This window comes from Streptomyces sp. 3214.6 (assembly GCF_900129855.1).
Lineage (GTDB): Bacteria > Actinomycetota > Actinomycetes > Streptomycetales > Streptomycetaceae > Streptomyces > Streptomyces soliscabiei.
Map to the genome: position 1 here is coordinate 8,344,867 of NZ_LT670819.1, position 230,686 is coordinate 8,575,552.

Genomic DNA, 230,686 nt, shown 5'->3' on the forward strand with positions numbered 1-230,686 from the left:
CAGGGTGGCGTTCGGCATGAGCATCACGACCAGGGTTGCGACCAGCAGGGTGTGCCGGCCGCGGAACTCGGTCATGGCCAGGGCGTATCCCGCGGGAATGGCGATACCGAGCGTGATGACCAGCGAGATCACCGCGTAGAGAGCGGAGTTGCCCAGCCACTGCATGACGGCGTTGTCCTGGAACGCCGTGAGCGCGTCCCAGTTGGCCTTCAGTGCGTGCAAGGAGCCGAAGGACAGCGGGTTGTCGTGGACCAACTGCTGGTCGGTCTTGGTCGCCGCGAGGACGAGCCACAGCACCGGCAGCACGAAGAAGGCGAGGAACGCGGCCAGCACGGATCCGGTCAGCAGCCGGGAGGCCAGGCGCCGTACGGGCAGGCGATGCGGCGGCTGGTGGTGAGGTCGGCTCATGAGGGGCGCTTCCCTTTCCGAGCTCGCGGTGGCGGCGACGGGACTGCCAGAGGTTTTAGTCGGCATCGAAGAACCCCGACCGTGCGACGAAGACGGCGGCGGCCGACACGCTGACGACCAGGAGCTCCACCGAGACCGCGGCGGCGCCGTTGATGTTGTTCATCTGGAAGGCGAAGTCGTACGTCAGCTGGTTCAGCGAGTAGTCGCGTCCGGCGACGCCCACGCTGGCGAGAGACAGCAACTGCGGCTCCACGAAGAGCTGGGCGCCGCCCGCGAACGCCAGGATCACCATGTACACGATCCACTTGCGGAGCATCGGGATCTGCACGTGCCAGGCGGTCTGCCAGGCGCCCGCGCCATCGATGCGCGCGGCTTCCATCACGTCCGTGGGGATGTTGTTGAGCGCGCCGTACATGACGACGATCCAGCCGCCCGCGCCGGTCCAGAACGCGATGACCGTGAACAGCAGGGGCAGGTTGCCGGGCGCGATCACCTCGCCGAAGGTGTGGAACCCCATCGCGCCCAGCAGCGAGCTGACCGGGCTCACCGTCGGGTCGAGCATGAACAGCCACACCAGCACGCTCGCGGCGCCGGCGAGCGCTCCGGGGACGTAGTAGAGGAAACGCAGCGCCTTGCCGACGGAACCCGAGGCCAGGCGGTGCAGCAGCAGCGCCAGGGCCACCACGAACACCACCAGGGACAGGAGCCAGCAGGCGAGGTAGACGGCGACATGGCTCACGGCGTCCACGAAGCGGAAGTCCTGAGCCGTGGTGACGAAGTTGGCGAAGCCGGTGACCTTGCCTCCGGCGTCGGTGAAGGCGAAGTAGACCGCGTAGGCGGTCGGTAGGACGCCGAAGGCGACCAGCATGACCACGTAGGCGGCGACGAAGGCCATTCCGGCCCGGCTCTGCCGGGCGGCGCCGCGACGGCGCCGGGCGGCAGAGCCGGCCGGGGAGTGGGTGAGGGTCACTGGGAGACCTTGTATCCGTTGGACTTGGCGTACTTGACGATGGAGTCCTGCCAGGCCGGCAGCATCGAGACGACGCTCTTGCCCTGGGTCAGGCCGGGCTTGACGGTGGCGGCCCAGATCGCCTCCTGGCTGAACTGGCCCGAGCCCCAGCCGGGCCAGACCTGGGAGGAGGCGGCCTTGAGGGCGCTCAGGTCACCGGCGAAGTAGCCGGAGGCGTCCTGTCCCTTCAGCCAGGTGTCGGCGACGGGCGCGTATGCGGGGAAGCCCGGCGCCTTGTCGCCCTGGTAGGCGTTGTCGGTCGTGACCCACTTCAGGAAGTCGGTGGCGGCCTTGATGTGTGCGGAGTGCTGGGACAGCAGCCAGGTGCCGCCGCCGACGTTGCCCGTGGACGGCGAGGTCTCCCCCTTCCACTGCGGGATGGGCGCCGCCGCGATCTGCTTGGCCGGCGTCTTGAAGGTGCCCTTGAACAGTGCGCCGCCGTACCAGGCGGGGCCGGGCATGAGCAGGACCTTGTCGGCCTTGTTCTTGCCGAAGTCGGTGCTGAAGACCCCGCTGATGGACATGGACCTGTTCTTGATCAGCACGTCCATGAGCCCGGCCATCTTGGTGCAGGCCTCGCTGGAGGTGTTCACCGACACAGCCTTCGGACCGGTGATGTGGTTGGCGCCGCACTTGCTCGCCCACAGGTAGATCTCGGGGGTGAAGGAGTCGCCGGCGTCGCCCACCAGGTAGCCGGGGTGCTCCTTGGCCACCTTCTCGCCGAGCGTCTGGTACTCCTCCCAGGTCGTCGGAACCTGGTAGCCGAACTTCTTCAACAGCGGCGCGTTGTACCAGAGCACTGCCTGGGAGAGGTCGTTGCGCAGACAGTAGACGGTGCCGCCCACCGTGCAGACGTCGTTGGCGCCGGCGGCGAAACCGGTCAGGGTGGCGGGGGGTATCAGGCCCTTGTCGAGGGGCGCGGCGAAGCCCGCGTCGACCGCCCAGGTCGCCTCGTTGTTCTGGGAGCTGAACACGACGTCCGGCCATCCCTTGCCGGTGCGGTTGAACAGCTGGACCTTGGTCTGGAGATAGTTCGAGCCGTTGGCGTCGCCGTCGTAGGTGACGATGTTCAGCTTCACGTCCGGGTGCTGCTGCTGGTACAGCTTCGCGGCTTGCACGCGGGTCGCGTCCACCCAGACGGTCAACGCGCCGTCCTTCTGCGGCACCTGGGCGAAGCCGTCCTTGGTCGTCGTACCCGTGGCGCCGCCGCCGCAGGCAGTCAGGGTGAGCGCCGCGGTGGCCGCGCAGCCGGCCAGCAACGCCACACGCCTCTTGCTGGACGCCCTCTCCTGGCCGGACGAAGGCTTGTTGACGGTCATGTGCGACTCCACTGGTTTCACAGGGCGCCCCGACCAGGTGGGCACGGCGCGCGAAGGTGAGGCGACGCCAGGCCGAACCGGTCGGGCGTCGGGGACCGCGGACGGCCGTAGCGCGTGCCGTCGCGGAAGAAATTAGCCGCCTTATCGAGTGAATCGTCAAGAGTTTGTGCAGCCTTCTTCCTGGCGATCTGCGAATGACAGTGCATCGCAAGGCCAGGAAATGTCCCATAAAGTGTCGTATGAGCCGGTTACATCTCTTGTTTCATGCTTCACAAGAGGGACCCATCCGATTGATGAGTACGACTCATCGAGGCTTGGGATACGATGGGCTCGGCTCCACGGCGATCAGCCGTCCCAGTTGCGTTAGCCAGGAGGCAGGACAGATGAACGACACGCCCGCGGCCCAGGCGGCCTTGCCGACGCAGGCGCCCGCGGTGGTCACGGCAGCGGTGAGCGGCGCGGACGAGCGGCGTGACTACCGGCCCGGCTACGAGGTCGTGGCGGAGCGGATTCTCGAGTTCATCGCCGAGGCCCGTCTGTCGGCAGGTGATCGGCTGCCCACGGAGAACGATCTGGCGCAGAGGCTGAACACCAGCAGGGCGGTGGTGCGAGAGGCCGTGAAGATCCTTTCGGCGCTCGGCCGGGTCCGGGCGCACAAGGGGCGCGGACTGTTCGTCGCGGACGACGAGGGCATGCTCCTCACCAGCCGCTGGGGCGGCTTCTTCCGCCCCGTCGACCTCGATCACGTGCTCATGCTGTTCGAGTTCCGCAGGGTCCAGGAGACGGCCGCGAGCAGTCTGGCCGCCACCCGGGCCACGCCTGCCGAGCTGCGGACCATCGAGGTGGCCATGCAGCAGTGTCGGCACGGGTTCGTCCACGGTCAGGTCGACGAGTTCAACCAGGCGGACGAGGACTTCCACATGGGCGTCGCCGTCGCCTCGCACAACACCTTCCTCGTCAGCGCCGTGCGGGACGCGCGACGACTGCAGCGGCAGTCGAGCGCGATCGGGATCCACGACAAGCTGGGCGAGGGCACCGAGGCGGCGGTCGAGGAACATGAGGCGATCTACCGGGCCATCCGGGACGGCCTTCCGGACGAGGCGGCCCAGGCCACGGCGGCGCATCTCGACAGGACGCTCGAGGACTACCGGCGAGAGATCCAGCGGCGCCTGTTCGGCTAGGGCCTGTCCGGCGGGTCATGCCGCGGGCGCGGGGCGGGGCAGGGGGTGACATGCGTTAGCGTGGCGGGTGTTTTGACGGCGAGCCCCGGGCTGGTCGTGCTGGTGAGAGGCGCAGTGGGGGTAAAAGTGCGGGTCGGGGCGGCGTCATGAGAATTCTGCACACGTCCGACTGGCATCTGGGCCGGGCGTTCCATCGGGTGAACATGCTCGGCGCCCAGGCCGAGTTCATCGGTCACCTCGTCACCACCGTGCGCGAACGCGACGTCGACGCGGTGCTCGTGTCGGGAGACGTGTACGACCGCGCGGTACCTCCGCTCGCCGCTGTGGAGCTCTTCGACGACTGTCTGCACCGGCTCGCCGACCTCGGCGTGCCCACGGTGATGATCTCCGGCAACCATGACTCGGCCCGCCGCCTCGGCGTCGGCGCGGGCCTCATGGGCCGCGCGGGTATCCACCTGCGGACGGACTCCACGGCGGCCGGGACACCGGTCGTCCTTCACGACGCCTTCGGCGACGTCGCCTTCTACGGCCTGCCCTATCTCGAACCCGCCCTGGTGAAGGACGAGTTCGGCGTGGACAAGGCCGACCACGAGAGCGTGCTCGCCGCCGCCATGGACCGCGTCCGCGCCGACCTCGCCGCCCGCGCGCGGGGCACGCGTTCCGTCGTCCTCGCCCACGCCTTCGTCACCGGCGGCGAGCCAAGCGACAGCGAGCGGGACATCACCGTCGGCGGGGTCGCCTCCGTGCCCGCCGGGGTCTTCGACGGCGTCGACTACACGGCACTCGGGCACCTGCACGGCTCCCAGACCATCACCGAGCGGGTCCGCTACTCCGGCTCCCCACTGCCGTACTCCTTCTCCGAGAGCGCGCACCGCAAGACCATGTGGCTCGTCGACCTCGGCGCCGGCGGGGAGGTCAGCGCCGAGCGGATCGACTGCCCGGTCCCGCGCGCGCTGGCCCGACTCCGCGGCCCCCTGGAGGCGCTGCTCGCCGATCCCGCGCTCGCCCGCCACGAGGACGCGTGGATCGAGGCGACGCTCACCGACGCCGTCCGCCCGGCCGACCCCATGGCCCGGCTCACCGAGCGCTTCCCGCACACCCTCAGCCTCGTCTTCGCCCCCGAGCGCGCACCTGACGACCCGGACGTCTCCTACGCCCGCCGCCTCGCCGACCGCTGCGACCAGGAGATCGCCGAGGACTTCGTGGCCCATGTGCGCGGAGCGGGCCCCGACGCCCACGAGCAGGGCTTGCTGCGGGACGCCTTCGACGCGGTCCGCGCGGACGACGCCCTACGGGAGGTGGCGCGGTGAGGCTGCACCGGCTCGACCTGACCGCCTTCGGCCCCTTCGGCGACCGCCAGAGCGTCGACTTCGACGAGCTGTCCGCCGCCGGGCTGTTCCTGCTGCACGGCCCGACGGGCGCCGGCAAGACCTCGGTCCTGGACGCCGTCTGCTACGCGCTGTACGGCTCCGTACCGGGCGCCCGGCAGAGCGGCCAGGGCCTGACCCTGCGCAGCGACCACGCCGCGCCCGGCACCCGCACCGAGGTCACCCTCGAACTCACCGTCGCGGGCCGCCGGTTGGAGGTCACCCGGCAGCCGCCGCATGAACGCGCCAAGAAACGCGGCAGCGGCACCACGGTCGAGAAGGCCCAGAGCGGGCTGCGCGAGTACGACCCCGTGGCCGGGGCCTGGAAGGATCTCAGCCGCTCCCACCAGGAGATCGGCGAGGAGATCACCCAGCTGCTCGGCATGAGCCGCGAGCAGTTCTGCCAGGTCGTGCTGTTGCCCCAGGGTGATTTCGCGCGCTTCCTGCGCGCCGACGCCGAGGCCCGCAGCAGGCTGCTGAGCCGCCTCTTCGACACCCAGCGGTTCGCCGAGGTCGAGAAGCGGCTCGCCGAGCGCCGCCGTACCACCGAGGCACGCGTGCGTGAGGGCGACTCCGCGCTGCTCGCCGACGCGCACCGGATGCAGCAGGTCGCCGGGGACGCCATGGAGCTGCCCGAGCTCGACCCGGGCGAGCCGGGGCTGGCCGGGGCGGTGCTCGCGGCGGCCGCCGTCGCCCGCAGCACCTCCCGCGAGCTGTTGACGACCGCCCACTGCGGCCGCCTGGCCGCCGAGTCCGCGCAGGTTGCCGCCGAGCGCACCCTGGAGGAGGTGCGGGAACGGGCCCGGCTGCAGCGGCGGTTCACCGAGGCGCGGGAGCGTGCCGCGCTGCTCCAGGAGCGGGCCGGCGCCCACAGGGAGGCGCAGGCTCGGATGGAGCGGGCCCGGAAGGCGGAGGCGGTGGCGCCGGCACTGGAGCTGCGCGAGGCCGCCGACGCCGAGCACACGACGGCGTCGGCACGTGCGGCACGCGCGCGTGCCCTGCTTCCGCAGGGACACGCGGACGCCGGAGCCGCCGGCCTCGCCGCCGCAGCCCGGCGGGCCGCCGAGGAGCTGGGCGGGCTGGAGTCGGCCCGCAGGGGCGAGCGGCGGCTGGCCGCCCTCGTCGCCGAGCGCGCCGACCTGGACCGGCGGGAGCGGGACGACGAGGAGGTCCTGGCGGAGACCGAGGCCTGGCTCGCGGGCTGGGACGCCGTCCGCGCGGGTCTCCAGGCCCGCATCGAGTCCGCCCAGGAGGCCGCCACCCGCGCCGAACAGCTCGACGGCCGGCGCGAGCCCGCGCAGCGGCGCCTGAAGGCGGCCCGGCTGCGCGACGAACTGGCCCATGACCTGGAGGCGGCCGGGCGCACGGCCCTCACCTCCGGCGAGCAGGCACAGACGGCCCGCGCGCACTGGCTCGACCTCAAGGAACAGCGCCTCAACGGCATCGCCGCCGAGCTGGCCGCCACCCTCACCGCCGGCGAACCCTGCGCCGTCTGCGGCGCCACCGAACACCCGGCGCCCGCCCGCAAGGTTGCCGGGCACGTCGACCGCGAGGCCGAGGAGCAGGCACTCGCCGCATACCAGGGAGCCGAGGAGCGCCACACCGAGGACGAGCAGAAACTCGGCCTCGTCCGGGAGGCCCTCGCCGCCGCCACCGCCGAGGCGGGCGACACCCCGACGGACCGGCTCGCCCTCGACGTCCAGGAGGTGGAACAGGCCTACGCCCTGGCCAGGCGGGAGGCCTCCGCGCTGCATCCCGCGCGCGAGGAGCTTCGCCAGGCCGAGCAGGAACACGAACGCCGTACGGCGGCGCAGCGCGAGGCCGCGGTGCGGGCGGCGTCCCGGGTGGGCCACCGCGACCGCCTGGAGCGTGAACGGGCGGCGCTGGAGGAGGAGCTGACGCAGGCGCGGGGCACGGCGGAGAGCGTCGCGGCGCGGGCCGCCGAACTGGAGCGGCAGACGGCCCGGCTCACCGAAGCGGCCGACACCGCCCGCGTCGCCGAGGAGAGCGCCGAGCGCCTCAAGGCCGCCGACGGCCGCCTCGACGAGGCCGCCTTCCGGGCCGGCTTCGACACCCCGCAGGCCGCCGCCGACGCCCTCCTCGACGACACCGCCCACCGTGAGCTGCAACGGCGGCTGGACGCCTGGCAGTCCGAGGAGGCCGCCGTACGGGCCGTTCTCGCCGAACCCGACACCGCGGCCGCCGCGCAGCAGCCGCCCGCGGACCTCGCCGACGCGGAGCGGTCGGCGGTCGACGCGGCCGAACGCCTCCGCGCTGCAGCCTCCGCCCAGGACGCCGCCGCCCGCCGCTGCACCGAGCTGGACCAGCTCTCCGCGCGCGCGGCCGACGGCGTGCGGCGGCTCGCCCCGCTGCGCGAGGAGTACGACCGGGTGGCCCGCCTGGCCGGTCTCACCGCGGGCACCTCCGCCGACAACGAGCGCAGGATGCGCCTGGAGGCGTATGTCCTGGCGGCCCGCCTCGAACAGGTGGCCGCCGCCGCGACCGTACGACTGCGGCGGATGTCCTCCGGGCGCTACACCCTCGTCCACTCCGACGACCGGGCCGGACGCGGGCGCAGCGGGCTCGGTCTGCATGTCGTCGACGCCTGGACCGGGCGCGAGCGGGACACGGCCACGCTGTCGGGCGGCGAGACCTTCTTCGCCTCACTCGCCCTCGCCCTGGGCCTCGCGGACGTCGTCACCGACGAGGCCGGCGGGGTCCGCCTCGACACCCTCTTCATCGACGAGGGCTTCGGCAGCCTCGACGACCAGACCCTCGACGAGGTCCTCGACGTCCTCGACTCCCTGCGCGAGCGCGACCGCAGCGTCGGCATCGTCAGCCATGTCGCCGACCTGCGGCGGCGGATCCACGCCCAGCTGGAGGTCGTCAAGGGGAGATCGGGGTCGGCGGTGCGGCAGCGGGGTCAGTGACCGACCGGGCGCCGGGGGAGCGGTGAGGAGTAGACGACGCTGGTCGTGACCGACCCCAGCGCGCCGATCCTGCCCGACACCTCCTCCAGGTGCCGCATCGAACGCGCGGCGACCTTGATCACGAAGCAGTCGTCGCCCGTCACATGGTGCGCCTCCAGGATCTCGGGCGTGACGGCCACCAGGTCGTGGAACGGCTTGTAGTTGCCATGGGGGTAGCGCAGCCGTACGAACGCCAGGATCGGCAGCCCCAGCCGCTCGGGGTCCACGACGGCCGCGTACCCCTGGATGACGCCCGCCTCCTCAAGCCGCCGTACCCGCTCGGTGACGGCGCTCGCCGACATCGCCACTGCCCGTGCCAGGTCGGCGAAGCTGGCCCGGCCCTCGCGCTGGAGGACCTCGAGGATGCGCCAGTCGGTGGCGTCCGGGGAATACGCGGTCATGGGCCGAAGACTGCAGGGGAATCCCCGGCGAGGCAAGGCCGACGCCGGGGAATGCCCCTTCAAGGAGATGATCACCGGTCGTAGATTTCAGGACACCGGATTTCCGGTCATCGGAAATCCGGTCGGAACCGCTACGGAAGGCCCCGCCATGACCGTCACGACCGCCGTCAACCCCGTCCTGCGGGTCGCTCCCGCCGCTCCCGCCGAGGCAGCCGCCTACTTCCGGGCGAGCCTGGCCTTTCACGCGGACGTCTCCGACGTGGCCGCGGCCCTCGCCGCCGGCGGCGACCCCGGCTTCGTCATCCTGGACTGCCGTTCCACCGAGTCCTGGGACCAGGGGCACCTCCCGGGCGCCGTCCACCTGCCCACCGCGCTAATCCCCGAGCAGGCCGAACAGCTCCTCGACAGGGGCGTGCCGGTCGTGACGTACTGCTGGGGCCCCGGCTGCAACGGCGCCACCCGCGCCGCCCTGGCGCTCGCCGAACTCGGCTACCAGGTCAAGGAGATGCTCGGCGGCTTCGAGTACTGGGCGCGGGAGGGCTTCGAGTTCGAGACCTGGGAGGGCCGGGAGCGGCGCGACACCGACCGGCTCACGGCTCCCGTGGACGCGGAGAACTGCGGCTGCTGACGGCCGAGTCGCCCGGTCGGTCCCGTACGACCTCCGCCGACGGACCCGGGAAGAACGAGGGTGGGGCAGGCGCGGGCCGAAGGACAGCGGAATTCCGCAGCCCTCCGGCCCGGCCCGCCCTCCGGGCTCAGAGCCGCGCCAGCTCGTCCACCAGGTCGTCCAGACCAAGCGACCCCTGCGAAAGAGCCGCCATGTGCCAGGACTTGAGGTCGAAGTCGGCACCGTGGCGCTGCCGGGCCTTCTCCCGGCCCAGCAGCCAGGCCCGTTCGCCGAGTTTGTAGCCGATCGCCTGGCCGGGGATGGTCAGATAGCGGGTCAGCTCGCTCTCGACGAAGTCCGCCGGGCGGCTGCTGTGCGCGCCGAAGAACTCCTGCGCCAGCTCCGGAGTCCAGCGCTCACCCGGGTGGAACGGCGAGTCCGCCGGGATCTCCAGTTCCAGGTGCATGCCGATGTCGACGATGACCCGGACCGCCCGCATCATCTGCGCGTCCAGGTAGCCGAGCCGCTGCTCCGCGTCGGTGAGGAAGCCGAGCTCGTCCATCAGCCGTTCCGCGTACAGCGCCCAGCCCTCGGCGTTGGCGCTGACCATGCCGATGGACGCCTGGTAGCGGGAGAGGTCCGCGGCGATGTGCGTCCACTGCGCGAGCTGGAGGTGATGGCCGGGGACGCCCTCGTGGTACCAGGTGGAGACGAGGTCGTACACCGGGAAGCGGGTCTGTCCCATCGTCGGCAGCCAGGTACGGCCCGGACGCGAGAAGTCCTCCGACGGAGGCGTGTAGTAGGGGGCGGCCGCGCTTCCGGGCGGGGCGATCCGCGACTCCACCCTGCGCACCCGCTCGGCGAGTTCGAAGTGGGTGCCGTCGAGCGCGTCGATCGCCTGGTCCATCAGGCCCTGCAGCCAGTCGCGGACCTCGTCGACGCCCTCGATGTGCTTGCCGTGCTCGTCGAGGTGGGCCAGCGCCACCCAGGGGGTGTCCGCGCCCGGCAGGATCCTCTCGGCCTCCTGCTTCATCTCGGCGAGCAGCCGGTGGTACTCCGCCCAGCCGTACGCGTACGCCTCGTCGAGGTCGAGGTCGGTGCCGTTGTAGTAGCGCGACCAGCGGGCGTACCGCTCCCGGCCTACGGTGTTCGGCGCGCCCTCGGCCGTCGGCGCGTACACGTCGCGCACCCAGTCCCGCAGCTGTACGACCGCCGCGGTCGCCGCCCGGGCCGCCTCGTCCAGCTCGGCGCGCAGCGCCTCGGGCAGCGCGGCGGACAGCGCCTCGGCGCCGGTGGCCACGAAGTCCTCGAACCAGCCGCGGCCCGCGCCGTCGGTGTCCGACCACTGGGTGAGCTGTTCGACGAACGTGGCCGTCGGCCGCGGCGCCGCGTACAGCTTGCGCTCCAGGCCGAGCGTCAGGGACTCCCGGTAGCCCGCGAGTGCGGCCGGGACCGCGCGCAGCCGCTCGGCGATCGCCGTCCAGTCCTCCTCGGTCTGCGTGGGCGTCACGGTGAACACCTCGCGCACATGGTGTGCGGGCGTGCCCATGTTGCCGACGGAACGCAGGCCCTCGTCGGCCTCGTGCACACCGAGTTCCGCGGTCAGCCGCTCGCGCAGCAGGCGCGCGCACCGGCGCTCGATGTCACTGTCCGCGCCGGGCCTCCGCTCCGCCTCGTCGAGCTTCGCCAGGGTGTCGCGCGCGAGCCGCGCGATCGCCTCCTGGCCGGCGGGCGAGAGGTCGGGCAGCCGACTCGAACTGTCCTTCACGCCGAGATAGGTACCGGTCACCGGGTCGAGGGCGATGAGATCGTCGACGTAGGCGTCGGCGACCTCGCGGGGCAGCGGGCTGTTGGTCTGTGACATGCGCCCCATCCTCGTACGCGGCGGCGTCGCACGTCACGGCGTTTGTCCCGAACCCGTCGGCGGCAGCAGCGGTCCGCACTCCCACTGCTGGAATATCAGCCGCGTCTCGACCCGGGCGACCTCCCGCCGTGCCGTGAACTCGTCGAGGACGAGCCGTTGCAGATCCGCCATGTCCGCGACGGCGACATGGACGAGATAGTCGTCGGGCCCGGTGAGGTGAAAGACGGTCAGCGCCTCCGGCAGCGCCCGGATCCGCTCCACGAAGGGCCCCACCAGCTCCCGCCGGTGCGGCCTGACCTGCACGGACAGCAGCGCCTGCAGACCGCGGCCCAGCTTGGCCGGATCCAGCCGCAGCTGATGCCCGAGGATCACGCCGGAGCGGCGCAGCCGCGTCACCCGGTCCAGGCACGTCGACGGCGCGACGCCGACCTGCGCCGCGAGGTCGCGGTAGGTGGCCCGGGCGTCGTTCTGCAGCAGCCGCAGCAGATGCAGATCGACCGGGTCCAGTACGACTGATTCGGCCATATGCCGAACGTAGCACGGTGCTCGACGTATGCGATCCGTTCGATGTTCACCCTGCGGTCCATGGACTCAACCGCTGCGAGCACGCACGCGTACCACCGGGTACGTACGTCTGGAGCGCCCCGCGCACTGGCCACCGAGGCCGTGCACGCCGGGCGGGACGACCTGGCCCGGCAGGGCCTGCACGCCCCGCCCATCGACCTGTCCACCACCTACCCCTCCCACGACAGCCGCGCCGAGGCCGCCCGTATCGACGCGTTCGCCGCGACCGGCGTGGAGCCGGAGGGCCCGCCCGTCTACGGCCGGCTGGGCAACCCGACGGTCGCCCGCTTCGAGACGGCTCTCGCCCGGCTGGAGGGCGCCGAGAGCGCCGTCGCCTTCGCCAGCGGGATGGCGGCGCTGAGCGCGGTCCTGCTCGCGCGCGCCGCGACGGGCCTGCGGCACGTCGTCGCCGTCCGCCCCCTGTACGGCTGCAGCGACCATCTGCTGACCGCGGGACTGCTCGGCTCCGAGGTCACCTGGACCGACCCGGCAGGCATCGCCGACGCGTTGCGCCCCGACACCGGCCTGGTCATGGTCGAGTCGCCGGCCAACCCGACCCTCGCCGAGGTCGACCTGCGGGCCGTCGCCCACGCCTGCGGGTCGGTCCCGCTGCTCGCCGACAACACCTTCGCCACGCCCGTGCTGCAACGTCCCGTCGAGCAGGGCGCGCGGCTCGTCCTGCACAGCGCCACGAAATACCTGGGCGGGCACGGGGACGTCCTGGGGGGCGTCGTCGCCTGTGACGAGGAGTTCGCCGGACAACTGCGGCAGATACGTTTCGCCACCGGTGGTGTGCTGCATCCGCTGGCCGGCTATCTGCTGCTGCGCGGCTTGTCGACGCTTCCGGTGCGGGTGCGGGCCGCGTCGGCGACCGCCGCCGAACTGGCCCGGCGACTGGCCGCCGACCCGCGTGTCGCCCGCGTCCACTATCCGCGCATCGGCGGCGCGATGATCGCCTTCGAGGTGTCCGGCGACCCGCACGAGGTGATCGCGGGCGTCCGGCTGATCACCCCGGCCGTGAGCCTCGGCAGCGTCGACACGCTCATCCAGCACCCGGCGTCCATCAGCCACCGCATCGTGGACGCGCAGGAGCGCCGGGGCGCGGGCGTGAGCGACCGGCTGCTGCGGCTGTCGGTCGGGCTGGAGGACGTAGAGGATCTGTGGGCCGATCTGACGGGGGCACTGGGGCCGGTGCGCGCGCCGGGGACGTCCGTCACCGTATGAAGAAGGGCCCGGCGGTGCCCGACGCTGTTGGTTAGCGTCGTGCCCCGCCGGGCCCCTCACACGTGATGCGTCCAGGCTCCTCACGGGTGAGGTGTCCGGGTCAGTCGCGTGTGACGCGTTCTCCGTGCCGGCGGGGCGTCTCGTGCGCCGCGTTCTTCTCCAGGCGCGCGGTGATCACGAGCGTTCCCTCCTCGATCTGGTAGTCGAGGGGCAGGCCGAGGCCGCGCATGGCGGCGACCATGCCCGTGTTGGAGGCCTGCGTCACGGCGTACACGCTCTCGCAGCCCGCCTCGACGGCCATCGCCACCAGCCGGCCGAGCAGTTCGGCGCCGATGCCGCGGCGCTGCCACTGGTCCTCGACCAGCAGCGCGACCTCCGTCTCGTCGCCGTCCCACAGCAGGTGGCCGAGGCCGACGACGCGGCCGGACGGCGTCTGCACGGCCAGGGTCTGGCCGAAGCGGGGACTGAGCAGGTGGTTGAGGTAGCGGTCGGCGTCGCCGACGGGCCCGTGGTAGCGCATCCCGAGCGTGCGGGCCGAGCACCGCTCGTGCATCGCCTTCGCCGCCTGCACGTCACCGGTGTCGGCCCGGCGCACGGTGATGTCGTTGCCCTCGGGCAGCGTCAGCACGTCCTGGCCGAGCGGGACCCGCGGCCCGAGCCGGGCGTCGAGCTCCACCAGGGCACGCGCGCGTGCGAACTCGGTCGGGGTGAACGGCAGATACGGCCGCTCCACGGTGATCACTCCGCCCTCCGGCGCCCGCAGCCGCATCACGGTCTCCTCCAGCACACCCTCCACGGGTACGCCCTCCGGCCCCCGGCCGCGGGTTCCGGCCGTGGCGGGAAGCGAGCGGATCGTGCACCTGCCGAGCAACTGCCGCAGAGCCAGCGGCAGTTCGGCCGCGTCCAGGGCGGTGCGGGTGGCCAGGCCCAGGAGCCGGGTCGGCGCGTCCACCAGATCGTGGGCGTCGGCCCGTTCGATCCAGGTGCTCGAACCGCCGGCCCGCGCGACGGCGCGGGTGATCTCGGCCGCCGCGAGGGCTCCCGGGGCGCGCAGCAGGAACTCGTCGACCGTGTCCTCGCCCAGCGGGTGGGTCTGCAGGCTCAGTATGTCCACCCGGTGGCCGGCGAGCGCCGCGCACAGCGCCGCCAGCGACCCCGGAGCGTCCTTCACGGTCGTCCGCATCCGCCACAGGGCGCTTTCCTCGGCGACCGCGGAGGGCAGCTCGGACAGCCCGGCCTGCGGCTCCTCGGAGCGTCGCCGGGCATCGGTATCGCCCGTCGGCGGCGCGTGACCGTGGCGGCGTGCCCACCATGTGTGGAAGCCGGCCGTGGCGACGAGCAGGGCGGCGGAGACGGCCAGCAGTGCCGGGCCGTCGGGGCCGTGGCCCACCAGGTTCGCCACACCGTCGGCCACCGCGACGGCCGTGAAGAGCGCGGCGAGTTCCACCAGGTCCCGCCGCCAGTGGTGCACAGGGCGTCCGCGCTTCGCGCGCGTCACATCAGACATGTCTCGAGTCATGCGGCCACTGTGGAGGGACGGTGTTGCGTGATCACGAACGCATTGTGACCGACGGGTAAAGGTTCCCAATGCCCGTTTTGTTAATTCTTTTACGATCGCATCGGCGCGTCGCATGCCGTGCGGCGCGGCTGTCACGACCGCACCGCGCACCGGGGGATGACGCCGATGCGCGGCACGTGGTGTCGAGACTACGGGACGCCGGACCGCACGCCCGACTACTGCCCGACCCGTCCCGGCTGCAGCACCTGCGTGAACAGCACCGTGCCGTCCTGCTCACGCAGCCGGACCGTCAACTCGCCGCTGTCGCCGTCGATGTCGACCTCCCCGAAGAACTGGTAGCCGGCCGCCGGCGAGACGTTCGCGGCGGTCGGCGCCTTCACGAACACCCGCTCCGGACCGAAGGTGTTGTCGAGCGCGCTGGCCGGGAAGGCGCCCGCGTTCAGCGGCCCGGAGACGAACTCCCAGAACGGCTCGAAGTCGGTGAACGCGGCCCGCGACGGCTGGTAGTGCTGCGCCGAGGTGTGGTGCACGTCGGCCGTCAGCCACACCGTGCCGGTGATCCGCCGGTGCTTGATGTACCGCAGCAGCTCGGCGATCTGCAGCTCACGGCCGAGCGGCGCGCCCGGGTCGCCCTGCGCGACGGCCTCGATGTTCGCCTTGCCCTCGGTGGCGTCCGGCACGACCAGCCCCAGCGGCATGTCGGCGGCGATGACCTTCCACACCGCGCGCGAGCGCGACAGCTCCCGCTTGAGCCACTCCAGTTGCTCGGCGCCGAGGATGCCCTGCGGGTCCACCCTCTGGTCGTCGGGCGAGTTCGCGTTGCGGTACGTCCGCATGTCCAGGACGAACACGTCGAGCAGCGGGCCGTGCCGCACCACCCGGTGGACGCGGCCCTCCTTGGCGCCCGGACGCAGCGTCGAGATCGGGAAGTACTCGCTGAACGCCCGCCGCGCCCGCCCCGCGAGCACGTCGACGCTCTTCTCGGTGTAGCGGGTGTCGGAGGCGGCGATCACCTCGCCCGGGTACCAGTTGTTGCGGACCTCGTGGTCGTCCCACTGGATGATGGAGGGCACCTGGGCGTTGAACCGGCGCAGGTTCTCGTCCAGCAGGTTGTAGCGGAAGTTGCCGCGGAACTCGGCGAGGGTCTCGGCGACCTTCGACTTCTCCTCGGTGGTGATGTTCCGGTAGAGGCTGCCGTCGGGCAGCGCCTGCGTCGCCGTGATCGGTCCGTCGGCGTAGATGTTGTCGCCGCTGCACAGGAAGAAGTCGGGGTCGAGCTTGGCCATCGCGTCGTAGATGCGGTAGCCGCCGATGTCGGGGTTGATGCCCCAGCCCTGGCCGGCCAGGTCACCGGACCACAGGAAGCGCACGCCGTGACGACGTCCGAGCGGCGCGGTGCGGAAGGTGCCGGTCACCGGCTCGCCGGTGCGACGCGGGTCGTCCGGGTCGGCGAGCAGCACACGGTAGTGGATCTGCTCGCCGGCAGGCAGTCCGTGCAGCCGGGTCGTGCCGGTGAAGTCCGTACCGGCGCCGAGCAGCGGGCCGTAACAGCGGCGGGCGCCCCGGAAGGACTCGGTCGCCGCCGTCTCGACGACCATCCGCGCCGGACGGTCGGAGCGCACCCACACCAGCCCGGAGTCGGACGTCACGTCCCCGGTCTGCACACCCCAGCCCGCCTCGGGCCGCCCGGACAGCGCGAAGGCGGGAGCGGCGCCGAGCGCGGCGGGCAGGGTCAGGGCCGCGGAAGCGGCGAGCGAGCCGCGCAGGACGCTGCGGCGCCCGGGAAACGGACTGGGTGACATGGAGGGGCCTCCAGGGACGGGAACCGGCCGGTGTGCACAGCCACAAGTACTGGTGCGCCGCAGCGCACACGGAAACCGCAGGTGAACAACTGACCGCACACCCGGGGGATGCGACCCACATCACTGCCCGGCGGCCTCCCGCATCAGCCGCACCCCGTCCCGGATACGGGCGGGCGACAGCTGCGCGTAGCCGAGCACGAGCCGTACCTCCGCAGCGCCGTCTTCTGCTCCGGCACGCGCGTGTGCGTACGCGCTGAGCGCACGCACCTCGACACCGACGGCGGCCACCCGTTCCAGAAACCGCTCCTGCGGCCCGTACCGCCGCGGCAGCCCGGCGATGACATGCAGCCCCGCCGCGATGCCGGACACCCACGCCCCGGGGAAGTGCTCCTGGAGCGCGCTCACGAGGGCGTCCCGGCGCTCCCGGTAGGCCCGCTGGCAGCGGCGCAGCTGGCGGTCGTAGTCGCCGCGCTCCACGAACCGGGCGAACAGCGCCTGGTCGAGGGCGGGATGACCGAGGTCCATGGTGCGCTTGCGTTCGACGACCTCCTCGGCCAGCGTCTCGGGGACGAGCAGCCAGCCCAGCCGCAGTCCCGGCGCGAGTGACTTGCTGACCGACCCGGTGTAGGCCACGCGCTCCGGGTCGAGGCCCTGCAGCGCTCCCACGGGAGCGCGGTCGTAGCGGAAGTCGCCGTCGTAGTCGTCCTCCAGCACGAAGCCGTCCACGTTCCTCGCCCAGTCGAGCAGTTCGGTGCGACGCCGTGCGGAGTACGCGATCCCGGTGGGGAACTGGTGCGCGGGCGTCGTCACCACGGCCCGTACGCCGGACGACCACAGTGTCTCCAGAGCGGGCCCCTCCGCGTCGAGCGGGAGAGGTACGGAGGTGACGCCGGCCGCCGCGTACAGAGCACTGTGCTGGGGGCTTCCGGGGTCCTCGACGCCGATCGCGGCCAGCCCGCGCGCGTGCAGCGCCAGGCCGAAGAGCGCCGTCGCCTGGGCCACGCCCGAGACCACCACGAGGCGCTCCGGGTCGGCGACCACGTCCCGGCGGCGGGCGAGGAGTTCGGCGAGCGCGGTGCGCAGTCGGGGCAGCCCGCGCGGGTCGGGATAGCCGAGCTCGTGGTGGGGCAGCTCGGCGAGCACTCCCCGCTGCGCGGCCGCCCAGGCGGCGCGCGGGAACAGCGACAGGTCCGGCGTCCCCGGTACGAAGTCGACCCGCGCGCCCGGGGTGCGCGGAGCGTGGTCACGCGCGCGTGGCCGAGCCGCCCGCACGGCGCCGCCCACCCAGGTGCCGGCCCCCCGGCCGCTGCGCAGATAGCCCTCGGCCGTCAACTGCTCGTAGGCCTCCGTGACCAGCCCGCGCGACACCCCGAGGTCGGCGGCGAGATCCCGGCTGGACGGCAGCCGGGTGCCCTGGACGAGCCGCCCCGAGCGCACCGCGTCCCGCAGCGCGGCCTGGAGCGCACGTCCACGCGCGCGTGCCGGTGCGGAAACGGCCGGCAACAGCACCTCCCAGGCCGCCGAACCGAACGGGCCGGACGCGCGTGACGGGCCGGAAGGGTCGGACGGGCCGTCAGGATTGGTCCCCGATGACGTCATGGAAGTGGACCTTAAACCGGGCCGCCGTCGTTCCTAGCGTCACCTCCATGAACGCCACCACCACGCGCGGGAGTCTGCTCGCCGCGTTCGCCTGCGTCCTCGTCGGAGGGTCCTTCACCGCCAACAGCGTCCTCGGCGCCTACCCGTACGCGGGCGGTCAGGCCCTGCGCTACGGCCTTGCCTGCCTGCTGCTCATCCCCCTCGCCGGCGCCGGCGCCCGGGCCCGGCTGTGTGCGCTCACGGGCCGTCAGTGGGCACGCCTCGCACTGGTCGCGGCCGTCGGGATGGTCGGCTTCAACCTGGCCGTGCTGGCCGCCGAGCGCTCCGCGGAACCCGCCGTCCCCGGCGTCCTCGTCGGCTGCGCGCCCGTCGTCGTGGCGGTTCTGGTCCCGCTCCTGGAGGGACGGCGGCCCCGGCGCCCGGTGCTGTACGGGGCGTCGATGGTCGCCGTCGGCGCGTTCACGGTGCAGGGGTGGGGCCGTACGGACGGCGCGGGGATCGCCTGCTCGGTCTGCGCGCTGGTCGGGGAGGTGGGCTTCGCGGTCCTGGCCGTGCCCGTCCTGCGGCCGCTGGGTCCGCGGCTGCTGTCGGCGACGGTGTGCGGGCTCGCCGCCGTCGAGTCGGCCGCGATCGGTCTGCTCGTCGACGGCGGCGGGTGGCTGCGGCGGCCGGTCGGCGAGGAGGCCGCCGCGCTGCTGTGGCAGGCGGCCGTCGTCACCGTCGTCGGTTTCGTGTGCTGGTACATGGGCGTGCAGCGGATCGGAGCCGAGCGAGCCACGCTCTTCTCCGGCCTCATCCCGGTCGCGGCCGCCTGCACCGCCCCCCCTCGTCGGAACGGGCTCCTACGGCTCCGTCCAGGCCGTGGGCAGCGCCCTGGTGGGGGTCGGAGTCGCCCTGGGAGCGGGGGCGTTGAGCCGTGCCCCCGGGGTGTCAGCGGCTGCCGTCGAGGATCACGCGGGCGACGAGCGCCGGGTCGTCGTTCATCGGGCAGTGGCCGCAGCCGGGCAGTCGGACCAGGCGGGCGGCCGGGATGATCTGCTTGGCTCGCAGGCCCTGGCGGCGTACGAGCAGCCAGTCACGGGTGCCCCAGCCGACCGTGACCGGCATGCCGGGGAGGTCGTCGGTGAACCGGACGGTGGTGCCGGCCCGCAGGGTCTGGTCGAACCCGGTGGCCCGGGCCAGGGCCAGCGTCTCGGCGACCACGGCCTCGGGTGAGCGGCGGCTCGGGCGGGCGTAGATGGTGCTGGTGAGGGCGGTACGGCCGGCCGCCGTGCTCGCCAACCGCTCGACGAGGGGCAGCGGCAGCCGGCGGGAGATCTGCCGCATCGTCATCAGGACGCCGAAGGCGTAGCGCCGTTCGGCCTCCGACCAGAACCCGGCCGGGGACAGTGCCGTGACCGTCCGTACGAGCTTCTCCCGGCCGAGTTCCAGGGCGAGCAGGCCGCCGAGGGAGTTGCCGGCCACGTGGGGGCGGTCCAGCCCCAGCTCCTCGCAGAAGGCGCCGAACACGGCGGCCGTCGTGGGCAGGTCGTAGGCGAGCCCGTCGGGCAGGGCGGGGGAGACGCCGAAGCCGGGCAGGTCCACGGCGATCACGTCGCGCTCGGCGGCCAGGATGTCCACCACCGGGTCCCAGGCCTGCCGGTGGTGACCGATGCCGTGCAGCAGGAGCAGCGGTTCGCCCTCGCCCACGCGCGCGTAGGAGACGGTCACGGGCAGCGGGCCACTGGGAGAGGGGACCGTGAAGGAGACGGTGGCGGACATGGGAAGCTCCTCGTCTGGACTGGCCTGCAAACGCCTGGACACAACGCCTTGGACGCCGACTGAAACGACGCCCTTAGACAGCTTGTCAGCAATTACTACCGGCGGGTAGCCCCCGTGTGGGTGAACCCGGTCCCGGTGAACCCCGTGAACCCGGAGGACCCGGTGAACCCGGTGGACCCGGTGGACCCGGAGGACCCGGAGGACCCGTGGTGGCTTTCGCTCTTGCTCAACGTGCCCTGCGCAGCTCCAGGTTGAAGTCCGCGTGACCGAAGTGACGCATGAGGTCCAGCCACAGCGGCAACCACATCTCCACGCTGCGCGCCGCCCGGATGCCGCCCAGGTCGAGCACCCGGTCCGCCGGCCAGCCGAACTCCCCGAGCAGCGCCGTGACCTGTTCCTTGGCGTCCGCGTCCTCCCCGCACACGAAGATCTGGTGCTCGCCCGGCACGCGCGCGGGATCCACCATCACCTCGCAGTTGACGGTGTTGAGGGTCTTCACCACGCGCGCGTGCGGAAACGCCCGCTGGATCTGCTCGCCCACACTGTCCGACTCCACCGGCGACAGCCGCGCCTGCCCGTCGTCGAATTCCAGCGGGTTGGAGACGTCCACCACGACCTTCCCGTCGAGGTGGGACGACCCGGCCGCCTCCAGCGCGGCCAACGAGACCCGCCCCGCCACCGCGTTCACGACCACCTCGGCAGCCGCGGCCGCCTCGGCGAACGTGCCGGCGCTCGCTCCGTCGCCCGCCTCCCGAGCCCACTCCAGGGCTGCCGGCTTGTCCTTCGTGCGCGAACCCAGGACCACCGTGTGCCCCAGCTCCACGAGTTTTCCGCCCAGCGTGCGACCGACCTGTCCCGTACCCAGTACCGCGTACCGCACAGCGACCTCCCGTTTGTCGGATCAGACCTCCGTCACGGTAAGTCCCGACCGCCCCGCAGGCGGGTGTTTGACGACGAGGACTTTGCCGGAGTGTCACGAGAACGTGCCTGTACGAACGCCCCGTAAACGCTTTCCCGCCGGTCGCCCGTCGGGGCCCCGAGGGTTCGAGTATTGGTCTTGACCAAGGGTGGGGGCCGCCCTATGGTCGCAGAGAAGTACAACAACCTTTAATAAACAAGGGCGCGAAAACGCCGCCGGACCACGGCGATTGCGGAGGACAGGGTGGGGACCACGCAACTGGAATCGGTACCGGAACCGAAGTACTGGCATCTCAAGACCGTGCTCAGCGAGGCACTCGACTCCGAATTCACGGTGGGGGAGATCCTGCCCAACGAGCGTGAGCTGGCCGCCCGTTTCGGCGTGGCCCGTGCGACGCTCCGTCAGGCGCTGGAGCAGCTCGAACTGGAGGGCCGACTGCAGCGCCGTCGTGGCGTCGGCACCACCGTCGCGCCGCCGCGCATGGGCGTCGCCGTCGGCACCGACCAGCAGGTCTGGCCGGGCATGGGCGACGACGCCTGGCAGGCCGTGGACTGCACGCTCGCGGCGCCGCCCGCGGCCGTCGCCACCGCCCTGGAGACCGCCCGCGACCAGGCCGTGCACATCGTGCGCCGCTCGCGGGTCTCGCACGGGCAGCCCGTCGCCGCGGAACTGCTCTACGTCCCCCGGACGTCGGTGCCCGACCTCGCCGCGATCGACGCCTCGTCCGAGGGGGCACACGCGCGTGCGGTGCTGCGCGAACTGCAGCACCTGGAGCTGCAGGGTCAGGACCGCGCCGTGGAGCTGGGCTCGGCCCGCGCGGACGACGCCAAGGAGCTCGACCGGCTCCCCGGCGCGCCCGTCCTCGTCGTCACCACCCGCTTCTTCGCGCAGGGCCGCACCGCGGCGCTCTCCGTGGCCACGTATCGCGCTGACACGTGCCGCCTGACGTTCGGCGCGTCCGGCGGCGTGGAGATACACCACGGCCCGGAGCAGCAGGCGTCCTGAGCACAGCGTCCGCCTCGGGTCGGAGGCGGCAGGCTCCCTGAACGGTCTGCACCCCCGCCCGTGCGAGGACACGTCCCCCCGCGCCCCGGAACTCCTCCGGGGCGCGGCGCGTTTCACCGGTGACGGCCGGTCAGCGCCGCGCCGTCACCGTCCCCTCCACCGCGAACAACTGCTCCTCCACATGGTCGAGGGCGAGCCGCAGCGCCCCCGTCGCCACCGCCGCCTCGCCGAGCAACGACAGGGTCACCTTCGGCGGTCGCAGACAGTACCGCGCCAACTCCTGGCGCAGCGGCTCCAGTACACCGTCCAGACCGGCCGCCCAGCCGCCGACCACGACCAGCTCCGGGTCGAGCGCCAGGACCAGCGCGGCCACGTCGTGCACCAGCCGCTGGATGAAGCGGTCCACCGCCGCCCGCGCCTGCCGGTCGCCCCGGCGTGCCTGCGCGAACACCTTCGCGACCGCCTGCTCGTCCAGCGGATGCAGCGGCTCGTCCGTCGTCGACAACAGCGTCTCCGGGGTCGCCTCCCGCCCGAGCAGGTGCAGCGCGCCGATCTCCCCGGCCGCCCCGCCGTACCCCCGGTGCAGCCGACCCCCGATCAGCGCGCCGGCACCCGGACTCAGCCCGGCCAACACGAAGACGACGTCGTCGGACTCGGTGGCCGACCCCTTCCAGTGCTCGGCCACGGCCGCCGCGTTGGCGTCGTTCTCCACCAGCACCGGACACTTGAAGGAACGACTCAGCCGCTCGCCCAGCCGCAGTCCGGTCCACTCGGGCAACGCCGTGCCCAGCCGCACGGTCCCGTCCGCCTCGACGATCCCGGGCGTGCCGACCCCCACCGCCCGCAGGGAGGCGCGCGGCACGCCGGCCCGGCGCAGCAGTTCGGCGACCGCCGTCCGCAGCCGCTCCAGCCGCTCGTCCGCCGGAGCGCCCTCGTCGACGTCCTTGGCCTGCGCGCCCAGCACCCGGCCGTCCAGGTCGGCCAGCAGCGCGGCCACCCGATGCGAGCCGATCTCCAGACCCAGCAGATGCCCGGCCTCCGCCCGGAACCGGAACCGCCGCGCGGGCCGCCCCTGCCGTCGTGCGGCACCCTCCTCCGCCGCCTGCTCGACGACGAGCCCCGCCTGGATGAGGTCCTCGACGACCCCCTCGACGGTCGGCCGGGACAACCCGGTCACGCGGGTGATCTCCGTGAGCGTGGCGCAGTCCGTGGCACGCAGCGCATGCAGCACCACCGCGGAATTGATCCTTCGCAACAGCGAGGGATCCCCGCCGGTCAGCTGCCCCAACGTCCGTCCTCCCAGCTCGTGCGCGTGTGGGCGGATCGTACTCGGCAGGAGGCATCCCGGCGAGTGACGAACAGGTACCGATGACGTCACGCACCCCTCACGTCGACGTCATGCACCCCTTTCACCCCGGTGCGACGAACCCCGACTCGTACGCCGTGATCACCGCCTGCGTCCGATCCCGCGCCCCGAGCTTCGCCAGTACCGCGCTGACATGTGACTTGACCGTCTCCGCCCCCACAAGGAGCCGCGCGGCGATCTCCGCGTTCGACATGCCGCGCGCCATCAGCCGCAGTACCTCGGCCTCCCGCTCGGTCAGCCGGGCCCGCTCCAGCGTGTCCCGGGCCGCGCGGTTGCCTCCGCCTTCGCCGTACTCGGCGGCCAGCCGCCGCACCGACGCCGGGAACAGCAGTGACTCGCCCTCGGCGACCAGGCGCACCGCGTGCACGATCTCGGCGGGCCGGGCGCGCTTCAGCAGAAACCCGTCCGCGCCCGCGCGTAGCGCCTCGTACACGTACTCGTCGTTCTCGAACGTCGTCACGACCAGGATCTTCGGCGGCTCGGCTACCGTCCGCAGCACCGCACGCGTGGCCTCGATCCCGTCCATCAGCGGCATGCGTACGTCCATGGCGACCACGTCCGGCCGCAGCTGCCGCACCAGCGGGATCACCGCCGCCCCGTCCGCCGCCTCGCCGACGACCTCGATGTCGGACTGCGCCTCCAGCACGGCCCGCAACCCGGCGCGGACCAGGGGTTCGTCGTCGACAAGGAGCACGGTCACCGGCATCCGGTCAGCGTAGATCACTTCATGGGCAGTTCTGCGTGTACCTGCCAGTCGCCCGCGTCCGGACCGGTCGAGGCCCGTCCCCCGAGCAGGGCCGCGCGCTCGCGTATCCCGCGCAGTCCGCTGCCCCGCCCGGGGCCGGGTATGGCGGCCGTCAGCGGGTTGCGCACCTCCAGACGCAGCAGACCGTCCGAAACGCTCACGCGGACCCGCACGGGAACGGCTCCCGCGTGCCGCAGCACATTGGTCAGCGCCTCCTGGAGGATGCGATAGCCCTCACGGGACACCGGTCCCGGTACGGCCTCCAGCGGGCCGGTCACCTCGGCGTCGACCGTCGCGCCGGACACCCGCGCGGACTCCAGCAGCCGGTCCGCGTCGGCGAGCGTCGGCCGGCTGTTCAGCGGCCGCTCGGCCTCGCGCAGCACGCCGAGCACCCGCTCCAGGTCGTCCAGGGCGGCCCGGCCGGTCTCCTCGATCGCGTCGAGCGCCCGGCCGGTGAACTCCTGGTCGCCCGCGGCCCGCGCCGCGCCCGCCTGCACGACCGCCACCGTGAGCGCGTGCCCGATGGAGTCGTGCAGCTCCCGGGCGATCCGGTTGCGCTCCAGCAACTGCTCGGTGCGCTCCTCCAGGGCGGCGAGCCGCTCGGCCGCCGACGGGCCGAGCAGCCCGCGCGCGAGCGCGGTGATCAGCTCGCCCAGGCCGACGACGACGCCGTACAGAGCGAGCAGGGGGACAGGGACGAGCAGCGCGAGCCACCAGCCGGGCGCAACGTCACCGGGCAGAGGCAGGTCGTCCGACATCTGCCCGCCCGCGCCGACGGCCAGGTCGTAGACCAGGGCGGGCAGCCACACGCACGCGAACAGCGCCACCGCGCCGAGGGCCATCCGCGCCTCCAGCCACAGCACCGTCCGCAGCCGGTCCCGCCAGGTCGCCGAGGGCGCCACGGAGAAGTCGGGGCCCGGGTCACCGGGCAGGAGCAACAGCCGGGCCTGCACCCCCTCGCCGGTGCGCACGGCAGGGACCAGGCCGAGCGGAACGAGTACCAGCGCGGGAACCCACGGCCGCGACGGATCGATGTACATCCAGACGCTCACGACCAGCATCGGCACCCACAGATGCAGCAGTCGTGCGTACGTGATCCCCCGCAGCAGCGGGCGCAGGAAGCGGCCCATGCCGACCATCGTGGCAGCCCCCACTGACAACGGCCCTCCCCCGAGCGGGGGAGAGGCCCGCCCCGGACGGGGGAGGCGCCCAACCCGGGCCGACGGCGAGAGTCGTGGCCATGACCAGCATCGACGTCCACGACCTCACCAAGGAGTACGGCCCCCGGCGGGCCGTGGACCACCTCACCTTCAGCGTGCGGGCCGGCCGTGTCACCGGCTTCCTCGGGCCGAACGGCGCGGGCAAGTCCACCACCTTCCGCCTCGTCCTCGGCCTCGACCGGCCCACCTCGGGCACCGCCACCGTCGGCGGACGGGCCTACACCACCCTGCGTCAACCCCTGCGGCATGTCGGCGCCCTGCTCGACGCGCACGCCCCGCACGGCGCCAGGACCGGACGCGACCATCTGCTCGCCCTGGCCGCGAGCAACCGCGTTCCCGTGCGCCGGGTCGACGAGGTGCTGGAGGAGACCGGGCTCGACCCGGCCGCGCGACGCCGGGTGAAGACCTACTCCCTGGGCATGCGCCAACGCCTCGGCATCGCCGCCGCCCTGCTCGGCGACCCCCAAGTGGTGCTCCTCGACGAGCCGTCCAACGGACTCGACCCCGAAGGCATCGTCTGGATCCGCGGGATGCTGAGGCGGCTGGCCGCGGAAGGACGCACCGTGTTCGTCTCCAGCCACCTCATGAACGAGACCGCGTCCTTCGCCGACCACCTCGTCGTCCTCGGCAGGGGCCGGCTCCTGGCCGACACCCCCATGCGGGACTTCATCGACGCGCGCGTGCAGCCCCGCGTACGCATCCGTACGACGGACCCGACCGCGCTGAAGAGCGCCCTCGCCCGGCACGGCCACGACGCCGTGGAACACCCCGACGGGCACTGGAGCGTGCGGCACGCGCGCGTGGACGACATCGGGCGCGTCGTGTCCGACGCCGGGGTTCCCCTGCTCGAACTGGCCACCGAGGAAGGCACGCTGGAGCAGGCCTACCTCGACCTGACCGCCGCCGACACCGAGTTCGCGGCGCCTGCCCAGGAGGCGGCATGACCAAGGAATTCACTCCCGCGCTGCACGCCGAGTGGATCAAGATCCGTACGCTGCGGTCGCAGGTCGGCGCCCTGAGCTCGGTGCCGCTCGCGACGGTCGCCTTCTCCGCGGCGGCCGGCGCCGCCGGCGCCGACGACACCGACCTGGACGTGCTCTTCTCCGTCTTCTCCGGGGTGAGCTTCGGGCAGATCGCGGCGGTGACCTTCGGCGTGACGGCCGTCTCCGCCGAGTTCCGGGGCGGCGCCCTGCGCGTGTCGCTGGCGGCAGTACCTCGGCGGGGCCGTTGGCTCGCCGCGAAGCTGACGGCGATCGCCCTCCCGATGCTGGCCGCCGGCCTGGTCACGGGACTGGCGACGGCGGCGGTGGGCACGTCGGTGCTGGGGGAGAGGGCCGAGACCCTGACGACGGCACAGGCCCTGCAAGGCGTGGTCGGCTGCGCGCTCTACCTGACCCTCATGGCGCTCCTGGCGGCCGGCCTGACGACGGTGGTGCGCAGCGGCACGGCGGCGCTCGGCCTGCTCATCCCGTTCCTGCTGATCGTGTCCTTCGTGGTGGGCGACCTGTCCGGCGGCGCGGCGGACCTCCTCCCCGACCGGGCCGGTCAACTGGCCCTGCACAGCGCGCGGGAGAGCACGCTCGGCCCCTGGACCGGCCTCGCGGTGTCCGCCCTGTGGACGGCGATCGCGGTGACCGCCGGCGCCTGGCGGCTGCGACGCAGGGACGCCTGAGCACACGTGCTCCACTGACGGGCCGCCAATTGTCAGTGGCGGCGGGTTTACTGGATCGCATGGACATCGAGCAGTACCTCGCCGCCCCCGGCGACCGCCCGGCCGCCTTAGCGACCAGCCACGGTCTCGTGGCGGCGGACGCCGCCGTGCGCGTCGAGGCGGTCGAGCGGTTCCACGAGGACAAGGAGGATCTGGCCGGGGAACTGACGCGGCGATGGGGCGAGCCGCGGCACATCGGCCTGCAGACGATACGGCTGCGGACCGAGCGGGAGGACATACCCGAGCCCTGGTCCGAGCTGAGCCTCAGGGCAGGCCACGCATACCTGTGGCAGGTGACGGAACAGGGCCGCTGGGTGGCCCTGGGCGTGGCCGACCTCGACCCGGACGACGAGATAGAACTCCTCCTGGTCGTCACGGAGACCGCCCCGCCATAAAGCTGCCTTCGGGCGAGTGCTCCGACTGCCGCGGAACCGGCAAGCTCCGCCGACAGGCGCGCCGTTCGCCGACGTCAGCCCTGCGCCGCCACCCGCAGGCGGGCGAACTCCTCCGCCATCGTCGCCGCCGTCCAATGCGCGTTCAGCCCGCTCGGATTGGGCAGCACCCACACGCGTGTGTCCCCGATGACCCGCTCCTGCGGACCCACCGCCGCCTTGCGGTCGTCGAAAGCCGCCCGGTAGGCGGTCACGCCCACCACCGCCAGCCAGCGGGGCTTCAACAGCGTCACCTTCTCCGCCAGCAGCCGCCCACCCTCCCGGTACTCCTCGGCGCTCAGCTCGTCGGCCCGCGCGGTCGCCCGCGCCACCACGTTCGTGATGCCGAGCCCGTGCGAAAGCAACTCCCGCTGCTCCGCCGGCTTCATCAGCCGGGGTGTGAAGCCGGAGAGGTGCAGCACCGGCCAGAAGCGGTTGCCGGGGCGGCCGAAGTGGTGGCCGGACGCCGCCGTCATCAGACCCGGGTTGATGCCGCAGAACAGCACGCGGAGGCCGCCCGCGACGACGTCCGGCACGAGACGGTCGCGGGCGGCCTCCAGCTCCGCCGGGGTGAAGCGTGCGACGTGGGTCAGAGGATCGCTCCGGGGGTGTAGCCGGCCGCCTCCGGGCGCTGCTTCACGATCTCCTCGACACGGCCGACGACCACGGCCACCTGCGCGGCGGCGGCGCCCGTGAAGGACAGCTTGTCGGCCATCAGCGCGTCCAGCCGCGCGCGGTCGAGCGGAAGACGCTCGTCGGCGGCCAGCTTGTCCAGCAGTTCGTTGCGCTCGGCGCCCTGCTCGCGCATCGCCAGCGCCGACGCGACCGCGTTCTCCTTGATCGCCTCGTGCGCCACCTCACGGCCGACACCCGCACGCACCGCGCCCATCAGCACCTTGGTGGTGGCGAGGAACGGCAGATAGCGGTCCAGTTCACGGGCGACGACGGCCGGGAAGGCGCCGAACTCGTCGAGCACCGTCAGGAACGTCTCCAGCAGGCCGTCGAGCGCGAAGAACGCGTCCGGGAGCGCGACCCGGCGCACCACCGAGCAGGACACGTCGCCCTCGTTCCACTGGTCGCCCGCCAGCTCGCCGGTCATCGACGCGTAGCCGCGCAGGATGACCATGAGCCCGTTGACGCGCTCGCACGACCGCGTGTTCATCTTGTGCGGCATCGCGGACGAGCCGACCTGACCCGGCTTGAAGCCCTCGGTCACCAGCTCGTGCCCGGCCATCAGCCGGATCGTCTTCGCCAGCGAGGAGGGGGCCGCCGCGAGCTGCACCAGCGCGGTGACGACCTCGTAGTCCAGCGACCGCGGGTAGACCTGCCCCACGGACGTGAACGCCTGCGAGAAGCCCAGGTGACCGGCGATGCGGTCCTCCAGCTCGGCCAGCTTCGCGGCGTCGCCGCCGAGCAGGTCCAGCATGTCCTGCGCCGTGCCGACCGGGCCCTTGATGCCGCGCAGCGGATAGCGGCCGAGCAGTTCCTCGACACGGCCGTACGCCACGAGCAGCTCGTCGGCGGCGGTGGCGAACCGCTTGCCGAGGGTGGTGGCCTGCGCGGCCACGTTGTGCGAGCGGCCGGCCATGACCAGCTCGCCGTACTCGCCGGCCAGCTTGCCCAGGCGCGCCAGGACGGCCACCGTACGGTCGCGCACCAGCTCCAGCGACAGCCGGATCTGCAGCTGCTCGACGTTCTCCGTGAGGTCGCGGGACGTCATGCCCTTGTGGACCTGCTCGTGCCCGGCGAGGTCGTTGAACTCCTCGATCCGCGCCTTCACGTCGTGCCGCGTGACCTTCTCGCGCTCGGCGATGGAGGCCAGGTCGACGGTGTCCAGAACACGCTCGTAGTCGGCGATCGCCGCGTCCGGTACCTCGATCCCGAGGTCCTTCTGCGCCTTCAGCACGGCGAGCCAGAGCTGACGCTCCAGCTTCACCTTGTGCTCGGGCGACCAGAGCGTGGCGAGCTCGGCGGAGGCGTAACGTCCGGCGAGGACGTTGGGGATGCGGGGCTTGGCGGCAGCGGAAGTCACGTGTACGGATTCTACTGGCGATTCGTGCAGGCCAGCGCCACCGCCCGGTTCGGCGGAACCTACGAGACGGCCGTCACCCCGCGGCGTCGGGCCGAACCTCGTACGGCAGCAGCTCGGTGCGTTTCGGCGCCACCGCCGGCGTCGGGCCGAAAGCGTCGGCGAGGCTGGTCAGGATGGAGCCGGACCACCTGCTCTCCCCGAACACGCTGACCGGCATGGCGAGCACGCCGCACTCACGCCGGAGCGTCTCCGCCGGGATTTCAACCGGGAAGAAATAGTTGCCGGGACACGTCCGGCTCGCCGCGGGAATCGCCTCGAGCACGTCGTCCGGCAACCGTTCGAACAACCGCTCAGCCCGTGCGGCCAGTACGTCGACGACCTGCCGGGGCACGTCACCGTGCTCGGTCAGCAGGCGGTCGGCGAGCCTCAGCTGTGACGGCGTCGGCGGATCCGCCCGGAACGCTTCGGCCCATTCTGCCTGCGTCGGACCCATCAGGACCACGCCGAATGTGCGTGGCCACAGCCATCCCTTGGTGACCGAATGCAGGAGGACCGCGCAACCGGTGTCCAGCAGTCGCCGTGTACCGGCGGCGAACGGCACTCCCAGGTCGTAGACGCTGTCGATCAGCAGGCGGCGGCGCGGTGATTCCCGCAACCACGCAATCACCGCGGCGCACTCGGCATCGGACAGGTACCGGCCGAGCGGCTTGCTGGGGTTGGCGAGCAGCAGGTATTCGGGCCGGTCGTCCGCCGGCGATCTCGGCAGGGCCGGCGCCGGCAGCGTCGGGTAGGACGCGGGCGCCAGGCCCGCAGCGCGGGCCAGCTCGAAGTACACCGGGTACACGTCGCTGGGCAGCCACAACCGCGCTTGCACGGAGCGCAGCCAGTGGAACACCACGCCGAGCCCGTGCCGGACCCCTCGACACACCATGGCGTGGCCGGACCACTCTTCCGGCAGCTCGAAGCGCCGCAGCCAGGCACGGGCGAGATCGCACCGGTGCACCGTACTCATGTCGGTCGGCGGTTCCGGTCGCATCGGAGCAAGCGCCCGATACACGTTGGTCTCGGCGGCATCCAGAAGCGACGAACCAGCAACGAGCTGCCGTTGCCGGAATTCCTGGAACTCCTCGAACCTCATGCCGTCGCACCTTCCGGCGCGATCTCGCTGGCCCGGTCTTCCAGGGAGGCGTAGCAGCGTCCGTCGGCCATGACGTTCCAGCTGCGTGCGATCCCATGGGTGCGTTCCCAGAGCAGGCTGGGTTCGGTGTAAGCGGCGATCCGTATCGGCCGGCCGTCCCAGTCGCCGTGGTAGACCGGCGCGCCCCAGGGCAGGCGGCTCGCCAGTTCGAAGCCGTGCTGCTCGGCGAATCGGGTGACGACGGACAGCGACACCTGGTGCTCTCGGCTCCAGACGTTGGCGGCTCGGTCGAAGTAGAGCGACTCAGTGCTGGTGGAGACGTAGAGCTCTTTGAAGCAGACTTCCTCGACACCGAGAGCCGCGGCCCACGAAAGGTAGTCGGCGACCCCGGCCGCGTCGGCGACGCCGCCGTGCTGAAGCACGCAGATCAGCCTCAGCTGCAGCCCCGGCCAGCGGTCACGTTCCATGCGCCAGGTGTTGATCACGGAGCTCACCGGCGTGCGCAACATCATCAGCCGGTCGCTGACGGCGTCGTCCTGATGGTGCCGGGAGACCGCCAGCACGCTCAGGCCTGCGGCGCTCAGGGCTGCCAGTCGGCCGGCCTGGTCAGCGTGCTGGCCCTTTGCCAGGGTGTGCGCGTTGGTGATCAGGACGACCTTCGGGAAGGCCACCGAGCAGGCGGACACCAGCCGTAGCTGCTGTTCGAACGGTATGAGCGTGGGCTCTCCGCCGCCGGTGATCACCGCACGCTCGGCACCCGCCACTCGGGCGTGCTCCAGCCAGTGGGCGACCGCGTCCCACGGGACCCGGGCCGGCGGTTGGTCGCTGGAGATCGAAGCCGAGGAGAAGCAGAACGAACACCTGGCCTGGCAGGCGGCGGCGACCGGCAGAAGCGACACCGAGCGCGGTCGCATGTCGGCGTAGCGACGCTGTGCCGACGCGTGCAGGTGCAGGGAAGCCGCCATCGCATCCTCGACGGTTGTCGGGCGCAAAGTGACCTCGTCGCCCACGTGGTCGAGCTCGTGGACGGCTGACAACCGGATGCGAGCCTCGCGCAATTCCATGCCGAGCCCGGTCGACACGTTGGGCACCAGCTTGTCGGGGTCCACCGTGGTTTCCAGCACCAGCAGTCGGTCGCCCGAAATGGCCAGACGGTCCAGCAGTCGTCGCGCCTTGCCGATGCCGATTCCCAACTCCGCCCGGGTCAGCAGGTGGAACCGGTCGGGATAGGTACTCTCCGGAATCCCCGCCTTACCGTAAGCGAACGCGTACTTGTCGAAGCCCTTCGCGAAGTTCGACAGCACGATGACGTGGAAGCGCTGCTCGCCATGGATCATCCCGTCATCATGCATGAACGGCCCCGGACGACAGGGGCCGAACCAGGGTTCTTCTCGCGCACCCACGCCTCCATGGCCATCACGTCGCGCAGCGGGACGCGTGGGGTGCGCCCCCAGGGCAGTGGCCAGAGCCGGCGCGTGATGCTCAGGGTGTGTCCGTCGAGGGTCAGCCGGACGGACAGGGTCGACGCGGTCAGCGGCTGGCGGACAGGCGGCTCACTCACCCCGTCGGGCTTCGTCATGACCGCAAGTGTGGCCTTGCACCGATCCGGTCATGGCCGCCCGTGAGCCGCCGGACAGGCCCTGTCAGGGCCCCACCCGTTCCCAGTCCGTCACAGGGCCGGGGTTGGTGTGGTCCACAGGGGTGACCCAGAAGGCTTTGCCCAGCTCGGCGTTGAACTGGGCGCCTGTCCGGCCGTCCCCCGAGGAGCGGCCGGTGAGGCGGCGGCCGATCCAGGGGAGCAGGTGCTGCCGGGCGAAGCGGGCGTCCGCGACGCGGCGGGCGGCCCAGCCCGGGGGCGGGGTGGCCGGCATCGGCATGTGCCACTCGGTGTCCTCGGGGTCGTGGCCGAGGGTCTGCCAGACGGCCTCGGCGACCCGGCGGTGCCCCTCCGGCGTCAGGTGCAGCCGGTCGACGTCCCACATGCGCGGGTCGCCGAGAGACGCGGCGCCGTACAGGTCGACGACGAGCGCGCCGTGCCGCTCCGCCAGCTCCTCGACGCACTCGAACAGCTCCTCCATGCGCGGCCGGAACCGCTCCAGGACGGGCCCCTGCCGACCCGGGCTGCGCATCAGGACCAGCTGTTTGCAGGCCGGGGCGAGCTGCTCCACGGCCTCTGTCAGCAGGCCCTTGACCCGGCCCATGTCGCACTTGGGGCGCAGGGTGTCGTTGAGGCCGCCGACCAGGGTGATGACGTCGGCGCCCATCGCCGCCGCCACCGGCACCTGCTCGTCGACGATCTGCCCGATGAGCTTGCCGCGCACGGCCAGGTTGGCGTACCGGAAGCCGGGCGTGCGGGCGGCCATCCGCGCGGCGAGGAGGTCCGCCCAGCCCCGGTAGGAGCCGTCGGGCAGCAGGTCCGACATGCCTTCGGTGAAGGAGTCGCCGATCGCGACCAGGCTGGTGTGTGTGGGGTTCGTCTGCATGGCGACATAGATGGTAGCCCGAGTCCCATACCCGGCGGTCGGTCACCTCTTGCCGCAGTCACGTCTTGTCGACGGACACCTCTGGACCGGCCAAGCCCGTCGGTGTCCGTCCGCGACCTCAGGCCTGCTGCCCGAACAGCTCCCGCAGCACGTCCTCCATGGTCACCAGGCCGGCCAGCCGCCCGTCCGAGCCGAGTACGGCCGCCACATGCGTACGGCTGCCGCGCATCGCGGTGAGGACGTCGTCCAGCGGTGTCGCCTCCCGCACCCGCGCGATGGACCGCATGTCCTGCGGCCGGAACGGCACGTCCTGTGGCGAGGCGTCGAGAGCGTCCTTGACATGCAGGTAGCCGACGATCCGGCGCCCCTCGTCCACCACCGGGAAACGGGAGAACCCGGACTCGGCCGCCAGGCGCTCCAGCCCCTCCGGGGTGATGCCCACGCGCGCGTGGACGACCCGCTCCAGCGGCAGGACGACGTCGCGCACCGGGCGCCGGCCCAGCTCCAGGGCGTCGTGCAGCCGCTCCTGGGCGCGGTCGTCGATGAGGCCCGCCTCGCCGGCGTCCCGCACGATCTGGGCCAGCTGGGCGTCCGAGAAGGCCGCGGCGACCTCGTCCTTCGTCTCGATCCGCAGCAGCTTCAGCAGACCGTTCGCGAAGGCGTTGATCGCGAAGATCACCGGACGCAGCGTCCGCGCCAGGGTGACCAGCGGCGGGCCCAGCAGCAGAGCGCTGCGCACCGGCTCGGCGAGCGCGATGTTCTTCGGCACCATCTCGCCGAGCAGCATGTGCAGATAGGTGGCGAGGGCCAACGCGATCACGAAGGACACCGCGTGTCCGGCGCTCTCGGGCACACCCACCGCGTGGAACACCGGCTCCAGCAGGTGCGCGATGGCCGGTTCGGCGACCACACCGAGGATCAGCGTGCACAGCGTGATGCCGAGCTGCGCCGCCGCCATCAGCGCGGACACGTGCTGCAACCCCCACAGCACGCTCTTGGCGCGCCGGTCGCCCTGATCGGCGTAGGGCTCGATCTGGGAGCGGCGGACGGAGATCAGCGCGAACTCGGCGCCGACGAAGAACGCGTTGACGACGAGGGTCGCCAGGGCGATCAGCAGCTGGACGGCGGTCACTTCCCGGCCTCCTGTTCAAGACTTCCGGACGACGCGGCGGGCGGCGCGTGCAGCAGCACGCGCGCGGCGCGGCGACCGGAGGCGTCCACGACGTCCATGCGCCAGCCGGCGACCTCGACGGTGTCGCCCGCGGCCGGTATCCGGCCCAGCTCGGCGGCGACGAGACCGGCGAGCGTCTCGTACGGACCCTCCGGGGCGTGCAGGCCCACGCGTGCGAGCTGGTCGGTGCGGGCGGCGCCGTCGGCCGAATACAGGGCGCGCCCGTCGTCGTCCGTGCCCGCGGGCGCCAGGTCGGGCGTCTCGTGCGGGTCGTGCTCGTCACGGACCTCGCCGACGACCTCCTCCACGATGTCCTCCAGCGTGGCCACGCCCGCCGTGCCGCCGTACTCGTCGATGACGACGGCCATCGTCCGCTTGCCGGACAGCCGGTCCAGCAGCCGGTCCACGGTCAGCGACTCGGGTACGAGCAGGGGCTCGCGCATGATCTCCGAGACGGGCACGCGCACGCGGCGCTCCGCCGGGATCGCGAGCGCGTCCTTGATGTGCGCGGTGCCGACCACCGCGTCGAGGCTGCCGCGGTACACGGGGAACCGGGACAGGCCCGTCGCCCGGGTCGCGTTCGCCACGTCCTCGCAGGTCGCCGCCGCGTCCAGGGCGATGACCTGGACGCGCGGTGTCATCACGTTCTCCGCGGTCAGGTCGGCCAGGTTCAGTGTGCGCACGAACAGCTCCGCGGTGTCCGCCTCCAGAGCGCCCTCCCTGGCGGAGTGCCGGGCCAGGGCCGCGAGTTCCTGGGGGCCGCGCGCGGCGGCGAGTTCCTCGGTGGGCTCCAGTCCGAAGCGGCGCACGACGTGGTTGGCGGTGTTGTTGAGGTGGCTGATGAACGGGCGGAAGGCGGCGCTGAACCAGCGCTGCGCGTTGCCCACGCTCTTGGCGACTGCCAGCGGGGAGGAGATCGCCCAGTTCTTCGGCACGAGTTCGCCGACGACCATCAGGAACACCGTCGACAGGGCCGTGCCCAGCACCAGGGCGACGGAACTCGACGTGGTGGCCGACAGGCCGAGCGACTCCAGCGGCCCGGCGATCAGCTTGGCGATCGACGGCTCGGACAGCATGCCGACCACCAGGTTGGTCACGGTGATGCCGAGCTGGGCGCCGGAGAGCTGGAAGGTGAGGTTCCGTACGGCCTTGAGGGCCCCGGCGGCGCCGCGCTCGCCGCGCTCCACCGCCCGCTCCAGTTCGCTGCGCTCGACCGTGGTCAGCGAGAACTCGGCGGCGACGAAGGCGCCACACGCGAGCGACAGCAGAATCGCCACCAGGAGCAGCAGCACTTCGGTCATCGGGTCACCTCCGTCCCAGGATCGGACAGGGCGGGAAGGAACGCGCGATGTCGCGTGCGGGTACTGGGAGGCTCGCCCATGGGCGGACGCTCACACCTTTCACAAGTCGTCAGGGTGCCGTACGGACCCGTACGGCACCCCAATGGTAAAAGATCAGCAAAGGGATCTGGTCAGTCGGTGAGCGGTTTCACCCAGCGCCGCCATTTCTCCTCCGGCGCATACCCCGCCGCGCGCCACGCATGGTGCGCCGTCTCGTTGCGGGTGAGCACCATCGCGTCCCCGCGCCGCCCGCCCAGCCGTACGAACCGCTCCTCGGCGGCGGCCAGCAGCGCCGAGCCGATGCCCCTCCGGCGCCACCGCGGGTGCACCGCCAGCCGGTACAGATGGCACCGCCACCCGTCGAACCCCGCGATCACCGTCCCCACCAGCTCACCGTCCTGCTCGGCGAGGATCAACGCCTGCGGGTCCCGGGCGACCAGCCGCTCCACCCCGCTCGGGTCGTCGCTGATGCTCGTGCCCTCGGCGGCGGCTTTCCAGAAGGCGAGGACGGTGTCCAGGTCGTCGGGCGTCGCGGCCCGTATCCGCAGATCAGACATGCGGCGATCCCATCACGGGCGGCGCACCGCGGCGCGGAATTCCAGAATCCGGACGGTCACCGGCCCCGCGGCCCGGCGACGACCGGAGCGAACGCCTCCCGGTACGGCCGCCCCTCCGGCGTCCGCCGCAGCCGCTCCCAATGCAGATCAGTCCGGCGCCGAAACGGAACGGACGCGGCATGAACTCTATTCAGCCGCAAGCGACTTGAGTCCGCGCCGGGATTCCACCCCGTCCGTCACTCGTGCGCGATCGCCGCCAGCACGTTCATCCGGGAAGCACGCAACGCCGGCAGCAGCGCCGCCACGACACCTACGACCGCCGAGCCCACGACGACCGCGACGATCGTGCCCCACGGGATCGCGAGGGCCTTCATGCCCTGCAACTCCAGCACCTGCTGTATGCACACGCCCCACACCAGGCCGAGCGCCAGCCCCAGCACCGCGCCGAACACCGCGATCACCACCGACTCCAGCCGGATCATCCGGCGCAACTGCCGCCGGGCCAGCCCTATGGCGCGCAGCAGCCCGATCTCCCGGGTGCGCTCCACCACCGACAGCGCCAGCGTGTTGACCACGCCGAGCACCGCGATGACGATCGCGAGCCCGAGCAGCGCGTACACCAGGTACAGCAGGACGGCGATCTGGTCGTGCACCAGCTTCTTGTAGTCCGCCTGGTCACGGGCCTGCACCTGCGGATACGCGTCGAGCGTCGTGTCCAGTCGGGGGCGCAGCCGGTCGGCCGTCGTGCCGGATTTCGCGTTCACGTACAGCGCGGAGTCCTGCCCGCCCGGCACATACTTCTCGACGGTCGCGATCCCGAAGAACAGTCCGCCCCGCGTCCCGAACCCCTCGGCGGAGTCCTGGTCGGTGAGCGCGCCGACCTTCAGCGACGTCGTCCGGTCGCCGGGGAACTCCACCGGCAGCACGGTGCCGAGCCGCACCCCGTGGTCCTTGGCGAAGTCGACGTCCATGCCGATGGCGCCGGCGGCCAGCGCGGCCGCCGAGTCGCCCTGCGCGTAGGTGACATGCGCGACGTCGTCGATCCGGTCGTCGTAACCGGTGGCGGTCGTCTTGATCCGCTTGCCGTCGGGCAGCCGTACGGCGACCGGCGCGAACCGCTGCCGTACGACGAGGCCGACGCCCTCGGTGCCGCGTACGGCTTCCGTGACCTCGCTGGAGAACGGGGTGAAGTTGGCGTTCTGAATGACGAAGTCGGCGCCCAGCGTCCGGTCGATCTGCTGGTCGAAGGACTTGGACATGGAGGCGCTCGCCACCGACATCCCGCCCACCAGGGCGAGGCCCACCATCAGCGCGGCGGCCGTGGCGCCCGTACGGCGTGGATTGCGCAGCGCGTTGCGCTGGCTCATCCGGCCGACGGAACCGAACAGCGCCGGGAAGGCGCCGCCGAGGACACGGATCACCGGACGCACCAGGAGCGGGCCCGCGACGACCGTGGCGATGAGCGTGAGGACCACGCCCAGGCCCAGCAGGGAGGCCGCCGACGCCGTCTTCGAGGAGGACACGCAGCCCACGAGCGCGGCCACGCCCAGCGCCCCGACGACCGCGCCGACCGCCGCGCGCACCTTCAGCGGCCGGCCCACCCCGGCGACGTCCGCGTCCGCCAGCGCCGCCATCGGCGACACGGTCCCGGCGCGCCGGGCCGGCAGGTAGGCCGCCACGAAGGTGACGCCGACGCCGACCACGTACGCCGCCACCGGGGTCGCCCAGCCGACGACCATCTCCGTGGTCTTCAGGTTCATGCCGAACGCGCTCATCAGCTTGATCAGCCCGGCCGCGAGCCCGATGCCGGCGGCGAGACCGAGCGTCGAGCCGACGACGCCGAGCAGCACCGCCTCGGTGAGCACCGAGCGCCGCACCTGACGCCGGTCGGCGCCCAGGGCGCGCAGCAGGCCCAGCTCACGGGTGCGCTGGGCGATCAGCATCGAGAACGTGTTGACGATCAGGAACACGCCGACCAGGACGGCGATCCCGGCGAAGCCGAGCATCACGTACTTGATGACGTCGAGGAACCCGCCCAGGGCCTGTGCCGACGACTTGGCCTGCTCGTCGGCGGTCTTCACGTCGTAGGGCCCGGCGCCGACCGCTGCGGCGACGCGCTGCTTGAGCACCGTGTCGTTCACGCCGTGGGCGGCGTCGACGGAGATGCTCGTGGCCCTGTCCGCCGAGCCCAGGAGCTTCGTGGCGGCCGTCCCGGGGTCGAGGAAGACCAGAGCCGCGCCCGGGTTGGTGGTGGTGAAGGTGGCGATGCCGACGATCTCCACTTTGAACGAGCCCGGCTGGGCCATCACGGTGAGCGTGTCGCCGATCTTCACATGCTTCTTGTCGGCGGTGTCGGCGTCCAGCATGGCCTCGCCGGCGCCGTGCGGGGCGTGGCCGTCGGTCAGCTTCACGGGGCTGCGGTCGGTGAGGTACCAGTCGGTGGCGATGGTCGGCGCGCCCGTGGTGGGTCCGACGGACTTGTTCCCGCTGTCGACGACCGTGATGTTCTCCACGCTCACGTCCGGGTGGGCCGACGCGACCCCGTTCACGCGGGCCAGCTGCCCGGCGAGGGAGGCGGGCACGGTCTGGACCGCGCCGGTCGGCACGGAGGAGCTCAGGTCGTCCTTGGGCTTGACCGTCACATCCGCCGCCGTGGAGGCGAAGAGCCGGTCGAAAGTGCGCGTCACGGTGTCGGAGAAGATCAGGCTGCCCGCGACGAACGCCACCGACAGGACGACGGCGAGCGCGGACAGCAGCAGTCGGCCCTTGTGCGCGAGAAAGCTTCGCAGTGTCGCCTTCAGCACTGGGTCAGTCCTCCTCGGGGGCGCCGTTGACCAGCGCGCGGCTGCCGTCGAAACCGGGGGTCCGGGGGCTTCCCGCGGAGAAAAGGCGCATTCGCTCCAGTACCGCCTCCGCCGTGGGCTGTTCCATCTCGTCCACGATGCGCCCGTCCGCGAGGAAGAGCACCAGGTCGGAGTGGGCGGCGGCGCTCGGGTCATGGGTGACCATGACGACACTCTGGCCGAGATCGTCCACGGCCTGGCGCAGAAAGGCGAGCACCTCCAGGCCCGCCCGCGAGTCCAGGTTGCCGGTCGGCTCGTCGGCGAAGATCAGCTCGGGCCGGGAGGCGAGCGCCCGGGCGCAGGCCACGCGCTGCTGCTGGCCGCCGGACAGCTGCGACGGCCGGTGTTTGAGACGGTCCCGCAGGCCCAGCGTGTCGATCACCTGGTCCAGCCACTTCTGGTCCGGCTTCTGACCGGCGATGTCCATGGGCAGGGTGATGTTCTCGGCCGCGTTGAGCGTCGGGATCAGGTTGAACGACTGGAACATGAACCCGATCCGGTCCCGCCGCAGCCGGGTCAGCTCCCGCTCCTTCAGCCCCGTGATCTCGGTGTCGCCGAGCCACACCTGACCGGCCGAGACGGTGTCGAGGCCGGCCAGACAGTGCATCAGCGTGGACTTCCCCGAGCCGGACGGGCCCATGACGGCGGTGAAACGGCCGCGCGCGATGTCCACGTCCACCGAGTCCAGGGCGAGCACCGTGGTCTCGCCCGAGCCGTACGCCTTGGTCAGACCGCGGGCGCGGGCCGCGATCCGGTCGGCCAGGGCCAGGCCGGGGGCGTGCTCCGCAGCAGGTGTGGACAAGGCTTCCTCCTCGCTCGCGTGGACGGGCCGACTACGCGCCGGCACCCCTCCTGGCCGAGCGTAGTGTGACCCGGCGCACACCGCGCATTGCTTTTCGATTCCCGGCCGCCCTTGCCGCTGCTAGCACCCCGGCGCTAGCGTCGAGGTATGGCGAAGACCCAGCTGAACGTACGCGTCGACGAGGGCACGGCCCGGGCCGCCCGCGAGCGCGCGACGGCGCGCGGCATGAGCGTCAACCGCTACATAGAAGAGCTGGTCAGACAGGACGCCGGGGAAATCGGTCATACGTTCGTCGAGGCGGCCAGTGACTTCATGAAGCAGTACGAGGCCGTCTTCGTGGAGGAGTTCGGCGCGGAGCGCGAGGGCGGCGGCACCCCTGGCACGGGTACGCGCGAGGCCGGTACCCGCGAGGCCGGTACGCGCGAAGGTCGCCGCTGATCCCTTGAGCGACCTTCGTATCGACCTCGCATGGCTCCTCATGCTCGCCGAACAGAACACCCCGGGGGACCCCCAGGTCACCGACTGGGGAGCACTGGTCGCGGCCGTGGCACGCCACCAGGCCGAGATATTCGACGTCCCCGTCTACGACGACCCCCAGGCCCGCGCCGCGGCCCTGCTCCAACTCCTCATCCACATCCCCGCGTTGGAGCGCTCCAACGCACTGTTCGCCTGCGCCGTCGCATACGCGTATCTCGTGGCCAGCGGCCTGAAGGTCGCCACCTCGCCCGAACAGGTCCGTGACCTGGCCCGGCTGGTGAAGGACGGGCAGACCTCGGTGTCCGACATCGCGCAGGAACTGCGCCAGTGGAGCCTGTGAGGCCTCAGTCGGGTGCGTCGGGCCGCCGGGCGGTACCGGTCACGCAGTAGGAGAACGGCAGCCGCGGCCCCTTCTCCGGCAGCAACAGCCGCCCGTACGGACCGAGTTCGAACCCGGCCTCGCGCAGTGCGCCGACCGCGTCACGGGTGAGCCGGCAGCCGCCGGCCAGATGAGGCCACACCGTACGGTCCAGCGCGCGCTGGGTGAACCGCATCGCTCGGCCGCCGCCCGGCCCGTGTTCGAGGAACCGCACCTCGCCGCCGGGCCGCAGCACCCGCCGCAGCTCGGCCAGGGCGCGTGGCACGTCCCGCACGCTGCACAGCACCAGCGAGAGCACCGCCGCGTCGAAGGCCTCGCTCTTGACCGGCAGGGCCTCGGCGACGCCCGGCACGACGTCGACCGGGACCTCGGCGCGCAGGGCGGCCTCCAGCGCCGCCCGCCGCATCCCGCGCTCGGGTTCGATCGCGACGACCTCCGAGACGGCGCCGGGATAGTGCGCGAAGTTGAGCCCGTTGCCCGCGCCGATCTCGATGACCCGGCCGGAGAGTCCGGCGAGCAGCCGGTCGCGCACACCGGCGAGACCGGCCCGGGTCTCCGCGGCCGCGCCCAGCCGGGCGTAGCAGCGGGCGAACAGCGGATGGTGGACGGAATCACCGAGCACCTTGCCGGAACCGGAACCGGAACCGGAACCGGAACCGGAACCGGTGGAGCACAGTCGCATGGCGACCTCCCGGGCAGGACGGGCCTACCTGGATTCTCCCCCGCGCGGGCCCGTCGCACCCCCGCTGTTGCGTCGCGTGCGGCTACTGGATGAAGTCGCGCACCCGTTCGTACACGCCGTGGTCGTTGTTCATCTCGTCGTGCGAGATGCACCCGACGCCGACGTTGGTGGCCCCGCTCAGCAGCGCCGAGGAGTCCGGGTCGACGGCGGCGTCGCAGTTCGACCAGTAGGTCGCGTAGTTCACGCTGCCCGGGGTCTCGTCACCGGAGTTGAGCGCGGTGACGAAAGAGCTGCCGGTGACCATCTCGGCGCACGAGGTGTACAGCCAGCTGCACCACGCGGCGACCGACGTGCCGTGGTTGGTGCCGGCGACGGAGACGAAGTCGTCCACGTACGCCGTCCCGCCGAGGTTCTTGAGGTAGTAGCGGGAGCTGAGCGCGCCCATGGAGTGGACGACGACGTCGACCTTGCTCGCGCCGGTTCTCGCCAGCACTTTCTTGATCTCGGTGGCCAGCTGCGAGGCGGTGGTGGCGTTCGACTGGGACCAGCTGTAGGTCCACGCGTCGAGCTCGGAGGCCGCGTAGCCGTCGGCCTTGAAGTCGGCGACCCAGTCGTCCCAGCTGCTCGACGAGCTGCTGATGCCGTGCACGAAGACGATCGGGTTGTGGGTCGCCGCGTGGGCTGTGGGGGCGGAGAAGGACAGTGACAGCAGGAGCGAAGAGACCACGGCCGAGAGAGCCGCGGCGATGCGACGCTTGGGGCGCTGCATGATGCCTCCTGAAACGGGTGGGGTTGCCAGGAGTGTCCGGCGGGTCTACGCGCGCCGCATCGGTGAAATCGCCGGTCTTTACGGTTCAAGTAACCCGCCAGTAACGTCAGTTGTGTGGTGACACCGGTGAACCCCCCACCTCTTGACCGCACTTCGCCACCGACGCCCCCGGACGCGGGTCCGCGCCCGGCCTCGGCGCTGCCGGACGGCGTCCGCGTGCGCGTGCTGCGGCTCGTATACGGCGATCCGCGCGCGGCCGCCGAACTCGCGGCGCGGCTGACCGAACGACAGCGGGCCGGCCTCGACCCGCTGCCGACCGAACCCGCCGAGCTCGCTCCGGCCCTGCTGCGGGACTACCGCCGGGAGATCCGCGCCCTGCCGGAGGACACCCGGCTGCTGCTTCTGCTGGCCGCCGCCGACCAGTACCCGGTGGCCACCCACGCCTTCCTGCGGGCCGTGGCCGCCGCCCGCCTGGACACCCGCCCCCTGGAGGCGGCCGAGGCGGCCGGTCTCGCCTACTCCACGGCCGGCGGCGTCGGCTTCCGCGACGCCTGGACCCGGATCGCCGCCTACGAGACGGCCGTTCCCGCCGATCGGCGCGACGTCCACCGACTGCTCGCCCGCGTCCTGCACGGGCCGGCGGAGACGCCCCGGAGGTCCTGGCACCGGGGCGCGGGCGCGCTCGGCCCCAGCGCGCGGCTCGCCGCGGAACTGACGGCGGCGGCCGCCCAGGCACGCGCCGCCGCGGACCCGGCCCTCTCGGGCGCCCTCGCCGAACGCGCCGCCGTGCTCTGCGCGGACCCTCGCGAACAGTCCCGCCTCCTCGCCGACGCGGCGACCGACGCCTGGCACTCGGGCGACGGCGACCGCTCCCGCACCCTCGCCGCCCGCACGCACTCGGGCGCCCTCACCGGCATCCTCGCCCTGCGCACGGGCAACGCGACGGAGGCCTTCGACGCCCTGCTGGCAGGCGCGGCGCGCACGCCGCGCACCGGCGGCGCCGTCCCCCCGGCGCCCCGCGCCCCGGCTGCCCCCGCCCCCGCCTCCCATCTCCTTGCCCGCGCCGCCGAAGCCGCCGTCTACACCGGTGACCTGCGTCGATGTCGTGAAGTGGGGGCGGTCGCCAGGGCGCTGGGTGTGGACCCGCCGGGCGTGTCGGGTGGGATCGCCGCGGCCGTCGACGGGCGGTACGACGATGCGCGCGTTCTGCTGGCGGCGACCGCCGGACGGTGCGGGCCCGGCGGTGACCCCACCCTTCTCGTTCACGCCGGCATCGCCGCGCTGATGCTCGGCGACCACACCCGCGCCGCCACCGCCACCGTGCGCGCGGCCGCCGCCGCCCGCGCCCGGGGCCTCACCACGGCCGTGTCCCAGGCCATGGAGTTCCGCGCCTACGCCGAGTTCTGGACCGGCCGCCCGCGGGCCGCCGAGACCGCCGCGCTGGACGCCCTGCGGCAGGCCTACGCCACCGGACAGGACAACGGCGCCTGCCATCTCCAGGCCGCCCTGGCGATGTTCGCCGCGCTCACCGGCGACGGCGATCTGTGCCGGGAGCGGGCCACGGCCGCCCGCTCGTACGCCCTCGCCCACGGGCTGGGCCTGCCCGCCGCCCTCGCACAGTGGGCCCTCGCCTTCCTCGACCTCGGCTCCGGCCGCTACGACGCCGCCGCGACCCGGCTGCGCGCCCTCGCCGCGTCCGGCCCGGGCCACGGCCACCGGGCCATCCGCCATCTCGCCACCCCGCACTATGTCGAGGCCGCCGCCCGCACCGGCGACACCCGCGTCGCCCGTGCCGCGCACGCCGACTACGACCGCTGGGCCCGTGCCGTCGGCAGCTCCGACGACCTCGCCCTCAGCGCCCGCTGCCGGGCCCTGCTCACCCCGGGCGCCGACGCCCTCGACCACTACCGCACGGCCCTCGACCTGCACGCCGAAGGCGCCCGCGCCGTCGAACGCGCCCGCACGGAGCTGCTGTTCGGCAGTGCCCTGCGCCGACTGCGCCGGCGCACCGAGGCCCGCGACCGGCTGCACAGCGCGCTGGCGGCGTTCGACTCCTTCGGCGCCCCGCACTGCGCGGAGGCCGCCCGCGCCGAACTCCGCGCACTCGGCGCGCCCGCCGCCGCCCCGGACCGTGGCGGCCGACGCCCGACGACCGACCTGACCGCGCAGCAACTCCTGGTCGCCCGCATGGCCGCCGACGGCGCCACGAACCGCGAGATCGCCGCCCGCCTCGCCCTCAGCCCCCGCACCATCGACCACCATCTGCGCGGCGTCTTCACCCGCCTCGGCATCCGCTCCCGCATCGAACTCGTACGGCTGCTCGCGGACGCCGACGACAGACCCTAAGCGCCCGAACCGGTCCTCGTCCGGAACGTCTGCGCCTCCCACGTCCCGTCCAGGCGCGGCGCCAGCCAACCGGGCGCCGCCGTACGGAAGTCGGCGGGCGCGAGCGCACCCGATCCGGCCGGGAGCACGCCCAGCAGGGGCGCCCCGGCCACCTCCGGCAGGTCCGCCACGTTGCAACGGGACGCCAGGTCGGGGGAGTCGGGCCAGCTGCCGATGACGACGCCCAGCAACTCCACGCCCCGCGAGCGCAGTTCACGGGCCGTCAGTTCCGTGGTGTTCAGCGTGCCGAGCCCCGCCGACGCCACCACCAGCACCGGCGCCCGCAGCGCCTGCGCCGCGTCGGCCAGCGTCCCGCCCGCCTCGTCGAACCGTACGAGCAGACCGCCCGCGCCCTCGACGAGCACCAGGTCGTGGTCCGTCGCGAGCTTCTGGGCCGCTTCCACCACCTCGTACGGCCGCACCGGCGCGAGGCCCGCCCGGCGTGCCGCCGTCGCCGGGGCCAACGGCTCCGGATAGCGGGCGAGTTCGGCCGTCGTGAGCGCCCCCGCGAGCCGCGCGACCTCGTGGGCGTCCCCGGGCTCGTCCGGCCCGACGCCGGTCTGCGCGGCCTTCAGCACGGCCACCGAGCGCCCCGCCGCCAGCGCCGACGCGGCGACCGCGGCCGTCGTGACGGTCTTGCCGACCTCCGTGCCCGTCCCCGTGATCACCAGGATCGGCATGTTCATCCCTCCCGCGCCGCGGCGCACACCGCGCGCGCGATCCGAGCCACGTCCACGTCACCGGTGACGTAGGGCGGCATCGTGTAGACCAGATCGCGGAACGGGCGAAGCCAGACGCCCTCCCGCACGGCCGCCGCCGTGGCCGCCTTCATGTCCACCGCGTGGTCGAGCTGGACGACTCCGATGGCGCCGAGGACCCGGACGTCCTGGACGCCCGGGATGTCGAGGGCGGGGGCCAGCCCGTCCCGCAGCCCGGTCTCGATCCGCTTGACCTCAGCGAGCCAGTCCTGTCCGAGCAGCAGTTCGATGGAGGTGCAGGCGACGGCGGCGGCGAGCGGATTGCCCATGAACGTCGGCCCGTGCGCCAGCACCGGCACCTCGCCCCGCGAGATCCCGTCGGCCACCCGGGAGGTGCACAGGGTCGCCGCCATCGTCATATAGCCGCCGGTCAGCGCCTTGCCGACGCACATCACGTCCGGCGTCACCGCCGCGTGCCCCGCCGCGAACAGCGCGCCGGTGCGCCCGAACCCGGTCGCGATCTCGTCGAACACCAGCAGCACGTCGTGCGCGTCGCACGCCTCGCGCAGCACCCGCAGATACGCGGGGGAGTGGAACCGCATCCCGCCCGCGCCCTGCACCACCGGCTCCACGATCACCGCGGCCAGTTCGTCGGCGTGCCGCTCGATCGCCGCACGCAGCCGCTCCGCGTACGACTCCTCGTACTCGACCGGCGGCGGGTCCACGAACACCTGCCGGGGCAGGACCCCGGTCCACAGGTCGTGCATCCCGCCCTCGGGGTCGCACACGGACATCGGCTGCCAGGTGTCGCCGTGGTAGCCCCCGCGCCAGGTCAGCAGCCGCTGCTTGCCCGGGCGGCCCAGCGAACGCCAGTACTGCAGGCACATCTTCACCGCGACCTCGACCGACACCGAACCGGAGTCGGCGAGGAAGACATGCTCCAGACCGTCGGGCGACATGTCGACAAGGAGCTTGGCGAGCCGTACCGCGGGCTCGTGGGTCAGCCCGCCGAACATCACATGGCTCATCCGCCCGAGCTGTTCGCGCGCGGCCTCGTTCAGCACGGGGTGGTTGTAGCCGTGGATCGCCGACCACCAGGACGACATGCCGTCGACCAGCTCACCCGAGCCGTCCGCCAGGCGCAGCCGTACCCCGCTCGCCGACGCGACGACGAGCGGGTCCACCCGGCCGGGCATCGGACCGTAGGGATGCCACACATGCCGCCGGTCGAGCTCCAGCAGTTCGGAGACGGGCAGCTCAGGCATTGGGCGCGAGGTCGGTACCGGCGCCGCGGCGGCGCACGGCGACCAGGTCCGTACGCGGCTCGCTCACCGCGGGAGCCTCAGCGACGGCAGCGGCAGCGCCACCGCACACGCCACCGCCCTCGTGGGACCCACAGCCCGCGCTCTCGTGCGCACCGCAGCCGCCGCCCTCGTGGGACCCGCAGTCACCGCCCGCCGTCACCCGGTGCTCGGGCAGCGTGACCTCGCCCGCGCCCTCCACCTCGAACCCGGCGTCCGCGATCATCTCCAGGTCGGCCTTGCCGGCCTGGCCCTCGGTCGTGAGGTAGTCGCCGAGGAAGATCGAGTTGGCCAGGTGCAGGGCCAGCGGCTGCATGGTGCGCAGATGGACCTCGCGGCCGCCCGCGATGCGCACCTCGACGTCCGGGCAGACGAACCGGACCATCGCCAGGATCCGCAGACACCGCTGCGGGGTGAGGTTCCACTCCTTGGCCAGCGGGGTGCCCTCGACCGGGATGAGGAAGTTGACCGGCACCGAGTCGGGGTCCAGCGCGCGCAGCGAGAACACCACGTCGACGAGGTCCTCGTCGCTCTCGCCCATGCCGGCGATCAGGCCCGAGCAGGCCGACAGGCCGGCCGCGTGCGCCTTGTTGACCGTGTCCACCCGGTCGGCGTACGTGTGCGTGGTCGTGATGTCCCCGTACGTCGACTCGGAGGTGTTCAGGTTGTGGTTGTAGGCGTCCGCGCCCGCCTCGCGCAGCCGCTCGGCCTGGCCGTCGGAGAGCAGGCCCAGACAGGCGCACACCTCGACGCCCTCGTTCTCTTCCTTGATCGCCTTGATGGTGCCGGCCACCCGGTCGACGTCCCGGTCCGTCGGACCGCGCCCGGACGCCACCAGACAGACCCGCTTGGCCCCGCCCGCGAGCCCCGCCGCCGCGGCCCGGGAGGCCTCGTCGGGCTTGAGCCAGGTGTACTTCAGGATCCCGGCCGTGGAGCCGAGCCGCTGCGAGCAGTACGAGCAGTCCTCGGGGCACAGGCCCGACTTGAGGTTGACGAGATAGTTGAGCTTCACCCGTCGCCCGAACCAGTGCCGGCGCACCTTCCCGGCCGCAGCCACCACGTCCAGCACGTCGTCGTCGGAAGTGGCGAGGACGGCCAGAGCTTCCTCGCGGGTCGGCAGCTCGCGCCGAAGCCCCTTGTCCACCAGCGTGTTCAGCAGGTCCATGAGAGCCGATCCTGTCCTACGCACCCGCTTCGGGCCAAGGTAGGGATCGCACAACACACCCGCTTCGACGTGTGGGTATTGCCACACCGTGGGTGGCGATCGCTGCCGCTAGTGTCTGTCCGCTACCTACAAAAGCCCGGAGGACCCATGGCGTTCGGCTGGATCGACGAGCAGGCGGAGCTGCGCCGCCGCGCCGGACTTGTGCGGACGCTGCGGCCCCGCACGGCAGACTCCCCGCTCCTCGACCTCGCGAGCAACGACTACCTGGGTCTGGCCCGGCATCCCCGGGTGGTGGCGGGGGCCGTGGAGGCCGCCAGGACGTGGGGCGGCGGCGCGACCGGTTCCCGACTGGTCACCGGCACCACCGAGCTGCACGGCGAGCTGGAGCGGGAGCTCGCGCAGCACTGCGGGTTCGAGGCGGCCCTCGTGTTCTCCTCCGGGTACGCGGCCAACCTCGCCGCCGTCACCGCGCTGGCCCCGCACGGCTCGCTGATCGTCTCCGACGCGGGCAACCACGCCTCGCTCATCGACGGCTGCCGACTCGCCCGCGGTACCACCCAGGTCGTCGGACACGCCGACCCGCAGGCGGTGCGCAAGGCGCTCGGCACGCACGACGGCCCGGCCGTGGCCGTCTCCGACACGGTCTTCTCCGTCGACGGAGACGCCGCCCCGCTGGCCGCTCTCGCGGCCGCCTGCCGGGAGCACGGCGCCGGACTGGTCCTCGACGACGCCCACGGGCTCGGCGTGCTCGGGGACGGCGGCCAAGGCGCTCCGTACGCGGCGGGTCTCGCGGGCGCCGCCGACGTCGTCGTCACGGTCACGCTGTCGAAGTCGCTCGGCAGTCAGGGCGGTGCGGTGCTGGGCCCCGCGCGCGTGATCGACCATCTGCTCAACGCGGCTCGGACGTTCATCTTCGACACCGGCCTGGCCCCGGCGGCGGCGGGCGCGGCGCTGGCCGCCCTCAGGCTGCTGCGCGCGGAGCCGCAGCGCGCGCCGCGCGCGCGTGCGGTGGCGGACGAGCTGTACTCCCGGCTGACGGCCGCGGGTCTGGAAGCGGTGCGTCCGGACGCCGCGGTCGTCTCCGTGCGTGCGCCGTCCCCGGAGGAGGCCGTGCGGTGGGCGGCGGACTGCCGGTCGGCAGGCCTGGCCGTGGGCTGCTTCCGTCCTCCCTCCGTGCCCGACGGCATCTCACGCCTGAGGCTGACCGCCCGTGCGGACCTCTCCGGGGCCGAGCTGGAACGCGCTGTACGGGTGATCGACGAGACACGACCATGAGTCGGCGTGACACGGCCGTGGGTCGCCGCTGAGCACCGCTTGCCGACTACTGCGGTGTGTTGTGCCGCGGTGCGCTCAGCGGAACGCTGCCGTGAAGCCCGTCCAGCTCTCGGGGGAGAAGAGCAGGGCGGGTCCGGCCGGGTCCTTGGAGTCGCGTACGGCGAGCAGGCCGGCCCAGGGGCCGATGGCCGGCCGGGCGGTCTCCACGCAGTTGTTCGCTCCCGTGCTGTAGCTGCTGCGCAGCCACCGCACCTGCGGGAGGTGATCGGAATCGGTACTGGAAGGTACGTTCCGCGGTAGTGCGGACATGGTGCCTCCTTACGCGCCGTCGGCTATCGCGGCGATGTAATCCGATGAGTCCCCGGGCGAAAGGGCGTGCGCCCGAAGGGCGTTGAAGGCCTCGGTGTAGGCCTGGAGGTCTTCTTTCCGTTCGAGATAGAGGCTACTCGTCAAGTGGTCGAGGACAACCACATCCAGATCAGAAGTGCGCGAAAATGAGAAGATAACGAAAGGGCCGGTTAGGCCGATATGCGCCCCGGCGGAGAACGGCAGGACCTGAAGTCTCACCTGCGGCAGCCGGGCCGCCTCCACCAGCCGACCGAGCTGATGCGCCATCACCTCGGGCCCGCCCACCTCCCGCCGCAGCACCGCCTCGTCCAGCACCGCGTTCAGCTCCAGCGGCGGCTGCGCGCGCAGCACGTCCTGGCGGGCCAGCCGTACCTCCACCAGGGTGTCGAGCTGCTCCTCGTCGGCGCCCTCCACCGCGGCCCTGGTCACCGCACGCGCGTACTCGGGCGTCTGCAGCAGCCCCGGTACCACACTCGTCTCCAGTGTGCGCATCGCGCTCGCCTGGGACTCCAGACTGATGAAGTCCCGGTAGGTGGGCGGCAGCACCCCGCGGTAGGCGTGCCACCAGTGGTCCCGACCGCCGCTGCCCTCGACGCCCGCCAGCGCCAGCATCAGCTCCCGCAGCTGTGGATCGGCCACACCGTAGGCGTCGAGGAGTAACCGCACATCGGCCGGTTTTGACCCACTGGTGCCGGTCTCGATGCGGCTCACCTTGGACTGGTGCCAGCCCACGAGCCGGGCCGCCTCACCACTGGTGAGGCCCGCCTGGGTGCGCAGTGTGCGCAGTTCGGCGCCCAGTTTCCGGCGGCGCACCGCGGGACCGTGTTGCATGGGCTCCTCCTTACTCCTTACGGGCCGTCCAAATACGCTCTGTCGTCGCAGAGTTCACCGCATCGAGCGACAGATATATGCATAACTTGGTGGATCGCCACCCGTGACCGGCGCGGTAATGGCAGTCTGGCGAAGAAGCACCAGTCCGGGACCGTACTCGAACCACACGCACCGTGTCGGACTTCGGTCCCGTGGGAAAGGGACGACGTCGCCATGGCAGATCACCTGGAAGCATCCGTCACTCTGCCGAGCGATCCCGCTTCGGTCTCCACGGCCCGCGGCTTCGTGGTCGGCACCCTCGGGGAGTGGGGTCTGCCGGCGGACACGGAGGCGGCCGACACCGTCCGGCTGATCGTCTCAGAACTCGCCACCAACGCCGTACAGCACACTTTCGGGCAATCCCCCACCTTCACGGTGGACCTCGTCCTCGACCGTGACGAACAGCTGCGCATCGGCGTCACCGACAGCCACCCGCGCTTCCCGAAACGACTGCCGGCCGCCGTCCAGCAGGACAACGGCCGAGGCCTGGTGATCATTCGCTGGCTGACCGCGGAGTGCGGCGGCAAGCTCAGAGTGCGGCCCACCCGGGAGGGCGGCAAGACGGTCACCGTCGTACTCCCGTGGACCGTCCCGTTGGCGGAGCCGGTGGCCGGAGCCCTGACTGCCCCGGCGGAGGGCGAGATCCCGGGGCGGTGAGGGCGCGTCAGGGACGCCGGCGCCGCCCCGGGAGGCTCAGTGGACCCGGCTCAGCGGACCCGCCCGTACCAGACGCTCTTGGTCCAGATCTTCTGCAGTTTCACCACGTCCCCGGTCTTCGGCGAGTGCCAGATCTTGCCGTTACCCGCGTAGATCCCGACGTGGTACACGTTCGAACCCGAGTGGAAGAACACGAGGTCGCCCGCCTTGCGGCTGGACGCCGAGATGTGCTTCGTCTTGTTGTACTGCTGGGCCGCCGTCCGAGGCAGGGTCTTGCCCGCCTTCTTGTACGAGTACAGCGTGAGCCCGGAGCAGTCGAACCTCTTCGGCCCGGTGGCCCCGTACTTGTACGGAGCGCCCTTCTTGGAGGCCGCGATCTGGAGCGCCTTCGTCGCCGGTGTGGCAGCCGAGGCGTCCGGGGCGAGCCCGGGAACCACGACCGAGCCGCCGACGGCGGCGATGGCGAAGGCCGAGGCCGTACCGGCCCGGACCATGAGCGACGGGACACGATTGAGCGCAGTCATGCGCAACCCTTCGTCAGCCGCCTGTGAAGGATGACCTGTCGGATTCGGGCTGGCGAAGTTGCCCGGCCGCTGACGCGGCTTCACCCCAAGGGCTGCTCGGCCCGGTCATGGCGTGACCGTTCCGGCGACCCGTCGTGCTTGGGTCCTCCACTCCTGCCGATGCACTTCTGTCGACCGGTCATCCGGGCGGCGGCAGGACTCGGCGTCCGCCCGGACCGCCCCGCCTCTTGTGGCGGGGGCTTGTCGTCAGTCAGGGATCTTGGCTCACGGATGTCCGAAAATCCCAATGGAACCGGGGATTTGTGGGGTTACTCACCACTCACCCGTTCGGGTGGACACCCTGATGGCCGATCAGGTGTCAAGGCGGCCACAGGGCCCCGGACCAGCGGTGGAGCCTTTTATTCCGCCCGAAGAGCGCCCATTTGCGCAACCTCTACCGGCCGTGGAAGACAGCGCACGCTACGCCGAACGGGGGTCGCCCGTCTGGTCCGTTTCAACTCCGGGCCGGACGGCACGCTCGGGGCGCGGACCGCCCGGCCGGAGCCGGGTCGCGTCAACTGTCGGAGAGCGGAGGCACCGTGACGCGCGCCGTGCGGCGCTCCCCGTCCAGGACGCACAGCGCCCGCGCGAGCGTCGGGGCGTGCAGCTCGTTCTCGCCCCGCTGGTGCATCAGCGTCAGCGCGTCACGCAGTACGGCGGCCTTGCTCACCAGAGCCTGGGCGGCCCGCAGCCCGCGGTACGTGTCGCCGTGGTGGGCGGGATTGATACGGCCGAGCAGGTCGACGACGTCGAGGTAACCGTCGATCAACTCGGCCTCGGCGCACGTCAACGCGGGCAGCGGCGGCAGTTCGGGCACCATCGGCCCCTCACCTCCCACCCTGGCCGCCGGCCGAGGTCTTGCGGGTGGAGATGATGCCGTCCACCAGGCCGTACTCCAGGGCCTCCGGGGCGGTGAGGAACTTGTCGCGCTCGATGTCCGCGCTGACCTGCTCCGGGCTGCGCCCGGTGTGCAGGACGAGCATCCCCTCCAGGGTGGCCCGGATGCGCGCCAGTTCATCGGCCTGGATGGCGAGATCGCTGGCCTGTCCTTCGACGGGCTCGGGCAGGGACGGCTGGCGGATCGTCATCCGCGCGCCCGGCAGGGCGAACCGCTTGCCCGGCGTGCCCGCCGCGAGCAGCACCGCCGCCGACGAACCCGCCTGGCCCAGACAGGTCGTCTCCACGTCGCAGGTGACATACCGGATCGTGTCGTACAGGGCCGTCATCGCGCTGAACGAGCCGCCGGGGGAGTTGATGTAGAGCGCGATGTCCCGGTCCGGGTCCTTGTGCTCCAGGTACATGAACTGGGCCATCACGTTGTTCGCCGAGAAGTCGTCGATCGGCGTCCCCAGGAAGACGATCCGCTCCTCCAGCAGCTTCGAGTACGGATCCATCGTCCGGGTGCCGAAGCTCGTGCGTTCGGTGAACTCGGGCAGGACATGGCGGGCGGACGGTCGGGTCATCGGAAAGCCCCTCCTTCTGCGTCGGGCGCATCTGTAAAAAATGTACAGGACGTACGTGACGTTAGAATGGGGGTATGGCCTACGAGATTCCGGTGACGCAAGCCAGGGCTGAACTCGCCGACCTGATCAACCGCGTGGTGTACGGCGGAGAGCGCGTCGTCGTGACACGGCACGGCAAGCCCCTGGTCGCCCTCGTCTCCGCCGCCGACCTGGAGCGACTCGACGAGCTGGACCGGCCCGTGGAGGAGCCGGTGATCCGCTCGGTCTCCGCCGTGCGCGAGGTCGCGTCCGCTCCCCGCGAACAGCAGCGGTTCGGCATCGCGGCGGAACACCGGGGGCCGAACCCCTCGTGAGGACGCAGCCGGCCGGCGAGCGCCGGGCCGCGCCCCCGTGGGTCGTGCCCGGGCCGTAAGCGCGCCTCCCGGGCCGTGAGGGCCGTCGCTCTGTATACGGTCCGGTCCTCGGCGTCGTCCCGGGCGCTTTTCCCGTGGGATCCGTACGGCGGGAGGGCCTGGGCGCGTCGATGAGCGGGACGCCGCCCGCTGTCGGGATCATGCATCGGGCAGCGCCCGGTTAACAGGCCCGAAACGCGGTCCAACTAGCCTGCCGGTCCATGCCACCAGGGACTTTTCCCCGTGGCCGCGGCAACCGGGCCCCGCACGGCCCGGAGCGAGGATGTGAGGTGGGACGTGCAACTGACCCCGCACGAGCAGGAGAGGCTGCTGATCCACGTGGCGGCCGACGTCGCCGAGAAGCGCCGGGCCCGTGGGCTCAAGCTGAACCACCCGGAGGCCGTGGCCCTCATCACGTCGCACATCCTCGAAGGCGCGCGTGACGGCCGTACGGTCGCCGAGCTCATGTCCTCCGGCCGCAAGCTGCTCACCCGCGACGACGTCATGGAGGGCATCCCCGAGATGATCCACGACGTGCAGGTCGAGGCCACCTTCCCGGACGGCACCAAGCTCGTCACCGTCCACGACCCGATCGTCTGAGGGGGCCTCGATGATTCCCGGAGAGATCCTGTTCGCGGACGAGCCCGTCGTCTACAACGAGGGCCGCGAGGTCACCCGGCTGACCGTTCTCAACGCCGCCGACCGGCCCGTCCAGGTCGGCTCCCACTACCACTTCGCCGAGGCCAACCCGGGCCTGGAATTCGACCGCGCCGCCGCGCGCGGCAAGCGGCTGAACGTCGCCGCCGGCACCGCCGTGCGCTTCGAGCCCGGGATCCCCGTCGACGTCGAACTCGTCCCCCTCGCCGGCGCCCGTGTCGTGCCCGGGCTGCGCGGGGAGACCGGAGGTGCCCTCGATGCCTGAGATCTCGCGTGCCGCCTACGCCGACCTGTTCGGCCCGACGACCGGCGACCGCATCCGGCTCGCCGACACCGACCTGCTGATCGAGATCGAGGAGGATCGTTCCGGCGGTCCCGGCCTCGCCGGTGAGGAGGCGGTCTTCGGCGGCGGCAAGGTCATCCGTGAGTCCATGGGCCAGTCCCGCGCCACGCGCGCCGACGGCACGCCCGACACCGTCATCACGGGCGCGGTCATCGTCGACCACTGGGGTGTGGTGAAGGCCGACGTCGGCATCCGCGACGGGCGGATCACCGGCATCGGCAAGGCCGGCAACCCCGACACGATGGACGGCGTCCACCCGGACCTGGTCATCGGACCCGAGACCGAGGTCATCGCGGGCAACGGACGCATCCTGACGGCCGGCGCGGTCGACGCGCACGTCCACTTCATCTGTCCGCAGATCGCCGACGAGGCGCTGTCCTCTGGTGTCACCACGCTCGTCGGCGGCGGCACCGGGCCGGCCGAGGGCTCGAAGGCCACCACCGTGACCCCCGGCCCCTGGCACCTCGCGCGCATGCTGGAGGCGATGGAGCAGTACCCGTTGAACATCGGGTTCCTCGGCAAGGGCAACACCGTCTCTCAGGAGGCGATGCTGTCGCAGATCCGGGGCGGGGCGCTGGGCCTGAAGCTGCACGAGGACTGGGGGTCGACCCCGGCCGTCATCGACGCCTCGCTGACCGTCGCCGACCGGACCGGCATCCAGGTCGCCATCCACACGGACACCCTCAACGAGGCCGGTTTCGTGGGCGACACCCTCGCCGCGATCGCCGGCCGCGGCATCCACGCGTACCACACCGAGGGCGCGGGCGGCGGACACGCCCCGGACATCATGACCGTCGTCTCGGAGCCGCACGTGCTGCCGAGCTCGACCAACCCGACCCGGCCGTACACGGTGAACACCGCCGAGGAACACCTCGACATGCTGATGGTGTGCCACCACCTCAACGCGGCGGTCCCGGAGGACCTGGCGTTCGCCGAGTCCCGGATCCGGCCGTCCACGATCGGCGCCGAGGACGTCCTGCACGACCTCGGCGCGATCTCGATCATCTCCTCCGACGCGCAGGCCATGGGACGGGTCGGCGAGGTCATCATGCGGACCTGGCAGACGGCCCACATGATGAAGCGGCGCAGGGGTGCGCTGCCCGGCGACGGCCGCGCGGACAACCACCGGGTACGCCGCTACATCGCCAAGTACACGATCAACCCGGCGCTCGCACAGGGGCTGGGCCGCGAGATCGGCTCCGTCGAGGGCGGCAAGCTCGCCGACCTGGTGCTGTGGGAGCCGGCGTTCTTCGGAGTCAAGCCGCACCTCGTCATCAAGGGCGGACAGATCGCGTACGCGCAGATGGGCGACGCCAACGCCTCGATCCCCACCCCGCAGCCGATCCTGCCGCGACCGATGTACGGGGCGATCGGGCGGGCGCCGGCGTCGAACTCGTTCAACTTCGTGGCCCCTCTCGCCATTGAGGACGGGCTGCCGGAACGGCTCCAGCTGGGCAAGAAGTTCGTCGCCATCGACTCCACACGCGCGGTGACCAAGGCGGACATGCGGGAGAACGACGCCCGGCCGCGCGTCCAGGTCGATCCCGACAGCTTCGCCGTGCACATCGACGGAGAGCTCGTCGAGGCGACTCCGGCCGCCGAACTGCCCATGGCCCAGCGGTACTTCCTGTTCTGATGGACACGTCGAGGACAGGTGGTCCGTGATGGGCAGGGCAGCACTTCTGGTCCTGGCCGACGGCCGCTTCCCCGCCGGAGGGCACGCGCACTCCGGCGGGGCGGAGGAGGCCGTCAAGGCCGGGCGGATCACCGACGCGGCGAGCCTGGAGGCCTTCTGCCGGGGACGGCTGCACACGGCGGGACTGGTGGCGGCGGCGCTGGCCGCGGCGGCGGCCGTCGGGGCGGACCCGGCGCAGCTGGACGCGGCGGCGGACGCCCGCACGCCGTCCCCGGCGCTGCGCACGGCCGCACGGCGACTGGGCCGGCAGCTGATGCGGGCCGCCCGCGCGACCTGGCCGAGCGCCGAACTGGACGCCCTGGCACGGGAGTTCCCCAAGGGAGCGCATCAGCCGGTGGTCCTGGGTCTGACCGCGCGGGCGGCCGGCCTGGGGGCGCAGGACGCGGCGTACTGCTCGGTGTACGAGAGCGTGAGCGGGCCGGCGACGGCCGTGGTGCGGTTGCTGAGCCTGGACCCGTTCGAGGCGAGTGCCGTCCTGGCCCGGCTGGCGCCGGAGCTGGACAGGGTGGTCGACCGGGCGGTGTCCGCGGGGGCGGCGGTGGCGGCGGGCGGGGTCGACGCGTTGCCTGCGGCTTCCGCGCCGCTGCTGGAGATCGGGGCGGAGGTGCATGCGGCTTGGCCCGTGCGGTTGTTCGCCTCCTAGGTTTCTCGCCCCCGCCGCCCCTTCCCGTCCCATCCCGGGGGGCCTCGCCCCCCAGATCCCCGTTCGGCCCTGAAGGGGCCTCGTCCTCAAACGCCGGACGGGCTGAAGAGTAGGAGCCGTTGCCATGCATCTTGACCACTCCCCCCACGGGCCCGCAGCCGTCAGTGCCGACGCGCGTCGGTCCGACGGTTCGCGCCGGGCCCTGCGGATCGGGCTCGGTGGGCCCGTCGGGTCCGGCAAGACCGCCACCGTCGCCGCGCTCTGCCGGGAGCTGCGGGACGAGCTCTCCCTCGCCGTCGTCACCAACGACATCTACACCCGCGAGGACGCCGAGTTCCTGCTCCGGGAAGCGGTGTTGCCACCCGAGCGGATCACCGCCGTCGAGACCGGCGCCTGTCCGCACACCGCGATCCGGGACGACATCTCCGCCAACCTGGAGGCCGTGGAGGATCTGGAGGACGCCGTCGGACCACTCGATCTCGTGCTGGTCGAGTCCGGCGGGGACAACCTCACCGCCACCTTCTCCAAGGGGCTCGTCGACGCGCAGATCTTCGTGATCGACGTCGCGGGCGGGGACGACATCCCGCGCAAGGGCGGGCCCGGTGTCACCACCGCCGACCTGCTCGTCGTCAACAAGACCGACCTCGCGCCGTACGTGGGCTCCGACCTCGCCCGGATGGCCGCCGACGCCAAGGCCCAGCGCGCCGAACTTCCCGTCGTCTTCCAGTCGTTGCGCGGCGACAGCGGGGTGAGCGACGTCGCTGTGTGGGTGCGGACGCGGCTCGCCGCCTGGACGGCGTGACATGAGCGGGGTGCACGCCACCGCGCGGATCGGCGCGCGCGGCGACGGACGTGGGGGGACCGCGCTGCCCGTCCTGGAGAGCGACGGGCCGCTCGCCCTGCGGCGCACCCGGGGTACGGACGGTCAAGCGCGGGTCGTGCTCGTCGGGGCGATGAGCGGACCCCTCGGCGGCGACCGCTTCGCCGTCGAGGCGGACGTCGGCAGCGGCGCCCGGCTGCGGGTGGGATCGGCCGCCGCCACCATCGCCCTGCCCGGCCAGACGAAGGACGAAGCCCACTACGACGTACGCCTGAGGGTCGCCGACGACGGTGAACTGCACTGGCTGCCCGAGCAGTTGATCTCGGCCAAGGGCAGCGACCTGTTCGTCGCCACCCGGGTCGACCTCGACGCCGGGGCCCGGCTCGTGCTGCGCGAGGAGCAGGTCCTCGGGCGGGTGGGGGAGGAGCCCGGCCGGCTCACCAGCCGGCTCGTCGTGCGGGTCGCCGGCCGGGTCGTCCTCGATCAGGAACTGGCCTGCGGGCCCGGCGCTCCCGGTGGCTGGGACGGGCCCGCCGTGCTCGCGGGACACCGCGCCCTGGGCCAACTCGTACTAGTCCGGCCCGAGTTCGCCGAGCAGGCGGTGGCGGCCCAGGTCCTCGGGGAGCAGGCCTGTGTCATGCCGCTGACCGGGCCCGCCGCCCTCGTCACCGCTGTGGCGCCCGACGGCCTGCGGCTGCGCCGTGTGCTGGACGAGGCGCTCGCCGCGCTCGACATCCGGTGAGCGGTACGTTCTGCTCCGGTTATCGGATTGGCAAAGAAGGTCAACGACACCTGTTCTCAGGCACCTCACAGCCGAGAGGATCCCTCTGCCGCCATAACTAGGTAGGGAGAGGGCCCACTTGAGGGACATACGACCGACCAAACGGACCGCTGCGCTCGGCTCGGCCGGTGTACTCGTCGCCGCGACGCTGCTCGCCGGCGCCGTCGCGGCGCCCACGGCGAGCGCGACCAGCAGCCGCCCCGGGCAGGACCGTGAGGCGCGCGGCGCCGCGATCGCCGCGGACCGCGCAGCCAAGGCCGGCATCGACTGGCAGGACTGCCCCGCCGACTGGGGCCTGGAGAAGCCGATCCAGTGCGGCTGGGTCACCGTGCCGCTGGACTACGCCAGGCCGAACGGCAAGCAGATCAAGCTGGCCGTCGACCGCATCGGCAACACGGGCACGCCCCAGGAGCGCCAGGGCGCGCTCGTGTACAACCCCGGCGGCCCCGGCGGTTCCGGCCTGCGCTTCCCGCGCCGCGTCACCACCAAGGCCCCCGTGTGGACCAACGTGGCCAAGGCCTACGACTTCGTGGGCTTCGACCCGCGCGGGGTCGGCCACTCCGCGCCCATCTCCTGCATCGACCCGCAGGAGTTCGTCAAGGCGCCCAAGGCCGACCCGGTCCCCGACAGCGCGGCCGACAAGCGCGCCCAGCGCAAGCTCGCCCGTGAGTACGCGGACGGGTGCGCCGAGCGCAGCGGCAAGGCCGTGCTCGCGCAGATGACCACGCCGAACACCGTCCGCGACCTGGACGTCATCCGCGCCGCCCTCGGCGAGAAGAAGCTCAACTACCTGGGCGTCTCCTACGGCACCTACATCGGCGCCGTCTACGGCACCATGTTCCCGGGCCATCTGCGTCGCATGGTCGTCGACAGTGTGGTCAACCCCTCCCGCGAGAAGATCTGGTACGAGGCCAACCTCGACCAGGACGTCGCCTTCGAGGGCCGCTGGAAAGACTGGCAGGACTGGGTCGCGGCCAACGACGCGACCTTCCACCTGGGCACCACCCGCGCCGCCGTCCAGGCCAAGTGGCTTCAGCTGCGCGCCACCGCCAAGAAGAACCCCATCGGCGGGGTCGTCGGCCCGGCCGAGCTGATCTCCTTCTTCCAGAGCGCCCCGTACTACGACTCCTCGTGGGTCCCGGTCGCCACCGTCTTCAGCAAGTACGTCGCCGGGGACACCCAGGCCCTCGTCGACGCCGCTGCCCCGGACCTCACCGACACGGCCGGCAACATCACCTCGGAGAACGGCAACGCCGTCTACACGGCCGTCGAGTGCACCGACGCCAAGTGGCCCACCAGCTGGCAGAAGTGGGACCGGGACAACACGGCGCTCAACAAGAACTACCCGTTCATGACCTGGGCCAACGCCTGGCTGAACCTGCCGTGCGCCACCTGGCCGGTCAAGCAGCAGACCCCGGTGGACGTCAAGACCCACAAGGGCCTGCCGCAGGTGCTGATCGTGCAGTCCACGCGTGACGCGGCCACCCCGTACGACGGCGCCGTCGAACTGCACCAGCGGTTCAAGGGCTCGCGCCTGATCACCGAGAGGGACGCCGGCTCCCACGGTGTGACCGGCCTGGTCAACACCTGCATCAACCCCCGGGTGGACGCCTACCTCCTCACCGGCAAGCTGGACACCGCGGACGTGACCTGCGCGCCGCACGCCACGCCGAAGCCGTAACCACCGGCAGCACGACGGCAACGAGGGGCGGCCGGAGCGACCCGGCCGCCCCTCAAGCATCTTGACGGACCATCAACCCGAGCCGTCGACCCGAGCCGTCGACCCGGGCCGTCGACCCGGGCCGTCAACTCAGCGGCAGCCGACGGAACTTCCGTTCCTTCCGGGGCTTCTCCGGCTTCTGCGTCTTCTCCGCCTTGGCCGCGGCGGCCTCCTCCGCCTTGGCGACGGCCGCGTACTGGTCCACGTACTCCTGCTCGGACAGCGTCAGGATCGCGTACATGATCTCGTCCGTGATCGCGCGCAGCACCGCCTTCTCGTTCTCCATGCCGAGGTAGCGGGAGAAGTCGAGGGGCTTGCCGAAGCGGATCACCACGGGGTGCAGGGTGGGGATCTTCTTGCCGGGAGGCTGTGCCTCGAAGGTGCCGATCATCGCGCAGGGGATCACCGGCGCCTGGGCCTTCAGGGCCATCACCGCGACGCCGACCTTGCCCTTGTAGAGGCGGCCGTCGTGCGAGCGGGTGCCCTCCGGGTAGATGCCCAGCAGTTCGTCCTTGCTCAGGACGCCGAGGCCCTCGCGGATCGCCGCCTGACCGGCCTCCTTGCCCGAACGGTCGACCGGGATCTGTCCGGCGCTGCGGAAGAAGGTCGCCGTCAGCCGGCCCTTGATGCCGGGGCCCGTGAAGTACTCGGCCTTGGCCAGGAAGGTGATACGCCGCTTGAGGACCGCGGGCATCAGGAAGTGGTCCGAGAACGACAGGTGGTTGCCGGCGATGATGGCCGCTCCCGACTCGGGGACATGCTCCAGACCCTCTATGCGGGGACGGAAGAGCAGTTTGAGCAGCGGCCCCAACACCACGTATTTCAGGAGGTAGTAGAACAAGGGAGTCGCTCCTCGGGTCCGGCGGATCGGCTCGTGGCCGTGTTCCAGCAGGTCAACCGGCATGGTGTGGGGTGTCAGTGTAGGGGCAGGCGGCGACGGCCGGAACCGTGCCGATCCAGGTCCGCGGCCCGTCCTCGCCATCACAGCCGTACGACGACCAGGGCCGTGTCGTCGGTCGCGCCGCCGGGCGGCAGCAGCTCCAACAGGACGGCGTCGGCGAGGGTTTCGGGGTCGGCGTCCCGGTGCCTGGCGAGGGCGTCGGCGAGGCGGTTCACGCCGGTGTCGATGTCCTCCCACCGGCGTTCCACCAGCCCGTCGGTGTACAGGGCGAGGGTGGCGCCGTCGTCGTAGGAGGTGCACGCCTGGGGCCGGGGGGTCGGGGTGGGGCGGGCGTCGAGTGGGGGATCGGTGGCCTGGTCGAGGAACTCGACGCGGCCGTCGGCGTGGACGAGCACGGGCGGCGGGTGCCCGGCGCTGCTGTAGGTGATGGTGCGGTGGTCGAAGTCGATGAACGTGGTGACCGCGGTGGCCGACTCGGCGCCGTCCACGACATGCGCGTACCGCCCGAGGACGTTCAGCGCCTCCGCCGGTCCCTCGGCGACCCGGGAGGCCGCGCTGAGCGCGCTGCGCAGCTGACCCATCACCCCGGCGGCCTCCAGACCGTGCCCCACGACGTCGCCCACCGACACGCCGATGCGGTTGCCGCCGACCAGGTCGACCAGGTCGTACCAGTCCCCGCACACGTTGAGCGCGCCCACGGCCGGCCGGTAGCGCACGGCCGCGCGGTGGTGTCCGACCTGACGGCGGGCCGGCAGCATCGCCTCCTGCAGGACCAGGGCCACCTCGCGTTCGCGGGCGTGCGCGCGGCGCAGCCGCTCGTTGAGTTCCTGCAGCTCGCGGGCCCGGGTGTACAGCTCGGCCTCCAGGACGCGGCCCCGGGTGTCCACCTGTGATCCGTGCCCGCCCGACCCGCGCCCGCCGCGGGCCCGGATCAGCTCGGTGACCTCCTCGACCCGGTGCACCAGCAGTACCACCGACCCGTCCGGGCCGTGCACCGGCGCGTTCACCGGGCTCCAGTAGCGCTCCTCCCACTCGCCGGGGCACTCGACCGACTCGACGTCGTAGCGCTGCAGTGCCATGGTGTCCCGCTCGCCGGTGGCCAGCACCCGGCGCAGCGAGGCCTCCAGGTTGTGCATGCCGGTCGCGGCCTGGTCGTTGGGGTTGTCGGGGAACACGTCGAAGAGATGCCGGCCGATCGTCTGCTCGAGCTTGCGGCCCGTCACGCGCAGGTACTCCTCGTTGGCGTCCGCGTACACCAGCTCAGGCGTCAGCAGCGCCACCATGCCCGGCAGGGCCTGGAACACCGCCGCGTAGTCGATCGCCGTGTCGTTCATGGCTCGCGCCCCATCCGCCGATATTGCGCCATTTTCTCATGTGATGTGACGAATGGGGGATTGCGCTCAGACGCCGGGATCCGTGAGCGACTGCTCGGCCCAAATGATCTTCCCTTCGGGGAGGAAGCGGGTGCCCCACCGCTGGGTGACCTGGGAGACCAGCAGCAGCCCGCGGCCGCCCTCGTCGGTGGTACGCGGATGGCGCAGGTGGGGTGCGGTGGCCCCGCCGTCGAAGACCTCGCAGACCAGGGTGCGCTCGCGGATCAGCCGCAGCCGGATCGGCCCGGTGGCGTACCGCATGGCGTTGGTGACCAGCTCGCTGACGACCAGCTCGGTGGTGAACGACAACTCGGCGAGGCCCCACTCCGCCAATCGGCGGCTCGCCGTCTTACGGGCCTGGGCGACCGCCGCCGGGTCGGCGGGCAGCTCCCAGTCGGCGACATGGTCGGCGGCCAGCCGGTGTGTGCGGGCCATCAACAGGGCCACGTCGTCGTGCGGCCGGGCCGGGACGAGTGCGTCGATCACGGCCCGGCAGCGCAGGTCGAGACGGTTCGACGCCCGCTCCAGGGCCAGCCGCAGCCGCTCCCGGTCCGTGTCCAGGGACCAGTCCTCGCCCTGGGCCAGCAGCCCGTCCGTGTGCAGCGCGAGCGTGCTGCCCTCCGGCAGGGTCACCTCGGCCGACTCGAACGGCGGGCCGCCCACGCCGAGCGGCGGCCCCTGGGGCAGGTCGACGAACGTGACGGTGCCGTCGGGCAGGACGACGGCCGGCGCGGGGTGCCCGGCGGCGGCCATCGAGCACCGCCCGTCCACGGGGTCGTAGACGACGTACACGCACGCCGATCCCACGGTCTGCGTCCCCTCGGCCCCCGGCTCCGCCTGCCCCTCTCCCGCCGCCACGCCGTCCTCGTGGTCCATGCGGGTGACCAGGTCGTCCAGGTGCGCGAGGACCTCGTCGGGCGGCAGGTCCAGGGCGGCGAGGGTGCGTACGGCGGTGCGGACGCGGCCCATGGCCGCGGCGGCGTCGATGCCGTGCCCGGGCACCTCGCCGACCACCAGGGCGACCCTGGCCGCCGACAGCGGGATCAGGTCGTACCAGTCCCCGCCGAGGCCGGTCAGCTCGTCGGCCGGCCGGTAGCAGGCGGCCACCTCGACCGCCTCCTGCTCGGGCAGGCGGCGGGGGAGCAGGTTGCGCTGGAGCACCAGGGCCGCGTCGCGCTCGCGGGTGTAGCGGCGGGCGTTGTCCACGCAGACGGCCGCCCGCGAGACGAGGTCCTCGGCGAGGGCCAGGTCGTCCTCGTCGAACGGCTCACGCCGGTGGCCGCGCAGGAACGTGGTCACGCCAAGGGTGGTGCCCCGCGCCCGGACCGGCACCACCAGGACACTGGGCGGCTCGGCCGCGGGGGCCACGGCCGCCCCCCACTCCTCGGTGAGCCGCTCGGCCCGCCAGGGCCGCCCCGTCACCAGACAGCGTGCCGGCGGCGAGTCGACCGGATAGACAACGGCGGGGGCAGCGGCGACGTCCCCGAAACCCTCGCCCTCACCCGTCGCCCGACCCGCCTCGCGCGGGGCGGCGGAGCCTTCGAGGCCGTCCTGCGCCGGAGACGAGTCGGTCCCGTGGGCGACCGTGGGTGTGTCGGTGGCGGCTGTGCGTCGGCCGGCTCTGTGCAGGGTGACGGTGTTCTTCGGGGCGTCCGTCGGTCGCTCCTGGGCGGGCTCCGCGCCGCGCAGGACCGGCTCCAGCAGGTCCACGGTGACGACGTCGGCGAAACCCGGCACGGCCATGTCGGCCAGTTCCTGGGCGGTGGCGCCGATGTCCAGGCTGCGGCCGATGCGCCGGCCGGCCCGGTCCAGCAGTGCCAGCCGCTGCCGGGCGCGGTGGCGCTCGGTCATGTCGACGACCGTGTAGTACACGCCGATGGGATGGCCGTGGTCGTCGTCGAGCCGGGTGAACGACAGCATGTGCGCCGTCTCCCGGTGCGGCGAGGCCCGTACGTGCCCCAGGTGCTCGTACCCGACGACGGGCTCCCCGCTCTGCAGCACCCGCCGCATCTGCGCCTCGATCGCCTCGGAGTCCAGACCCGGCTGGACGTCCGCGAGCCGCAGGCCCAGCCGGTGCTCGGGCGGCCCGCCGCCGAACCGGGCGAGGGCCGCGTTCGACCACACGAAGCGCAGGTCGGTGTCGACGATGGCGATGCCGATCGGCGAGCCGCTCACCATCTTCTCCAGCACGGGTCGGCTCATGCTCCAGCCGGGGGCGTCGCCGCGCTCGTTCAGCAGGACCAGCCAGCGTGTCGGGCCGCCGGGCTCGTCGGCCGAGGTGATCCGGGCCATGACCGGGATCGGCCGGCCGTCTCCGCGGCGGGCCGACAGCAGTCCGGCCCAGCCGCCCTCCCGACGGCACCGTTCGAGGACGTCCGGCACCCGCGCGGCGTCCGCCCGGGTCAGCAGCCCGGCCAGCCCCCTGCCCACCGCGTCGGCCGCCGGATACCCCAGCAGCCGCTCGGCGTCCCTGGTCCAGCCCCTGACCACACCGCCTGCATCGAGCAGGAGGGGGGCGGCATCCGCCACGTCGAACCGCCGACGGGCAACGTCGTCCTCGTCGTGTGTGCCCACGGTCGACCTCTCTGTCGCTGAGAGTGGTCTACCACCTCCTGACTCAATCATCACCCTGCCTGCACGACCGGCGCCGAGCCACCCGGGGACTGCGGGGCCGGTCCGCGGATCCCTCAGGCCTGCCGGGTCAGCACCCGCTCCAACGCCGTCAGCGCCGAGGCGAGTTCCTCTTCGGTGATCGTCAGCGGCGGGGCCAGCCGGATGGTCGAGCCATGGGTGTCCTTGACCAGGACGCCCTCGCCCATCAGGCGCTCGCTCACCTCGCGCCCGGTGCCGAGCGCCGGGTCGACGTCCACGCCCGCCCACAGCCCCCGCGCCCGGAAGCCGACGACGCCCTTGCCGACCAGCCCGGTCAGACCGTCGCGCAGGACCGCCCCCAGCTCGGCCGCCCGGCGCTGGAACTCACCCGTCTCCAGCAGCTCCACCACCGCCGTGCCGACCGCCGCGGCCAGCGGATTCCCGCCGAACGTCGACCCGTGCTCGCCCGGCCGCAGTACCGACAGCACCTCGCGCCGCGCCACCACCGCCGACACCGGCACGATCCCCCCGCCGAGCGCCTTGCCCAGCAGCAGCACGTCGGGGACGACCCCCTCGTGCTCCACGGCCAGCGTGCGCCCGGTGCGCCCGAGCCCCGACTGGATCTCGTCGGCGACGAAGAGACAGTTCGCCCGCCGGGTCAGCTCCCGCACCCCGGCGAGATAGCCGTCGTCGGGGATGAGGACGCCCGCCTCGCCCTGGATCGGCTCGATGAGCACCGCGGCGGTCGTCTCGTCGACGGCCTGCTCCAGCGCGGCCAGGTCGTTGTACGGGACGATCCTGAACCCCGGCGTGAACGGCCCGAAGCCCGCCCGCGCCGTCTCGTCCGTGGAGAAGCTCACGATCGTCGTCGTACGGCCGTGGAAGTTGTCCGCGGCGACCACGATCGTCGCCCGGTCGGCCGGGACGCCCTTCACGTCGTAGGCCCACTTGCGGGCCACCTTGATGCCGGACTCGACCGCCTCCGCGCCCGTGTTCATCGGCAGCACCATGTCCAGACCGGTCAACTCCGCCAGCCGCTCGGCGAATTCGGCGAGGCGGTCGTTGTGGAAGGCGCGGGAGGTGAGGGTCAGCCGGTCCAGCTGACGGTGGGCCGCCTCGATCAGCAGCGGGTGCCGGTGGCCGAAGTTGAGGGCCGAGTAGCCGGCCAGCATGTCGAGGTACCGGCGGCCCTCGACGTCCTCCACCCAGGTGCCCTCGGCGCGCGCGACCACCACGGGCAGGGGATGGTAGTTGTGCGCGAGGACGGGCTGCTCGGCACGGATCAGGTCGGCGGAGGAACGCCCGGAGGCGGCATCGGCGGACTGCGCGGGGACGACGGGTGCGGTCATGAACGGATCTCCTGCGTGCAGCACTTGATGCCACCGCCGGCCTTCAGGAACTCCGAGAGGTCGACGGGGACGGGGACATAGCCGCGCTCGGCGAGCCGGGAGGCGAGGACTTCGGCCTGCGGGGCGATGAAGACATGACGGCCGTCGGAGACCGAGTTCAGGCCCAGCGCCATGGCGTCGTCGCGGGTGGCGAGTACCGCGTCCGGATACAGCCGGGCCAGCACCTCCCGGCTGCCGGCCGAGAACGCCTCCGGGAAGTACGCGATGTTGTCGTCGTCGAGGACGAACAGCGCCGTGTCCAGGTGGTAGAAGTGCGGGTCCACCAGCGTCAGGCTGATCACCGGGTGACCGAAGAACTCCTGCGCCTCCCGGTGCGCCTCCCGGGTCGTGCGGAACCCGGTGCCGGCCAGCACGTACCGGCCCGTCCACACCAGGTCCCCCTCGCCCTCGCAGACGGACTCGGGCCGGTGGACGTCGAAGCCCGCCGCCTTGAACCAGGTGTCGTAGTGCACGGACTCCGGCCGCCGCTGCGGCGCGTGGAATAGGGCCCCGAAGACCCGGCCCGCCACGACGACCGCCGAGTTCGCGGCGAAGACCATGTCGGGGAGACCGGGAGCCGGCTCCACGACGTCCACGGTGTGGCCGTGGGCCCGATAGGCGCTGATCAGCGTCTGCCACTGGGCCTGGGCCAGATCGACGTCCACGGGGGTGTCGGGACGCATCCAGGGGTTGATCGCGTACTGCACGGCGAAGTGTCTGGGTTCACAGACGAGAAAGCGCCGGGGGCGCTGCACACGGTCGTCGGTCACACTCTCGGGCACAGAGGGTTCCTCCGCTTTTCCTGCGGTGTCGACTGAGGGTTGACACCAAGGTAGGAACTGACGGGGACGCACGACAAGGAATGAGCATTGCGTGTCTGCGCAGGAACGCTGCGTGGTGAGGCCGGTCTACGCAGGTTCGCTGCGTCTTCGCAGGTTTATTCGGGAGCGTGCTGGGTCGCGCCCGCCTCCGGGCTCTCCGGGAGCAGATGCGACAGCACCATCACGCTGATCGTCTTCCGGATGAACGGCTCGGCCCGGATGCGCTCCAGCACGTTCTCGAAGTGCTCCACGTCCCGCGCCCGCACATGCAGCAGTGCGTCCGCCCCACCCGTCACCGTCATCGCCGCAGTGATCTCCGGATGGTTGCGCACCACCTCCGCCAGCCGCCTCGGCGGGGCGGCCCCCTCGCAGTACACCTCCACGTACGCCTCCGTGCGCCAGCCCAGCGCCGACGGCTGCACGGTCGCCGTGAACCCGGTGATCACCCCGGTGTCCCGCAGCCGGTCCACCCGGCGCTTGACCGCCGTCGCGGACAGGCCGATCGCCGTGCCGATCTCGGCGAAGCTCGACCTGGCGTTCGCCATCAGAGCCGTGATGATCTTCCGGTCGAGATCGTCGAAAGGGGCGGGCGCGCTGTTCATGCGGGCACTGTATCCAGGGCGTACGTCCACACCCCGGTACATGTCCAGCGGTGCGGTTCGCCCCTACACTCCACCTTCATGCTGCGCGCCCTCGCCGTCGACGACGAACGCCCCTCGCTGGAGGAACTGCTGTACCTGCTCACCGCCGATCCCCGGATCGGCAGTGTGGAGGGCGCCGGCGACGCGACCGAGGCGCTGCGCCGCATCAACCGCGCCCTGGAATCCGGCCCGCACGGCCCGGAGGCCATCGACGTCGTCTTCCTCGACATCCAGATGCCCGGCCTCGACGGCCTCGACCTGGCGCGTCTCCTCACCGGCTTCGCGCGGCCCCCGCTGGTCGTCTTCGTCACCGCCCACGAGGACTTCGCCGTCCAGGCCTTCGACCTCAAGGCCGTCGACTACGTCCTCAAACCCGTCCGCAAGGAACGCCTCGCCGAGGCCGTGCGCCGGGCCGCCGAACTGCGCGGTGCCGCCGCCCCGCGCATCCCCGTGCACGAGCCCGACCCGGACCACATACCCGTCGAGCTCGGCGGCGTGACCCGCTTCGTCGCCGTCGACGACATCACCCACGTCGAGGCGCAGGGCGACTACGCCCGCCTGCACACCGACCGCGGCAGCCACCTGGTCCGCATCCCCCTGTCCACCCTGGAGGAGCGCTGGCGCGCCCGCGGCTTCGTCCGCATCCACCGCCGCCACCTCGTCGCCCTGCGCCACATCGGCGAACTCCGGCTGGACGCGGGCACGGTGAGCGTCCTGGTCGGCGGCGAGGAACTCCAGGTCAGCCGACGCCACGCCCGCGAACTGCGGGACCTGCTGATGAGGAGGACTTAAGCCGTGCCCCAGGACCCCGTCGAACGGCGCGTCGTCGTCACCGGACCGCCGCGCCGCACCCGGCGCTCCTTCGGCTACTACCGCCCGCGCACCGAGATCGACGAGCAGACCACCCTCGGGCACACCTACGTCCGTTCCCTCATGCGCTCCCAACTGCGCGCCGCCCTCACGGTGTTCGCCGTCCTCATGCTGCTCGTCAGCCCGCTGCCCCTCCTCTTCGCGGCGATGCCCGACGCCCACCGCCTGCAGTGGGCGGTCCTCGGCTTCTGCCTCTACGCCCCGCTCGTCCTGCTCGCCCGCTGGTACGTGCGCCGCGCCGAACGCAACGAACGGGACTTCATCCGGCTGGTCGAGGACAAGTGAAGGCCGCACCGCGATGAACTCGACGTTCGCCGTTCCCGCCGTCGCCCTGGTCGTCGTGGCCACCGTCCTCGTCGGCGCCTTCGGGCTGCGCATCTCCCGCACCACCTCCGACTTCTACGTCGCCTCCCGTACCGTCGGCCCCCGCCTCAACGCGGCCGCCATCAGCGGCGAGTACCTCTCCGCCGCCTCCTTCCTCGGCATCGCGGGACTGGTCCTCGTCCAGGGCCCGGACATGCTCTGGTACCCCGTCGGCTACACCGCCGGCTACCTGGTCCTGCTTCTCTTCGTCGCCGCCCCGCTGCGCCGCTCCGGCGCCTACACCCTCCCCGACTTCGCCGAGGCCCGCCTCGCCTCCCGGCCGGCCCGCCGGCTCGCGGGCGCCTTCGTCGTCGGCGTGGGCTGGCTCTATCTGCTGCCCCAACTCCAGGGCGCCGGGCTGACGTTGACCGTTCTCACCGGCGCCCCCGACTCGCTGGGCGGGCTGATCGTCGCGGTCGTCGTCACCGCGACCGTCGCCGCGGGCGGCATGCGCAGCATCACCTTCGTGCAGGCCTTCCAGTACTGGCTCAAGCTCACCGCGCTCCTCGTCCCCGCCCTCTTCCTGACCCTGGCCTGGCAGGGCGACGGCGCGCCCCGCGGCGCCTTCGAGGAGCCGGCCACCTTCCGTGACCAGCGTGTCGTCCGCGTCGACGACACCCTCGACCTCAAGCTGGCGAGCCCCCTCACCGTGACGGTGGACGGCACGGTCGACGGCCGCCCGCACGACGACGCCGTACTGCGCCTTCCCGCCGGCATCCACCACATCGAGCGCGGCGCCCGCCTCACCTTCGCCGCGGGTACCGCCGTCCCCACCGCCGAACGCGGCAGCAACGGAGGGATGTCCACCTCCCTCGCCGCCGGCCGCGAGGAACGCCCCCTGTACGCGACCTACGGACTGATCCTCGCCACGTTCCTCGGCACCATGGGCCTGCCGCACGTCGTCGTCCGCTTCTACACCAGCCCGCACGGGGTCGCCGCCCGCCGCACCACGGTCGCCGTCCTCGCCCTGATCGGCGCCTTCTACCTCCTGCCGCCCCTCTACGGCGCCCTGGGCCGCCTCTACGCCCCCGAACTCGCCCTCAGCGGCGACGCCGACGCGGCCGTCCTGCTGCTGCCCGACCGGGTCATCGGCGGCCTCGGCGGCGACCTGCTGGGCGCGCTGGTCGCCGGCGGCGCCTTCGCTGCGTTCCTGTCCACGGCGTCCGGGCTGACGATGGCCGTGGCGGGGGTGCTCGCACAGGACGTCCTGCCGACCCGCGGCGTACGGCACTTCCGGCTCGGCACCGGGCTCGCCATGGCCGTACCGCTCGCCGCGAGTCTGCTGGTGGGCGGGCTGCCGGTGGCCGACGCGGTGGGGCTGGCCTTCGCCGTGTCGGCGTCCTCCTTCTGCCCGCTCCTCGTCCTAGGCATCTGGTGGCGCCGGCTGACCCCGCCGGGCGCTGCCGCCGGGATGCTGGTGGGCGGCGGGTCGGCGTTCCTCGCCGTCGCCGCGACCATGGCCGGCTTCCCCGGCACGGGCGGCCTGCACGCGCTGCTCGCCTGGCCCGCGCTGTGGTCCGTCCCCCTGGGCTTCCTCACCATGATCCTGGTGTCCCTGGCCACCCCCGGCCGCGTCCCCGCCGGCACGGCGGCGATCCTCGCCCGCTTCCACCTGCCCGAGGAACTGCGCACGGAGGAGCTACGGGCGGCGGAGACGAAGGCCGCGGAGCCAACGGCATGAGCGGCTTCCTCGCGGGCGTCTGCATCGCCATCCTCCCCTTCCTCGCCGCGGGCTTCTGGCTGGGCCGCCGCACCGCACGCCCGGAAAGCCTGGGCGGGCTGGGCACCCCCGTCGAGCACGCCACCTTCCAGACCCTGCACACCGCCTCCCTCGCCGCACCCCCGCTGCGGGCCGGCCTCACGGAGGAGACGGCCCGCAGATCGGCCCGCAGACTGCGCACCCTGCTCGGCACGGACGCCCTGTGCCTGACCGACGAGAAGGAGGTGCTGACCTGGGACGGAGTGGGCGCACACCATCGCGCCGAGATCATGGAGCGGCTCGTCGGCCCCCTGGAGAGCGGCCGCGGCGAGGCCTTCCGCCTGACCTGTGAGCACCCCGACTGTCCCGTCCGCTGGGCCGTCGTCGCCCCGCTCACCGTCGACGACCGGGTGCACGGCGCCCTGGTGGCCTGCGCGCCCCGCGAGTCCGCCGTCCTGGTGCGGGCGGCCGGCGAGGTGGCCCGCTGGGTGAGCGTCCAGCTGGAGCTGGCGGACCTCGACCAGTCCCGTACGAAGCTGATCGAGGCCGAGATCAAGGCCCTGCGTGCCCAGATCTCCCCGCACTTCATCTTCAACTCGCTCGCTGTGATCGCGAGTTTCGTGCGCACCGACCCCGAACGCGCCCGCGAACTGCTCCTGGAGTTCGCCGACTTCACCCGCTACTCGTTCCGCAGGCACGGCGACTTCACCACCCTCGCCGACGAACTCCACGCCATCGACCACTATCTGGCCCTGGTCCGGGCGCGCTTCGGCGACCGCCTCGCCGTCACCCTCCAGATAGCGCCCGAGGTCCTCCCCGTGGCGCTGCCCTTCCTCTGTCTCCAGCCGCTCGTGGAGAACGCCGTCAAGCACGGCCTGGAGGGCAAGACCGGCACCTGCCACATCCAGATCACCGCACAGGACGCCGGCGCCGAGGCCCTGGTCGTCATCGAGGACGACGGCGCCGGCATGGACCCGGTCGCGCTGCGCCGCATCCTGGCCGGCGAGGTGAGCCCGTCCGGCGGCATCGGCCTGTCCAACGTCGACGACCGGCTCCGCCAGGTCTACGGCGACGACCACGGCCTGGTCATCGAGACCGCCCTCGGAGCGGGCATGAAGATCACCGCCCGGCTTCCGAAGTACCAGCCGGGCGTGCACTCGGCGGCCCGGCTCACCCCCAGGTGATCAGCTCGTCCTGGTCACCACCATGGCGAGCGTGATCAGCCCCAGCACGACCCAGCCGAACCACAGCCAGCCGTTGCTGCCGAGCGCCACCGTGTAGGCGGTCACCATGACGAGCCCGCCGACGGTGAGCGCCCCCATGGTCTTCGTGGAACTGTCCGTGGTACCGGCCATCGCGACACCCTCCTCAGGGCCGCCCTCGGCAGGGCGGGTCCCCCTCCATGGTGCCCCGGGTTCAGCGCCCGCGTGCCTGGAGCGACGCAAGATAGGCGTTGTACGCCTCCAGCTCCTGGTCCCCGTCGCGGTCGGCGGCCCGGTCCTTGCGCTTGGCCTGCCGCTGCTCGGAGCCGTACCACTGGAACAGCAGGGCGATCAGCACCAGCACGGACGGGATCTCGCTGAACGCCCAGGCGATGCCGCCGGCCGCGTTCTGGTCGGACAGCGCGTCGATGCCCAGCGAGGCGGGCGGGTTCTTGAACGTCTCGACCATCGGCTGCGAGGCCATCATCAACGCGATGCCGAAGAACGCGTGGAACGGCATGCCCGCGAACAGCTCCAGCATCCGCATCAGATAGCCCGGCCGGTTCGGGCCCGGGTCCACGCCGATGATCGGCCAGAAGAACACCACGCCGACGGCGAGGAAGTGCACCATCATCGCGACGTGTCCGGTCTTGGAGCCCATCAGGAAGTCGAACAGCGGCGTGAAGTACAGCGCGTAGAGACTCGCGATGAACAGCGGGATGGTGAACGCGGGATGCGTGATGATCCGCATGTAGCGGCTGTGCAGCAGCATCAGCAGCAGCTCGCGCGGCCCCTTGCGGCCCCGGCCGGCGGCCGGCAGCGCGCGCAGCGCGAGCGTCATGGGCGCGCCCAGCAGGATCAGGATCGGCGACAGCATGCTGATCACCATGTGCTGCACCATGTGCACGCTGAACATGACCATCCCGTAGTCGTTCAGCCGGGTGCACATCACGAGCCCGACGGTCAGCACACCTACGACGAACGACACGGTCCGCCCCACCGACCAGGCGTCCCCGCGCCTGCGCAGCCGCACGACCCCCCAGCCGTACAGTCCGAGCCCCACCAGGCAGGCGACGAGGAAGAACGGGTCCGCCGACCACTGAAGACCCCGCCCCAGCGTGAACGGCGGCAGATCCATGGTCATGCCGTGCCCGCTGTGATCCATCCGCCGGCTCCTGATTCGTGGGGGGTTGTACGTTTCCTGCCGCACACCAGAGTAGAGAAGCCCCCGGCGGCCTCCGGCACCGGGGCAGCTCACTCGGGCGGTTCACTCGGGCGGTCCCGACTCGGAGGCGTTCACCGGGGGGAGGCTTGTGCCATGTCTGTCATCTTCTTCGACATCGGGGCGACCCTGGCGGATCCCCAGCCGGAACCCGACGGCTCCCTGACACTTCGGCCCCTGCCGCGCGTCTTCGCCGCGCTCGACGCCCTGGGCGAGGCGCCCAAGGGCATCATCTCCAACCCCGGGTCGGCAAAGGCCGCCGTGGCACGGGCGCTGGCGGAGGCGTTTCCCGGCCGTTTCACGGACGCGGCGCTGGTGCTCTGGGGAGTGAAGGACAGCCGCGGCATCTTCGACCGGGCGGTCGCCGCCACCGGCGGGGCCGCCGACTCGTGTGTCTTCGTGGGCGAGGACGCCCAGGAACGCGGCTTCGCACGGGAGGCGGGGATGCGCACCGCGGCCCACCCGGTGTTCGCCCTCGCGGCGGCGGAGGACCGGCCCGTGCTCCGGGCGCGGATCGAGGTCCGCGACGACCAGGACCTGCGCTCGTTGACCGCGGCCATGGACGAGACCGAGGCCGTGCCCGCCGAGGTGGTCTCCGAGCGGCTCGTGCTCGCCATGGTGACCACGCGGGGTGTCGACGCGCTGGAACGCGCCGGTTTCACGGTGGACGTGCGGGGGCCGGTGGAGGAGACGGCCCGCGCCGACGCCGAGCAGGACGACGCCGAGCGCCGGGCGACCGAGAAGTTCGTCGAGGACCTGCTGGCGCGCGGCGAGGCGGTCTACGAGGGCGAGGAGCCCACTCCCCGGACGACCCATGTGGTCGAGCGCACGGACGACGGACGGCTCTCCGTCCGTCGCCTGCGCTTTCTGCACTGAGCCGACGTACAGCTCACCGGCTGCTCAGTCGAAGCCCCGCCGGATCAGGGCCAGGCCCTCGCCGGTCTCGCTCCGCGTGATCTCGTGGGTCTTCAGCCGGGCAGGGCTGTCGTCGACGAACGCCGTGGCGGAACGGTGCTCCTGGGGCACATGGACCCGGCCGCGGCGGAACAGGTCCTCGAGGAACGACGTGGCGACCCGCTCCGGGTCGGCGGGCCGCACCGAGCCGCCGGCCGGGTCGGAGCCCGCGATGCCGAAGCGTCGCTCCTGCGCCGGGGCGGAGAGGGAGAGCGGCTGGGTGACGCCGTACATCGCCCCCTGGACCGTCACGGCCGTCAGACCCTGATCGTCGGGCCCGCCGGGCGTCGCCTCGGCGATCGCGGCGGCCCGGCGGGTCAGCTCCGGCTCGGTGAGGGACGTGGCGGCCTCCAGGGAGAGGATGCCGTGCCGGATGAACGCCGAGCGCAGGGAGGGGCCGTACTTGCCGCCGTTGCGGCGCTGGTCCGCGGCGATCATGTGGCCCGCGACCTGCGCGTAGTAGGCGGACACCACGGGGGCGGCCACGACGGCGTCCACCAGGAGCTGTCCCGCCATCTCGGCGGAGAACGCCAGACCGGCCTGGTCCTGCAGGTCCTGCTGGTGGAAGATCCCGGCGACGATCTTCAGGAACGCGCCGCTGAAGACCCGCGAGAACGAGTGCGGCTCGCTGGTGAGCATGCTCGCGGGGCCGTTCGGCTGCAGCAGCACCGGGTCGCGGTAGAAGAAGCTGTTCGCCATGTTGCGCAGGCAGTCCGGGTCGACCCGCTCCGGATGGCGCTGACGGATCGCCCAGCCCAGCTGCTCGGCCATCCTCGACACCCGCGAGGACAGTTCGAGTTCGCCCTGCGTCTCGGCCAGCACGCCGATCCGCAGCGATTCCAGCCGGAGCGAGCTCAGCAGGGCGCTGATGTCGCCGAACGCCTCGTGAAGGGCGGCCGCCTCCGCGCTCGCGGTGTCGAACAGCTGGGGGCGCAGGGCGTCGAGGACCGCGTGCCCTGTCTCGTGCTCGACGATCTCGTTGCTCTCGCAGGTGGCGACGAGGACGCCTGCCACCGTACGGCGGAAGAACCACAGGCCTTTACGGTCGTAGAAGGCGTTGAGGTCGTTTCCCGCGTCGAGGTGCGCGGTCAGGAGGCGTCCGACGCGCGGATGCCAGTGCGTCCCGGTCGGGGCCAGCGGCCCCCAGGTCTGACTGGCCCTGCTGAGCGCGTCGGCCGCCACCCAGTACCGGAAGGCCTCAGTGCCGGGTCCGGCACTGTCGGGCTGCGGCGCGTTTCCCGCGATGGCCGTCGGGAAGGGCTGGGTGTCGAGCTGTGGCACGGGATGCGGTACGGGCATGTTGACCTGCGGAGGAAATCCGGGGTCGTCCTCGTACACCAGCACCGTCGGAAGGGTGACCTGCTGTTGCTGCACCGTCATGGGGACTCCCTGAGGGGGAGGGAAATGGGGGGTTTGGTCCTTCGTGTTCAGTACGAGGCCCCCGGTGCCGGGTGTCAATTCGAACAGAAACGGACGGTGACGGCCGAGTGGCCCGCGCCAGGTGAGACGCTGTTGGTAAATCGGGTGCGGGCGTGACGACGGCCTGTATGACCGCGTTGGGGTTGTGCGGGCCGTCGTCGTGTTGAGGGGTGGGTTCGGTGTCGTTGCGTGGGGTGGATCTGGGGGAGATCCCGGAGGAGACCGCTCGGCTGGCACGTGCGGTCTTCCCTAAGGGCTGCCTGGTGATGCGGGTGCGGGATGTGCTCGGGCCGGTGTTCTCGGATGCCGATTTCGAGGAACTTTTCCCGGTCAGGGGGCGGCCGGTGGTGTCTCCGGCCCGGCTCGCGCTGGTTTCGGTGTTGCAGTTCGCCGAGGGGCTGACCGACCGCCAGGCCGCGCACGCGGTCCGCTCGCGCCTGGACTGGAAGTACGCCCTTTCACTGGAGTTGGCCGACACCGGATTCGACTTCTCGGTGCTCAGCGAGTTCCGTGCCCGGCTGGTCGACGGCGAGGCCGGCCAGATGGTGTTCGACGCGGTACTCCGGGCGGCTGGCGAGGCAGGGCTGGTCAAGGCGGGCAAGCGGCAGCGCACGGATGCTACCCACGTGCTGGCCGCGACGAGAGACCTGAACCGGCTGGAGTTCGTGGTCGAGACACTGCGGGCGGCATTGAACCAGGTGGCGGAGGAGACCGGGGACTGGCTGGTGACGGTGTCGCCGCCGGAGTGGTTCGACCGCTACTCGGCCCGGCCGGAGGACAGCCGTTTCCCGTCCCGGTGGGCCGCGCGCGTCGAGCACGGCGACCAGTGCGGGATTGACGGCATGACGCTGCTGAAGGCCGTCTGGTCGGCTGCGTCACCGCCCTCGTTGCGCAGCCTGCCCGCAGTGGAGTTCCTGCGGCAGACCTGGGTGCAGCAGTTCCACCACGTCGAGGGCACCGTGCGCTGGCGCGGGACGAAGGACCTCCCACCCGGTCTGATCCGCTTACGGACCCCCTACGAGCCCGAGGCCCGCACTGGCTCGAAACGGGACCTGGGCTGGTCCGGTTACAAAGTCCACCTCAGCGAGACCTGCGAGCCCGACGCCCCGCATCTGATCACCCACATTCGCACCACGCCAGCGCCGGTCAACGACGTCCTCGTCCTGGAGGACATCCACACCGCCCTGGCCGAACGGGGTCTGCTGCCGGACGAGCACCTGGTGGACGCCGGATACATCGACGCCGAACAGATCCACCACGCCCGCCGCGATCACGACATCGAGCTGGTCGGCCCGGTCAAGTCCACCACCGTGAAGGGACAGGCGAGCGGAGAAATCTTCGACAACACCCGCTTCACCATCGACTGGGACCAGCGCCAGGCCATCTGCCCCGGCGGACAGACCAGCGTCGTCTGGCGGGAAGCCCGGAGCCAGTTCGACGCCCCGGTCACCCGGGTCCGGTTCGCCGCCCGGCACTGCGACCCCTGTGAGCTGCGGACCTCGTGCACCAGCTCCAGGACCGGCCGCAACCTGACCCTGAGACCGAAGACCGAGCACGACATCCTTCAGCAGGCCCGAATCGAGCAGGACACCGACCACTGGCGCCGACGCTACGGACACCGCGCCGGCGTCGAGGGCACCATCTCACAGGGCGTCCAGGCGTTCGGCCTGCGCAGATCCCGCTACCGCGGCCTCGCCAAAACCCGGTTGCAGCACCACTTCACCGGCGCCGCCGTCAACTTCGCCCGCATCGATGCCTGGCTCACCGGCAGACCACTCGCCAAGACCCGCGTTTCGCCCTTCGCAGCACTCCGCCCCGCTGGATGAGTCCAGCGGGGCGGAATTAACCAACAGCGTCCAGGTGAGCACGGGCCACCGAAGGGGTGCCGGGCCGACGGCCGGCCGGGTGACGGTGAGCGCGCCGAACGCCCAGGACCGTCCTGGGGCGTCCTAGAGCACGCACTCCGCTTCCGCGTACCGCTCCTGCGGAACGGTCTTCAGCGTCTCGACCGCCTCGGCGAGGGACACCATCACGATGTCCGTCCCGCGCAGGGCCGTCATGTTGCCGAACTCCCCCCGGTGCACGGCCTCCACCGCATGCCACCCGAACCGTGTGGCGAGCACCCGGTCGTACGCGGTCGGCGTGCCGCCGCGCTGCACATGCCCCAGAATCACCGGCCGTGCTTCCTTCCCGAGCCTCGACTCCAGCTCGATCGACAGCTGCCGGGCGATCCCCGCGAAGCGCTCATGCCCGTAGATGTCCTTGGCGCCCTCGTCGAACTCCATGCTGCCGGGCGCGGGCTTGGCCCCCTCCGCGGCGACGACGATCGCGAACCGCTTGCCCGCCTCGAACCGCTCACCGACCCGGCGGGCCAGCTCCTCGATGTCGAAGGGCCGCTCCGGTACGACGATGGCGTGGGCGCCGGCGGCCATGCCGGAGTGCAGCGCTATCCAGCCGGTGTGCCGCCCCATGACCTCCACGACCAGCACCCGCTGGTGGGACTCGGCGGTGGTCTTCAGCCGGTCGAGCGCCTCGGTGGCCACACCGACGGCCGTGTCGAAGCCGAAGGTGACGTCGGTGACGGCGATGTCGTTGTCGATGGTCTTCGGCACGCCCACGATGGGCAGCCCCGCGTCGGACATCAGCCGGGCCGCCTTGAGGGTGCCCTCACCGCCGATCGGGATGATCGCGTCGAGACCGAGCTCCGCGACATGGCCCCGGGCCCGCTCCACGCCGTCGCGCAGATGCGAGGGCTGGACCCGGGAGGAGCCGAGGATCGTGCCGCCGCGGGCCAGGATGCCGCCCACCGCGTCGAGGTCGAGCTTGAGGTAGTCGCACTCCAGGAGGCCCTTCCAGCCGTCCCGGAAGCCGATGACCTCGTCGCCGTGGTCGGCGACGGCACGGTGCACGACGGACCGGATGACGGCGTTCAGGCCGGGGCAGTCGCCGCCGGACGTGAGGACACCAATGCGCATAGCCCGAAACAACCTTCTCCACGTGGGCCGGTCCGGACCACGCTGTCCGGCTCGAATCCCCGCCACCCTAGCGGCAGGAGGGGGCGGGGTCGTAGCACGCGTCCGCCTGCTGGACGCGCCTGCTCACCTGTGCGGACGTACCGTCAGACGGGCTGCTGACGGTGCGCTGAAAATCAGGTGAACATCCAGGTCAGGCAGGCTGCTGCGCAGCCGCGATGCGCTCGCCCCGCAGCGCCTCGTACCAGCGGTCGTCGATCGGCGGCAGCGCGTTCACGTCGAGCGCCAGCTTCAGCAGCAGGTCCGCGATGAGCGGGTTGCGCGCCAGCACCGGGCCGTGCATGTACGTCCCGAACACGGTGTCGTTGTACGCGCCCTCGGTGCCGTCGCCGGTGCCGTTGCCCTTGCCGAGCTGGACCCGGGCGAGGGGGCGGGCGGTCGGGCCGAGGTGGGTGACGCCCTGGTGGTTTTCGAAGCCGGTCAGCTGTGGCAGACCGAGCCGCGGGTCGATGTCCCCGAGGACATCGCCGACGCACCGCTCGCCCTCGCCGCGCGTCGTCGTCACGTCCAGCAGGCCGAGACCCGGCTCGCGCTGCCCGAGGTCGTTGACGAACTCGTGGCCCAGGATCTGGTAGCCGGCGCAGACCGCGAACACGATCGCGCCGTTGTTCACGGCCTGGTACAGGTGCGCGTCCCGGCGCAGCCGCTCCGCCGCGAGCCGCTGCGGACGGTCCTCGCCGCCGCCGATGAGGTAGATGTCACCGGACGTCGGGATCGGCTGGTCGCTGCGCACGTCGAGGCGCGCCACGTCGAGACCGCGCTGCCGCGCGCGGCGCTCGACGACGAGGGCGTTGCCCTGGTCGCCGTAGGTGCTCAGCAGGTCGGGGTAGATCCACACCAGCCGCAGTTGGTTGTCGCTCATGGAAACGTCCTTCGTGGTCAGTTGCCGACGCGGCGGCGCAGGTCCTGGAACGCGGTGTAGTTGGCGATGACCTCGATCCGGCCCGGCGGCGCCAGCTGCACGGCCTGGTCGAGGTTCTCGCACACCTGGAAGTGCTGGTTTGCGACCTCCAGACGCACCGCGAGGTCCAGCTTGCGGTCACCGACGACGAAGATCGGGTGGCCGGTCAGCCGCGTGTAGTCGACGTCCCACAGCCAGGAGGTGTCGGTGCCGTCGGCGCCGCGCGCGTTCACCGAGAGGATGACCGGGGCCGGCGGCGGATCGATCAGGCTGAACGTCTCGAGCCAGCCGGCCGGGTTCTTCGCGAGCAGGAGTCTCAGGTCGCGCTGCATGAACTGGACGACGTCGTAGCGTCCGGCGACGGCCTGCACCTGGTACATCCGCTCCAGCGCGACCTGCGGCGGCACCCCGAACACGGCGGCGACGGCGGCCGAGGAGGCGGCGTTGGCCTTGTTGGCACGGCCCGGCAGCTGCAGATGGATCGGCCAGGCGGACCCGTGCGGATCGAGCACATGGTCCCCGGACAGCACCCAGCTCGGCGTGGGCCGCCGGAACCCGCACTCGCCGCAGAACCAGTCGTCCCCGGGCCGCTGCATGACGCCGCCGCAGGACGGGCACGACCAGGCGTCGTCCTTCCACATCTGACCGGCGGCGACCCAGATCACGTTGGGCGAGGAGGAGGCCGCCCACACCACCAGCGGGTCGTCGGCGTTCGCCACGACGACGGCCTTGGAACCGGCGAGGCCCTCACGCCAGTTCTCCGCGAGCATGCGGGTCTCGGCGGCGCGGTCCAGCTGGTCGCGGGAGAGGTTGAGCAGCGCGATGCACTTGGGGGCGGTGTCGCGGGCCACGCCCGCGAGGTACTTCTCGTCGACCTCGATCACGCCGTAGCGCGCGTCGGAGCCGCCCGCGAGGGCCGAGGTGATGCCGGCCGGCATGTTGGCGCCGAGCGCGTTGGACACGACCGGCCCGGCGGCGCGCAGCGCCTCGGCGATCAGCCGGGTGGTGGTGGTCTTGCCGTTGGTCGCCGAGACGAGGACGACGTCCAGGTTCTGGGCGAGCCGGGCGAGGAGGTCGGGGTCGAGTTTGAGCGCCACCCGGCCGCCGATCACCGAACCGCTGCCGCGCCCCGCGGCGCGCGACGCCGCCGCGACCGCCTTGCCCGCGGTCACGGCGATCTTGGCCCGCGGCGTGAGCGGGTCCGAGTTGCCTGCCATCAGTTCTCGATCCTCCTTGCGTACGCGCCGCGCCTCTGCCGTACGGCAACGTGGTAGGTGGTCAGCCTATCGAGATCCATTCGCACTCCCGAATCCCGGGACCGCGTCACACCCGTGGACGGCATGCGCGTGTCAGAAAGGACCGTACCCTTGCCGCCATGCGACACGGCTCCATCCCGGGCGCCCACGGGCGCGTCCGGCCCCTCACCCTGCTCGGCGACCCCGTCCTGCACGCCCGTTGCGAGGACGTCACCGACTTCGGCCCCGAACTCGCCCGCCTCGTCGAGGACATGTTCGCCACGATGTACGCGGCCAGGGGGGTCGGCCTGGCGGCCAACCAGATCGGCGAGCCGCTGCGCGTCTTCGTCTACGACTGCCCCGACGACGAGGACGTCCGCCATCTGGGCCATGTGGTGAACCCGAGGCTGGTCGAGGCGGACGGCATCGTGCTGCGGGGACCGGAGGGCTGTCTGTCCCTCCCCGGCCTGGAGGCGGGAACGGAGCGCTATGACCACGCGGTGGTCGAGGGCGTCACGATGACCGGCGAGCCGATCACCGTCGACGGCACGGGTTTCTTTGCCAGATGCTTGCAGCACGAGGCCGACCACCTGGAAGGCCGCGTGTACGCGGACCGGGTGGAGGGCCGGCGCAAGCGGAAGCTGATGCGCCAGGTGTCCCGAGCCTCCTGGCGCCCAGGGAGCGGTCCGGTCTGAAGGGGCGCGGGGCGGCCGTCAGAACCCGGGACCGCCGATCTTGTCGCCGGCCGCCGCGAGGCGACCCCACAACAGGTCGGCCAGACTGCGCACCAGTTCGGCCCGGGAGCAGGGCCGCTCGCCCAGCCACCAGTCCCCGGCCGCGTGCATCATCCCGACGATCCCATGCCCCCACACCCGCGCGAGCTGCTGGCTCCCGGGCCCGAGATCCAACCGGTCCTCGATGACCTGGGCCAGCTCCTCGCCCATCCGCCGAAGCAGCGGAGCGGAGTGCTTGCCGACATCGAACCCCTGCTCCCCGGGTGACCCGTCGGCCGGATGCATCAGAAACCGGTACACCTGAGGCCGGGCCTCGATCGCCGCGAGGTAGGTGTCGAGGGTCGCCTCGACCCGCTCCCGGCGCTCGGCGGGGGCGTCCAGCGCCGCCCGCAGCGAGTCCAGCAGCGCGTCGGTGTGCCGTTTGGCGAGGGCGGCGTACAGCCCTCCCTTGTCACCGAAGTGGCGATAGAGGATCGGCTTGGTGATGCCCGCCTCCGCCGCGATGGCGTTCATCGAGGCCTGCGGCCCGTCGCGCAGCACCACCCGGTCGGCGGCCTCCAGCAGCTCGCGCCTTCGGCGGTCGGCGGACCGTTGCTGCTCGGTCCGCTGCGTGGTGTCCATGTGCTCTCCCCACCCGTGCTGATTCGGTGACGCCTGCGCAAACTAACACCTGACAGCAGCCTGACATCGAACGGGCTGGCGGGCTCCAGGCCCGTCATCAGGAGTTGACTTTCCCTACCGAGCGGTAACAGACTCTGGTTACCGCTAGTAACATGCACGTTCCGCCGCTGGAGGGGACATGGCCGAGTTCACCATGGAGCTCAACGACGAACAGAAGGAGGTCCGGGACTGGCTGCACGGCTTCGCGGCCGACGTCATCCGCCCCGCGGCCGCCGAATGGGACGAGCGTGAGGAGACTCCCTGGCCGGTCATCCAGGAGGCCGCGAAGGTGGGCATCTACTCCCTCGACTTCTATGCGCAGCAGTACTTCGACCCCACCGGCCTCGGCATCCCGATGGCCATGGAGGAGCTCTTCTGGGGCGACGCGGGCATCGCCCTGTCGATCGTGGGTACCGGCCTCGCCGCGGTGGGCGTCCTCGCCAACGGCACCGAGGAGCAGATCGGCACCTGGATCCCGCAGATGTACGGTGACGCGGGCGACGTCAAGGTCGCGGCGTTCTGTTCCTCGGAGCCCGACGCCGGCTCGGACGTCGCCTCGATGCGCACCCGTGCCGTGTACGACGAGGCCAAGGACGAGTGGGTGCTCAACGGCACCAAGACCTGGGCGACCAACGGCGGCATCGCCAACGTCCACGTGGTCGTCGCGGTCGTCGACGCCGAGCTGGGCTCCAAGGGCCACGCCTCCTTCATCGTCCCGGCGGGCACCCCGGGTCTCGCCCAGGGCCAGAAGTTCAAGAAGCACGGCATCCGCGCCTCGCACACCGCCGAGGTGATCCTCGACAACGTGCGCGTCCCCGGCTCCTGCCTCCTCGGCGGCAAGGAGAAGCTGGACGAGCGGCTGGCGCGGGCGCGCGAGCGGGCGAAGTCGGGCGGCGAGCGGGTGAAGAACGCGGCGATGGCCACCTTCGAGGCGTCGCGGCCCGCGGTCGGCGCCATGGCCGTCGGCACCGCCCGTGCCGCGTACGAGGTGGCCCTCGACTACGCGAAGACCCGGGAGCAGTTCGGCCGTCCGATCATCGACAACCAGGGCGTCGCCTTCCAGCTCGCGGACATGCGCACCCAGATCGACGCCGCGCGGCTGCTGGTCTGGCGCGCTTCCTGGATGGCGGTCAACGGCAAGCAGTTCACGGCCGCCGAGGGCTCCATGTCGAAGCTGTTCGCCAGCGAGACCGCGAAGAAGGTCACCGCCCAGGCGATCCAGATCCTCGGCGGCAACGGCTACACCAGGGAGTACCCGGTGGAGCGCATGCACCGCGACGCCGCCATCTACACCATCTTCGAGGGCACCAGCGAGATCCAGCGGCTGGTGATCGCCCGGACCTTGTCGGGGATGCCGATCCGGTAGCGCCGTCGGGGCGTCTCCCTCACCGGTGCTTCAAAGGGGTGAGTTGTTCGATGTCGTAGCGCTTCCGCAGGAGCTCGATCGCCTCGTGGTCCGGTGGGCCCCCGGCGGCCAGGATCTCGAGCAGCTCCTCGAAGTAGCGCTCGTGGTCGGGTGGCGGGGAGGACTGGAAGAACACCCTCGTCGTAGCGTCCGTCGGGTTGGCGAAGGCGTGGGGGCAGCCCGGGGGCACGACGATGACCGTGCCCGGGGTGGCCCGGACCACCCCCGCGCCCGAACTCGACTGCCAGCGCTGCCAGTTGTCGGCCGTACGCACCCGCGGCTCGAAGGCGAGGACGTCCAGCTCGCCTTCGAGGACGTAGAACAACTCCTCGCTGCGGGTGTGCACATGGGCACCCACATCGAAGCCCGGCGGGACCTCCACCTCGAAGGTGGAGGCCACGCGCGAGTGGGTGCCGGTGACCTTGAACGTCACCCGCTGGGCCGGGGTCTGGACGACCCTGCCGTGGCCCGGCGGCACCAGCAGTCCGTCGCTCACCATGGGACCGGGAGGGCTTCGGGGGCGCGGATCAACGCGCCCTTCCCGGGCAGGGTCCCGGTGGTCGTCTCTTCGATCATGTGTGCTCACGCCCTCCCGTCGTCCGTGCGCTGCCAGCGCCCCAGTGTCATCTCGGCCGTGATGCCGGGCCCGAACCCGGCGAGCAGCCCGCGCGCCCGGTCGGCGGCGCCACCCTCGTCGAACAGCCGGCGTGCCGCGTCCAGGACGACGGCGCTGGCGATGTTGCCGTACTCGGTGAGCGTGGCCCGGCTGAAGCGGAAGGCGTGCGGGTCGACCTGCAGGAACACGCTGAGGTCGTCGAGGATGCGGGGGCCGCCCGCGTGGACTATGTAGAAGTCCAGGTCGGCAGCGTCCCAGCCATGCTTGCCCGCGAGGTCCTGCAGGGCCGGCGCGAGCGGCTCCATCGTGGCCGGCACCCGCTTGTCCAGCAGGAAGTGGAAGCCGGTCGCCCGGACGTCGTACATGATCCACTCTTCGGTCTTGGGGATCACGTACGAGCCGTTGCGCTCCAGCCGGATGCCCTCGCCGCCCCGGCCGCGCACCACGGCGGCCGCGATGCCGTCGCCGAACAGGCCGTTGCAGAGCAGGGATCCGACGCCGAGGTCGGTGGGCTGGTAGCACAGCGAGCAGAACTCGCAGGCCACGATGAGGGCGTTGGCCTCGGGGTAGGCGGTGCAGAAGTCGTGCGCCCGGTTGATCGCGGCACCGCCGGCCGCGCAGCCCAGCTGGGCGATCGGCAGCTGCCTGGTGGTGCTGTCGAAGTCCATCTCGTTGATCATCCAGGCCGTCAGCGAGGGCATCATGAAGCCCGTGCACGACACGTAGATGATGACGTCGATGTCGCTGGTGAGCAGCTCCGCCTCGTCCAGCGCCCGCTGTACGACCGCCGGGACACGGGCCTTGGACTCGGCCACGTAGACCCTGTTGCGTTCCTCGAAGCCAGGATGTTTCAGGGTCTCCTCGATGGGCTGCACGAGGTGTCGGGTCCGGACGCCGGTGTTCTCGATCAACCGGAGAGCCAGCGGCAGCTGGGCGTGGTCTCCATGGCGGGAGCGCGCCAGTTCGAGCGTCTCCTCCATCGTGATCACGTGCTCCGGAACCGACACCGAGGGCCTGCACAAAGTCGCCATGAACCGTCCCTCCAAAAGGTGGTTCACCACTGGGGTGCGTGCACACCCACGATCACCCGTTAGGGCGACGACTTCGCGCGGTGCTACTCCATTCGGGGGACATTTCCAGGTCAGGGGCGCGGGGAACTGCGCGACCAGCCCCAGGGCACTACGGCGCACCCCCGCTGCTGTGCGCGATACAAGCCACATCGATACGATCGGCAAGCTTTGCGAGCTCAATGGTCAAAGCGGCAACGGTGTCCTCGTCAAGCCCCTCGGCCCCGGCCTCGACAAGATGCAGCCACCGTCCACCCAGCGTGCGGAGCAGCTTGCTCACGTCGGCCGCAGCCACCTGCAGGGTCCCGCGGTCATCGACGATCAGAGGCAGAGTCACTTCGCGGTTCACACCCGGGATCGTAGCCGCGCGGCGCTCACGCACCGTGCCAAACCGTGGTGATGTTGCAGAACTCCCGGATTCCGTGCCCGGACAGCTCACGGCCGTATCCGGACCGCTTCACCCCGCCGAAGGGGAACCCCGGATGGGACGCCGTCATCCCGTTGACGTACACCCCGCCGGCCTCCAGATCCCGTACGAAACGGTCGACCTCGGCCTCGTCCCGGGTCCATACGTTGGAACTCAGACCGAACGGCGAGTCGTTGGCGATGAGCACCGCCTCATCGAGGTCGGCCGCCCTGTACAGCGTGGCCACGGGCCCGAAGGCCTCCTCCCGGTGGATCCGCATCTCGCGCGTGATGCCGGCGAGAACAGTGGGCGGGTAGTACCAGCCGGGCAGCTCGGGCCGGCGGAGCCGATGGCCGCCGCACAGCACCGCCGCTCCACCGTGCCGGGCGTCCTCCACCAGCTCCTCCAGGTCCGACCGCCCCTGTTCGCTCGCCAGCGGCCCGACCTCCGTCTCCTCCTCCAGCGGGTCGCCGACCTTCAGCGCCGTCATGCCCGCCACGAACCGTTCGGCGAACGCGTCGTACACGTCCGTGTGAACGATGAACCGTTTGGCTGCGATGCAGGACTGGCCGTTGTTCTGTACACGCGCGGTCACCGCCACCTGCGCGGCCCGGTCGACGTCCGCCGACGGCATGACGACGTAAGGGTCGCTGCCGCCCAGTTCCAGCACCGTCTTCTTGATCATCTCCCCGGCGGTGGAGGCGACCGCCCGCCCGGCCGGCTCGCTGCCGGTGAGCGTCGCGGCCTTGACGCGCTCGTCGCGCAGCAGGTCGTCCACCGCTCCCGACCCGATCAGCAGTGTCTGGAAGCAGCCCTCGGTGAAACCGGCCCGATGGAACAGGTCCTCCAGGTACAGCGCGGTCTGCGGGACGTTCGAGGCGTGCTTCAGCAGCCCCACGTTGCCCGCCATCAGCGCCGGCGCGGCGAACCGGACCACCTGCCACAGCGGGAAGTTCCACGGCATCACCGCGAGCACCGGACCCAGTGGCCGGTAGCGGACCAGGGCGCGCGAGGCGCCGGAGTCCTTCACGTCGGCGGCGGCCGGCTCCTCGTCGGCGAGCAGTTCCTCCGCGTGCTCGGCGTACCAGCGCATCGCCTTGGCACACTTCGCGGCCTCGGCGCGGGCCTGCTTCACCGGCTTGCCCATCTCGGTGGTCATGATCCGGGCGATGTCCTGCTGGTCCTCGTCCAGGAGGTTCGCGGCCTGGATCATCAGGCGCGCCCGGTCGACGAAGCGCGTCGACCGATACGTACGGAACGTGGCCTCCGCGAGCTGGAGCCGGCGCTCCAGTTCCTCCTCGCCCATGGCCTCGTACGTGCGAAGCGTCTCGCCGTTCGCCGGGTTCACCGTCGCGATGGGCATGACCGACCTCCTGAAGAGCTGCCTGTGTCTCGACCTTCCCGCGCCGGACCCGAGGCCGCAACGCGTGCGCATCCGCTCAGGTCGAGTGCTCCGTCAGGCGGTCGAGAAACGCGGACTGCGCCGTGACGATCACCTCGTGGGCCCGGGCGAGACCGAACCAGGCGACCCGGTCCAGTTCCGGGAACTCCTCAAGGCGTCCGGATCTCGGCGGCCACTCCAGCGTGAACGTGCCGGGGACGATCGTCGCCGGGTCGAGGTCCGCCTCGACGGCCCACGCCGTGACGATCTTGCCGTTCTTCTGGCGGACCTCGCCGAGCGGGATCGCCTCGCCGTCGGGCGGGGGCAGCCCGAGCTCCTCCCGGAACTCGCGGCGGGCCGCCTCCCAGGCCGGTTCGTCGGGCTCGTACTCGCCCTTCGGGACGGTCCACGCCCCGGCGTCCTTCCTCGCGAAGTACGGGCCGCCCATATGGCCGAGCAGCACCTGAGGGCCGTCGCCCGTGCGCCGGAACAGCAGCAGGCCCGCGCTGCGCCTCGGCGCGGCGGGCTTCGCGGGTGTCACGGGTGCACCTCCGGGTGCGCGGCGAGCAGGGTCTGCACCGTGTCCGCCTCGGCCGGGCGCTTGTCCTCGCGGTAGCGGACCACGCGGGCGAAGCGGAGGGTGACGCCGGCCGGGTAGCGGGTGGAGCGCTGCAGACCGTCGTAGGCGATCTCGACGACGAGTTCGGGGCGTACGGTCACCACATGGCCGTCGTCCTCGACGGCGAGCTCCTTCAGGCGCTCGGTCTGCCAGGTGAGCATCGCGTCGGTCATGCCCTTGAACGTCTTGCCGAGCATGGCGAAGCCGCCGCCGGCGGCGCGGGCCCCCAGGTGCAGGTTGGAGAGCTTCCCGATGCGCCGCCCATGACCCCACTCGGCGGCCAGCACCACCAGGTCGAGCGTGTGCACGGGCTTCACCTTCAGCCAGGACGCACCGCGCCGGCCCGCGCTGTAGGGCGCGTCGAGGGCCTTGACCACGACTCCCTCATGGCCGCGCAGCAGCGTCTCCCTGGCGAACTCCTCCGCCGCCTCGGCGTCCTCGGGGCCGGACACGACCCTGCGGCGCACCCGCATCGGCTCGGGCACCAGCCGGGCCAGCTCCGCGTGCCGTTCGGCGAACGGCAGGTCGAGCAGGTCCCGGCCGTCCACGGACAGCGCGTCGAAGAAGACGGGGGAGACCGGGACCGCCTCGGCGGCCGTCGCCACGTCCACGCGGGAGCCGACGCGGCCGGCGGTCTCCTGGAAGGAACGGGGGCGTCCCGTCTCGTCGAGGGCGATGACCTCACCGTCCAGGATGAAACGCGACCCGGCCAACTCCCGTGCCGCGTCCGTAACTTCGGGCAGGCGGTCGGTGATGTCGTCCAGCGTGCGGGTGTAGAGGCGGATGTCGTCGCCGGCGCGGTGCACCTGGACTCGGATGCCGTCCAGCTTCTCCTCCACCGCGCAGACGCCGAGCTTGCCGACCGCCTCGGTGACGGAGGACGCGGTGTGCGCGAGCATCGGCAGGACCGGGCGGCCCACGGTGAGCCGGAACGTCTCCAGGGCCGGCGGCCCGTCCGCGAGCAGCGCCCGCGCCACCGTCTGCAGGGAGCCCGCCAGCATCACCGCCCGTCGTACGTCAGCCGGCGGCGCGCCGGTCGCCTGCGCCAGACCCTCCACGGCTACGGCGTCCAGCGCGCCCTGCCGGACCTCGCCGGTGATGAGGCCCAGCAGGAAGCGCTGCTCGTCCGCGGTGGCCGCGCCCATCAACGCGCCGACCAGCCGCGCCCGTTCGGCCTGCGAACCGGGGCCCGACACCGTGCCGAGCTCGGTGAGGAGGGCGTCCACCTCGCGCACGGTCAGGGTCGGCGCCCCGGCCGGGTCGACCGGTTGGCTCAGCACCTTCCAGCCGACACCAAGGCGGCCCTGGGGGAGCCGCCCCGCGAGGTACGGGATGACGATCGGAACGTCCTCCGCCTCCGCGTCCCGGAAGAGTTCGGCGAGCAGGGCGATCTTGCGGGAGCGCGCCGAGGCGGCGGCGACCTCCCGGGACACGTCGGCGAGCCGGGTCAGCAGCATGCAGCCATGGTGCGGCGCGCTCCGCCGTTTTACCCGCCGAGGGACGGGTCGTTTTCGTCTGCGGGTGCGTCGTGGCTGGTCGCGCCCACGCGGCGGAGCCGCATGCCGATACAGCCCCGCGCCCCTTAGGGTGCTGCGTCCAGGTCTGCCATCAGCAGCTCGCCGTTGATCGCGGCTCCGGCTCGGTAGCCGCGGCTCGCGGCGTTCACGACCTGCTCGGCGAAGCCCGAGGCATTGCCCGCCGCCCACAGTCCGGGGACGGTCGTCAGGCCCCGTCCGTCGACCACGGGGTATGTCCCGAAGGGGGTTTCGGTGGTCTCGGCGCCCAGCCGGGTCAGCAGGTCCGTCTGCGGGACCGCCCGGGGCGCGACGAACAGCACCTCCCGGTCGTACACCCGGCTGTCCGTGAGCCGGACCCCGGTGAGCCGGTCGTCCTCGACGACCAGATCGGCGACCTCGCCGGGGACGACGTGCACGCCGGCCACGGCCAGCCTGCGCAGGTCCTCGTCGGTCAGCTCCTCCTCGCCGACCGTGTGCAGGAAGAGGGTCACGTCCTTCGACCACTGGGTCACCATCAGCGCCTGGTGGACGCCCATCGGGGTCGTGGCGAGCACGCCGAAGGCCTGGTCGCGGACCTCCCAGCCGTGGCAGTACGGGCAGTGGACCACGTCCCGGCCGAAGCGCTCGGCGAGGCCCGCGACCGGCGGCAGCTCGTCCTTCAGTCCGGTCGCGACGACGAGCTGCCGGGCGTGCGCGGTCCGGCCTCCCCCGGGAAGGGCGCCCTCGGCGAGCCGGACGGCGAAGTCCTCGCCCCTGACGGCGTCCACCACCCGGTCGTGGATCAGCTCCACGCCGTACCGCGCGATCTCCGCACGGCCGGCGGCGAGGAACTCGGCGGGCGGCATCCCGTCCCGCGACAGATAGCCCTGCATGTGCGCGGCGGGCGCGTTGCGCGGCTCGCCCGCGTCGACGACCAGCGTCCGGCGCCTGGCCCGGCCCAGGACGAGCGCGGCGGACAGGCCGGCCGCGCCGCCGCCGACGACGATCACTTCGTACTTCTCGGTCATGGTGACCACCTCCGCCGCCACGCTCGCCGGACAGGTGCGGGATTGACAAACCTCTTTGCCGGTTCGGCAATATGGCGGCATGACTACCGATGACGTTCTCGCGGAGGTCGGGCCGAGGCTCAGAAGGCTCCGGAAGGAGCGGGAGGTGACACTCGCGGCGCTGTCCGAGTCCACCGGGATCTCCGTCAGCACCCTCTCCCGGCTGGAGTCGGGGCTGCGCAAACCCAGCCTGGAGCTGCTGCTGCCGATCGCGCAGGCCCACCAGGTGCCGTTGGACGAGCTGGTCGGCGCGCCGCCGGTGGGTGACCCCCGGGTGCGCGCCAAGCCACTCGTGCGGCACGGGCGCACCTTCTGGCCGCTGTCCCGGCAGCCCGGCGGACTGCAGGCCTTCAAGGTGCTGGTGCCCCAGCGCGAGGAGGAGCCGGAGCCGCGCACCCACGAGGGCTACGAATGGCTGTATGTGATGTCCGGGCGGCTGCGGGTGGTGCTCGGCGAGCACGACGTGGTGATGACGGCGGGAGAGGCCGCCGAGTTCGACACGCGCGTGCCGCACTGGTTCGGATCGACGGGGGAGGGTCCGGCCGAGTTCCTGAGCCTGTTCGGGCCGCAGGGTGAGCGGATGCATGTGCGAGCCAGGCCCCGGCAGGGGTGACGGAGGCGACTCTTGCGCCGTCGGCTGTTCCCTCCCGGCAAGCGACCGCTTAGTATGCGATCGACCCCGGCGGAACACGCCGGTCGGACGACGCAGTCCCGTGGAGGCTCCGCATGCAGGCATGGCAGGTGCACGAGAACGGCGAGCCGAGCGAGGTGATGCGGCTGACGGAGGTGGAGCGGCCCACGCCCGGCGAGGGCCAGGTCCTGCTCAGGGTGCGTGCCGCGAACATCAACTTCCCGGACGTGCTGATGGCCCGGGGCCACTACCAGGTGCGGCCCCCGCTGCCGTTCACCCCGGGCGTGGAGATCTGCGGCGAGACCGAGGACGGCCGCCGCGTCATCGCCAACCCGGCCCTGCCGTACGGCGGTTTCGCCGAGTACGCCGTCGCCGACGCGGCCGCGCTGCTGCCCGCGCCCGAGTCGCTGGACGACGCCGAGGCCGCCGCGCTGCACATCGGCTACCAGACGGGCTGGTTCGGCCTGCACCGCAGGGCGCGCCTGGAGGCGGGCGAGACCGTGCTCGTCCACGCTGCCGCAGGAGGGGTCGGCAGCGCGGCCGTACAGCTCGCGAAGGCGGCGGGCGCGCGGGTCATCGGCGTCGTGGGCGGGGCCGGCAAGACGGCCGTCGCCCGCGAGCTGGGCTGCGACGTGGTCATCGACCGGCGGGCCGAGGACGTCGTCGGCGCGGTGAAGGAGGCCACCGGCGGCCGGGGCGCGGACGTGATCTACGACCCCGTCGGCGGCGACGCCTACACCCAGTCCACGAAGGTCGTCGCCTTCGAGGGCCGGATCGTGGTCGTCGGCTTCGCGAGCGGGACCATCCCGAGTCCCGGGCTGAACCACGCCCTCGTGAAGAACTACGCGATCCTCGGCCTGCACTGGGGCCTGTACAACACCAAGAACCCCAAGCTGGTCCAGCACTGCCACGAACAGCTCACCGAGCTGGCCGCCCGGGGCGCGATCGCGCCGCTGGTCAGCGAGCGCGTGCCGCTCGCGGAGGCCGCGGCCGCCGTGCAGCGGGTCGCCGACGGCGTCACCACCGGCCGTGTCGCCGTGCTGCCCACGCTGCGGAACGGAGCCGCCGCATGACCGTCGACGCAGCCGAACTCCAGCGCCGCACAGCCGAGTTGCTGGCCGCGCACCCGCCCGGGACCACGGACCGGCTCGACTTCCTGAAGGCCCGCTTCGACGCCGGGCTCGCCTGGGTCCACTACCCGGAGGGCCTCGGCGGTCTCGGCGCGCCCCGCTCCCTCCAGGCCGTCGTGGACGCCGAGCTGGAGGCCGCCGGCGCCCCCGACAACGACCCGCGCCGCATCGGCATCGGCCTCGGCATGGCCGCGCCGACGATCCTGAAATACGGCACCGAGGAGCAGAAGCAGCGCTTCCTCAAGCCGCTGTGGACGGGCGAGGAGGTCTGGTGCCAGCTCTTCAGCGAGCCCGGCGCCGGCTCCGACCTGGCCGCGCTCGGCACCCGGGCCGTGCGGGAGGGCGGGGGAGAGTGGGTCGTCAACGGACAGAAGGTGTGGACGTCCAGCGCCCACCTGGCCCGCTGGGCCATCCTCATCGCCCGCACCGACCCGGACGTGCCCAAGCACGCAGGCATCACCTACTTCCTCTGCGACATGACCGACCCCGGTGTCGAGGTCAGGCCCCTGCGCCAGATCACCGGCGAGGCCGAGTTCAACGAGGTCTTCCTCACCGGCGTCCGCATCCCCGACTCCCGCCGGCTCGGCGACGTCGGCGACGGCTGGCGGGTCGCGCAGACCACGCTCAACAACGAACGCGTCGCCATCGGCGGCATGCGCCTGCCCCGCGAGGGCGGCATGATCGGCCCCGTCTCCAGGACCTGGCGCGAGCGCCCCGAGCTGCGCACCCACGATCTGCACCAGCGGCTGCTGAAGCTGTGGGTGGAGGCCGAGGCCGCCCGGCTCACCGCCGAGCGCCTGCGCCAGCAGCTCGCCCTGGGCCAGCCCGGCCCCGAGGGCGCCGGCATGAAGCTCGCGTTCGCCCGCCTCAACCAGGAGATCAGCGGCCTGGAGGTGGAACTCCGCAGCGAGGAAGGCCTGTTGTACGACGACTGGACGATGCGCCGCCCGGAGCTCGTGGACTTCACCGGCCGGGACGCCGGGTACCGCTACCTGCGCTCCAAGGGCAACAGCATCGAGGGCGGGACCAGCGAGGTCCTGCTGAACATCGTCGCCGAACGCGTCCTGGGCCTGCCGTCCGAGCCGCGCACCGACAAGGACGTCGCCTGGAAGGATCTGTCCCGATGAGCGCACAGCCGGATCTTCTCTACTCCGAGGAGGAAGAGGCGCTGCGGTCCGCCGTCCGGGACCTGCTCGCCGACCACTGCGACGCGCCGGGCGTCATCGCCCGCACCGAGTCGGACACCCCGCACGACCTGACGGCCTGGAAGGGGCTCGGCGAGGGCATGGGCCTCGCGGGCCTGCTGGTGCCCGAGGAACTGGGCGGCCAGGGTGCCACGCATCGCGAAGTCGCCGTCGTGCTGGAGGAGTTGGGCCGAGCCGTCGCCCCGGTGCCGTATCTGACCAGTGCCGTGGTCGCCACGGAGGCGCTGCTGGCCGTCGGGGACGAGGAACTGCTCGGCCGGCTGGCGTCCGGGCGGACCGTCGGCGCCCTGGCGGTCGCACTGCACACCGCCCCGGGCGAGCCCTTCAAGTCCGTACACGTCGAAGGAGGCGTCCTCCAGGGGGAGTTGACCGGCATCGCCAACGCCACCGCGGCCGACGTGCTGCTCGTGCCAGCCGACGACGGCGGACTGTACGCCGTGGACGCGCAGGCCGTGACCGTCACCCCGCAGGTCGCCCTCGACCTGACCCGCCCGCTCGCGACGGTCGCGCTCGCCGGCGCCCTGGGCCGTCACCTCGGCGACGCCGGACCCGCCGTACGCCGCGCCCTGCGGGCCGGAGCCGGGCTGCTCGCCTCCGAGCAACTCGGGCTGGCCGACTGGACGTTGACCGAGACCGTGCGCTATCTGAAGGAGCGCAAGCAGTTCAACCGGCCGGTCGGCGGCTTCCAGGCGCTCAAGCACCGGCTCGCCCAGTTGTGGCTGGAGGTCGTCAACCTGCGCGCCGCCGCCCGGGGCGCGGCCGACGCCCTCGCCACCGGCCAGGACGTCGACATCGCGGTGGCCGTCGCCCAGTCCTACGCGGCAGGGGTCGCCGTGCACGCCGCCGAGGAGGCGCTCCAACTGCACGCCGGGATCGGCATGACCTGGGAGCACCCGATCCACCTGTACCTCAAGCGGGCCAAGGCCGACTCCATCGCCTACGGCACGGCCGGCGCCCACCGACAGGCGCTGGCCGAACTGGTCGATCTGCAGGCCCCCTGAGAGCCTGCGTCACCCGGTGAAGCCCACCCCACCTGGACGCTGTTGGTAAATCGGGTGCGGGCGTGACGACGGCCTGTATGACCGCGTTGGGGTTGTGCGGGCCGTCGTCGTGTTGAGGGGTGGGTTCGGTGTCGTTGCGTGGGGTGGATCTGGGGGAGATCCCGGAGGAGACCGCTCGGCTGGCACGTGCGGTCTTCCCTAAGGGCTGCCTGGTGATGCGGGTGCGGGATGTGCTCGGGCCGGTGTTCTCGGATGCCGATTTCGAGGAACTTTTCCCGGTCAGGGGGCGGCCGGTGGTGTCTCCGGCCCGGCTCGCGCTGGTTTCGGTGTTGCAGTTCGCCGAGGGGCTGACCGACCGCCAGGCCGCGCACGCGGTCCGCTCGCGCCTGGACTGGAAGTACGCCCTTTCACTGGAGTTGGCCGACACCGGATTCGACTTCTCGGTGCTCAGCGAGTTCCGTGCCCGGCTGGTCGACGGCGAGGCCGGCCAGATGGTGTTCGACGCGGTACTCCGGGCGGCTGGCGAGGCAGGGCTGGTCAAGGCGGGCAAGCGGCAGCGCACGGATGCTACCCACGTGCTGGCCGCGACGAGAGACCTGAACCGGCTGGAGTTCGTGGTCGAGACACTGCGGGCGGCATTGAACCAGGTGGCGGAGGAGACCGGGGACTGGCTGGTGACGGTGTCGCCGCCGGAGTGGTTCGACCGCTACTCGGCCCGGCCGGAGGACAGCCGTTTCCCGTCCCGGTGGGCCGCGCGCGTCGAGCACGGCGACCAGTGCGGGATTGACGGCATGACGCTGCTGAAGGCCGTCTGGTCGGCTGCGTCACCGCCCTCGTTGCGCAGCCTGCCCGCAGTGGAGTTCCTGCGGCAGACCTGGGTGCAGCAGTTCCACCACGTCGAGGGCACCGTGCGCTGGCGCGGGACGAAGGACCTCCCACCCGGTCTGATCCGCTTACGGACCCCCTACGAGCCCGAGGCCCGCACTGGCTCGAAACGGGACCTGGGCTGGTCCGGTTACAAAGTCCACCTCAGCGAGACCTGCGAGCCCGACGCCCCGCATCTGATCACCCACATTCGCACCACGCCAGCGCCGGTCAACGACGTCCTCGTCCTGGAGGACATCCACACCGCCCTGGCCGAACGGGGTCTGCTGCCGGACGAGCACCTGGTGGACGCCGGATACATCGACGCCGAACAGATCCACCACGCCCGCCGCGATCACGACATCGAGCTGGTCGGCCCGGTCAAGTCCACCACCGTGAAGGGACAGGCGAGCGGAGAAATCTTCGACAACACCCGCTTCACCATCGACTGGGACCAGCGCCAGGCCATCTGCCCCGGCGGACAGACCAGCGTCGTCTGGCGGGAAGCCCGGAGCCAGTTCGACGCCCCGGTCACCCGGGTCCGGTTCGCCGCCCGGCACTGCGACCCCTGTGAGCTGCGGACCTCGTGCACCAGCTCCAGGACCGGCCGCAACCTGACCCTGAGACCGAAGACCGAGCACGACATCCTTCAGCAGGCCCGAATCGAGCAGGACACCGACCACTGGCGCCGACGCTACGGACACCGCGCCGGCGTCGAGGGCACCATCTCACAGGGCGTCCAGGCGTTCGGCCTGCGCAGATCCCGCTACCGCGGCCTCGCCAAAACCCGGTTGCAGCACCACTTCACCGGCGCCGCCGTCAACTTCGCCCGCATCGATGCCTGGCTCACCGGCAGACCACTCGCCAAGACCCGCGTTTCGCCCTTCGCAGCACTCCGCCCCGCTGGATGAGTCCAGCGGGGCGGAATTAACCAACAGCGTCCACCTGGGGCGGGCTTCTTCGTGCGCCCGGGCGGAAGGAGTGAACACACGACGGCGGTCCGGCCAACTCCTGGCAGGTACAGGTTCCTTGGCGCTCCGAACGACTCATACTCCCTGTGGCTCGGACCCGCCCCACAGGGAGGAACAGCATGGCCCTCATCACCCGCCGCAGAGCTCTCACCGGCTTCGGCGCCACCCTCGCCGCAGTGCTCGCTCCGCCGGCCGGCAGCGCGTTCGCCGACGGACAGCACCACGGCCACCGGCCGTTGTGGCGCGCCCACGCCCACAACGACTACGAGCACCCCCGCCCCCTCTTCGACGCGCTCGACCACCGCTTCGGCAGCGTCGAGGCCGACATCTTCCTCGTCGACGGCGAACTCCTCATCGCCCACTCGGCGGACGAACTCGACCCGACCCGCACCCTGGAGTCCCTCTACCTCGCCCCGCTCGCCGCCCGGGTGAAGGCCAACCACGGGTCGGTGTACCGGGGTTACCGGCAGCCGCTGCAACTGCTCATCGACATCAAGACCGAGGGCTCCTCCACCTACCTCGCCCTGGACGAGCTGCTCAAGCGCTACCGGCGGTTGTTTACGACATACGCGCACGGCCGCATCCACTCCGGCCCGGTCACCGCCGTCATCTCCGGCGACCGCGCGGCCCGTACGCCCATGGAGGCGCAGACCGTCCGCCAGGCCTTCTACGACGGCCGGCTCACCGACCTCGGCGCCTCCGAGGCGTCGTTCGCCTCGCTGATCAGCGACAACTGGACCCTCAACTTCACCTGGCTCGGCGTCGGCGCCTTCCCCGCAGCGGAACGGCAGAAGCTGCGCGGGATCGTCGACGCGGCCCACGCGCGCGGGCAGCAGGTGCGGTTCTGGGCCACGCCCGACCTCGCCGGCCCCGCCCGGGACGCGCTGTGGACGGAACTCCTCGTCGCCGGCGTCGACTACCTCAACACCGACGACCTGGCCGGCCTGGAGGCCTTCCTCGACGCCCACCGGACGGCATAGCGCCAGGCTTCGCCGCCACCGGTTCGGCACCACCCGTGAACACCGCTCGTCGACACCACCCGTTCGGCGGACAGGGCAGCCGCCCGGACGAACCCTCCGTTACGCCACACTTGCGGCCGAACGCCGTGAAAGCGGACGTGGCGGAGGAGGTTGACGGTGGCCATTTCGATTTCCGCGGTGCTGTTGCTGCTGCTCCTGGCGGTGATCTTCCTGCGCAACGGCGGACTGAAGCTCTCGCACGCGCTGGTCTGCCTGCTGCTCGGGTTCTTCCTGGCCGGCACCAGCGTGGCTCCCACCATCCACGATGGCCTCACGGCGACGGCCGACATCGTCGGCAGCCTTCGACCGTGAGGCCCCGCGGGGTCACCGGGGTTACTTGGTGAAGACGCCGATGCCGTTCGCCACCGGGCGCTCATAGCCGTCGGACGGATGGTTGCGGACGGTCACCCTGGTCGCCCCGGCCGGGCGGGCCACCAGAGTCGACGAGCCGCCGCCGTCCAGGCTGAAGCCCTCGGTCGCACCGAGGCTCTTCAGGGCCGTGGCGACCTCGGCGATGGTCAGGCCCTTGCGGTAGGCGACGGCGCCGTCCAGCGCGAACAGGAGCACGCGCTTCCCGCCGTTGCCGATGCCGACGGCCGTCCGCACGGCCGAGACCGAGGTGTTCAGACCGGACAGCGGCTTCCCGCCCGCGAGGACCGGGTAGCCGCCGACGGCGAAGCCGTACGTCGACTGCGACGCCGACGACAGCCCGTACCGCACCGCCACCCGCTGGCCCTTGACGAGCTTCTTCAGGCGCTGCGCACCCGCCTCCCGCCCGACCAGGACCGTGGTGCCGGCCGCGATGGTCCCGCTGCCGGGCGTGGTCGACGTCGAAGCGACCCGACCCTTCCTGAGCACCACCTCGTACGTGCTGGTGCTGCACTCCGCGGCCCTTTCGGTGTCCGTGCCGCAGGTGGCCCGCTTGCGCGAGACGCTGCCCCAGTCCGAGGTGTACGCGCCGACGGAGTTCTCCGGCAACGCGTACTGGTTGAGGCCGCCCAGCGGAAGCCGCCGCCCCAGGGTGCTGAACGTCCCGTTGAGGGACAGGCTGTCGACGCGGGCCCTGCCGTCGGCGCCGACGCCGACGACGGCCCCGGTGTCGGTGCCCGGCGGCAGGGCGGGCCCGAACCGCTGCGCGTTCGGGACCGCGCCCTTGAGCGCCCTCCCGTTCACGATCGCGGGACCCACGCTCGCCCCGGTCGCCGCGACGCCGGGGTGCTGCGTCTCGGAGATGTTGAAGAAGTCGCCGTTGACGCCGGCGACGGCCTTCTGGTTGTCGGCCAGCGAGGAGACGGCCGCGCGGGCCGCGACCGCGCCCGGATACAACAGCCCCAGCCGCACATGGGTGTTGGTGAGGTCGACACTGAGCACATGCACATGCGTCGTCCCGGCGGCCGCCGACAGGTCGTACTGTCGGTACGCCACGCCCGCCGCCACGGTGGTCCAGATCGCGGCCTCGGCCGGGATCGCCCCCGCGAAGGTCGCACCGGCCACGGTGCCGAGTGCGACGAGCAGCGTCAGCGGCTTTCGGCGTACCCCGGACCGTTTCTGATGTGATGTCACAGGCCCCCCCTGGGTAGTTCAGTTCGGCCGCAACTCTCTCACGACCTGCGGGAACACCCGCCAAGCGGGTGGGCGCCATGCCACGGGAACGGGTGAGAAAACGCACGAATGCGGGTGTCCCCGCCCCCCGTTCCGCGGCGCCGCCCCATCGCGTGTGCTAGGGCCTGTCCGACGGGGTCTGGGCGTACGGGGTGAAGTGGGCCGGGGGGTGTCGATCGGGAGGTCCGGGCGCCAGGCGGTGAGGGACTGGGCGCTGCACACGAACAGGGACGGCGGCAGGTGGTCCAGGGAGTACCAGCGCCAGTCGCCGACGCGCTCACCCGGCTGGTCGGCCGGCTCGCCCGCCCAGTCGGTGACGACGGCGCCGACCGTCATCCGCACCACACCGTCGACCCGGTCGAGGAGCGTGCCCAGCAGGCGCACGTCCGAGGGGTCCGCCCGCAGCCCCGTCTCCTCCCGCAGTTCCCGCACGACCGTCTCCGGGAGGGACTCCCCGGGTTCGACCGTGCCGCCCGGCAGCTCCCAGGTGCCCCGGCGGTGGCGGCCCAGGAGCAGTCCGCGGGGGCCGTACAGGATGGCGCCGACGCCGAGGGCCGCGTGCGCGACGGGCGGGAGGTTCGTGCGGGGCGGGCGCGGACACGCAGCGGGCACCGGGCCCGGAAGACGCGGTAGGAGGCGCGGTTGGCCGGGTCGGGCGCCGTCACCGGCACGACGTCCTCGACGCGCAGCCCGTGCTCGGTGAGCAGTTCCTCCCACACCTCGGGCACGGGCGCCCACATGCGGACCGTCGTCTCGCCGCCGCCCGCGAACCGCAGCGTCTCCGGCCGGGCGACGAGGTCCGAAGTGGGCCCGTCTCCACGGGAGTTGGTGTGCAGCACGGAGAAGCACAGGGTTCCGCCCGGGGCGAGCGCGGTTGCCAGCGCGGGGAGCAGCCGTCGTGGGTCGATGAAGGGGACGGCGTTGACGGAGTAGACCACGTCGTAGGGCCGCGCGGCCCGCAGGTGTGCGACGGCGTCGGCGTGCACGAGTCGTAGCCCGGCCAGGGAGCCGTACCGGGCCCGGGCGCGTGCGATCTGGCCCGGCGCGGAGTCGACCGCGTCGACGATCGCCCCGTGCGCGCGCACGAGCCGGGCGGCGTGCCGGGCCGTGCCGCAGCCGAGGTCCAGGACGCGCCGGCCCGTCAGCTCCCCGAGGAACGCCACGTCCGGCCCCGAGTCCGGGAACCCCCAGTCGATCCGCTCCGCCTCCGGCAGGACCGTCCCGCGCTCCAGATGGTGTGCGGCGTAGGCCTGCCAGGCGTCGGCGTTGACCGACTCGAGCCCGTCGCCGAGGGCGTCGTCGGCAGTGTCGTCGGGGGAGTGGGGGCAGGGCATGGGCGGGGCCTCCGGGGCGGTCGGTCGGTGCTCGTCGGCCGGGTGATTCTTACCGGCCCGGCGCCCCGGGATGCATGACACGGGCTCTCAGTGCACGGGATGCCTGCTGAGGATCGACACCCGGTTGAAGGCGTTGATGGTGACGGCCACCCAGATCACCGCCGAGAGCTGGTCGTCGGTGAGGACCTGCCGGGCGTCGGCGTACGCGGCCTCCTGCGCGGCGGCGTCGGACGGCACGGTGGTCGCCTCCGCCAGCGCCAGGGCCGCGCGCTCCGGCGGAGTGAAGAGGTCGGTGTCCCGCCAGGCGGCGAGGACGCCCAGCCGGCGGGTGTCCTCCCCCGCCCGCAGGGCGGCCCTGGTGTGCACGTCCAGGCAGAACGCGCAGCCGTTGAGCTGGGAGACGCGCAGGTTGACCAGTTCCACGAGGGTGCGCTCCAGACCGGCGTCGGCGGCGGTCGCCCGCACGGCCTCGGACGTCTGGACCAGGGCGTGGTAGGCCTTGGGGCTCTGCTTGTCGATGAAGATCCGTCGAGTCACAGTTGAATATCAAACCACTCATGGGTCGGGGTGTCCGCCCGACCCGGGCGACGGCCGCCATGGCGAGCCGTCCGCCCGGGAGGGGCGTGGTGCTCAGCGGTAACAGGTGGTGAGGCCGGGCCGCCAGGGGCAGGCGAGGGCGGCGAAGCCACCGTTGCCCAAGACGTCGACGTCGAGCGTGTCGCCACCGCGCAGCACGCGACGGTCCTGGACGAGGCCGTCGGCGCCGTCCCTGATCGTCTCGACCAGCCACCGCCCGGAGCCGATGGACAGCGGCACCCGCGCGGTGTGCGCCGCGCCCGCGAACACCCCGCCGAGGAACCAACGGTCGCCGCCGCGCCGGGCCAGTACGGCCTGCTGCCCCGGCTGTCCGGCGAGCAGCCGGGTGTCGTCCCAGGCGGCGGGGACCTGGTCGAGGAAGCCCCGGGCGAGCGGCCGCACGTCGTAGGACTCCGGGGTGCCCGCGAACATCTGCAGCCCCGACTCGTAGACGACGGTGAGCCCGACCTCGGCCGCGTCGGAGTTGGGGCGCAGGCCGACCCGCTGGAAGGCGCCGGGGGTGAAGTCCATGGAGCCGATGACATTGCGGGTGAAGGGCAGGGTGGTGAGATGGGCGGCGGTGTTGGTGCGTTTCTCCTCGCCGCCGACGCCCTCCAGCGTCATCACCTGCGGCCAGGTGCGCTGGATGCCCTTGGGGATCGTGGAGCCGTGGAAGTCGACCATGAGGTGGCGGGCGGCCGTCTCCGGGAGGATCGTGTCGTACCACTGGAGCATGGACTGCGCCTCGGAGTTCATGAAGTCGATCTTGACGCCCTTGACGCCCCACCGCTCCAGGGTGGGTAGCCACTGGGCGCGTTCCTCGGGTGTGTCGAGGTCGCGCTGGTGGATCCAGACGACGATCCCGACGCCCTTGGCGCGGGCGTACTCGACGAGTTCGGGCATCCAGCTGGTGGTCCGCCAGTCGGGATCGGTGACGTCCCACTCGTCCTTCTTGAAGTACCAGCCCGAGTCGACGGCCTCGTAGGGCCAGCCCCGTTCGGCCGCGTAGTCGACGTACGCCTTCTGTGCCGCGAGGCTCTGACCGGCCGGACGGCCGCCGGCGAGCCAGGTCCACAGCACGGTGCCGGGCCGGATCCAGGAGGGGTGCGCGACCTTGGAGGCGGGGGCGAGGTCGTCGGTGAACGTGGACCGGGTGACGGTGGCGAGGTCGCCGGTGACCATGGCCCGCCAGGGTGTGGCGAGGGGCCCCTCGGTGCGGACCCGGTCGTCGGCCAGCCGGATCCGGTAGGCGCCGGCGCCCTGGGTGTGGGCGAGCCGGGCGCCCGAGTAGGCGCCGGTGAGGCCGGACTCGGCGAGCAGCGTGTAGCCGCCGGGCGTGGCGAAGAGCGCCTGGTCGGAATAGTCGTTGGTCGGGGCGCTCGCGGCGGTGTACTGGGCGAACTGGCCCTCGTTGTCGACCCGGTAGGTGCTCAGCCAGGCGCTCGCGTCCGACGGCAGGTTGAACGCGGAGGTCTCGCCGAGCACGTCGCCGTACCCGGCGGGCAGGACGTACCGGTAGGCGATGCCGTCGGCCGAGGCGCGCACCACGAGGTCGAGGCGGGCGCCGGCGGCGGTGGCGAACGACAGCCGGGTCTCGTTCATCCGGACGGTGCGGTCCAGGCGTTTACCGGACCTGGCCCGGTACCGCTCGTCGACCCGCTGGTCCTTGCGGTGCAGAAAGCGCAGACCCTGGGACAGGTCGGCCTGTTCGGTGACGATGCCGACGGGCGACGGCTCGATGACGGTACGGCCGTCGCGGGACACCGCGAGGCTCAGCGTGCCGGTGGTGTCGTCCAGGGATATCCGCGCGCGGGGCGCGTGCGCAGCCGCGGAGACGGCCCAGACGTGGTCCTGCTGGTCGTGGTCCTGCTGTTCGGCCCGTGCGGGCCCGGTCGTGAGGAGTGCGGCCACCAGTCCGGCGCAGAGCGCGGCGACCGCGGTTCTGATCGGAACAGCCATGAGAACCCTCCCTGTCGATGAGGTGGGACGGAGTGTGCGGCCTGTCCGCCGGTCTCTACGGCAGTCCCCAGGCCGGACCCGGTTCGCTGACGGCGACGGGCGCGACGACGAGGTCGGGCCGGGAGCCCGGGTGGACGAGCACCTCGCGGCCCTTGGGCAGGTCGATGGCAAGGGTGCCGTCGGCCAGGGCGTGGGTGCGGGCCGGGCTGCCGTCGTCGAGGAGCACGGTGAGGGCGCCGGTGAGGCCGTGCCGGAGCTTGAGCGGCTCGCCGGCCAGGCTCCTGATCCGGATGAACCGGGTCTTGCCCGCCTTGCGGACGGCACTGACCAGGAACGCGCCCTGGGTGCGGAAATCGTGCAGGGTGACGTCCGCCCAGTCGGACGGGACGGCCGGGAAGACGCGGATCACGCCGCCCCAGCTCTGGCAGAACATGTCGTGCAGGGACTGCGAGGCGGACAGCGGGGTCTCGATGACCGGACCGGCCTCGGTGTAGTGCGTGTTGGCCTGGCAGGGGTAGCGGGTGGTGGTGTCGAAGAACTTCCGCAGATAGCCGATCGCGGTGTCGCCGTCGCCGGTCATCGCGTAGAGGGAGGCGGCGCCGGTGTAGCTGTAGCCGCGGTGCGCGCCGGTCAGCGCGTGCCAGCGTACGACGGACCTGGTGATCAGGTCGCGGCTCTCGGGCTGGTCCCAGTTGACCAGGTACAGCGGGTACACCATCAGCAGGTGCGAGTAGTGCCGGTGGGACTGCGCGTACGGGGTGTCGGCGCCGATCATGAAGCCGTTGTCGTCGACCGGGTACGGCGTGAGCCTGGCCAGCACATCCCGCCAGCGGGGGATCAACTCCTCGTCGACGCCCAGCAGTTCGGCGGACTCGATGAGGGTCTGACAGCCCCAGCGGATGAGTGCCAGGTCGTAGTTGGTGTCCTGCGGGGGCACGACGGGGTACTCGGGCGAGAGCGTGCTCGGCAGATGCAGCCTGCCGTCGCTGCCCGGGGTGAGGAAGTGCAGGTAGTAGGCGATCGCCCGGCGCAGCACCGGGTGGATCGTGTCGCGCAGCAAGGACTTGTCCATGGAGTGCCGGTAGGACAGCCACACGTTGTGCAGCGCCCAGGTGAGGTCGCCGGTCTCGGCGCCGGTGCCCGGGCGGCCCACCTCCCGGTTGCCGAACATGTCGGAGCTGCGGCCGATGCCGGAGCTGTCCGAGCGGTAGGCGGCGGGCACGTTGGCGATCAGCTGTTCCTGGTTCTGCCGCAGGGTGGTGGCGAGCGAGTCGAGTTCGGGGTGGTTGGAGCCGTGGATGAGCCAGTACTCCAGCTGGACGTTGAGGTTCCACCACACCGCGGGCCACGGGGTGGGCTCCAGCCAGGGTCCGGAGGTGGCCATCACGGGACCGCCCGCGCGGCTGGCGGAGGCCACCTTGTAGAGCTGGATCCAGTGGAAGCTCTGCAGCCGCCCGTCGGGGAACGACACGAAGCTCTTCGGGTAGAACGCGTGCCACCAGCCGGTGTGACGTCGCCGGAGGGCGCTGTACGACGCGGCGCGTCGCAGGTTGCGCAGCGAGTCGGCCTCGGCGGCGGTGTCGGAGGGGAAGCTGTGCCCGACGCTGACGAGGAGGTCGTCGCCGGTGCGGCGGTACGCGGTGGCGGTCTGCCCGCCGCCGCTGAGCGGCTGGAGCACCTGCTCGGTGCCGTCGGCGGCGGTCCGGGTGGTCCAGGCGGGATGGGCGGTGTAGCCGGTGGGCGGGGCCTCCTGGATCTTGCGGGGGCTGATGGCCTCCTCGGGGTGGAAGGTCCAGGTGACCCGTTCGCCGCCGCCGGCCGTGACCCGGGCGGCCAGGACCTCGTCGTGGATGAGGGCGGAGAGGGTGAGGGTGCCGGCGGTGGTGGTCACGGTGCCGGTGAGTTCGGCGTTCCACAGGCTCAGTCGCCAGTCGACGGCGGTGATGGTGCCGACCGGGTCGAGTGTGAGGTGTCCGACCGGCAGCCGGCAGGTGCCCCAGCCGCTGCCGAACTGCGGCCGGTGGTCCTGGACCCGGCCGTGCTGGACGGTGAAGCGGATCCGGTTGGCGCCCGGTTCCTGGTAGATCATGCTGCCGAGCAGCCCGTCGCCGAGGAACGGACCCTCGTACCAGCGGGTGGGCAGCCTGGTCCACAGCAGGTCCTGGTCGCGCAGGAACCTGCTCCAGGCGCCGTCGGTGGTCATGGTGGAGCTGAGCTTCCAGGGGCGTTTGCCGCCTGCTGAGGACGGCTCGGCGTGGGCAATCCCCGGCAGGGCTGTGACGGCCGCTCCGCCGAGCGCGGTGCCGAGTACGGCTCTGCGAGGCACGGGTAAGCGCTTCCCCGGTTGCGAGGTCATCATCGTCCTCCAGATCTGACAGGCCATCAGTGCAGGGAATACATCGGGTGTATCGGGGACCGTAGGCAAGGGTTCAGAGACCTGTCAATGGTTCAAGTCCTTGACTCCTCCGATGTATTGAGGTTGCCTGCTGGTATGTACCTGGCATGTTCCTGACTTTCCTGTGACCGGAAAGGAACACCCGGGTGGCTCAGGCGGTGAGTTCCTTGGTGATGCGGTCGAGCATGAAGGCCGACGACTCGTGGGCGCGTTCTTCCCAGGCGAAGACGCAGGCGGTGGCGACGCCGTCGAAGTCCAGTTCGCGCAGGGTGGTGAAGAAGGCGTTCCAGTCGACCTCGCCCTGGCCGATGTCGAGGTGCTGGTGGATGCGGGCGGGGGTGCCGGGCGGGTTCAGGATGTAGCGCAGGCCGCTGGAGCCCTTGTGGTTGAAGGCGTCGGCGATGTGGACGTGCTGGAGCTTGTCGCCGGCGTAGCGCATCATCGCGGCGACGTCGGCGCTGGGGTCGGTGCCGGAGAGGTGGAAGGAGTGGGGTGCGCAGTAGAGGTAGTTCACCCAGGGCTTGTTGATCGCGCGGACCAGGTCGACGGCCGGGGCGTTCTCCTCGCAGAAGTCGTCCGGGTGCGCCTCCAGGTTGAGGGCGATGCCCTCGCGCTCGAAGAGGGGCAGCAGTTCCTCCAGCGACCGCCAGAACGCGGCCTCGCTCGCCGCGGCGTGCTCGGGGCGTCCGTTGAACTCCGAGTTCATCAAGGGACATTCGAGATCCGACGTGATCTCGATCATCCGCTTCCAGTAGCGCACGGCCGCCTGCCGTTCGCTCTCGTCGGGCGAGGACCACTTGTACAGCGGCAGCACGGAGGACAGCTGAACGCCGTGCGTGCGCAGGGAGTTCTTCAGCTCGGCGACGCGCTCGTCGTCGGCGCGCGGGTGCAGGAAGAACGGCATGAAGTCCTCGCGCGGCGAGAGCTCGATGTACTCGTAGCCGAGTTCGGCGACGGTGCGCACCATGGCGTCGAGGGGCAGGGCGCGGAACATGTACGGGTCGAGGGCGATCTTCACGCGGCGCCTCCGTAGAACGCGGGGCGGGGCTTGAGGTCGGTGGCGACGACGCGGCCCGATTCGAGGGCGTCGACGGTGGCGCTGGTGATGACGGTGGCGGCGTAGCCGTCCCAGGCCGCCGGGCCGGTGGGCGCGTCGCCGGCGGCGACGGCCGCGATCCACTCCCGGAACTCGGTGTCGAAGGCGTCGGCGAACCGGCCCACCCAGTCCGTGAGCACCTCCGTGCTGTGCTGCCCGGCGCTGCGCACGCCGACCGCCGCGGGGTCGGGCAGCCGGACCAGGCCGTCCTCGCCGACCGCTTCGCACTGGATGTCGTAGCCGTACTGGCAGTTGACGAAGACCTCCAGGTCGATACGGACGCCCTTGGCGGTCTCGAAGAGCATGATCTGCGGGTCCTTGAGGTGCGGGTGCCGTTTGCCGGTCGCGCGCGGGGTGACGACCTGGGTGGAGACGATCTCGTCGTCCAGCAGCCAGCGCAGTACGTCGACCTCGTGGACGGCTGTGTCGAGGGCGGCCATGGCGGAGGTGTAGGACTCGGGGACGGTCGGGTTGCGGTGGGCGCAGTGCACGATGAGCGGCTCACCGATCCGGCCCGAGTCGATGACCTGCTTCAGCTGCCGGTAGCCGGTGTCGTAGCGGCGCATGAAGCCGACCTGGACCAGGCGGTGGCCGTGCGCCGTCTCGGCCTCGACGATCTTCAGACAGTCCTCGGCGGTCGTCGCGAGGGGCTTCTCGCAGAACACCGGCTTTCCGGCGGCTATCGCATCGAGCACGTGTTCGGCGTGGGTGGGGCCCCAGGAGGTGACGAGCACCGCGTCCACGTCGGCCGCCGCGATCACGGCCGCGCCATCAGGCAGCACCCGGGCGCCCACCGGCGCCGCCGCCTCCTCGGCGCGGGCGACGTCGAGGTCGGTGACCGCGGTGACCCGGGCGCCTGTGACGACGTCGGTGAGACGCCGGATGTGCTCTTTGCCGATCCAGCCGGCGCCGATGACGCCTACACGTACGGTCATGGGTGGTGGTCCTTTCGGGGTACTGCCGAGAACGGGGGAGGTCAGGAGAAGCGCGAGCGGAGTTCGGCTTCGAGGGTTTCGAGGGTTTCGAGGGTGCGGCCCCTGGTCTCGGGGACGTAGCGCTTCACGAAGGCGAGGGAGAAGACGCCCGCCGCCACGAAGAGGAAGAAGGTGTTGGAGACGGCGATCCCGTCGACCAGGGACGGAAAGACCAGGCCGATCGTGAAGTTGGACAGCCACAGCACCACCGCCGCGACGCCCATGCGGCAGTGGAGTCGCGGGTCTTGAGCGCGTGGTTCGTGTCCTCCATGCCGCCTCCTACCGGTCGAGGATCGGGCGGCGGGTACCCGTGAGTCCGCAGCCCGCGAGGTGCTCGCGGGTGCGTACGGCGATGGGCAGGGGCACCTCGGGGGCGCAGGGGTAGAGGTCCTGCTCGACGATCACGAACAACTCGACGTCCAGCTTGGCGAGTTCGGCCACGACGTCGGCGGGGTTCGGCACACCTGCGGGCGGGGAGACGCACACCCCGCGCTTGACGGCCTCGCCGAAGGAGAGGTCCTCGGCGGCGACCTGGGCCAGCACGGCGGGGTCCATCTGCTTGATGTGGACGTAGCCGACGCGTTCGCCGAAGCGGCGGATCAGGTCGAGGTTGTCGCCGCCGCCGTAGGCGACGTGTCCGGTGTCCAGGCAGAGGTTGGTGTAGCGGGAGTCCGACTCGTTGAGCAGCCGTTCGATCTCGGGCTGGGTCTGGATGTGGCTGTCGGCGTGCGGGTGGACGACGAGGCGGACGTCGTACTCGTCCAGGAGCAGCCTGCCGAGCCGGTCGGCGCTGCGGCCGAAGCCGGCCCACTGCTCGGCGGTCAGCTCGGGCGGCTCGGTGAACGCGCCGGTCTTCTCGTCCCGGTACATCGGCGGGATCAACACCAGGTGGTGCGCGCCCGCGGCCGCGGTCAGCGCGGCGACCTGGCGGACGTGGGCGAGCATCTCCTCCCAGGCCTCGGGCCGGTGCAGCGCGCCGAACGCGGTGCCGCCACAGACCCGCAGGCCACGGGAGTCGAGCTCCTCCTTCAGCCGCTGCGGCTCGGTCGGGAGGTAGCCGTACGGGCCGAGCTCCAGCCACTGGTAGCCGGCCTCGGCCAGCTCGTCGAGGAAGCGGGTGTGCGACACCTGGTGTTCGTCCTCGGGGAACCAGACGCCCCAGGAGTCGGGGGCGGAGCCCAGGCACAGGTTGCCGACGGTGGTGCGGAGCGGGGTTGGCACCGTTGCCATGACGTGTCCTTTTGCGGGGAGGGACAGGGGCCAGGAAAGTATCGCGCTCTACTAGCGCGCTCTAGTGCGAGTACGATGGCTCCTGTCCAAATGTCATGTCAATAGCCTGTTGCCGGGAGATTTCGAGAGCGCCGTTAGGGTGACGGCGTCGGAAGGCGGATTCGGCGTCGGAGGGTGGGTTCTCAGGTGGGTGCATCGGGCAGGCAGCGGCCGACGATGGCGGACGTCGCCGCGAAGGCGGGCGTCTCCCGGGCGCTCGTCTCGATCGTCTTCCGCGACCAGCCGGGAGCGAGCGAGGAGACCCGGCAGCGTGTGCTGCGGGTCGCCGACGAGATCGGCTACAGCCCCGACAGCGCGGCCCGACTGCTGGCCCGCGGCCGCAGCCGCACCCTCGGGGTGATGTTCACGGTGCACCAGATCTTCCACACGGACCTCATCGCGGGCATCTACCCCGAGGCCGAGCGCCTCGGCTACGACGTCCTGCTCTCCGCGGCCGCCCAGGGCCGCAGCGAGGCCAAGGCCGTCGAGGCCCTGCTCAGTCACCGTTGCGAGGCGCTGATCCTGCTGGCCTCCGACGCCGAAACCCCCTACCTCGACGAACTCGCGCACCGGACGGCGGCCGTTTCGGTCGGCCGGCGCGCCACCGGCGTCACCGGCGCCCCCGTGGACTTCGTGCACTCGGCCGAGGGCAAGGGTGTACGGCAGGCCATGGACCACCTCGTCGAACTCGGTCACCGCCGGATCGTGCACATCGACGGCGGGCGCGGCCCCGGCTCGGCCGAGCGGCGGCGCGCCTACCGGGCGGCGATGCGCCGGCACGGACTGGAGTCCGAGGCGCGGGTGATCCCCGGCGACCACACGGAGCAGTCCGGGATCGAGACCGGCCGACTGCTCCTGGACGAACGCGACCGGGGGCAGCCGCTGCCGACCGCGGTCCTGGCGGCCAACGACCGCAGCGCCATGGGCCTGTTGATGGCTCTGACGCGGGTCGGCGTGGACGTTCCGCGCGATCTCTCCGTCGTCGGCTACGACGACAGTCACCTCTCCCATCTGATGCCGATCGGGCTGACCACCGTCCGTCAGGACGCGGTGCTCCTGGCGGAACACGCGGTGCGGTTCGCGGTGGAGCGGCTGGAGAACCCCGAACTGGCGCCGCGGGAAGCGGTGTTGGAGCCGAAACTGGTGGTGCGCGCCTCCAGCGGCCCGCCGCCGCAGGGCGCGGCCTGAGCTCAGGGCCCTCGCACCTCGCTGTGCTGGTCAGGGTGGGTGGGCGGAACTGGGCCCGATCGCAGGCGCGCGGTGACAAGACGTTCGGGCGGGCGGGGTCAGGCGGGCTGCCACAGCTCGACGCGGTTGCCCTCGGGATCCGTGACCCAGCCGAACCGGCCGACGCCCTCCATCTCCTGGGTCTCCCGGGCGACGTCCGCTCCCTTGTCGCGCAACTGCGCGAGCATCGCATCCAGGTCGCGGACCCGGAAATTGAGCATGGTCCGCTGGGCGTGGGACCCGAAGTAGTCGGTCTCGGACTCGAACGTCGCGAACACCGTCGGCCCGGCTCCCTGACGCCACAGGCCATGCTCGTCGGCGTCCAGGCCCAGGCACTCGCGATACCAGGCGCTCAGGGCCGCCGGGTCGGCGGCCCGCAGAAAATACCCACCGATTCCAAGCACACGTTCCATGCCGCCATCCTGCCAGGACGGCGCTCGGGCGGCCGGGGGAGCAGGTCATCCGGGGGTCCTTGCCGCCCGCCGGCCTCGACGCCCGAGGGGTACGGCTTCAGTCCGGGCGGGTCGGGATACGGAGTTCCACCGCATAGCCGCCGTCGGCGGTCGGCCCCGACGCGAAGGTTCCGTGCAGGAGCTCGGCGCGTTCCCCGAGGCCGACGAGCCCCTGCTGGGAGCCGGGGAGGGGAAGCGAGGGGCGGGTCGGCGGTGTGTTGGTGACGGTGACGCCGATGGTGCCGGCCTCGTGCTGGAGGTGGACGGTCGCACGGGCGCCGGGGGCGTGCTTGCGGACGTTGGTGAGGGCTTCCTGGACGGTGCGGTAGACGGCGCGCTGCGCCGGGGTGCCGACGTCCGGCGGGAGTTCGCCGGTCAGGTCCGTCGGGATGCCGCTGGTGGTCACGAGCTGGTGGAGGTCGGCGAGGGTGGGCTGCGGGGTGAGCTCGGTGGTCCGGCCGCCCGAGGCCCGCAACAGGGTGACCATGTGCCGCAGTTCGTCGAGGGTGTCGACGCTGAGGGTGCGGATGGTCCGGGCGCCCTCCCTGGTGCCCGGGTCGGTGGCGGAGACCTGGAGGGCGCCCGCCTGCACCGCGATCAGACTGACCTGGTGCGAGACCACGTCGTGCATCTCCCGGGCGAGCTGGGCGCGTTCGCGGGCCAGCACGGCCTGCGAGTGCAGCAGCCGCTCGTGCTCGCGGGCCTCTTCGATCTCCACGAGGCGACGGGCCAGGTCCCGGCGAGCCTGCACGAGTTGCCCCAGGAAGACCGGGGCCGCGGCCGTGGCCAGTGTGTAGAAGAAGTAGACGACCGTCCAGGTGCGATCAGGGGAGGAGAGATCGTCCAGCGGCCGGGGAACCGCGGAGGCGAGCGCGAACAGCACCGCGCAGACGGTGAGCAGACGACGGTCGCGGGAGCGCTCGGCCAGCGTGAACAGGGCCGCGAACGGGGCGAACACGATGTCCAGCATCAGTGCGCCAGGAAGCGTGAGCAGGAACACCGGGAGCGGGAAACGCCGGCGGAACGCCAGTGCGGCACAGCCCGCGGCTGCCACCCCCAGGGCGAACGCCGACTCATCCTCCAGGCTGAGCAGGAGGTCCGCGAGCGCGACCGCGACGACCACCGCGTCGACGACCGGGGCGGGAACCCGGGTCCACCAGGTCTGCGGCGAGGTCATCGGCCGGACTCCGGGCGCCGCCGGCCGTCGTCGAGCAGCCCGGCCCGCTGGGCGAGCAGCGCCGCCTGCACCCGGCCGGCGACGCGCAGCTTGGTGAGGATCGCGCTGACATGGTCCTTCACCGTGCCCGCGCTGAGGTGGAGGCGGCCGCCGATCTCGGCGTTGGACAGTCCCTCCGCGATCAGCACGAGGACCTCGCGTTCGCGCTCGGTGAGCCGTCCGACCCTGGTGGCCTCGATGTCGTCGTCGGCCGCCGCCCCCGGGTGGCTCTGCCACACGGCACGGGACGCCTTCGGCGACATCACCACCCCGCCCGCCACCAACGTCCGTACCAGCTGGGCTAGTTGGTCGGGCTCGGTGTCCTTCAGCAGGAAGCCGGCCGCGCCGGAGCGCAGCGCGGTCAGGATGTACTCGTCGGCGTCGAACGTCGTCAGCATCGCCACCACCGGCGGCTCGGGCAGGGCGCGCAGCTCCCGCAGCACGGTCAGCCCGTCGACGTCCGGCATCCGGATGTCGAGGAGCACGACGTCGGGCCGCTCCCGCCGTACGGTGGCGACCGCCTCGGCGCCCGCCGTGGTCGCGACGACCTCGATGTCGTCGGCCGCGCTCAGGATGAGCTTGAAGCCGGACCGCACCAGGGCCTCGTCGTCGACCACCATGACCCGGATCACGTGAGTTCCGCCTTGCTGTCGTTGCGCGGGGTCCAGGGCCGCACGTCGCTGTCGATTGTCGCGGCTTTCGACCGTAGAGCGGACCACGCCCGGTGGGTCGGCCGGGCGGGACGCTCCCGCCACTCGGGGGGAGGGTTCCAGCCGGACGGGGGAGGAGCGGGGCCGCGGCCCCGCCGGGTGGCGGGGTGGGACCGGACAGGTGCCGGATACTCCGGGTCCGTGCGGCTCACCAGCCTGGAGACATGACCCAGAACGCAGACGACACGGTGCTCACCGCGCCGATCAGCGAGCAGGCCGCCGAGCAGGCCGCCGAGCCGACCGCCGCGATGGCCACCGCGTCGGTCGCCGCCCGGGCCGGGGCTCCGGCGAGCGGTCGGTCGTCGGTGGGCCGCCTGATCGACGCCTTCCCGCGCTTCCACCGCCTGGCCCGACCGGTCGTCGCGGTCGGCACGATGTCGCTGACCGCGTACGTCTTCCACATCGTCGGCATCCGACTCCTCGGCATCGAGGAGCTGCCCGGGTCCTCGCCGCACGTGCTGCTGGGCTTCCTCGTCGCCGTCACCGTGTTCGCCGCCCTCTGGTCCCGCTTCTTCCGGCGCGGCCCCCTGGAATGGCTGCTCGGCAAGGCGACCAAGCCGGCCGGGTGGGTGCGATGAGGGCATCGCCGGGCGGCGGCCGGGAGTTCTGGTGGCTGGCCGTCGCGGTGGCCGTCGGCGTCCTGGTGGTCCTCCGCCCCGACCTGTACGCCTCCGCCACCGAACAGTTCGTCGTCGCCGTCGTCGGACACCGCTGACCGACCCGCGCCCGCCCCGGACACACCACAGGAGCAACCCCATGCTGTTCAACCCGCTGCCGAACCCGCGCCCGCGCCCCGCCGGCCCGGCCAGGATCCTGCTGACCGCCGCCGTCGCGACGAGCCTCGCCGTCGCCGGAGTGACACTCGCCGCCGCCACCGACTCCGACGCCCGCCCCGTGGGCCGGACGACCCACACGGTCGTCGTCTACGCCGACGGCGACTGCAGGGCCCGACTGGACAAGACGCAGCAGCCGTGGGAAAGCACCGGCCCGTGACGCGTGCCGCGGGCCGAAGACCTCTGCCATCACAAGACGCCGTGCTTCGGTTGGCGCCGCGCTTCGGCTGACGCCGTGCAGCGGCTGACGGTGTACAGCGGTGAGGTCTTGGCGACTCCTGGGGTGACGCCTTGGGCTGTCTCCGGCGGTTCGAGAGTCAGTGCCCCTTGCGGCCGGGGCCCTTCGCCGCCGGGTCGGTTCCGGGGCTGCGGTGTGAATGGCTTCGGTGTCCGGTGTGCGGGGCGTCGCCCCAGCAGTCGGGGGGTCCGCCTGGCCCGGGGTCCGGGGCACCGTCCCCGCCGGGCTGCGGCGGGTTGGGGTTCGGGTCCGGTGTCACGGGTGTGGGCGCCGGGGGCTCCGAGGCTTTTGGGGTGCCGTGGTCGGTCGGGGGCGAGTCGACCGGGCGAGGGGGCTCCTCGGTCGTCGCGTCACCAGGGGCCGGCGTGGGACTGTCGGCGGGGGGCGGCTGCGGCGCATCCGTTCCGGCGGTGGCCGTGGGCGCGGTGGGCGTGGCCGTGTCGGCTGTTCGTGCGGGGGGTGTTTCCCGGATGTCGGCCGCCTGCGCGAGGGGGCCGACGTCCTCGGGGGCTTCGGCCCGGACGGGGGCCTGCGAAGGCGGCGCTTCGGTCGCCTCGGTCATCGGCGCCCCGTCCGCCGGGACCTGGACCGTGGGCGCCTCGGCCACCGGAGTGCGCCGTACCGGCGCCGTGGCGGAGTCGGACCAGCCGAGCACGAGACAGACCGCGGCGGCGCCCGCCACGAGCGCGCCGGCCGTCGCCGCCAGGGGCGCCTTCGCGCCGCCGACCGTGGCATGACGCACCCCGTGCAGCACCCCGGTCCCGAGCCCGCCCGCCGCACCGGCGGACCCGGCCGCGAAGGCCAGGAGGAACTTGCCCGTGCCGCCCAGCGCGAGGACCAGCAGGGCCGGGCCGACCAGGGCGGGCAGCCGGTCGTTGGCCTGCATCAGCGAGGCGAGCAGCCCGCGGCAGTCGTCGCACGCGTCCACGTGGCCGAGCAGTCGCTCCTGCTGGCGTGCGGTCGCGGCGCCGCGGACGTACGCGGGCATCCGGGCCCAGTGGACCTGGCACGCGGGGTCCTCGGGGGCTCCGGTCTGGGCCCGCAGGAACGCCTGCCGCATGCCTTCCCGAGCCCGGTGGAGCAGGACGGCCGTCGCCCCCTCCTTGGTGCCGAGCTGCGGCCCGATCGCAGCCAGCGGCTGGCCCTCGGCCTCCGCCAGCCACAGTGCCTTCACCCAGCGTTCGGGCAACTGCCCGAGCACCCGCACCACCAGATCGACGCCGGCCACCCGCTCGGCCGGGTCCTCGCCGTGCCTGCCCGGCTCGGCCCGCTCCTCGGTCCGCGGATCCCGGGGCGTCTCGTGCGTCGCGCTCCCGGAAGCCATCGCGAGGTGCCGCACCGTCGTCCTGAGGTACGCCGGCACGTTGTCGATCTCGTGCCCCGCGGACAGCCGCCGCCACACGCGGAAGTGCGCCTCGGCGACGAGGTCCTCGGCGGTCCACGCGTTCCTGGTGAGCGAGCGGGCGTACGCGACGAGACGCGGCTGCTGTTCCTCGTAGACGCGGGCATACGCGGCGGTGGCGGAGGACGACGATGCGGGCACGGCAGTGGACCTGTCGGTCATGGAGGAACGCTCCGGTTGCCTGCTGAGGGGCGGAAGGATTTGTCAGCCTAGATGGCAAAACTTTCAACCAAAGTTGCGGGCGGATGGAGGATGTGACTCACATCACCGTCAGCCCAGGATGGCGTGATAGACGCTGCGTAGCCCTTTGCTCACGTCCACGCCCAGTTCCTCGGCCAGGTTGGACCGCGTGCGCTCATAGATGTGCAGGGCGTCGGCCCGTCGGCCCGAATGGTCCAGGGCGACCATGTAGTAGCTCGCCAGGTCTTCCCGCAGCGGGTAGCGGCGCACATCGTCCCCCAGGGATTCGGTGACGGAGCGGTAGTCGCCCAGTTTGAGGCGGCAGTTCGCCATTCCCGCCACCGCCGCCAGCCGCAACTCCTCCAGCCGGGCGGCCTCCTGCGTCGCGAATTCGTAGTGGAGCAGGTCTCCGTACGGTACGCCGCGCCAGAGCTCCAGGGCCTGCCGGAAGCTTTCTGCAGCTTCTTCGAGTAGGCCTTCGCCGGGCAGCCTCCGGCCCTTTTCGACGAGTTTCTCGAAGCGCTGGGTATTGATCTGGCCGGCGTCGATCCTCAGCGAATAACCGGTTGAGCAGTATTCGACGCGGGGTGTCCGGCCGGAATTGTTGGAAGTGTTCCCGGTGAGTGATTTGCGTAATCTGGAAACATGCGCCTGAATGCTGGCCTTCACGCGTGACGGTGCATGTTGCCCCCAGATCGACTCTATGATCGTATCCATTCTCACCGCCTGGTTCGCGGAGATGGTGAGTAGGGCGAGAAGGGCTCGTTGTTGGGGACTTCCCAGGTTGACGTCGCGTGAATCAACCATTACCGAGAAGCGGCCGAACGGGTTGATGTCGAGTTCCTGTTCTCTGTCCAGGTCCGGCCTGTCCGCGGAGATGACCATCGGCCTCATGACGCCTCCCGTGCGATCCGATCACCCTGACTACCTGCCCTGATGTTGTCGCACTCGGGCGGTTGAAGTGTCAAGGGGGCCTTCTCCGGTACCGTCTACTTTTTACCAGTCAAAGAAATTTTGTATCGTTGTTATAAGTTTCAACAGCGGTCGTTGGCGCGTTTTTGTAACGATGGATTTCGGCCGCACTTCTGAAGTCTGTCCGGAAACGAGCAGCAGGCCTGGTTGCGTCCGATCCTGTCGGCCGGGCGCAACCAGGCCTGCGTGACCACTACCGGATGTCAGGCCACGACGGCAAGCACGTCGATCTCCACCAGCATTCCCGGCGGCAGCCCCACGAAGACGGTGGTGCGGCACGGGAAGGGCTCGCCGAGGAACTTGGCGTACACCTCGTTCATCGGGGCGAAGTCGGCTGCCTCCGTAATGTAGATACGCGCCGTGACCACGTCGGCGAAGGACGCGCCCGCGTTCTTGAGGATGGACTCCAGGTTGGCCAGCGTCTGGCGGGTCTGCTCGGCGACCCCGCCCCCGACCAGTTTGCCCGTCTCCGGGTCGAGCCCGACCTGGCCCGAGACGGAGAGAATGTTGCCCCTGCGGATGGCCTGGGAGTAGGGCCCGACCGGCGTCGGAGCGGACTTCGTCGTGTACACCGTGGATTCCATGGTTCTCCTTCGAGAGGACTGGGCTCCTGACTGGGCTCCCCACGACGGTGGCAGCGGTGCCTTGTGATCACCTGGTCTTCCGTTGTCGTCCGCGCACCGGACCGGCCCCGGCACGGTCCAGCGCGACGCAAGGGGCGCCTGGCACAGTCGGCGGCCGTCAGCCGGACCGCGGGCGCAGCGTCGGCGGGCCGGGCCAGCGACGCCGAAACGAGGTGCCAGGCGATGGAATCAGGAGTGACCTCCGCCGCGGGGGAGGTCCGAGAGGCCGCGGCCGTTGTGGCTCTGACGAGTGAGGACGACGTCCGGGCGGCGGCGCGCCGACTGTCCGGGCAGGTGCTGCGCACCCCGCTGCTGCCGTGCGAGGCACTCTCCCGCGAACTGGGCTGCCGTGTGCTCCTCAAGGCGGAGAACCTTCAGCACACCGGGAGTTTCAAGGCCAGGGGCGCCCTGAACGCCTTGCTCGCCCGGCGGGAGCGAGGGCTCGCCCTCGACGGGGTCGTGACCTTCTCCGCGGGCAACCACGGCGCCGCCCTCGCCTTCGCGGGGCGACGGCTCGGCGCCGCCGTCACCGTGTTCATGCCGCCGCGGGCGGTGCCGGCCAAGGTCGAGGCGATACGGCGCCACGGGGGCCGTCCCGTGCTCACGGAGGACTTCGTGGGCGCCGCCCGCGAGTTCGCCGAGCGCGGTGAACTGCCGCTGCTCCATCCGTTCGACGATCTCGACGTGATCGCCGGACAGGGCACGGTCGGACTGGAGATCCTGGAGGACGCCGACTGGGTCGACACCCTGGTGGTGCCGATCGGCGGCGGCGGTCTCGTCAGCGGGCTCGGCGCGACCGTCGCCGCGCTGTCTCCGGCCACGCACGTCGTCGGCGTGGAGCCGGCCCTCGCCGCCACCCTCGCGCACGCCGTGCGGACCGGGGCGCCGGCAGCGCTGGAGACCCCGCCCGCCTCCCTCGCGGACGGCCTCAACGCGCCCTTCGCGGGCGTGCACACCTACGCGCACGTCCGGCGGCAGGTGCACCACCTGGTCCAGGTGGGCGAGGACGACATCCGGGCCGCGTGGGCCTTCCTGGTGCGGGAGACGAGGCTGCTGGTGGAGCCGTCGGCCGCGGTGGGACTGGCGGCCCTGCGGGCGGGGGCGGTCACCGTCCCTGCGGGCGGCACGGTGGTGCTGGTGATCTCCGGCGGCAACGCCGACCTCGGGGCGCTCGCGGCGGTCGTACCCGTCTCCTGATCAGGGCGTGCCGATGCCGTTCCCCCGGCCCCGGGGGAACGGCATCGGCACGCCCTGATCAGCCCGGCAGCGAGCCGCCGGTGGCGAAGTCCCCCCGCAGGAAGAGCAGGGGAGCGCCCCGCCGCTGCACCGCCAGGTGGCGCACCAGCCCGGTGACGAACCAGTGGTCACCCGCCGGGCTCTCCCCGGCCATCTCGCAGTCGATCCAGGCGAGCGCCCCGGTGACGACCGGTGAGCCGGACGGCGCCAGCCGGTGGGGCAGATCCCAACGGGCCGGGTCCCTGGCGACGAACGCCCGGCAGACATGCCGCTGGTCCGCCGCCAGCACACTGACGCAGAAGCGGCCCGCGGCCCGGATGAGCGGCCAGCTGCTGGAGGTGAGGGAGGGCAGGAAGCCGACGAGCGGCGGGTTCAGCGAGACCGACGTGAACGTGCCGACGATCATCGCGGGCGGAGGGCCCCCGGCATCGCCCTGCGGGGCGGTGACGAGCACCACCCCCGTCGGGTAGTGCCCGAGAACCGAGCGGAACAGCGCGGTGCCCGCGGAGCCCAGCGGGCGAGCGCCGACGGCGCGCTGCACGGGACGCGCACCTCAGGGAGCGGTCACGGGCTCGAGGGCGCCGGCGAAGGCCACTCCCGGGAAGGAGAGCGCGAGTTCGGCGACGTCGCCCGTCACGGACTCGACGCTCTCGCCCCGCAGGAGCAGCCGCGCCAGAAGCTCCGCGACCGCGCTCATGTCCTGTTCCCGCATGCCCCAGCGGGTCAGTTCCTGGGTGCCGAGCCGCAGCCCCGGCTGCGCGTTGCTGGGGAGCACGACCGTGGTGGTGCGGATGGCGGCGGCGGTCAGGGTACGCCCCCACTCATGGGGAGTGTTCCCCTCGGGGAACTGGACCCAGACCTGGTGGGTGTCCGTGTGGCCGAAGGAGGCGCCGGCGACGTCGAAGCCGCGGCCGGCGAGCTCACGGCCCAGGGCACGCGCGTTCGCGATCACCTGCTGCGCGTACGCCGCCCGGTGCGGGAGGAGTTCCTCCAGGGTGACGGCCAGCGCTCCGACGTTGGCCGAGTGCGAACTCGACGCCGTGTACGGGATCCGGGCGGCGACCTTGTCCGCCATGGTGTCGCTGTTGGTGACCAGCAGCCCCTTCTGCGGCCCGGGGAGCGTCTTGTGGGTACTGCCGGAGATGCTGTCGAAGCCGCCGTCCAGCACCAGCGTCTGCGGGGCCACGGGCAGCAGCCCGAGCAGATGCGAGGCGTCGAGGCAGATCAGCGCGTCGGGGGCCGCCGCGCGCAGCGCCCGGGCGTCCGGGAACCGCAGCGTGCTGGAGGCGTCGAGGTAGATCAGGTCCACCGGCCTCTCGGCCACCCGCACGGCGAGCTTGGCGTAGTCGATCTCCATCGCCGCCCGGTCGAACGGCAGGAACTCGCGCTCGTAGCCGTACCCCGCGCAGATGGTGTCCGTGGCGTAGTGGCCGCCGTCCTCGGGAGCCAGCAGCATGACCCGGTCCCCGGGCCGGGCGACGGCGGTGATGACGGTGTGCATGGTGTGCAGTCCGGAGAGGAAGTTCACGAAGCCGTGCCGGGCGCCGTAGAAGCGCTTCGTCAGCTCGACGCAGTACTCGTACACGTCGTTGAGACCGGTCACGTCCCCGTACACGGCCACGGGAGTCTCGGAGTACGGGTAGCGGTTGTTGGCGTCGGTGGCCAGTGCCTCCAGGGCACGCGGCGACAGACGGTTCTCGATCGGGAAGAGATTGAGGCTGGGCTTCTGCCGGAGCGTTGCGAGGACGTCCATGGGTTCTCCTTCGCGCAGTGAAAGGGACGGTGCGGTCAGCGGCCGGAGGCGTCCAGCCACGGGTAGCGGGCGGTGTCCTGTCCGGCGTAGTCCGGATCGAGATAGATGAAGGCCCGGTGGATGAGGGCGTCACGGACCTCGAAGACCCCGCACCACCGGCCGGCGCCCCACTCGGGCAGACCGACCCGCCAGGGCCCGTCGCGGTGCTCCCCGTGGGTGGTGCCCTCCACGGCGAGGACGTCCCCACCGGTCTGGATCCAGTTGAACGACCAGAAGTGATGGGTGGCCGACTTCACCGTCGCGCCGAGGTCGCCGAAGAGCGTGGCGATCTGTGCCTTGCCCTTCGCCAGACCCCACTTGGGGAAGAAGAACTGGGCGTCCTCGGCGAAGTAGTCGAGAACTCCCTTTCCGTCGCTGCCGGTTCCGCCGTTGTCGAAGGCCTTCAGATAGGCGGTGACCAGTGCCTTGCGCTGTTCGTCGGCCGAGGCGGCCGAGGCGGCCGGGATGCCGGGCATGGCTGTGCTCCTTCTGTCGCGGGGGGGGGCGGGGGTTCAGAGCCAGTTGGGGGCGATCTCGGTCGCCCACAGCTCCAGGCTGCGCATCTGCATCTCGTGCGGAATGAGCCCGGAGTACTGGCACTGGAGCAGGTATTCGGGGCTGTGCCGGGCGACGAGCTTCTCGATGCGCCGGTTGATGTCGTCCGGCGTGCCCACCCACTCCAGGCCCCGCTCGAAGAGGGTGTCGTAGTCGGCGCCGATCGGACCGGTCTCCCCGGTGCGCCGCAGCGCCTCGGTGAACCCCATGGGGCCGAACCAGTTCTCGAAGATGAAACCGCCCCCGCGGCGCGCCCAGTAGTGCGCCTGGTCGGCGTCCCGGGACACCAGCACATCGCGCATCACGCCGACGCTCTGCCCCTTCGTCAGCGCCCCGCGGCCCGCCGCCTCGGCCTCCTCGGCGTAGAGGTCGAGCAGCCGGTCCACCACGTCGTCGTTGGTGTGCATGACGATCGGGACGATGCCCTCCCGGGCGCAGAACCGGAAGGTGTCCTCACTGAAGCTGAACGGCTGGAACACCGGCGGATACGGTTTCTGAAACGGCTTGGGGGCGATGCCCACCTCGGTGATCCGCCCCGTCTCGTCCTGACCGCGGCCGAAGCGTCGTACGGCGTCGTACGGAAACTCCAGGTCCTTCGGCGGAATGGTCCACTGTTCGCCCTCGTGCGTGAACGTCTCGTTGGTCCAGGCTTTCTTGAGGATGTCCCAGTGCTCCTCGAAGAGCCGGCGGTTTCGCCGGTCGTTCTCGGTGCTGTCCGACAGGGTGCCGCCCACCCCGTAGACCTGGCCCATGATCTCGGCCCAGCGTTTCTGGAAGCCGCGCGCGATTCCGACGAACGTGCGGCCTCTGGTCATGTGGTCCAGCATCGCCAGATCCTCGGCGAGCCGGATCGGATTGTGGAAGGGCAGCACGTTCGCCATCTGCCCGACGCGGATGTTCCTGGTCTGCATGGCCACGTACAGACCGAGCATGACCGGATTGTTGGAGACCTCGAAGCCCTCGATGTGGAAGTGGTGTTCGGTGAAGGAGACACCCCAGTAACCCATCTCGTCGGCGGCCCGCGCCTGATGAGTGAGCTGCCAGAGCATGTTCTGGTAGTTCGCCGGGTTCGTGCCCGACATGCCTGCCGTGATCTGGCTGTGGCTGCCGACGCTGGGCAGGTAGAAAAGCAGGGATTTCACAGCGTTACCTCCTCGACCCGCGATGCCGCTGGGCGGAACAGACCGTCGCACGCCGACTTTGCGAGGGGCTTGATTCACGGCATGTGCGCGGCACCCGACCACCGAAAGCGGCTCGTCCAACTGCGGGCAATCCGAGGCCCCCACACTGGCCCGGGCGGACTCCTGGCGTTCACCGCACTGCATTCCGCCCGCGACCCGTATTCGCGAGTCCGGAGGTGTGTTTTTCCATGACCGCATCCATTGACGCCCCCCATCGCGGGCGCACCACCACCGCAGAACTCGTCCGCCAGGACCGGGAGCGGATCCTGCATCCGCTGCTGCCCGAAGGGCGCGACGACAGGACGGTCCTCGTCGGCGGCGACGGCTGCCGGGTGCGCGACGCGGACGGACGGGAGTACCTGGACGCGTCGGCGGTGCTCGGGCTGATGCAGGTCGGGCACGGGCGGCGGGAGATCGCCGAGGCGGCCGCGGCCCAGATGAGCGCGCTGGACTGCTTCCACACCTGGGGGACGATCACCAACGACAAGGCGATCGAGCTGGCGGTACGGCTGACCGATCTGGCGCCGGCCGGCCTGGACCGGGTCTTCTTCACCAGCGGCGGCGCCGAGGGCAACGAGATCGCCCTGCGCATGGCGCGGTACTACCACCACCGCCGGGGCGCGTCCGAGCGCACCTGGATCCTGTCCCGGCACAGCGCCTACCACGGCATCGGCTACGGCAGCGGCAGCCTGTCCGGATCACCGCTGTACCGCGAGGGCTTCGGCCCGGTCGTCCCCGACGTGCACTTCCTGACCCCGCCCCACCCCTACCAGCGGTCGCTGTACGACGGTGCGGACCCGACCGACTTCTGCGTCCGTGAGCTGGAGGCGGCGATCGAGCGGATCGGCGCCCACCGGATCGCGGCGATGATCGGCGAGCCCGTCATGGGGGGCTACGGAGCCGTCGTCCCGCCGCCCGACTACTGGCCGCGCGTGGCCGAGGTACTGCGCCGGCACGGCATCCTGCTGATCTTCGACGAGGTGGTGACCGCCTTCGGACGGACCGGTCGCTGGTTCGGGGCGGAGCACTTCGGCGTCGTGCCGGACGTGCTGGTGACCGCCAAGGGCATCACGTCCGGCTACGTCCCGCACGGCGCCGTGCTGGTGCGCGAGGAGGTCGCCGAGGTCATCGGACAGGGCGGCGGCTTCCCCATCGGCTACACCTACACCGGGCACCCCACGGCGTGCGCGGTGGCCCTCGCCAACCTCGACATCATCGAACGGGAGTCCCTGCTCGACAACGCCACCGCGGTCGGCGGCCACCTCGCGGCCGGGCTGAGCACCCTCCTGGACCTGCCGGCCGTGGGCGACGTACGGCAGATCGGCCTGATGCTCGCGGTGCAGCTGGTGTCCGACAAGGAGACCCGGGAGGACCTGCCCGGCGGCACGCTGCGGGTGGCCGACCGGCTGCGCGAGGACGCCGGGATCGTCGTCCGCAACAATCCGCACGCGCTGATCGTCGCCCCGCCGCTGGTCATCGACCGGGCCACCGCCGACGAACTCGTCGACGGCATGCGCTCGGTCCTGGAACGCCTCGGGACGGACGGGGTCGTCCACTGACCCACCACATGACCGCATGACCGCATGACCGCATGACCGCATGACCGCATGACCGCATGACCGCATGACCGCGCGCCGTGGCACCGGCGGCCCGAGAGGGCGGCACCGGCGCCACGGCGCGCGGTCATGTGCCCGCGACACGCCCGGTGACGTGCTCAGTTGCCGGTCATGGCCAGCATCTCCAGCCGGTAGCGCTCGCCGTGGACCGGTGTGCCGGCGATCACCGCGTCCACGGCGGCCAGTTCCGCCGGACCCAGCGGCAGAGCGGCCGCTACGACGTTGTCCGCGAGATGCGCCGGATCGCAGGTGCCGGGGACGGGGACGACATCGGGGCCGCGGTGCTGCACCCAGGCCAGGGCGAGTTGCGCAACGCTCACCCCCAACCCCTCGGCGACGGCGCCCAGCCGCCGCACCAGCGCCAGATTGCGCCCGAGGTTCGCGGCGGCGAAGCGCGGCTGGGCGCGCCGGAAGTCGTCGGCCGCCAGGTCGTCCGTTGAACGGATCGTCCCGGTGAGGAAACCGCGGCCCAGGGGGGCGTAGGCGACCAACCCGATCCCCAGCTCCCGGCAGGCCGGCACCACCTCGTCCTCGATGCCCCGCGACCACAGGCTCCACTCGCTCTGCACGGCGCTGACCGGACACACGGCGTCGGCACGCCGCACCGTGGCGGCCGAGGGCTCCGACAGACCGAAGTGGCGGACCTTGCCCTCCCGCACCAACTCGGCGACCGCCCCGGCCGTCTCCTCGACCGGCACCGACGGATCGATCCAGTGCTGGTAGTACAGGTCGATGCGGTCCGTGCGCAGCCGCCGCAAGGAGTCCTCGCAGGCCCTGCGGACGTACTCGGGCCGGCCACACAGCCCCAAAAACGCCCCGTCGGGCGACCGCAGCATGCCGAACTTCGTCGCGATCACCACCTCGTCACGCCGGTCCGCCAGCACCGCGCCCAGCAACTCCTCGCCCGCGCCGACGCCCTGGACGTCGGCCGTGTCGAACAGCGTCACCCCCGCGTCGAGCGCCGCCCGCAGCGTCCGGACGGCCGCCGCCCGATCCGGCCGCCCGTAGAAGGCAGTGGTGGGCAGGCAGCCGAACCCCTGGCAGCTCACCCGAAGGTCGCGCAGCTCACGCGACGGCAGAACGGACGTGGCACACATGGGCGGCCTCCTGGTACGTCGATGCCCGCGGGGGGTTCCCCTGAGCGGAGATGACAGCGGCCCGCGGTGGCGTCGCGCTGGACGGTCCACCGACCGCGGACCCCCCACATCCCTGCCCACCGGTGGCAAGCCGGAGATCAACCGGCCCGCAAGAGCCCTCGTCGACAGTGGTCGGCGACCCCTTCCCCCCAAGGAATCGAGGCTCACCGTGGCGAAGACAACGAAGTCGCAGACGGCAGTGAAGGCGACGAAGACCACCGCCGAGGTCATGCTGAAGCGGCTGCACGACTACGGCGTCGACCACGTCTTCGGCGTCGTCGGACGCGAGGCCGAGGCCATCCTCTTCGACGAGGTGGACGGCCTGGACTTCGTCCTCACCCGGCACGAGTTCACCGCCGGGGTGATGGCCGACGTGCTCGCCCGGCTCACCAACCGCCCCCAGGCCTGCTTCGCGACGCTCGGCCCCGGCATGACCAACCTGTCCACGGGCGTCGCCACCTCGGCGCTGGACCGCAGTTCGGTCATCGCGCTGGCCGCCCAGTCCGAGTCGTACGACTGCTTCCCCAACGTCACCCACCAGTGCGTCGACAGCGTCGCCGTCATGGCCCCGATGACGAAGTTCAGCGCCCAGCTCGAGCGCGGCGCGGACATCGTCTCCCTCGTCGACTCCGCCGTCCTCAACAGCACCACGGAACCCGTCGGGCCGAGCTTCATCAGCCTGCCCGTGGACCTGCTCGGCGCGGACGTCGACGGCGACCTGGGCGACTCGCCCCACATCGACGCCGGCAAGAAGGTGCTGATCGACCCCTCCTGGCAGGACAGCGTCCCGCGGATCGCCCGTCTGCTCGCCGAGGCCGAGCACCCGGTGCTGATCGTCGGCAGCGCCCTGATCCGCGCCGGCGCGGTCGACGCCCTGCGCGCGTTCGCCGAGCGGCTGCGCATCCCCGTCGTCACCACCTACACCGCCAAGGGCGTGCTGCCCCACGAGCACCCCCTCAACTACGGCGCCGTCAGCGGCTACATGGACGGCATCCTGGACTTCCCCGCCCTGGACCACATCTTCGGCCCCGCCGACCTCGTCATCGCCCTCGGCTACGACTACGCCGAGGACCTGCGCCCCTCCATGTGGACGCGCGGCAAGGACAAGACCGTCGTGCGCGTCTCCCCCTCCGTCAACCCCATCCCGGGCGTCTTCCGCCCCGACCTCGACGTGGTCGTCGACCCCGGGTTCCTCATCGAGGCCCTCGACAAGGCCACCGCCGGCGCCGGCGCCAAGACCCCGCACGACATCGAGCCGCTGCGCGCCAGGATCGCCGAGTTCCTCGCCGACGCGGAGCACTACGAGGACGGCATGCGGGTGCACCAGGTCATCGACTGCATGAACGCCGTCCTCGACAACGGGACGTTCGTCAGCGACATCGGCTTCTTCCGCCACTACGGAGTCCTGTTCGCCAAGGCCGACCAGCCCTACGGCTTCCTCACCTCCGCCGGCTGCAGCAGCTTCGGCTACGGTCTGCCCGCCGCGATGGCCGCCCAGATCGCCCGCCCCGACCAGCCCGTCTTCCTCATCGCGGGCGACGGCGGCTTCCACTCCAACAGCGCCGACCTGGAAACCGCGGTACGCCTCAACCTGCCGCTGGTCATGGTCGTGGTCAACAACGACCGCAACGGCCTCATCGAGCTGTACCAGAACAAGGGCCACAGCCGCTCGCACGCCCCGGCCGTGCGCTTCCAGAGCGTCGACTTCGTGCAGCTCGCCGAGGCCAACGGCTGCGACGCGGTGCGCGCCACCGACCGCGCCTCGCTGCTGGAGGCGCTGCGCAAGGGCGCCGAGCTGGGCCGGCCGTTCCTGATCGAGGTGCCGGTGGCCTACGACTTCCAGTCCGGCGGCTTCGACGCCCTCGACATCTGACCGCCATGCTGGGACCGAATCTCGTCTCGGGCTTCAGTGTCCGCGTCTCATGGGCGTCCGGCCCCGCGACGCCCACGGCACCGCAGTTCGCGACCCAGGGACACCACATACCTGTCGAGGCGGCGTACGCGGGGCGCATGCTGCGCGGCACGGCCGTCTGCCTCGGAACGCCGGCCGCCCTCGCCAGGGACGGCGCCACTCATCTGCTGCTGGGAGGTGAGATCTACAACCGGGAGGCGATCGCCGGGGCCGTCGGCAACGCCTTCCTGACCCACGGCAGCGACGCCGAACTCGTCCTGGCGGCCTGGCTGCACTGGGGCATCAGCGCCTTCCGGATCCTCAACGGCCGCTTCGCCGCGGTGATCCTCGACAGCGGCGGCCGAATCGTCCTCGCCACCGACCACGCCGGCTCCTTCCCGCTGTGGGTACGGGCGGACGAATACGGAGTCGACGTCTCCAGCGAGGCCAAGACCCTCGCCCGCGGCAAGAGCCTCGCCGTGGACGTGCCCGGGGCCCAGCTGATCCCGCGCGGCGCGGGCGTGCACCGGGTGCCCGCCGGCACCGCGCTGATCCTGGAGACCGTCCAGGGCGAGGTCCGTACCTCCTCCGTGGTGCGGACCTGGGCCCCGCCGCTGTCCCGGACGGCACCCGCCCCGGACGCCGCCGTGGCCAAAGTCCGCGAGCTGCTCGGCGAGGCCGTCCGCACCCGGCTGCGCGACGAAAGCGAGCCGACCGTGGTGCTGTCGGGAGGCATCGACTCCAGCGGGGTGGCCGCCCACGCGGTGGCGCACAGCGCACTCGTGCACACCGTGTCCATGGGCACCGACGTCTCCGACGAGTTCGAGGCCGCCGCGGCCGTGGCCGGCCACCTCGGCACCGACCACCAGGAGATCTCAGTCGACAGCGCGGACCTGGTGCGCGAACTGCCCTGGGCGGTCTGGGCGGCCGAGATCACCGACCACACCATCCTGGAGTACCTCCTTCCGCTGGTCGCCCTGTACCGGCGGCTGCCCCCCGGCCCCCGCCGGATCCTCACGGGCTACGGGGCCGACATCCCGCTCGGCGGCATGCACCGGCGCACCGAACGGCTGGACTTCCTGGACGCCGTCATCGCCCATGACATGGCCACCTTCGACGGGCTGAACGAGATGTCCCCCGTGGTGTCCGGGGTGGCGGGGATCTGGTCGACCCACCCCTACTGGGACCGGGATGTGCTCGACTGCCTCGTCACGCTCGACGCCGGGCTCAAACGCCGCTACGGCAGGGACAAGTGGGTCCTGCGGGAGTCGCTCACGGGCATGCTCCCGGACGCGACGCTGGCCCGGCCCAAACTCGGCATCCACGAGGGATCCGGTACCACCAGCGCCTGGACCGCGGAACTCCTCGGACGGGGCGTGCCCGAGGAGAAGGTCGAGGAGGCCAAGGCGGCGATGGCCCGCCGCATGCACGAGCTGATAGTGCTCGGTGGCGAACGGCCCGAGGACGTCTCCTTCGACGAGGTCCTGCTCTCCACCGAATCCGCACTGCGTCTGGAAAGGCGAACGGTGACATGAGCGACAGCACCGAGTTCGGCCTGCCCGAGGACCCGCAGCGGCCACGGGCCCAGGTACGCTCCGGCGTCTCACCCCGCTATGCGCAACTGGCCACGTTCATGCGGCTGCGCCACGACCCCGCCCCCGTCGGCCGGGACGTGGTGGTCGTCGGCGCCCCCTACGACGGCGGCACCAGCTACCGGCCGGGGGCACGCTTCGCCCCCCGGGCCATCCGGCACGAGTCGTGCCTCATCCACGGCACGGGCATCGACCGCGGCCCGAACGTCTTCGAGCTCATCGACGTCGTGGACGGCGGCGACATCGACCTCAGTCCGTTCTCCATGGACCTCGCCATGGAGACCGCCACCGAGGCGCTCACCTCCCTGCTGGCCGACAACGCCGCCTTCCTGATGCTCGGCGGCGACCACTCCCTGTCGCTGGCGGCCCTGCGGGCGGTACGGCGCAAGCACGGCAAGGTCGCCGTACTGCACCTGGACGCGCACAGCGACACCAACCCGCCCGTGTACGGCGGCACCTACCACCACGGCACCCCGTTCCGCTGGGCCATCGAGGAAGGCCTGATCGAGCCGGGACACATGGTGCAGCTCGGCATCCGGGGCCACAACCCGAGGCCGGACTCGCTGGACTACGCCCGCGGCCACGGCGTACGCGTCATCACCGCCCAGGAGTGCGCGGACCGGCCGCTCGCGGACGTCGCCGGCGAGATCCGCGACGTCGTGGGCGGCCTGCCGCTGTACGTGTCGGTCGACATCGACGTCGTCGACCCCGCCCACGCCCCCGGCACCGGCACCCCCGCCCCCGGCGGACTGTCCTCACGGGAGGTGCTGTCACTGCTCTCCCTCGTCGGCGACCTCAACCCGGTCGGCTTCGACGTCGTCGAGGTCTCGCCGACCTACGACCACTCCGGCATCACCGCACTCCTCGCCGCCGAGATCGGCGCCGAACTGCTCTACCAGTACGCCCGCGGCACGGGCCGGACCCGAACGCCGGCACCGCCGCGCACCGAAGCGGAACCGAAGTCGGAAGGAAGCACCATGTCCCTGCCCGTCCCCTCCGTCGTGCGCCTGGACGACGACGCCGACCACCTGCGCGCCCTGCGCGCCCGACTGCCCCGCGTGCCGCGCCTGGACCTCTCCGGGTTCTTCGCCACCGCGGCGGAAGTGGCCCAGGAGCTTCCGCCGGAGCTGCGCAGGGCGCTGCGCGACTTCCGGCGCGAGGGCAACACCGAGGGCTATCTACTGCTGACCGGGCTGCCCGTCGAGGAGAGCGAGCTGCCCACCACGCCCACCAGCACCCCCGCTCCCGTGCAGCGCCCCCTGCTCGCCATGGAGGCCTGGCTGGCCCTGGTCGGCCGTGAGCTCGGTCTGCCCACCGGATACCAGGAGCTGCGCGAGGGGACCGTCCTGCAGGACGTCTATCCGTCGCCGAACGCCCACTACCTCTCGTCCGAGACCTCCGAGACGCTGCTGGAGTTCCACACCGAGATGGCGTACCACCGCCACCAGCCGCACTTCGTGATGCTCGCCTGCTCGCGGGCCGACCACGAGCGCAAGGCGGCCACGCTGGTCGGCTCCGTGCGCAAGGCGCTGACGCTCGTCGACGACAGTGTGCGCGAGGCGCTCCACCGCAAGCCGATGCGCTGCCACGTCGACATGGCCTTCCGGCCGGCCCCCGACGCGGACCCGGTCTACTCGGTCGCGGTCCTGGACGGCCCGCGCGAGGACCCCCTGCTGGCCTACGACCGTGAACTCCTCGACCCCGTCGACCTGCCCGCCAAGCAGGCCCTCGCCACCCTGTCGGACGCGCTCGACGAGGTGACCGAGCCGGTGCTGCTCAAGCCCGGCGACCTGCTCATCGTCGACAACTACCGGACCACCCACGCACGGACGCCGTTCACTCCTCGGTGGGACGGCAAGGACCGGTGGCTGCACCGCATGTACATCCGGGTGCCGGAGCGGATGGACGGCACCGCCGAACCGGGTGACGTGGTCGGCTTCGTCGGTCGCTGAGCCCCGACCCGACGGGACCGGTCGCGCTCGCGGTCGGTCCCGTCGGCGTAGCATCGTTTCCCCAGCTCAGACCTGATCAGAGAGGACCGGCACGAGGATGACCGTGTCTTTACCGCAAGGGTTTCGCACACACACCGGGAACTGTGGGATCCGTGACGACCGCGACGACTTCCTGGTGGTCGCCTCGGACGTGCCGGCGAACCTGAGCGCGGTGTTCACCCGATCCCGCTTCGCCGGCCCGAGCGTCGTGCTCAGCCGGGAGACGGCCGCGGTCGGCACCGGCCGGGCGATCGTCGCCCTGTCCGGGAACGCCAACGTGGCGACGGGCGAGGACGGCCTGCGCGACGCGGGAGCCGTCCGCGCGGCCGTGGCCGGCGTCCTCGGCGCCGCCGAGAAGGAGGTGCTCATCGCCTCCACGGGTCTCATCGGACAGCGCTACCCGATGGCCTCCGTCCGGGCGCATCTCGACGCGCTGCGGGCGCCGTTCGAGGGCGCGGACTTCACCGCCGCGGCGCGGGCCATCATGACCACCGACACCCGGCCGAAGACCCGCTCGGCCCGGTGCGGGGCGGCGACCGTGGTGGGTCTCGCCAAGGGCGTCGGCATGATGGAACCGAACATGGCGACGCTGCTCACGTTCTTCTTCACCGACGCCGGGATTCCGTCCGCGGACCTCGACGCGCTCTTCCGCCGCGTCGTCGACCGCACCTTCAACGCGCTGAGCATCGACACCGACACCTCCACCAGCGACACCGCGGCGGTGCTCGCGAACGGTCTGGCCGGACCGGTGGACCTGGTGGAGTTCGAGCGGATCCTCGGCGAACTCGCCCTGGACCTGGTCAAGGACATCGCCCGGGACGGCGAGGGCGCCACCAAGCTGATCGAGGTGGAGGTCACCGGGGCGCGCGACGCCGAGCAGGCCAAACGGGTGGGCAAGGTCGTCGTCAACTCGCCCCTGGTGAAGACCGCCGTGCACGGCGCCGACCCCAACTGGGGGCGGGTGGCCATGGCCGTCGGCAAGTGCGAGGACGACACCGACATCGACCCGGGCCGCGTCACGATCGGCTTCGGGGACGTGGAGGTGTATCCGGCGCCGCCGGACGAGGACCGCCTCTCCCGGGTGGCCGCCCACCTCAAGGGCGACGAGGTGCTCATCCGGGTCGGTCTGGGCATCGCCGACGGCGCCTTCCGCGTGTACGGATGCGACCTGACGGAAGGGTATGTGCGCCTGAACGCGGACTACTCGACCTGACGGTGCCGCGCGGTCCGTCCCCGCCGCCCCCGTCCCCCGTCGTCCCTGTCCCCGTCCCCCAGGTCCTCTCCGTCAGGCGACCTGGGGGATGCCCCTCCAGGGCGTCAGATGGAGGGGGAGGGCGTTGAGGTACACCACCTCTCCCGTCCGAGCCGCCAGCTTGCGCATGCGCCTGAGATAGGCGTGCGCCTGGCGGCGTCGGCCGGCCAACCGCTCCGCGTCGGCCAGCAGGCTCAGCCCCAGCGTCAGCAGCCTGGTGCCGGCCCGCTCAGCGCGGTCCAGCGAGCGGCCCGCGTCCGCCAGCAGCCGCGGACTGGCCGTGCCCAGGTGCGCGTTGGCCCAGGCGAGTGAGGCGTCGATCAGCCACTGCACCCCCGGCAGCCGCGTGCGGCCGGCCGTCTCGGCCGCCACCAGCGCACTGCGCAAGGCACCGTGCGGATCGTTGTCGAGGACCTTCAGCACCGACTCGGTGGTGTGCAGGGTGACGAAGTCACGCATCGCCGAGTGGTGCGAGAGGGACACCAGATGGCGCAGGTCGTCCATCGCCTGCCAGGCCTCCGCGGGGGAGCCCGCCATCCAGTGACTCATCGCCCGCACCGCACGCGTCTCGGCCTGCACCCCCTGCCCGCAGCAGGGGCGGGACGGCAGGGCGTGGCTCGCCAGCGCCATGCTCGCCTCGGACGCGGCCAGCGCCTGGGCCAGCTGGCCGCGGGAGTGCAGCATGATGCTGCGGCCCTGATGGACCGTGGCCTCCAGCGACGGATCGTTCTCCCGCGCCGCCAGCGCCAACAGTGTCGGGATCATCGTCTCGGCCTTGCGGAACTCGGCCCGGTACACCAGGCCCAGGAAGCGCTTGGGCAGCAGCCGGGCGCGCTGCGGCCTTCCCAGCGCACAGCCCAGGGCCTCGATGCGCGCGTGGATCGCCTCGGTCGACACGGCGCCCGAGCCGTGCACGTACCAGGAGATGTCGGCGCGGCGGAGCTGCACGGCCAGCTCGGCCTCGGCGTACCCCGGCTCGCCGTCCCGGCCGCCGGTCAGCGTGGCTGCCTGGTCCAGCCAGGCCATCGCCACGTCGTCCAGGCCGCGTTGCCCGGCCTTCTCCGCCTCGTCCAGCAGGGGCTGGATCACCTCGTCGGGCGTCATCGTCAGCAGGGCCGCGCGGGCGTGCCGGGCGATCGACCGCTTGGCGTCGGCGGGGGTGACGGCCCGGGCCGCGAGGAACCCGACGGCGCACCGGTGCAGCCGGGCCCGCATCGAGTACGGCAGCTCTCGGCGGACGGTGTCCCGCAGCAGGGGGTGCACGAACTCCAGACGGCACTCGGTGCCCGGGACGTTGCGCAGCAGCCCGCCCCGGATCGCGTCCCGCAGGGCGTCCGAGGAGACGCCGTCCTCGGCGGCGAGGTCCTTCATCGCCCCCGGTGAGCTGTCCGGGCCGAGGACGGCGCACGCCCGGAGCACGGTCATGATCTCCGGGGGAAGCCCGCCGAGACGCTCGTGGACGACCCCCCGCAGCGAGTCCGGCAGCAGTTCGCGGACCTCGTTCGGGGAGGCGTCGGACGTCAGCTGTTCCAGGAGCCTGACCAGGAAGTACGGATTGCCCTGGGTGCGGTGCTGCAACGCGGTGCACTGCTCCGGACCCAGCTCGCGGCCCATCGTGGCCGCCAGCTCCCGGCTCTCCGCCGGAGTGAGACCGCCGAGGGTGATCTCGTCGGATGTGGGCAGTTCGCGCACGGCCGCCAGCGCCGCGCGCATCTGCGGATCGGCGGCCGGCCGGAACGTGCGGGAGGTGACGAGGAGCAGCAGCCGCGAGTCGTGGAGCTGCCGGGCGAGAAATCTCAGCAGGTGCAGGGAGGCGGTGTCGGCCCAGTGCAGGTCCTCCAGGATCAGCAGCAGCGGAGGGCGGGCGATCCCGAGCAGCGCGCGGCTCACCGCCTCGTGCAGCTCGAACCTGCTGGGTTCGGCGGCGGCGGCAGCGAACTCGCCCGACTCCGGGGCGAGTTCGGGAACCAGGGCGGTCAGGGTGGCGCGGATGTCGCCGGGCAGCGAGCGGACCGTCTCCGGCCAGCGCTCGGCCGTCTGACGCAGGGCCTGTTTCCACGGCCAGTGCGCGGGCAGGTCGTCGCTCTGCGGGCAGTTCACCGTGACGACGTCCATGTCGTACTCCGCGCACGCGCGCCGTAACTCGTGCAGCAGACTGGTCTTGCCGGAACCGCTCTCGCCCAGCAGCAGCGTCACGCCTCCCTTGCCGTGCCGGGCGGTCTCCACCCCGGCCAGCAGCCTTTGCAGTTCCTCCTGCCGTCCGACGAACGGGCGGACGGCCTCGTACTGCCGGTCGGCCGCGGGCTCCGGACGGACCTCCTCCTCGCGGACCGCGGGAACTGCGGGGACCGCGAGGGTGGTTGGGGCGGTGGGGACCAGGGGGACGGTCGGGCCTGTGGGGACTGTGGGGCCTGTGTGGGCGGTCGGGGCTGCGGGGGCGGCTGGCGGTGCGGGCTCGGGCGGTGGGGTCGTCTGCCGTGCAGGGGTGAGCGAGGGGTCCTGCCGCAGGATCTCCCCGTGGATCTGCCGGAGTTCCGGGCTGACGTCCACCCCCAGCTCGTCGGCCAGATACCGCCGGGTGCGCTCGAAGACCTGCAGCGCGTCCGCCTGGCGTCCGCTGCAGTACTGGGCCTGCATCAGCCGGCGCACCAGGCGCTCGCGCATGGGGTGCTGGAGCACCTCGCGCTCCAGGTCGTCGAGTATCTCGTGGCTGCGGCCCAGGGCGAACGCGGCCTGCGCCCGGCCTTCCGCCGCCGACAGCCGCAGCTGGACCAGCCGTTGGGTCTCGCGGCAGGCGAAGTCGTACTCGGACAGGTCCTCGAACGGCGGCGCCGTCCATTCCCGCAGGGCCTGCGACAACAGCGCGAAGGCCTCCGCGGGCCTGCCCTGCCGCTCGGCGGTGAGCCCCTGGCCGATGAGCCTCTCGAACCTCATGACGTCGATGTGGTCGGGGTCGATGTCGAGCACGTAGCCGGGGGAGCGGTACTGCAGCCGGAGCTGGGCGCCGTCGGCCAGCGGCTGACCGCCCACGAGCTTGCGCAGACGGGAGACGTACGACTGGAGTGTGGCGACGGCGTGGTCGGGGAGGTCGTCGCCCCAGATGTTCTCCAGGATGGACGGGATGGAGACGACTTTGCCGGCGTTGATCACCAGCAGTGCGAGGACCGCGCGGCGCCGGGGCGGTCCCAGTTCCAGGGTCTTCTGGGGAAGCCGCACGGTCATCTTGCCGAAGACGCGGACGGCGGGACCGAGGGCCTCAGCATGCTGCATGCGGCTTCCTTGCTCTTGTACGGGCACGATCTGGGTGCTTCCTGACATGGGTCTTCTCCTGCCGTCCGGGCGGGCGGACGCCGAGCGAGGGGGGTGGGGTCGGCTGAGGAGGACGAACGGAGCCTTACACGTGTAGGCCTGTTGCCTGCGGGCGGGAACGTGGCGGGGGGGAAACGTGGCGGGGGCGGGAACGTGGCGGGGGGAGGGGCGGGAACGAGGAGGCGGGGGGAACGGGTGGGTCACACAGCTGCTGGGGTCGGTTCGCGTTCCAGGAGGCGGGTGAGGGCGGCGGAAATGAAGGCGCGGTCGTTCTCGGTCGCACCGGCCCCGGCGAGATGGCCCCAGACGCCGGGGATGACCCGCAGCGTCGCGCGGGGGATGACACGCGCGGCCTCGGCCTCGTCCTGCGCGGCGAAGCACAGGTCGCGCAGGCCGGGCAGCAGGACCGTTTCGGCCCGGATCGAGGCGAGCGCCGCCCGGGTGTCGCCGTCGAACCCGGGGGTGGCTCCCACGTCGCTCGACTCCCAGGTGGAGACCTGGGCGAGCAGGTCCGACGCCTGTTTGGCGACGAACAGTTCCTCCCAGAATCCCGTCAGGTAGGCCTCCCGGTCCGCGAAACCCAGTTCGCGATAGAGGCGGTCGGTCCAGAAACCGTGCGAAGCCGCCCACCCGGCGAACAGCCGGGCCGCGGCCCGCCGCCCGGCGTCACCCGGGCCGCCGCCGCGCAGCGCGGCCCCGAGACCGGCCAGGAACACCCGGCCCGCCTCGCTGGTCGCCGCCGATCCGCAGACGGGGGCGATCCGGTCCACCAGGTCGGGATGCGACACCGCCCACTGGTAGGTGTGCATGGCGCCCATGGACCAGCCGGTCACCAACGCCAGCCGGGTGATGCCGAGTTCCTCGGTGATCAGCCGGTGCTGAGCGGCGACGTTGTCCCGGGCGGACACGGCGGGGAAGGCCGGGCCGGAGGGGTGGTTGCTGGGGGAGCTGGAGCAGCCGTTGCCGAACAGCCCCGGGACGACGACGCAGTAGCGGTCCGTGTCCAGGGGGCGGCCGCTGCCGATCAGCCAGTCGTAGCCGGTGTGATCGCCGGCGAAGAACGTCGGGCACAGCACGGCGTTGTCGCGCTCGCGGTCGAGAGACCCGTGAACGGCGTACACGATCGTCGCGTCGGTCAGTCTCCCTCCGCCGGTCAGTGGTAGATCGCCCAGTCGGTAGGTTGCGTGCTCCATCGGATCTCCCTATGCGTCGGGACGTTCCCGGTACAGGACAGAACAACAGGCATGGCGTTCGGCTCGGCCGAGCCGAGGACCGCGAGGCCCCGGGCGATACGGACGTACGACATCCGCATGTGCCCATGCTGACAGCGGCGCTTGCCATCGCCTTGCATCACGCTTGCGGACGGCCTTTGGACCCCCGCGGGGTTCAGTGAGCGCCGAGGAGACGCAGCAGGGCGGTCACCCCGGCGGCCACGACCACGACGGCGACGAACGGGGCGCGCCGCAGGGCGAGCACCAGCGCCACGGCCACTCCCGCCGGACGCGCCACCCCGGCGAAACCGTCGGAGTCGGTCAGCGCGTCCGTGACGCACAGCGCGGTGAGCAGCACGACCGCCATGACCGGAAACAGCCGCTGAGTGGACTCCGGCAGACTGAACCGGTCGTGCAGCACCGTGCCGGCGAGCCGCAGCAGATAGGTGCCGACGGCCAGCGCGGCGACCGCGGCGACCATCATCGTGACCATGTCTCCTCCGTCCGTTCGCGCGGGACCGGCCGGTCGGACGCTCGGCGGGCGGCCGGCGGCAGGACGAGGAGCAGCAGCCCCGCCAGGGACAGCAGGACGGGGATGCCCGCCGGCAGCAGCGGGGTCGTGACCAGGGCCAGGGCGGCGCCGGCGAGGGCCGCGGCACGCGTGTCGCGATCCCGCAGCGAGGGCACCACGAGCGCCAGCAGCCCGGCCGGAAACGCCGTGTCCAGACCGTAGACGGCGGGATCGCCGACGACACCCCCGAGGAGCACCCCGAACGCCGTGCCGCCGTCCCAGGCGAAGGTGAGGGCCACCCCGCACATCCAGAACGCCCGGCGGCGACGGGCGCCCTGCGGCTGCCCCATGGCGAACGCCACCGACTCGTCGCTGATCAACTGGCTGCCGATCAGCCGCGCCCACCGGCCCTCGCCCACCGTGTCGCGCAGCGCCAGGCCGAACGGCAGATGACGGGCGTTGAGCAGAAGCCCGGCGAACACGGCGGCGAAGGGGTTTCCGGCGGCCAGCATGCCGACCGCCAGGAACTGCGAGCCGCCGGCGTGGATGAACACCGACATGGCGATCGCCAGCCAGCCCGGGATGCCGGCGGCGACGGCGATGGCGCCGAACGACACTCCGATCGCGGCGGCGGCCAGGCTCATCGCGCCGACGCCCTGCCATATCTCCCGCTCCGGCGTCCGAGCCCCGCCCCGCCTCCGCGCACCGGCCCTCTTCCGCGTACCGGCCCTCTTCCGCGTACCGTCCCGCCAGTTCATGGCGCCCCGCGCAAGAAGCGCTCCAGGCGGTCCAGGCCCTCGTCCGTCGCGTCGGGGTCGCGTACGAACGTGGTCCGGATCCAGCCTCCGCCCTCCTGCGGGTCGGAGAAGAAGGGGGTGCCCGGAGCCACCAGGACCCCGGCCCGGTCGAGCAGGCGTTCCGCCAACTCCCGTGAGGACCGGTCGGTGACGCCCCTGATGCCGGCGAACACGAACCAGCCGCCCTCCGGCGCGAACACGTCGAGTCCGGCCTGGCCGAGACGCTTGACCATGTGGTCCCGTCGGTCCCGGAAGTCCTCGGCGCCGCTGCTGAACCCGGTGGCCGCCGCCGTGCCCTCCTGCAGCGGGGTGGACGCGCACACCGTGGTCCGCTCCACCACCCGGCGCAGGCCCGCGGTGAGTTCGGCGCCCGCCACGCAGTAGCCGAGCCGCCAGCCGGACATCTGCAGGGACTTCGAGAAGCTGCCGACGACGATCGAGTGATCGCGCGCCTGCGCCAGGTTCAACGGCGAGGTCATGCCCGCGGGGTCGAAGACGAAGTTGTCGTAGACCTCGTCGGTGATGCAGACGATGCCGTGCCGGACACAGATCTCCACGAGTGCGAGCATCTCGTCGGCGGTGAAGACCCGACCGGTCGGGTTGTGGGGGGTGTTGAGCAGGATCGCACGGGTCCGGGGTGTGATCGCGGCGCGTATCGCGTCCGGATCCAGCCGCCAGCCGGCGCCGCTCAGCCGCACCGGGCGCGGTACGGCCCCCAGCAGGCGCACCGTTCCCGGATAGGACTCGAAGTACGGTTCCGGAAGGATCACTTCGTCACCGGGGTCCACGGCGGCGAGCAGGGCCACCAGGGCGCCCTCCGTGGCCCCGCTGGTGATGGTGATCTCGTGGTCGGGGTCCACGTCCACTCCCCGGGTGCGCCGCAGGTGCCGGGCGACCGCTCGGCGCAGGGCCGGGGTGCCGGCCGCCGGGGCGTACTGGTTGCGGCCGGTGCGCATGGCGGTGGCGGCCGCGGTGAGGACGGTGTCGGGCGGATCGTGCACCGGGACACCGCTGGCGATGTCGACGGCCCCGATCTCCCGTGCGGTCGCCGCCAGTCCGGCCAGCGACATGGGGGCCAGCGCGGCGACCCGGTGCGAAAGGGGGGCTTTCCTGATGCTCATGGATGAACAGGCTCGTTCAAGGCGCTTGAGGTCGATGTGACGGTGCGGTTGTGCTTCGTCGGCAGCGGGTCCCTCCAGGCGTGCGCACGCCGCCGACATGCGGAGCGTCAACCAGGCTGACAAGCGGGCCCAGCGAGCATGGGCTGCGCCGCCCGCCGGGGCGTCGCCACCCACCCGTTCAACCGGAATGCGGGAGTCACGCTGTGAATCCGAGGGACAACGAAGAGCTCATCAAGAACACGCAGGTGGTGCAGCAGGTCGATCCACTGTTCGGCGCGCAGACCGAGTCGCCGCTGACCCGGGACACCCTGCTGCGGCTCGCCGCGGGCACCCTGGGAGCGATCAGGATCCCCGACATGCTCTCCGCGCAGGCCTGCGCCCGGCTCACCGGCCGACTGGACCAGACCGAGTTCAGCACCTACGACGAACGCCGGATCTGGCCCCCCATCGCGAAGTTCGGCCCCGCCGTCTACGACTACTACCTCGACGGCGAACTGCGCCCCGAGTACTGGACGGACGCGCGCAAGGCGGAACAGCAGTGGGCGCGGGCCGTCGGGGACGACGACCCCATGGAGGCGCTGATCGGCCAGCTGGCCGCGGCCTGGGGCGGGCCGGTGACCAGGGCCACCGTCGGCGGGCAGAAACTCTTCGCGGGCATGGTCCGAGAGCTCAAGGGCGATCCGCGGATGCACTTCGACGAGGTGGTGCGGGAGTTCCCCGGCGTCTTCGACCACACACCGATCGCCCAGCTCGGCTTCAACTGCTACATCAGCCTGCCCGAGGACGGCGGCGAGCTGAACGTCTTCCGACGCCGCTGGCGCCCCACCGACGACGCCGACCGGGTGGGCTTCGGTTGGTCGCAGACCATCGCGGTGCAGGAACCGAGCCTGACGCTCACCCCGGTGCTCGGCGAAGGCATCCTCTTCGACACCCGCAACTACCACTTCATCACTCCGAGCACCGTCGGACGTCGGCTGACCCTGGCCTTCTTCGTCGGCGTGACCGCGGAGAACCGCCTCATCGTCTGGGCCTGACCCGGCATCGGCACGCCGGGCCTTCGCGCCCTGCCCGCCGACGCGGGGGACGGCCCTCGCGCACGGCGGGCAGCGGCGAGCGCACCGGACGCCGAGCGCGCGGGAATCAGACGGTGCGCGAGTCGAGGCGCGGCGCGGCGGCCCGTCGGCCGCGGGCCCAGCCGAGCAGCAGCACCGACCACAGCGCCGCGAACGCGCACCAGGTCGACACGAACTCCAGTCGCCACAGCGCGAAGCAGACCGACGCGCCCACGGCGACCACCACCCCCAGCGTCAGCAGCCGAGAGTCGCCGGAGAGCAGCAGGGAACCGACGGTGGCCAGAAGGTAGCCCGCGACGAGAACGGGCGGGAAGGGCTGGGCGACGGCGTAGCCGACCGTGTGGCCGCGGATCTCGGCCGTCACCGGGCCGGTGGCGATCCCGTACCCGAGGCCCGCGGCCGTCGCGGCGCCGACCGCGAGCAGGAACGCCGGCCCGCGCCGGGCGGACGGCGGGGCCGCGCACCACACTCCCGCCGGGACCCACACCGCCAGCAGCGGCATCGCGATGACCGCCCAGGCGACGGTGGCCGGTCCGCTGCCTCCGCCCGCGTCCCAGACCGCCGACTCCACGATCTGGTGCGCCCCGAGCAGCAGGGGCAGTGCGGCGAGGGGAAGGTCCCGGCGCCCCCGCGCCTGCGCCACCGACGCCACCCCGATGGCCGCCACCCCGGCGCCCGCGACGAGATCGGCCGTCGCACTCCAACACATCGTGCCCCCCCCGGTCCGTCGAGCCTCGGTTGCCACGGTACGTCCCGCTCCGATGATCCTCCCGTTCCGGAGCGGCGTCAGGATGCCGTTGGTGGGTAGGGGCTGTCTGTGGGGCCGTCCCGGGCGGGAGGGCGCCGGAGTGAGCGTCGGACGGTGAAGGAGGCCGAGGGTGGTGGACGCCTCGCGGGGAGTCGACCGGTTCGGGCCGGTGCACGGCGGGGCCGTGCTGGAGGTGGGCCCGCTGTACGGCCGGCCCGGCATACGGGCCAGGGGCGAGATCAGCGAGGCCACTCGTTCGCCGTGGGAAGAGGCCCTGGCGGGCCTGGCACGGCAGCATGGCGACGTGTCCTATGTGGAGCTCTCCGAGGTCGGGTTCGTCGACGTGGCCGGAGTGACGGCGCTCGCCGTCACTGCGCTGGCCCTGCGCGGCGGCCGGGTGGTGGTCGAGCATCCGCCACCGCAGGTGCCGCGCGTGCTGGGCCTGTTCTGGCCGGGCCTGAGCCGGATCGAGGTGGCGTCGCGATGAACCCGGTGGCGACCCATGAGGCCTTCGAGCACCCCGCGCTGTTCTACCGCACCGAACAGGAGTACGTGGCACGGACGGTGTCGTTCGTGCAGGACGGCCTGGACATCGGCGAGCCCGTCGCGGTCGCGGTGCCCGGCCCCAACCTGGAGCTGATCAGAGCCGGACTCGGCGCGGACGCCGAGGGCGTCCTCCTGCTGGACATGACCGAGGCGGGCCGCAACCCGGGCCGGATCATCCCCGGGGTGCTCCGCGCGTTCGCCGACGCCCACCGCGACGGCCGGGTGCGGATCATCGGCGAGCCGATCTGGGTGGGCCGCAGCGCGGTGGAGTACCCGGCGTGTGCACAGCACGAGGCGCTGATCAACGCGGCCTTCGAGGGCCGGCCGGTGACCATCCTGTGCCCGTACGACGTCTCCCGCCTGGACCCGGAGGTCCTGGCCGACGCGAGGATCACCCACCCGACCGTCATGGCCGCCGGCGCCGAGCAGGCCAGCGACGCCTACGACTGGCGCTCCGTCGTCGCCCGCTACAACGAGGCGCTGGTGGCCGCGCCGGACGCCGCCGTGTACTCCTTCGGCCCCGACGACCTGTCCGCCGTCCGCGCCTTCGCCGTCGACCGGGCCGAACGGCTGGGCCTGGCCGGGCAGCGGCTGGAGGACGCCGAACTGGCGGTGGCGGAGCTGACGACCAACAGCGTGGTGCACGGCGGCGGACGGGGCACCCTCGCGGTCTGGGCCGAGGCGGGACAGGTCGTGTGCGAGGTCCGGGACGCGGGCCGGCTGGCCGATCCGCTGGCCGGCCGTAGGCCGCCGCTGCGCGGTCAGATCGGCGGCCGCGGTCTGATGCTGGTCCACTACGTGGCCGACCTGGTCCGCCTGCACACCGCCGAGGACGGCACGACCGTCCGCTTCTACCTGACCCCCTGAAACGGCGGCGACCGCCGGCCGCTGGCGGTCAGTCGGCGGCGCGCAGCGCTCCCCAGGTGGCCTGGTTCACGATGCCGTTGACCTTCAGCCCCTTGTCGCCCTGGAAGCTGCGGACGGCCGTCTCCGTGCCGGCGTCGAAGTCACCGCTCACCCCGGCCCCGCCCACCTCGTAACCGCGCTTGGTGAGCATGCACTGCACCTGCCGCACCCGCTTGCCGGTGTCTCCCGTGCGGGTACGGCCGTTGCCGGCGTAGTACGTGCAGTCGGTGATCCAGGGCGGGTCCGCGGGCTCGGTCGGCGCCGCGTCGGGGGACCCGGCCGGGGTGGGGGAGGCGGAGTTGGCGTCTCCTGTGCCCCCGGCGCCGCCGGCCGCGGCGGCCGGGGATTCCTGCCCGCCGCCGACGCCCGACGCGGAGGCTCGCGGCGGCGATGTGACGTCGCCGTGGGTCTCGTCGGCGCGTCCGGCGGCCGCTCCCGCGGCGGACGCCCGGTCCGGCGAGTCGGTCACGCCCGGAAGGGCGACGGCGCCGGGCCGGCCTGCGGCGTCGGTGCCGGTCGCCGACGCGACGGTCTCCGGTGCGGCGGCGCTCGCCGCACCGCCCTCGCGCATGAGCACGAAGGCGCCCGCGGCGACCGCGCACAGGGCGGTGCCCGCGGCGGCGGCCAGCACCCGCTTGCGGCGGACGCGGTGTCGGGCGGGCGTCGTCCCGGCGGCGGGAGACTCCTCCGCAGACTCGACCACGGGCGCCGGGCCCGGCCGCGGTGCGACCGGGACCGCCGCCGGAGCCGACGCCTGCTTCACCCGATGGTCCGAGGGCCGCAGCCGGGCCGCCCGTTCGACGGGCAGACCGCGCAGCGTCTCGTACGCCTGCTGCCGGGCCAGCACCTGGCCGTGCAGCGGCTCCGGCCAGCCGGGCGTCCCGGCCCGTGTCCCGGCCGCGTCGATCAGCTCCCGTGGGGTGGGACGCCGCTCGGGCTCCTTGGCCAGACAGGCGGTGAGCAGCGCCCCCAGCTCGGGGTCGGCCGCCGACACCACGCCGGTCACCTCCGGGTTCGGTTCCTCGAACGCCACCCGGTGCATCACGTCGACGCCGGTGCCGTCACCGAACGGGGCCCGTCCGGTGGCCGCGTAGAGCAGGGTGCAGGCCAGCGAGAACACGTCGGAGGCGGTGTCGCAGTGGCCCGTCCTCAGGTACTCCGGGGACATGTAGGCCGGTGTGCCGACCCGGTTGCCCGTGCCGGTGATCGCGCTGGCGTCCGCGGCCTTGGAGATCCCGAAGTCGATGACCCACACGCCCTGCAGCGACAGCAGCACGTTGGACGGCTTGAGGTCCCGGTGCACGATGCCGGCGGCGGCGAGGGCGGTGAGCGCCCGCCCGAGCTCGGCCACCAGCCGCCACACGGTGGCCGCCGGCAGGGCCGCGTCATCGCGTACGGCGTCGGCCAGATCGAGTCCGGGAACGTACTCCGTGGCCATCCACAGCAGTTGGTCGTCCCAGCCGGTGCCGCATAACCTCGGGGCGTGCGGCGGCCCCAGCCGGGCGTGCACCGACGCCTCGCGTTCGAAGCGGCGCTGGAAGCGGACGTCCTCGGCGTACTCCGGCCGGATCACCTTCACCGCGAACAGCCCGGGAGTGTCGTCGGCTGCCCGGGCCAGATAGACCCGGCCCATCCCGCCGCTGCCGAGCAGCGCCACCGGCACGAAGGGACCGACCCGGGCCGGGTCGCCGATCCGCAGGGGTGCGGCACCGGTCTGCCGGAGCGCGGCGGCCTCGCGCGCGGCGGGGTTCGGTGATGACGGCAGCTGGTCGGACACGGAACTCCCGAAGTGATGTTCGTCGTAAGTCAGTTCGCCTGGGCGGAATATCGAGGCTAGCCGAGCCGCAGCCCGTGCTCAGGGATTCAAGTACTTCCGTCCCCTCACCGCCACCACGGACCGGCCCGCCGGTGCCGCGACGCAGCCGGGTGAAGCCTGAGCCGCCGTCAGCTCAACGGGGCATGCATGAGGATCTCCGCCGTATCCGGCCGGGTCGGCGGACACGACGCGCTGGAGGCGAGAGTGATGAACGAAAGAGCCGGACGATCCGGCCACGACACCCTCAGGGTCCCGGTCCTCATCGTCGGCGGCTCCCTGGTGGGGCTCGCGACCTCGTTGTTCCTGGGACGGCTCGGAGTGCGGCACATGCTGGTGGAGCGCCATTCCGGCACCTCCATCCACCCGCGCGGCCGCGGCAACAACGTCCGCACGATGGAGCTGTTCCGGGTGGCGGGCGTGGAGCGGTCCATCCAGGAGGCGGCCGCCACCCTGGCCGGCAACCACGGCATCCTGCAGACCCCCACCCTGGTCGGCGACGCCGGCGAGTGGCTGTTCCGGGACATCGACCCCGGCGGCGGACTGGCCCGTTTCAGCCCCAGTTCCTGGTGCCTGTGCAGCCAGAACGACCTGGAGCCGGTCCTCCTCGCCCACGCCCGCAGGCACGGCGGCGACCTGCGGTTCTCCACCGAACTGATGTCGTTCGAGAGCGACGCCGACGGCGTCACCGCGGTGGCCAAGAGCCGTGAGACGGGTGAGCACACCACCATCCGCGCGGACTACCTCGTCGCCGCCGACGGCCCCCGCAGCCCCGCCCGCGAGCAACTCGGCATCGGGCAGAGCGGCCCCGGCGACCTGTTCCACAACGTCAGCCTCACCTTCCGCTCCCGCGGCCTCGCCGACGTCGTCGGCGACCGCCACTTCATCGTCTGCTACCTGACCAGCCCCGACGCCGACGGCGCCCTGCTGCCCGTGGACAACGTCGAGAACTGGGTCTTCCACGCCCCCTGGCACCCCGAACACGGGGAAACCCTGGAGGAGTTCACCGACGAGCGGTGCATCGAGCACATCCGCCGGGCCGTCGGCGTCGCCGACCTCGACGTGACGATCACCGGCAAGGCGCCCTGGCACGCCGCCCAGCGCGTCGCCCGCAGCTACCGGTCGGGGCACGTGTTCCTGGCCGGCGACTCGGCCCACGAGATGTCCCCGACCGGGGCCTTCGGTTCCAACACCGGCATCCAGGACGCGCACAACCTCGCCTGGAAGCTGGCCGCGGTGCTCGACGGCTGGGCGGGGGAGGGGCTCCTGGACAGCTACGACGCCGAGCGCCGACCGGTGGCGGAGGCCACCAGCGCCCGCGCCGCCGCCCGGTCGGCCGAGCACAGCCACCCCGGTTTCGCCCCGCCGCCCGGCGCGGGCGGCGGCGGTCCCCAGCGCGGCATCCTCAACGTGGCCCTCGGCTACCGCTACCCGCAGGGCGCCGTCGTCGGCGCCGACCCCGCCGAACCGGTCGTCCCGGAGGGCCTCGACCTCAGCGGCCGGCCCGGCAGCCGGGCACCCCATCTGTGGGTCCGGCGAGCGGGCGAGCGGATCTCCACCCTCGACCTCTACGAGCGGGCCCCCGTCCTGCTCAGCGACGCCGGAGAACCGGGCGGATGGCACGAGGCCGCCGCCCGGCTCGCCGAGGAGCTCTCCCTCCCGCTCAGGTCGTACCGGGTGGGCGCCGGACCCGGCGCCGACCTGGTGACCGAGGACGACGTCGACTGGGCGGAGCGCCACGGCACGACCCGCGGCGGCGCCGTACTCGTCAGGCCCGACGGATTCGTCGCCTGGCGTTCACTCGGCCCGGAGCCGGACGCCGAGGCGGCGCTGCGCGAGGTCCTGAACACCGCGCTGGCTCTCGCCACGCCCCGCGGACTCCACCGGAACTCAGCTGACTTCACCCGTGTGAACGCCCCGAGTGGTGCCGCGACGAGGCGCGGCTGACGGTGGATCACGTCCCGGTCGGGTCACGTCAGCTGACGAGGCGTCGGCTGCCCGATCGTGACGGAAGGGCCGTCGTATGCGTTCCGCTCACATGATTCCGGCCGCCGGTGACCCATGCCGGGCGCGATAGCGAAGCCGAGGCCGCCACCCGTACCCCGGGTGGCGGCCCGGCTCGCTTCCCGTGCCGTGTCCGCTCCGCTGCCGCGCCCGAGTGAGGTGGTTCCCGATGGCAGTACCCCCGTCCCCGTCCTCTTCCCCTTCCGCTTCCCCCTCTGCTTCTGGTCGCTCCGTTCCGCCCGTTCCCTCCGAGGAGGGAAACCCCCGCACCGGACTGACGATGCTGTGCGCCGCGGCCGCCGTGATCCTGGCGCTGAACCTGTTCGGCGGCAATGCCACGGCCCCCGGCGCCCCCAGCCCCCCGCACGCCCCGCCCGGCGCCGCCGCGCTCGCGGCGAGCGCCGCACCCGACACCTCCACCTCGGCCCCGTCCGCCGAGGACGAGGCCGCCGAGAGCCGGGCCCCGCTGGGCAAGCACCTGCCGCGCTCCAGGCCCGTACGCCTGCTCATCCCGAAGATCTCGGTCGACGCGCCCTTCACCGACCTCGTCATCGGCCCCTCCGGACGGCTGGAACCGCCGCCCGCGAACGACGTCAACCTCGTCGGCTGGCACGTCGCCGGAGCCTCCCCCGGCGAGACGGGCACCGCGATCATCGCCGGGCACGTCGACACGAAGACGTCCCCGGCCGTCTTCGCGGGCCTCAGCGAACTGGTGAAGGGCGACACCTTCTCCGTCCGGCGGGCCGACGGCAGGACGGCGACCTTCCGGGTGGACACCGCGGAGACCTTCGCCAAGGACGACTTCCCCAGTGAACGCGTGTACGCCGACACCGCGCAGGCACAGGTACGGCTCATCACCTGCGCGGGGAACTACGACCGGACGGTCAAGGACTACACCGACAACCTGGTCGTCTTCGCCCATCTCATCTGACGCCTCGCCCGGCCCCGGTCACCCGCGTAGTTCATCCGAGTCGCGCGGTTGCGGGGACGGGCTGAGGATCGAGGAACGCTGACGTCGCATCACCGCGGCCGACGTTCACTTCCCCCTCCGCGAAGGAGATGTGCGCAGGATGACCACCACGTCCGAACGTGTTGCAGGTTCGCGGACGCGACAGGCGTCGCAACGAGTCTCCCAGTCCGTGTTCGACGGCTCCCGGCTTCGAGTCGTCCTCCTGGTCGACGTCTACGACGGAGCCCAGCAGCAGTTCCTGGAGGCCTACGAGCAGCTCTGCAACCAGGTCGCGTCCGTCCCCGGACATGTCAGCGACCAGCTGTGCCAGTCCATCGAGAACCCCTCCCAGTGGCTCATCACCAGCGAATGGGAGAGCGCCCCGCCGTTCCTCGCCTGGGTCAACAGCGAGGAACACGTGCGGATGGTGGAGCCACTGCACAGCTGCGTCCGCGACACCAGGTCGTTGCGCTTCCACGTCGTGCGCGAGACCGGCGGCCCGGCGACCGAGGCCAAGCCCGGCAAGCGCCGGCTCCAGACCTCGCCCAGGATCGGCGACGGCGTGATCCGTCACGCGCTCACCTTCACCGTGAAGCCGGGCAGCGAGGAGATCGTCGCCAAGATCCTCGCCGACTACGCCTCGCCCGAGCCGCAGGTCGACGACACCACCCGGCTGTGCCGCACCTCGCTGTTCATGCACGGCAACCGGGTGGTGCGGGCCATCGAGGTGCGGGGCGACCTGCTCGCCGCGCTGCGGCACGTCTCCCGGCAGCCCGAGGTACGGGCCGTCGAGGAGGCCATCAACCCCCATCTGGAGCAGGACCGCGACCTCAACGATCCCGAGTCCGCACGGGTGTTCTTCACCCGGGCCGCGCTGCCGGCCGTCCACCATGTGACGGCGGAACGCCAGGACGCGCAGGCCGAGCGGTACGCCCTGTACTACCCGGCCCGGGCCGACCGCGGCATGAAGCTGGCCGAGCTGCTGGCCCGGCAGGACGAGGCGGCGGCGGACGACCCGCGCAGCCCGGTCCTGCGCAGCACGATCTTCCAGCGCGACGACGTCGTCGTCCGGCTGATCGACCTGCGCGGCGGACTCGACGCCGCCGACCCCGTTCAGGCCCTCGGCCTGGCGGACCCCGGGCAGGTCGCCGAGCTGACGATGCTCCAGGACGCCGTCGACGCGGACGCCTCCGCGACGAAGGACGCCCGGCTCGCGCGCTTCCTCGAACGTGCCCGCATGGACCTCGTCACCGACCGTCGGTCGCCCGACGCCTGATTCGTCATCACGTGGGCCGGGGCGGCGCCACGCCCCGCCCACGTCGGTGCAGTACAGCAACGGAGGAACGTCGTGATCACTTCCCGTCCCAGAGTCGTGGATCTCAGCGAGGTCGAGCCCAACACCCGGCGCGGCGGCGATCTGCGCGCCATGCTCACCCCCGTCACGGTCGGTTCGACCAGCGGTTTCATGGGCGTGGCCCTCATCAAGCCGGGCGACCGCATCAGCGAGCACTACCACCCCTACTCCGAGGAGTTCGTGTACGTCGTGTGCGGGCAGCTGGAGGTGGACCTGGACGGCGAGCCCCAGCCGCTGCAGCCCGAGCAGGGTCTGATGATCCCCGCCCACATGCGACACCGCTTCCGCAACGTCGGAAACGTCGAGGCCCGGATCGTCTTCCACCTCGGCCCACTGGCCCCGAGCCCGCCGCTCGGCCACGTCGACACCGAGGAGAGCGACGCCGAGCCCGTGGTGATCGGGCGCGAGGCGACCGCACGACGTCAGGTCGGCTCATGACGAGGCGGGTCGCGGTCACCGGCATAGGCATCGTCGCTCCGGGCGGCATAGGCGTCCCGTCGTTCTGGCGGCTCCTGGTCGAGGGACGCACGGCGACGCGCGGCATCACCTTCTTCGACCCGAGCGGCCTGCGCTCGCGGATCGCCGCCGAGTGCGACTTCGACCCGGCGGCCCACGGACTGGATGGCGCAGACGTCGAACGGTGCGACCGCTACATCCAGTTCGCCATGGTCGCCGGCGACGAAGCGGTCCGCGACGCCGGTCTCGACCTCGCCGCCGAGAACCCCTGGCGGGTCGGCGTCTCCCTGGGCACCGCCGTCGGCGGCACCACCCGGCTGGAGAACGACTACGTCCTGGTCAGCCATCGTGGGCAGCGCTGGGACGTGGACCACCGGGAGGCGGCCCCGCAGCTGCACCGCGCGTTCTCGCCCAGCACGCTCGCCGCCACGGTGGCCGAACGGTTCGGGGCGCGCGGCCCGGTGCAGACCGTCTCCACGGGCTGCACCTCGGGACTCGACGCGGTCGGGTACGCCTTCCACACCGTCGAGGAGGGCCGGGCCGACATCTGCATAGCGGGCGCCTCGGACTCGCCGATCTCCCCGATCACCATGGCCTGCTTCGACGCGATCAAGGCCACCTCCTCGAACAACGACGACCCCGCCCACGCCTCGCGTCCCTTCGACGCCGACCGGGACGGGTTCGTCATGGGCGAGGGCGGCGCCGTACTCGTCCTGGAGGAGCTGGAGCACGCCCGGGCCCGCGGCGCCCGCGTGTACTGCGAGCTCGGCGGTTACGCCACCTTCGGCAACGCCTACCACATGACCGGCCTGACCAGCGAGGGCCTGGAGATGGCCCGGGCCATCGAGGACGCCCTCGACCACGCCCGGACCGACGCCACGGCGATCGACTACGTCAACGCGCACGGGTCGGGCACCAAGCAGAACGACCGCCACGAGACCGCGGCGGTGAAACGGGTCCTGGGCGGCCACGCCTACGACACGCCCATGAGCTCCATCAAGTCCATGGTGGGTCACTCCCTCGGCGCGATCGGCGCGATCGAACTGGTCGCCTGTGTCCTGGCCCTGACCCACCAGGTCGTACCGCCGACCGCGAACTACGAGACGCCCGACCCCGAGTGCGACCTGGACTACGTCCCGCGCGTGGCCCGTGAGCGCAAGCTGGCCAGCGTGCTCTCGGTGGGCAGCGGGTTCGGCGGCTTCCAGTCCGCGGTGGTCATGAACCGGCCGAGGGAGAAGACACGATGAGCGAACCCCATCCACGGCGCGCGGCCGTCACGGGAATCGGTGTGGTCGCGCCCAACGGAGCCAGTACCGAGACCTTCTGGAAGTCCACCAGCGAGGGCATCAGCGTCCTGGAACGCGTCACCCGCGAGGGATGCGAACACCTGCCGCTGCGGGTGGCGGGCCAGGTTCGCGACTTCGACCCGACGGCCATGATCGAGGGGCGCTACCTCGTCCAGACCGACCGGTTCACGCACTTCGCGATGGCCGCGGCCGACCTCGCGCTGGACGACGCCCGCCTCGCGCGGACCGAAACCGACGCGGCGCCGTTCTCTGTCGGCGTGGTCACCGCGGCCGGTTCCGGCGGCGGCGAGTTCGGCCAGCGGGAACTGCAACAGCTGTGGGGCAAGGGAAGCCGCTTCGTCGGCCCCTACCAGTCCATCGCCTGGTTCTACGCCGCCAGCACCGGCCAGATCTCCATCCGGCGCGGCTTCAAGGGACCCTGCTCGGTCGTCGCGGCCGACGAGGCCGGCGGCCTGGACGCCCTCGCGCACGCGGCGCGGGCCGTGCGGCGCGGCACCGACGTGATCGTGGCCGGGGCCACCGAGGCGCCGATCGCGCCCTACTCGATGGTCTGCCAGCTCGGTTACGAGGAGCTCAGCACGCTCGACGACCCGACCCGCGCCTACCGTCCGTTCACCGCTGCGGCCTGCGGGTTCGTGCCGGCCGAGGGCGGCGCCATGGCCGTGGTGGAGGAGGCGGGCACGGCCCTGGCGCGAGGCGCGCGGGTGCGGGCCTTTCTCGCCGGGCACGCGGCCACCTTCACCGGCGCCTCCCGCTGGGAGGAGTCCCGGGAGGGGCTCGCCGAGGCGATCCGGGGAGCGTTGGAGGAGGCCGGGTGCGCCCCCGAGGAGATCGACGTGGTCTTCGCCGACGCGCTCGGCGTGCCGGCCGCGGACCGTGCCGAGGCGCTGGCGATCGCCGACGCCCTCGGCGCGCACGGCACCCGCGTGCCCGTCACCGCGCCGAAGACCGGGATCGGCCGGGGTTACTGCGCGGCGCCGCTGATGGACGCCGCCGCGGCCGTGCTCGCGATGGAGCACGACGTGATCCCGCCCACCCCCAACGTCTTCGACATCTGCCATGACCTCGACCTGGTGACCGGCCGGGCCCGCAGCGCCGAAATGCGCACGGCGCTGGTCCTGAGCCGGGGACTCATGGGGTCGAACTCGGCGCTGGTGCTGCGGCACGGCGCCACCGACGCCTCGTAGCGAGGCGCCGCGGAGAAGAAGAGGAGAGGATCCACATGTCTGACCGCATCACCGTGGAAGAGCTGGCCGAACTCATGAAGAAGTCCGCCGGTGTCACCGTCGCCCCGGAGGAACTTCGCCAGAACGACACCGGCTTCGACCGCCTCGGCGTCGACTCGCTCGGCCTGCTGGGCATCGTGGGCGAGCTGGAGAACCGGTACGGCACGCCGATGCCCCCCGACGCCGAGCGCTCCAAGACGCCCCGGCAGTTCCTCGACCTCGTCAACAGTGCCCTCATGGCAGGAGCGTGAGATGACCGGACACACCCAGAACGAGATCACCATCGCGGCCCCCCTGGACCTGGTCTGGGAGATGACCAACGACCTGGAGAACTGGCCTCGGCTGTTCAGCGAGTACGCCTCCGTCGAGGTCATCCGCCGCGAGGGCAGGAAGACCACCTTCCGGCTGACCATGCACCCGGACGAGAACGGCACCGTGTGGAGCTGGGTCTCCGAGCGCGAGCCGGACCGCGAGGCGCTCACCGTCAAGGCCCGCCGGGTCGAGACGGGGCCCTTCGACCACATGAACATCCACTGGCGGTACGAGGAGGTCCCGGCCGGCACGCGGATGGTGTGGACGCAGGACTTCGCGATGAAGCCGCAGGCGCCGGTCGACGACGAGTGGATGACCGACAACATCAACCGGAACTCCAAGGTCCAGATGAGCCTCATCCGGGACCGCATCGAGAAGGCCGCCGCCGAACGCGGCGCCACCCGGGGTCTGACCGACTGAGCCGGACGGAGAACAGTCCCATGCACCAAGCCCTGATCGTCGCCCGTATGGCCCCGGGATCGGCCCCTGACATCGCCAAGGTGTTCGAGGAGTCCGACCGGGGAGAACTGCCGCGCCTCGTCGGCGTCGTCCGGCGCAGTCTCTTCCAGTTCGGCGACGTGTACATGCATCTCATCGAGTCCGAGCGCGAGCCCGGCCCCGCCATCGCCAAGATCACAGGGCATCCCGAGTTCCGGGACGTCAGCGAGCGGCTGTCCGCGTATGTCAGCGCGTACGACCCCGAGACCTGGCGTTCCCCCAAGGACGCCATGGCGCAGCGCTTCTACCTCTGGGAGCGCGAGCCGGCCGGCTGACCGAGGCCGACCATCACCGGTCGCCGGACCCGCGACGCTGCGGGCCCGGCGACCGGTGGTTCGTGGGGGTGGGGGTGGGGTGGGAGAGGGGATACGGGGAACGTGCGGCCGGATCAGCCGGGGACGTGGCAGTCGAACGCGTGCAGATAGGGGTTGACCGGGCTGATGTCGTCGATCACCAGGCCCGCCTCCGTAAGCCGGTCGACCATGCTGTCGGTGGTGTGCTTCGCCCCGCCGACATTGAGCAGGAGCATCAGGTCCATCGCGGTGCTGAACCGCATCGACGGCGTGTCGTCGACCAGGTTCTCGATGACCACGACCCGTGCCCCGGGGCCGCCCGCCGCACGGACGTTGCGCAGGGTGCGGGCGGTGCTCTCGTCGTCCCACTCCAGGATGTTCTTGATGACGTAGACGTCGGCCTTCACCGGGACGGCCTCCCGGACGTCGCCGGGCACCACGCGTGCCCGGTCCGCGAGGTCGCCGCCCGCCCGCAGCCTCGGCACCGCGTTCTCCACCACCCGGGGCAGGTCGAGCAGGGAGCCGTGCATCGCGGGGTACTTGTCCAGCAGGCTCGCCACCACGTGCCCCTGACCGCCGCCGATGTCGGCGACCGAGGAACTCCCCGACAGGTCGAGGAACTCCGCGACGTCCCGCGCGGACTGCACGCTGGACGTCGTCATGGCGCGGTTGAAGACGTCGGCGGACTCCGGGGCGTCCTCGTTGAGGTAGGGGAAGAACTCCTTGCCGTACAGGTCCTCCACGACGTTGCGGCCGGTGCGCACCGCCTCGTCGAGCAGCGGCCAGGCGTCCCAGGTCCACGGCTCGGTGCACCACAGGGAGATGGCGCGCAGGCTGTGCGGGTCGTCCTCGCGCAGCAGCCGGGAGACGTCGGTGTGCGTGAACGTCCCGTCCGGCTGCTCGGCGAAGACGTCGTAGCAGGACAGGGCCCGCAGCAGCCGGCGCAGCGGCCGGGGTTCGGCCTTCACCGCGGCCGCGAGGTCCTCCACGGTCATGGGACGGTCGCCGAGGGCGTCGGCGACGCCCAGCCGGGCGGCCGCGCGCAGGGCGGCGGCACACGCCGCCCCGAACGCGAGCTCCCTCAGCCGCATGGATGGCGGTGGGGCAGTACGAGCGGTCGTCATGTGCCGCCTTCCTTCCTTCTCGGGGTCACTGACCCGGCTTCAGCACAGGCCGGCGGGCTTCGACGCCCGGCAGTTGTTGCCCATGAAGGCGTTGCCCTTGCCGGTGTCCGTGTTGATCAGGTCCGCGGGGGAGTTGTCCCGCAGCACGTTGTCGGTGATCCGGTTGCGGTCGCTGGTGGTGCCCACGAAGCTCTTGAACAGGACGATGCCGCCCGACAACGGGGACTTGCCGGCGTTCTCCTCGATCACGTTCTTGGTCACCAGGCTGTCCTCGGCGCCGGTCAGCACGATCCCCGAGCCCTGCAGCGCGTCCAGCCTGGCCGTCTTCGGGCAGGACTTGTTGTTGCGCACGATGCGGTTCTCGGCCACGGTCACGAGGCCGGCCTTCGGCTTGTTCTCGTCGCCGACGACGAACACGCCCGCGCAGTTGCCGGTGAGCTGGTTGTGGGCGACGGTGAGGTCGCGCAGGCGGCGGACGGTGATGCCGATCCGGTTGCCGTCCAGTCGGTTGTGCTCGACCAGCGTCCCCTTGGAGTTCGTGGCGCCCTGCTCCTCCTTGATCGTGTTGGCGAGGAACAGACCCGCGTCGCCGTTGTTGCGGGCGACGTTGTCCTGGAACACACCGCGCACCGAACGCTCCGAGGCGATGCCCCACACACCGTTCTTCACCGCGGTGACGTGGTGCACGGTCAGCCTGTCGGTCGCCATGGAGAGGACGCCGGCCTTGGCGAAGCCGGTCACCGTGAGGGAGGCGATGGTGACGCCCTTGACGTCGCGTTTCTTCGTGCCGACGACGCAGATGCCGTAGCCGCCCGCGGCGCAGCTCTCGGGGACCTTCGGGGCTGGCGCGGCGGCACTCGTGGTGCTGGTGCCGGCGGCGGCGGTGGTGCCGGTGCTCACGCGCGGGTCCGGCTTGAGGACCGTGCGGCTGCCCATGCCACGCAGGGTCAGCCCGGGCGTGCCCACCTTGACGCTCTCGTGGAAGGTGCCGGAGGCCAGCAGAACGGTGTCACCCGGCTTGGCGGCGTCCACCGCCTTCTGGATCGACTGCCCCGGCCGGACCACGTGGACCGTATGACCGGCGACCGACGGAGCGGCGCCCAGGCCGGTGCCCACGAGCGCGGCGGTGCACGCCAGGTATGCGATATGGCATTTCTTCATATTGCGTACGTTATGACCGGATCGACTGTTAATCGGTGGGATGGGCCATCCGGTGGCGTGTCCCGCCGTGAGATTCGAGGGCTTGTTCTCGCTCGTCTCACGGGGTGGGTGACGAATCGGGAGTCGCTGCCGAATCGTGGCGAATTTGCGGAGCAAACGTGAAGTGTGTCACTGCATGAGTTCCACGGGTTTGTGGACCTTGGGGGCTATGTCCAGTTGTGAGTCTCTGGTTAGTGGGGCGGGAGCGGTCGTATGTTGCGACCTGGCCGTGTGAGCGAATACATCCGGTCATAGTCCAACGCGGTTTCGTGGGGGAGCAGTTCATATGAATACATACGGGGGGAGACGCCGGCTGCGCGCAGCCGGCGTGGTGCTCTCCGCTGCCATCGTGCTGGCGGCGAGTGCATCCGGCGGCGCCCTGGCGGCGACCGGTGAGAGAGCGGCCGACACGCCGGCCGCGAAGTCCGTCGAGTCTGCAAAGTCCGCCGGCACCGCCGCGGCCGACGGGTCGGCCACGGCCGCCGGAGCCGACGGAGCGGGCGGGGGCGAGGACGCCAAGGCGTTGGCGAAGGCCGCGCGCACGGGCAAGCCCGTGGAGATCACCTCGATGCGGGGTGAGAGCAGTGAGGTGTACGCCCTGCCCGAGGGGCATCTGGAGGCGCGGGAGCATCTGCGTCCGGTGCGCACCCGGGTGGACGGCGCATGGCGCACCATCGACACCACCCTGACCCGCGGCGCGGACGGAACGGTGGCGCCCGGGGCCACGACGGTCGGTCTGACGTTCTCGGGCGGCGGTTCCGAGCCGTTGGTGCGGATGACGAAGAACGGCCGTGAACTGGCGCTGTCCTGGCCGAAGAAGCTGCCCGTCCCGGAGCTGAACGGGAACACCGTCACCTATCCGGAGGTGTTGCCCGGCGTCGATCTGCGGATGACGGCGCAGCAGGACGGCTTCACCCAGCTCCTTGTCGTCAAGTCGGCCGAGGCCGCGGCGAGCGCTGAACTGAGCAAGCTGCGGCTGAAGTTGGACGCCGACGGCATGCGGGTGAAGGAGACCTCGGACGGCGGTCTGACGGCGATCGACCAGGGCGCCGGAAGCGCGGTCTTCGAGGCCCCGCGCCCCGTGATGTGGGACTCCAGCACCAAGGCCCCCGGCGCCGCGTCGAAGTCCACGCCCAAGGCCACCACCGAAAGTCCCTCCAACTCCACCTCCAACTCCACCTCCACCTCAAAAACCGCTTCCAAAATCGCCGGCAAGGCAGCCGCGGAAACCCCCACGGCAACCGCTTCCGAAACGGCCCCCGCCGCCGGGCGCGGGCCGAATGCCCCCGAGGCCGTCGCCGCGGAGTCCGGGAACGTCGCGGCGGTCGGCGTGGACGTCCCCGCCGCGCAGGACGCGCTGGTGCTGACGCCGGACAGCGGTGTTCTCAAGGGCGAGAACACGGTGTACCCCGTGTTCATCGATCCCCAGTGGTACTCCCCGAAGGCCTCGGCGTGGACGATGGCCTCCAAGTACTGGGCGTCGTCGCCGCAGTGGAAGTTCAACGGCGACCCGGACGCGGGCCTCGGCTACTGCAACTGGTCGTACTGCGCGCCGTACGACACCAAGCGGCTCTTCTACCGCATCCCGACCTCGAAGTTCGCCGGCCGGACCGTGCTGCAGGCGGAGTTCGTGGTCCGCAACACATGGTCGGCGTCGTGCGCGGACCGGGGCGTGGAGCTGTGGCGCACCAAGGACATCTCCTCGTCGACGACGTGGAACTCGCAGAACGCGTCCGGCTTCTGGATCGACCACCTCAAGACCGAGTCCTTCGCCTACGGCTACACCGGCTGCGCGGCGAAGGACGCGGAGTTCGACGTGAAGTCCGCGGTGCAGCAGGCCGCGGACAAGAAGTGGTCGACGATGACCTTCGGCATGAAGGCGTCCAGCGAGTCCGACGGATACGCCTGGAAGCGGTTCTCCGACGACGCCTATCTGCGCGTGCAGTACAACCGGGCGCCGCCGCAGATCAAGATGTCCCAGCTGACCATGGAGTACGGCGGCTCCTGCAAGAAGCCCTCCAGTGCCGCGCGGGTGCGCAGCCTGGGCAAGATCTACGCCAACGACGTCACCGACCCCGACGGCGACTCCGTCTCCGTGGAGTTCCGTGCGAGCTGGGACACCGGTGACGGCAAGGGCGTCGTCACCCGCTGGAAGTCCGGACTGACGACGGCGAAGAAGTCCGGCTCGGACTTCGTGATCGGCCTGCCGTCCTCCATTCCCCCCGACAAGACGGTGAGCTGGTACGTCCACTCCTACGACGGCGCCCAGTACTCGCCGTGGTCGTACACCGGTGACCCGACCGCCTGCTACTTCGTGTACGACAAGAGCGTGCCGAAGGCGCCGACCATCTCGTCCGCCATCTACCCGGCCTCGAACCCCGACGACCCCGACGACCCCTGGTACGACGGGGTGGGCCAGTACGGCGACTTCGTGATCACCGGCGCCGTCTCCGACGTGACGAAGTACTGGTTCGGCCTCAACGGCGACCCGGTCTCCGCCAACACGGTCGCCACCTCGGGCGGAGCCGCGAAGACCGTGCCCGTGCTGCCGCTCAAGCCGGGCCTCAACACCTTCACCGCGCGGTCCTTCGACGCCGCGGGCAACGGCTCCGAGATCCGCACCTATCAGTTCCGGGTCAAGTCGGGGCAGCTGGAGCGCGCCGACTGGTCGATGGACGAGGCGGCCGGCGCCACCCAGGCGGCGGGCAGCGCACCCGAGCAGAGCGCGACCCTGTACAACGGTCCGACGCCGAACGTGGAGGGCAAGTTCGGCAAGGCCGTGCAGTTCGACGGCGTCGACGACTACGCCGCCACCGACATCGCCACCATCAACACCGACGTCAGCTTCTCGGTGTCCGCGTGGGTGAAGCTGTCCGCGATGCCGTCCGGTGCGGCGGTCGTCGCCTCCCAGCGCGGCAACAACGCGCCGGGCTTCGAGCTGTACTACTCCAAGGGCTACGACCGCTGGGTGTTCAACCAGTACAGCGCCGACAGCACCAGCGGCACGCCCGTCCGCGCCATGCAGGCCGCCGCCGGTGGGGTCAAGGCGGGGGAGTGGACGCATCTGGTCGGCGAGTATGCCGCCGGCGAGAAGCTCCTGAAGCTGTACGTCAACGGCGCGCTGGCCGGAACCACGGCCTACAGCACACCGTGGAACGCGCGGCGCGGCATGGTCATCGGCGGCAGCTTCCTGGGCGGCACGCAGGCCTCGCCCTTCCCCGGCGCCATCGACGAGGTGAAGACCTTCGAGAAGCCGCTGTCGGCGGGCGAGGTATCGAGCCTCTACAGCTCGAACACGATCGGCTCCGGCCGCCCGGCCCGTGCCGTCTTCCACATGGACGACGCCGCCGACGCGACCGCGCTGAGCGGCCGGGCCGACGTGAACCCGGCGGTCCTCAAGGGCGGCGCCACCACGGGCTCGGCCGGCGTGGACGGCAACGCGCTGACCCTGGACGGGACCGACGACTACGCGGTCACCGCCGGCCCGCACATCAACACCTCGTACAGCTTCGCCGTCTCCGCCTGGGTGAAGCTGCCGAAGACCAAACCGACGCACGCCGCGACCGTCGCCACACAGATCGGCGACACGGTGACGGGTCCGGAGCTGTACTACTCCAGCTCCTACGACCGCTGGGTGTTCAACCAGCACAGCGCCGACACCGCCGACTCCACGGTGGTGCGGGCCATGCAGCCCGACGGCGTCACCGCGTACGGCGGTGAGTGGACGCACCTGGTCGGCGTGCAGGACACGGAGGCCGACAAGCTCTCCCTGTACGTCAACGGGACCCTCGCCGGCACCACCGCCCTGCCCACGACCTGGTACGCCGGAGGCGCGATGCAGTTCGGCGCCAGCGCGTTCCAGGGCGCGGCCACCTCGTTCTTCCCCGGCCAGATCGACGACGTGCGGCTGTTCGACCGGCCGGTGTCGGCCGGTGAGGTGCAGCAACTGTTCAAGCAGCGCGCGGTGGTCAAGGGCCGCTGGAAGTTCGAGACGGCCACCGGCGCCCCGCTGACCTCGCCGGACGCCTCGTCCTCCGGCAACGCCATGACCCTCTACAACGGTGCCCAAACGGGCTCGGGCTGGGTCGACGGCGCCGTCGCCCTGGACGGCACGGACGACTACGCCGCGGCCTCCGTGGTTCCGGTCGACACCAGCGCCAGCTTCACCGTGAGCGCCTACGTCCAGGCGGCCGCCACTCCGACGGGTCCGGTCACGGTCATGAGTGCTCCGGGTGCCAAGAAGAGCGCGTTCGCGGTGCGGTACGAGCCCAGTGCCACCCCGGCCACGGATCCGGGCCGCTGGCGGATCGCCACGGCCGACTCCGACAGTGACTCGGCCGCCGTCTCCGACATCGGCAACGGCATGTTCTACAGCCCCACCGACTGGAACCACCTGGCACTGGTCTACGACGGCTTCTCCAAGGAGGTCCGCCTCTACGTCAACGGCGAGCTCCAGGAGACCGCCTGCGCCGACGCCGACGACGACGGGGTGCAGGACGACGCGAGCTGCACCGACACCGTCTCGTGGTCCGACGACGTCCTGACCTACAAGGCCGCCAAGACCCTGCAGCTGGGCCGGGACACCACCGGGACCACGTCCGGTCAGTACTTCCCCGGCTCGCTCTCCGACGTGTGGGTCTTCCAGGGCGCGCTGACCGAGACCCAGATCGATCACCTCGCCGTCGGCATGCCGGGCGTGGACACCGCCGTCCCCAGCGGCGACTGATCGGCTCACCCGCCGGAACGGGCCGGCCGCCGCGCGCGGACCGGCCCGTTCCCGGGCCAACTGCTTCGCTCCGCCGTGCACGGCGTCCCGCTGTCCGCGGAGCACTCAACGGGAGGAACACGGAACGGCATGAAGACCAGATCACGTAACCGAACGGGCAGGCCGTGGCGCCGTATGGCGATGGCCACGGCCGCCGTGCTGACCGCGACCCTGCTCCAGGCGTCGGGTGTGCCCGCCGTCGCCCAGGGCTGGGTTAAGCCCGCGCTGCCGCAGGCCGAGTCGCCGGTCGCCGGCGGCCCGGCCGGCAAGGCGAAACCCCGCAAGGTGACCAAGGGGCCTCGCACGCCCGCCGAGGCGCCGGCCACCGGCTGGCCGAAGGCGAGCGCGGCGGCCGTGACGCTGCGGCAGCAGGCGACCCGGGTCAAGGGGCTGCCGCTCACCCTGGACACCAAGGTCGACCGGTCCAAGGACGCGGCCACCGGCACCTACACCGTCGGCACGCTGTCCCGCGCGGCGGCAGCCAGGACGGGTGTCGACGGGCCGGTCTTCACCCTGACTCCCCGCCAGGGCGGCACGCAGCGCGCCGGCACGGTGCGCGCCGCGCTGGACTACTCCTCGTTCGCCGGCCTGTACGGTGGCGGCTACGCGGACCGGCTGACCCTGGTCCGGCTGCCCGCCTGCGCGCTGACGACTCCGCAGAAGGCACAGTGCCGTACGGTCCAGCCGGTGCCGACCGTCAACGACACCGAGAAGCAGACGCTGACCACGAAGGCGGTCGCCCTCAGCGCGAGCACGGCGACGGTCCTGGCGGCGGCCACGTCCACCGGCAGCGACCGGGGCGACTACAAGGCCACCCCCCTGTCCGCCTCCTCGACCTGGAACACGGATCAGAGCACCGGCTCGTTCGCCTGGGCCTACGACATGGCGGTGCCGCAGGTGCCCGGCGGGCTGGCCCCGAAGGTCGGTCTGTCGTACTCCTCCGGCGGCATCGACGGCCGTACGGGAAACACCAACAACCAGGCGTCGTGGGTCGGTGACGGCTTCGACCTGTCGCCGGGCTTCATCGAGCGCAGCTACAAGGGGTGCGCGGACGACGGCGTCACCAACGCCGACGGCAACAAGCCGGGCGACCTGTGCTGGGCGTACGACAACGCCACGCTGTCGCTGAACGGTTCCGGCGGTGAGCTGGTGCCGAACGGGACCAACTCCTTCAAGCTGCAGAACGACAACGGCACGAAGATCGACCGGATCTACGGCTCGTCGTCCGACGTGCGCTCCAACGGCGCCCGCAACGACGAGTACTGGCGCGTCACCACACCGGACGGAACCCAGTATTTCTTCGGCTACAACCGGCTGCCGGGCTGGGCGAGCGGCAACGAGACCACGGACTCGGCGTGGACGGTGCCGGTCTTCGGCAACAACTCCGGTGAGCCGTGCAACGCCTCGACGTTCGCGGACTCCTGGTGCCAGCAGGGCTGGCGCTGGAACCTGGACTACGTCGTGGACCCGCACGGCAACGCCGTCGCCTACTACTACGACAAGGAGAGCAATTCCTACGGCCGCAACCTCAAGGCGGCCGACGACACCCCGTACGTCCGCGGCGGCACCGTGGACCGCATCGAGTACGGCCTGAAGTCCACGGCCATGTACTCGGCGAAGCCGCTGGCCAAGGTGAACTTCACCAACAGCGAGCGGTGCATCCCCGACAGCTCGACCACCTGCTCGTCCATCTCCACGGACTCCCAGTACTGGTACGACACCCCGTGGGACCTGAACTGCACGGCGGGCACCGACTGCGACAACGGCCGGTTCTCCCCGGCGTTCTTCACCCGCAAGCGTCTGACGAGCGTCACCACCCAGGTCCTGGTGTCCGGCGCCTACAGCAACGTCGACGGCTGGAAGCTCGCCCACCGGTGGGGCATGGCCGACACCGATTACCAGCTGCTGCTGGACTCCGTCCAGCACACCGGCTACGACGGCACCGCCTCGATCACCCTGCCGAAGGTCACCTTCGCCTACACCCAGCTCGCCAACCGGCTCGACAAGATCGGCGACGGCTACGCGCCGTACATCAAGTCCCGGCTGTCCTCCGTCGCGGACGAGTCCGGCGGTCAGATCGACGTCGGCTACTCGGCGCCGGTCTGTGACGCCGCCTCGCTGCCCACCCCGGAGACCAACACCACCCGGTGCTTCCCGCAGTACATCGGCGGCAGTGCGACCGACGACCCGGACCGGCAGTGGTTCAACAAGTACGTGGTGGACACGGTCACTTCGACGGACCGCACGGGCGGCGCCCCCGACCAGGTCACGATGTACGACTACCTGGACGGCGCGGCCTGGCACTACGACGATGACGACGGCATGACCAAGGAGAAGTCCAAGACCTGGTCGCAGTGGCGCGGTTACGGCCACGTCCGGGTGCGCACCGGCGGTCAGGGCGGCGCGTCGGCGATGAAGACGCAGAGCGACTCCTACTTCCTGCGCGGCATGGACGGCGACCGCAAGACGACCTCCGGCGGCACCAAGAGCGTCTCGGTCACCCTCGACTCGGGTGAGGGCGACCCGATCACCGACCACGAGTCGCAGGCGGGTTACGCGTACAAGACCGTCACCTACTCCGGTCCCGGCGGCAAGGTGCTGTCCAAGACGGTGAACCGTCCCTGGTACAAGGAGACCGCGAAGAAGGTCCGCACCTGGGGCACCGTCACCGCCAACCTCACCGGCAACGCTTCCAGCAAGTCGTGGACCTCGCTGGACGACGGCGCCGGCGCCAAGTGGCAGACGACCGCGACGTCCGACACCCATGACGCCACGACGGGCCTGGTGACCCAGACCGAGGATCTGGGCGACACGACGACCGCGGCCGACGACCAGTGCACGCGCACCACCTACGTCGCCGGCAGCGTTCCCGTGCAGGCCCCCGCCCGGGTCGAGACGGTCGCCAAGGCGTGCGACGCCGCCACCAGCCGCCCGGCCGACGTCATGTCCGACGTCCGCACCGCCTATGACGGCGGGGCGTACGGCGCCGCGGCGACGAAGGGCGACGCCACCAGGACCGCGAAGCTGAAGACGTACAGCGGCTCCAGCGCGGTCTATCTGGAGTCCACCTCCACCTACGACGGCTACGGAAGGGCGCTGACGACCACCGACCTGACCGCCGACGTGACGGTCACCTCGGCGGGCGCGCTCACCCGGTCCGCCCGCACCGACGGCCGGACCACCACCACCGCCTACAACCCGACCACCGGATTCCCGACGAGCAGCTCGGTGACGACCCCGCCCGCCACACCGGGGGACAGCACCACCGCGCAGACGTCGACCACCGCCTACGACACGCTGCGCGGCCAGCCGCTCACGGAGACCGACACCAACGGCAAGGCCGTCACCTACGCGTACGACGCGCTGGGCCGCACCGCCAAGGTGTGGCAGACGGACCGGACCACGAGCCAGACCCCCAGCTACGAGTTCAGTTACACCATCACCGACGGCAAGCCGGTCGTGGTGGCCACCAAGACCATCGGCAACTCGGGTGCGCAGGACACCACGTACACCTTCTACGACGGCTTCCTGCGAGCCCGGCAGACCCAGGCCCCCGGTCCGAACGGCGGAACCCTGCTGGCGGACACCTTCTACGACGAACGCGGCCTGACCGCAAAGGAGTTCGCTCCCTACTACGCCACCGCGGCGCCGTCCACGACGCTCTTCAAGCCCGAGGACGCGCTGGGCGTGGAGACCCAGAACCGTTACACCTACGACGGTCTGGGCCGGGTGACCGAGTCGCGGCAGATCGCCGGCAACGGCGACGGCGGAGCGGTCCTCGGCATCACAAAGACGATCTACGGCGGCGACCGCACCACGGTCATCCCGCCGGTCGGCGGCACCGCGCAGACCACCGTCACCGACGCCCGCGGCCGCACCAGCGAAGTGCGCCTGCTGCACGCCCGCGCCGCCGAGGCCGCCTACGACACCACGTCGTACGGCTACTCGCCGCGCGGTGAGCTTACGCGGGTCACCGACCCGGCGGGCAACGCCTGGACATGGACGTACGACCTGATGGGCCGGCTCACCGACACCACGGACCCCGACAAGGGCGCCGGCCACAACGAGTACGACGACCGCTCCCAGATGACCAGCACCAAGGACGCCCACGGCAGCGTCCTCGCCTACGGCTACGACGGTCTGGGCCGCAAGACCGAGGTGCGCGACACCTCCTCGACCGGCACTCTGCGCGCCAAGTGGGTCTACGACACCGTCAGCGGCGCCAAGGGCCACCTCGCGTCCAGCTCGCGATACAGCGGCGGCCAGGAGTACAAGACCAGCGTCGTCGCCTACGACCGGCAGTACCGGCCGCTGCGCACCTCGATGACCATCCCCTCGACCGAGGGCGCGCTGGCCGGCACCTACCTGTCGTCGACCAGCTACAACGCCTCGGGCACGATCCAGGGCATCGGCTACCCCAAGGCCGGTGACCTCGCCGCCAACACCGTCGCCTACACCTACGAGGACGGCACCTTGCGGCCGGTCGGGATCAGCGGCCCGCAGAACCTGACCGGGAGCTCCACCTACAGCCTCACCGGCAAGCCGCTGCAGTACTCGCTGGCCGCGAACGGCGGCAAGACGACGTACGAGACCAACACCTACGAGTGGGGCACCCAGCGGCTGGCGACCTCGCGCGTCGACCGTCAGGACGTCGCGGGCGTCGACCAGTACAACACCTACAAGTACGACGAGGCGGGCAACGTCCTGTCCGTCTCGGACACCTCCCGCTCCGGCACCGACAACCAGTGCTTCGCCTATGACTACTTCGGCCGGGTGACGGAGGCCTGGGCGCAGTCGACCACCGGCTGCGTCGCCACTCCCACCACCGACACGGTGGGCGGCCCGGCGCCGTACTGGACCTCCTACACCTACGACAAGGTCGGCAACCGGCTCACCGAGACCCGGCACGCCACCACGACCGGCGCCTCGGACACCAAGCGGAGCTACCACTACCCGGACCCGGGTGCGGTCCGTCCGCACGCACTGGGCTCCGTGGACGAGGTCACCGGCACGGTCAAGTCCACCGACAACTTCACCTACGACGACGACGGCAACACCCACACCCGGCTGCTGGGCAACGGCACCTCGCAGACCCTGGACTGGGACGCCGAGGGCCACCTCGCCAAGGTCACCCAGCCGGTGGAGGGCGGCAGCGACAAGGTCACCGAGTACCTCTACGACGCCGACGGCACCCGGCTGATCGGCCGCACCCCGACCGAGACGACGCTCTACCTGGGCGCCACGGAGATCACCCTGCCGAAGGGCGCGACCGCCGCCAAGGGCACCCGCTACATCGACGTGGGCGGCGGCCACCAGGCCGTCCAGGCCAACGACGGATCCATCTCCTTCACGCTGGCCGACCACCACGGCACGGCCCAGCTGTCCGTCAACGCCACCTCCCAGGCACTGACCCAGCGCCGCACCCTGCCGTTCGGCGGGTCGCGCGGCACCGCGCCGAACACCTGGACCGGCACCAAGGGCTTCATCGGCGGGACCGCCGACACCGCCACGGGCCTCACCCACCTCGGCGCCCGCGAGTACGACCCCGCCACGGGTCGGTTCCTGTCGGTCGACCCGGTCTTCACGGCCGACGACCCGCAGCAGATGAACGGCTACTCCTACGCCAACAACAACCCGCTGACGTTCTCCGACCCGGCGGGCACGGAGATCGGCTCCCGGCCCAACTCCTGCCAGTACGACATCAAGTACTGCAGCAAGCACGAGCAGCAGGAAGTCGGCTACGACCCGAAGACGGGCACGTCCGACTACCACCGCGGCAACATCTACAAGCGCGCCCACGCGGCGAAGAAGCACTGGGTGGCGACGAACACCCCCGTCACGAACGACATCGACAAGCTCCAGAACTACTGGGCCAGCATGATGGACGGGGAGTTCACCGACAACTTCTGGTCCAACCCCGTCTACGAGTCGTCCACGGCGGGCTCGGCCTGCTACGGGCGTGAGGGATGCCGTCAGGCCTACCTCTACGTGCTGCACGAGGGCGACCACGCCGACGTCAAGAAGGCCAAGGAGATCGCGGCCACCTACTGCGTCTACCACGCCAGCCAGTGCTCGGACGAGGCCAAGGAGGTGGCGCGGGGCAAGGTCATCGAGGAGATCACCAGCGAGGTGTTCCTGGCCTATCTCGGCGGGGCGCAGGGAATCGAGGAAGACGGGACGCCCTGCAACAGCTTCGCCCCCGGCACCGGGGTCCTGCTGGCCGACGGCACCACCAAGCCCATCGAGGAGATCAGACCCGGCGACAAGGTTCGCACCACCGATCCGAAGACCGGCCGCACCACGACCAAGACGGTCACCGCCGAGATCACCGGCAAGGGCCTGAAGCAGCTGGTCAGGCTCACCCTGTCCGTCGACGGCGAGAAGCGGACGGTCTCCCTGACCGCGACCGACGGCCACCCCTTCTGGGTGCCGGAACTGGGCCAGTGGATCGACGCCACCCACCTCATCCCGGGCGAGTGGCTGCTCGCTTCCACCGGGGCCACGGTCCGGGTGACGGCGGTCGACCGCTGGACCGCCCCGGCCACCGTGCACAACCTCACCGTCGCCGACGTCCACGCGTACTATGTGCTCGCCGGGACCACGCCGGTGCTCGTGCACAACTGCCCCAAGAGGGTGGCACGGGGCGCCAACGCCGTTCCGGAGACCCCGAACATCGTTCACGAGGGGGTCGCGGACATCAAGGTCAACGGACGCCCGCAGCGGGTGGACGAGAACGGCGACCTCGACTTCTTCACGGTGCGGCCGACCACGCCGCAGCGGATCGCCCGGAAGTGGGGTGGAGCCAAGATCTACGACATCCCCAACGGCGGCAACAGCTACCGGGTGCTGATCAACGGTCACGGTGACATCGGCTGGATCAGGAACCACGACTACACCAAGATCTACCCCTACACACCTCGGTCGTAAGAAGTCCTGAGGGAATCCGCCGCGACATCGCGGCGCCGTCCGGCCGCCGGGGAGGCAGAAGTCTCCCCGGCGGCCGGGTTCATGTCGTCCCGAGGAGCCTTGGGACGCACGGGTGAGAAAGGTTGCCCCTGTGGAAGAAGCAGAGTTCGCGGCGTCGCTGTTGGACGCGGGCCTGCAGTGGTGCGCGGCGGAAGCCGGCGGCGGCGCCCTGCCCGTCGCGGCCGCCTGGCTCGCCACCAGCTGCCGTCGGGAGGACGGACGGCGTGACGAGACCGTGCGCAGGGACGATCCGCAGTTGATCGAGAAGGCGAACGACGGGTGGTTCCGGCTGGCCCGCGACCACGGGTTCCTGGGAGAGGACCGGGAGTTCCTGCTGGGAGTGAACCACGCCGACGACGAGTCGGTGCCGATCCTGCGCTGGGCGAGAGTCCGGCTCCTTCAGGAGTGGGACATCATGGGGGCCGGCGCCGCGACCGGAATCCTGGGATCGGCGGCCGGATTCCCCGAGTTCGCCATGCTCTCGCTCGACGGCAACGTCATCCTGCGAGGCACCGTCTGGCAGGAATCCATCGGCTCCCTGCTGGTTCCCGACCCGCATCGAGTGAAGATCATCCGTGACTACGTCGAGCGGCGCTCCGCCAATCCCCGCACTCCCGCGGCGGAGCGTGCCGAAGGCGACGCCTGGCTCAGAACGCATCCCCCGGAGCACTGACGGCATACGCGATGCCCCGCCGGACGATTCCGGCGGGGCATCGCGCATGACGGCTACCGGGGACGACGGCCCCGGCCCCCGGCGGCGCGGCGGGGCAGCGGCCGTGGGCGGGTCTTCGCGGCCGGGGGCTCCTCTGCGGGCCGGGACTTCGCCGACTCGTCCTGCCACGCCTCGTAGTCCGTGAAGGCGTCACCGGAGTCCTGGCCGCCGAATCCGGCCAGGGCGTCCGCGTGCCGGGACTGCGGGACGCTCTTGACCAGGGCCAGGGTGAGCGTGTCGGAGTCGGGCATGGCGTCCGGCGATCGCTGGGCGACCGTCTCGGGCAGCATGACGAGGGACGTCGTGCCCGACCGCTCGCCCGAGGGGCGCAACTGGACGCGGATGCCGTGCCGTTCGGCGAGTCGGCCGACCACGAACAGGCCCATGTGCTGGGAGATGTCGACGTCGACGGTCGGCGGGTTGGCCAGCTTGTGGTTCAGCGTCGCGAAATCGTCCGCCTCCAGCCCGATGCCCTCGTCGTGGATCTCGACCATGATCCGTCCGTCGGGCAGCCGCACCGCGGTCACTCGCACTTCCGAGCGCGGGGAGGAGAACGCGGTGGCGTTCTCCAGCAGTTCGGCGAGCAGATGGACGAGGTCGGTCACGGCGCGGCCGTGGATGTGGGCCTCGGGGATGCCGGAGAAGCGGATGCGCTCGTACTGCTCCACCTCCGACGAGGCCGCGCGGATCACGTCGACCAGCGGAAGCGGCTGGTCCCACTGCTGGGCGGGCTTCTCACCGCCGAGCACCAGGAGGTTCTCGCCGTTGCGGCGCATACGGGTCGCGAGGTGGTCCAGGCGGAAGAGGTTCTCCAGCAGCTCCGGGTCGGCCTCGTTGTCCTCCAGGCTGGTGATCAGCGCCAGTTGACGTTCGATCAGGGACTGGCTGCGGCGCGAGAGATTGGTGAAGATCGCGCTGATGTTGCCCCGCAGCAGGGCCTGTTCCGCGGCGAGCCGGACGGCCTCGCGGTGGACGTGGTCGAAGGCCCGGGCGACCTCGCCGATCTCGTCGGTGGTGTGGATCGGGATCGGGGTGACCCGGGTGTCCACCTGGCCGGGATCGTTCTGCGACATCTGGTCGATCATCGTCGGCAGCCGCTGCCCGGCGATCTCGATGGCGGAGGCGCTGAGCCGGCGCATGCCGGTGCTCATCGTGCGGGCCACCCAGGCGGCGAGCAGGAAGGCGACGAGCACCGCGGCGAGGACGAGCGCGGCGTTCATGATGGCGTCGCGGCGCGCGTCGTCGGCGATGTCCTGGGCGCTCGCGAGCGCGGTGTCGGTGAGGTTCACCTGGATGCCCCGGTAGGCGTCGAAGCCGAGTGTGGACGCGGCGAAGAACGACTCGGGTGTGATGCCCTGCGCGGCGAGTTCCGCGGCCGGCTTCCCGGTGGAGATCTCGGTGATCATCTCGTCGATGCCGGGCGGGGCGACGAACGTCCGGCCCGCCGCCTTGGCCTGGGCGGTCTGTTCCTTGCCGCGCGCCTCCGCGTCGGCCAGCGCCTTCTGCAGGCGTGCCATGTCCCCGGTGGTGCCGGCGCCCGCGTACTCCTGGAGCCCGACCTGTTCGAGGTAGGCGTACGAGCGGAAGGAGGCGAGCTGCGCCTGGAGCTCGCCCCGGGCGAGGCCGCCGCGGTCCTCCACCAGCAGATGGGTGCCGATGGACCGGATCAGGGACTCGGCCGCCTGGGTCAGGGACACGGCGTAGAGCGTGCGCCCGTAGCTCGCCTGGTTGCTGCTGCCGAAGCCCAGCTCGTTGGAGATCTCCATCAGGGGGTGCTGGACGGTGTGGTAGCTCTCCTCCGTCTGCACCCCGGTCATCCGGGAGGTGAAGGCGGCCGCCCGCACGGTGTCGAGGTGCTTCTCGCCCTCGCGCACCAGCTGTACGCGCCGCAGGAGTCCGGCGGTCTTCGGCATACGGTCGACCGCGGCGCTGAACGCCTTGGCGTCCGCGTCGGTGATCTTCCGGGCCTGCACGACCACGTCCGATGTCTTTTTGTCCTTGACGAGCGGGATGACCGACACATCGCGCTCATTGATCGCGTCGCTGGCATATTTGTTTGCCGCTTGAACCAGTTCGGCCACGCGGACCGCGTCGTCGGCGTCCTGCCAGGTGTCGACCGAACGTTTCACCCGCACGCCCCCGAGGACGAGGGCGACGAGCACCGGAATCAGCAGAACGGCCCGAAGCCTTCTGCCCACTGGCCAGTTGCGGGTGAGGGATTTTCTCCGTCCCTCCGCCGCAGGTGAGTTGTTCGGCAAGGTCGTCCAATCGCTGCTGGAACGTCTCGCGCGTGACGCGCCGGTACCCCTCACTACGACGCGTCGGCGGGGCCGCGTTCAAAAGTGGTGCAACTTTAACCAAAGTTATCGGTCTCGGCGGTCACTTCAGTGCACTTGGGTCATACCGAGTCACAGAAAACCGACGAGTACCGCCTCAGGCCCGTCCATGGGCCTCCTGGGAGCGTCGCGACAGGGAGTCGATGATCACCGCGGCGAACAGCACCCCGCCCGTGATCACGAACTGGACGGCCGGGGGAGTGTCCGTGATCGCCATGCCGGAGGCGATCGACTGGATGACCAGCATGCCCAGCACCGCCGACCAGGTGGTACCGCGCCCGCCGAACAGACTGGTGCCGCCGATCACGGCCGCCGCGATGGCGTTGACCAGCAGCACCCCGGAGCCCGAGCTCTGGCTCACCGAGGTGATGCGGGAGGCCAGGAACAGGCCGCCGATCGCGGCCATCGTGCCCGAGGCCGCGAGCACCGCGGTCTGCACCCCCGTCACGCTGAGGCTGGCACGACGGGCCGCCTCGATGCTGCCGCCGAGGGCGTAGACCTGCCGCCCGTAGTGCGTACGGCGGAGCATGACGTCGAGGCCGGCCACCACCACGAGGAAGATCAGCAGGGCGAGCGGCAGGCCCTGGAACCGGTTCAGCAGATAGGCGACGGCGAACGCGACCACCGCGAGCCCCGCGGTGCGCACCACGATCGCGCGCAGCGAGCGGTGCGGCATGCCGACGGCCCTGCGCCGCCGCCGGTCGCGGTCCAGGGCGAGGAAGACCGCGCCCGCGGCGAGCGCCGCCAGCCCGTAGGCGACCGCGTCATCGGTGAAGTAGTAACTGGTCAGCTTGGCGACCAGCCCGTTCTCGTCGAGGTTGACGGTGCCGCTCTCGCCGAGGATGGCGAGCATCAGGCCGTTCCAGGTGAGCAGCCCGGCGAGTGTGACCACGAACGCCGGCACCCGCGTCCGGGCGATGGAATAGCCCTGCACGGTTCCCGCGACGGTGCCCGCGAGCACCGCGACGACGAGCGCGAGCCACTCCGGCACCCCGTGGTTGACGTTCAGCACTGCGAAGACGGCCGCCGCCAGGCCGCTGATCGAGCCCACGGACAGATCGAGCTCGCCGAGCAGCAGCACGAAGACGATGCCGACCGCGATCAACCCCGTCCCGACGATGTCCACGCTGAGGTTGGACAGGTTGCGGGGCGAGAGGAAGTTCTCGTTGAGGGACTGGAAGGTGATCCACACGACGGCCAGGACGAGTACGACGGGCAGGGACCCCAGCTCGCCCGCGCCCAGCTTGTGCCGGAAGAACGTGACCCCGCTCCCCAGGGCACGGCCGACGGCCCGCACGCGGGTCACCACCCCGTCTCCCGGGCGGCCGGCCGGCGGGGCACATTCTCCGTGGCGCCGGTGATGGACGAGATGATCTGCTCGTGCGACGCGGTGTGCACGTCGAAGAAGCCGTTGTTGCGGCCCAGACGCAGCACCGCGGCCCGGTCCGCGAGGGCCTTCACGTCGCCCATGTTGTGACTGATGAGCAGCACGCCCAGCCCGCGGTCGCGCAACTGGTCGATCAGGTCCAGGATCTCGGTGGTCTGCTCGATGCCCAGCGCGGCGGTGGGTTCGTCCAGGAGGAGCACCCGCGGTCCGGCGAGGAGCGAGCGGGCGATGGCGACCGTCTGCCGCTGGCCGCTGGAGAGGGAGACGACGGGGCCGCGCAGATCGGGCAGTCGACCGGTCAGGCGTTCCAGCAGCTCTCTGGTGCGGCGCTCCATCTCGACCTCGTCGAGGAACCCGAACCTGCGGAGCTCCCGGCCGAGGAACAGGTTCCCGACGACGTCGAGGTTCCCGCACAGCGCCAGGTCCTGGTAGACGGTGGCGATGCCGAGGTCACGGGCGTCGTGCGGGCGTCTGATGTGGACCGGCCGGCCCTTCCACTCGATGACGCCCTTCTCGGCGGGGGCGACCCCGGAGATCACTTTGACCAGAGTGGACTTGCCGGCCCCGTTGTCCCCGAGGAGGGCGACGACCTGCCCGGAGTGGATCTCCAGCTCGATGTCCGTGAGGACCTCGACGACCCCGAAGCGCTTGCACACGCCCCGCAGCGCCAGCAGGGGGGGATCCGGCACGGAAACCAACTCCTTCTCGGGGGGCGTCGGGGCGATGCGGCGTCCGGTCGGCGCGGCCTCAGGTCAGTCCGGCCTTCGCGCAGGCGGCCCGCAGCTGCGGGGTGCAGATCTGCGCGACCGTGTGCAGGCCGTCCTTCACCACTGTGTCCCGGATGTTGCCGGCGGTCACCGACAGGGGGGTGAGCAGGACGGCGGCGACCGCGTTCCCGCCGCGCGTCGGCACCTGGCCCGTGGCCACCTTGTCCAGGCTCTGCCCGCGGGCCGCGGCCACCGCCATGGCCCCGCCGGCGGCCGCCTCGGGCTTGAACGGCTTGAAGACGGTCATGTACTGGTCGCCCGCGACGATGCGCTGCAGGGCCGGGAGCTCGGCGTCCTGCCCGGTGACCGGGGGCAGCGGGTTCACCTTGTTGGCCTTGAGGGCGGCGATGCTCCCGCCGGCGAGGCCGTCGTTGGCCGCGTAGACGCCGTCGACGGAGCCGGCGCCGAGGGCCGCGAGGGCCCCGGACATGTTCATGTGCGCGGTCTCGGCCCGCCACTGGGGGGTGTCGTAGGCCTTGCCGATCTTCACCTTGCCGCCGAGCACGGACAGCGCGCCCTCCTTGAACGCCTTGGCGTTAGGGTCGCTGGGGTCGCCGTTCATCATGACGATCTCGGCGCCGGGCACCTTGTCGCCCATCGCCTTCAGCAGCGCCCGGCCCTGGAGCCGGCCGACCTCCACGCCGTCGAACGAGACGTACCCCGAGATCGGTCCCTGGGCGAGCCGGTCGTAGGCGATGACGGGGATGCCCGCCTCGTGGGCCTTGGTGACGGAGGCGCCGAGCGAACGGGCGTCCACGGCCACCAGCACGATCGCGTCGACGTTCCTGGTGATCATCGACTCCATCTGTTCCTGCTGGAGGGCCACGTCGCCCTTGGCGTTGGCGTGCTCGACCGCGCAGGTGTCGCACAGTTGCCTGATCCTCTTCTCCAGCAGGGGCCGGTCCTGCGTTTCCCACCGTGCCGTGGTGGCGTCCGGCAGAAGCAGACCGATGCGCGGTCCGTTCTCCCCGACGGGGGCGTCCCCCCCGCCCGCCCCGCAGGCTGCCAGCACGATCGCGGCGGACACCGCGGTCACGGCGGCGACCGTGTCCCGAATGCAGGCCTTCATCGGTGATACCTGCCGTAGACGACAATAAGGTGGAAATGTGGTGGTTATGTTCGATTGATCCGTATATGCGATTCTGGTGGGTGGGTGCCCCGATCTCAACCTGTCGGCACCTGCGGCAGGACGGGAGGTACGTTGCGGACATGCCTCGATCGGGCCCTGACCTTCGCCGGAGCGACACTGGCCGCGGTCTACGCGCCCGACGCCGGCAACCAGGAGCTTCGGTTGGTGGACGCGTCCGGAGGAACCTCTTCCGGTTCGGGGCCGCCGGAGCATCTCCCCCTGTCCGGTGACTCGCCCCCGGCACGCGCCCTCCGCGTCGGCCGACCGCTCTGGCTCACCGCCGAGCCCCCGCTCGCCGCGCTGCCCCTCGGCCCCGAGGGCGCACCCCAGGGCTGCCTCCTCGTCATGGGAACCTCGGAGGACGGCTTCCAGACCGAGCAACGCCGGTTCCTGGAACGCTACGCCGAGGCCGTCGCGGCCCTCCTCCCACCCGGCGCCGACCCGCCCCGGCCGGCCCAACTGCTCGGGCCCGCCTTGCGCAGCCTGCGCGTCGGCTCCTTCGTGCTCTTCCCGGACACCGGCCTGATCGACGCCGACGACACCCTGCTCGAACTCGTCGGCATCACCCCGGACGACTTCGACGGCAAGGCCGACACCCTGCTCGCCCACGCCCTCCCGGAGGACATGCACGCCCTGATGTCGGTCCTGGAGCCGTCCGCCGAGGACTTCGGCCGACGGGACCTGGAGTTCCGGGTCCGCGGCCCCACCGGCGAGATGCGCTGGCTGAGCCTGAGCTGCCGGGTGCAGGCCCCCACCGACGGCCGGCCGGAACAGGTCCTCGGCGTGGTCACGGCGACCCCGGTCCTGCGCCGCGGCTCCGACGACGTCGCCCGGATCCAGTGGCTGACCGCCGCCCTCGACGACGCCGCGACCGTCCGGGACGTCGGCCGCGTCGTGGTATCCGCCCTGCGCGAGCCGCTGGCCGCCGACCGGGTGGCCCTCGCCGCGCTCCAGGACGACCGGCTCATGGTCAGCGTCCTCGACCCGCCCCAGCCCACCGCCTGGCCCGAGGTGTGGCGGACCGACTGGCGCACCGATTGGCCCGACGCCCCGCTGCGTGCCCTGCCCACCCTGCAGGCCGCCCTGCGGGACGGCCGGATGGACCTCTGGCCGGCCGGCGCCGACCTCGAACCCGGCCTGGCCGGCATCGGCACCGGCGGCCTCGCCGTCCTGCCGCTGCCCGCCAAGGACCGGGTCGCCGGCGTCTGCCTGGTCGGCTGGGACCGCCCGCACGAGTTCGTCCCCGAGGAACGCTCCCTGCTCACCGCGACCGCCGCCCTCGTCGGCCAGGCCCTCAAACGCGCCCACGCGCACGACGCCGAGCAGGAACTCGCCACGATGCTCCAGCGCAGCCTGCTGCCCCGGCGCCTGCCCGAACTGCCCGGCGGGACCGCCGTAGCCCGCTATCTGCCCGCCCGGCGAGGCCTCCAGGTCGGCGGCGACTGGTACGACGTCATCGCCCTCTCCGAGGACCGGGTCGCCCTGGTCATCGGAGACGTCCAGGGACACAGCGCCGGAGCCGCGACGATCATGGGCCAGATGCGCACGGCGGTCCGCGCCTACGCCATGGAGGGCCACCCGCCCGACGTGGTCGTCTCCCACGCCAACCGGCTCCTCGTCGCCATGGAGACCGACCTGTTCGCCACCTGCTGCTACGCCGAACTGGACATGGAGGAGGGCAACATCCTGTTCGTCCGGGCCGGCCACCTCTCCCCCCTGCTGCGCCTGCCCGACGGCTCCACCGAAGAGGTCGAGGTCGAGGGCGGGCCCCCACTGGGCATCCTCGCGGAAGCGGAGTTCCCCATGACAGCCGTCGAACTAGCCCCTGGCGCCGTCCTCGCCCTGGTCACCGACGGCCTCGTCGAGGCCTCCGACCTGCCCCTGGACGAGGGCATGCACCGCACGCGCCTCGCACTGGCCGCGGCGGACCCCGAAGACCCCGGCCGGATGGCCGACGCACTCCTCGGCGACGTCGGCCGCCGTGAGGACGACGTGGCGCTGCTGCTCCTGCGCTACGACGGCATGAAGACCCGCCCGATCCGGGCCGGTTGGATGGTGTGGCGACTGCCCGACGCCGTCATGCACGCCCGCCGCTTCACCGCGCGCACCCTGCGCCGCTGGCAGGTCCAGGAAGCGGGCGACGCCGTCCTGCTCGTCGTCTCCGAACTCGTCACCAACGCCCTCGTGCACACCCAGGGCCCGGTCCGCCTCGACCTGGTGCTGCGCGGCGACCTGGTGCGCGTCGGCGTCAGCGACGCCTCGCCGCGCGCCCCCGCCAAACCGGTCATCGTCGACTGGGAGTCCACCGGCGGTCGGGGCCTGATGCTGGTCGAGGCGATGTCGGAGTCCTTCGGCTCGGTCCCCGTGGCCGGCGGCAAACAGGTGTGGAGCGAGATCGCCGTACCAGGGGGTGCGCCATGAGGATCCCACGCCGATGCCTCGTCGCCGTGGTCGCCGCGGCACTGGTGACGATGCCCCTGGCCGCCTGCGGAGGCGAGCACCGGGCGGGCGGCGAAGGCTTCACCGTCGGCCTGCTGCTCCCGAGCCGCACCGTCCCCCGCTGGGAACACTCGGACCGGCCGCTGATCGAGGCGCACGTGAAGAAGCTGTGCCCCACGTGCACGATGGAGTACGCCAACGCCGAGGACGACGTGACCCGCCAGCGCGGGCAGCTGGTCTCCATGGTCACCAAGGGGGCCAAGGTCCTGATCCTCGACGCCGCCGACACCCGGGCGATGCGTTCCTCGATCGAGGAGGCGCGCCGGGCGGGCGTCCCGGTCGTCGCCTACGACCGCCTCGCCGAGGGGCCGATCGCCGGCTACGTCGGCTTCGACGCCCTCCAGGTCGGCCGCCTCCAGGGCGAGGCACTCCTGACCGCGCTGACGAAGGGCACCGGACGCACCCACGTCGTCATGGTCAACGGCGACCCGACCAGCCCCAACGCGGCCTCGTACCGCAAAGGCGCGCTGTCCGTCCTCACCGGCAAGGCGACGGTTCTGCGGTCCTACGACACCCAGGGCTGGAGCACGCAGAACGCCCACGCCAACATGTCCGCCGCCATCGCGGCCCTCGGCCCGGACCGCATCGACGGCGTCCTCGCGGCCAACGACTCCATCGCCGCGGGCGTCGTCGCCGCCCTCAAGAGCGCCGGCGTCACGAAGTTCCCGCCCGTCACCGGACAGGACGCCGACCTCGACGCCGTGCGGCGCATCGTCAAGGGCGAGCAGTACATGACGGTGTACAAGCCGTTCGGGAAGGAGGCAGCCGCCGTCGCCGCCATGGCCGTCGCCGTCGGCCGCGGCGAGGACCCCCGCGACAGCGCCACGACCACCACCGACAGCCCGACCACCGAGAACATCCCGTCGGTCCTGCTCACCCCGACCGCGGTCACCGCCCCCGACATCGGCCCGGTCCTCGTCGGGGACGGCGTGTACAACGTCGGCCAGATCTGCACCCGTGACCTGCGGGCCGCCTGCGACCGGGCCGGCCTCACCCCGTGAGCAGCGGGACCTTCACCGCCCGTGCGGATCGTCAGTACGTCGTGCGGACCGTCAGTTCTGGTACGGCTGCTGGTGCTGGTGAGGCTGCCCGTACGGCTGCTGCCCGCCGAAGCCGCCCGCGCCCTGCGCGAGCAACTGGTCCGCCTGCTCCTTCGTCACCTTCTGCTCGGCGCCGCAGAACGTGCACTGCGTCGCGTACTTCGTCGAGATCGGGAACAACGGCACGAAGAACAGCGTGAACTTCGTGACCCGCTTCCTGAGGGTGTGCGCGGCGGGGTTCCCGCACCGGCCGCACAGCAGCGTCAGTATCGCCAGTTGGTAGAGGTATCCCTTGGTGCCGAAGATGATCACGCTGTGTTTCCTTCTGAGTGAGTGGTCGTCCGCACCGCACAGTCTGCTGCATACCGCGTCACCCGCGTGAGCGGCAGCCGGGTCCATGCCCTGGGCCACGTGGGCGAACGCCCGGCCGCGACAGCCGCGGCCACCGCCGGGACACCGCCATGGTCGTCTGGCCGCCGCACGACGGCGCGCTTCCCCGCTCCCCTCACGGAGAGGTCCCGCAGTCCATGCCCCGACTCCCACGCCTGGCGGGCGTCACCGCCGCCGCTCTCGCCCTCGGCCTGCTGGCCACGGCTCCCGCCGCGGGCGGCGAGCCGACCGTCTCCGATCCGCGCGTCGTCGCCCACTTCGACTTCGCCCAGGGCCAGACACCCGAGAACATCGCGCTCGAGCCCGACGGTTCCGCCGACCTGACGTTCGCCTTCGCCCGGCAGGTCGCCAACGTCACCCGGGAGGGCCGGACCCGGATCCTCGCGACGCTGCCCGCCGTGGCGAACCCGAACACCCCCATCACCGGCGCGGCCGTCGTCACCGGCATCGCCCGAGCCGACGACGGCACCCTCTACGTCAACTACGCCACCGGCACCGCCAAGACGGGCATCTGGCGCATCGACCCCGACGGCGGCGCACCCCGGCAGATCGCGGAACTGCCGGCGAACGGTTTCCCCAACGGCCTCGCCCTCGACGAACGCCGCGACGTGCTCTACGCCGCGGACTCCGTGCTGGGCACCGTCTGGCGCGTCCCGCGCTCCGGCGGCGAGCCCGTCGCCTGGGCCACCGGAGCCGAGCTCGAACCCGGCACCGCGCCTCCCGCGGCCGGCGTCGGGGTCAACGGTCTCAGGTTCCACCACAACGCCGTGTGGGTCTCCAACACCGACGCGGCGACGCTCCTGCGCATCCCCGTACGCCAGAACGGCTCCGCCGCGACGATCGAGACCCGGGCGACCGGCCTCGACGGGATCGACGACTTCGGCTTCGTCGAACGGCACCGGGACACCGTCCTCGCCGCCCTGAACGTCAGCAGCCAGGTCGCCCTGGTCCGCCCGGACGGCACCCACCGGATCGTCCTCACCCGGCAGGACGGCCTGTCCAACCCCACCGCCGTGGCCGTCCGCGGCCGCACCGCCTACGTCTCCAGCGCCGCCTACTTCACCCGGCAGGACCCCAACCTCCTCCTGGCCCGCGTCCACCAACGCGCCCGCGACTAGAAGGCTCACCAAGATCTTCATGAGCCTTCTAGCACCGCCCGTGGCCCCGTACCCGGCCAGCAGGTGCGGGGCCACGGGCGCCCGGCGGGCCGGGGGCGGGTCAGGCCGCCGGGTGTACCAGGCCGTACTCGTAGGCGAAGGCGACCGCCTGGACGCGGGCGTGGCCGCCGATCTTGGCGAGGATGTGGCTGACGTGGGACTTGACGGTGGTCGGGGCGATGGAGAGGCGGGCGGCGATCTCCGCGTTGGACCAGCCGGAGGCGACGGCCACGAGGACGTCGCGCTCGCGCTCGGTGAAGGCGTCGAGCCCGATGGTCCGCTCGCGCGGCCGCGGCACGCGCTCCTGACGGACGGTGTCGATGAGGGCGCGGGTGAGGTCGGGGGTGATGACGGCGTCCCCGGCGGCCACGACGCGGATCGCCGCGGTCAGTTCGTCGGAGGTGGCGTCCTTGAGGAGGAATCCGCCGGCGCCCGCGCGCAGGGCGGCGTAGGCGTACCCCTCGTCATGGGTGGAGGTCAGGACCAGCACCCGCGGCTGATGCCCGTCCGGCCCCGCGGAGGCGCCGCGGACCGGTGCGAGGTGTGCGGGGTGTGCGATGCGGCGGATGGTCGCGATGTCGTCGGCGTCGGGACGGTGGCTGCCCATCAGCACGACGTCGGGGCGGAGTTCGGCGCTCATACGGACCGCTTCGGCGCCGCTCGCGGTGTCGCCCACGACGGTCAGGTCGGGCTCGGCGGCCAGCAGCATGCGCAGGCCGAGGCGTTGGAGGGACTGGTCGTTGACGACGAGTACGGAGGCCATGGCTGTCGTTCTCCATGTGGTGGGGGCAAACGCCTCTTATGAACGAAACGGTTTCGTTCACTTGGAAGCCAGGGTAGCCCTCGGACTCATCGAAACGGCACCGTTTTCTTGTGCTATGGATCACAGCGGGGACTTGCCTGGGGAAGACATGACGGGGTCCCTGCCTTTTCTCAAGGCAGGGACCCCGGTCGTTTATGCCCAGCAGCCGTTGACGGTCGCGGCGAGACCGTCCATGGCGTCCTTGATGTCGTTCGGGTTGGCCGTGGAGCCGTTCTCGATGAACGAGAACACCTTCCACTTGCCGTCCTTGCCCTGAGTCAGTCCGCTCAGGGCGATGGCGCCGGTGAGGGTGCCGGTCTTCGCGTGCACCTTGCCGACGGCGCACTTGGAGTTCACGTCGTCGAAGCGGCCCCACTCCGGGCCGAGGGTGCTGCCGGCCTCACCGGAGACGGGCAGGCCGTCGAGGATGGACCCGAGGGTGTGGGCGTAGCGGGGTTCCGTCAGTAGTTCGAGGATGTCCGCGAGGGTGGCGGCCGGGATGCGGTCGGCCCGCGACAGACCGCTGCCGTCGTACATCTCGAAGTGGTCGAGCGACACCCCGTACTGCAGGCTCAGCACCTGGCGCACGACCTCCGTGCCGTCCTCGAAGGTGGGCTGGCGGCCCGCGCCCAGCGCGGTCATCCGCAGCAGGGTCTCGGCCATGTTGTTGTCGCTGGTCTTGAGCATCGTGTGGACGATGTCCGACAGCGGCGCCGACGTGTGCCGGGCGACCGGCACGTCGCCCTTGCTCGCCGTGGCGCGGGCGACGGTGCCGTCGACCGTGACGCCGGCCGTGGCGAGCTGCTGGGCGAAGACCTGCCCGGCGTCGAGGGAGGTGTCCTGCACGCCGTGCCCGTCGACGACGAGTGCCCGCACCGGGGCGACCGAGTCGGGGTAGTAGCCGGTGTTCCAGCCGTTGGCCAGGGTCGGTTCGGGGAAGAGGCTGTCGTCCACGGCGACTTTCACCGTCGTCAGCCCCGCGGCCTTGAGCCCGGCGACGGCGGTCTTGGCCAGCTCGGTGAGGTCGGCGGTGGTCAACGTCCGGTCGCCGCCCCCGATGAGGGTCAGGGTGCCGTTGCCGTAGACGACCTTCGTGGTGAAGCGGTGCTGGGGGCCGAGAATCGTCAGGGCCGCGGTCGACGTGGCGAGCTTGACGTTGGAGGCCGGCATCATCGCCGTCGCCCCGTTGTGGTCCCACAGCGTGCTGTCCGAGTCGGCGTCGAGGACGACCCCGCTGACGTTGGCGCCCAGACGCTGGTCGAGCACCCGGGTTTCGAGGTTCGTGACCATCTGCTGGTCGTCCGCGTCGAGACCCTGGCTCGGTGCGGTGTCCTTGGCCGTCGTGCCGATGCCCTTCTCGGCGGCGAACGCCGAAGGGCCGGCCAGGGCGGCAGAGGTGACGGGAACGGCCAGCGCGAGCACGATCGCCCGCCGGACGCCGGTGCTGCTCTGCTTGGCCTTGCGGTGCCGGCGGCGACCGCCCGGGACAAAAGAGTTCACAGGGGTTTCCGCCGTTATGTCGTTCATGGATTGTCTCAAGGCTTTCGTGTGGGGGCCCTGCACGAGAGAATTCCGGCGCACCATACCACCCGTCACATGCGCCCCACAGGTGACACATTCGCCCGCTGACGGAAATTCAGCGGCCGGAATTCCCCCTCTTTCACGCCCTGTTCAGGAAGTCGTCCCCAGGCTCTGCGTCGTGTAGGCGCATTCCGTGTAGATGTAGCCCGATTCGAGTTTCGCCGTGTCCGAGGCGGGCGAGGCGAGGCTGTCGTTCATCGGCTTGTGCAGGAAGTACGTGGTGCCGACCGGCAGGCTGATGGTGCGCTCCGGATAGTTCTTGCCGCTGTCGCTGCAGGGCTCGAAACCCGGCGTGATGGTGCGGATCATGGAGTACGCCTTGCAACTGCCGCACCCCTTCAGGGTGAAGCTGCCGGTGACCGGCCCGGTGTAGAGGACGGTGATCTCGTCGGGGCTGTCGTTCTGCACCGTCACCGAGATGCTGCCGCCCTGCCGGGGCGTCGGCAGGGTCTTACCGGCGGCCGGAACCGTCTGGGCGATCTCCGCCGCTATCGCGATCTTCTTCGCCAGGGCCGCGTTCTTGGCGGCCTTGTGGCCGGAGGCCCACTCGGTCATCGTCGTCTGCGCCGACTTGAAGTCGCCGTCGCGGTACTGGTCCACGCCGCAGGTGTACGTGCCGTTGTCGGCGCTCGCGTCGGCCCGCCGGGCGTCCTTGTCGAGAGCGGCGCCGACCTCCGCCCGCTCCGACGGCACGGCGACGATCTGCGAGCCGAGCGTGCGCAGCCGCTCGACCGCCGAGCACGGTTGCGCGCCGCGCAGGTCCTTCTCCGTCCGGGCGACGGCGGCGGCCACCGCCGGCTCGGCCTTCGCGGCCTGCGCCGACTCGGGGAACGTGGTCAGCAGTTTCCCGAACTGCGCGGGCCAGGTGTCCCCGCCTGCTGTGAGCGCCTTCGACGCGCATTCGTACAGCGAGGTGGCCAGGCGGTCGTCGGGCCAGGACGTCAGCTCGCCGAGGTCGGTGTCGGGCAGGCTCTTGGGGACCGTGCGCAGATACGTCAACGGCTCGATCGCCTGGCAGTAGTCGCCCTGCTGGTAGGTGGCGCCGACGGTGGTGTAGAAGGTCTTCATCCGTGCGGGCACCCGCTCGGCCGCCCGGGAGCCGGGATGGTCGGCCCGCAGGTCCGCGTAGGCCCCCAGCGCCTTGCGGTAGTCGGCCTGGGCGGTGGAGAAGGGCTTCTCGCCGGCGGCCTGCACCAGCCGGTCGGCCTCGTCGAGCCGGTCGAGGAGCATCTGCTGCGTCGCCTCGTCCCGGGCGTCGTCGTACAGCACGACACCCCCGGCGGGTACGACGAGCAGGAGCAGCCCGAGTCCGAGCGCGAGCGGCGCCTGCCGGAGCCCGGCCGTCGAGGTGCGCAGGCCCAGGCGCGCACCGTGTGCCGCCACCGCCACGAGGAACCCGGCGTACACCACGAGCGCGAAGACCGGGACGCCGTCCGGGTCGGCCGGCAGCGCCACGAACAACAGGACGGCGGTGGCGATCCAGCACAGCACCGTGAGGGCCCGGCGGCGCATCAGCGCGTAGCCCAGGCCCAGACCGCTGAGGTTGAGCACGGCCACCGCGACCGCCCGCACACCGTCCGCCGGGGCCGGCGGCGGGGCCGCGGGCATGGGCGGGACGTAGAACGTGTCATAACCGCCGGTGTCGTCGTATCTGTCGTACTGGTTCCCCGACATGGTGGCTCCCCCCGGTCAACTTCGCCCACACACCGCTGATTTGTCAGTGTACGGGCGAAGAGGGCGCCTCCGACAGAGGCGGCGGGGGCGGGAAGCCGGCCGGGCCGCCACCGGGGGCAGAGGTGGCGGCCGCGGCTGCTATCGCATCAGGCATGGGTCAGGCCACACCTCCCACCGTCTTCTTGCGGCGCAGGGCGTAGAAGCCGGTGCCGGCGACGGCGAGGATGCCGAGACCGGCCGCGGTCACCGAAGGCGTGGCGAGGGCGCCGCCGCCGGTGTGCATGCCGCCGCTGGGCTTGTCGTGCTCCTTGCTCCAGCCGCCCGACTCCTCCTTGTCACCGCTCCAGGAGTCCCCCTTGCCGTGCTCGCTGTCGTGGTCCTTGTAGGTCTCCGGGTCGTACTTCGGGTCCTTCGCGCCGCGGTCGCTGTTGTCGTTCAGCAGGGCCAGCGCGCCGCCGCCGGTGTGCATGCCGCCGTGCGGGGTCTCGTGCTCCCCCTTGCCGTGCTCCTTGCCGTGCTCCGAGTCCTCGTCCTTGCCGTGCTCCGAGTCCTCGTCCTTGCCGTGCTCGGAGCCCTCGTCCTTGCCGTGCGAGGAGTCCTCGTCGTCACCGTAGGAAGACTCGTCTCCCTTGCTGGGGGAGGATTCGTCCCCCTTGCTGTACGACGAGTCGTCCTCCTTGCTGTACGAAGAGGAGTCGTGGTCCCGGTCCCCGTCGGCGGCGTGGACGCCGGGGGCGCCGATGGCGATGGCGGCCGTGGCCGCCGCGGTGGCCAGGATCATGCGAGCAGAACGCATCTGATGGTCCTTCCGTCACGACCGGGCAGCCGACACTTCGTCAGCTGACGTGACCCGGCCCGACGTGATCCACCGTCAGGCAGTTGTCCCGCCGCCACCACTCGAGGCGCTCACCCGGGTGAACCGGCCCGCCCTGCCCGTGATCAGCGCCCCCGATTCGCCCTTCTTGGAGAATCACTCCAATGACGCAGAGCTAAAACGATTCCCGGGGTGAAGAGGCGCGGCATCCGGTCACCTTCGAGGGCAACGCCACGATCCTGAGGCAGGCATCCGGCATCCGCCCGAATGCCTTGTATCCGGCCCTGATGCCTCATATTCGGCAAGGAGTTCTGCTTTGCGTGTTCGTCGTACGGTGCTCAGCACCCTCGGTTCCGTCGCACTCGTGCTCGCCTCTCTGGGCGCGGTGACCGCCGCCGCCACGAGCCCCGCGGCCGCGAACCCGTGCGGCTTCTACGAGACCGGTTCCGACGCCTTCTACAACCACTGCACGTCCGACGGCTCACATGTGGTCATCAAGGTCGAGGTCGCCCTGGCGCCCGACTACGAGTGGTGCGTCGGTCCTGGCACGACCTGGCTGGGCTCGTCCCGCAAGATCCAGGGCGCCCACTACACCGGCCGCACCTGCTGACAGGCGCTCACCCAGCGGCTGCCGGGGTCCGGGACGAAATCGTCCCGGACCTCTGATGCTAATAGCCGTAGGTTGAATGCTAGTGCTTCCAGGTTGTGCGTTTTCCGTGACGTAGAGTCGAGGGCGGGGGAAAAGCTCGGAGACGGAAGACCTGAAGGGGGCCGGCGTGCCGCTGGAGCCGGTGCGGTTCGCGGTCCTGGGGGCCGTGCGGGTGTGGCGGGGGGACGTGGAACTCGACCTCGGCGGGCCGCAGGAACGTGCCTTCCTCGCCCTGCTGTTGGTCGGGGCCGGCCAGCCGGTCGCCCTCGGCGAGATCGTCGACGTGCTGTGGGGAGCGGCTCCGCCACACAGCGCGGTCAACGTCGTCCGACGTCATGTCGGTTCGCTGCGCCGACTGCTGGAGCCCGGCCTCCCCGCCCGCGCGGCGGGCCGCTGGCTGCTGCGGGACGCGGGCGGATACCGGCTGCCGACCAACGGCGACTCCTCGGATCTGCCGAGGTTTCGCGCACTGCGCGACGAGGGACGCCGGACCGCGGAACGGTCACCCGCGCGGGCCCTCGAACTCCTCACCGAGGCCCTGTCGTTGTGGCGAGGACCCATCGCCGACGGCCTCCCCGCGCAGGTCCGCACCCACCCGGCGTTCGACGCGGTGGACCGCGAGCGGCTCGCCGCGATGCGGGAAGCGGCGGACGCGGCACTGCGCGCCGGAACGCCCGGCGCGGTCCTGCCCGAGCTGCGACGGGCCACCCTGCGGCACCCGTTGGACGAACCCCTCCAGGCCGCACTGGTCGCCGCGCTCGCTGCGGCCGGCCACCGCTCGGAGGCGCTGGCCGCGTACGAGACCGTACGGGCGCGACTGGCCGAGGAGTTGGGGATCGACCCCGGGCCGGAACTGCGCCATGCGCGGGACACGGTCCTGCGGGGGACGCCCTTGACGGGGGCGTCCGAGGTGGCGGACAGGGGCGCCGGGGGGACGTCCGCGTCCTCGGGCGAACCCTCAGGGCCCGCCGGGCCGCTCACCGCGCTCCCGCCGCCCGCCCAACTACCGCACGACATCCCGGGGTTCACCGGCCGTCGCGCCGAACTCGACGAGGTGCTCGGGATGTTCGGCGCGGACGTGGCACTGCCCCGGACCGTGGTGATCAGCGCCATCGGCGGTATGGCGGGCGTGGGCAAGACCACCCTCGCGGTGCACTGGGCGCACCGGGTGGCCGAGCGGTTCCCCGACGGGCAGCTCTACGTCAACCTGCGAGGCTTCGACCCGTCCGGTGCCGTCATGGAACCGGGGGAGGCCGTCCGGGGGTTCCTCGACGCCCTCGGTGTGCCGCCGGAACGCGTCCCGCACGGGGTCGACGCACAGAGCGCGCTCTACCGCAGCATGCTCGCCGGCCGACGCGTCCTGGTCGTGCTGGACAACGCCCGCGACACCGAGCAGGTGCGGCCGCTGCTGCCCGGCTCGCCAGGCTGCCTCGCCATCGTCACCAGCCGCGACGCACTCTCGGGGCTCGTCGCCGGCCACGGCGCCCACCCCCTGACCCTGCGTCCGTTCGACACCGGTCAGGCGCGGGACTTCCTCGTCCGCCGCCTGGGCGCCGACCGGGTCGCGGCCGAGCCCGGAGCGGCCGACGAGATAGGCGAACTGTGCGCCGGGCTGCCCCTCGCCCTCGCCTGCGTCGCCGCCCGCGCCGCCGTCCACCCCCACTTCCCCCTCGCCGCCGTGGCCGCCGAACTGCGCGAGGCGCACGGCAGCCTCGACGCCTTCGCCCGCTCCGACGCCTCCGTCGACGTCGACACCGTCTTCTCCTGGTCCTCGCGCGCGGTCTCGGCCGCGGCCGCCCGGCTGTTCCGGCTGCTCGCCCTGCACCCCGGCCCCGACTTCACCCTCCCCGCCGCGGCCGCCCTGGCAGGCCTGACCGTGCGCCGGGCCCGGCCGCTGCTGGCAGAGCTGACCGGGCTGCACCTCGTCACCGAGCACAGTCCCGCCCGCTACGCCTTCCACGACCTCCTGCGCGCCCACGCCGGCGAACTCGTCCACGAGCAGCACACCGAGACCGACCGGCAGACGGCCCTGCACCGGCTCCACCACCACTACCTGCACACCGCCCACGCCGCCGACCGGCTCCTCGCCCCCAACGCCGACCCGCTGCCCCCGCCGCCCGCGCCCGAGGGCGTGCACCCCGAACCCCTGGCCGACGACGACCGCGCCCTGGCCTGGCTCACCGCCGAACACGCCGTACTGCTCGCCGTGGTCGACACGGCCGCCGCGTCCCGGCAGCCGGTGCGGGAACGTCTCGCCTGCCAACTGGCCTGGTCCCTGGAGCCGTTCTTCGACCGGCGCGGCCACTGGCACGACGGACTGACCGTGCAGCGCACCGCGCTCGACGCCGCCCGACGGCTCGCCGACCCCGCGCTGGAGGCCCGCGGCCTGCGCGGACTGGGCCGGGTGGAGGGTCGGCTCGGTCAGCACTCCCGGTCCGTTCCCCGCCTGGAGCAGGCCCTGGAACTCTTCACCGGGCTCGGTGACGACACCGGCCGCGCCCACACCCACCGCAGCCTCGGCTGGGAGAGCGAGCAACGCGGCGACCTGCCCGGCGCCCTGCGGCACAACCAGCGCGCCCTCGCCCTGTTCCGCACCCTCGACGACCGTGCCGCGCAGGCCAGCGTCCTGAACTCGGTCGGCTGGTACCACGCCCTGCTCGGGGAGTACCGGCAGGCGCTGACACACTGCTTCGAAGCCCTCGCCATGCTCCAGGAACTCGGCGACCGCTACGGCCAGGCCGCCACCTGGGACAGCATCGCCTACGCCCACCACCACCTCGGCCGCCACCCGCACGCCCTCCTCGGCTACCGCAACGCCCTCGCCCTGCTACGGGACCTGGGCGTGCCCTATGTCGAGGCCGAGACCCTCGTCCGGCTCGGCGACACCCACCTCGCCACCGGCGACCACGAAGGCGCCCGCACCGCCTGGCGAGAGGCCCTCACCCTCTTCAGGTCCCTGAACCACCCCGACGCCGAGCGGGTCGAGGCGCGGCTGAACGCACGGGACGGTCACCTCGGTGCCGGGTGAGGCGCTGCGGTTCGAGGTCCTGGGGCCCGTACGGGTGTGGCGCGAGGGACTGGAGCTCGACGTCGGTTTCCCCCAGCAACGAGCCCTGCTCGCCCTGCTCCTGACGCAGGCCGGCCGGACCGTGCCGATGGGCGAGATCCTCGACGTGCTGTGGGCCGAGCGGCCGCCGGCCAGCGCGCCGAACGTGGTGCGGCGTTACGCCGGCGCGCTGCGGCGGCTGCTGGAACCCGGGTTGCCGCCCCGCGCTTCCGGCCGGCGCCTGCTGCGCCGTACCGGCGGCTATCTCCTGGAAGCGGCCACCGACGAGGTGGACCTGCTGCGCTTTCGCGACCTGACCCGGCAGGGCAGACGGGCGGCCGCCACCGGGCGGGCCGAGACCGCGGCCCGGGCGTTCGCCCTGGCACTGGGGGAGTGGCGCGGGCAGGTGGCGATGGGGATTCCCGCGTCCGTGCGCGAGCACGTCCGGTTCACGGCCGTCCAACGCGAACTCCTGGACACGGCCCGGTCGGCGGCGGACGCGGCGCTGCTGTGCGGACGCGCCGAGCAGGTCCTGCCCGTCCTGCGCCGCGCCGCCGCGCACGACCCCCTCGACGAGCCGCTGCACGCCGGACTGGTGCTGGTCCTGGCCGCCTGCGGACTGCAGGCGGAGGCCCTGCGCACGTACGAGGACGTACGCCGACGCCTCCTGCGGGACCTCGGCATCGCCCCCGGCGCCGAACTGGCCGCGGCACACACGCGCGTACTGCGCCAGGAGGTGGGCCGCCGACGGGATGCCGTGGAGGCGGGCAGGGCGACCGCGGCCACCGCGCCGGCCGCGGCCGGGCGTCTCGACCCCGCAGCCGCTGATTCCGGCGGTGCCGATTCCGCAGGTGCCGACTCCGGGAGTGTCCGCCTGCCCCTGCCTCCCCGCTCCTTCGTCGGGCGGGCGGACGAGTTGGCGTGGCTGGACGCCGAAGCCGAAGCCCAAGCCGGTGGCGGTGGCGGTGCGAAGATCGTGGTGGTCGGTGGGATGGCGGGTGTCGGCAAGAGCGCCCTCGCCCTGCACTGGGCGCACCGGGCCGCCGACCGCTTCCCGGACGGGCTGCTGTATGTGGCGTTGCGTGGCTTCGACCCGGCCGGGCCCCCCGTGGAGAGCGCCGAGGCGCTGCGCGGGCTGCTCGCGTCGCTCGGGGCGCCCACCTCGCGCATGCCGGACGGCGTGGACGCCCTGACCGGGATGTATCGAACCCTGCTCGCCGGCCGGCGGGTCCTCGTGGTGCTCGACGACGCCGTCGGCACCGAACCCCTGCGGCCGCTGCTGCCCGTGGCGCCGGGCTGTCTGGCGCTGGTCACCAGCCGCCACGCCCTGCCCGGACTGGTCGCCTCGGGAGCCCGGCCGCTGCGCCTGGCGCCGCCGTCCGCCGAGGACGCGCGCGCCTTGCTGGCCGGGTGGATCGGCGCCGAGCGGGTGGCCGCCGAACCCCGGGCCGTCGACGAGATCGTCGCCCGGTGCGGCCGGCTGCCCCTGGCGCTGGCCGACGTCGCCGCACGTGCCGTCGGCCGACCCGACCTCCCCCTCGCCGCCCCGGCCGCCGAACTGCGCGAGGCCCACGGCGGCCTCGACGCCCTGTCCGCCCTGCGCCCGGCCTTCCTGAGTTCCCACCGCCGGCTGCCGGACGACACCGCACGCCTGTTCCGGCAGCTCCCTCGGCACCCCGGGCCCGATCTCACCCCCGCGACGGCCGCCGCACTCACCGGGCTGCCCGTCCGCCGGACCCGGCTGCTCCTTGCCCGCCTCGCCGAATCCCACCTCCTCGCCGAGCCCACGCCGGGCCGCTACACCCTGCACGACCTGCTGCGGGCCCTCGCCGCCGAACTGGCCGCCACGGACGAGCGGCCCGCGGCGAACTGACAGGCCGCCAGGAGACGGGGAGGAGGCGCTGTCACTCCACTGTCACTCTTTTTACACATCCGCCGACCTACCGTCCGGGCAAGTGACCGTCCCTCCGAGACAACGGCGGAAGATGTCCACCACCAGCAGCGCCACGAGCAACGCGATCAGCGACGTCCCGAGTGCCACCGGCAACGACCCAAGTGCCAACGGCCGTTTTGGCCCCCCGTCCCTGTGCGTCGAGATCCTCACCGGCGAGCAGAGCGAGTGGACCGGGGCACGGCTGCCCGGGGAGGGCAGGCCGCACCCCGCGCACCGGCTCCTCGCCCAGGACCGCGGCGAGTACCTCCTCGTCGGTCTGCGAGGCGGCGCCACCGCTCCCGACCCCCGGCCCCTCGCCCTTCACCTCGCCCCCGGCGACATCTGCTTCTACGACGCCCGGCACGCCCCCGCCCTGGACTTCGCCGCGGGATGCCGGGCGACGGTGTTCCTTGTCCCGAGCGAGCTGCTGGGGCTCGCTCGGCACGACACGGCCCGGGTCGCGCGGACGCCGGTCGCCCGCGACTCCCCGCTCGGCGCGCTGCTGTCGCCGCTGCTGTCCGACCTGGCCCGCACCGCGGCCGAGGTCGGGCCCCCGGTCGGCGAGATGCTCGCCTGGAACGCCGTGAACCTGCTGGCGACCCTCGTCGCCGAGCAGTCGGGCACGGCCACGGGAACGGGAGCGGACGTGGGCGCGGGCGGGGTGCCGGGCACGCCGGGCGGGCGGTCACCGCTGCTGGTGCGGGTCATGGAGTACGTCGAACTGCACCTGACCGACCCGGATCTCTCCCCGGAGGTCATCGCCCGCGCCCATCACATCTCCGTGCGCTATCTGCACAAGCTGTTCAAGGAGGAGGACACCACGGTGGGCCGGTGGATCCTGCGCCGGCGGCTGGAGGAGTGCCGACGCGACCTGATGCGGAACGGGCGGGGGAGCCGGACCATCGCGGCCGTGGCCGGCCGATGGGGCTTCCTGAGCGCCGCGCACTTCAGCCGGGTCTTCCGGTCCGCCTACGGCATGTCCCCGCGCGAATGGCGGGACATGGCAGGAGGTGGAAGGATGTGACGGGGCATGACGCGTGGACCGGAAAGTGCGGGCCTCGGCAGGCCCTTTCCCGTGCACTGTCGGAACAGGCGTGGTGCACAGGTGGGCAATTGCCGGCCGCCGTCGGCATTTAGCGTGACCGGCAGCACAGCGCTACGCACCTCGATCACAGCAGGAGCTGTCATGTCCGACGTCGTCGAGCCGGTCACTCCGGTCCTCGAGCCCGCTGCCCAGTCCTTCGTGGAAGCCACCGCGAACCCGCCGTACCTGTTCGACCTGCCCCCGGCGGAGGGGCGCAAGGCGGTCGACGAGGTGCAGTCCGGCGAGATCGCGCGGCCGGCGGTCGACGAGGAGTGGATCACCGTGACCGGCGGCCCGACGGGCAGTGTCCGGGCCCGGATCGTCAGGCCCGCGGGGGCCGAAGGCGTTCTGCCGGTGATTGTCTACATCCACGGCGCCGGCTGGGTCTTCGGCAACGCGCACACCCACGACCGGCTGGTGCGCGAACTCGCCGTCGGCGCCGAGGCGGCCGTGGTCTTTCCCGAGTACGACCTCTCGCCCGAGGCCCGCTATCCGGTCGCCATCGAGCAGAACTTCACCGTCGCCCGGTGGATCGTGGCCGAGGGCGCGTCGAAGGGCCTGGACGCCACCCGGATCGCCGTGGCCGGTGACTCCGTCGGCGGCAACATGACCGCGGCGCTGACGCTGATGGCGAAGGAGCGCGGCGGGGTGCCGCTGGTGCACCAGGTGCTGTTCTACCCGGTGACCGACGCGAGCTTCGACACCGGTTCCTACCACCAGTTCGCGGAGGGCTACTTCCTGCGCCGTGACGGCATGCAGTGGTTCTGGGACCAGTACACGACCGACGAGGCCGAGCGCGCCCAGATCACCGCGTCCCCGCTGCGCGCCACCACCGACCAGCTCACCGGGCTGCCCCCGGCCCTGATCGTCACCGGTGAGGCCGACGTCCTGCGCGACGAGGGCGAGGCCTACGCGAACAAACTCCGCGCGGCCGGTGTCCCCGTCACCGCGGTGCGTTTCCAGGGCATCATCCACGACTTCGTGATGCTCAACGCCCTGCGCTCGACCTACGCGGCCGATGCCGCCATCACCCTGGCCGTCGGCACCCTGCGCGACGCCCTGCACATCTGACCTCCAGGAGACGGACGGAAACGGCCCCGCGAAGAGGGACCGGCCCGGCGGCGATCGGCGGGCCGTCAGCGGATCCGTGTGCGTCGTACGAGGTCGGCGGCGGCCTCCGGCCATTCGGGGTGCTCGAAGGCGAAGCCGGCGTCGAGCAGACGGCCGGGGACGACGCGGCGGCTCTTGAGGAGCAGTTCGGTGTCCGAGCGCAGCGCGAAGGCGCCGAGTTCGGCCATCCACCTCGTGGCGGGCAGGCCGACCGGGACACCCCACGCGCGGCGCAGGGCGCGCATGAAGGCACGATGGGGGAGGGGAGCGGGCGCGGCCAGGTTCACCGGTCCGGTGAGGTCGTCGCGGGCGACGAGGAACTCGACGGCGCGGACGAAGTCGTGGTCGTGGATCCACGACACGTACTGCGCGCCGCCCGCGACCGGGCCGCCGAGCCCGAGCCGGGCCAGCCGCAGCAGGACGTCGAACACCCCGCCCCGGTCCGGGCTCATCACCATCGCCGAGCGCAGGGCCACCTTGCGGGTGTGCGGGGTGTCGGCCTGCTCCTGCTCCCGCTCCCAGGCGGTCGCGATGTCGACGCTGTAGCCCCAGTAGCCCGGGACGCCGGGTTCGCTGCCGCCGATCACGCCGGTGGCCTCGTCGTTCGGGGCGTCGAACCGGTGGGCGTAGACGGTGGCGGTGCTCATCTGGAGCCAGACCCCCGGCGGCCGTGCGGCGGCGGCGATCGCCTCGCCCACGACCCGGGCCGAGTCCACCCGCGAGTCCATCATGGCCTTCAGGTTGACGGGGGTGTAGCGGCAGCTGACGCTGCGGCCGGCCAGATTGACCACGACGTCACTGCCGTCGATCGCCTCCGTCCAGGGGCCGAGGGTCCTGCCGTCCCACGCGACCTCGCCCCCGGTCTCGCCCCGGCCCGTGGGCCGCCTGCTCAGCACCACGACCTCGTGTCCGGCCGCGGTGAGCGCGCGGCGCAGAACGCTTCCCACCTGTCCGGTCCCGCCGGGCAGCACGATCTTCATGGGTAAGGCCCCCTCCCTGTCGGAAGAGGACCCTACCTCTTATTTGAACGTGTTCAAAACCCTTCGGGTTCTCGGTGTCCGGAGTCCCCCGGGCCCTCAGGCCAGATGCGCCTCCAGTGCGGCCCGCACCCCCGACTCCAGCGCGCCCTCGATCCACGACGGCTTGACCGAGGTGTGGTCGCCCGCGAAGTGCAACGGGCCCTCGACCGTGCGGATGGCCGTCAGCAGCTCCGTGTGCTGGCCGGGGAGCAGCACGGACGCCTCCCCGTAGGCGTACGGGTCGCGCAGCCAGCTCTGGGTGCGGCCCGCGCCCGTGTAGAACACCTCGACGCGCTGGCCGTAGACCTGCTGCAGTCCGCGCAGTGCGTGCGGGTAGCGCGCGTCGTCGTCCAGGGAGTCCCAGCGGGAGGCGTCGTCGGCCCAGCTGTAGGAGGCGAGGACGACACCGCCCTCGCTGCCGGCGACCGGATGCGACGGGTTGATCATGAACCGGTTGGAGTTGTCGGAGACCGAGACGCCTCCCACGATGTGCGCCGCCTCGGGCTGATCGCGGGTGGCCCACCGGTTCGCGGCGTAGTGCACCCGCTGCCCCGGCGTGATGTGGCCGGACGGCACCGAGGGGTGCACGCCCAGCAGACTCCCGTCGGCCGGCGCCTTCCCCGACCGGTACTCCTCGTACAACCCCGGCCGTACGGCGTGCAGTTCACGCTTCCAGTCGTCCTCGGTGAACTCCCACCAGCGGCGGCTGAACTCCAGCAGCACCTTGGTCGCGCTGTCGTAGTGCAGCTCCGCGACGGCCCGCCGCTTCTTGTACGACATCAGCGGGCTGACCTGCACCTGCCGCAGCCCCGAGAACGGCACCGTGACGATCGCGACGTCGGCGGTGAACTCCTCGCGCACCACCGGGCTGCCGCGCCCCTCGGAGACGGTGTCGATCCACACGTGCGGCCCGTCGGCGTGCACGTGCGAGGTGTTGTCGTTGCCCTGCCGGTCCGGCGCCCAGTACTCGATGTGCGTGGCGCGCCGGTCGAGCCGCAGCACGTCCGCGACCTCCTTCAGCAGCGCGTCCGGGAGGGTGGCCGTGCCGCCGACCAGCTCCCAGAACTCGGTGTCCGGGCTGATCAGCGACGCGCTGATGAAGCTGTGGATGAACGACAGCGGCAGTCGCGAGGTGAGGTTCTCCAGCGTGCCGACCAGGTCGATGGTCCGTTCGTCGAGGCCCGCCTGCTCGGTCAGGAACCGGTACATCGACCAGTCCCCGAACCGCTGCACCACCCGCGCCCACCCGCGCACCCGCTCCGGCAGCGGCTTGTCGACCCGCTTGCCGTCGGGGCCGACGGTGCTGAACTCGTCGCGCACGGGGTCCAGCGCCTCGCGCAGGACGGTCCCGGAAGGGGTGTCCCAGAACCTGCGCGGCACACCGAAGGACCGGTTGATCCTGCGCGGGGACCTCGCGTACTCGGAGCGGCGCATCCGGATGCCGTTGACGTGCAGCCAGGCGTTGTTGACGGGCTTGCCGTCCGCGTCGACGTCCACGAGATGGAACCGGCGCTTCTTGACGCCCAGTTGGTCGATCAGGCCCATCACCAGCGGATGGCTGCCCGGCAGCCGCATGGCGCCGGCCTCCGCGTACTGTGCCGCGTCGGCGAACGCCTGTGCCGCGTGCTCGTGTCCGCCGGTGCGGAACGTCTTGATGCGGCCGCCGACCCGGTTGCCGTTGGCCTCCACGAGGGTGACGTGGTGCCCGGCGCGCTTCAGCAGCCAGGCGGACACCAGTCCGGCGGGCCCGGCGCCGATCACGAGCACCTTCTTGGCCGTCTTCGTCCTCGCCCGTGGCAGGCCGCCGTCGAGGACCTTCTTGTAGCGCGGCACGAGCGGCCGGTCGTCCTCGTCGACCACCAGGAGTGCTCGGGCGACCGCCAGGCAGGTCGCCCAGTCGGCGGTGGATTTCGGCGGACGGGCGGGCTGTAGGGGAAGGGCCGTGGCCGGGGTCGCGACGGTCAGCGCTGCGGCGGTCGTGGCCGTGGCCGCCGTGAACCGCCGACGGGAGAGCGAGCCGGAGTCCGGGGACGAGGAGTGGGCGGGGTCTGCGGGGTCTGCGGAGGCGGGGTCTACAGATGCATGCGAAGTGTCCATATGCCCTGGATACGGGCCGGATCGAGGGCGGCGGGCCGCTCCGGGGGATCGTCACCTGAACGTGTAAGCGCATCGACTTCCGCTGTGCAACCGGCAGGCGGGCTCAGGGGGTTTACGCCGGGCGCCCGCACTTATCAGGTCAAGCGTCCCGGACTATTGACTCGGAACGGAGTCGGTCGCGATCCTCGTCCCACCATCTTGCGCCGGTCATGACAATCTCATGGGCAGTCAGAACGCCTTCGTCGACCGCGCCTTCCGTCGACCGAGGGACGTGGGCTGTGACCCTGACCGGACGCCCGTACCGCAGACGCCGAGACGTCACCGTCGTTTCCCTGCTCCTCCTCGTGCTCGCCACGGTCCTCGGTCCCACACCGAGTTCGGCGGCAGGCGCGGACTGGTGGACGCCGACGGCCAGGCCGGCCCCCGACTCCGGGATCAACGTCACGGGCGAGCCGTTCACCGGGACCGACTCCGCCGGGCAGGTGCGCGGGTTCGTCGACGCGCACAACCACCTGTTCTCCAACGAGGCCTTCGGCGGGCGGCTGATCTGCGGCAAGGTGTTCTCCGAGGCGGGCGTCGCCGACGCCCTCAAGGACTGCCCCGAGCACTACCCCGACGGCACGCTCGCGATCTTCGACTACATCACCCACGGCGGCGACGGCAAGCACGACCCGGTCGGCTGGCCGACCTTCAAGGACTGGCCCGCCTACGACTCGATGACCCACCAGGCCAACTACTACGCGTGGGTCGAGCGAGCCTGGCGCGGCGGACAGCGGGTGCTCGTCAACGACCTCGTCACCAACGGCGTGATCTGCTCCGTCTACCCGTTCAAGGACCGCAGCTGCGACGAGATGACCTCGATCAGGCTGCAGGCGAAGCTCGCCTACGACCTTCAGTCCTACATCGACAAGCAGTACGGCGGTACCGGAAAGGGCTGGTTCCGGATCGTCCTCGACAGCGCGCAGGCGCGTGAGGTCATCAAGCAGGGCAAGCTCGCCGTCGTCCTGGGCGTCGAGACCTCCGAGCCGTTCGGCTGCAAGCAGATCCTGGACATCGCGCAGTGCAGCAGGTCCGACATCGACAAGGGCCTGGACGAGCTGTACAGGCTGGGCGTGCGCAGCATGTTCCTGTGCCACAAGTTCGACAACGCGCTGTGCGGCGTCCGCTTCGACGAGGGCGGCCTCGGAACGGCCATCAACGTCGGGCAGTTCCTGTCGACCGGCACGTTCTGGCAGACCGAGAAGTGCACCGGGCCGCAGCACGACAACCCCATCGGCACCGCGGCCTCCGCGGCGGAGTCGGACCTGCCGGCGGGCACGGAGGTCCCCTCCTACGACGCGACCGCGCAGTGCAACACCCGGGGGCTCACCTCGCTCGGCGAATACGCGGTGCGCGGCATGATGAAGCGCAAAATGATGCTGGAGATCGACCACATGAGCGTCAAGGCCACCGGCCAGGCGCTCGACATCTTCGAGGCCGCTTCCTACCCCGGCGTCCTGTCCTCGCACAGCTGGATGGACCTCAACTGGACCGAGCGGGTCTACTCGCTGGGCGGTTTCGTCGCCCAGTACATGCACGGCTCGCAGGCGTTCGCCGCCGAGGCCAAGCGCACGGACGCGCTGCGCGACAAGTACAAGGTCGGCTACGGCTTCGGCACCGACTTCAACGGCGTCGGCGACCACCCCGCCCCGCGCGGCGCGGACGCCGCGAACAAGGTGACGTACCCCTTCAAGAGCGTCGACGGCGGCTCCGTCATCGACAAGCAGACCGTCGGGCAGCGCACCTTCGACTTCAACACCGACGGCGGCGCCCAGGTCGGCATGATCCCGGACTGGATCGAGGACATCCGGCGCGTCGGCGGCCAGGACGTGGTGAACGACCTCTTCCGGGGCGCCGAGTCCTACCTCGACACCTGGGGCTCGACCGAGCAGCACCAGGCCTCGGTCGATCTCGCCAAGGGCCGGACGGCCACGGCCAGTTCCTCCGAGTCCAACCCGTTCACCAGCTACCAGCCCGGCCGGGCCGTGGACGGCGACGAGGACAGCCGCTGGGCCAGTGACTGGAGCGACGACCAGTGGTGGCAGATCGACCTGGGCTCCACCAACCTGGTCTCCCGCGTCACCCTCGACTGGGAGCGCGCCTACGGCAGGTCGTACCGCATCGAACTCTCCACGGACGGCACGAACTGGACGACCGCCTGGTCCACCACCTCGGGCGACGGCGGCCTGGACACGGCCGGGTTCACCGGCACCCCGGCCCGCTACGTCCGGGTCCACGGCCTGGACCGGGGCACCGACTGGGGATACTCGCTGTACGAAGTGGGCGTCCACAGCGCCTGAGGCACGAAGGGCGGGGACACCCATGGCACGCATGCCGTCGGCCGAGCGGCGCAGACAGCTGACCGAAGCGGCGATCAGAGCGATGGCCCGGGACGGCGTCCCGAGGACGACCACCCGGTCCATCGCCGCCGAGGCCGGCGTGTCCCTGAGCGTCTTCCACTACTGCTTCGACTCCAAGCAGGCCCTCGTCGAGTCCGTCATCACGACGCTCACCGACCACTCGGTGAGCGTCGTGAAGGAGGCGATCCGGCCCAGAAGCACCCTGGAGGAAACGGTCCGGGCCGGCTTCCAGGCGTACTGGGACCACGTCCGGGCCCACCCCGACGAGCACATGCTGACCTACGAACTCACCCAGTACGCCCTGCGCCAGCCCGGGTTCGAGCAGCTGGCGCGCCGGCAGTACGAGTCGTACGAGGAGGCGTACGCCGAGCTGATCGAGGAGCTGTGCCGGAGCATGGACCTCCGGCTCGCTGTCCCCGTGCCCGTCCTGGCCCGCTATCTGGCCGCCATGACCGACGGCCTGACCCTCAACTATCTGGTGCTCGGTGACGCGGCCGCCTGGAACGGCATCCTCGACACGGTCACCGCGCACATCGCAGGCCTGGTCAGGGCCTGCTGAAACCAGGAACGCGCAGGTGGCGCGGGCGTGGGATCGGCGTCAGGATGGAAGTGGCGAAGGTCGTTGTGACGGTCTTCTCGCAGGAGGACACCACCGTGGACGGCGCCTGGATGTGCGAGAGGTGCGGTGCCGAGGCGCCGCCCGACGCACAGCGCTGCCGCCGCTGCGGCGCCTGGCTCCCGGCCTACGCGGAGGACGACCGTCCGCGGCCCCGACGCCCCTGGCGGCGGCGCATCCACCTCCGCACGGAGGAGGTGCACCGGCCCACGACCTCCGTCCCGCGCGAGAACACCCTGTACGAGGAGACACGGCACGGGGAAACGTGGCTCGGGGAAACCCGGCACGGGAGAACGCGGTACGAGCGACCGCGGCACGAGACCGAGCACCGCCCCGTCCCGGCCGGCACCCTGGAGGGCAGCGGCACCGTCTACGGCGTGGCGCGCACGGTGCGGATGCGCACCGAGGTCAGCGGCAGCGACGGTGACGTCGGCACGACGGTCGTGTGCAACTTCCGTCTGGAGATGCACAATCGAGAGGGCCGTGCGATCGGGCTGGTGCCCGTGGAGATGCGCGGCGACCTGTTCGAGGGCGCCGTCAACGACGGGGACTGGGTGCGGGCGACGGGCCGGGCCAGAAACGGCACGCTGCGGGTCAAACAGCTGCGCAACCTGACCACGGGCGCCGAGGTCTCGGCCCGCAGCACCCCCGCGCTCGTGATCGCCGTGGTCATCCTGCTCTTCGTCGCCTGGCTGGTCTTCATCTTCGCGGTCACCGGGCGCTGACCGCGCCGCCCCACCGGCCGCGGGACCCCTACCGTCGGTGCGACAAGGGCACCCGGAGGTCCACCACCCGGAAGTCGCCGCCCCGGGGCTCGACATACGCGAGCGGGGCGTAGTGGTACGGGACTCCGTGGGGACGGCGCCGCAGCGGCTGCCCCTGGCGGCTGCGCGGCCATTCGACGTCGCCCGTCAGCACCCGGGCCGGGATGAGCCAGTAGTCGCCGCGGCGGTAGTTGCGGGGCTCTCCCTCACCGGGGTGGAACCGGACCTGGACCCCGTCCTCCAGCGGCAGCCATCTCCCCTCCCGGACGGGCAGGCCCATCTCGTCGGCCGCCGGTCCGTCGTCCCGCCCGCGCGTGCCGTGGTCCCAGCGGCGCAGGAACGGGCGGCGCCGCGGCGCCGGACCCACGGTCGCGGGCTGGTCCAGCTCCACCCGGAGCCCGGCGTGGTCGACCTTCGTGACCGTGTACAACAGGCCGCAGTCCTCGTCGTACCGGTCCGACGCCCCGCGGCACACCGCGGCGTCGTCGAGGAGCTCCACCACGTCGCCCGTGTCCACGCCCAGCTTGTCGTCCCGGCCCAGGGTCTCCAGCTCGACCGAGTTCCCGTCGACGGACAGGACCGGCAGGACCACCGAGCCGTTCTCCCGCGACCACTTGTACGTCGCCCAGCCCTCGCTGCCGCCCCGGTGCACCTCCACCCGGTACAGCTGGTTCTCGGGCCCCCGGTACCCGGAGGACGCCGACGGGCCGCCGAGCGAGGAGTCGTCCTCCTCGGGCTGCCCGGTCGCCGCGGAGAGCAGGCCGCGCGGCTCGAAGGCGCCGCGGACCCGGTCCCGGAGGAAGTGCGAGGCGCTGCGCGGGTCGGGCACCGGCGAGTCGCCCTCCACCGGGAGCACACACACCTGCCAGACCACCCGGCTGCGCGCGGTCGTGTCCGGCCCGGCCGGCCCGAGCGCCACCTCACGGATCCAGGGCGCCTCCCACGCGGTGACCAGGCGCTCCCACACCCGCAGGTACACGAGGAAGGGACCGGACGGCAGCCGGTCGTTGTCGGGGTCGAGGTGGCCGTCGGGCTGCTCCCAGTAGTCGGTGCCGTCGCACTCGCACAGGATGCCGTTGACGTACATGCGGCCCGGGGCCACGGTGAAGGTGTCGCCGTCGAAGGCGTCGACGCCGAAGCCGCCGAGGCCGTCGTGGTCGGGCGGGTACGCGGCGGGACCCATGAGGTCGGTGGCCAGTGTGCGCAGATAGTGCAGGAGGATCGCCGTCTGCTCGTTGATGTCGGCGTCGAGCTGGACCCGGCCCTGCTGGGACAGCACGGCCGAGAACCGCCGGGCGGGATCGAAGATGACGCGGGAGAAGTCGCCGTGCATGGAGTGCTTCCTGCCTGGGCCGGGGGCGGACGGTGTCGGGGCGGTCGCTCATGTGACGAAGAACAGCGCCGGGTCGCATCCGGCCGGGGTGTACTCGGCCAGCCGGGTGCGGAGATTGTCCTCCCGCTGCGGCTGGAACAGGTGGTGCAGCGCGCCGGGTTCCGAGCCGTTGTCGCCCCCGCGGCGGATCGCCTCGGCGCAGTCGTCGGCGAGCCGGACATAGTCGGGGGAGCCGTACCGGGTGCCGGCGAAGCGCAGTTCCCGGGCACCGGAGTGGTCGGGTTCGCAGTGGAAGCGCGGCGGCGTCCACCTGGCCCTGGACGGCAGCCAGCAGAACCGTACGGAGCCCTGGTCGCGCCGTTCGATCCGAACCTCGCCGGACAGCAGGCAGTTCTCCAGCAGGTCCACGGCCCGGGCGCGCACGGCGCCGACGACGGTGCTGCGGCGGGCGGTGAGGAGGACGTCGGCGGGGCCGCCGTCGGGGTCGCCGAGCGCCGTCGCCTCGCTGAGCGTCGCGTCCAGCACGCTGTCGTACACCTCCATCCGGCGCGGCTCCCGTGCGCCGTCGTGGGCGGCCACCGTCACCGGGCCGAGGACGCTGTGGCGGATCTCGGTGCGGACCGGGCAGTCGGCGGCGATGTCCAGACTCGGCGCCCCGGGCGCCAGGGGCGTGCCCCGGGACTCCAGTTCCCAGCCCGGCACGAACGTGCAGTGCCGGACGACGAGGCGGCCCACTCCGCCCCGCACCCGCACCCCACCGCCGGTCACCAGCAGCCCGTCGAGGACGAGCGACGTCGCCTCGCCGCGGGACCCGGCCGGGCCGCCGCTGACCGTCAGCGCGCGGCCTTCGCCGTGCCGCCCGGTCAGCCGGACGACCGGGCGGACGCCGTCCGCGGCGCGCACGGTGAGCCGGTCCCCCGGGTCGAGGCGGATGTCGGTCAGGTCCTCGTACACCTCGTTGGCGGTGATCTCCACGATCGCCTCCGCCTTGAGCTCGTGCGCCCGCTTCTCCGCCCGCCAGCGGCCGATCGCGTCGGCGATGCTGTGGTGGGCCTCGTCAGGACCCACCCGGTAGCGGTCCTCGGCGCCGTTGGTCGCGGGCTCGGGGCGGGGGTACTCGCCGCCGCCGAGGTCTCCGGAGAACGCGTGGTGGTACGTCACCCGTACGCCGTGCGCGGGGGCGGTGCCCGGCGGGAGCATCAGCCGGCCGAGGACCGGGTCGACGGCGACCTCCTCGCCGGCGGGGCGATGGCGCCAGTGGGAGAGGTCCGCGACGACGATCCGGTCCAGACCCACCACGTCCCCCCGCTCGTCGGGTCCGGTCCACACGCACAGGCTCTTGCCCGGCCCGTAGTAGTCGTACAGCCGGTCCGTCAGTGCCCTGCGGCCGATGGGCTCCGGGACGTTCGACTCGTCCGCGATGTGGAAGCTCGACGGCTCGGGCACCGGCGCGGTGAACAGCGGCGTGTCGACGGCGAGCACGTTGAACGTGTAGCAGGCCCGCTCGCGGTCCAGACAGTACGCGGGAGCCCGGGTCACCGCGTATGTGCGCAGCCGCCACAGGTGCAGGCCGACGGACTGGACGCCGTACCGGCCGGCCCGGCGGGCCGAGCCCGCGCGCGGCACCTCCACGGTGCGGGCCAGGGTGTCGAACGGCCCGCCCAGCCGGTCCAGCGCCCCCGCGTCCCGTACGTCGACCAGGGCGCCCCGCGCCAGTCTGCGGTCCGCGTCGGCGCCGTCGGCGGTGTAGCGGCGCACGGGCTGGGTGACGCAGAGCAGCCGCCGGTACTCCACCACCCGGGCGGGCCACCCGGCCACCGCCGACGCGAGGTCCTCCAGCAGCGCCAGGGTGCCCTTGCGGCGCCGATTGACGACGGTGTCGGCGACGTCCCGGCGGGCCACGGCGGCGGCCGGCAGGCCGCTCGCCCGGAGGGTGTCGTCGGACAGGGCGGCCGCGATCTGGGGCAGGATCTCGTAGCCGACGAGGTCACCGAGGTAGGGCGTCACCCAGTCCTCGCAGGTCTCGATGAACCAGTTGTCGTACAGGCGCTCGATGTCCTCCTGGACGACCGTCACCTGTTCGGCGACGATCGTCAGCAGCGCCCGCAGCGGGCCGCCCTGCTCCGCGTCGCGTCCGCGCACCACGGCCGGCAGCAGCGCGTACAGCTCGTCCGGGGTCATGGAATCCTCCGCAGGATCAAGGAGCCGGGCACGGCCGGGTCCAGCAGCACCAGTTGGGCGGGGCGCAGCACCAGCCGCGGCGGGGCCGTAGGAGCGGGCGCGGCCGGGGAGCTCCCACGGGGGAGCAGGACCGTGGGGGCCTGCGCCGCGTCGACGACGTCGCCCGGGTCCACCGGCGTGCCTCCCGCGCCTGCGCCCGCGCCGGCGCCGGACTGCGAGCGCTCGCGCACCGCGCGCGGACCGGCCGGCAGGGCCGGGACGAAGGCGGCGACCGTGGGGTGCCGCGCGAACCGGACGACGTCCGCCGGGTCGGAGCCCTCCGGAAACCCTCCGAAGGCGTCCAGGTCCACGAAGTCCACGCCGGGCACCGCCTGCGCGGTCGCCACGACCGCGCTGTCGTACACCGGATGGCCCAGAAACGCCCCGCCGGAGCCCAACCGGGCGACCAGCGCCTCACGCACCCGCTGCTCGACCTTCTCCGGGAGATGACCGGCGGCCGTACGGACGCCGAGCACCACCACCAGCCGGACCCGTTCACAGGGCTCCACCCGCACCGGCAGCGCCGGGTCGCCGTACCGGCGCAGCGCCGAGCGCAACGCGCCCAGCAGCGGGGAGGAGGCGTCCAGCGGGGCGTCGTCCGCGGCGACGACGGTGACGTGCACGACCGGCCGGCCGTCGTCCACGCAGCGGTGGGCCACCGCCTGACCCACCCCCGCGAAGGCACGGGCGAAGGACTGGTAGTCGACCGTCGACACCAGACGGTCGAACGCGGCCAGCCGCAACGGGATCGCCTGCCGCATCCGCGCCCGGCCGTCGGCGTCCGCCCCGCCCGTCGCCGGCAGCGGGTTGGTGACCGCGCTGACCCCGAACGGCCTGCTCACCAGCTGGTTGATCCGCCCGGCGGCGACATTGCCCGCACGGCCGCCGCCGACGCGGTAGCGGGCGGTGACGTTCTCCGTCCCGGTCGGCGGACGCGCGCCGTGCCGGCCGTCGCCGAACTCCACCGCCGCCCTGCCGTCGGCGCCCGCGCGCAGCCGGAACACCTGGTCGGCCGGCCCCTCCTCGCCCAGGTCCGCGGTCCGCCGCCACGCCACGTCGTCGACCCGGACGGTGAGGTCCTCCTCACCGCCGTCGGCGTTCACCGACGGCAGCCACACCAGCGGGCCGCGCCGCAGCGAGAACACCTGCCCCGCCCGGCCGGCGTCGCCGCTGCCGAGCACCTCGGTGACGGTCTCGCCCGCGGTCGCCGTGACGACGTTGCCGTGCACGAGGACGCTGTCGCGCCGGTAGCGGTGCGCGAGCGGCGAGGTCAGCAGCAGCGTCGTGCGGACCCGGTCGTCGAACGAGGTCCCGTCGAAGGCATGGCGTACGCCCGCCAGGACGGCGAGCTCCGCGCCCGCCACCCCCGGCCCGCCGTCGGGCACCACGTCCGTGCGCTGCCCCGAGACGACGATCGGCCTGCCGGCGGTCAGCCCCTCGAACATGCCGTCCAGGGCGATGGCATGGCCCGACACGTCCGTGGGATCGGGCGGGGCGGCCAGGACGAGCGGCTCGCCCGCCGCCCACACCGTGGTGGCCCGTCGCACGGTCATGTCCTCGCAGTCCTCGGTCCACGGCTCGGCCAGCGCCAGCCGCGTCACCCGTACGGCGTCCACGTCGTTGGCGACGGACAACTGGCCGACCTCGACGACCCGGATGACCCGGGTGCGCGACCGGCCCGCCACCCGCACCGCGATCCAGCTGCCCGGCTGGATCTCCTCGTGCACCGCGTCCAGGAGCAGGACGTCGTGCGGCAGCGGGCCGCCGCCCTCCGCCCGCGGCGGCGTCGCCCCCCGCAACAGCCGCTGGACGCGGGCGTCGTCCGGGATCGAGGCGCCCAGCGGCGCGGCCGTCACCCGGAAGCGGTACACGCCCGGCGCGGTGACCGGGGGCGCGACCGTGGACAGCGCCTGGTAGAAGGACGCGCCGACGTCGGGCCGGTGCTCCGCGAGCAGGCGGGGCAACGCGTCGGATCCGGCGCCCAGGACGTCGGCGACCGCGGGCGGTGTCCGGCGCGGCGGCGCACCCCGCCCCGCACCCCCGCCCGCACCTCGGCCCAGCGCGTCCAGCAGCGGGTCCACCGCATGCTGCACCCGCCCCGCCGGGTCGGCGAGGTCCCGCAGCAGCGCCCGGCCCCCCGCCGCCGCAGCCCGCTCCGGCGCGTCCTTCAGACGGCGCACGGCGTCCTGGACGGTCTCCAGCCGTGCGGCGGCCCGCTCGGCCAGCTTGTCGGCGTCCAGGTCGCCGCCGACACCGGCGAGACGTTCCTTCAGCCGCCGCAGCCTGCGGTCGAGGCGGGCCGCGAAGGTGTCCGGGTCACGCAGCTCCTCCGCACGCTGCCGCACGTCGCGCAGCAACGTCAGCAGCTCCTCGAACGGGCCCTCGGCGCGCGCCCGGCGCGCCGCGTCCTCCATGTCCTCCCGCAGCGCGTCCACCGCCTGGTCCAGCTGCCGTGGCGGGTCCGGCACCCGCAGCACCACGGTGGTCCGCCCCCGCGCCGGATCGGGTTCCGCGCCCTCCACCACCCGCGTGAGGTTCAGCCGGGCGTCGGGGTAGACGAACAGCAGCCGGTCACCGGGGCGCAGGGCGGCCTGGACCCCGTCGACGTCGAGGGACGGGACACGGGTCGCGACGGCGGGCGTGAGGGCGGGCGGCCAGGTGGCGCGCACCGGCAGCCGGTTCCACTCCGCCCGCGCGGTGAGGTCCTCGGCGGTCTCGAAGACCACCGGAAGCGCGCCGGGCTCGGGCTCGCTCTTGACCTGCGACCCGGTCGGCACGACACACGACGCGCCCGGATCCAGCGTGTAGGCGAGATGGGCGGCGGCCGCGAGCGCCGGGCGCGGCCGGTGTCCGACCAGCCGCCCGAGCCGTACCAGCGACTCGTGCTCCGCCGCGGTGCGCAGGAACCCCTCGTCGGCGATCCGCTCCTGATAGAAGGTCAGCACGTCGGCGACGACGGCCCACGCGTCGAGCAGGGCGATCGACGGGTCGTCCGGCTCCCGCGTCGTCAGCGCCTCCAGGGGCGCGGGGCCCTCGCCGGTGACGGGCAGCCGGGCCAGCATCGCGTCGAGGAACTGCCGGTGGACGCCCACCCGGTAGGACAGCGCGGGCAGCCCGGGACGGTTCCACACCGGCGCCGGACCCGGTCGGCCGGCGGAGCAGTCGGTCATCGTCCACCTCGCAGCCGCAGGGTCAGCCACCCGTTCTCCTGACGGCCGACGTCGCCGTCGAGCCGGGGAACCTCCAGCGGACGCATCCGCAGTTCCCCGGACGGCGGCACGTCCGGCCCCTCCCGCTCCCCGTGGAGGCCGTGGATCCGGCGCAGCCGGGTGACCTCCGCATGCCGCACCCCGGGCACGCCCATGCACAGCGCGACCAGGGCACTGGACCGCACCGGGGTGCCGAAGGTCAGCTCCGCCGGGTCGAAGAAGCCCGGCTCGCCCCCGCCCCGGCGGCCCGGCAGGAAACGGCGCAGCAGCGCCTCGCGCACATCGGCGGTGACGTAGTGCGGGTCGACGAGCACGTCCAGGCCCACCTGGAGCGGTACCAGCAGCGCGGGCCGGGTGACGACGTCGTGCCCGATGCGCCGGTAGCGGTGCAGCCAGGCCCGCACCTCCTCCAGCAGCGCCGCCGACGGCACGGCGGCGCCGGCCGGGTCGAGGGCCACCTCGGCCTCGTACCAGCTGCCGTTCCAGCGCAGCGAGGCGGCTGCGCGCTGCACGTCGGGACGGCCCGTGGCGAGGGTCGCGTAGTCCTCGGCGGTGACCGCGCGCAGCAGCGTGCGGAAGGGGGCGCGGGGGGCGGCCAGCCGCACCTGGGCCAGGGGCTCCGGATCGGTGCCGCCGGTCACCGGCACCGGGTTGCGCACCCGTGTGACACCCTCCAGAAGCGCGGGCCCGCGGTGCGCGATCCGGTTGACGGCCTCGCTGCCCGCGTTGCCCGACCGGCCGTTGCCCACCCGGTAGAAGGCGTACATCACGGCCCCCGGGCGCGGCGCCCGGCCGCACCGGTCGTCGCCGAAGCGCAGGGCGAGGACCCCCTCGTCGTCGGTCTCGGCCACCAGGTGCCGGTCACGGGGGCCGCTCGACAGCAGGTCCCGGCGGGGGGTCCAGACCTGCCCGTTCCCCGGATGCTCCTGGAGGTACAGCGCGGGCAGCGCCTCGCGGGGATCGGGGCGCAGGGCGCTGCTCGCCGGGCCGTGCAGGGCCGGGTCGGCCGGGTCCAGCTCGGCCGCGGCCCGCTCGCCCCAGGTCTGCGCGAGCTCCCAGCGCGCGTCGGCCGCGTCGAGTACGTACCCGGCCCGGGCGCGCAGCGCGAGCGTCTCCAGGCGGCGCAGCCTGGGCTCGAAGAACTCGTCGAACAGGGAGAGGAAACGGGCGGCCGTGCCGCGGCGGTCGGCGTCGTCGGAGAGCCCGGCGAAGTCGTCGAGGAACGACGCCCCGAACAGGGCGGTCAGCAGCTCACGGTTCTCCGGGTGGAGTTCGGACACCCCGTGGTGCAGATCCCGCAGCCCCTCCCGTGCCCGGGTCGCGAAGCTCCCCAGCCGCCGTGCCTGCGCCGCGGCCAGATCGGCCGGGAGGGGGTACGGCGGGGACCAGGTGACGGGCCCGCCGCGCAGCGTCACCGGCCGTGACCGGACCGGCGAGCCACCCCCCGCCGCGGCCGCCGCCCCGGGCACCTGGACGATCTCACCGGCCTTGTCACCGGTGTTGCCACCGGCGTGGTCGGAGCCCATGTTCCCGGCCTCGTCGCAGGGGAGCCAGTCGATGCCGAGACCGTGCTCGACGAGCAGGGCGTTGCCGCGGGCCACGACGGTGGCGCCCGGACGCCCGCCGGGCTCGTCCGGGTTGCGCACGCACAGCGGGAAGGCGAGGGCGTCCTCGGCGGCCCAGGCGATCTTCACGACCGCCCTGCCGGTGTTCGCGTCGACGTCCCGCACCGCGCGGGTGAGCCGCACGGCCTGCCGGTGAGCGGGGTCGGGCGCGCTGTCGCCGGGGCCCCGCGTCTCCTCCAGGACGAGCAGGTCGCCGCTCCTCAGCTCCAGCACCCGGTGTCTGCCGTCGCCGTCGAGGAGGGCGGCCCGGGTGGTCCCGACGGGCAGCGCGAACTCGTCCTTCCCCCAGGCCCACAGCTGTACGCCGTTGTGGGCGGGAAGCAGCCGGATCCGGCGCCGCTCCAGCGGCTGGTAGGCCGGATACCGGGACGAGACGAGGGCCTCCTGCGAGATCACCGGGCTGCGCGGCCGGTCCGCCCGCTGCGGGTACTCGTCCTCGGACTGCGCCGTGAACGCCAGATCGTGGGTGTCCACGGTCAGTTCCGTGGCCGTCTCCACGCAGACGACGGTGCGGGCCGCGCAGCCGTCGTGCATCGGGTAGCCGACCAGCCGCGCATGGCGCCGCACCGAGGTGCGCAGCCGCGCGGTGTCCAGGTACGCCTCGGTGGCCACGGCGTCCTGCTGGTAGCTGAGCCGGTCCCCGACATGGGCCAGCAGCTCCACCAAAGTGATCCAGAGGTCGGGGGTGTGCCGTTCGGTCCACTGCGGCAGGGTGAGCGAGAGCCGCTCCAGGAGCAGCCGGCGGAAACTGGCGTAGTCCTTGGCCAGGTAGTCGATCGCCGGGGCGGGGCCGACGGGCGGCCCGGCCGGCTCAGCGGCCCTCGGGGTGGGGCGCGGGGGGTGGCCGGCGGTCGGGTGGAAGGTGAAGTCCGCGTGATCGTGGCCGCCGTGGAAGCCCCGCCCCAGCACCCGCAGCCGGTACGTGGAGTCGTCGCCCGGCCGGTCCAGGGTCAGCCGCAGCCGACTCTCCCCGCCGTCCTCGCGCTCCGGCCCGGAGTCGCGGCGGGCCCGCAGGACGCGGATGCCGACGACCCGCCGTCCGCCCTCGATGACGAACCGGGTGCGATCCACGCCCGGCGGGAGCACCCCGACGAAGGTGACGGTCAGCGTGCGCCGATCAGGCTCCGCACGCACCTCCCGGATACCGGCCGGCCCGTCCGCGCTCAGGCCCTCGTACGACCCGCTCAGCACCGTCATGAGGGGATTCCCCCGCCCGTGACCGTGGCGGTGAGGCTCTCGCCCGTCGCCGTCAGGACGTACGCCACATGCACCCGCAGCGTCGCCTCCTGCGGCGTCACCGTGACGGACTCCACCGTGAGCACATCGCCCAGCCAGCGCTGCAGGGCCGCCTGGGCGGTCATCTCCAGGGTCGCGGCGAGCTCGGGACTGTTCCCGGCGAAGACCAGGTCGAGGAGGTTGCAGCCGAAGTCGGGCCGGTTCACCCGTTCCCCGGGACAGGTGAAGAGGACCAGCTCCACCATGTCCCGGACATGACCGGCGTGCTCGACACGCGCCGTGCGGCCCCGGGCATCGACCCGGTAGGGGAAGTCGATGTCCATCGCGCTCACATCCCCTGCACCCGGAACTGCATGGCCAGGACCGTCGGCGGATTGGGCGGCGGTGTGCCCACGCCGATCGCCGGGGCGACCCCGACCGGCGTCGGCTGCAGCAGGACGGGCAGCCCGTTCACGAACACCCGGGTGGAGGGCTGCAGCCAGGTGATGCTCACGCACGGCGGCGCCCCCACGGTGACGGCGGGGAAGCTGCACCCGGCCACCAGGAACTGGTCGGCGCTGGTCAGCACGGGCTGCGGCCCCACCAGGACACGCTGCTGGACCGGCGCGGGGACGGTCACGAGGCCGGGCGGGTGGGCGCACATCATCAGCGCGCCGTAGTGGAGCAGCAGTCCGGGCATGATCTCCTCACAGCACCGTCAACGCGCCGTTGTTGACGATGACCTGGGGTCCGACGAGTTGGATGGTGGCGAGTCCGGGACCGCAGGAGATCTCGATCGACGTCTCGTTGATCCTGATGAACGGCCCGTTCTCACCGTGCAGTTGCAGCTTGATCCCGCCGGTGGGTCCCGGCAGGTCGCTGATCACGAGGGCGTTCCCGGTGGGCGTGGCCAGCACGATCTGCGGCACGCCCGGCGGGGTGGACCGGGCGGCCGACGGCACGTCTCCCGAACCGCCCCGCCGGAACCCGGCCCACACCGGCCGCTCGGGGTCCCCGTCCAGGAACTGCACCCACACCCCGGAGTCCGGCGGCGGCACCACGTACATCCCGCAGTCCGAACCGGCCAGCGGGGTGACCGGCACCGCCCACACCGGCGTCTCGTCGCCCAGCACCTCGGGCACCCGGACCAGGAGCCGGCCGACACCGGTCGGATCGACGGCCGAGACGACGACCCCCTCGTACATCCCGTGCCACTGGTCCACCTGTGCCGCCGTCCGCGCTGCCGTCCCTGCCGTCCCTGCCGTCGTCCGTCCTGCCGTCTGTGCTGTCGTCATGCGGTCACCGCCTCGGTGTCGGCGCCGAGCCCGTCGCGGACCAGCGTGAAGTGCTGCCTGTACGTGTCGCGGGTGAGGTCGTGGGTCACGGCGGCCACGAAGTACCGCCCGTCGTACGCCCGTCCCGCCCCGCGCACCCCCACCAGAGCGTGGGCGCCGAGGACATGGCCGTAGCGCAGCACGTCCACGGTGCCTCGGCCGGTGACGGCGTCGACGGCGACCTCGCGGCCGAGCCCCGCCAGCAGGGTCCGGGGCAGCGAGCGGCCGGTCTGCCCGGTGAGCGCCCCCTTGCGCAGCGCCTCGGCCGGGCTCGCCGACAGGCTCTTGCGCAGGATGCCGGGCTCGGGCGCGGCCGCCTCGGAGGCGGACGTCGACGGCGGCTCCAGCCGGTCGGTGCTGTAGCCGGACGTGGCCAGCCCGTCGAAGGAGAAGATGAGTTCCTCCACGTTGTCGGCCGCGCCGCAGCCCGTGGTGAGGGCCGGCTGAAGGGCTCCGTCGCGGTTCTGCGGCCCCCAGTAGGCGGTGCTGACGCCCGGCGCGGGCCCCGGTTCGAGATGGAAGACGTGCCCCACGTCCGCGGCCATCGCCCGCAGATACGCCAGATCGGTCGCCGACTGCACCGGAATGTCGATCACCGGGTTCGGCTGGTCGGTGAGGACCGGGGCCACGGCCCGCGGCACGACGCCGTACTGCGCGTACCCCGCACAGATCGCCATCGCCCGCAGCTGCGGCGGCAGCCCCGGATAGGCGCGCCGGACGTGCGTCAGGTCCATCAGCACCGTCAGGTCCTCCCCGGTGACCACGAGGAACGACGACCCCGGAGCCCGGCCCGCGTGCAGCTCCTGATGGGTCACCACCCCGTCCATCAGCACATGACACCGGCCCGCGAGGACCACGGCGACCACCACCCGCTTCTTCACGTACAGCGCTCCGCCCGGCAGCACCGCCCCGGCCAGCGGGGAGCGGGCACTGACGGCGAACGTCAGCTGAAAGCCGTTGGTCCGGCCGCTCGCCGAGGTGATCCGCACCCCGTGCAGGGCGTCGATCATCGCGGCCGGGGCCGGAGCGGGCACGGTGTCCCCGACGAGCAGCAGCAGGTGCAGCTGGTACGTCATCACACGACCGGCCCGCCGTCGCGCGCCGCCGACGCCTCGGCCGGCAGGGTGATCCGCAGCCGCCGGCCGGGCCTGGCCGTCAACTCGTCCGGACACATGGCCCGGTTGGCGTCGGCGATCCGCCACGACTGCTCGGGATCGCCGTAGCGCCGCGCCGCGATCCGGTCGAGCCGCTCGCCTGCCGCGACCACATGCTCGCCGACAACCATCAACTCCTCGGGCTGCGGCAGAAAACGCCGGCGCAGGTGAGTCACGGCCCTGCCGTCCGCGAGGGTGCGCGTCGTCGTGGGGACCGCGTGGTACCTGCTGCTGGGCTCGAACATGGCTCATCTCCTGTCATCCGCTCGCATAGCCGACCGCTCCCGGGCCGTAGCCGACGAGCGCCGCGAAACGCTCCCTGCCCTGCTGGTACTGCAGGTACAGCCCGCCGGCCTTGTGGCCGAAGCCCACGTCGTCGACGGTCAGGACACGCACCGTCAGCGTCACCCGCGCCCGGATCGGACTGAGCTCCCCGTCGTAGGCCTCCTCCGACACGTCGAGGTCCAGCATCCGCACGGGCAGGACCCGGTGCGCGCCGAGCACCAGCACGGGCAGCGGCGCCTGGACCGGCGCGATCTCCAGGATCCCCTGGGCGGCCAGGTCGTTCTGCTGCGTCAACTGCGCGGCCGTGGGAGCGACCGCCGTCTCCAGCGCGGACAGCATCCCGAACAGCCCGGAACCGGCGGGCGGCGCCGGAGCGCCCGCCGCGACCACCTGGTCCGTGGCGTCGAACTCCGCGTCGATGCGGAACGTCTCCCGGGGCGGCCCCTGCAAGCGCAGCGCCTCCAGCCGGTCACCGGCGTCGGCCCCGATGCCCCGCGGCTGGAGCGTACGGGTGATGCTGTCGGGGTTGTACTGGAACGGCACGACCCGCAGCACCCGCCCATGGTCGGGATCGAGGAAGACGAAACCGCCGCGCCGCGGCATGGCTTGGTTCATGACACACCCTCGCCTTCCGCCTCGCACATCGCCCGGTGGACGGCCCGGGCGATGTGTCGACCGAGCACGGACACGTGCGCGGATACGTGTGCGGACAGGTATGCGAGTGCCGCCCCGGTCGGACCGTGCCCGGCACGAGGCCCGCCCGCGGGGGAGAGGCCGAGCAGCACGGCGAGCTCCGTCTCCACCGCCGCGCAGAGCGCCGCCCGAGACACCCCGTCCGCCGAGTCCAGCACCAGTCGGCGGATGCGCAGTTCGACCCGGGTCGCCGTCATGTGATCACCACCGCCGTGTCGGCGTCGAACCGCTCCGCGCCCGGATCGGCCAGCGGACTGTCCACGCCGTCGACGCGCAGCCGCAGCGGATACCGCCCCGGCACTCCCGCGACCAGCCGGAACCGCAGCTTGCGCGTGGCCCGCGCGAAGGGCTCGGCGGGCACGGGCAGATCTCCCACCAGCAACTCGGCGCGCTGACCGGGCTGAACGGCGGGTTCGCAGTCGAGGGACAGCACCAAGACGCCCTTCGCCTCCTTCGCCCCCTTCCCCGTCCGCGCGACGGTCAGCGGCAGGGCGCTGGTGATGCGGGGCGCGATCCGGAGAGGGCGGGGCGCGGTGGTCCGCTCGCTGCCGTCGGGAGCGGTGAGGACGACGACCACGGACCACTGCCCCGCACCGAGCTTGCCGTCCAGGGTGACCCGCACGGCGGCGGCCCCGTCGGCACGGGCCGGCAGCACGACAGGACCCCCGAGCAACGGATGCGTCAGGCGGACGCTCACCGCTCCCGCCTCCGCCCCGCCGAACCCGCTGCCACTGAGCACGACGTCGGCGCCCGGCGCCGCGACCGGCGGCAGCACGTCCCGCAGGACCGGCCACGGCTCCGCCGCCGTCGGCGCCGCCTCAGGCCCGGCCCCGGCGGCGCCGCGCCGCAGCACCGGCAGGGGCGTCCGGCCCGGCACGGCACTGTCGATGAGCACGAGCCGGGCCTCGTACGGCACGGAGAGCCGGTAGCCGTGACCGAGCGCCGTCCACAGCCGCCACATCTCGTCCGGCGGCATGACCGCCGGCGTGACCTTCACCGGTTCGGGCTGCAGATGCAGATCGCTGAAGTCCGCGGCGGCCTTGAGCGCCTCGGCGGACAGCACGGGCCGGTCGTGCAAGGCCGCCATCGCCGCGCCGAGCAGCCGCTCGGGGAGAGTGGAGTCCTGGTCCGGGGGCGCGTACCCGGTGAACAGGTAGTGCAGGACGAGGGGCAGCGCCGGGTGCCGGGTCTCACCGGGGTGCGTTCCCAGGGGGTCGGTGTTGCGCCAGGCGGCGTCGACGGCGGTGCGGTACAGGAACACGTTGAGGGTCGGCTTCCGCGTCGGCGTCCGCGTCGGCGTCGGAGTCCGCGTCCGCCCGTCGTCCTCGTCGACGACGTCCATTCCGCCCGGATGGCGCACCGTCACCACCGCATCGGGCACCGCGCGGAGGACGGCCTCCTGCAACGCGACCCGCAAGGTCTCCGTCACCGCGGCAACGGCCAACGCGTCACTCACGACCGCCTCCCTAGGTACTCCTCGAGCGACATCCGCGACCGCCGCGGCGGAGCCGGGTCGTCCGCCACCGGCTGGGAACGCGCGGTATGGACGACGAGGCGGTCGATGGTGACGTGCAGGACGGTTTCTCTGGGCGGCGTCGCGGGGCGGTGGGGTGGGGGTGCGGCTTCCGGGGCCGGTGGCGAGGGAGGTGACGGAGGTGCGGGGGTCACGGGGGATGTGGGGGGTGTGGGACGTCGGGTGAGGTGCGCGGGCGGTGGCGGGGGTTGGGGGTGCGTGGAGGGGGTGGGGGCCGCTTGCCCTGCGGGGGGCGTCGGGGGCGTCGGGGGGGTCGGGGGTGCGGGGCGTGCGTGGTGGACGGGTGGTGGCGGGGATTCGGCGTGCGTGGAGGCGGTGGGGGCCACGTGCCGTGCGCCCGGCCTCGGGTGCGCGTGGGGAGGGGCGGGGTTGGGGGTGGGACGCTCGGGGGTGGCGGAGACGGGCCTTGCGGCGCGGACGCCGAGGTGAGGGGGCGAGTCGAGTGCCGAAGGGCTCGAAGGGGCGTCCGTGGCGGGCACGAGCGGGACGGGGCTGAGGGATGCCTCAGCGGAACCCATGCGTGAAGCGGCCTTCGGCCGGGGTGGTTCCGGGACGGGCGGAGGCGAGGGGGTCCGAGACACGGGTGGTTCGAAGGAGGCCGCAGGCGAATGGGCCTGGGAGTGGGACGGTCCGGAGTACGACGGGGGTGGGGTGGTCCTGGACGGGGACGGTTCGAAAACAGGCCGAGGTGAGGCGGCCTCGGACGCGGACGGTGCCGACGTGACCTGCGGCGAGGTGGCCCCCGGCCGGGTCGGTTCGGGGGGTGTCGGGGACGTGGTGGTCCTCGACGTCGGTGGGTCGGGGGTGACGGCCGTTGCCTCGGGTGCCGTCAGCCTCACCGCGGCCGCTGCCTCGGCCTCGGCGTCTGCCTCGGCCGAGGGCACCGGGTTGTGCGCGCGCTCGGCGCTCGGCAGCGGGCTGGGCCGGTCGGCGTGCACCGCGGATGCCTGGACGTGCTCGGCACCGGTTGTCGGGCGGTGGGCCGCCGGCATGCCGCGCGGCTCGGGCGTGTTCGGGCCGTGTGGTGGCGCGACGGTGCCGTGTGCTGGGACGACGCTGCGGTGTGCTGGTGCCGCCGGATTGTGTGCCGGCACGCTTTCGGGGTGCGGCCGCGCGTTCCGGCCCTTGCGGGTCGACTCCGGGACCTCCGGTGTCGTGGCCGGGGGCCCGGCGGGCGGGGCCGAGTGGTGCGACGAGCTTCCCTCGGGCGGCGAGGACGGGCCCGAGTGGCGTCGTGAGGTGGCTTCGGTTTTGCCAGGCGTGGCCGGGTGGTCCGGTGAGGTGTCCTCGGCCTGGGGAGCAGCGGCCGGGTGGTGCGGCGAGGTGTCCTCAGGCCGGTGAGGGGCGGCCGGGTTGTCCGGTGAGGTGTCCTCCGCCCGGGGAGCGGTGGCCGGGTCGTGCGGTGAGGTTTCCTCGGGCAGGTGGGACCGAGCCGGGGCGGGTGGTCGCATGTCGTCGGACGGGGGAGTCGTCGTCGGGCTGGGCGGTGGCGTGCGTTGGAGTGTGGGCGGTGGGGCAGGGTCGCGGGGCGACGCACTGTGAGCCTCGGGGGGCACGCGGGAAGCTCTTCGGGATGTGTCCCGCGTACTCGGTGGAGGGGACGTGCTGTGCGTCGGCGCTTCGGCGGGCCGAGCCTCGGACGGTGTCGTCGGGGCGTGCGGCGAGGTGTCGTCGATCGCCGTCGTCGTCAGGGCGTGTGCCGAGGTGGCGTCGGTCGCCTCCGTCTTCGAGGCGGGCGGGGCGGTGTCTTCGGTCTTGGCTGCCGTCCTCGGGACGCTGCGTGTCCGGGGCTTGGGGCGGGCGCTCCGGGGTTTCGGGTGCTCGGCCGGTGCCTGTGGCGCTACCGCGGCGTCCGTGGGGGGCGCCTCGGCGCGCCGGCCGGGCGAGGACACGTTCGGCATGTCCTTCGGCGTCGCCGCCATGGCGCGAGGCGAGCGGTTCGGACGAGGAGGGGGGCTCTCGTCAGACGTGGACGGGCCTCCCTCCACGTCGGTGGGCCGGCCCGTGTCGACCGGCCCGGGACGGTCACCAGCCGGCGCAGCATCCGCACCTGACCGCGTCCGAGACGTCCGTCCGGGCGGCGCTGCCGTATCGCTGTCGGCGGCCCGGGGCCGGTCTCCCGGGAGAAGCGGCGAGGACGACGAGTGCCCGTCCGAGCCCGGCTCGCCCGTCGGCATGGAGGGCAAGGCCTCCGACGTGCCCGGGACGGGCGCCGCATCCGGCTCGTGAGCGGGGCCAGGGCCACCCTGACCGCTCGGCAGTCGCGGCGCACCCGGGTCGAACACGTTCGGCGTCAGCGGCCTGAGCCGCGGTCCCGGCGCCCCCAGCACCCGGTCCACGAAGTCGTTCATCCGGCGCTCGCCTCCAGATAGAACTGCCGCCGCGCCGGGCTGACCGCCAGCACGTCGGCCTCCGACCAGCCGTAGGCCCGCGCCAGGGTGTGCACCTCGTGCAGCAACTTGTGTGCGTAGCCGGAGACTTCGGTCCACAGGTGGTCGCCGATGTCCAGGGCGGCCTCCCAACGATGCTCGCACTGCGGGCAGTTCAGTACGAGTACGGTGTCGGCCCCCGGGTCGAGTTCCGGGAGCCGTCGGGCCACGTCCTCGAGGACCTCGTCGGGCAGCTCCTCGGCGGGTGGGCTGACGTGCACGACGCACCGGCGCAGCAGACTGCGACGCGCCAGGGGCGCCGTGGGATCGACGGCCCGGACGTCGCGGCCGGTGAGGGCCCGGTACGTGACCGTCATGCCGTACGTCGTCAGCGTCGCCGTAGCGGGCACGCGGCCCCCCGGGTGGGCGTCCGCGCTCGCCCCCACGGGCCTCAACTCCCCGGCCGCCACGGTCACATCAAGGCTGTCACCACACGCCGGGCAGTCCGCCGTGCAGGGCAGCGCGTCTCCGAAGGCACCGCAACGCAGCTCCAGCAGAAGGGCGTTGACGACGCTCAGGGGCAGGTCCGCGACGTCCTGACCGCCCGGCGCCGCCACCGAGGCGAGCAGAAGGGAGCGAGCCGCCGGGGTGCCGCCGAGCCCGCTTTCCCACACCTCCAGGACGTTCGCCTCCGTCAGTCGATGCGGCACGAGGTCACCCGGCGGTGTCGCTGAACTGCGGCTCCTGCGGCGGGTTGGTGTGCTCCCGCACCCAGCCGTGATGCTCCACCTTGATGTGCTCGAAGGCGACGGCGTTGGAGCCGGCGTCGAGTTCCGGAAGCCCCTGGTATTCGGAGACCCAGGCCTCGTGCACGGAGTAGGACAGCACCTGCTGGCCGCCCTCGTCGAAGACGTCGATGATGAGGTCCCGTCGGAAGTCCTTCAGGGACGTCTCCAGACCGCCCGCCGAGTTCTTCAGGCTCCAGACCCTGTTGGCCCACTCCTCGAACGCGGTGTCGATGGTGCAGCCGCGCTCCAGGCTGATGGCCTCGTACTCCGTGCGGCCGGGGAGCTTGCGGCTGGTGCCCGGGTCGCCGCCGTCGCGGTGCCGGATGACCTCGGTGGTGCGTTTGAGTCCGCTTACCTTGCTGATTCCGGCGATATAGGCGGTCTCCCCGCTGAACTTCACCCGGAAGCGAAAGTTCTTGAAGGGGTCCCGGCGCGTGACTTCCGGCATCGGTCGTCCTCCTAGACCTGGATCTGTCCGGCGAGCTGCTGGATGTGCACGATCACGAACTCCGCGGGTTTGAGCGGGGCGAAGCCCACGTGGATGTTGACGATGCCGCGGTCGATGTCGTTCTGCGGGTTGGTGTCCTTGTCGCACTTGACCAGGTACGCCTCCTGGGGAGTCCGGCCCTGGAACGCGCCCGCGCGGAACAGCGAGTTCATGAAGGCGCCGACGTTCAGCCGGACCGACGCCCACAAGGGTTCGTCGTTCGGCTCGAACACCACCCACTGCGTGCCCCGGAACAGGCTCTCCTCGATGAACAGGGCGAGCCGGCGCACCGGGAGGTACTTCCACTCGTCCGCGAGGCGGTCGGCCCCGCGCAGGGTGCGTGCTCCCCAGGCGACCGGCCCGGCGGCCGGCAGCCGCCGCAGACAGTTCACGCCGACGGGGTTCAGCCGGCCGATCTCCAGATCGGTCAGCGGCACCTCCAGATCACTGACCCCGCTCAACGAGGCATCGGTGCCGGCCGGCGCCTTCCAGACCCCCCGCTGGACATCGGTCCGCGCGAGAACGCCTGCCATGACACCGCAGGGCGGAAAGGGCCGGAGGGCGCCATCGAGGAGGGGGTCGGGCGCGAGGATACGGGGGTAGTAGACCGCGGCGTTCTTGTCGGACTCGTCGCCCTGGACTTCGTCCAGTTCTCCGAGGACGGTGTCCAGGTCACCCGTCCAGCTCGGCGGTGGGTCGACCAGGAGGATGGCTCGCCGATCCACGCACAGCTTTTGCGCCGCGTCCTTCAGATTCTTCGCCGCGTCGCCGATCCCATCGACGTCGGGCAGGCAGAGGATGTTGAAGATGTCCGTCTTCAAGAGCTGGTAGAGGCCCATCTTCTTCGCCATGAAACCGGCCTTCAGGCCGAGGTATGCCTCCACATCGTGGGGGCGTTCGTCCTCGTCGGCGTCTCCCGTCGCGGCGTAATAGCACGGTTTGCCATCTGTCGTGGAGTTGAAGGGATCGGGGTCCTTGGGGTCCGGATCCGGGTTGGCTGTCGGCATAGTCGGGGTGAGAGTCTCGACACGGACGAGCCGTGAGGACTGCAGGACGGTTTCCAGGTTGCGTGGACTGCCTGGCTCGATGCTGATGTTGAGGTACCGCTCCTGGGCACGGGTCTCCACGTCGTGGACCGTCAGGTTGAACAGCTTGCGCGCCGAATCCGGGGTGTCCTTGCCTTCCGAGGTGTCGTAGTCGACCCGAGCTCGGAGATTCAGCCCCCACCGTCCCGGGGAGGCGGCGACGAGAACGGCGGCGGGGGTGGGGGCGCTGGGAGTGGCCCCGCTCGAAGGGGTGGAGGACGCGGCCGCCTTGCCGCTGCCGCTCGTGTCGGCTGCGCCCTTCCCCTTCTTCTTGTCCTCGGGGGTGGCCCCCTCTCCGGAGGTGCCGGATGGGGCGGCGTTGTCCCCTCCGTCGCCACCGCCACCGCCACCGCCACCGCCGCTGCCGCCCGCCGCAGCGGGCGCGGGCGTGGACGCCGGCTGGGTGGCCGCCGTTGCGAGCGGACCGGCCGGAAGCTTCAGCTGGGCCACCATCAGGTCCTGCTTCACCACCCTGACGATCTCCGCCTCGCTCCCCCCGTTCAGATAGAACTGGTAGACCGCGTAGCTCATCGGGCAGTTCGCCTGAAGGCCGCCGAAGACGGCCTCGTAGTCGGCCCAGCCGGTGATGTGCACGGGCCGGTCGGCCGGGCCGCGCGGCGCGTAGCCGACGAACGCGGCGACCGAGGTCGGTACGCCCGTGATGGTCCTGACGGAACTCTTGACCTCGTCGACGTAGACGCCCGGGTAGGTGACGTTCACCGGCATGCCGGCCCCTTTCTCCTCCTGGACGCGCCGACCTGGAGGAACGCTGGTCGTGATCCGTGTTCACCGTATACACACGTCTCGTGACACTGCGCTCTGAAAGAGAACCGGCTGCGTCGATCAGGTGAGGAGCCGACCTTGTGTCAGCACAGGGGCACACCCGGCAGTTGGTTGTCCGGTGACCGGACGTAGATGTTGGTGATGTAGCCGCCGTACAGCGGCAGATAGGCCCACCAGTCGTTGACGTACGGCGGCACCTCGACCTGCTGGCCCTGTTTCTGGCAGCGGATCAGCACCTCCACTCCCGCCGGCAGCTTGGTGAGCGCGGTCGAGGAGGTGGTCGTACCGGCGCGGACGCGTACGTCGGTGCCCCAGGTGCCGAACCAGGTGCCGGACGGGTGTACGCCTCCGGGTACGTTCAGGGAGCGGACCAGCCGGTTGAGGTTGGTGTAGGCGGCGCCGAACGTGGTGCTCGTCGGCTGCAGGGTGAACACGGCGACGATCGAGCGGTCGCCGGTCCCGACGGTTCCGGTGGTGTGCAGCGCCCGCTGCGTCAGATCCACGTCGTCCGCCCCCGCCGCTGCCCCGGCCTTCACCCTCGCCCCCGCTCCGGCTTTCGCCGCGGTCGCGCCCGTGACGGCGGTCGTGTCGGTGCAGTTGCCGGAGTCACCGAAGCCGGACCAGCCCTGCTTGACCGCCCACGGCTTTTCGAACGACGCCGGGATGCCGAAGCGCTGGTCGAATCCGTCGGTGCCGCATCGCGTGGACTGTCGCAGGTCGCCCATGACGAGGGTGCGGACCGGCTCGGGCGCGCTGTCCAGGAGGTAGCGGTAGATCCGTACGGTGTCGGCGGCGGACAGCGCCGTGTAGCCCCAGAATCCCGGGTAGCCCGCCGGCGGCCCCGCGGTGTCGGCGAGGCCGAGGCGGGCGACCATCCGGGTGACGATCGCGCTGCCGCCGTTCTGCGCCCAGTAGTACGAGGCGCTCGCGTCGTCACTGGAGCGCAGCATCGTGTCGAGCCGCGCACGGTCGTCCGCGGGCAGGCTGTAGTCGGGGCCCCGGTTCCACAGGTGGTCGACTGCGATGAGCAGTTTGACGACCGACGCGGACCGGAACCGCATCCGCGGATTGAGCTGTTCGGTGAAGGTCGCGGTCTGCCGGTCGAAGACCGCGACCCCCGCGGTCACCCCGGCCGGGACCTCGACCGCCCGCGCGGCGGTCGGCGCGTCCCGGGGCGCGGCCGGCGCCTGCCCGGACGCGTGCGCCGTCGGCGCGGCCGCGCCGACCAGGACCGCCGCCAGGAGACACCACCTCAGGACGACCGCGAGGCCACCCCCTACTCCTGCGCGTCTGCCTCGTACTGACCCGTACATCAGGATCCCCCGATCCTCGTGTGCCCGTGCAGTTGTCGATCCAGGAGCAGTCAATGTCCTGACCGCTCCCGCGGGAACCTCAGACATACGAGGGTCGGGCGGGAGCCACGGCCTACAGGATCCGGGCGAGGAGCAGGGCGACGTCGTCGTGGTCGTCGGGGTGGCGCAGGCCGTACAGCAGGAGGTCGCAGATCTCCTCCATGGGCCGTTCGGGTTCGTCGAGGAAGTTGAGGAGGACGCCGAGGCGGTCGTCGATGGAGTGGTGCCGGGTCTCGACGAGGCCGTCGGTGTAGAGGACCAGCAGGTCGCGGGGGACGAGGTCGGTCGTGGTGGTCTCGAAGGGGACGCCGCCGACGCCGAGCGGGGCGCCCGAGGGCAGGTCGAGCAGCCGGGGGGCATGGCCGGGGCCGGCCAGCGCGGGCGGCATGTGTCCCGCGTTGGCCATGCGGCACTGCCTGGTGCGGGGGTCGTACACGGCGTACAGGCAGGTGACGATGTAGTGCTCCAGATCGCAGGTGATCTTGTCCAGGTGCTGGAGCACGGCCCTGGGTTCGAGGTCCAGGTCCGCGTAGGCGCAGGTGGCGGTGCGCAGCCGGCCCATCGTGGCGGCGGCGTCGATGCCGTTGCCCATGACGTCCCCGACGACCAGCGCCGTCTTGTCGTCGGTCAGCGGGATCACGTCGTACCAGTCGCCGCCGACCTCGCTGGTGGCCTGCGCGGGTTGGTAGCGGGAGGCGAGGTCGAGGCCGGTGTGGTGGGGTGCGTGGTCGGGCAGCAGACTGCGCTGCAGGGTGAGGGCGGTGTTGCGCACGCTCTGGAACCAGCGGGCGTTGTCGATGGCCACGGCCGCCCGGCCGGCCAACTCGGAGGCGAGGACGACGTCGTCCTCGTCGAAGGGCAGCGGATTGCTGGTGCGCTTGAGGTCGAGGGCGCCGAGCACCTCGCCGTGGGCGATCAGCGGCACCGCGAGATACGAGTGGACGCCGGCCCGGGCCAGCAGCGAGCCGGCCTCGGCGTCCCGGGCGATACGGGGGAGGTCCTGGTCGCCGACGTGCCGCACCAGCACGGGCCGGCCCGTGTGCACGCACAGGGTGACCAGCCGGTCGCCGTCATAGGCCGCGAGGTCACCGGGCGGGTCGGCGGCGCGCAGTGCCACGGTGGGGTGGGCCGCCTTGAGCGCGAGGGCGCGGAACAGCTCAGGGCCGTCGTCCGGCCGGCGCGCGCGGCGACAGGCGAGCGCGGAGTCGAGGACGTCCACGGCGACCACGTCGGCGAGCTGGGGGACGGCGATCTCGGCCAGTTCCCGGGCGGTCTCCTCCACCTCCAGCGTGGTGCCGACGCGCACGGAGGCGTCGGCGATGAGGGCGAGGCGGCGCCGGGCCCGGTCGGCCTCCGCGGCCGCGCGGTGCCGTTCGGTGACGTCGACGACCGAGGCGGCCGCGCCCAGGATCCGCCCGCCGGGGTCCTCGAGCCGGTAGAAGGACAGGGACCAGGCGTGCTCGTGGTCGGGGTCGGTGGGCGGGCGGCCCACGTGGTACTGGTCGAGCAGCGGCGTGCCGGTGGTGAGCACCTGACGCAGCGCGGACTCGATGGTGTCGACGTCGGGCAGCGGCAGCGTCTCCCTGAGGCCACGGCCCACATGGTCCTCGGCGGGGATGCCGTCGATGCGTTCCAGCGCCGGGTTGACGAGGAGGTAGCGCAGGTCGGGGTCGAGGAGGGCCAGGCCGATGGGGGACTGGGTGATCAGCCGCTCGCACAGCGCCAGATCCGTCTCGACGCGCTGGAGCAGGGTGTGGTCGGCGGCGATGCCCAGGGCGTAGACGTCGCCGACGTCGTCCTGCAGCCGCATGTTGCGGAACTCCATCAGACGGCTGCTGCCGTCCTTGTGCCGGATGGGGAAGGTGCCGGCCCAGCTCCGGCCGGTCTCCAGCACCTCCGTGAACAGCCTCACCACGGCCTTGAGATGTTCGGAGTGGATGAACAGCCGCGCCGCGTACTTGCCGAGGGCCTCGTCGGCGGTGTACCCGAAGAGCTCCTTCGCCTGCGGGGTCCAGAACACGATGCGCCCGTCGGCGTCGAGGACCATCGCGGACACGCTCAGCATGTCCAGCAGACCGGTGGGCGGGGGCGCGGAGCGGTACGCGTCGCCGTCGGACCGGGTGGGTTCGGCTGTCATCGCGGAACCTCCTCCAGCCCTTCCATGCTCCCTCCCGGCCGCCGTGTGCGGTAGCGGAGCGGGGCATCGGCGGGCGCCTGCGGTGCCGTGCGGATCGGACGGACAAGCAGGACCATGGTGATGTGGAGGATGGCGCACCCATGGATTTCGCGCGAGAAGACTCCGACGCCCCGATGCCCACCGGCGCGCGCGATCTTCTCGACGCGGCCACCGACGCGGCGGCGGTCGTGTCCGCGGACGGTGTCGTGGTCGGCTGGACGAGAGCCGCTCAGGCGCTGCTCGGCCACCCGGCCGCGGAGGTGGTGGGCCGCTCGGCCGCCGACCTGGCCGCGATGGACCGGGATCCGGCGCGGGTGGCAAGTGTCGCCGAGCGCTGTCGCGCGGGCATGGGGTGGAGCGGCCGGGTCCTGCTGCGGCACCGGGACGGCCACGCCGTCGACGTCGATCTGCGGGTCTCCGCGTCGTTCCGCGTCGGTGCGCAGGAGTGCTTTCTGCTCTCCGCTCGCGGGCAGAGCCGGCAGTGGACGGTGGGTCAGTCCGTCCTCGACGGGTTTCTGACCCGCTCTCCGGTCGGCATGGCGGTGATGGATCTGCAACTGCGCTACGTGTGGCTGAACGACACGTTGGAACGATTCGGCGGTGTGCCCCGCGCCCAGCGGCTGGGGCGCCGGCTGAGCGAGCTGCTGCCCGGGCTGCAGGCGGAGGCCCTCGAGGGGCTGATGCGCAAGGTCCTGGAGACCGGGGCCCCGATCACCGACTACGAGTACCTCGGCTGGAGCTGGGCCGACCCGCACCGCCGGCGCGCCTACTCCACGTCCTTCTTCCCCCTGGTGAGCGCCGACGACTCGGTGTCCGGGGTCTGTTACATGGTCCAGGACGTCACCGAGCGATGGACCGCCCGCCAACTGCTGGCGCTGGTCAACGAGGCCGGGACGAAGGTCGGCACCACGCTGGACGTGATGCGCACGGCCCAGGAGCTCGCCGACTTCGCCGTCCCGCGTTTCGCGGACTTCGTCGTCGTCGACCTCCTGGAGCCGGTGCTCAGCACCGAAGGGCACGGCGCGTGGCTGACCGACGCGGGACCCGCGCCCGCCAAACCGGTGATGCGGCGCGCCGGGATGGCGTCGGTGCGGGAGGGCTGCCCGGAGGCCGTGGTCCGCGTCGGCGATCCGGTGGACTTCGTTCCTCCCACGCACGACGCGCGGCTGCTCATCGACGGCGAGCCGATCCTCATCCCGGTCCTCGACCCGTCCGAGGAGGTGTGGCGGTCCGAAGAGCCCGAGCGGGCGGCGAACATCCGCCGGTTCGGACTGCACTCCCTCATCTCCGTGCCGATGCGGGCCCGCAACACCGTCCTGGGCCTCGCCACCTTCGTACGGTCGCTCAATCTCGTCTCGTTCCGGCCCGACGACGTGCTGCTGGCCCGGGAACTGGTGGCGCGGGCGGCGCTGTGCGTGGACAACGCCCGCCGGTACACCCGGGAGCACACGGCGGCGGTCACCCTGCAGCGCAGTCTGCTGCCGCACGCCCTGCCGGGCGGCACCGCGCTGGAGGTGGCCTCCAGCTACCTGCCCGCGGATCCGACCGACGGGGTGGGCGGCGACTGGTTCGACGTGATCCCGCTGTCCGGGGCCCGGGTGGGGCTCGTCGTCGGCGACGTGGTGGGGCACGGCATCGCCGCCGCGGCGACCATGGGCCGGCTGCGCACCGCGGTGCAGACCCTCGCCGACATGGAGATGCCGCCCGACGAACTGCTGGCCCACCTCGACGACCTCGTGCTGCGGCTGAGCGCCGAGAACACCGACGGCACGGCGGCACAGCAGGGCACGACCGCCTTCCTCGGCGCGACCTGCCTGTACGCCGTCTACGACCCGGTCGACAGGCGGTGCACGATGGCCCGGGCCGGACACCCGCCGCCCGTCGTCGTCGCCCCCGGCGGACAGGTGTCGTTCCCCGAGCCGCCGGCCGGGCCCCCGCTGGGACTCGGCGGGATGGCGTTCGAGTCCACCGAGATCGAACTTGCCGAGAACAGCCTGATCGGCCTCTACACCGACGGCCTCATCGCGGGCGCCGACCGTGACCTGGAACAGGGCATGACCCGGCTCGGCGAGGTACTGGCCCGGTCCGGCACCGATCTGGGGACGATGTGCACCTCGGCGGTGCGGCAGCTCGTGCCCGTGCCCCAGCCCGACGACATCGCCCTGCTCCTGGCCCGCACGCACGCGCTGGCCGCCGACCGCGTCGTCTCCTGGGAGGTCCCCGCGGACCCGGCCGCCGTCGCCGAGATCCGGGCCCGGGCGACCCGCCAGGTGGCGGCCTGGGGGCTGGCGGAGCTGGCCATGACGTCCGAACTCATCGTGAGCGAGCTGGTCACCAACGCCGTCCGCTACGCCACCCCTCCCATCCGGCTGCGGCTCCTTCTCGACTCGCGCCTGACCTGCGAGGTCTTTGACGCCAGCAGCACCGCCCCGCGACTGAGACACGCCCGGATCACGGACGAAGGGGGTCGCGGCCTCTTCCTGGTGGCCCAGCTCGCCCACCGATGGGGCGCCCGGTACACGACCGCCGGAAAGATCATCTGGGCCGAGCAGGAGATCCCGTGACAGGGCCGGGTCCGGCGCGGCGCGCGTCGGCTCACCAGCTGGGCTTGGCGACGTTGCCGTAGGACCAGTGGGAGCCCTTGGACATCTCGAAGTGCAGATGCGGTCCGGTGGAGTTGCCGGTCGTGCCCACCTTTCCGAGCTGCTGTCCGGCGGCGACCTTCTGCCCGGCCTTCACCTGCCGCTGCGAGAGATGGCAGTAGGTGTAGACGTGACCGTTGTCCGCTGCCAGCCCGATCCACTGGCCGTATGCGTCGCCGGCGCCGTTCGACCAGGCGATGGTGCCATTGCGCACGGCGACCACGGGAACCCCGGGCCTGGCGGCGAAGTCCTCCCCGGTGTGCCGGCCGACACCGTCGGGCCGCCACTGGTAGGGGCCGGGCTGGTAGAAGGCGAAGGTGACCTTGTGCCCCGGCACGGGCGACGGCACATGTCCCTTGCCGGAGGCCGCGCCGGTGCAGTCGACCTTGAAGCCGGCGTGGCGGCCGAGGGCGGTGAGGGAGGTGCAGCCGGGTGTGCCGTCGGCGTCGGCTCCTTTGAAGCCCTGGGCCAGCTGTTCGGCGCGGTAGGCGGCTCTGGTCTGTTCGCCGAAGAGGCCGGTGGCGCCGTCGGGGATCTTGTGTCCCCGGGCGATGAGGGCTTTCTGCACGGTGCGTACGTCCTCGTTCTTCATACCGAAGCGGACGTGGGACAGGGCGACCATGACAGGCTCCTAGTATCCGTGGGGAGCGCGGTGCGGGTCCGCCTGTTGGACGAGGGCGGCGAAATTCGAGCCGGACCGGTTCACGTGATAGCGGGCGCGTACGTAGTTGATCGTCGCGGACATGCACGCCACCACGTCGTAGGGCGTGGTGGCGGTGCCCGCCTGGTGGTACGCGGCGAAGGTGGTCGGAATGCACTGGGTGGCGCCGCGGGAGCAGTTCAGCGGGTGACCGTCGGCAGCCGTCGGCCCGTGCGCGTTGACGTCCGTGGTGTTCACCCGGAACTTCGGGCTGTTGTGGGCGGACTCGCGCTTGGTGATGGTCGTGAGCGCGGGAACGCCGAACTTCGGCTCCATGCCGGTCAGTTGACATGCCGTACGGGCGTAGCGCTGCATGGCTGCTTCCCCGGAGTCGTCGCCGGGGTCGCGGTAGGTGACCTGGGCGAGGCTGAGCCGTCCGCCGCCGGAGGCGGGCGCCGCGCCGGTGCAGTCGACCTTGAAGCCGGCGTGGCGGCCGAGGGCGGTGAGGGAGGTGCAGCCGGGTGTGCCGTCGGCGTCGGCTCCTTTGAAGCCCTGGGCCAGCTGTTCGGCGCGGTAGGCGGCTCTGGTCTGTTCGCCGAAGAGGCCGGTGGCGCCGTCGGGGATCTTGTGTCCCCGGGCGATGAGGGCTTTCTGCACGGTGCGTACGTCCTCGTTCTTCTTACCGAGGCGCACGTTGGACAGGGCGACCATGACGGCTCGGCTCCTCTCGTCTCGTCAGTTCCAGTCGGTCACGGTGAGGCGGATCCGCGCGTCGTCACCGACGATCGGCCGGGTGGTGGCGGGCAGCGGGATGCCGGCCACCCAGGTGCCGGGCGCGGCGTCCGCGTCGACGAGGACCGAACCGGTCTGCTCGTACTGGCCGATGGGGCCCGTGATGGCGGAGTTCCAGGTGGCCCGCAGCGCGGGAGAGCCGTTGTCGCTGCCGACGTCGACGACGAGGATGTCGTCGAAGTCCGCCGTCTGCTCGATGTGGTCCTGGAAGTCCAGGAAGCCGTTGTCGCGGGTGCGCAGGGACAGGATCCGCAGATGCAGCGCGTACCGCATGGAGCCGGAACCCTGGGGACTGGCCAGGTTCTCGCACAGGAAGGTGTGCGCCAGCGGGACCGCCCCGTCGGAGCCCGGGCCGGTCAGACCGGGCACGCTCTCCGCGGGCACGCTGTCCATCCCGTTCTGCAGTTGGATCGGACACCACTGGGCGCTCTTGCGCTCGTGCATCACGATCTGCAGACCGCGCACCGACAGAGCGACCTCCGCCTGCCACGCCGTGTCCTTGCGCCGCGGAATGTGGTGGTCGACGAGGTCGGCCTCGACCATGAGGTCGCCGAACAGGAAGCGCCGCAGATTCTGGTAGCCCTCCTCGGAGTTGACCAGCCCGTAGCGTCCGCTGTGGCTGCGGTGCACATAGGCCCGATGGGCGCCGGGGACGTACGCGTTGTCGATCTGCACCAGGCCGTCGCTGCGCGGCCCGACCACGGCGGAGGACAGACCGTACGCCACGTCGTAGTCGGCCGGATCGGTGCCGATCAGACAGAAGACCTGACGGAGCGGGAAGGCGTACGCCTCGTCGGCGGGGGTCATCGAGCGGGGATCCCAGTCGTCCTTCGGTTTCTGCTCGGCGCCGGCGCCCGGCGTCAGGTATTGGTACATCCGCTCACGGCCGAAGATCTCGGCGCCGTTGACGCCGATAGCGTCCCGCAGCTTCTCCAGCGCGCCGAAGCCGAAGTCGAAGGCGATGCCCCCGTGCGGGGTGCCGTAGGTGAAGAACTTGGCGACGACGTCGGTGGGCTTGACCTGTGCCTCCGGCAGGATTTTCTGGATCAGACAGCGGCAGATCAGACCGCCCATGGAGTGCGCGACCAGATGGACGCGTTGCGTCCCCGACTTCGCCGTGACCTTCTTGATCAGCTCGTACAGATCCTTCGCGGCGTCCTCCATCCGGAATTCCCTGGGCTTTCCTCCCCAGGTGCTCGCCGACGGATCGTAGAAGCGGTGGATCCAGATGGTGTCGACCGGAATGGCCGGCTGGGTGTCCAGGTAGTTCTCCTGGCTGCCCTCCACGAGGATCTGGTACTGCTCGTCCATGTGCAGCCGCAACAGCGGGCTTTCGAACTGGTAGAAGTCCGGCTCGTTGTCCGGTCCGACCCGGATGTGCGTGGAGCCCTCGTTGAATCCGTAGAACGGGTCCGCGACGGCGTTGTTGATGCCCGACTGACCGCCGGCGAAGCCGCGGACGTAGATGACGGGGAGTTTCGGGGACTGGGACATGACGGTCCGCCTGGGGTCGGCGTTCACCGGCGTCCGGAAGCCGTGCGTCCGGGCGGTCGGCGAAGACATGGGAGAGACAGGGCATCGCGACAGGGCATCGCGACCTCCTCATCGATCCGGGCCGGAGCCGGGATCCGCGGGGTCGGCAAGGACGACGTCGTAGCCGAAGCAGTGGCCGCCTCCCACGCTACGGAGCCGCCGTCAGCACGGCGTCAGCCTGCCGTCACCGGCCACGCCCGCCGACGGAGTTGCACCGTGTGGTGGGCGGGCCGAGACTTGACATACGGAGGTCTCCTCGACGGACGGCACGCCCTCGACTGACGGCATGCCCTCGGCGTTGCACCAGCGAATCATCACCCGTGACGCGCCGCCGGCGAGGCCGGGCAGCGAACCTTCGACGGCGCGCGCTCACGCACCACACTGTGAGCGAGGCGATCAAGGTGGCGTTCCCTCCTCCCCGGTTGCGGTTGCTCGGCCAGTTCCGGCTGGAGACCGGTACCGGGACCGTCGAACTGTGCCGCAACGGCCAGCGGCTCCTGGCGTTCATGGGGCTGCGCGGCCGGGTCTCCCGCACGGTCCTCGCCGGCACGCTGTGGCCCGACGTCACCGAGGAGCGCGCCCGGGGCAGCCTGCGCACCACGCTGTGGAAACTGCCGCGCGCAGAACCGCCGTTGATCGCCTGCTGCGGCGACGCGCTGCTCATCGCCCCGGCCCTGCGCGTGGACGTCCACACCCTCACCCGGACGGCGCTCGGCGTGGTCAGGGGCTGCGGCCCACCCCCTGACGCCCGTCGGCCGCTCGGGCTCCTGCTCGGCGAGGACCTGCTGCCGGGCTGGGACGAGGACTGGGTCCTGGTGGAGCGGGAACGCCTGCGGCAACTGCGGCTGCACGCACTCGACGCCCTGGCCGAGGCCCTGATCCGGCAGGGCAGACCGGCCCTGGCGATGGAGGCGGCGTGGGCGGGCGTACGCGCGGAACCCCTGCGGGAGAGCGCGCACCGGGCCGTCGTCTCGGCGCATCTCGCCGAGGGCAACGTCAGCGAGGCGGTGCGCCACTACCACGCCTTCCGCCGGTTGCTGAACGAGGAACTGGGCGTCGAGCCCTCGCCCCGGTTCGCCCGGATGCTCCCCGGCAGGCTCGGCCGATCGCACTGAGACCGTTCGGCGCCGGCGGCGACCGATGCCGACAACTCGGGCTCATGGGGCGGGAGTTGCCATATTGTAGAGAGATGGCGCTGCATCACCACAGCGAGAACCCGTGGCGGGTGAGGGTGGACGACGAGCGCGGGACCCCTTGTGGTGCGGGGGTGCTGCTCGACGACAGACACGTACTGACCTGTGCGCATGTCGTCCGCCGCGCCGAGGCGCAACCGCAGGGGATTGCGGACCATGTGCGGATCAGAAGTGTGGCGTGCGGTCCGGAGTGGACGCGCACCGCCCGGGTGGTCCCGGGATCGTGGGTGCACGAGGAGGGCGCGCGGCGCGGCGACGTGGCGCTGCTCGCCCTCGGCGAGCCCGTCGACTGCGGCACCAGGACCGCCCTGTGGAAGGTGCCCATCTCCGGCGGCAGGGTGCGCGTCTACGGCTTTCCGCAGGCCGAGCCGTACGGCATGGGGACGGACGCCGAACTGGCGGGTTCCGGCTGGCGCCAAGGCGAGTGGGGACTGCTGAAACGGATACGCGCCGGCGACCCCTGGATCCAGCCGGGCTATTCGGGCGCCGGGGTGGTGGCCCTGGACGGCGAGTTCGAAGGGAAGGTCATCGGCCTCGTGGTCGCCGACTACGACGACGGCGACGCCAGGGCGGCCTGGATGATGCCCACCGAGACGCTGCTGACCTACCTGCCCGGCATCGGGAAGTTCGCCGGCGGCCACCGCGCCGACGAACTGGGGCCGTCCGGCGGCGAGTTACCCAAGGACGTGCTGGGCGACCCGCTGCGACTGGCCCTGACCCAGGAACTCACCCGGCTGCTCGACGGAGGATGGTCGGGCACCGTCGTCGTCGGCACCGACGCCTCGGTCGGGGCGGGCTCCTCCTGGCTGGTGCGTCTGGTGCGCACGGCCGACCCGGCCGCCCGGGCGGCCGTCTCCGACGCCGAGCTGACCGGCGCGCCCGGCGGCACGGTCCTCGGGCTCGGCTCCATCGACGCGGCCTACGACGCCTGCGGCAGGTCCGTCGCCGAGGTGCGCCGCTATCTGCTGGGCCGGTTCGGGCTGCGCGCGGAGAACGACCGTGACGCGGTACGCCAGTTGGTGCACCGCCGGCCGCCCGCATGTCTGGTGGTGGGCCGCGTCGACCGGGCCGCGGATCCCGCCGCACTCGTCCGGGACCTGCTGGGGCCGTTGGCCGGCCGGGCCCGCTCGCGCGGACTGCGCCTCGTCCTGGGCTTCGAGGACCGGCCGCCCGCCGATCTCGCCCATGACGTGTCCCTCGACCCCGCGCCGATCGGCGGGTCGGCCTCCCGGAGTGTGACCTCGGCAAAGGCCCAGGCGGTCGTCGGGCAGCTCGCCGCCGAGGAGGAGGCGGCGGCCCGGCTGTGGGCGCGCTGGGGAGGGAAGTTCTTCGGCGCACAACGGTTGCCGCACAGCGTCGCGCCCCGACTGCGGGTCCGGCTGGCCGTCGCCCGCACCACCGAGCCGAACCCCGAACTCACCGCCGTCCACGACCGCGCCGTGGAGGCCCGCGCCCAGGTCGCGGGGTTCGACCGCGCCCTGCGGCGGCAGATCCAGACCTTCGACGACCTCGGCACGAGCCTGGAACTGCACCGCGTGCGCGCCGCGCGGTTCTTCGGCGACGAGGACCGGCGGCTCGCCGACCTCCACGCCCCCGCCGCCCGTGCGCTGCAGACCGTACCCATCGACCTCGCCGCCGCCCGCCGGCTGGTCAAGCGCTACACCGACGAGGTCAACCGCCGGATCGACGAAGGGTGACGCCGTGCCGATGTGCAACCGCGCCGACTGCGGCCTGGGCGAGATCGACGAGCAGGGCTTCTGCCCGAGGTGCGACCGGCAGCCCTTGCCGCAGGAGGGCGCCGCCGCCCCACCCGCCGCTCCACCCGGCGCCACGGCCGCACCGGCGCAGGGGGCCGGCGTCGGCGTGGCGCAGGTGCGCCCCGACCCCTGGTACGGCCTCGGTCTGATCGACGCCGACCACGCCCCCGAACTTCCGGACATACCGTCCCCCACGGCGGGCCCGGTCCCCGAGGACCACCGCTACTGCGCGAATCCCGTGTGCGGGAAACCGGTCGGCAGGGGCCACGGCGACGAGCCGGGCCGGACCGCGGGATTCTGCCCCCACTGCGGCACCGCGTTCGACTTCGCCCAGCCCCAGGGCCTCACCCTCGCCGGCCGCTACGACGTCGAGCGCGTCCTCGGCTCGGGGGCCTACGGGGCGGCCTACCTCACCCGTGACCGCAACCTCGAGACCCAGGTGGTCCTCAAGGTCCTCAACAGGTCGGTGGCCAGGACGGCCGAGCACGAGCGGGACATACTCGTCGGACTCCGGCACGACAGCATCGTCCGCATCCTGGGCTACGAGCCCGAGGGGCCGCACCTGGTGCTCGAGTACGTCCCGGGCGAGCCGCTCTCGGCCCGGGAGGGCGACCGGCTCGAAATCCTCCTCGGGCACGGGGTGCGGATCCTTCAGGCGCTCGACTACCTGCACGCCAGGGGCCTGCTGCACTGCGACGTCAAGCCCCTGAACATCATCCGGTTCCGGGAGGAGGGCTCCGCGGGCTCCGCCCGGCCCCTCGACCGGGTCCGCCTCATCGACTTCGGCGCGGTGCGGTCCCAGGAGGAACCCGGGCCGATCGTCGCGTACACCGCGCCGTACGCGCCCCCGGAGGGCGACCCGGAACATCTGCAGCCCACCCCCGGCTTCGACCTGTACGGGCTCGGGAAGACGCTGCGGGAGGTGTGCCGCTCGCACTGCACCGATCGCGCCGCCCCCGGAGTCGACTCGCTGATGCTGCTCCTGAACCGCGCCACGGACACCGCCGTGCCCCAGCGGAGATTCGTTTCCTCGCGTCAGTTCGGGGAGCAGCTCAGCGGAGTGATCCGGCAGATCGTGGCAGCACCGCCGGCCCGTCGGCAGGTGGCCCGTCCGTCGGCGCTGTTCGGCTCGATCACCGAGCCGCTGCACGGCGGACTGGGCGCGCCGCGACCGCTCGACCACTGGGTCCGGGCGGTCGCGACCGACGACGCGACGCTGACCATGCCCGCCCCGTTCTCCTGCCCCCGCCCCCAGGACATGGCGGCGGCGCTCCCCACCCCCCTCTCCGATCCCGACGACCCGCGCGTCGGCGACTCGGCCGGGAACGCGCTCGCCGAGAGCAGGCTCGCCCTGCGCCGCGGCGACGCGGACCGGGCCGTCGAGGCCCTCGCCCGCGCGGACCTGCCCGACTGGCACTGGCTGCACGCCTGGTACTCCGGTCTGATCGCGCTGGCACGCGAGAACGTGCCGAGAGCCGTCGGCCACTTCACCGAGGTGCGACAGACCCTGCCGGGCGAACTGATCCCGCAGCTCGCGCTCGGCCTGTGCGCCGAGTTCCGCGACGACCGCGACGCCGCCCGCTCGCACTACGGCACCGTCTTCGACACCACCCCCGCGATCGGCCCGGCCGGCTTCGGACTGGCCCGCGTGCACCTGCTGGCCGACCGGCGAGCGGAAGCGGTCGCCACCGCCGAGCGTCTGGCCGAGGAGTTCCGCTACGAACGCGAGGCGCGCGTCGCGGCCGTCAGACTGCTCGTCACGGTCCTCGCCGGGCCGGACCGCAGCGCGCCCACCGAGGACGACCTGACACGGGCCCGAGCGGCGCTGGACGGCCTCCACGCGGACGACGCCGCGGCCACCGGCCTCGGGGCCGAGATCCAGTACGCCGAGTTCCTGCGCACCCACGACCGGCTGAAGCTGTCCGAAGCGGTCCGCGGGCTCGGCGCCCACGCCTCCACCGAACGCGCGTACATCGCCCTGGTGGACCTGGCGAACCGGCTGCGGCCGGTGCCCGCCCGGGGCTGGCCGGGCCGCCGCAGCCGAACCCGCCGTACCCGTTTCGCAGCCACACCCGACACGCTAAGCTCCTGACCCGCTACGCAGGGACAAACAGGGGACGCGCAGCGACACTTGAGGACACAGTCGGGTGATGCCGGTGGGGGACAGCCCGCCCTTAACAGGGCTCAGTTTCGAAGTGGACGTGGACGCGCCGTCCGACCTGGCCTACGACGAGACCCGGGCGGACGCCCTCGTCACCGTCGGGGCCCGATCCGTCGCCGACGCGGTCCCGCGGACGGGGGCCGCCGAGATCCTCATCATGGACAAGTCGCTGTCCATGCGCGGCCACGGCAAGCTGGACGAGGCGAAACGCGCGATGTGCGCGGCCGTCGACACCCTGCGCGACGGGACGCTCCTGGGCATCGTCGCGGGCAACCACAAGGCCGAGGTCGTCTACCCGACCACGGGCGGCCTCGCCCTCGTCGACGCCGCGGCCCGGCAGGAGGCCAAGAGCCGGATCATCGGCCAGCTCGCCGAGGGCGGCACGGCCATCGGCCAGTGGCTGGCCTGCGCCGACCGGCTCTTCGCGTCGGTGACGACCCCCGGGACCGTACGCCACGCGGTGCTCTACACGGACGGCAAGGACGAGCACGAGACGCCCCAGCAGCTGGACAGCGTGCTCGAGGCGTGCACCGACCGCTTCGTGTGCGACGCGCGCGGACTCGGCGAGGACTGGCACTACGCCGAACTGCTGCGGATCACGGAGGCCCTGCACGGCACCGCCGAGGCCGTCGTCACCATCTCCGACCTCACGGAGGACTTCACCCGGAGCATGGAGCAGGCCCAGCGGATCGTCGTGGCCCGCGTCTATCTGGGCCTGCGCCTCAACGACCGCTTCCAGCTGGGCTTCGTACGCCAGACACGTCCCGTGGAAGCAGAACTGACGACGCGTCAGCTGCATGGCGACGAGATCCACGTCCCGCTCGGCTCCTGGTCGCCCGAAACACGCCAGTACCAGGTGTCGCTGCGCTTCGATCCCGAGACGCTGACCGTCGAGGAGAACCTGCGCGCCGCCCGCATCACCCTGCACGCCGAACAGAGCGACGGCGCACGCCTGCCGTGCTCCGCCACCACGGCCATGGTCGTACGACGGCGCGGGACACCCGGGTTCGGGATCCCGCCGTCCGCCGACCTCACCCGGGTCGAGAACGAACACGAACTGGGCATGGCCATGCGGGCCTGCGCCGACGCCCAGCAGCGAAGGGACTTCGACCGAGCCGACCGCGAGCTGCGCATCGCGGTGGGACTCGCCGAGGAGCTCAGGGACACCGCGCGCATGCGGCTGCTGCGCTCGGTGTCGGTCACCGG

At 72.0% G+C, this 230,686-nt stretch carries 191 protein-coding genes, 4 pseudogenes and 1 riboswitch (2 of these 196 running past the window's edge); of the genes and pseudogenes, 80 read left to right on the forward strand and 115 right to left on the reverse strand.

Annotation, left to right across the window (positions count from 1 at the left end; all coding sequences use genetic code 11):
* The 3 genes in view from B5557_RS37755 to B5557_RS37765 are tightly spaced (at most 55 nt apart) and all read right to left on the reverse strand, a layout consistent with a single transcriptional unit that may run on beyond the window.
* Positions 1–408, reverse strand: partial view of a carbohydrate ABC transporter permease gene (locus B5557_RS37755; RefSeq protein WP_231976138.1) — the 5' end (the start) only. The gene continues 495 nt to the left of window position 1, outside the view; the window shows 408 of its 903 coding nt (coding positions 1–408); its start codon is at positions 406–408; its stop codon lies off the left edge, out of view.
* 55 nt (positions 409–463) lie between these two features.
* Positions 464–1,378, reverse strand: a complete 915-nt coding sequence (locus tag B5557_RS37760; protein WP_079663699.1) for a carbohydrate ABC transporter permease — start codon at positions 1,376–1,378, stop codon at positions 464–466.
* Complete coding sequence (locus B5557_RS37765) at positions 1,375–2,736, reverse strand: ABC transporter substrate-binding protein (protein WP_079663700.1); 1,362 nt, start codon at positions 2,734–2,736, stop codon at positions 1,375–1,377. Before B5557_RS37765 ends, B5557_RS37760 begins: the two co-directional genes overlap by 4 nt.
* Positions 2,737–3,119: 383 nt before the next feature.
* On the opposite strand from B5557_RS37765, the gene B5557_RS37770 reads away from it, so the two are divergent.
* The 3 genes from B5557_RS37770 to B5557_RS37780 all read left to right on the forward strand — a co-directional run bounded on the left by B5557_RS37770 (position 3,120) and on the right by B5557_RS37780 (position 8,214).
* Complete coding sequence (locus tag B5557_RS37770; protein ID WP_079663701.1) at positions 3,120–3,917, forward strand: FadR/GntR family transcriptional regulator; 798 nt, start codon at positions 3,120–3,122, stop codon at positions 3,915–3,917.
* A gap of 146 nt (positions 3,918–4,063) precedes the next feature.
* Complete coding sequence (locus tag B5557_RS37775; protein WP_079663702.1) at positions 4,064–5,227, forward strand: exonuclease SbcCD subunit D; 1,164 nt, start codon at positions 4,064–4,066, stop codon at positions 5,225–5,227.
* Positions 5,224–8,214, forward strand: coding sequence for an AAA family ATPase (locus tag B5557_RS37780; protein ID WP_079663703.1), 2,991 nt, complete (start codon positions 5,224–5,226; stop codon positions 8,212–8,214). Before B5557_RS37775 ends, B5557_RS37780 begins: the two co-directional genes overlap by 4 nt.
* Here the strand turns inward: B5557_RS37780 and B5557_RS37785 are convergent.
* Positions 8,208–8,654, reverse strand: coding sequence for an Lrp/AsnC family transcriptional regulator (locus B5557_RS37785; protein WP_079663704.1), 447 nt, complete (start codon positions 8,652–8,654; stop codon positions 8,208–8,210). The genes B5557_RS37780 and B5557_RS37785 overlap by 7 nt on opposite strands.
* A gap of 148 nt (positions 8,655–8,802) precedes the next feature.
* Here B5557_RS37785 and B5557_RS37790 point away from each other — a divergent pair, with 148 nt between their 5' ends.
* Positions 8,803–9,282 (forward strand): rhodanese-like domain-containing protein, encoded by a 480-nt coding sequence (locus B5557_RS37790; protein ID WP_079663705.1) that lies wholly within the window; start codon positions 8,803–8,805, stop codon positions 9,280–9,282.
* A 127-nt stretch (positions 9,283–9,409) separates the two neighbouring features.
* On the opposite strand, the gene B5557_RS37795 is transcribed toward B5557_RS37790, so the two are convergent.
* On the reverse strand, positions 9,410–11,125 hold the full coding sequence (locus B5557_RS37795) for a DUF885 domain-containing protein (protein WP_079663706.1): 1,716 nt from the start codon (positions 11,123–11,125) through the stop codon (positions 9,410–9,412).
* 33 nt (positions 11,126–11,158) lie between these two features.
* On the reverse strand, positions 11,159–11,650 hold the full coding sequence (locus tag B5557_RS37800) for an Lrp/AsnC family transcriptional regulator (RefSeq protein ID WP_079663707.1): 492 nt from the start codon (positions 11,648–11,650) through the stop codon (positions 11,159–11,161).
* 60 nt (positions 11,651–11,710) lie between these two features.
* On the opposite strand from B5557_RS37800, the gene B5557_RS37805 reads away from it, so the two are divergent.
* Complete coding sequence (locus tag B5557_RS37805) at positions 11,711–12,913, forward strand: trans-sulfuration enzyme family protein (RefSeq protein ID WP_079665212.1); 1,203 nt, start codon at positions 11,711–11,713, stop codon at positions 12,911–12,913.
* 100 nt (positions 12,914–13,013) lie between these two features.
* Here B5557_RS37805 and B5557_RS37810 read toward each other — a convergent pair whose 3' ends face one another.
* The 3 genes from B5557_RS37810 to pdxR form a co-directional block, all read right to left on the reverse strand.
* The gene (locus tag B5557_RS37810; protein ID WP_079663708.1) at positions 13,014–14,384 is read right to left on the reverse strand and encodes a GNAT family N-acetyltransferase; all 1,371 of its coding nucleotides are present in this window, start codon (positions 14,382–14,384) and stop codon (positions 13,014–13,016) included.
* A 263-nt stretch (positions 14,385–14,647) separates the two neighbouring features.
* Positions 14,648–16,234: an alkaline phosphatase D family protein gene (locus tag B5557_RS37815; RefSeq protein WP_079663709.1), complete on the reverse strand. Its 1,587-nt coding sequence runs from the start codon at positions 16,232–16,234 to the stop codon at positions 14,648–14,650.
* Positions 16,235–16,354: 120 nt separating this feature from the next.
* Positions 16,355–17,833 (reverse strand): MocR-like pyridoxine biosynthesis transcription factor PdxR, encoded by a 1,479-nt coding sequence (gene pdxR, locus B5557_RS37820; protein WP_079663710.1) that lies wholly within the window; start codon positions 17,831–17,833, stop codon positions 16,355–16,357.
* Positions 17,834–17,880: 47 nt separating this feature from the next.
* Here pdxR and B5557_RS37825 point away from each other — a divergent pair.
* A pseudogene (locus tag B5557_RS37825) lies at positions 17,881–18,761 on the forward strand (DMT family transporter); the annotation flags it as partial.
* A gap of 2 nt (positions 18,762–18,763) precedes the next feature.
* On the opposite strand, the gene B5557_RS37830 reads toward B5557_RS37825, so the two are convergent.
* On the reverse strand, positions 18,764–19,594 hold the full coding sequence (locus B5557_RS37830) for an alpha/beta fold hydrolase (protein WP_079663711.1): 831 nt from the start codon (positions 19,592–19,594) through the stop codon (positions 18,764–18,766).
* 226 nt (positions 19,595–19,820) lie between these two features.
* On the reverse strand, positions 19,821–20,474 hold the full coding sequence (locus B5557_RS37835) for an NADPH-dependent F420 reductase (RefSeq protein WP_079663712.1): 654 nt from the start codon (positions 20,472–20,474) through the stop codon (positions 19,821–19,823).
* A 282-nt stretch (positions 20,475–20,756) separates the two neighbouring features.
* Between B5557_RS37835 and B5557_RS37840 the strand changes: the two genes are divergently transcribed.
* Positions 20,757–21,518, forward strand: a complete 762-nt coding sequence (locus B5557_RS37840) for a GntR family transcriptional regulator (protein WP_079663713.1) — start codon at positions 20,757–20,759, stop codon at positions 21,516–21,518.
* Between the two features lie 130 nt (positions 21,519–21,648).
* On the opposite strand, the gene B5557_RS37845 is transcribed toward B5557_RS37840, so the two are convergent.
* The 3 genes from B5557_RS37845 to B5557_RS37855 form a co-directional block, all read right to left on the reverse strand.
* Positions 21,649–22,806, reverse strand: coding sequence for an ROK family transcriptional regulator (locus B5557_RS37845; protein ID WP_079663714.1), 1,158 nt, complete (start codon positions 22,804–22,806; stop codon positions 21,649–21,651).
* Between the two features lie 121 nt (positions 22,807–22,927).
* Positions 22,928–23,590, reverse strand: a complete 663-nt coding sequence (locus B5557_RS37850) for a response regulator transcription factor (protein WP_079665213.1) — start codon at positions 23,588–23,590, stop codon at positions 22,928–22,930.
* A 14-nt stretch (positions 23,591–23,604) separates the two neighbouring features.
* A complete protein-coding gene (locus tag B5557_RS37855; protein WP_079665214.1) occupies positions 23,605–24,759 on the reverse strand; it encodes a sensor histidine kinase in 1,155 nt (384 codons plus the stop codon).
* 110 nt (positions 24,760–24,869) lie between these two features.
* Here B5557_RS37855 and B5557_RS37860 point away from each other — a divergent pair, with 110 nt between their 5' ends.
* The 3 genes from B5557_RS37860 to B5557_RS37870 are packed head-to-tail and all read left to right on the forward strand — an operon-like array spanning position 24,870 to position 26,955.
* Entirely contained in the window at positions 24,870–25,793 is a 924-nt protein-coding gene (locus B5557_RS37860) for an ABC transporter ATP-binding protein (protein ID WP_079665215.1), read from the forward strand.
* Complete coding sequence (locus B5557_RS37865) at positions 25,790–26,521, forward strand: ABC transporter permease subunit (protein ID WP_079663715.1); 732 nt, start codon at positions 25,790–25,792, stop codon at positions 26,519–26,521. Before B5557_RS37860 ends, B5557_RS37865 begins: the two co-directional genes overlap by 4 nt.
* Before the next feature lie 59 nt (positions 26,522–26,580).
* Entirely contained in the window at positions 26,581–26,955 is a 375-nt protein-coding gene (locus B5557_RS37870) for a hypothetical protein (protein ID WP_079663716.1), read from the forward strand.
* 74 nt (positions 26,956–27,029) lie between these two features.
* Here the strand turns inward: B5557_RS37870 and mug are convergent, their stop codons facing one another.
* The 11 genes from mug to B5557_RS37925 form a co-directional block, all read right to left on the reverse strand.
* Positions 27,030–27,527: a G/U mismatch-specific DNA glycosylase gene (mug, locus tag B5557_RS37875; protein WP_079663717.1), complete on the reverse strand. Its 498-nt coding sequence runs from the start codon at positions 27,525–27,527 to the stop codon at positions 27,030–27,032.
* Positions 27,528–27,580: 53 nt separating this feature from the next.
* On the reverse strand, positions 27,581–29,023 hold the full coding sequence (gene purB, locus B5557_RS37880) for an adenylosuccinate lyase (RefSeq protein ID WP_079663718.1): 1,443 nt from the start codon (positions 29,021–29,023) through the stop codon (positions 27,581–27,583).
* 73 nt (positions 29,024–29,096) lie between these two features.
* A complete protein-coding gene (locus tag B5557_RS37885; protein WP_079663719.1) occupies positions 29,097–30,161 on the reverse strand; it encodes an aminotransferase class I/II-fold pyridoxal phosphate-dependent enzyme in 1,065 nt (354 codons plus the stop codon).
* Positions 30,158–31,498: a radical SAM protein gene (locus B5557_RS37890; RefSeq protein ID WP_079663720.1), complete on the reverse strand. Its 1,341-nt coding sequence runs from the start codon at positions 31,496–31,498 to the stop codon at positions 30,158–30,160. The genes B5557_RS37885 and B5557_RS37890 overlap by 4 nt, the downstream gene beginning before the upstream one ends.
* Positions 31,495–31,740: a hypothetical protein gene (locus B5557_RS37895; protein ID WP_079663721.1), complete on the reverse strand. Its 246-nt coding sequence runs from the start codon at positions 31,738–31,740 to the stop codon at positions 31,495–31,497. Before B5557_RS37895 ends, B5557_RS37890 begins: the two co-directional genes overlap by 4 nt.
* A 64-nt stretch (positions 31,741–31,804) precedes the next feature.
* Positions 31,805–32,644: an SGNH/GDSL hydrolase family protein gene (locus B5557_RS37900; protein ID WP_079663722.1), complete on the reverse strand. Its 840-nt coding sequence runs from the start codon at positions 32,642–32,644 to the stop codon at positions 31,805–31,807.
* Between the two features lie 118 nt (positions 32,645–32,762).
* Entirely contained in the window at positions 32,763–33,776 is a 1,014-nt protein-coding gene (locus B5557_RS37905) for a hemolysin family protein (protein WP_079663723.1), read from the reverse strand.
* Positions 33,773–35,116 (reverse strand): hemolysin family protein, encoded by a 1,344-nt coding sequence (locus B5557_RS37910; RefSeq protein WP_079663724.1) that lies wholly within the window; start codon positions 35,114–35,116, stop codon positions 33,773–33,775. The genes B5557_RS37905 and B5557_RS37910 overlap by 4 nt, the downstream gene beginning before the upstream one ends.
* A 170-nt stretch (positions 35,117–35,286) precedes the next feature.
* A complete protein-coding gene (locus tag B5557_RS37915) occupies positions 35,287–35,712 on the reverse strand; it encodes a GNAT family N-acetyltransferase (protein ID WP_079663725.1) in 426 nt (141 codons plus the stop codon).
* A 236-nt stretch (positions 35,713–35,948) separates the two neighbouring features.
* Positions 35,949–38,516, reverse strand: coding sequence for an ABC transporter permease (locus B5557_RS37920; RefSeq protein ID WP_079663726.1), 2,568 nt, complete (start codon positions 38,514–38,516; stop codon positions 35,949–35,951).
* Between the two features lie 4 nt (positions 38,517–38,520).
* Positions 38,521–39,357 (reverse strand): ABC transporter ATP-binding protein, encoded by an 837-nt coding sequence (locus B5557_RS37925; RefSeq protein WP_079663727.1) that lies wholly within the window; start codon positions 39,355–39,357, stop codon positions 38,521–38,523.
* Between the two features lie 147 nt (positions 39,358–39,504).
* Here B5557_RS37925 and B5557_RS37930 point away from each other — a divergent pair, with 147 nt between their 5' ends.
* Positions 39,505–39,795 (forward strand): toxin-antitoxin system, antitoxin component, encoded by a 291-nt coding sequence (locus B5557_RS37930; RefSeq protein WP_079663728.1) that lies wholly within the window; start codon positions 39,505–39,507, stop codon positions 39,793–39,795.
* A 4-nt stretch (positions 39,796–39,799) separates the two neighbouring features.
* Positions 39,800–40,174: a fic family toxin-antitoxin system, toxin component gene (locus tag B5557_RS37935; RefSeq protein WP_079663729.1), complete on the forward strand. Its 375-nt coding sequence runs from the start codon at positions 39,800–39,802 to the stop codon at positions 40,172–40,174.
* Between the two features lie 4 nt (positions 40,175–40,178).
* Here B5557_RS37935 and B5557_RS37940 read toward each other — a convergent pair whose 3' ends face one another.
* Both B5557_RS37940 and B5557_RS37945 read right to left on the reverse strand, forming a co-directional pair.
* Positions 40,179–40,895, reverse strand: a complete 717-nt coding sequence (locus tag B5557_RS37940; RefSeq protein WP_079663730.1) for a class I SAM-dependent methyltransferase — start codon at positions 40,893–40,895, stop codon at positions 40,179–40,181.
* Positions 40,896–40,977: 82 nt separating this feature from the next.
* The gene (locus B5557_RS37945; protein ID WP_079663731.1) at positions 40,978–41,664 is read right to left on the reverse strand and encodes an esterase/lipase family protein; all 687 of its coding nucleotides are present in this window, start codon (positions 41,662–41,664) and stop codon (positions 40,978–40,980) included.
* A 117-nt stretch (positions 41,665–41,781) separates the two neighbouring features.
* On the opposite strand from B5557_RS37945, the gene B5557_RS37950 reads away from it, so the two are divergent.
* Positions 41,782–44,010 (forward strand): LuxR family transcriptional regulator, encoded by a 2,229-nt coding sequence (locus B5557_RS37950; protein WP_231976501.1) that lies wholly within the window; start codon positions 41,782–41,784, stop codon positions 44,008–44,010.
* Here the strand turns inward: B5557_RS37950 and bioD are convergent.
* Genes bioD through bioB form a run of 3 tightly spaced genes read right to left on the reverse strand, consistent with a single transcriptional unit; the run spans position 44,007 to position 47,213 of the window.
* On the reverse strand, positions 44,007–44,729 hold the full coding sequence (bioD, locus tag B5557_RS37955; RefSeq protein ID WP_079663733.1) for a dethiobiotin synthase: 723 nt from the start codon (positions 44,727–44,729) through the stop codon (positions 44,007–44,009). The two genes, B5557_RS37950 and bioD, sit on opposite strands and share 4 nt — an antisense overlap.
* Positions 44,730–44,731: 2 nt before the next feature.
* Complete coding sequence (locus B5557_RS37960) at positions 44,732–46,012, reverse strand: adenosylmethionine--8-amino-7-oxononanoate transaminase (RefSeq protein WP_079663734.1); 1,281 nt, start codon at positions 46,010–46,012, stop codon at positions 44,732–44,734.
* Positions 46,005–47,213 carry a biotin synthase BioB gene (bioB, locus tag B5557_RS37965; RefSeq protein WP_079663735.1) on the reverse strand — a complete coding sequence of 403 codons (1,209 nt, stop codon included), beginning with the start codon at positions 47,211–47,213 and terminating at the stop codon, positions 46,005–46,007. Before bioB ends, B5557_RS37960 begins: the two co-directional genes overlap by 8 nt.
* Positions 47,214–47,360: 147 nt before the next feature.
* Here bioB and B5557_RS37970 point away from each other — a divergent pair, with 147 nt between their 5' ends.
* Positions 47,361–48,488, forward strand: coding sequence for an 8-amino-7-oxononanoate synthase (locus tag B5557_RS37970; RefSeq protein WP_079663736.1), 1,128 nt, complete (start codon positions 47,361–47,363; stop codon positions 48,486–48,488).
* Positions 48,489–48,563: 75 nt separating this feature from the next.
* Here the strand turns inward: B5557_RS37970 and B5557_RS37975 are convergent, their stop codons facing one another.
* Positions 48,564–48,797: a DUF397 domain-containing protein gene (locus B5557_RS37975; protein ID WP_079663737.1), complete on the reverse strand. Its 234-nt coding sequence runs from the start codon at positions 48,795–48,797 to the stop codon at positions 48,564–48,566.
* A gap of 9 nt (positions 48,798–48,806) precedes the next feature.
* Positions 48,807–49,667, reverse strand: a complete 861-nt coding sequence (locus B5557_RS37980; protein ID WP_079663738.1) for a helix-turn-helix domain-containing protein — start codon at positions 49,665–49,667, stop codon at positions 48,807–48,809.
* A gap of 213 nt (positions 49,668–49,880) precedes the next feature.
* Between B5557_RS37980 and B5557_RS37985 the strand changes: the two genes are divergently transcribed.
* Positions 49,881–50,363 carry an ATP-binding protein gene (locus B5557_RS37985; protein ID WP_079663739.1) on the forward strand — a complete coding sequence of 161 codons (483 nt, stop codon included), beginning with the start codon at positions 49,881–49,883 and terminating at the stop codon, positions 50,361–50,363.
* A gap of 50 nt (positions 50,364–50,413) precedes the next feature.
* On the opposite strand, the gene B5557_RS37990 is transcribed toward B5557_RS37985, so the two are convergent.
* From B5557_RS37990 to B5557_RS38000, 3 genes are all read right to left on the reverse strand, one after another.
* The gene (locus tag B5557_RS37990) at positions 50,414–50,887 is read right to left on the reverse strand and encodes a C40 family peptidase (RefSeq protein ID WP_079663740.1); all 474 of its coding nucleotides are present in this window, start codon (positions 50,885–50,887) and stop codon (positions 50,414–50,416) included.
* A 3-nt stretch (positions 50,888–50,890) separates the two neighbouring features.
* A riboswitch (cyclic di-AMP (ydaO/yuaA leader) is annotated at positions 50,891–51,061 on the reverse strand.
* Between the two features lie 379 nt (positions 51,062–51,440).
* Complete coding sequence (locus tag B5557_RS37995) at positions 51,441–51,746, reverse strand: hypothetical protein (protein WP_079663741.1); 306 nt, start codon at positions 51,744–51,746, stop codon at positions 51,441–51,443.
* Positions 51,747–51,753: 7 nt separating this feature from the next.
* On the reverse strand, positions 51,754–52,389 hold the full coding sequence (locus B5557_RS38000) for an ATP-dependent Clp protease proteolytic subunit (RefSeq protein ID WP_079663742.1): 636 nt from the start codon (positions 52,387–52,389) through the stop codon (positions 51,754–51,756).
* A 74-nt stretch (positions 52,390–52,463) separates the two neighbouring features.
* Here B5557_RS38000 and B5557_RS38005 point away from each other — a divergent pair, with 74 nt between their 5' ends.
* From B5557_RS38005 to B5557_RS38040, 8 genes are all read left to right on the forward strand, one after another.
* Positions 52,464–52,742: a type II toxin-antitoxin system Phd/YefM family antitoxin gene (locus tag B5557_RS38005; protein WP_079663743.1), complete on the forward strand. Its 279-nt coding sequence runs from the start codon at positions 52,464–52,466 to the stop codon at positions 52,740–52,742.
* Between the two features lie 336 nt (positions 52,743–53,078).
* Positions 53,079–53,381 carry an urease subunit gamma gene (locus B5557_RS38010; protein WP_010988499.1) on the forward strand — a complete coding sequence of 101 codons (303 nt, stop codon included), beginning with the start codon at positions 53,079–53,081 and terminating at the stop codon, positions 53,379–53,381.
* 10 nt (positions 53,382–53,391) lie between these two features.
* Entirely contained in the window at positions 53,392–53,703 is a 312-nt protein-coding gene (locus B5557_RS38015; protein ID WP_079663744.1) for an urease subunit beta, read from the forward strand.
* The gene (locus tag B5557_RS38020; RefSeq protein WP_079663745.1) at positions 53,696–55,417 is read left to right on the forward strand and encodes an urease subunit alpha; all 1,722 of its coding nucleotides are present in this window, start codon (positions 53,696–53,698) and stop codon (positions 55,415–55,417) included. The genes B5557_RS38015 and B5557_RS38020 overlap by 8 nt, the downstream gene beginning before the upstream one ends.
* Before the next feature lie 28 nt (positions 55,418–55,445).
* Positions 55,446–56,120, forward strand: coding sequence for an urease accessory protein UreF (locus tag B5557_RS38025; protein WP_079663746.1), 675 nt, complete (start codon positions 55,446–55,448; stop codon positions 56,118–56,120).
* Positions 56,121–56,244: 124 nt separating this feature from the next.
* Positions 56,245–56,922 carry an urease accessory protein UreG gene (gene ureG, locus B5557_RS38030; protein WP_079663747.1) on the forward strand — a complete coding sequence of 226 codons (678 nt, stop codon included), beginning with the start codon at positions 56,245–56,247 and terminating at the stop codon, positions 56,920–56,922.
* A 1-nt stretch (position 56,923) separates the two neighbouring features.
* Positions 56,924–57,682 (forward strand): urease accessory protein UreD, encoded by a 759-nt coding sequence (locus tag B5557_RS38035; protein ID WP_079663748.1) that lies wholly within the window; start codon positions 56,924–56,926, stop codon positions 57,680–57,682.
* Between the two features lie 118 nt (positions 57,683–57,800).
* Positions 57,801–59,402, forward strand: coding sequence for an alpha/beta hydrolase (locus B5557_RS38040; protein WP_079663749.1), 1,602 nt, complete (start codon positions 57,801–57,803; stop codon positions 59,400–59,402).
* A 124-nt stretch (positions 59,403–59,526) separates the two neighbouring features.
* Here the strand turns inward: B5557_RS38040 and B5557_RS38045 are convergent, their stop codons facing one another.
* From B5557_RS38045 to B5557_RS38070, 6 genes are all read right to left on the reverse strand, one after another.
* Positions 59,527–60,282 (reverse strand): lysophospholipid acyltransferase family protein, encoded by a 756-nt coding sequence (locus B5557_RS38045; RefSeq protein WP_079663750.1) that lies wholly within the window; start codon positions 60,280–60,282, stop codon positions 59,527–59,529.
* Between the two features lie 140 nt (positions 60,283–60,422).
* Positions 60,423–61,676 (reverse strand): PP2C family protein-serine/threonine phosphatase, encoded by a 1,254-nt coding sequence (locus B5557_RS38050; RefSeq protein ID WP_079663751.1) that lies wholly within the window; start codon positions 61,674–61,676, stop codon positions 60,423–60,425.
* Between the two features lie 66 nt (positions 61,677–61,742).
* Positions 61,743–64,289, reverse strand: a complete 2,547-nt coding sequence (locus B5557_RS38055; protein WP_079663752.1) for a SpoIIE family protein phosphatase — start codon at positions 64,287–64,289, stop codon at positions 61,743–61,745.
* A gap of 113 nt (positions 64,290–64,402) precedes the next feature.
* Positions 64,403–65,656, reverse strand: coding sequence for an ornithine--oxo-acid transaminase (gene rocD, locus B5557_RS38060; RefSeq protein WP_079663753.1), 1,254 nt, complete (start codon positions 65,654–65,656; stop codon positions 64,403–64,405).
* Positions 65,653–66,465, reverse strand: coding sequence for a dimethylargininase (ddaH, locus tag B5557_RS38065; protein ID WP_079665216.1), 813 nt, complete (start codon positions 66,463–66,465; stop codon positions 65,653–65,655). The genes rocD and ddaH overlap by 4 nt, the downstream gene beginning before the upstream one ends.
* A gap of 167 nt (positions 66,466–66,632) precedes the next feature.
* Entirely contained in the window at positions 66,633–67,118 is a 486-nt protein-coding gene (locus B5557_RS38070; RefSeq protein ID WP_079663754.1) for an Lrp/AsnC family transcriptional regulator, read from the reverse strand.
* Positions 67,119–67,196: 78 nt separating this feature from the next.
* On the opposite strand from B5557_RS38070, the gene B5557_RS38075 reads away from it, so the two are divergent.
* The 4 genes from B5557_RS38075 to B5557_RS38090 are packed head-to-tail and all read left to right on the forward strand — an operon-like array spanning position 67,197 to position 71,273.
* Positions 67,197–67,949, forward strand: a complete 753-nt coding sequence (locus B5557_RS38075; protein WP_079663755.1) for a LytR/AlgR family response regulator transcription factor — start codon at positions 67,197–67,199, stop codon at positions 67,947–67,949.
* 3 nt (positions 67,950–67,952) lie between these two features.
* Entirely contained in the window at positions 67,953–68,312 is a 360-nt protein-coding gene (locus tag B5557_RS38080; protein ID WP_079663756.1) for a hypothetical protein, read from the forward strand.
* Between the two features lie 13 nt (positions 68,313–68,325).
* Entirely contained in the window at positions 68,326–70,071 is a 1,746-nt protein-coding gene (locus tag B5557_RS38085; protein ID WP_079663757.1) for a sodium/solute symporter, read from the forward strand.
* Positions 70,068–71,273 carry a sensor histidine kinase gene (locus B5557_RS38090; RefSeq protein WP_079663758.1) on the forward strand — a complete coding sequence of 402 codons (1,206 nt, stop codon included), beginning with the start codon at positions 70,068–70,070 and terminating at the stop codon, positions 71,271–71,273. The genes B5557_RS38085 and B5557_RS38090 overlap by 4 nt, the downstream gene beginning before the upstream one ends.
* Here B5557_RS38090 and B5557_RS44365 read toward each other — a convergent pair whose 3' ends face one another.
* The gene (locus tag B5557_RS44365) at positions 71,274–71,444 is read right to left on the reverse strand and encodes a hypothetical protein (RefSeq protein ID WP_107472669.1); all 171 of its coding nucleotides are present in this window, start codon (positions 71,442–71,444) and stop codon (positions 71,274–71,276) included. It abuts the gene before it with no gap.
* 61 nt (positions 71,445–71,505) lie between these two features.
* On the reverse strand, positions 71,506–72,456 hold the full coding sequence (locus B5557_RS38095; protein ID WP_079663759.1) for a cytochrome c oxidase assembly protein: 951 nt from the start codon (positions 72,454–72,456) through the stop codon (positions 71,506–71,508).
* 153 nt (positions 72,457–72,609) lie between these two features.
* Between B5557_RS38095 and B5557_RS38100 the strand changes: the two genes are divergently transcribed.
* Complete coding sequence (locus B5557_RS38100; RefSeq protein ID WP_079663760.1) at positions 72,610–73,389, forward strand: hypothetical protein; 780 nt, start codon at positions 72,610–72,612, stop codon at positions 73,387–73,389.
* Between the two features lie 24 nt (positions 73,390–73,413).
* On the opposite strand, the gene B5557_RS38105 is transcribed toward B5557_RS38100, so the two are convergent.
* The gene (locus B5557_RS38105) at positions 73,414–74,847 is read right to left on the reverse strand and encodes a hypothetical protein (protein WP_079663761.1); all 1,434 of its coding nucleotides are present in this window, start codon (positions 74,845–74,847) and stop codon (positions 73,414–73,416) included.
* Positions 74,848–75,065: 218 nt separating this feature from the next.
* Between B5557_RS38105 and B5557_RS38110 the strand changes: the two genes are divergently transcribed.
* On the forward strand, positions 75,066–76,712 hold the full coding sequence (locus tag B5557_RS38110; protein WP_079665097.1) for an IS1182 family transposase: 1,647 nt from the start codon (positions 75,066–75,068) through the stop codon (positions 76,710–76,712).
* A gap of 123 nt (positions 76,713–76,835) precedes the next feature.
* Here the strand turns inward: B5557_RS38110 and B5557_RS38115 are convergent, their stop codons facing one another.
* The 3 genes from B5557_RS38115 to B5557_RS38125 form a co-directional block, all read right to left on the reverse strand.
* A complete protein-coding gene (locus B5557_RS38115; RefSeq protein WP_079663762.1) occupies positions 76,836–77,861 on the reverse strand; it encodes a 6-phosphofructokinase in 1,026 nt (341 codons plus the stop codon).
* A gap of 190 nt (positions 77,862–78,051) precedes the next feature.
* The gene (locus B5557_RS38120) at positions 78,052–78,780 is read right to left on the reverse strand and encodes a type 1 glutamine amidotransferase (protein WP_079663763.1); all 729 of its coding nucleotides are present in this window, start codon (positions 78,778–78,780) and stop codon (positions 78,052–78,054) included.
* A gap of 17 nt (positions 78,781–78,797) precedes the next feature.
* Positions 78,798–80,036: a MurT ligase domain-containing protein gene (locus B5557_RS38125; protein ID WP_079663764.1), complete on the reverse strand. Its 1,239-nt coding sequence runs from the start codon at positions 80,034–80,036 to the stop codon at positions 78,798–78,800.
* 158 nt (positions 80,037–80,194) lie between these two features.
* On the opposite strand from B5557_RS38125, the gene def reads away from it, so the two are divergent.
* The gene (gene def, locus B5557_RS38130; RefSeq protein ID WP_079663765.1) at positions 80,195–80,749 is read left to right on the forward strand and encodes a peptide deformylase; all 555 of its coding nucleotides are present in this window, start codon (positions 80,195–80,197) and stop codon (positions 80,747–80,749) included.
* An 18-nt stretch (positions 80,750–80,767) separates the two neighbouring features.
* On the opposite strand, the gene B5557_RS38135 is transcribed toward def, so the two are convergent.
* Complete coding sequence (locus B5557_RS38135; RefSeq protein ID WP_079663766.1) at positions 80,768–81,409, reverse strand: TetR family transcriptional regulator; 642 nt, start codon at positions 81,407–81,409, stop codon at positions 80,768–80,770.
* A 178-nt stretch (positions 81,410–81,587) separates the two neighbouring features.
* Between B5557_RS38135 and B5557_RS38140 the strand changes: the two genes are divergently transcribed.
* Complete coding sequence (locus tag B5557_RS38140) at positions 81,588–82,814, forward strand: acyl-CoA dehydrogenase family protein (protein ID WP_079663767.1); 1,227 nt, start codon at positions 81,588–81,590, stop codon at positions 82,812–82,814.
* Between the two features lie 19 nt (positions 82,815–82,833).
* Here the strand turns inward: B5557_RS38140 and B5557_RS38145 are convergent, their stop codons facing one another.
* The 7 genes from B5557_RS38145 to B5557_RS38175 form a co-directional block, all read right to left on the reverse strand.
* A complete protein-coding gene (locus B5557_RS38145) occupies positions 82,834–83,352 on the reverse strand; it encodes a cupin domain-containing protein (protein WP_079663768.1) in 519 nt (172 codons plus the stop codon).
* Positions 83,353–83,435: 83 nt separating this feature from the next.
* Entirely contained in the window at positions 83,436–84,500 is a 1,065-nt protein-coding gene (locus tag B5557_RS38150; RefSeq protein ID WP_079663769.1) for a type III polyketide synthase, read from the reverse strand.
* A gap of 148 nt (positions 84,501–84,648) precedes the next feature.
* Entirely contained in the window at positions 84,649–84,885 is a 237-nt protein-coding gene (locus tag B5557_RS38155; RefSeq protein ID WP_057580803.1) for a DUF6213 family protein, read from the reverse strand.
* Between the two features lie 25 nt (positions 84,886–84,910).
* A complete protein-coding gene (locus B5557_RS38160) occupies positions 84,911–86,305 on the reverse strand; it encodes an NADP-dependent succinic semialdehyde dehydrogenase (protein ID WP_079663770.1) in 1,395 nt (464 codons plus the stop codon).
* A gap of 76 nt (positions 86,306–86,381) precedes the next feature.
* Entirely contained in the window at positions 86,382–86,864 is a 483-nt protein-coding gene (locus tag B5557_RS38165) for an NUDIX domain-containing protein (RefSeq protein WP_079663771.1), read from the reverse strand.
* The gene (locus B5557_RS38170; RefSeq protein WP_079663772.1) at positions 86,861–88,399 is read right to left on the reverse strand and encodes an ATP-dependent DNA ligase; all 1,539 of its coding nucleotides are present in this window, start codon (positions 88,397–88,399) and stop codon (positions 86,861–86,863) included. Before B5557_RS38170 ends, B5557_RS38165 begins: the two co-directional genes overlap by 4 nt.
* Positions 88,400–88,524: 125 nt before the next feature.
* Positions 88,525–89,466, reverse strand: coding sequence for an NAD(P)/FAD-dependent oxidoreductase (locus tag B5557_RS38175; RefSeq protein WP_079665217.1), 942 nt, complete (start codon positions 89,464–89,466; stop codon positions 88,525–88,527).
* 79 nt (positions 89,467–89,545) lie between these two features.
* Between B5557_RS38175 and B5557_RS38180 the strand changes: the two genes are divergently transcribed.
* The 7 genes from B5557_RS38180 to B5557_RS38210 all read left to right on the forward strand — a co-directional run bounded on the left by B5557_RS38180 (position 89,546) and on the right by B5557_RS38210 (position 96,638).
* Positions 89,546–90,118: a helix-turn-helix domain-containing protein gene (locus B5557_RS38180; RefSeq protein ID WP_079663773.1), complete on the forward strand. Its 573-nt coding sequence runs from the start codon at positions 89,546–89,548 to the stop codon at positions 90,116–90,118.
* Between the two features lie 113 nt (positions 90,119–90,231).
* On the forward strand, positions 90,232–91,209 hold the full coding sequence (locus tag B5557_RS38185; RefSeq protein WP_079663774.1) for an NADPH:quinone oxidoreductase family protein: 978 nt from the start codon (positions 90,232–90,234) through the stop codon (positions 91,207–91,209).
* The gene (locus tag B5557_RS38190) at positions 91,206–92,393 is read left to right on the forward strand and encodes an acyl-CoA dehydrogenase family protein (protein ID WP_079663775.1); all 1,188 of its coding nucleotides are present in this window, start codon (positions 91,206–91,208) and stop codon (positions 92,391–92,393) included. Before B5557_RS38185 ends, B5557_RS38190 begins: the two co-directional genes overlap by 4 nt.
* Complete coding sequence (locus B5557_RS38195; RefSeq protein WP_079663776.1) at positions 92,390–93,472, forward strand: acyl-CoA dehydrogenase family protein; 1,083 nt, start codon at positions 92,390–92,392, stop codon at positions 93,470–93,472. Before B5557_RS38190 ends, B5557_RS38195 begins: the two co-directional genes overlap by 4 nt.
* 128 nt (positions 93,473–93,600) lie before the next feature.
* Positions 93,601–95,247, forward strand: coding sequence for an IS1182 family transposase (locus tag B5557_RS38200; protein WP_079665097.1), 1,647 nt, complete (start codon positions 93,601–93,603; stop codon positions 95,245–95,247).
* A 179-nt stretch (positions 95,248–95,426) separates the two neighbouring features.
* Entirely contained in the window at positions 95,427–96,287 is an 861-nt protein-coding gene (locus tag B5557_RS38205; protein WP_079663777.1) for a phosphatidylinositol-specific phospholipase C/glycerophosphodiester phosphodiesterase family protein, read from the forward strand.
* 156 nt (positions 96,288–96,443) lie between these two features.
* Positions 96,444–96,638 (forward strand): hypothetical protein, encoded by a 195-nt coding sequence (locus B5557_RS38210; protein ID WP_079663778.1) that lies wholly within the window; start codon positions 96,444–96,446, stop codon positions 96,636–96,638.
* A 21-nt stretch (positions 96,639–96,659) separates the two neighbouring features.
* On the opposite strand, the gene B5557_RS38215 is transcribed toward B5557_RS38210, so the two are convergent.
* The 9 genes and pseudogenes from B5557_RS38215 to B5557_RS38255 form a co-directional block, all read right to left on the reverse strand.
* Positions 96,660–97,889, reverse strand: coding sequence for a phosphodiester glycosidase family protein (locus B5557_RS38215; RefSeq protein WP_079663779.1), 1,230 nt, complete (start codon positions 97,887–97,889; stop codon positions 96,660–96,662).
* 157 nt (positions 97,890–98,046) lie between these two features.
* A pseudogene (locus B5557_RS38220) lies at positions 98,047–99,262 on the reverse strand (bifunctional class I SAM-dependent methyltransferase/NUDIX hydrolase).
* Between the two features lie 87 nt (positions 99,263–99,349).
* Complete coding sequence (locus B5557_RS38225) at positions 99,350–99,799, reverse strand: carboxymuconolactone decarboxylase family protein (RefSeq protein WP_079663780.1); 450 nt, start codon at positions 99,797–99,799, stop codon at positions 99,350–99,352.
* A gap of 93 nt (positions 99,800–99,892) precedes the next feature.
* On the reverse strand, positions 99,893–101,797 hold the full coding sequence (locus B5557_RS38230; protein ID WP_173877781.1) for a glycoside hydrolase family 97 protein: 1,905 nt from the start codon (positions 101,795–101,797) through the stop codon (positions 99,893–99,895).
* Positions 101,798–101,852: 55 nt separating this feature from the next.
* The gene (locus tag B5557_RS38235; RefSeq protein ID WP_079665218.1) at positions 101,853–104,153 is read right to left on the reverse strand and encodes a glycosyl hydrolase family 95 catalytic domain-containing protein; all 2,301 of its coding nucleotides are present in this window, start codon (positions 104,151–104,153) and stop codon (positions 101,853–101,855) included.
* A 190-nt stretch (positions 104,154–104,343) separates the two neighbouring features.
* Positions 104,344–105,210, reverse strand: a complete 867-nt coding sequence (locus B5557_RS38240) for a sugar phosphate isomerase/epimerase family protein (RefSeq protein ID WP_079663781.1) — start codon at positions 105,208–105,210, stop codon at positions 104,344–104,346.
* Complete coding sequence (locus B5557_RS38245) at positions 105,207–106,223, reverse strand: Gfo/Idh/MocA family oxidoreductase (protein ID WP_079663782.1); 1,017 nt, start codon at positions 106,221–106,223, stop codon at positions 105,207–105,209. Before B5557_RS38245 ends, B5557_RS38240 begins: the two co-directional genes overlap by 4 nt.
* Positions 106,224–106,264: 41 nt before the next feature.
* Positions 106,265–106,486, reverse strand: a pseudogene (locus B5557_RS38250) (MFS transporter); the annotation flags it as partial.
* A gap of 55 nt (positions 106,487–106,541) precedes the next feature.
* Positions 106,542–107,492 carry a TIM barrel protein gene (locus B5557_RS38255; protein WP_079663783.1) on the reverse strand — a complete coding sequence of 317 codons (951 nt, stop codon included), beginning with the start codon at positions 107,490–107,492 and terminating at the stop codon, positions 106,542–106,544.
* 216 nt (positions 107,493–107,708) lie between these two features.
* Between B5557_RS38255 and B5557_RS38260 the strand changes: the two genes are divergently transcribed.
* Entirely contained in the window at positions 107,709–108,719 is a 1,011-nt protein-coding gene (locus tag B5557_RS38260; RefSeq protein ID WP_079663784.1) for a LacI family DNA-binding transcriptional regulator, read from the forward strand.
* A gap of 98 nt (positions 108,720–108,817) precedes the next feature.
* On the opposite strand, the gene B5557_RS38265 is transcribed toward B5557_RS38260, so the two are convergent.
* The 3 genes from B5557_RS38265 to B5557_RS38275 all read right to left on the reverse strand — a co-directional run bounded on the left by B5557_RS38265 (position 108,818) and on the right by B5557_RS38275 (position 111,046).
* Positions 108,818–109,171 (reverse strand): VOC family protein, encoded by a 354-nt coding sequence (locus B5557_RS38265; protein ID WP_079663785.1) that lies wholly within the window; start codon positions 109,169–109,171, stop codon positions 108,818–108,820.
* A gap of 97 nt (positions 109,172–109,268) precedes the next feature.
* On the reverse strand, positions 109,269–110,387 hold the full coding sequence (locus tag B5557_RS38270; RefSeq protein WP_079663786.1) for a sensor histidine kinase: 1,119 nt from the start codon (positions 110,385–110,387) through the stop codon (positions 109,269–109,271).
* The gene (locus tag B5557_RS38275; RefSeq protein WP_079665219.1) at positions 110,384–111,046 is read right to left on the reverse strand and encodes a response regulator; all 663 of its coding nucleotides are present in this window, start codon (positions 111,044–111,046) and stop codon (positions 110,384–110,386) included. Before B5557_RS38275 ends, B5557_RS38270 begins: the two co-directional genes overlap by 4 nt.
* A gap of 254 nt (positions 111,047–111,300) precedes the next feature.
* Between B5557_RS38275 and B5557_RS38280 the strand changes: the two genes are divergently transcribed.
* From B5557_RS38280 to B5557_RS38285, 3 genes are read left to right on the forward strand one after another with little or no spacing between them, the layout of a single operon-like run.
* Complete coding sequence (locus B5557_RS38280; protein WP_269460193.1) at positions 111,301–111,714, forward strand: DUF418 domain-containing protein; 414 nt, start codon at positions 111,301–111,303, stop codon at positions 111,712–111,714.
* A complete protein-coding gene (locus B5557_RS43995; protein WP_159424469.1) occupies positions 111,711–111,851 on the forward strand; it encodes a hypothetical protein in 141 nt (46 codons plus the stop codon). The genes B5557_RS38280 and B5557_RS43995 overlap by 4 nt, the downstream gene beginning before the upstream one ends.
* 41 nt (positions 111,852–111,892) lie before the next feature.
* Positions 111,893–112,129: a hypothetical protein gene (locus B5557_RS38285; protein WP_079663787.1), complete on the forward strand. Its 237-nt coding sequence runs from the start codon at positions 111,893–111,895 to the stop codon at positions 112,127–112,129.
* A gap of 157 nt (positions 112,130–112,286) precedes the next feature.
* Here B5557_RS38285 and B5557_RS38290 read toward each other — a convergent pair whose 3' ends face one another.
* The 3 genes from B5557_RS38290 to B5557_RS38300 form a co-directional block, all read right to left on the reverse strand.
* On the reverse strand, positions 112,287–113,771 hold the full coding sequence (locus B5557_RS38290; protein ID WP_079663788.1) for a sigma-70 family RNA polymerase sigma factor: 1,485 nt from the start codon (positions 113,769–113,771) through the stop codon (positions 112,287–112,289).
* A gap of 108 nt (positions 113,772–113,879) precedes the next feature.
* Positions 113,880–114,674, reverse strand: a complete 795-nt coding sequence (locus B5557_RS38295; RefSeq protein ID WP_159424470.1) for an AfsR/SARP family transcriptional regulator — start codon at positions 114,672–114,674, stop codon at positions 113,880–113,882.
* Positions 114,675–114,964: 290 nt separating this feature from the next.
* On the reverse strand, positions 114,965–115,345 hold the full coding sequence (locus B5557_RS38300) for a RidA family protein (protein ID WP_079663790.1): 381 nt from the start codon (positions 115,343–115,345) through the stop codon (positions 114,965–114,967).
* A 222-nt stretch (positions 115,346–115,567) separates the two neighbouring features.
* Between B5557_RS38300 and B5557_RS38305 the strand changes: the two genes are divergently transcribed.
* Positions 115,568–116,581 carry a threonine ammonia-lyase gene (locus B5557_RS38305; RefSeq protein ID WP_197697268.1) on the forward strand — a complete coding sequence of 338 codons (1,014 nt, stop codon included), beginning with the start codon at positions 115,568–115,570 and terminating at the stop codon, positions 116,579–116,581.
* A 58-nt stretch (positions 116,582–116,639) separates the two neighbouring features.
* On the opposite strand, the gene B5557_RS38310 is transcribed toward B5557_RS38305, so the two are convergent.
* From B5557_RS38310 to B5557_RS38325, 4 genes are read right to left on the reverse strand one after another with little or no spacing between them, the layout of a single operon-like run.
* Positions 116,640–117,161, reverse strand: coding sequence for a flavin reductase family protein (locus B5557_RS38310; protein ID WP_197697269.1), 522 nt, complete (start codon positions 117,159–117,161; stop codon positions 116,640–116,642).
* Positions 117,162–117,173: 12 nt separating this feature from the next.
* Positions 117,174–118,373 carry a serine hydroxymethyltransferase gene (locus tag B5557_RS38315; RefSeq protein ID WP_079663791.1) on the reverse strand — a complete coding sequence of 400 codons (1,200 nt, stop codon included), beginning with the start codon at positions 118,371–118,373 and terminating at the stop codon, positions 117,174–117,176.
* Between the two features lie 35 nt (positions 118,374–118,408).
* Positions 118,409–118,888, reverse strand: coding sequence for a nuclear transport factor 2 family protein (locus B5557_RS38320; RefSeq protein WP_079663792.1), 480 nt, complete (start codon positions 118,886–118,888; stop codon positions 118,409–118,411).
* A 36-nt stretch (positions 118,889–118,924) separates the two neighbouring features.
* Complete coding sequence (locus B5557_RS38325) at positions 118,925–120,109, reverse strand: LLM class flavin-dependent oxidoreductase (protein WP_079663793.1); 1,185 nt, start codon at positions 120,107–120,109, stop codon at positions 118,925–118,927.
* A gap of 227 nt (positions 120,110–120,336) precedes the next feature.
* Here B5557_RS38325 and B5557_RS38330 point away from each other — a divergent pair, with 227 nt between their 5' ends.
* Positions 120,337–121,707 (forward strand): aminotransferase family protein, encoded by a 1,371-nt coding sequence (locus B5557_RS38330; protein ID WP_079663794.1) that lies wholly within the window; start codon positions 120,337–120,339, stop codon positions 121,705–121,707.
* Positions 121,708–121,862: 155 nt separating this feature from the next.
* On the opposite strand, the gene B5557_RS38335 is transcribed toward B5557_RS38330, so the two are convergent.
* A complete protein-coding gene (locus tag B5557_RS38335; protein ID WP_079663795.1) occupies positions 121,863–122,861 on the reverse strand; it encodes an aldo/keto reductase in 999 nt (332 codons plus the stop codon).
* Positions 122,862–123,129: 268 nt separating this feature from the next.
* On the opposite strand from B5557_RS38335, the gene B5557_RS38340 reads away from it, so the two are divergent.
* From B5557_RS38340 to argJ, 5 genes and pseudogenes are all read left to right on the forward strand, one after another.
* Entirely contained in the window at positions 123,130–124,773 is a 1,644-nt protein-coding gene (locus B5557_RS38340) for a thiamine pyrophosphate-binding protein (RefSeq protein WP_079665222.1), read from the forward strand.
* Positions 124,774–124,778: 5 nt separating this feature from the next.
* Positions 124,779–126,326, forward strand: a complete 1,548-nt coding sequence (locus B5557_RS38345; protein ID WP_079663796.1) for an asparagine synthase-related protein — start codon at positions 124,779–124,781, stop codon at positions 126,324–126,326.
* Positions 126,323–127,291: pseudogene (speB, locus tag B5557_RS38350) on the forward strand (agmatinase); the annotation flags it as partial. The gene B5557_RS38345 and the pseudogene speB, both read left to right, overlap by 4 nt.
* A 69-nt stretch (positions 127,292–127,360) precedes the next feature.
* A complete protein-coding gene (gene cs1 / locus B5557_RS38355) occupies positions 127,361–128,335 on the forward strand; it encodes a clavaminate synthase Cs1 (protein ID WP_079665223.1) in 975 nt (324 codons plus the stop codon).
* 97 nt (positions 128,336–128,432) lie between these two features.
* The gene (argJ, locus tag B5557_RS38360; protein ID WP_079663797.1) at positions 128,433–129,587 is read left to right on the forward strand and encodes a bifunctional glutamate N-acetyltransferase/amino-acid acetyltransferase ArgJ; all 1,155 of its coding nucleotides are present in this window, start codon (positions 128,433–128,435) and stop codon (positions 129,585–129,587) included.
* Between the two features lie 72 nt (positions 129,588–129,659).
* Here argJ and B5557_RS38365 read toward each other — a convergent pair whose 3' ends face one another.
* From B5557_RS38365 to B5557_RS38385, 5 genes are all read right to left on the reverse strand, one after another.
* Positions 129,660–132,896, reverse strand: coding sequence for a BTAD domain-containing putative transcriptional regulator (locus B5557_RS38365; RefSeq protein ID WP_159424471.1), 3,237 nt, complete (start codon positions 132,894–132,896; stop codon positions 129,660–129,662).
* Between the two features lie 239 nt (positions 132,897–133,135).
* Positions 133,136–134,128 (reverse strand): alpha/beta fold hydrolase, encoded by a 993-nt coding sequence (locus B5557_RS38370; RefSeq protein WP_079663799.1) that lies wholly within the window; start codon positions 134,126–134,128, stop codon positions 133,136–133,138.
* Positions 134,129–134,321: 193 nt separating this feature from the next.
* Entirely contained in the window at positions 134,322–134,639 is a 318-nt protein-coding gene (locus tag B5557_RS38375) for an AzlD domain-containing protein (RefSeq protein ID WP_197697270.1), read from the reverse strand.
* Positions 134,627–135,301, reverse strand: coding sequence for an AzlC family ABC transporter permease (locus B5557_RS38380; protein WP_079663800.1), 675 nt, complete (start codon positions 135,299–135,301; stop codon positions 134,627–134,629). The genes B5557_RS38375 and B5557_RS38380 overlap by 13 nt, the downstream gene beginning before the upstream one ends.
* A 110-nt stretch (positions 135,302–135,411) precedes the next feature.
* Entirely contained in the window at positions 135,412–136,575 is a 1,164-nt protein-coding gene (locus B5557_RS38385) for a pyridoxal phosphate-dependent aminotransferase (RefSeq protein ID WP_079663801.1), read from the reverse strand.
* Between the two features lie 203 nt (positions 136,576–136,778).
* On the opposite strand from B5557_RS38385, the gene B5557_RS38390 reads away from it, so the two are divergent.
* Positions 136,779–137,609, forward strand: a complete 831-nt coding sequence (locus tag B5557_RS38390; protein WP_079663802.1) for a 2OG-Fe(II)-dependent halogenase WelO5 family protein — start codon at positions 136,779–136,781, stop codon at positions 137,607–137,609.
* A gap of 106 nt (positions 137,610–137,715) precedes the next feature.
* Here B5557_RS38390 and B5557_RS38395 read toward each other — a convergent pair whose 3' ends face one another.
* Positions 137,716–138,357, reverse strand: coding sequence for a DUF6629 family protein (locus tag B5557_RS38395; RefSeq protein ID WP_079663803.1), 642 nt, complete (start codon positions 138,355–138,357; stop codon positions 137,716–137,718).
* Positions 138,358–138,526: 169 nt separating this feature from the next.
* Between B5557_RS38395 and B5557_RS38400 the strand changes: the two genes are divergently transcribed.
* Positions 138,527–138,883 carry an STAS domain-containing protein gene (locus B5557_RS38400; RefSeq protein ID WP_079663804.1) on the forward strand — a complete coding sequence of 119 codons (357 nt, stop codon included), beginning with the start codon at positions 138,527–138,529 and terminating at the stop codon, positions 138,881–138,883.
* Positions 138,880–139,809 (forward strand): anti-sigma factor RsbA family regulatory protein, encoded by a 930-nt coding sequence (locus B5557_RS38405; RefSeq protein ID WP_079663805.1) that lies wholly within the window; start codon positions 138,880–138,882, stop codon positions 139,807–139,809. Before B5557_RS38400 ends, B5557_RS38405 begins: the two co-directional genes overlap by 4 nt.
* Positions 139,810–139,837: 28 nt before the next feature.
* Here B5557_RS38405 and B5557_RS38410 read toward each other — a convergent pair whose 3' ends face one another.
* Entirely contained in the window at positions 139,838–141,625 is a 1,788-nt protein-coding gene (locus B5557_RS38410; protein ID WP_079663806.1) for a serine/threonine-protein kinase, read from the reverse strand.
* Positions 141,626–141,871: 246 nt separating this feature from the next.
* Here B5557_RS38410 and B5557_RS38415 point away from each other — a divergent pair, with 246 nt between their 5' ends.
* From B5557_RS38415 to B5557_RS38455, 9 genes are all read left to right on the forward strand, one after another.
* Complete coding sequence (locus B5557_RS38415; protein WP_173877879.1) at positions 141,872–143,608, forward strand: FAD-dependent oxidoreductase; 1,737 nt, start codon at positions 141,872–141,874, stop codon at positions 143,606–143,608.
* A gap of 337 nt (positions 143,609–143,945) precedes the next feature.
* Positions 143,946–144,596, forward strand: coding sequence for a class F sortase (locus B5557_RS38420; RefSeq protein ID WP_231976139.1), 651 nt, complete (start codon positions 143,946–143,948; stop codon positions 144,594–144,596).
* A gap of 139 nt (positions 144,597–144,735) precedes the next feature.
* The gene (locus tag B5557_RS38425) at positions 144,736–145,890 is read left to right on the forward strand and encodes a SchA/CurD-like domain-containing protein (protein WP_079663808.1); all 1,155 of its coding nucleotides are present in this window, start codon (positions 144,736–144,738) and stop codon (positions 145,888–145,890) included.
* A 72-nt stretch (positions 145,891–145,962) separates the two neighbouring features.
* Positions 145,963–146,406, forward strand: a complete 444-nt coding sequence (locus B5557_RS38430) for a cupin domain-containing protein (RefSeq protein WP_231976140.1) — start codon at positions 145,963–145,965, stop codon at positions 146,404–146,406.
* Positions 146,403–147,671 (forward strand): beta-ketoacyl-[acyl-carrier-protein] synthase family protein, encoded by a 1,269-nt coding sequence (locus tag B5557_RS38435; protein ID WP_079663810.1) that lies wholly within the window; start codon positions 146,403–146,405, stop codon positions 147,669–147,671. Before B5557_RS38430 ends, B5557_RS38435 begins: the two co-directional genes overlap by 4 nt.
* Positions 147,668–148,918, forward strand: coding sequence for a ketosynthase chain-length factor (locus tag B5557_RS38440; RefSeq protein WP_079663811.1), 1,251 nt, complete (start codon positions 147,668–147,670; stop codon positions 148,916–148,918). Before B5557_RS38435 ends, B5557_RS38440 begins: the two co-directional genes overlap by 4 nt.
* Positions 148,919–148,953: 35 nt before the next feature.
* Entirely contained in the window at positions 148,954–149,208 is a 255-nt protein-coding gene (locus B5557_RS38445) for an acyl carrier protein (RefSeq protein ID WP_079663812.1), read from the forward strand.
* A 1-nt stretch (position 149,209) separates the two neighbouring features.
* Entirely contained in the window at positions 149,210–149,689 is a 480-nt protein-coding gene (locus tag B5557_RS38450) for an SRPBCC family protein (protein ID WP_079663813.1), read from the forward strand.
* Between the two features lie 20 nt (positions 149,690–149,709).
* Positions 149,710–150,042 carry a TcmI family type II polyketide cyclase gene (locus tag B5557_RS38455; protein ID WP_079663814.1) on the forward strand — a complete coding sequence of 111 codons (333 nt, stop codon included), beginning with the start codon at positions 149,710–149,712 and terminating at the stop codon, positions 150,040–150,042.
* A gap of 113 nt (positions 150,043–150,155) precedes the next feature.
* On the opposite strand, the gene B5557_RS38460 is transcribed toward B5557_RS38455, so the two are convergent.
* On the reverse strand, positions 150,156–151,184 hold the full coding sequence (locus B5557_RS38460) for a methyltransferase (protein WP_079663815.1): 1,029 nt from the start codon (positions 151,182–151,184) through the stop codon (positions 150,156–150,158).
* 39 nt (positions 151,185–151,223) lie between these two features.
* Positions 151,224–152,345, reverse strand: coding sequence for a right-handed parallel beta-helix repeat-containing protein (locus tag B5557_RS38465; protein ID WP_079663816.1), 1,122 nt, complete (start codon positions 152,343–152,345; stop codon positions 151,224–151,226).
* Positions 152,346–152,670: 325 nt separating this feature from the next.
* Between B5557_RS38465 and B5557_RS38470 the strand changes: the two genes are divergently transcribed.
* The 3 genes from B5557_RS38470 (at position 152,671) to B5557_RS38480 (ending at position 164,788) form a co-directional block, all read left to right on the forward strand.
* Positions 152,671–157,110, forward strand: a complete 4,440-nt coding sequence (locus B5557_RS38470; protein WP_079663817.1) for a LamG-like jellyroll fold domain-containing protein — start codon at positions 152,671–152,673, stop codon at positions 157,108–157,110.
* Positions 157,111–157,290: 180 nt separating this feature from the next.
* The gene (locus B5557_RS38475) at positions 157,291–164,076 is read left to right on the forward strand and encodes a polymorphic toxin-type HINT domain-containing protein (protein WP_231976141.1); all 6,786 of its coding nucleotides are present in this window, start codon (positions 157,291–157,293) and stop codon (positions 164,074–164,076) included.
* 130 nt (positions 164,077–164,206) lie between these two features.
* Entirely contained in the window at positions 164,207–164,788 is a 582-nt protein-coding gene (locus tag B5557_RS38480) for a hypothetical protein (RefSeq protein WP_079663819.1), read from the forward strand.
* A gap of 53 nt (positions 164,789–164,841) precedes the next feature.
* Here B5557_RS38480 and B5557_RS38485 read toward each other — a convergent pair whose 3' ends face one another.
* The 4 genes from B5557_RS38485 to B5557_RS38500 form a co-directional block, all read right to left on the reverse strand.
* The gene (locus B5557_RS38485; protein WP_079663820.1) at positions 164,842–167,025 is read right to left on the reverse strand and encodes a sensor histidine kinase; all 2,184 of its coding nucleotides are present in this window, start codon (positions 167,023–167,025) and stop codon (positions 164,842–164,844) included.
* Positions 167,026–167,260: 235 nt separating this feature from the next.
* A complete protein-coding gene (locus B5557_RS38490) occupies positions 167,261–168,472 on the reverse strand; it encodes an ABC transporter permease subunit (RefSeq protein ID WP_079663821.1) in 1,212 nt (403 codons plus the stop codon).
* Positions 168,466–169,248 carry a sugar ABC transporter ATP-binding protein gene (locus B5557_RS38495; protein ID WP_079663822.1) on the reverse strand — a complete coding sequence of 261 codons (783 nt, stop codon included), beginning with the start codon at positions 169,246–169,248 and terminating at the stop codon, positions 168,466–168,468. The genes B5557_RS38490 and B5557_RS38495 overlap by 7 nt, the downstream gene beginning before the upstream one ends.
* A gap of 49 nt (positions 169,249–169,297) precedes the next feature.
* A complete protein-coding gene (locus tag B5557_RS38500) occupies positions 169,298–170,386 on the reverse strand; it encodes a sugar ABC transporter substrate-binding protein (protein WP_079663823.1) in 1,089 nt (362 codons plus the stop codon).
* A gap of 132 nt (positions 170,387–170,518) precedes the next feature.
* Between B5557_RS38500 and B5557_RS38505 the strand changes: the two genes are divergently transcribed.
* Together B5557_RS38505 and B5557_RS38510 are read left to right on the forward strand one after the other, a co-directional pair.
* On the forward strand, positions 170,519–172,867 hold the full coding sequence (locus B5557_RS38505) for a SpoIIE family protein phosphatase (RefSeq protein WP_079663824.1): 2,349 nt from the start codon (positions 170,519–170,521) through the stop codon (positions 172,865–172,867).
* A complete protein-coding gene (locus B5557_RS38510) occupies positions 172,864–173,946 on the forward strand; it encodes a substrate-binding domain-containing protein (RefSeq protein ID WP_079663825.1) in 1,083 nt (360 codons plus the stop codon). The genes B5557_RS38505 and B5557_RS38510 overlap by 4 nt, the downstream gene beginning before the upstream one ends.
* Positions 173,947–173,997: 51 nt before the next feature.
* Here the strand turns inward: B5557_RS38510 and B5557_RS38515 are convergent, their stop codons facing one another.
* Positions 173,998–174,297 (reverse strand): zinc-ribbon domain-containing protein, encoded by a 300-nt coding sequence (locus B5557_RS38515; protein WP_079663826.1) that lies wholly within the window; start codon positions 174,295–174,297, stop codon positions 173,998–174,000.
* Positions 174,298–174,512: 215 nt separating this feature from the next.
* On the opposite strand from B5557_RS38515, the gene B5557_RS38520 reads away from it, so the two are divergent.
* Entirely contained in the window at positions 174,513–175,493 is a 981-nt protein-coding gene (locus B5557_RS38520) for an SMP-30/gluconolactonase/LRE family protein (protein ID WP_079665226.1), read from the forward strand.
* Between the two features lie 100 nt (positions 175,494–175,593).
* On the opposite strand, the gene B5557_RS38525 is transcribed toward B5557_RS38520, so the two are convergent.
* The 4 genes from B5557_RS38525 to B5557_RS38540 all read right to left on the reverse strand — a co-directional run bounded on the left by B5557_RS38525 (position 175,594) and on the right by B5557_RS38540 (position 180,385).
* The gene (locus tag B5557_RS38525) at positions 175,594–176,295 is read right to left on the reverse strand and encodes a LuxR C-terminal-related transcriptional regulator (RefSeq protein WP_079663827.1); all 702 of its coding nucleotides are present in this window, start codon (positions 176,293–176,295) and stop codon (positions 175,594–175,596) included.
* Positions 176,296–176,487: 192 nt separating this feature from the next.
* Positions 176,488–177,861, reverse strand: a complete 1,374-nt coding sequence (dacB, locus tag B5557_RS38530; RefSeq protein ID WP_079663828.1) for a D-alanyl-D-alanine carboxypeptidase/D-alanyl-D-alanine endopeptidase — start codon at positions 177,859–177,861, stop codon at positions 176,488–176,490.
* Positions 177,862–178,005: 144 nt separating this feature from the next.
* The gene (locus B5557_RS38535) at positions 178,006–179,589 is read right to left on the reverse strand and encodes a hypothetical protein (protein ID WP_079663829.1); all 1,584 of its coding nucleotides are present in this window, start codon (positions 179,587–179,589) and stop codon (positions 178,006–178,008) included.
* Between the two features lie 157 nt (positions 179,590–179,746).
* Positions 179,747–180,385: a hypothetical protein gene (locus tag B5557_RS38540; protein ID WP_079663830.1), complete on the reverse strand. Its 639-nt coding sequence runs from the start codon at positions 180,383–180,385 to the stop codon at positions 179,747–179,749.
* 334 nt (positions 180,386–180,719) lie between these two features.
* Here B5557_RS38540 and B5557_RS38545 point away from each other — a divergent pair, with 334 nt between their 5' ends.
* The 5 genes from B5557_RS38545 to B5557_RS38565 all read left to right on the forward strand — a co-directional run bounded on the left by B5557_RS38545 (position 180,720) and on the right by B5557_RS38565 (position 188,186).
* A complete protein-coding gene (locus B5557_RS38545; protein ID WP_079663831.1) occupies positions 180,720–181,013 on the forward strand; it encodes a DUF6355 family natural product biosynthesis protein in 294 nt (97 codons plus the stop codon).
* Positions 181,014–181,179: 166 nt separating this feature from the next.
* Positions 181,180–184,080: an AfsR/SARP family transcriptional regulator gene (locus B5557_RS38550; RefSeq protein WP_079663832.1), complete on the forward strand. Its 2,901-nt coding sequence runs from the start codon at positions 181,180–181,182 to the stop codon at positions 184,078–184,080.
* A complete protein-coding gene (locus tag B5557_RS38555) occupies positions 184,070–185,971 on the forward strand; it encodes an AfsR/SARP family transcriptional regulator (protein ID WP_231976142.1) in 1,902 nt (633 codons plus the stop codon). Before B5557_RS38550 ends, B5557_RS38555 begins: the two co-directional genes overlap by 11 nt.
* A gap of 112 nt (positions 185,972–186,083) precedes the next feature.
* Positions 186,084–187,055, forward strand: a complete 972-nt coding sequence (locus tag B5557_RS38560; RefSeq protein ID WP_079663833.1) for a helix-turn-helix domain-containing protein — start codon at positions 186,084–186,086, stop codon at positions 187,053–187,055.
* Positions 187,056–187,217: 162 nt separating this feature from the next.
* The gene (locus tag B5557_RS38565; protein ID WP_079663834.1) at positions 187,218–188,186 is read left to right on the forward strand and encodes an alpha/beta hydrolase; all 969 of its coding nucleotides are present in this window, start codon (positions 187,218–187,220) and stop codon (positions 188,184–188,186) included.
* Positions 188,187–188,251: 65 nt separating this feature from the next.
* Here the strand turns inward: B5557_RS38565 and B5557_RS38570 are convergent, their stop codons facing one another.
* Together B5557_RS38570 and B5557_RS38575 are read right to left on the reverse strand one after the other, a co-directional pair.
* Entirely contained in the window at positions 188,252–189,205 is a 954-nt protein-coding gene (locus B5557_RS38570) for a TIGR01777 family oxidoreductase (RefSeq protein ID WP_079663835.1), read from the reverse strand.
* Positions 189,206–189,301: 96 nt separating this feature from the next.
* Entirely contained in the window at positions 189,302–191,341 is a 2,040-nt protein-coding gene (locus B5557_RS38575) for a flavin monoamine oxidase family protein (protein ID WP_079663836.1), read from the reverse strand.
* Positions 191,342–191,619: 278 nt separating this feature from the next.
* On the opposite strand from B5557_RS38575, the gene B5557_RS38580 reads away from it, so the two are divergent.
* The 3 genes from B5557_RS38580 to B5557_RS38590 are packed head-to-tail and all read left to right on the forward strand — an operon-like array spanning position 191,620 to position 195,081.
* A complete protein-coding gene (locus B5557_RS38580; protein ID WP_079663837.1) occupies positions 191,620–193,680 on the forward strand; it encodes a galactose-binding domain-containing protein in 2,061 nt (686 codons plus the stop codon).
* 22 nt (positions 193,681–193,702) lie between these two features.
* The gene (locus B5557_RS38585; RefSeq protein ID WP_079663838.1) at positions 193,703–194,299 is read left to right on the forward strand and encodes a TetR/AcrR family transcriptional regulator; all 597 of its coding nucleotides are present in this window, start codon (positions 193,703–193,705) and stop codon (positions 194,297–194,299) included.
* A 50-nt stretch (positions 194,300–194,349) separates the two neighbouring features.
* Positions 194,350–195,081: a hypothetical protein gene (locus B5557_RS38590; protein ID WP_079663839.1), complete on the forward strand. Its 732-nt coding sequence runs from the start codon at positions 194,350–194,352 to the stop codon at positions 195,079–195,081.
* A 28-nt stretch (positions 195,082–195,109) separates the two neighbouring features.
* On the opposite strand, the gene B5557_RS38595 is transcribed toward B5557_RS38590, so the two are convergent.
* From B5557_RS38595 to B5557_RS38685, 17 genes are all read right to left on the reverse strand, one after another.
* Positions 195,110–196,453: a DUF6519 domain-containing protein gene (locus B5557_RS38595; RefSeq protein ID WP_079663840.1), complete on the reverse strand. Its 1,344-nt coding sequence runs from the start codon at positions 196,451–196,453 to the stop codon at positions 195,110–195,112.
* A gap of 48 nt (positions 196,454–196,501) precedes the next feature.
* On the reverse strand, positions 196,502–198,634 hold the full coding sequence (locus tag B5557_RS38600) for a hypothetical protein (protein ID WP_079663841.1): 2,133 nt from the start codon (positions 198,632–198,634) through the stop codon (positions 196,502–196,504).
* Positions 198,631–201,843, reverse strand: a complete 3,213-nt coding sequence (locus B5557_RS38605; RefSeq protein WP_079663842.1) for a putative baseplate assembly protein — start codon at positions 201,841–201,843, stop codon at positions 198,631–198,633. The genes B5557_RS38600 and B5557_RS38605 overlap by 4 nt, the downstream gene beginning before the upstream one ends.
* Positions 201,840–204,704 (reverse strand): putative baseplate assembly protein, encoded by a 2,865-nt coding sequence (locus tag B5557_RS38610; RefSeq protein ID WP_079663843.1) that lies wholly within the window; start codon positions 204,702–204,704, stop codon positions 201,840–201,842. Before B5557_RS38610 ends, B5557_RS38605 begins: the two co-directional genes overlap by 4 nt.
* Positions 204,701–205,066: a GPW/gp25 family protein gene (locus tag B5557_RS38615; protein ID WP_079663844.1), complete on the reverse strand. Its 366-nt coding sequence runs from the start codon at positions 205,064–205,066 to the stop codon at positions 204,701–204,703. Before B5557_RS38615 ends, B5557_RS38610 begins: the two co-directional genes overlap by 4 nt.
* Positions 205,067–205,071: 5 nt before the next feature.
* Positions 205,072–205,422, reverse strand: a complete 351-nt coding sequence (locus B5557_RS38620) for a hypothetical protein (protein WP_079663845.1) — start codon at positions 205,420–205,422, stop codon at positions 205,072–205,074.
* A gap of 7 nt (positions 205,423–205,429) precedes the next feature.
* On the reverse strand, positions 205,430–206,017 hold the full coding sequence (locus tag B5557_RS38625) for a phage baseplate assembly protein V (protein WP_079663846.1): 588 nt from the start codon (positions 206,015–206,017) through the stop codon (positions 205,430–205,432).
* On the reverse strand, positions 206,014–207,132 hold the full coding sequence (locus tag B5557_RS38630; protein WP_159424472.1) for a hypothetical protein: 1,119 nt from the start codon (positions 207,130–207,132) through the stop codon (positions 206,014–206,016). Before B5557_RS38630 ends, B5557_RS38625 begins: the two co-directional genes overlap by 4 nt.
* Entirely contained in the window at positions 207,132–207,455 is a 324-nt protein-coding gene (locus B5557_RS38635; RefSeq protein ID WP_079663848.1) for a hypothetical protein, read from the reverse strand. The genes B5557_RS38630 and B5557_RS38635 overlap by 1 nt, the downstream gene beginning before the upstream one ends.
* A 13-nt stretch (positions 207,456–207,468) precedes the next feature.
* Positions 207,469–208,110 carry a hypothetical protein gene (locus tag B5557_RS38640; RefSeq protein ID WP_079663849.1) on the reverse strand — a complete coding sequence of 214 codons (642 nt, stop codon included), beginning with the start codon at positions 208,108–208,110 and terminating at the stop codon, positions 207,469–207,471.
* Positions 208,107–208,385, reverse strand: coding sequence for a hypothetical protein (locus B5557_RS38645; RefSeq protein ID WP_079663850.1), 279 nt, complete (start codon positions 208,383–208,385; stop codon positions 208,107–208,109). The genes B5557_RS38640 and B5557_RS38645 overlap by 4 nt, the downstream gene beginning before the upstream one ends.
* A complete protein-coding gene (locus B5557_RS38650; protein ID WP_079663851.1) occupies positions 208,382–209,644 on the reverse strand; it encodes a DUF4255 domain-containing protein in 1,263 nt (420 codons plus the stop codon). The genes B5557_RS38645 and B5557_RS38650 overlap by 4 nt, the downstream gene beginning before the upstream one ends.
* A gap of 2,425 nt (positions 209,645–212,069) precedes the next feature.
* Positions 212,070–212,801, reverse strand: coding sequence for a hypothetical protein (locus tag B5557_RS38665; protein WP_079663854.1), 732 nt, complete (start codon positions 212,799–212,801; stop codon positions 212,070–212,072).
* A gap of 4 nt (positions 212,802–212,805) precedes the next feature.
* Positions 212,806–213,327, reverse strand: a complete 522-nt coding sequence (locus B5557_RS38670; protein WP_079663855.1) for a phage tail protein — start codon at positions 213,325–213,327, stop codon at positions 212,806–212,808.
* A gap of 11 nt (positions 213,328–213,338) precedes the next feature.
* Positions 213,339–215,177: a phage tail sheath family protein gene (locus tag B5557_RS44570; protein ID WP_079663856.1), complete on the reverse strand. Its 1,839-nt coding sequence runs from the start codon at positions 215,175–215,177 to the stop codon at positions 213,339–213,341.
* Between the two features lie 140 nt (positions 215,178–215,317).
* Positions 215,318–216,547 (reverse strand): hypothetical protein, encoded by a 1,230-nt coding sequence (locus B5557_RS38680; protein WP_079663857.1) that lies wholly within the window; start codon positions 216,545–216,547, stop codon positions 215,318–215,320.
* Between the two features lie 112 nt (positions 216,548–216,659).
* Positions 216,660–218,723, reverse strand: a complete 2,064-nt coding sequence (locus B5557_RS38685) for a SpoIIE family protein phosphatase (RefSeq protein WP_079663858.1) — start codon at positions 218,721–218,723, stop codon at positions 216,660–216,662.
* A gap of 140 nt (positions 218,724–218,863) precedes the next feature.
* On the opposite strand from B5557_RS38685, the gene B5557_RS38690 reads away from it, so the two are divergent.
* Complete coding sequence (locus B5557_RS38690) at positions 218,864–221,326, forward strand: SpoIIE family protein phosphatase (RefSeq protein WP_079663859.1); 2,463 nt, start codon at positions 218,864–218,866, stop codon at positions 221,324–221,326.
* Positions 221,327–221,357: 31 nt separating this feature from the next.
* Here the strand turns inward: B5557_RS38690 and B5557_RS45795 are convergent, their stop codons facing one another.
* From B5557_RS45795 to B5557_RS38705, 3 genes are read right to left on the reverse strand one after another with little or no spacing between them, the layout of a single operon-like run.
* The gene (locus B5557_RS45795; RefSeq protein ID WP_079663860.1) at positions 221,358–222,026 is read right to left on the reverse strand and encodes a peptidoglycan DD-metalloendopeptidase family protein; all 669 of its coding nucleotides are present in this window, start codon (positions 222,024–222,026) and stop codon (positions 221,358–221,360) included.
* Positions 222,027–222,035: 9 nt separating this feature from the next.
* The gene (locus tag B5557_RS43340; RefSeq protein ID WP_107472673.1) at positions 222,036–222,755 is read right to left on the reverse strand and encodes a peptidoglycan-binding protein; all 720 of its coding nucleotides are present in this window, start codon (positions 222,753–222,755) and stop codon (positions 222,036–222,038) included.
* 24 nt (positions 222,756–222,779) lie between these two features.
* Positions 222,780–224,399, reverse strand: a complete 1,620-nt coding sequence (locus B5557_RS38705) for an esterase/lipase family protein (protein WP_443031313.1) — start codon at positions 224,397–224,399, stop codon at positions 222,780–222,782.
* A gap of 353 nt (positions 224,400–224,752) precedes the next feature.
* On the opposite strand from B5557_RS38705, the gene B5557_RS38710 reads away from it, so the two are divergent.
* From B5557_RS38710 to B5557_RS38725, 4 genes are all read left to right on the forward strand, one after another.
* A complete protein-coding gene (locus B5557_RS38710; protein WP_079663861.1) occupies positions 224,753–225,484 on the forward strand; it encodes an AfsR/SARP family transcriptional regulator in 732 nt (243 codons plus the stop codon).
* Positions 225,485–225,558: 74 nt separating this feature from the next.
* Positions 225,559–227,259 carry a S1 family peptidase gene (locus B5557_RS38715; RefSeq protein ID WP_159424473.1) on the forward strand — a complete coding sequence of 567 codons (1,701 nt, stop codon included), beginning with the start codon at positions 225,559–225,561 and terminating at the stop codon, positions 227,257–227,259.
* A 10-nt stretch (positions 227,260–227,269) separates the two neighbouring features.
* Positions 227,270–229,411, forward strand: coding sequence for a tetratricopeptide repeat protein (locus tag B5557_RS38720; RefSeq protein ID WP_079663863.1), 2,142 nt, complete (start codon positions 227,270–227,272; stop codon positions 229,409–229,411).
* 103 nt (positions 229,412–229,514) lie between these two features.
* A protein-coding gene (locus B5557_RS38725; protein WP_159424474.1) for a VWA domain-containing protein crosses the window boundary here: on the forward strand, positions 229,515–230,686 show its 5' portion. The gene runs 250 nt beyond the window's last position; 1,172 of the gene's 1,422 nt are visible here — the first part of the coding sequence; its start codon is at positions 229,515–229,517; its stop codon lies beyond the right edge, outside the window.

Bases quoted from the DNA above. Each gene is read 5' to 3' on its own strand.
- B5557_RS37765 (WP_079663700.1), bottom strand. From the start codon at position 2,736: ATGACCGTCAACAAGCCTTCGTCCGGCCAGGAGAGGGCGTCCAGCAAG.
- B5557_RS37770 (WP_079663701.1), top strand. From the start codon at position 3,120: ATGAACGACACGCCCGCGGCCCAGGCGGCCTTGCCGACGCAGGCGCCC.
- B5557_RS37775 (WP_079663702.1), top strand. From the start codon at position 4,064: ATGAGAATTCTGCACACGTCCGACTGGCATCTGGGCCGGGCGTTCCAT.
- B5557_RS37785 (WP_079663704.1), bottom strand. From the start codon at position 8,654: ATGACCGCGTATTCCCCGGACGCCACCGACTGGCGCATCCTCGAGGTC.
- B5557_RS37790 (WP_079663705.1), top strand. From the start codon at position 8,803: ATGACCGTCACGACCGCCGTCAACCCCGTCCTGCGGGTCGCTCCCGCC.
- B5557_RS37795 (WP_079663706.1), bottom strand. From the start codon at position 11,125: ATGTCACAGACCAACAGCCCGCTGCCCCGCGAGGTCGCCGACGCCTAC.
- B5557_RS37800 (WP_079663707.1), bottom strand. From the start codon at position 11,650: ATGGCCGAATCAGTCGTACTGGACCCGGTCGATCTGCATCTGCTGCGG.
- B5557_RS37805 (WP_079665212.1), top strand. From the start codon at position 11,711: ATGGACTCAACCGCTGCGAGCACGCACGCGTACCACCGGGTACGTACG.
- B5557_RS37815 (WP_079663709.1), bottom strand. From the start codon at position 16,234: ATGTCACCCAGTCCGTTTCCCGGGCGCCGCAGCGTCCTGCGCGGCTCG.
- pdxR (WP_079663710.1), bottom strand. From the start codon at position 17,833: ATGACGTCATCGGGGACCAATCCTGACGGCCCGTCCGACCCTTCCGGC.
- B5557_RS37830 (WP_079663711.1), bottom strand. From the start codon at position 19,594: ATGTCCGCCACCGTCTCCTTCACGGTCCCCTCTCCCAGTGGCCCGCTG.
- B5557_RS37850 (WP_079665213.1), bottom strand. From the start codon at position 23,590: ATGCCGGTGACCGTGCTCCTTGTCGACGACGAACCCCTGGTCCGCGCC.
- B5557_RS37855 (WP_079665214.1), bottom strand. From the start codon at position 24,759: ATGGGCCGCTTCCTGCGCCCGCTGCTGCGGGGGATCACGTACGCACGA.
- B5557_RS37860 (WP_079665215.1), top strand. From the start codon at position 24,870: ATGACCAGCATCGACGTCCACGACCTCACCAAGGAGTACGGCCCCCGG.
- B5557_RS37865 (WP_079663715.1), top strand. From the start codon at position 25,790: ATGACCAAGGAATTCACTCCCGCGCTGCACGCCGAGTGGATCAAGATC.
- B5557_RS37870 (WP_079663716.1), top strand. From the start codon at position 26,581: ATGGACATCGAGCAGTACCTCGCCGCCCCCGGCGACCGCCCGGCCGCC.
- B5557_RS37885 (WP_079663719.1), bottom strand. From the start codon at position 30,161: ATGAGGTTCGAGGAGTTCCAGGAATTCCGGCAACGGCAGCTCGTTGCT.
- B5557_RS37890 (WP_079663720.1), bottom strand. From the start codon at position 31,498: ATGATCCATGGCGAGCAGCGCTTCCACGTCATCGTGCTGTCGAACTTC.
- B5557_RS37895 (WP_079663721.1), bottom strand. From the start codon at position 31,740: ATGACGAAGCCCGACGGGGTGAGTGAGCCGCCTGTCCGCCAGCCGCTG.
- B5557_RS37900 (WP_079663722.1), bottom strand. From the start codon at position 32,644: ATGCAGACGAACCCCACACACACCAGCCTGGTCGCGATCGGCGACTCC.
- B5557_RS37910 (WP_079663724.1), bottom strand. From the start codon at position 35,116: ATGACCGAAGTGCTGCTGCTCCTGGTGGCGATTCTGCTGTCGCTCGCG.
- B5557_RS37915 (WP_079663725.1), bottom strand. From the start codon at position 35,712: ATGTCTGATCTGCGGATACGGGCCGCGACGCCCGACGACCTGGACACC.
- B5557_RS37930 (WP_079663728.1), top strand. From the start codon at position 39,505: ATGGCGAAGACCCAGCTGAACGTACGCGTCGACGAGGGCACGGCCCGG.
- B5557_RS37940 (WP_079663730.1), bottom strand. From the start codon at position 40,895: ATGCGACTGTGCTCCACCGGTTCCGGTTCCGGTTCCGGTTCCGGTTCC.
- B5557_RS37945 (WP_079663731.1), bottom strand. From the start codon at position 41,664: ATGCAGCGCCCCAAGCGTCGCATCGCCGCGGCTCTCTCGGCCGTGGTC.
- bioD (WP_079663733.1), bottom strand. From the start codon at position 44,729: ATGCCGATCCTGGTGATCACGGGGACGGGCACGGAGGTCGGCAAGACC.
- B5557_RS37960 (WP_079663734.1), bottom strand. From the start codon at position 46,012: ATGCCTGAGCTGCCCGTCTCCGAACTGCTGGAGCTCGACCGGCGGCAT.
- bioB (WP_079663735.1), bottom strand. From the start codon at position 47,213: ATGGACCTGCTGAACACGCTGGTGGACAAGGGGCTTCGGCGCGAGCTG.
- B5557_RS37970 (WP_079663736.1), top strand. From the start codon at position 47,361: ATGGCGTTCGGCTGGATCGACGAGCAGGCGGAGCTGCGCCGCCGCGCC.
- B5557_RS37975 (WP_079663737.1), bottom strand. From the start codon at position 48,797: ATGTCCGCACTACCGCGGAACGTACCTTCCAGTACCGATTCCGATCAC.
- B5557_RS37980 (WP_079663738.1), bottom strand. From the start codon at position 49,667: ATGCAACACGGTCCCGCGGTGCGCCGCCGGAAACTGGGCGCCGAACTG.
- B5557_RS37985 (WP_079663739.1), top strand. From the start codon at position 49,881: ATGGCAGATCACCTGGAAGCATCCGTCACTCTGCCGAGCGATCCCGCT.
- B5557_RS37990 (WP_079663740.1), bottom strand. From the start codon at position 50,887: ATGACTGCGCTCAATCGTGTCCCGTCGCTCATGGTCCGGGCCGGTACG.
- B5557_RS37995 (WP_079663741.1), bottom strand. From the start codon at position 51,746: ATGGTGCCCGAACTGCCGCCGCTGCCCGCGTTGACGTGCGCCGAGGCC.
- B5557_RS38000 (WP_079663742.1), bottom strand. From the start codon at position 52,389: ATGACCCGACCGTCCGCCCGCCATGTCCTGCCCGAGTTCACCGAACGC.
- B5557_RS38005 (WP_079663743.1), top strand. From the start codon at position 52,464: ATGGCCTACGAGATTCCGGTGACGCAAGCCAGGGCTGAACTCGCCGAC.
- B5557_RS38015 (WP_079663744.1), top strand. From the start codon at position 53,392: ATGATTCCCGGAGAGATCCTGTTCGCGGACGAGCCCGTCGTCTACAAC.
- B5557_RS38020 (WP_079663745.1), top strand. From the start codon at position 53,696: ATGCCTGAGATCTCGCGTGCCGCCTACGCCGACCTGTTCGGCCCGACG.
- B5557_RS38025 (WP_079663746.1), top strand. From the start codon at position 55,446: ATGGGCAGGGCAGCACTTCTGGTCCTGGCCGACGGCCGCTTCCCCGCC.
- ureG (WP_079663747.1), top strand. From the start codon at position 56,245: ATGCATCTTGACCACTCCCCCCACGGGCCCGCAGCCGTCAGTGCCGAC.
- B5557_RS38035 (WP_079663748.1), top strand. From the start codon at position 56,924: ATGAGCGGGGTGCACGCCACCGCGCGGATCGGCGCGCGCGGCGACGGA.
- B5557_RS38050 (WP_079663751.1), bottom strand. From the start codon at position 61,676: ATGAACGACACGGCGATCGACTACGCGGCGGTGTTCCAGGCCCTGCCG.
- rocD (WP_079663753.1), bottom strand. From the start codon at position 65,656: ATGACCGCACCCGTCGTCCCCGCGCAGTCCGCCGATGCCGCCTCCGGG.
- B5557_RS38070 (WP_079663754.1), bottom strand. From the start codon at position 67,118: ATGAACAGCGCGCCCGCCCCTTTCGACGATCTCGACCGGAAGATCATC.
- B5557_RS38075 (WP_079663755.1), top strand. From the start codon at position 67,197: ATGCTGCGCGCCCTCGCCGTCGACGACGAACGCCCCTCGCTGGAGGAA.
- B5557_RS38085 (WP_079663757.1), top strand. From the start codon at position 68,326: ATGAACTCGACGTTCGCCGTTCCCGCCGTCGCCCTGGTCGTCGTGGCC.
- B5557_RS38090 (WP_079663758.1), top strand. From the start codon at position 70,068: ATGAGCGGCTTCCTCGCGGGCGTCTGCATCGCCATCCTCCCCTTCCTC.
- B5557_RS44365 (WP_107472669.1), bottom strand. From the start codon at position 71,444: ATGGCCGGTACCACGGACAGTTCCACGAAGACCATGGGGGCGCTCACC.
- B5557_RS38095 (WP_079663759.1), bottom strand. From the start codon at position 72,456: ATGGATCACAGCGGGCACGGCATGACCATGGATCTGCCGCCGTTCACG.
- B5557_RS38100 (WP_079663760.1), top strand. From the start codon at position 72,610: ATGTCTGTCATCTTCTTCGACATCGGGGCGACCCTGGCGGATCCCCAG.
- B5557_RS38105 (WP_079663761.1), bottom strand. From the start codon at position 74,847: ATGACGGTGCAGCAACAGCAGGTCACCCTTCCGACGGTGCTGGTGTAC.
- B5557_RS38115 (WP_079663762.1), bottom strand. From the start codon at position 77,861: ATGCGCATTGGTGTCCTCACGTCCGGCGGCGACTGCCCCGGCCTGAAC.
- B5557_RS38120 (WP_079663763.1), bottom strand. From the start codon at position 78,780: ATGAGCGACAACCAACTGCGGCTGGTGTGGATCTACCCCGACCTGCTG.
- B5557_RS38125 (WP_079663764.1), bottom strand. From the start codon at position 80,036: ATGGCAGGCAACTCGGACCCGCTCACGCCGCGGGCCAAGATCGCCGTG.
- def (WP_079663765.1), top strand. From the start codon at position 80,195: ATGCGACACGGCTCCATCCCGGGCGCCCACGGGCGCGTCCGGCCCCTC.
- B5557_RS38135 (WP_079663766.1), bottom strand. From the start codon at position 81,409: ATGGACACCACGCAGCGGACCGAGCAGCAACGGTCCGCCGACCGCCGA.
- B5557_RS38140 (WP_079663767.1), top strand. From the start codon at position 81,588: ATGGCCGAGTTCACCATGGAGCTCAACGACGAACAGAAGGAGGTCCGG.
- B5557_RS38145 (WP_079663768.1), bottom strand. From the start codon at position 83,352: ATGGTGAGCGACGGACTGCTGGTGCCGCCGGGCCACGGCAGGGTCGTC.
- B5557_RS38150 (WP_079663769.1), bottom strand. From the start codon at position 84,500: ATGGCGACTTTGTGCAGGCCCTCGGTGTCGGTTCCGGAGCACGTGATC.
- B5557_RS38160 (WP_079663770.1), bottom strand. From the start codon at position 86,305: ATGCCCATCGCGACGGTGAACCCGGCGAACGGCGAGACGCTTCGCACG.
- B5557_RS38170 (WP_079663772.1), bottom strand. From the start codon at position 88,399: ATGCTGCTGACCCGGCTCGCCGACGTGTCCCGGGAGGTCGCCGCCGCC.
- B5557_RS38175 (WP_079665217.1), bottom strand. From the start codon at position 89,466: ATGACCGAGAAGTACGAAGTGATCGTCGTCGGCGGCGGCGCGGCCGGC.
- B5557_RS38180 (WP_079663773.1), top strand. From the start codon at position 89,546: ATGACTACCGATGACGTTCTCGCGGAGGTCGGGCCGAGGCTCAGAAGG.
- B5557_RS38185 (WP_079663774.1), top strand. From the start codon at position 90,232: ATGCAGGCATGGCAGGTGCACGAGAACGGCGAGCCGAGCGAGGTGATG.
- B5557_RS38190 (WP_079663775.1), top strand. From the start codon at position 91,206: ATGACCGTCGACGCAGCCGAACTCCAGCGCCGCACAGCCGAGTTGCTG.
- B5557_RS38195 (WP_079663776.1), top strand. From the start codon at position 92,390: ATGAGCGCACAGCCGGATCTTCTCTACTCCGAGGAGGAAGAGGCGCTG.
- B5557_RS38205 (WP_079663777.1), top strand. From the start codon at position 95,427: ATGGCCCTCATCACCCGCCGCAGAGCTCTCACCGGCTTCGGCGCCACC.
- B5557_RS38230 (WP_173877781.1), bottom strand. From the start codon at position 101,797: ATGGCTGTTCCGATCAGAACCGCGGTCGCCGCGCTCTGCGCCGGACTG.
- B5557_RS38235 (WP_079665218.1), bottom strand. From the start codon at position 104,153: ATGACCTCGCAACCGGGGAAGCGCTTACCCGTGCCTCGCAGAGCCGTA.
- B5557_RS38245 (WP_079663782.1), bottom strand. From the start codon at position 106,223: ATGACCGTACGTGTAGGCGTCATCGGCGCCGGCTGGATCGGCAAAGAG.
- B5557_RS38255 (WP_079663783.1), bottom strand. From the start codon at position 107,492: ATGGCAACGGTGCCAACCCCGCTCCGCACCACCGTCGGCAACCTGTGC.
- B5557_RS38260 (WP_079663784.1), top strand. From the start codon at position 107,709: ATGGCGGACGTCGCCGCGAAGGCGGGCGTCTCCCGGGCGCTCGTCTCG.
- B5557_RS38265 (WP_079663785.1), bottom strand. From the start codon at position 109,171: ATGGAACGTGTGCTTGGAATCGGTGGGTATTTTCTGCGGGCCGCCGAC.
- B5557_RS38270 (WP_079663786.1), bottom strand. From the start codon at position 110,387: ATGACCTCGCCGCAGACCTGGTGGACCCGGGTTCCCGCCCCGGTCGTC.
- B5557_RS38275 (WP_079665219.1), bottom strand. From the start codon at position 111,046: ATGGTGGTCGACGACGAGGCCCTGGTGCGGTCCGGCTTCAAGCTCATC.
- B5557_RS38280 (WP_269460193.1), top strand. From the start codon at position 111,301: ATGACCCAGAACGCAGACGACACGGTGCTCACCGCGCCGATCAGCGAG.
- B5557_RS43995 (WP_159424469.1), top strand. From the start codon at position 111,711: ATGAGGGCATCGCCGGGCGGCGGCCGGGAGTTCTGGTGGCTGGCCGTC.
- B5557_RS38285 (WP_079663787.1), top strand. From the start codon at position 111,893: ATGCTGTTCAACCCGCTGCCGAACCCGCGCCCGCGCCCCGCCGGCCCG.
- B5557_RS38290 (WP_079663788.1), bottom strand. From the start codon at position 113,771: ATGACCGACAGGTCCACTGCCGTGCCCGCATCGTCGTCCTCCGCCACC.
- B5557_RS38295 (WP_159424470.1), bottom strand. From the start codon at position 114,674: ATGGTCATCTCCGCGGACAGGCCGGACCTGGACAGAGAACAGGAACTC.
- B5557_RS38300 (WP_079663790.1), bottom strand. From the start codon at position 115,345: ATGGAATCCACGGTGTACACGACGAAGTCCGCTCCGACGCCGGTCGGG.
- B5557_RS38305 (WP_197697268.1), top strand. From the start codon at position 115,568: ATGGAATCAGGAGTGACCTCCGCCGCGGGGGAGGTCCGAGAGGCCGCG.
- B5557_RS38315 (WP_079663791.1), bottom strand. From the start codon at position 118,373: ATGGACGTCCTCGCAACGCTCCGGCAGAAGCCCAGCCTCAATCTCTTC.
- B5557_RS38320 (WP_079663792.1), bottom strand. From the start codon at position 118,888: ATGCCCGGCATCCCGGCCGCCTCGGCCGCCTCGGCCGACGAACAGCGC.
- B5557_RS38330 (WP_079663794.1), top strand. From the start codon at position 120,337: ATGACCGCATCCATTGACGCCCCCCATCGCGGGCGCACCACCACCGCA.
- B5557_RS38335 (WP_079663795.1), bottom strand. From the start codon at position 122,861: ATGTGTGCCACGTCCGTTCTGCCGTCGCGTGAGCTGCGCGACCTTCGG.
- B5557_RS38340 (WP_079665222.1), top strand. From the start codon at position 123,130: ATGCTGAAGCGGCTGCACGACTACGGCGTCGACCACGTCTTCGGCGTC.
- B5557_RS38345 (WP_079663796.1), top strand. From the start codon at position 124,779: ATGCTGGGACCGAATCTCGTCTCGGGCTTCAGTGTCCGCGTCTCATGG.
- cs1 (WP_079665223.1), top strand. From the start codon at position 127,361: ATGTCCCTGCCCGTCCCCTCCGTCGTGCGCCTGGACGACGACGCCGAC.
- argJ (WP_079663797.1), top strand. From the start codon at position 128,433: ATGACCGTGTCTTTACCGCAAGGGTTTCGCACACACACCGGGAACTGT.
- B5557_RS38365 (WP_159424471.1), bottom strand. From the start codon at position 132,896: ATGCAGCATGCTGAGGCCCTCGGTCCCGCCGTCCGCGTCTTCGGCAAG.
- B5557_RS38370 (WP_079663799.1), bottom strand. From the start codon at position 134,128: ATGGAGCACGCAACCTACCGACTGGGCGATCTACCACTGACCGGCGGA.
- B5557_RS38375 (WP_197697270.1), bottom strand. From the start codon at position 134,639: ATGGTCACGATGATGGTCGCCGCGGTCGCCGCGCTGGCCGTCGGCACC.
- B5557_RS38380 (WP_079663800.1), bottom strand. From the start codon at position 135,301: ATGAGCCTGGCCGCCGCCGCGATCGGAGTGTCGTTCGGCGCCATCGCC.
- B5557_RS38385 (WP_079663801.1), bottom strand. From the start codon at position 136,575: ATGAGCATCAGGAAAGCCCCCCTTTCGCACCGGGTCGCCGCGCTGGCC.
- B5557_RS38395 (WP_079663803.1), bottom strand. From the start codon at position 138,357: ATGTGTTGGAGTGCGACGGCCGATCTCGTCGCGGGCGCCGGGGTGGCG.
- B5557_RS38405 (WP_079663805.1), top strand. From the start codon at position 138,880: ATGAACCCGGTGGCGACCCATGAGGCCTTCGAGCACCCCGCGCTGTTC.
- B5557_RS38415 (WP_173877879.1), top strand. From the start codon at position 141,872: ATGAACGAAAGAGCCGGACGATCCGGCCACGACACCCTCAGGGTCCCG.
- B5557_RS38420 (WP_231976139.1), top strand. From the start codon at position 143,946: ATGCTGTGCGCCGCGGCCGCCGTGATCCTGGCGCTGAACCTGTTCGGC.
- B5557_RS38425 (WP_079663808.1), top strand. From the start codon at position 144,736: ATGACCACCACGTCCGAACGTGTTGCAGGTTCGCGGACGCGACAGGCG.
- B5557_RS38435 (WP_079663810.1), top strand. From the start codon at position 146,403: ATGACGAGGCGGGTCGCGGTCACCGGCATAGGCATCGTCGCTCCGGGC.
- B5557_RS38440 (WP_079663811.1), top strand. From the start codon at position 147,668: ATGAGCGAACCCCATCCACGGCGCGCGGCCGTCACGGGAATCGGTGTG.
- B5557_RS38445 (WP_079663812.1), top strand. From the start codon at position 148,954: ATGTCTGACCGCATCACCGTGGAAGAGCTGGCCGAACTCATGAAGAAG.
- B5557_RS38450 (WP_079663813.1), top strand. From the start codon at position 149,210: ATGACCGGACACACCCAGAACGAGATCACCATCGCGGCCCCCCTGGAC.
- B5557_RS38455 (WP_079663814.1), top strand. From the start codon at position 149,710: ATGCACCAAGCCCTGATCGTCGCCCGTATGGCCCCGGGATCGGCCCCT.
- B5557_RS38460 (WP_079663815.1), bottom strand. From the start codon at position 151,184: ATGACGACCGCTCGTACTGCCCCACCGCCATCCATGCGGCTGAGGGAG.
- B5557_RS38465 (WP_079663816.1), bottom strand. From the start codon at position 152,345: ATGAAGAAATGCCATATCGCATACCTGGCGTGCACCGCCGCGCTCGTG.
- B5557_RS38470 (WP_079663817.1), top strand. From the start codon at position 152,671: ATGAATACATACGGGGGGAGACGCCGGCTGCGCGCAGCCGGCGTGGTG.
- B5557_RS38475 (WP_231976141.1), top strand. From the start codon at position 157,291: ATGGCCACGGCCGCCGTGCTGACCGCGACCCTGCTCCAGGCGTCGGGT.
- B5557_RS38500 (WP_079663823.1), bottom strand. From the start codon at position 170,386: ATGAAGGCCTGCATTCGGGACACGGTCGCCGCCGTGACCGCGGTGTCC.
- B5557_RS38510 (WP_079663825.1), top strand. From the start codon at position 172,864: ATGAGGATCCCACGCCGATGCCTCGTCGCCGTGGTCGCCGCGGCACTG.
- B5557_RS38520 (WP_079665226.1), top strand. From the start codon at position 174,513: ATGCCCCGACTCCCACGCCTGGCGGGCGTCACCGCCGCCGCTCTCGCC.
- B5557_RS38525 (WP_079663827.1), bottom strand. From the start codon at position 176,295: ATGGCCTCCGTACTCGTCGTCAACGACCAGTCCCTCCAACGCCTCGGC.
- dacB (WP_079663828.1), bottom strand. From the start codon at position 177,861: ATGAACGACATAACGGCGGAAACCCCTGTGAACTCTTTTGTCCCGGGC.
- B5557_RS38535 (WP_079663829.1), bottom strand. From the start codon at position 179,589: ATGTCGGGGAACCAGTACGACAGATACGACGACACCGGCGGTTATGAC.
- B5557_RS38540 (WP_079663830.1), bottom strand. From the start codon at position 180,385: ATGCGTTCTGCTCGCATGATCCTGGCCACCGCGGCGGCCACGGCCGCC.
- B5557_RS38560 (WP_079663833.1), top strand. From the start codon at position 186,084: ATGTCCACCACCAGCAGCGCCACGAGCAACGCGATCAGCGACGTCCCG.
- B5557_RS38565 (WP_079663834.1), top strand. From the start codon at position 187,218: ATGTCCGACGTCGTCGAGCCGGTCACTCCGGTCCTCGAGCCCGCTGCC.
- B5557_RS38570 (WP_079663835.1), bottom strand. From the start codon at position 189,205: ATGAAGATCGTGCTGCCCGGCGGGACCGGACAGGTGGGAAGCGTTCTG.
- B5557_RS38575 (WP_079663836.1), bottom strand. From the start codon at position 191,341: ATGGACACTTCGCATGCATCTGTAGACCCCGCCTCCGCAGACCCCGCA.
- B5557_RS38585 (WP_079663838.1), top strand. From the start codon at position 193,703: ATGGCACGCATGCCGTCGGCCGAGCGGCGCAGACAGCTGACCGAAGCG.
- B5557_RS38595 (WP_079663840.1), bottom strand. From the start codon at position 196,453: ATGCACGGCGACTTCTCCCGCGTCATCTTCGATCCCGCCCGGCGGTTC.
- B5557_RS38600 (WP_079663841.1), bottom strand. From the start codon at position 198,634: ATGACCCCGGACGAGCTGTACGCGCTGCTGCCGGCCGTGGTGCGCGGA.
- B5557_RS38605 (WP_079663842.1), bottom strand. From the start codon at position 201,843: ATGACCGACTGCTCCGCCGGCCGACCGGGTCCGGCGCCGGTGTGGAAC.
- B5557_RS38610 (WP_079663843.1), bottom strand. From the start codon at position 204,704: ATGACGGTGCTGAGCGGGTCGTACGAGGGCCTGAGCGCGGACGGGCCG.
- B5557_RS38615 (WP_079663844.1), bottom strand. From the start codon at position 205,066: ATGGACATCGACTTCCCCTACCGGGTCGATGCCCGGGGCCGCACGGCG.
- B5557_RS38620 (WP_079663845.1), bottom strand. From the start codon at position 205,422: ATGCCCGGACTGCTGCTCCACTACGGCGCGCTGATGATGTGCGCCCAC.
- B5557_RS38625 (WP_079663846.1), bottom strand. From the start codon at position 206,017: ATGACGACAGCACAGACGGCAGGACGGACGACGGCAGGGACGGCAGGG.
- B5557_RS38630 (WP_159424472.1), bottom strand. From the start codon at position 207,132: ATGACGTACCAGCTGCACCTGCTGCTGCTCGTCGGGGACACCGTGCCC.
- B5557_RS38635 (WP_079663848.1), bottom strand. From the start codon at position 207,455: ATGTTCGAGCCCAGCAGCAGGTACCACGCGGTCCCCACGACGACGCGC.
- B5557_RS38640 (WP_079663849.1), bottom strand. From the start codon at position 208,110: ATGAACCAAGCCATGCCGCGGCGCGGCGGTTTCGTCTTCCTCGATCCC.
- B5557_RS38645 (WP_079663850.1), bottom strand. From the start codon at position 208,385: ATGACGGCGACCCGGGTCGAACTGCGCATCCGCCGACTGGTGCTGGAC.
- B5557_RS38670 (WP_079663855.1), bottom strand. From the start codon at position 213,327: ATGCCGGAAGTCACGCGCCGGGACCCCTTCAAGAACTTTCGCTTCCGG.
- B5557_RS44570 (WP_079663856.1), bottom strand. From the start codon at position 215,177: ATGCCGGTGAACGTCACCTACCCGGGCGTCTACGTCGACGAGGTCAAG.
- B5557_RS38680 (WP_079663857.1), bottom strand. From the start codon at position 216,547: ATGTACGGGTCAGTACGAGGCAGACGCGCAGGAGTAGGGGGTGGCCTC.
- B5557_RS38685 (WP_079663858.1), bottom strand. From the start codon at position 218,723: ATGACAGCCGAACCCACCCGGTCCGACGGCGACGCGTACCGCTCCGCG.
- B5557_RS38690 (WP_079663859.1), top strand. From the start codon at position 218,864: ATGGATTTCGCGCGAGAAGACTCCGACGCCCCGATGCCCACCGGCGCG.
- B5557_RS45795 (WP_079663860.1), bottom strand. From the start codon at position 222,026: ATGGTCGCCCTGTCCCACGTCCGCTTCGGTATGAAGAACGAGGACGTA.
- B5557_RS43340 (WP_107472673.1), bottom strand. From the start codon at position 222,755: ATGGTCGCCCTGTCCAACGTGCGCCTCGGTAAGAAGAACGAGGACGTA.
- B5557_RS38705 (WP_443031313.1), bottom strand. From the start codon at position 224,399: ATGTCTTCGCCGACCGCCCGGACGCACGGCTTCCGGACGCCGGTGAAC.
- B5557_RS38715 (WP_159424473.1), top strand. From the start codon at position 225,559: ATGGCGCTGCATCACCACAGCGAGAACCCGTGGCGGGTGAGGGTGGAC.
- B5557_RS38720 (WP_079663863.1), top strand. From the start codon at position 227,270: ATGTGCAACCGCGCCGACTGCGGCCTGGGCGAGATCGACGAGCAGGGC.